Here is a 227205-nt window from a genome sequence, read left to right as displayed (position 1 = left end):
TCACACGGTCCAGCTCGACGGCCCGGCCATCGGCGGTGCGCATGTCGAAATCCTGCATGAAGACATTGGGCGTATCGCCCGGCAGTTCCACCTCGAACGGGCCGCCTTCGGCCAGGATGCGCAGACCCAGATGCTCCAGCATGGGCAGCACCTTGGACAGCTCGACCGGCCCGCCGGTCTGATAGACCTTGAAGAACAGCTGATGCGCATCCGCCTCCACCGGGCGGTGCAGGTTCAGCGCGATGCCGCCATTGGCAATGATCTGCTCGATCCGGGCGATATCGACCACCGCCTCGTCCGGCGTATAGGCCTCCTGATACGATGCCGGAAGGGTGGCATTGTACCGGCGGGCCAGTGCCAGACCGGCCGCCTCGCCCTTTTCCTCCACCAGCGCCTGGGTGAAGCGGTCGCGCCAGCCGCGCGAGGCTTCGATCAACTGGCTTTCCATCTCAGCCACATCCACGTCCGGCACCTTGCCGGGCGTCGTCTGCACGATCAGGTGAACGCGCGCCAGCACACTTTCCGACAGCGATACATTCACCTGGGTCGAGGTGCCGTCATAGGCCTTCTCGATCAACGCCTGCAGGCGCTTACGCAGATCGGTATCGTAACGATCACGCGGAACATGGATCAATGCGGAAACGAAACGCTCAAACGGGTCCTTGCGCACGAACAGGGCGACACGCTGCCGCTCCTGCAGATGCAGCACGCCCATGGCGATGTCGAACAGCTCGTCATCGCCAATCTGGAACAGCTCGTCACGCGGATAGGTTTCAAGGATATGGACCAGCGCCTTGCCATCATGGCCGCGTCCGTCAAAGCCCGACCGGGCGATGACGCGGTTCACCTTCTGGCGCAGGAACGGGATATCGCGGGATGACCGGTTATAGGCGGTGCTGGTGAACAGGCCGACGAACAGCCGCTCGCCCACTTCCTCACCCGCCTCGTTGAACAGCTTGACCATGACGGCATCCAGGGGCGCGCGGCGATGTACCGTGCTGTCCTTATTGGCCTTGGTCACCATCATGAAGCGAGGGTGGCGGACAAACGCCTTCACCTCCGGCGGCAGGGTGGAGAAATAGCGCAGACCGTCAAAGACGCTGACCTCGTCATCGCGCAGCAGGCCCAGGCCGGCACCGGTCTGGATGTCCAGCGTCTCCTCGCCATTATCCTTGCCCAGGCGGTATTCGCGGATGCCAAGGAAGATGAAATGGTCTTCATCCATCCAACGCAGGAAGGCCAGGCCCTCCTCCCGCTCCTCCGCCGCCACGGGGCCATACTGGCCCGCAATGGTTTCGGTCAGGCGGGCGCGCATGGCGTGGAAATCGGTGACGGCGGCGCGGACATCGGCCAGTACGGCGGCGATGCTGGCGCGGATCGCGTCCAGTTCATCGTTGCCGGTGATCTGGTCGACCTCGATATGCATCACCGATTCAGCAATGGCGTCGGCGGGTGCCTCACCATTCTGCCAGATGGCGGTCAGGCGGCCATCGCCGTCGCGGCTGACCTTGATCACGGGATGCACCACCAGATGGACCGTCAGGCCCCGGCGGTTCAGTTCGGCGGAAACGCTGTCCACCAGGAAGGGCATGTCGTCATTGACGATTTCCACCACCGTATGGTGAGCATGCCAGCCATCGCTGTCGACGCGCGGGTTCAGGACGCGGACCAGCGCGTCACCCGGCTTGCGCGTGCCCCCGAACTGCATGATGGCGATGGCGGCGCCATACAGCTCATCAGCGGTGGAGCGCAGCATGTCGTCGGGCGACACGTTGCGATAGAAGGCCCGGACGAACGCTTCGGCCAGGCCGGCCTTTTCCTTGGACAACCGGCTGCGCAACTTGGCGACAACCTGATCCAGCAGCTCGGACTTACGCTGTTCGAGCTTGAACGCCATGGTGTTTCTCCCGCAATGGACCGCATCTTGTCGGGGCGGATTTGTGGCTGGATGTGCCCCGGCACGGTTTGCGGGCAACACCTTGCTCCTTTTATGCGTCGTCAGAAAGAGGGTCGGGTGACAGTTCGGCGTTCCGGAACGCTTATGCTGCCGACGGGCTGGCATACGGCATTCCATTGCTTTACAAGCGACTACGGCTTTCTTTTCGAATCCGACCGTTCCGACCCGTCCGCCAGAGAGGGAGCAAGCGACCCGTGCCCGTGCCCGACTCGACAGTGCTGGGCCTGACCGCCGTCATCGTCGCCGTGACGGACGAGGTGCCGCGCGTGCTGGTGGTGCGGCGCATGACGCACAACCTCGCCACGCCGGAACAGCGGGATGCCACCGCAGGGCAGGACGCCCTGCCCTTCGGCCCCTTTACCGCCGACCGCGATCGCACCCTGGAACAGGGTCTGCGCCGCTGGGTGGAGGAACAGACGGGCCTGCCGCTGCGCTATGTCGAACAGCTTTATACGTTCGGGGACAAGTATCGCGACCCGCGTGAGCTGGAGGGCGGGTCGCGCGTCGTTTCCGTCGGCTATATGGCGCTGGTGCGGGAGGCACCGCTGTCGGGCAGCGGGGCCGCCGAATGGCACGATTGGTACGATTACTTCCCATGGGAGGATTGGCGCGATGGCCGCCCCGCCCTGCTGACCCGTACCATCATGCCCGCATTGTCGCGCTGGATCGCGGCCGCCCCCGACAGCGCCATCGCCGCCGCCCGCGCCGAACGTGTCTCCACCACTTTTGCCGAAGAGGAGCTGTGGGACACCGAACGCGTGCTGGAACGCTACGAACTGCTCTACAGCGCCGGTCTGGTGGAAGAGGCGTTGCGCGACCGCGCCATCCGCCAGCGTCTGGGCCTGACCCTGGACAATGGCCACCTGAATGAACCCGATCTGGCCATCCAGATGGGCACCCCCATGGCCCAGGATAACCGCCGCATCCTGGCCGTGGCGCTTGGCCGGCTGCGCGGCAAGCTGAAATACCGCCCCCTGGTGTTCGACCTGCTGCCCCAGCAATTCACCCTGTTCCGGTTGCAGCGGACGGTGGAGGCACTGTCGGGCGTGCAGCTTCACAAACAGAATTTCCGCCGTCTGGTCCTGGCCGGCGGTCTGGTGGAGGCCACCGGCTCCCAGGAAGCCCATACCGGTGGCCGCCCGGCGGAACTGCACCGCTTCCGCCGCGATGTGCTGCGCGAACGGGTCGCGGCGGGGATTGGGCTGCCACAGGTGCGGATGGTGGATTGAGTGTGGCTGCTTCGTCCGATGTGGGACATAGTTTGAATTCGCAACACCCAATTTCTTACCAATCTTGTGCGATTCCTATGCGGGGAATTCAGATGGAAGATGAAATCATCTATTCAAATAGCACTCTCAGTATCACTAAGGGAAAATTGCGTAAAAATGGAGGTGAGTTTAAAATTTCAGAAATATCAGAGATATGGATAGGTCGCAGCAGTCATCTACCTATGGCTATTTTTATATTTCTCTCATTATCGATTGTATTTTTTATCATTTTATCGATAAATCCAGATATTTTTCAGTTATTTGAATTAATAGCTTGGCTATCTATAGCATTTCCACCGACAATTTTATTTATTTTATTTTTAATATCAGCCATTCTATATTTTTTATATGCTATTTTATCTAACATGAATAGGAACTATATTTTAATGGTTCGCATTTCTGATGAAATCATTCAAATTATCGAGAGCAATGACTATGATCAAGTCAAAGAAATTAAGCACATTATCGAAATTCAGAACCCACAACACATAAAGTAAATATGACGATCAGGCATAATAAAGGAATGATCCACACGCCCCGCCTGCTCCTGCGCCCCTGGCTCGACAGCGACCTGGACGCCCTCACCGCCATCAATGATGACCCCGCCGTCTATCAATGGCTGGCCGGTCCCTTCACGCGGGAGATGAATGCCGCTAGCATCCAGCGGCAGCAGGGGTTTCAGGCCGAACATGGTTTCTGCTACTGGGCTGTGGTGGAAAAGGCGTCGGGCGCGCTGATCGGCATGGCCGGCCTGATGCCCGTCACCTTCGATGCCGGTTTCCTGCCTGCCGTTGAAATCGGCTGGCGCCTGTCGCCGGCCTTCCAGGGGCGGGGCTACGCGACAGAGGCGGCGAAGGCGGCCCTGGACTACGGGTTCGGCCCGGCGGGATTGCGGGAGATCGTATCATTCACCGTGCCGCATAACCGTGCCTCACGCGCCGTCATGGAACGGATCGGCCTTCGCCACGAACCGGCGATGGATTTCGACCATCCCCGGCTGGCGGAAGGACATCCCCTGCGTCGGCATGTTTTTTATCGGATCAGAACCACCTGATCTTCAGCGCAAAGCACCCCCCAAACAAACAACGCCCGGCAGCAGGTCACCCCACTGCCGGGCGTCGACCCCCAGCCAGATCCCCGTGAGGGGACCCCAATTTCAACATCATGCCGACCGTTTGTCGCCAACCGGTGGGGTTACCCAATATCCCCGTGCATGTGCCGGAAGCACTTTGCTAAACGCGTGCCAAGTGCCAATCCGGCCCCTGACAACGCTTTCCCATACCCCCACCACCAGAGCACCTGCCCATTCAAACGGCACTGCCGCCCAAATGGGCAGAGAACTCAGCGCACCACCGGCACGCGGGCGTCCGACTGCCAGAAGGACCAGCGCACGCCCATGCCGACGCTGTAATTGGTCTTGTCGCGGAACAGGGGGCTGTCCTCGTTCGCCGACCCGCCGTAATAGCCGACCTGCGCCGCACCGAACACCAGCAGACGATCATTGATGGGATAGGCCACGCCCAGCGTGGCCTTGGTGCCGATATAGCCGTCATCGGCCTTGTAGGCCCGGCGGCTGGCCGTGGCATAGGCGGCATCGACGCCGTAGAAATAATCATTCACCCCGTCAAAGCCGAAGACGGGGCCGATGGAGGCATAGCCGCGCAGCTTGGTCCCGCCCAGCGAGCGGTCGGACCAACTCAGTTCCGGATTGACGCTGATGCCTTCATAATCAAACCCGATCAGGCGGGTGGCGATGACGGCACGCACCTCCACGCCCAGATCGACCTGTACATCCGCATGCTTGGGCATGAAATGCCAGGTGGCTTTGGGCCCCGCCTCGATCAGCAGGTCCAGGTCGGGCATGCCCTCGCGGGCCTTGTTGTCCTTGCTGTCGACATCGAACGACCCGTCCAGACCGATATCCAGCTCAAACCGCCCATCGGCCATTTCCTGGCGCGCGCGGATGAAGCCGTTGTCGCCGATGCGCAGATTGTCGCCGCGATAGATCAGGAACGGTACCGGCAGCGCCTTGAACTGTCCCTCAGATGCCGCCGGATAGTGCGCGACATAGCCACCGGCGGCCAGGATGCTGGCTTCCCACAAGGGCGCGGTCTGGTCCGTCGTCTCCATCCCGAACAGGGCCGATTGTGCGGCAGCGGGGCCGGACAGGGCCAGCAGGGTGGTGGCAAGGGCGGCAAGGCGGCGGATCATGGGGCAGAGAACCGGTCATGTTGCAGGGCGGCATAGCTCTACCGCATCGCCGCCCCCGCCGCCACATCCACCAAGGGGCTACACAAAATGCCGCCCCGCATCCCCAACCCTTACTTCTTCCCCTTCATCATGAAGGCCTGGAAGGCCGCCATGGCTTCGGGGGAGCGCAGGCAGGCGCCGAAAATCTGGCCTTCCTTCTTCATGGTGGCCAGCACCTCTGCCTGATTGGGCCGCATCAGGGCCTTGGTCTGGCGCATGGCACCCACCGGCTTGGCGGCCAGGGCCTTGGCCTTGGTCAGTGCGGTTGCCGCCAGATCGGCGGCGGGCACGATGCCCGACAGGATGCCCGTGGCCAGCGCCTCATCGGCACCCAGTGGTTCACCCAGCATCAGCATGCGGGCCGCCTGGGCATGGCCCATGGTGCGCGGCATCAGGATGGAACTGGCCGCCTCCGGCACCAGCCCAAGATCGACGAACGGCACATGCAGGCGCGCGTCGGGCGACGCATAGACCAGATCGCAATGCAGCAGCATGGTGGTGCCCACGCCGACCGCCATCCCCTCCACCGCCGCCACCAGGGGCAGCGGCGATGTCGCCAGCGCAAACAGGAACTGGAACACCGGCGCCTCATCATTGGCGGGCGGGTTGGCCAGGAAATCGCCGATATCATTGCCGCCGGTGAAGAACCCGCCCGCCCCCTGGAACAGGACGGCGCGGATGCCGGCATCGGGCGCGCTCTTCAACGCCTCGGCCATCGCGGCATACATGGCGGCGGTCAGGGCGTTGCGCTTGTCGGCGCGGTTCAGGGTGATCGTGCGCACGCCGTCGGCGTCACTCACCAGCACATGCTCGGTCATTTAAGGCGCTCCCCAGCCTGGGATTATGGTTGGCGCACAGGACGCCCGAACCCGCCTGCGCCGTCAAGCCGGAAAGCGCACGACCGTGCGGAAAGGCAGCTTGGACCGCTATTTCTTCTTCGGCTTACGGGGTGCGCGCAACGCCACCTCGAACGCAGGCCGGACCCAGACCATGAGGCTGTCGGAATCCTCCAGCGCGTCCGCGGGCGGCCGATGATAATTCATCGTCCGCTCTGGCTGGTCCTCATAGGGTGCGAAGGCAGGCAGGCCCAGCGCCTCATAGGTGGGGCGGTTCTGCGCATCGGTCTTCAGATAAAGCTCCTCACCCGCGACCAGGGCGAAAGTCAGCCCGTCAAGCGACAGGCCCCAGCCGCCGAACATCGACCGCGCCACCACCGGCCCCAGCGGCTGCATCAGCTCCAGAACATGGGTGACAAACGGGGGCGGGCGGCGCGGGGCCATGGGCGGGCCTTACTTCTTGCGGAAGGCATCCAGGGCGACGACGGTGCCGGTCGGCTTGGGCGTATCGTCATCGGGCTCGTCCACTGCGACCGTGACCTCTCCCGCGTCGTGCTCCATCTCCTCCTCATCCACCAGCAGGTCCGGCATATCATCGGGCTGGAACTGCAGGACGAAATTCACCGACGGGTCGGCGAAGGTGATGATGGTGATGTAGGGAACGACCAGCCGGCGCAGCACACCGCCGAACGACAGGGTGACGGCGAACTTATCGTTTTCCACCGTCAGGTCGTAGAACTGGTACTGCAGGACGATGGTCATCTCCGTCGGGTACTTGGCGCGGAGATAGTCCGGGATATCCACCCCTTCGGCATCGGTGCGGAAGGTGACATAGAAATGATGTTCGCCCGGCAGCTGTCCGCCCCGGTTCAGAACCTCGCGCAGGGCCTGTCTGACGACGCCACGCTTGGCGGCCTCGACCATGCGGTCATAGCGGAGCATTTCCTCGGACATCGGTTAAGCGAACCCCTGGCAACGAACGCGACGGAACAGACCGTCCCCCATCTGGCCCCAGACAAGCCTATTACGGTCGGATAATCAAGCGTCGGGCGCAAATGTCTGCGTTCCCGCGTGCAGCCATGCGGGAATGGGGGCTTAACCGGGCACTCAAAGGCACGGATGCGCCCGCCCGGCTTCTCAAGGGAACAAAATAATAAGGTGGGGGGATTCTGTTGCCCAGCTCCCCCCGGGCTGCGAACTAAGCTAACTGACTAACGCCCTTAAGGGGGAATTAGGCAGCCATGCGAAGGTCAGACGCCGAGTTATCGTTGGCATCTATGAGGTTTGACCCGATAACGGCGGTATCATGCCGAGGGAAGACTATGCCTTTATTACGCGCGTCGATCCTGTTTCGCCCCCATGAACCAATGGCCATCAGGCCAAAGGTGAATGGTGGAGGCGCCGGGTACCGCCCCCGGGTCCGCAACGTCTATTCCACACCGCGTTTATCCCCATAGTCGGGCGAACCCGACAGGCTTCATATAGGCGATTGCGACGCGGGTTTAAAGGGGGATGTTCGGGGGCTGAATAGGCATCCGCCCTCACCCTCCCAAACGTTGGCGCGTTCGGGCCCCTCCCTCTCCCACTTCGTGGGCGAGGGAGGGGCCCATCGGTGTCAACCGATGGGAGGGTGAGGGAGCAAGAGCAGGGAACCACAGCCCCCTTAAGGCGCCCCCGCCGTCCCGTTCGACCGTGGGTCCGCACCGCCGCGCCACTGGCCCGTCATCTTGTCAATCCCGTTCAGCTTGCCCCCGAAATCATCGACCACCACCTCATGGCCCATGGCGCGCAGCTGGTCGGCCATGCCGCCAACCGCCGTCCCCGCCTCGATGCGGATCGTCTCCCCGCTGCCCATGAAGGTGGGCAGGGCGAGTGCTGATTGCACATCCAGCTTCCAGTCCAGCACCCCGACAATGGCCTTGGCGACCTGCGCGATGATGGTCGGCCCGCCGGCGGCCCCGATGGCCAGCACGGCCTGACCGCTCTGGTCATAGACGATGGTGGGCGACATGGAACTGCGCGGGCGTTTGCCCGGCTCCACCCGGTTGGCGGTGGGTACACCGTCTACATCGGGGATGAAGTTGAAATCCGTCAGCTCATTATTTAGCACATAGCCGTCCACAATGATGCCGGAGCCATAGATATCCTCGATGGTGGAGGTCATGGAGGCGACATTGCCCCATTCATCGGCGACGGAGAAATGGGTGGTGCCGGGGATTTCATTGTCGGGGATCTCCGACACGCGCGGCGCATCCTTCGGGTTGCCCGCCGGCGCCTTGGGCATGGCCTTTTTCGGGTCGATCAGCTTGGCCCGCTCCTTGATATAGGCGGGGTCGGTCAGCCCCTCTACCGGCACCTTCACATGGTCGGGATCACCCAGCCATTTGGCCCGGTCGGCATAAGCCAGCCGCATCGATTCGCCGATGATATGCCAGGCCTCCAGGCTGTTCGGCCCCATGGCCGGAATATCGAACCCTTCCATCTGTTTCAGGATGGTCAGAACGGCAATCCCACCGGACGAAGGCGGCCCCATGCCGCAGACCGTGTAGACGCGGTAGGTGCCACAGACAGGCGGGCGCGGCACGGCGCGGTAATTCACCATATCATCCGCCGTGATGATGCTGGGGTTGCGGGCCGCGTTGGCCACCGCCGCGCGCAGCCGATCCGCCGCCGGCCCCTTGTAGAAGGCGTCCGCCCCCTTCTCCGCCACCAGGGTCAGGAGATCGGCCAGCTTGGGGTTCTTGATCACCGATCCCGCCGGCTTGGGCGACCCGTCGGGCTGGTAATAAAGCGCCTGCGCTTCCCGTGACACGGACAGCAGCGGCTTCTGTTCCTCCAGCATCTTCACCATGCGCGGCGTGACGACAAAGCCGTCGCGCGCCAGCCGAATCGCCGGCTGGAACAAAGCCTTCCAGGGCAGCTTGCCATGGCGGGCATGGGCCAGCTCAATCAGGCGGATATTGCCCGGCACACCCACCGACAGGCCGCCGGCCCGCGCCAGCTCATAATCCATTTCCTGGCCGTTCTTCATGAAGCGGTCGGGCTTGGCCGCCGATGGCGCCTCCTCCCGCCCGTCATAGCTGAACGTGTCCTTGCTGCCGGCGGGGTGATACAGCAGGAAGCCGCCGCCGCCGATGCCCGACGATTCCGGCTCCACCACCGTTAGGGCCAGCATCAGGGCCGCCGCCGCATCGGCCGCCGACCCGCCCTGGCGCAGGATTTCCCGCCCCGCATCGGTGGCACGCGGGTCCGCCGACGACACCATGGCCTTGCCCATGGGCAGCGCCGTGACCACCGCCCCTTCCTTCTGCGCCCAGGCCCCCATGGCCGGTATCGCGCACAGCGCAGTAGCAAGGCAAAGCGACAGGGCAAGCGAACGCAAGCGGGTCATCGCGGGGCATCTCCGGCTGGGCTGAAGTACCGTCAGCTTCCCACGAAAAACACGGCCATCATACTGTAAAATATTGATTATTTTCTGGGCAGGGTGCCGCTCATACCGCCACATCCGCCTTGATCGGCGGGTGCGGGTCGTAACCTTCGACCACGAAATCCTCGATCCGGTAGGCGTCGATGCTGTCGGCGCGCGGGGTTAGGGTCAGGCGCGGCAGGGGGCGCGGGGTGCGGGACAGTTGTTCGCGGGCGGCGTCCAGGTGGTTGAGGTAGAGATGCACATCCCCACCCATCCACACAAACTCCCCCAGGCGCAGCCCCGCCTGCTGCGCCAGCATGGCCTGCAAGGCCACGGCGCCGGTCAGGTTGAAGGGCAGACCCAGCAGCACGTCGCAGCTGCGCTGATACATCAGGCCATTCAGACGGCCATCACTGGTGACATGGTACTGATAGACCATGTGGCAGGGCGGCAGGGCCATGCCGCCCAGGTCCGGCACATTCCAGGCATGGAACAGCAGGCGACGGCTGGCGGGTGTTTCGCGCAGGCCCTTGATCAGGGCCGCGATCTGGTCATGTTCGCGCCCATCGGGACCCAGCCAGCGGCGCCATTGCTTGCCATAGACCGGCCCCAACTCGCCCCAACGGGTGGCGAAGGCGTCATCCTCGACAATCCTCTGCTCAAAATCCTTCTGGCTGATCGCCTCCCCCGTTTCCCGGCGATAGGTGGCGAGCGGCCAGTCGGTCCAGATGGTGACCTTTTCCTTCAGCAGCGGCTGGATATTGGTGCCGCCGGTCAGGAACCACAGCATCTCCTTGACCGCCAGTTTCCAATAGACGCGCTTGGTGGTCAGGATGGGGACCGTCCCATCCGACAGGTCGAACCGCATCATGGCCCCGAACAGGGATTTGGTGCCCACACCCGTCCGGTCCACGCGGGCGTCGCCACGAGCCAGGATGTCTTCCATCAGGTCCAGATATTGCTGTTCGGGATGGCGCATCGCTTGTCGGCCCTGCTTTGCCAGTCATGCTGCAAGTGGTTGTTCATTAGCCCGGCGGGCGGCTATTGTCACCCATCGACCGTCTGGAGACTTCGCCTTGTTCCTTTCCGTGATCGCCGCCGTCGCCCGCAACGGGGTTATCGGTCATGAAGGCCGCATGCCCTGGAAGCTGCCCAATGATCTGCGCTTCTTCAAGCAGGTGACCATGGGCAAGCCCATGATCATGGGCCGCAAGACCTGGGAAAGCTTCGGGTCCAAGCCGCTGCCCGGTCGCCCGCATATCGTGATCACCGGCAACCGCGATTTCGTGGCAGAGGGCGCGATTGTCGTCCATGACCTGGAAACCGCCATCGCCACGGGCAAGCGCCTGGCGGAAGAGGCCGGCGGGAACGAGGTGATGGTGATCGGTGGGGCACAGATCTACGCCGCCGCCCTGCCCCTGGCCGACCGCGTATTCCTGACCGAGATTGCGGCCAGCCCCGTGGGCGACACCCATTTCCCGGAATTCGACCGCACCGCCTTCCTGGGCGAGGAACTGGGCATGCAGATGGCCAAGGGGCCGGAAGAACCCGCCTTCCGCGTCATGCTGTTCCATCGGCGGTAAGGCGATGGCGGCGCTGCTTCCCTGGCAGGAAATGACAGTCGGGTCTGGCCTGATGCTGTCGGCAGCGTCCAGCATAAGGGTCGATCCCGGCATGCTGGAGCAGCAGGTTCAGGCGGCCATCGACAGCGTGCCGGATGAGCAGCGCAACCGTTTCGGCAACCCCAGCGGCGATTGGACGGCCATCACCTTGCTGTACACGGACCCGAAGGGGATGCCGGTGCCACAGCCGCCGCTGGCCCATATCCCCCTGCTGACCGACCTGCTGCGCGATGCCGGTATTGATCCGTTCGGTCTGCACATCACGCGGCAGCCGCCGGGTGTGGACCTGAAATGGCATTTTGACCATCAGGCCCTGCATCTGAACATCTGCCGTCTGCTGCTGCCGGTGCGGGTGCCGGCGGATGCCTTCACCTGGATCGGGCATGAGAAGGTGGCCTATCCGCCCGGCACCCTGTGGACAGGCGATTTCGCCCTGCCGCATCAGGTGGAGAACCAGACGGACCAGGAACGGATCGTCATCGCCATCGACAGCCACGTGACGCCCGCCATCCAGGCCCTGTTTCCCGCCGACCTCTATGCCCACGCTGAACAGCGTATGGCGCTGACCCAGCAGGCAATCAACCTCCTCGCCGCAGCTCGCGCCAAGGCGGGCTGACACCGGACAAAATTCTTGACCGATCGTTCGCTTTCACTCAATGTCTCCATCGGAGACTTCAAGCCATGCTGAAAATCATCCTTCCCCTGTTGTTCAAGGTGAGGCCCAAGATGGTCTATGACATGATCCGCCAGCAGATGGTGGGTTCCCTGCCCTTCGTGCGCCATTGCGGCATTGATCTGGTCAGCATTGGCGACGGCACCGCCGAGGCCCGGGTGACCGACCGGGCGGAGGTGAAGAACCATATCGGCACGCCCCATGCCGGCGTCATCTTCACGCTGGCGGAGACGGCCAGCGGCGGGGCGATGGCCGGGGCCATGGCGCCTGTCCTGGCGGGCATCCGCCCCGTGGCGGCCCAGGCCACGATCCAGTATCTGGCCGTGGCCAAGGGCGACCTGCGCGCCGTGGCCCGCACGGGCCGGTCGGGTGCCGATCTGCGGGCGGAACTGGAATCCTCGGGCAAGGTGCGCTTCCCCGTGGAGGTGGAGATCCTGGACGGCGCCGGCAGCCCCGTGTCGAAGATGGTGGTGGAATGGTACGTCAGCCCCAAGCGGTCCTGACCACCGACTTGGCCCCCCGCCGCGACAGCTTTCACCATGGCGACCTGCGCGCCGCATCCCTATCGGCGGCCCTGGCCATGGTGGAGGCAGGCGGCCCGGAGGCCCTGTCCTTCCGCGCGGTCGCGGCGGCGGTCGGTGTCAATCACCGCGCGCTTTATCGCCATTTCGCGGACAAGCATGAACTGACCCTGGCCCTGGCGGCACAGGGGTTCGATGGGCTGGCCGCCGTGATCCAGGCCGGGTTCGATGGCGAGGGGGGACAGCCCTGCCCCGGCCCGCTCTATCGCGCCTATGTGGATTTCGCCCTGGACCGGCCCGCCCTCTACGCCCTGATGTATGGCATTCCGGGACAGGATTATCTGACCCATCCGGCCCTGGCCCCGTCGGTCGCCAAGGTCACGCGCCTTGCGGGCAAGGCCTTCCGCCGGGTGGACGATCCGGCCGGCTTCTCCATCGCGATCCGCGACCGCGTCATGCGCGCCTGGGGAGAGGTGCATGGCCTGTGCGACCTGTGGCAGCGCGGGGCGCTGCGGGCACGGGATGCCGCATCGGCCAAGGCCTATATCCTTGGTTTGCTAACACCATGATTCGCCCGCCACCTCTGCGCCGCGCGATATCCCGCCGCGCTTGTTTGGCACTTCACGCCAGGGCACGGGCGGCTATCTTCTGCACGCCATGCAATTGACCACCATCCCCGAACACATCCTCCCGGACGCCCTGGCCGCCGTTGCCCGCCACTTGGCCCCCGAAAGCCGGACGGCCAAGGTGCTGGCCCGCATTGCGGCCACGCGCGATCTGATCGCGCTGGGTGTGGACACGCCTTCCCACCGGGCGGCGGGTGTGGATCTGGCCCGCCGCTTTGGCATCGGCGTGATCGATGAGGAGCCGCAGGCCGCCTTTTCCTATGACGGTCACGCCATCCGCACCCGGTCAGAGGCCTATGTCCTGATCCATGAGGTGGCGCACTGGCTGGTGGCCCCGCCCGAACGCCGGGGCCTGATCGATTTCGGCCTGGGTGCGGGCCCTGAGTCCGGTCGCGTGGACGAGGCCAACCGCGCGCTGGCCGTGGGCCAGGATGACCAGATACGGGAAGAGGCGCTGGCCTCGCTCCTGGGCATCCTGTGGGAGGTGGAACTGGGTCAGCCCGCCATCCTGGCCTTCCTGGAACAGAACTGGCTGGAGGGCTGGGAACGGCCAGCCTGCGCTGAGAATCTGACCGATAATGTCGAAGCGCTTTTCCAGGCGGGTTTGATCAATGCGGATGGGCGGCCAATTCCGCCGGAATCGTGCGCGGATCGCACCCGCGCCGCAGCTTGATTTCGTTATTTCACACCCCCTTGCGGGTGGTTTGAGGATGCGGTTCCCTTAGGGCAAAACCATTTGCCCCAGGGGGGAAACATGTCCGGCGCACCCGCCATCCTGTCCATGATCGGCAACACCCCGATCGTCCGTATCACCCGTTTCGATACCGGCCCGTGCGAGCTGTATCTGAAGCTGGAGAACCAGAATCCCGGCGGCTCCATCAAGGACCGTATCGCGCTCAAGATGATCGAGGCGGCGGAGGCAGAGGGCAAGCTGGCCCCCGGCGGCACGGTCATCGAGGCGACGGCAGGCAATACCGGCCTGGGTCTGGCCCTGGTCTGTGCGGCCAAGGGTTACCGCCTGATCCTGGTCATCCCGGACAAGATGGCCACCGAAAAGATCAACAATCTGCGCGCCCTGGGTGCACAGATCCACATCACAAGGTCGGATGTGGGCAAGGGCCACCCCGCCTATTACCAGGACATTGCCGAACGCCTGTCGAATGAAATCCCCGGCAGCTTCTATGTGAACCAGTTCGCCAACCCCGCCAATCCCCGCGCGCATGAGGAATGGACGGGTCCGGAGATGCTGGACCAGATGGGCGGCGACATCGACGCGGTGGTGGCCGGCATCGGCTCTGGCGGCACCTTCACGGGCCTGGGCACCTTCTTCGCCAAGGCCAGCCCAAAGACCGCCATGGTCATCGCCGACCCGGTGGGGTCCATCATCGCCGATCTGGTGAACAAGGGCACGCATGACGAACCCGGTTCCTGGGTGGTCGAAGGCGTGGGCGAGGATTTCGTGCCCCCCATCTGCGACCTTCAGTACGCCAAGGCCGCCTACTATGTCAGCGATACCGAAAGCCTGAACGCCGCGCGCGACCTGCTGCGGCTGGAGGGCATCCTGGCCGGGTCCTCATCGGGCACGCTGTTCGCGGCGGCGCTGAAATATTGCCGGGCGCAGACGACGCCCAAGAAGGTCATCACGTTTGTCTGCGACACGGGCAACAAGTACCTGTCAAAGATGTTCAACGATGCCTGGATGGAAGATCACGGCTTCACCCCGCGCGAACGGCACAATGACCTGCGCGACCTGATGACCCGCCGCTTCGACAAGGGCCAGGTGGTGACGGTGGGGCCGGAGGATACGCTGCTGACCGCGTACAAGCGGATGCGGATTTCCGACGTGTCACAGCTTCCCGTGATGGAAGGCGAACGGGTGATCGGCATCCTGGATGAAAGCGACCTGCTGCTGCATGTCGAAAAGGACCCGGCGCGGTTCCGCGACAAGGTCTATACGGCCATGGTCAACCGTCTGGAAACCCTGCCCGTGACCGCGACCATGGCCGACCTGCGCGCCCTGTTCAACCGCAACATGGTGGCCATCATCATGGACGGCCCGGTGTTCCTGGGCCTGTTGACCCGCACCGACGTGCTGAACCATCTGCGCCGGCAGTTGGGATAGGGGTTGCCACACGTCGCATGCGCTTGCGCTTATGCGACCTACGTCTGAACCGTAGGTCGCATAAGGGCGAATGCCCGCATGCGACGCCCATCAAAACTCACATCGTCGTCTTGTTATCCAGCGCATAACCCGCCGACCGAACGGTGCGGATCACATCCTGTTCTTCCGTCTCGTTCAGCGCCTTGCGCAGCCGGCGGATATGCACGTCCACGGTGCGCAGCTCGACATAGACGTCGTGGCCCCAGACGATGTCCAGCAACTGTTCACGCGAAAAAACCCGCCCCGGATGCTGCATGAAATGGCGCAGCAGGGCGAATTCCTTCGGCCCCAGATGGATATCCCGGCCCCCGCGCCGCACGCGGTGCGCCGCCAGATCCATGGAGATGTCGGAGAAGCGCAGCAGTTCTTCCGCCAGACCCGGCGAGGCACGGCGCAGGACGGCGCGGATGCGGGCGACCAGTTCGGTGGGGCTGAACGGCTTGGACAGGTAATCATCCGCCCCGCTATTCAGGCCGCGGACCTTGTCGGCCTCCTCCCCACGTGCCGTCAGCATGATGACGGGCGTCTCACGGGTCTTGGGATTGCGGCGCAACTGGCGGCAGACCTCCAGCCCGCTCATCAGCGGCAGCATCCAGTCCAGCAGGATCAGATGCGGGCTGCGCTCATCGGCCAGCAACAGGGCTTCTTCCCCGTCACCGGCGGTGATGACCCGGAACCCTTCGCGTTCCAGGTTGTAGGACAGCAGCGTGACGAGGTCGGCCTCGTCTTCAACAACCAGGATCAGCGGCTTCAAGGCGGCGTTCATCGGGGTCCCTTGGCGCTAGATGGTGGCGGGGCGGGGCTAACTCAGCCCTCGCCCTCGACCGGTTCAATGATGGTGAAGCTGGACTTGTCGCCCTTGGGCCGTTCCGCCGTCAGCGGCTGGCCCCGGACCAGGAAATGCACGGTCTCCGCGATGTTCGTCGCATGGTCGCCGGCGCGTTCCAGGTTCTTGGCAATGAACAGCAGATGCGTGCAGGGGGTGATGTTGCGCGGGTCTTCCATCATATAGGTCAGGACCTCACGGAACAGGCTGGTATAGAGGTCATCCAGCTCTTCATCTCGGTGCCAGGCGGCCACGGCCTTGTCGACATCGCGGTCGATATAGGCGTCCAGCACATCCTTCAGCATTTCCTGCACCAGACGGCCCATGCGCGGGATGGTCCCGGCCGGGCGCATCACGGGAAGCTGGGCCAGCGCGATGGAGCGCTTGGCGATATTGGCGGCATAGTCGCCCGTGCGCTCCAGATCGGCGGAGATTTTCAGCGCCGCCAGCACCTCACGCAAATCCACGCCGACCGGTGCGCGCAGCGCCAGCATGCGGATGGCATCATGTTCGATCTGGCGTTCAAACTCATCCAGGCGGGCATCGCCCTGCATGACCTTGGTGGCGCCTTCGACATCGCGGCGGCCCACGGCCTGCACGGCCGCTTCCACCTGCGCCTCCACCACGCCGCCCATCTGGGCGATCAGGTTGGACAGGCGCTGCAATTCCGCCTCAAAGGACTTGACGGTATGTTCGGTCGGCGACATGGACGTAAACCCTCAAAGCGTAAAGAGCGTTGGTTGGGGGACAGGTATCAACCGTAACGGCCGGTGATGTACCCCTGGGTGCGCTCGTCGCGCGGGTTGGTGAAAATCTCTTCCGTGTCACCGACCTCCACCAGATCGCCCAGGTGGAAGAAGGCCGTGCGCTGCGACACGCGGGCGGCCTGCTGCATGTTGTGGGTGACGATGGCGATGGTGAAGCTCTCGCGCAGTTCGTCGATCAGCTCTTCGATATGCGCGGTGGCGATGGGGTCAAGGGCCGAGCAGGGCTCATCCATCAGGATGACTTCCGGGCTGACGGCAACGGCGCGCGCGATGCACAGGCGCTGCTGCTGACCACCCGACAGGCCGGTGCCCGGCTCATGCAGGCGATCCTTGACCTCGTTCCACAGGCCGGCGCGCTTTAGCGAGGTTTCGACGATGGCGTCGAACTCGTCCTTGCGGGTGGCCAGGCCATGCAGCTTCGGCCCGTAGATCACATTTTCATAGATCGACTTCGGAAACGGGTTCGGCTTCTGGAACACCATGCCGACCCGGGCGCGCAGCTGCACCACGTCCAGCTTGGGATCGTAGATATCCTCGCCATCCAGCAGGATCTTGCCCTCGACGCGGCAGATATCGATCGTGTCGTTCATGCGGTTCAGGGTCCGCAGGAACGTGGACTTGCCACAGCCCGAGGGGCCGATCATGGCCAGAACCTCGTTCTGGTAGATATCGACATTGACGCCGTGCAGGGCGCGCTTGGCGCCGTAATAGACCTTCACGTCGCGGGCCGACACCTTCACCGGCTGGGTGACGGCGGCTTGTACAGGCTTGTTCAGGGTCATGCTGTCCATTGTTACCACCGACGTTCGAATTTCTTGCGCAGCCAGATGGCGGCACCGTTCATCAGGATCAGGAAGGCCAGCAGCACAAGGATGGCGGCCGAGGTCAGTTCGACAAAGCCGCGTTCCGGCTTGTCCGCCCAGATGAAAATCTGCACGGGCAGGACCGAGGAACTGGCTAGCAGGCTATCGGGTGCCGACGTGACGAAGGCATTCATACCGATCATCAGCAGCGGTGCCGTCTCACCCACAGCATGGGCCATGCCGATGATGGTGCCCGTCATGATGCCCGGCATGGCCAGCGGCAGCACATGGTGCATCACCGTCTGCAGGCGCGAGGCGCCCATGCCCAGCGCTGCCTCGCGGATTGACGGCGGAACCGCCTTCAGCGCCGCGCGGCTGGCGATGATGATGGTGGGCAGCACCAGCAGGCCCAGCACCAGACCACCGACCAGCGGGGCAGAACGCGGCATACCGAAGAAGTTGAGGAACACCGCCAGACCCAGCAGACCGAACACGATGGAGGGCACGGCCGCCAGATTGTTGATGTTCACCTCGATGATCTCGGTAAACCGGTTCTTGGGCGCGAATTCTTCCAGATAGACCGCCGCAGCAACGCCGATGGGCAGGGAGATGGCCAGCGTGACCAGCATCGTCAACAGCGTCCCTACCGCCGCACCAAGCAAGCCTGCCAATTCAGGGTAGTTGCTGTCGCTGGCGGTAAAGAAGGTGGTATTGAAGGCCGACTTCACGTCTCCACGCTGCTGAAGGCTGTCGAACCAGGCCAGTTGCTTGTCGTTGATCGGACGCTCAATCTCGGGCAGGTCGCGGTCGATGCCGCCCTTGACGATCTGGTTGATACCGTCGGACGCGGGCAGCCAGACCTCAATCGTCTGACCAACCAGGGCCGGGTTCTTGTCCAGCATCTGGCCCAGGCGAACACCGGCTACGGGGCTGACCAGACCGCGCAGGTCGCGCTTCTCCGTCCGGCCCGTGACGTCCGGGAACGCCTTGTACAGCGCGTCGGTCACCAGGGTCTGGAACGCACCACGATCCCACTCGGCCGGGTTGCCGGTACCCTGCGGGTCGATGGTGCCGGCATCGATGGTCACCGCCAGCTTGACCTCCGTCTGGAAGAAGGCGGACGTGCCTTCCTTCAGCAGGGTCGACAGCAGGATGACCAGCATCGAGCAGGCGAACAGAATGGCCAGGATGCCATAAAGGCGGAAGCGGCGTTCGGCGGCATAGCGCGCCTTCAGTCGCTTGGTGGCGGCGTCGCCGGTGTGAAGGGACACGGGCATGGCTGTGGGCATCGGCTCTGCGATCTCAGTCATATTTTTCCCGGTATTTCTGGACGATGCGGAGGGCAACGACATTCAACGCCAGGGTCACCAGGAACAGGACCAGACCCAGGGCGAAGACCGACAGCGTCTTGGCGCTGTCAAACTCCTGGTCACCGACCAGGATGGACTTGATCTGCACCGTCACTGTGGTGACGCTTTCCAGCGGGTTCAGGGTCAGGCTGGCCTGGAGGCCGGCAGCCATCACCACGATCATCGTCTCGCCGATGGCGCGGCTGACAGCCAGCAGCATGGCACCCACGATGCCGGGCAAAGCGGCGGGCAGCAGTACCTGCTTGATCGTTTCCGACTTGGTAGCGCCCAGACCGTAAGAACCGTCACGCAGCGATTGCGGCACCGCATTGATTACGTCGTCAGCCAGCGAGGACACGAAGGGCACGATCATGATGCCCATCACCACACCGGCGGCCAGCGCGCTTTGGGAAGAAATCGGAATGCCCATCGAGGCACCGACATCACGGATGAAGGGGGCGACCGTCAGGATGGCAAAGAAACCGAACACCACCGTGGGCACGCCAGCCAGGATTTCCAGCACCGGCTTTACCAGCCCGCGCACCCGCTTGGGCGCATATTCGGACAGGTAGATGGCCGACATCAGACCGACCGGGGCCGCCACAAACATCGCGATGGTGGCGATCAGCAAGGTGCCCGTGAACAGGGGCACGGCACCGAAGGCACCGGACGATCCCACCTGATCGGCCCGGATGGCCGTCTGTGGCGACCACTGCAGACCGAACAGAAACTCGGTAATCGGCACCTTGGTGAAGAATCGGATGCTTTCAAACAGCAGCGACAGAACAATGCCCACCGTCGTCAGGACGGCGATGGTGGAGCAGAGCACCAGCAACGCCGTGATGATGCGTTCGACATTGTTGCGCGCGCGGAATTCTGGCCCGATCTTCGACCATGTGAAAGCCAGCACACCGCCAGCCAGGGCAACGACGACGCCGAACAGCGTCCAGTCGGCCAGACCACGCAGTTGAGCCAAGTGGCCGGCTGCGGGGGTGATGGAGTCGATGACACCGGGATTGACATACTGCGCCTGCCCGATAGCCAGATTGCTGATATTGATCAGCAGCAACTGGCGATGCGTCTGGCTCAGGGCCGAGGCGCCATCGGCGATGGACGGCAGCAGCGTTTCCAGCTCCGCCGGGGCAAGCATGACGCGGGCCCAGGCCTCCAGCTGTTCCGGCGACATGGCCGACAGAACCATCCAGTCCATGACGGCGCCGCGCAGGGCGACCCACACCAGGATCAGCACCAGGGCCGGAAGACCGGCCCACAGGGCCATGTAGGAGCCATAATAATTGGGAACGGAGTGCAGATTGGCGATGCGCCCGCCGGCCACGGCCACGGCCCTGTTGCGTCCCAGCCAGAATCCGGCCAGCGACAGGAACAACAGGACGGCTACGGTCAAGGTTACTGACATGTGGTTCAATCCGCCGCTGTCAGGGGAGTTTACCGGTTACGGCAAACCGGCGGCATCAGGTCTGACGCCGCCGGTTCCGCCATCTGCTTATACACCGGGCCGGTGCAAGAGTCCTGTACCGGCCCGGCCTTTCACATTACGACGCCGGCTTGGCCATCGGGGTCAGCTTCAGGGCCGCCTGTTCGGAAGCCTTGCGCTTATCGGCAGGCAGCGGCACCAGACCCTTGTCGGCCAGATAGCCATCGTCACCCATGGCGCGCTCCGAGGCGTATTCGCCCAGGAATTCCTTCAGGCCGGGGATCACGCCGAAATGCTGGTTCTTGAAGTAGACGAACAGCGGGCGGGACACCGGGTACTGACCGGAAGCGATGGTCTCGTACTTCGGCTCGATGCCGTTGACCGGCACGCCATGCAGCTTGTCGATATTCTCTTCCAGGAAGCTGTAGCCGAAGATGCCGAAGGCATTAGGGTTGGCGACCAGACGCTGCACGATGACGTTGTCGTTCTCACCGGCTTCGATGAAGGCGCCGTCCTCACGCATCGTCTTGCAGACGGCGGCGTGGCGGGTGGCGTCCAGGGCCTTGATGGCCGGGAATTCCTTACAGCCCGTTTCCATCACCAGCTCGACCCAGGCGTCGCGGGTGCCGGACGTCGGCGGCGGGCCCAGCACTTCGATCTCGATGGCCGGCAGGGCGGCGTCGACATCCTTCCAGGTCTTGTGCGGGTTGCGCACAATCTGGCCGTTCACTTCAACTTCCTTGGCCAGAGCGGCGAAGAGCTGCGCCTTCGTGATGCTGATCTGGTTGCCCTTCTTGGACTGCGTGAAGGTCAGACCATCATAGCCGATGACCAGCTCGGTGATCTGCTCGACGCCGTTCTTCTGGCAGGTGTCGTATTCGCTGGCCTTCATGGCGCGGGAAGCGCCCGTGGCGTCCGGGAAATCGGCGCCGATGCCGGAGCAGAACAGCTTCATGCCGCCGCCGGTGCCCGTCGATTCCAGGATCGGAGCGCCGAACTTCGTGGTCTGGCCGAAGCGCTCGACAACCGTGGAGGTGAAGGGGAACACCGTGGAGGAGCCGACGATGCGGATCTGGTCGCGGGCAGCGGCAGCGCCGGCCAGGCCGACGAAGGAAACAGCGCCGAGAACGGCGGCGAGGACGAGCTTCTTGGTGGTCACGACAAGGGCCTCCGGTTAACTGGGCGGCTCACGGAAAGGCCCTGGCATCCCATGATGCCTGCCTTCACCCTGTGGCCATGTCCCTGCTGGGTGCCGGGACCATAGCGGTGCTGCGAGACGCAAATACTACATCTACGTTACAGTTCCATGACACCGCCTCCGAAAGCCCGCCGCCACCACGCGCGATACAGTCGCGTTACACATTGGCCATTGGCAGCCGGCACAGAGTCCTTCACCATTGAAATTGCAGGGAAATTTCACTTTTGCAAGGAACTGGACATGGGTTTTTCGGACAAGAACCGGCGTAAGACCGGCACGCTGGCGCGCACCTTCGGGGCGCTGACCTGCGCAACATTCATGACATTGCCGGTCTGGGCGCAAAGCCACCCGGCCCAGGCCGTGATGGACGCTGACCGCGCCTTTGCCGCCCGCGCCAAGGAGGTGGGGCCGGGCAAGGCATTTGCCGAATATGCGGAGACGCGGGTACTGATGCTGAACGATCCCGTGCCCGGCACGGACGCCAGCGCCCTGACGACCCTTTTCGGTACGGACCTGGAGATCGACTGGGGGCCGATGGATGGTGCCGTGTCGGGTGACGGCACCCTGGGCTATACCTGGGGCAAGGCCCGCTATTACAAGCTGAAACCCGACGGCACCAAGGAGGAGCTGCCCCCCTCCCGCTACGTCACCATCTGGCGCAAGCAGAAGGACGGGTCCTGGAAATTCATGGCCGATGGCGGCCTGAATGCACCGGAAGCCAAGGAATTCCTGGCCCGGAAGAAGGCGGAAAAGGAAGCGGCGGAGAAGAAGTAGAGGGGCTTACCCTCACCCTCCCAAACGCTGACGCGTTCGGGCCCCTCCCTCTCCCGCCAAGCGGGCGAGGGGCAAAACTTCTCCCCTCGCCCACGAACGTGGGAGAGGGAGGGGCCCAGGCCTTCGAAGGCCTGGGAGGGTGAGGGCGCAACGCCGCCGCCTCTACCCCACCTCCCGCTCAACAACCTTCACCGCCTTGGCCGCCGGCAGCATCACGGTAAAGGTGCTGCCCTTGCCCACCTCGCTGTCGATGATCAGGCGGCCACGGTGGCGGTTGACGATATGCTTCACGATGGCCAGCCCCAGCCCGGTGCCGCCCAGCGCGCGCGACCGGGCGGGGTCCACACGATAGAATCGCTCCGTCAGGCGCGGCAGATGGGTGCGGGCGATGCCATCGCCCCGGTCGGTGACGGCCACCATCACCGCCGGCCCGCGCACCGTGCCCGCCTTGCCCTGGGTGGAGGCGGTGAGGGCCACCGTCACTTCCGTCTGTTCCTTGCCATACTTGATGGCATTGTCGATCAGGTTCTGGAACACCTGGGACAGCTGATCCTCGTCCCCCACGACAGGCGGCAGGCTGTCGGGCTGTTCCAGGCGCAGCTTCACCTTGCGCGATGCGGCGCGCAGCTCCAGAGTCGCGGCGACATTGCGCACGATCTTGGCCACATCCACCTGTTCGGTGGGGGGCGAATGCTCGTCCATCTCGATCCGTGACAAGGACAGCAGATCATTGACCAGCCGCGACATGCGGTTGGACTGATCGAACATGATGCCCAGGAACCGTTCATGCGCCGCCGGATCATCCTTGGCCGGCCCGCGCAGCGTCTCGATGAAGCCGATCAGGGCCGCCAGCGGCGTGCGCAGCTCATGGCTGGCATTGGCCACGAAATCGGCCCGCATCTGCTCGGATCGTTTCAGGACCGTGATGTCGTGCAGGGTCAGCAGGACCAGCAGCGGCCCCTCCTCCCCCGGCGGGCGGAACGGCTTGACCCGCGCCTGCAACGTGCGCTCCACCGGTACCGGCAGCAGCACCTCCACCGTGCGTGACGCCCCACCGGCCAGCACGGCATCGGCAGCCTCCAGCAGGCTGGGCGTGCGCACCGAACTGGCCAGATCACGGTCCAGCAGCCGGTCCCCGAACAGCTTGCAGGCCGCCTGATTGGCGCGCCGCACCTCCCGGCCCGGCCCCAGCAGGATGACCGGGTCATGCAGCTGGTCGATCACCGCCTCGAACAGGCCGGCGCGCCCCGCATCCCTGCTTTCCCGGTCCAGCCAAGCCTGTTGCGCCCGTGCCATGGCTGATGCGATGAACTCCGCCGTGATGCTGTCCAGTTCCGGCGCAGGCACCGGTTCCGACGCCTCACCCAGGATCTCGGCATAATCCGTCAGGCGGCGCGTATCGGTCTGGATCATGCGCAGGATGGCCACCGCCACCACGACATTGACCAGCAGCGCCGGCAGCGCCACCCCGGCATCGACATGCCCCGCCAGCAGCAAGGCCAGCAGGATCGCCGCCGTCGGCCCGACCAGCGCCACCCCGATCAGCACGAACCGAACCGGCCGCACCTCATACCACCGCATCTGTTCCTGCCATTCTTATCATTTCCCTCCCGCCATAGAGCGGGACCGGAGGAGATAACATTGCCGCAGGGTCAGGGTAACAGCATCACGGAAACTTAATAATTGAGCCCGCCTGTGACGATTTCGCGTAGGTCAGGTCGAGCGCAGCGCGCGAGCCCTGACAGAAAAGGCCTTTGATCCTTTACTGTCAGGGCTCAGGGCTGACGCCCCTCGACCTGACCTACGCCCGCCCGTTACCGTGCCAAACTGTCATGCGCCGCCATGATGGCCGCCGTGGTCAGCTCATTGACGGTGGCCCCCATCTGCACCACCTGCACCGGCTTATCCATGCCGATCAGCAGCGGGCCGATCAGGTTGCCGCCGCCGAATTTGTGCAGCAGCTTGGCCCCGATATTGGCGGCGTGCAGGGCCGGCATGATCAGCACATTGGCCGCCCCTGACAGGCGCGCGAACGGGTACAGGCGCTTCATCAGATCGTAATCAAGCGCCGTATCCGCCGACATCTCGCCGTCATATTCGAAATCGACCTTGCGCTTGTCCATCAGCGATACGGCTTCGCGCACATGGGCGGCACGGTCTCGCATGGGCTGGCCGAAATTGCTGAAAGACAGGAAGGCGACGCGCGGTTCATGGCCCATCTGGCGGGCCATGCGCGCCGACTGGATGGCGATATCGGCCAGTTGTTCGGGTGTCGGACGCTCATGCACGGTGGTGTCGGAGATGAAGACGGTACGCTTGCGGGTGGCCAGCACCGACAGGCCGAAGACGATATGGTCGGGCTGTGGGTCGATCACGCGTTCGATATCCTCGAAGCTGACGGCGAAGGACCGGGTCAGGCCCGTGACCATCGCGTCGGCATCGCCCGTGGCCACCATGCAGGCGGCAAAGACATTGCGGTTCTGGTTGACCCAGCGCTGACAATCGCGGTGCAGGTGGCCGCGCCGCTGCAGCCGCTTATAGAGGAAATCGGTATAGCGCTCGATATTCGGGGCGCCGAAACGGGCATTCTGGATATCCAGCGGCTCCACCCCCGACAGGCCCAGGCTGGCCAGCTTTTCCTGCACCACATTCTCGCGCCCGATCAGGACCGGGTGGCCGAACCCACCGGAGCGGTAGGCGATGGCGGCGCGGATGGCCCGCTCCTCCTCGCCCTCGGCGAACACCACGCGGCGCGGGCTGCTGCGCAGCTTGTCGGCGATCAACTGCAAACTGTCCGCCGTGGGGTCCAGGCGCAGGCGCAGAGACCGGCGATATTCATCCATATCGACAATGGGCTTGCGCGCCACGCCCGTATCCATGGCCGCCTGGGCCACGGCGGCGGGGATGGTGGAGATCAGGCGCGGGTCGAACGGCACCGGAATGATATATTCCGGGCCATAGCGCAGGCGGCGGCCGGAATAGGCGGCATCCACCTCATCCGGCACATCCTCGCGCGCCAAGGCCGCCAGCGCGCGGGCGGCGGCGATCTTCATCTGGTCGTTGATGGTGCTGGCCCGCACGTCCAGGGCGCCGCGGAAGATATAGGGGAAGCCCAGGACGTTGTTGACCTGATTGGGATAATCCGACCGGCCCGTGGCGACGATGGCATCGTCACGCACCTGCCGCACCTCTTCCGGCGTGATCTCCGGGTCGGGGTTGGCGAGCGCGAAGATGATCGGGTTCTTGGCCATGGACTTCACCATGGCGGGCGTCATCGCCCCCTTGGCCGACAGGCCCACGAACACATCCGACCCGGCGACCGCATCGGCCAGCGACCGGGCATCGGTCACCACCGCATGGGCCGATTTCCACTGGTTCATGCCTTCGGCCCGGCCCTTCCAGACCACGCCCTTGGTGTCGCACAGCGTAATGTTCCCGTGCGGAATACCCATGGACTTGAACAGCTCGGCACAGGCGATGGCGGCGGCACCGGCACCATTGATGACCAGCCTGGTTTCCTTGATGTCGCGGCCCGTCATTTCCAGGGCGTTGAACAGGCCGGCGGCGGCGATGATGGCGGTACCATGCTGATCATCATGGAAGACGGGAATGTCCATCAATTCGCGCAGGCGCTGCTCGATGATGAAACAGTCCGGGGCCTTGATATCTTCCAGATTGATGCCGCCGAAGCTGGGACCCAGATAGCGGACGGAATTGATGAATTCCTCCACATCGCGGGTATCGACCTCCAGGTCGATACCGTCGACATCGGCGAAGCGCTTGAACAGGACGGCCTTGCCCTCCATCACCGGCTTGGATGCCAGGGCCCCCAGATCGCCCAGCCCCAGAACGGCGGTGCCGTTGGAGATGACGGCGACGATATTGCCCTTGGCTGTATAATCATAGGCCGTGGACGGGTCGGCATGGATGCGCAGGCATGGCGTGGCCACCCCCGGCGAATAGGCCAGCGACAGGTCGCGCTGCGTGGCCATCGGCTTGGTAGGGGTGATTTCCAGCTTACCGGGACGCCCGCTGCTATGCAGCAGAAGGGCTTCTTCCTCGGTAATGCGCTTATCGATACCGGCCATTTTCCCAACAATCCTCTTTTATGTCCCGCCCAGCGCCCCCGCCGGTACGGATTTGTGCGTTGGCACGTATCGTAACGACCGAATGCTACCGTTTCCAGACCCATGACATTGCGAAAGTGACGCAACAGCCGCCAGCACACCCCATGACTTGCCCCGAACTGCACCGGGTGCGATACTCGTTGCCATGGAACAGGCTGGCTCCATCTTCGACGACGTGGACGAAGCGCGTAAGGCACGCGCCATCGAAGAGGCACGCGCCGACATCGCCGCCGGTCGCGTCGTGCCGCACGCCGTGGTCGGCCCCTGGCTGCTGAAACTGGCCGACGCCCTGGAACGCGGCGAAGCTTTGCCCCCCGCCCCCCCGCTCGGGCGTGCCCCGGTGACGTTGGTCACCTGGACCGAAACCGCCATTGATGACCTTCAGGCTCATGCGGCCTATATCGCGCAATTTAATCCATATGCCGCCAGCCGCATCGTCCGACACCTTTTCACCGCCGGCAACAGCCGGCGCCAGCTTTCCCAAACGCGGCAAGGCCCGCCCCGACGGCACGCGCGAACTGGCGGTCGTGCATCCCTATATCCTGGTCTATGACATCGTAGAGGATGAAGTCCGCATCCTGCGCGTCTGGCACGGCGCACAGGACCGGGGATAAATCGGGGACGCGCCTTCAAACCACGATATTCAACAATGTCCCGCGCACGGCCGTGGTCAGCGGTTGGTTGACGCCCAGCGGCTGTACCGTCAGGCCGGCCTTGGCCGCCGCCTGTGCCCGCTCAAAGGGCGATTAATTGCCCTTGGCGGGGTCCAGGCCGCGTTTGTCCAGCGCCACGTCGGCGCAGCTTTCGCAGCGAATCCGTTGACCATCTCCATGGGGATAGCCTGTCACGGATCGGTGGCTTTGTCTTGAACGCCCCCTCGCCCGGCACGCCCGCATGCACTATCTTCGCCAGCGACGCCCGGCAAACGGGGCGCGAAGGATAAGAGGAAAACATGGCAGTTTCGGACATTGAGGCAAAAGCGGGCGGTGGCATTCTGGGGGCGATTGAGCGGGTGGGCAATCGGTTGCCCGATCCGGCCACCCTGTTCCTGATCGCCATCATCATTCTGGTGGCGCTGTCGGCCATCCTGTCATCCATGGGCGTGTCGGCCATCCATCCCGGCACTGGCAAGGAACTGGTCGCCACCAATCTTCTGTCGGCGGAATATATCCGCCGCTTCCTGACCGACCTGCCCACCATCTTCGCCAGCTTCCCGCCGCTGGCCGTGGTCCTGCTCTGTGTCATGGGTGTGGGTGTCGCGGAGAAGACGGGCCTGATCGGCGTGTCGCTGGGCGCCCTGGTCCGCGCCGTGCCGAAAAGCCTGCTGACCCTGATTGTGGTCTTTGCCGGCGTACAGTCCAGCATGGCGACCGATGCCGGCTATGTCGTGCTGATCCCGCTGGCCGGCATGCTGTTCCACAGCTCCGGTCGCCACCCCATCGCCGGTATTGCGGCGGCCTTTGCCGGTGTGTCGGCGGGGTTTTCCTCCAACCTGCTGGTCACCTCGCTCGACCCGCTGCTGGGCGGGATCAGTACGGCGGCGGCCCGTCTGGTCGATCCGGGTTATGAGGTGCTGGCCACCGCCAACTGGTACCTGATGGCGGCCTTCGTGCCGCTGTTCACCATCATCGGCACCCTGGTCACCGAACGGTTGATCGAACCACGTCTGGTGCGCACAGCCCCGGTCGCCGCCGGGCTGACCATTGCCGACGACGCGCCCAGCGCCGAACAGCAGGCCAATGAGAAGCGCGGCCTTCGCTATGCCGGCCTTGCCATCCTGGCCATAACCGCCCTGATCGGCGTGGCGGTCGTGCCGGATGGAATCGTTCAGGCCCTTGCCGCCCCGTTCGGCATCAATGTCGCGCCGAATTTTGCCATCCTGCGCGATGCCAAAGGTACCGTCGAACCCTTCCTGCGCGGCATCGTGGCCGTGCTGTTCATCAGCTTTCTGATCATCGGCATCGCCTATGGTGTCGGCGCGCGCATTATCCGCAATGACCGCGACGTCGTGAAGATGATGGGCCAGTCCATGTCCGACATGGGCGGCTATATCGTGCTGGCCTTCTGCTGTGCCGTCTTCATCGCCCTGTTCGGCTGGTCCAACCTGGGCGGCATCCTGGCGGTGAACGGGGCGGCCTTTCTGAAGGAGGCAGGCTTTACGGGCCTGCCGCTGCTGGTCGCCATCATCATCGTCTCTGCCCTGATCAATATCCTGATCGGCAGTGCGTCCGCCAAATGGGCCATCCTGGGTCCCGTTATGGTGCCCATGCTGATGCTGCTGGGCATCACGCCGGAGGCGACGCAGGCAGCCTATCGTGTGGGGGACAGCTTCACCAACCCGATCACACCGCTGCTGCCCTATTTCCCGCTGATCCTGATCATGTGTCAGCGCTATGTGCCCAGCTTCGGCATCGGATCGCTGCTGGCCACCATGCTGCCGCTGGCCATGTGGATGGGTATCGGCGCGGTGGCGCTCTTCTGCGGCTGGTATCTGGCGGAACTGCCGCTGGGTCCGGGCGCCTTTGTCCATATGCCGGCGGGGTCCTGATGATCCCTGCGCCCGACAGCTGGGTCACCCCCTGCCCGCCCGAACGCGGCGGCGGTCTGTGGGTGGAACCGGGTGGCTTCCATGTCGACCCGACCCGTGCTGTTGAGCGCGCGGTGATCACCCATGGCCATTCCGACCATGCACGGCCAGGGCATGCCCATGTCCTGGCCACACCCGGCACGCTCGCCATCATGCGGGCGCGCCTGGGCGATGGGGCGGGGGCCGCGCAACAGCCCCTGCCCTATCACCAGCCGATACGGATCGGCGAGGTGACTGTGCGTCTCGTGCCCGCCGGCCATGTGCTGGGGTCGGCGCAGGTGGTGATGGAATGGCGGGGCAGCAGGGTGGTGGTGTCGGGCGATTACAAGCGCCGCTTTGATCCCACCTGCGCCCCCTTTGAACCCGTCCCCTGCGATGCGTTCATTACGGAGGCCACCTTTGGCCTGCCCGTCTTCCGCCACCCGCCGGTGGAGGGCGAGATCGCCCGCCTGCTGCACACGCTGTCGGTCTTCCCCGAACGTACCATCGTCGTCGGCTGCTACGCCCTGGGCAAGTGCCAGCGCCTGATCGCGGAGCTGCGCCGCGCCGGATACGACCGTCCGCTCCATCTGCACGGCGCCCACCTGCCGCTTTGTGCTCTGTACCAGGAACAGGGGGTAGAACTGGGCGACCTGCGCCCCGCGACGGTGGCCGATGCTTCATCCATGCGTGGGGGCATCGTCCTGGCCCCGCCATCGGCCATGGCCGACAAATGGCTGCGCCGGATGCCCGACCCGCTGCCGGCCTATGCGTCCGGCTGGATGCGGGTGCGGGCGCGCGCGCGGCAGCATGGGGTGGAACTGCCCCTGATCGTTTCTGACCATGCCGATTGGGATGAGCTGTGCCAGACGGTGACCGACGTGGCGCCGGGGGAGCTGTGGGTCACCCATGGCAGCGAAGAGGCGCTTGTCCATTGGGCCACGACCCAGGGTGTGGAGGCCAAGCCCTTGCATCTGGTCGGACGGGGGGAGGAGGAATGAGGATGGTTGCTCCCTCACCCTCCCAAGCCTTGACAGGCTTGGGCCCCTCCCTCTCCCACTCTCGTGGGCGAGGGGCGGAACTTGTTGGGTTTGCCCCTCGCCCGCTTGCGGGAGAGGGAGGGGCCCGCCGGCGTCAGCCGGTGGGAGGGTGAGGGAGCCACGCCTATGCAATCCTTCGCCACCCTCCTCGACGCGCTCGCCTACATGCCGTCCCGCAACGGCAAGCTGCGCATGATTGCCGATTACCTGGACCATGCGCCCGACCCCGACCGCGGCTATGGCTTGGCCGCCCTGACCGGTGACCTGTCCTTCACGGCGGCCAAGGCCGGGATGGTCAAGGAACTGGTCGCCACCCGCGTCGACCCGGCCCTGTTCGGCTGGTCCTATGATTTCGTGGGTGATCTGGCTGAAACCGTGGCCCTGATCTGGCCCGCACCACCCGGCGTCAACCACCCGCCCCCCGGTCTGGCAGAGGTGGTGGAGGGGCTTTCCACTGCCAAGCGCGGCACAGTCCCCGCCCTGCTGTCCGGCTGGCTGGACAGCCTTGACGCCACGGGCCGCTGGGCGCTGTTGAAGCTGATCACCGGCGGGTTACGCATCGGCGTGTCGGCCCGCATGGCCAAGACCGCCCTGGTCGACTGGGCCAATGCCAGGGGGGTGGAGGCCAGCGTGGAGCAGGTGGAGGAGCTGTGGCACGGCCTGTCGCCCCCCTATGCCCCCCTGTTCGACTGGCTGACGGCCAAGGCGGAGAAGCCAGGTGTCAGTGACACGGGCGGTTTCCGCCCCATGATGCTGGCCCATCCGCTGGAAGAAAGCGACATCCAGGCCCTGAACCCCACCGATTACCGGGCCGAATGGAAATGGGACGGGATAAGGGTGCAGCTGGTGGCACGCGGCACGCCGGACAAGGCCCGGATCTACAGCCGCACCGGGGATGAGATCGCCGGGGCCTTTCCCGACGTGGCATCCCAGATGGGCTTTCATGCCGTTCTGGACGGCGAATTGCTGGTGGCCCGCGATGGCCGCATCGCGCCCTTCAATGATTTGCAGCAGCGCCTGAACCGCAAGCGGGTGACGGCACCCATGCTGCGCGACTTCCCTGCCTTTGTGCGGCTGTACGACATGCTGTTCGACGGGGATGAGGACCTGCGCGCCCTGCCCTTCGATGAACGCCGCCGCCGGCTGGAGGATTGGTTCGCCCGCACCCGCCCGCCCGGCATGGACCTGTCGCCCCTTGTCCCCTTTACCGATTGGGACCACCTGTCCCATCTGCGCCTGTCGGCCCGTGATCAGGGGGTGGAGGATGGGGCCATCGAAGGCTTGATGCTGAAACGCGGCGACAGTGCTTATGTCGGTGGCCGCCCCAAGGGTCCCTGGTTCAAGTGGAAGCGCGGGCCATTGACGGCGGATTGCGTGCTGATGTACGCCCAGCGTGGGCATGGCAAGCGGTCCAGCTTCTACAGCGACTATACATTCGGCGCGTGGCGCGGTACGCCTGGAGAGGGCGGAGAGCTGGTGCCCGTCGGCAAGGCCTATTCCGGCTTCACCGATGCGGAGCTGGCAGAGATCGACCGCTGGGTGCGCAACCACACCACCAACCGTTTCGGTCCCGTGCGGGAGGTGGAACACGGCCTGGTGTTCGAGGTGGCGTTCGACAGCGTCCACCGCTCCACAAGGCACAAGAGCGGCATCGCCATGCGCTTCCCCCGCATTTCGCGGCTGCGGTGGGACAAGCCGGCGGCAGAGGCTGACCGTTTGGACATTTTGGAAAGGATGGTGGTGGAATGGAACTGAAGCGGGCCTGGTCGGCGGAGCCGACATCAGATGAAACCATCCGCCGCCTCAAGATGGGCCGTACCAAGACCCGGCTGGCCGGTCTGGTCGCCGCCGGCATCGGCCTGCTGATCATCCCGGCTTGGATCAGCGGTATCGGCATGAGTGTCTTCAAGCTGGAAGAAAAGACCATCACCGTCTTCCCCACCGTGATGACCGAAGAACAGGCCAAGGCCGAGGCCGAGCGGGTAAAGCAGGAGGCGGAAGCCTTCCGTGAGCAGAAGGCAACCGAAGAGAAAAAGCCCTGAAAGACATCGGGCGGGTTCGTCACCGAACCCGCCCGTTCCATCACTTCAAAAACCCGCTATCGTAATCCGGTGCCGGGATCTCCAGATAGCGCAGGCGCTTCATCTCCCGCCGCCCACGCGTGACCGTGTCCAGGATCAAACCGCAGGTCAGCGACAGGAAGGACAAGAGGCCCAGGCCGGTGGCCAGCACCGCCGTGGGGAAGCGCGGCACCAGGCCAGTTTCGTAATAGGTGATGAACAGCGGCACCGCGATGATCACCGAAATCAGGGCCAGCAGCACCGCGACCAGCCCGAAGGACTGCATCGGCCGCTCTTCCTTGATCAGCTTGCCGATCATCCACAGGATGCGGAACCCGTCGCGGAAGGTGGACAGTTTCGACACCGACCCCGGCGCGCGGTCCTTGTAGGGCGTTTCCACCTCACCCAGCGGCATGCTCATTTCCAGGGCATGCACCACCAGTTCGGTTTCAATCTCAAACCCACCCGCCAGCACGGGGAAGCTTTTCACGAAGCGGCGGGAGAAGACGCGATAGCCCGACAGAAGATCGTCGGTGCGCTTGCCGAACACCATGGTAACCAGGGTGGTCAGCATGACATTGCCCAGCCGATGACCGGCGCGGTAATTCTCCCAGTCGGTGACGCGGGCGCCGTTCACCATGTCCAGCTTCTCATCCAGAAGCTTGGCCACCAGCTTGCCGGCGCTGGGCGCGTGATAGGTGTCGTCGCCATCCACCATGACATACACGTCCGCCTCGATATCGGCGAACATGCGGCGCACGACATTGCCCTTGCCCTGCAACGGCTCCCGCCGCACCACGGCACCGGCTGCCTTGGCAATCTCCGAGGTGCGATCCTTGGAGTTATTGTCATAGACATAGATGGTGGCGGTCGGCAGCGCTTCCTTGAAGTCGCGTACCACGGCTTCGATGGAGGCTTCTTCGTTATAGCAGGGCACCAGCACGGCGATGCGCGGCGCACCCTGGGTCAGACTGTCAGACATGGGATATTCGGGTCCGGTTGGACAAGGGTTGGATGACAAAGAGATAACACGGATATTCGGGGAAAGCTGCGGCGGAAACGCGGCGCTTTCATGTCCGTGTACATTCGTCCCTTTGGATCATGGCAGCTTGACCAACGCCGCCGTCGCCGCGACCTGACCGATCATCATCGGCAATCGCCACTTCAACAGGAATGCCACCCAACCTGCACACTGGGAATGCAGCGCAGGTTGAAGCCGCTTCCCAGCGCCTGATTACCCTTCGGTTGGTGCCGACACCACCTTCCGCAACCGGCACAGCATCATCGGCTCATCCAGGTTGGACTTCACCAGCCCGCAATCGCTCATGTCGGCGGCCAGCCCGTAATGGGGAAGGATATGTTCCGCCGTCCACACTTCCCAATGCGCGACCAGCCAGAAGATGTCCCCCTGATGCGCGTCGATACGGCCATGCATGGCGCGGTTCAGCAGGATGTCGCCATGGTCGGGATGGATGAAATAGCTGTGGATGCGCAGGAACGGCACATTCTTCGGGAACCCATAGGCCAGGAAGCTGGTGGGCGCGTAGCCAGTCTGGATGATGATGGTGTTGTCCGGGTTGGGCAGGTCGGGGATCGACACTTCCACGAACTTGTCTGCGAAGGGCACCCGCGCCCAGGTGCCGGGCCGGGCCGTGACGGTGACCAGCGCCAGCAGGGCCAGCATCACCAGACCCTTGGCCCAGCGCGGCAGCGGCCACAGCGCGATGGCCGCCACCACAACCAGCGGCGCCATCATCTCCAGCGGGATCAGGTAGCGATAGATGGCGAACAGCTTCAGCCAGGCCAGATAGGTCAGGGCGCCCGCCACAAGCAGATACAGCGCCGGGCGGAACGGCACCATCACATCCTTCTTCGGCACAAACCGCCCGGCCAGCGCCAGGAATGGGGTCAGCAGCAGGACCACCACCATTACCGGCACGCGCAGGTCGGTGAAGATAATCTCCCCCACCTTCTTGGGGTCCATCAGCCACGTATAGGGGAAGATCAGATTGTTCCACAGACCATGGGGCAGGAACTTGTCATCCCGGTACGCCTCCGGCACGCCCCAGGGCGATTTGAAGAAGTCGTTGAAATAGGGAAATAGCGGGTTCTGGTAGGTGGACCACAGGTGCCACATCCAATGGCCGGAAAACAGCGCCATACCGGCAATGACGCCGATCCCGAAGAAGAACGACAGGAACATCCGCCGCCAGAACCCACCGGCCACCGCCAGGAAGGCAAAGCAGAGGCCCACGGCATAGGGCAGCGTCGGCTGTTTCAGCCCCACCGCCGACCCGACCAGCAGCCCCGCCACAAACACGATGGGGAACGCCACCTTGGGTGCCGACCCCCAGACATCATCAGCCCGCGCCATGACCAGCCAGGCACTGCCCAGCACGAACAAGCTGATGACATTGTCATAGAAGGTGGTGCCCAGCAGGCCCATCTGCCCGGCCCCGGCAAAGCAGACCAGGGCCAGCGCCACCGACGCCAGCACCCGTGCGCGGCCCCCCAGCACCGGCAGCAGCAGCCAGGCAATCCCCGTCAACGGCACAAGGTTCATCCCCTGCACCCAGGACAGGATGAAGGAGACCGCGCGGCCCGGCAGGAACTGCGCCAGCCAATAGACGGGAATGTCCAGCGTGGGGTTATAGAAGGTCGCCACCTGCGCCGGCGCCACGTCCTGCACCAACTCGCGGCCCTCCAGGAAAGCCATGGCATTGTACCAATGGTAATTGCGCAGGTCCCAGTTCCCGTCCTGGCCCAGGGTCAGCGAATAGAACGCCACCAGAAGGGGCAGCAGGATCAGCAGCGCCACAAGAATGGCGCGCGGCTGTAAAAGGCGGTGGCTGGGAGACATTGGGGGGCCGGGATGATGGTTAAGCTGTTCCGGTGATAAGCCTGCATCCGGGCGCAATCAAGGCGGATACGCCGTCTCCTTCCTGAACGGTTTCTGAACGGCACTTTCAGGGGCCGTTCAGGTTCGCCCCCCTATTGTCGCGTCTGACACCGGCCCGGTTTGAGGTCGGTTGCTTGGCAGACAATGACAGGAGTGTTCAAAATGGCCCGTACCGTTACCGCCGCCAGCCCGTTCGAAGGTGGTTACCGCTTCACGCTGACCAGCGGCACCATCACCGGTGTGCAGGAGATGGAGAAAGGCCGCTGGCAAAATGAGAAGATCGGCCGCAACGAAAGCTGGTCGATCACGGCCGATGGCGTGGTGAAGACCGAAACCGACCGCGACGGCACCGAGGTCACGCTCTATACCGATGCCAATGGGGACGGCGTGTTTTTCGAGGCCTATAGCCTGAACCGCCCCGTCACCAGTGGGGTGGACGATCTCTACCGCTTCACCTTCGACAGCGCCGGAAAGGTCACGACCATTCAGGAATGGGACGATGGCCGCTGGGAAACCGAACGCCCCGACCGGAACGAGACCTGGCAGCTGCGCGATGGTCTGGTCGTGAAGACCGAGGTCGAAAAGGGCCGCACCGAATGGACCGTCTATGCCGACAACAATAATGACGGCACCTGGGTCGAACTGGCCGAGGGCCATGGCACGCTGGACCTTGTGGGCGTGAAGGCGCTGCTGTCCGGCCTGACCGCCGAAGGGCTGGTATACTGATCACCACACCGCAGGTCAGGTCGCGCGCGACCTGACCTGCGGCCCCGTAACTGCTGCTTCTCTCACCTCAATCTGCTATGCTGCGCTTCATCATCCCCCATTTGCACCTCCCCCCCATTCGGAGCTGACAGCTTTCGGAGCTGGCGTTCGTCGTGCTCCGTGTAACACCCCCTGAATTTATGGTTCATTATGTTGCACGAGGCCTGATTGTTTCGGAGTTGCCCCCCTGCCCGCTCCGAAACATCCGCTCAATCCGTGTTTCATAGCGTTGCGTAGCCTCTGTCATCACCCCACCCAAAACCCCGGAGCCAGCCCCATCCCATGCGCCCCTTGCTGCTGCCCCTTTGCCTGTTCCTGGCCCTGGCCGGCGCGCCGCATGTCTGGGCCGATGATGACGATGATGATGACCGCGCCGACCATGACCGCGCCCGCGCGGCGCTGGAGCGCGGCGAGATCATGTCGCTGCGCACCATCATGGAAAAGGCGGAGACCGATTACCCAGGCCGCCTGCTGGAGGTGGAACTGGAAACCAAGCATGGGCGCTTCGTTTATGACATTGAGATCCTGGCCGCCGACGGGCGGCTGGTGGAGCTTCTGTACGATGCAGCCGATGGCAAGCTGCTGAAGGCCAAAGCCGCCGGCAAGGACCTGTTGAAGGAGAAGAAGTGATGCGCATCCTGGTGGCAGAGGATGACGCCAATCTGCGGCGACAATTGATCCAGGCCTTGAACGAGGCCGGCTATGTCGCCGACCCCGCGCCCGACGGGCTGGAGGCCGCCTTCATGGGCGAGACGGAACCCTATGATGCGGTCGTGCTGGACCTGGGGCTGCCAGGCCGCGACGGCCTGTCGGTGCTGCGCGGCTGGCGGGCGGCGGATCGGGTCATGCCCGTCCTGATCCTCACCGCACGCGGCACCTGGCAGGAAAAGGTGGAGGGCATGGATGCCGGCGCCGATGATTATCTGGCCAAGCCCTTCCGCATGGAGGAATTGCTGGCCCGGCTGCGCGCCCTGATCCGCCGGGCCGGCGGACAGGCATCACCAGCGCTGACCTGCGGCCCCGTCAGCCTGGATACACGCACGGGCCGCGTCACCGTGTCGGGCAACCCCGTCAATCTGACGGCCCATGAACAGCGGGTCTTGTCCTACATGATGCATCACCAGGGCCGCATCCTGTCGCGCACGGAATTGACCGAACATATCTATGCCCAGGATTTCGACCGCGACAGCAACACGATCGAGGTGTTCATCGGCAGGCTGCGGCGAAAGCTGGGGGCACCCGTTATCCATACTGAACGCGGCCAGGGCTATCGCATGGAAGCGGTCTGATGCGGCGCGGGTCGCTGGGGCTTCGCCTGCTGGCACTGGCCTTTGTCTGGGTGACCCTGGCGCTGGCGGTCGCCGGCTGGCTGCTGACCGACATTTTCCGCAACCATGCGGAAGTCGAACTGGCCCGCCATGCCGAACTGCACCTGGATGAACTGACGGTGACCTTGCGCCCCGGTGTCGGCGGTCGGGTGGAGGCATCGCGCGACCTGTCCGACCCGCGCTTCCAGCGGCCCTTGTCGGGCCTTTACTGGCAGGTAGCCGATGACCGGGGCGTGGCCGTACGCTCCCGCTCCCTTTGGGACCAACAACTGCGCCCCGATGGCACGGTGCCCGACGATGGCGCCCTGCACCGAAGGACCGCCACGGGACCGGAGGGGGAGGCGCTGCTGGTCTGGTCTCGTCGGGTCCGCCTGCCCGATTCGGAAAGCCCCGTGGAGGTGTCGGTGGCTGCCACCACCGCCGACCTGACCGCCGCCACACGGCGCTTTGCAGAGGTGCTGACCCTGTCGCTGGGCATCCTGGCCCTGGGCCTGCTGGGGGCGGCGCTGGTGCAGGTGCGGTTGGGTCTGGTGCCGCTGGACCGGCTGCGCCGGGCGCTGGCTGACCTTCGGGCGGGCCGGTCCACAAGGTTGGTCGGCGCCTTCCCATCGGAGGTGCAGCCGCTGGCCGACGACCTGAACCAGCTGCTGTCCGACAATGCGGAGATGGTGGAACGCGCACGGACCCAGGCTGGCAATCTGGCCCATGCCCTGAAGACCCCGCTGACCATCATCGCCAATTCTGCCGGCACACTGTCGGACCCCGGCGAATCGGCCCTGATCCAGGCCGAGGCGGAGCGCATGCGCCGGCAGATCGACCGCCACCTGACCCGCGCCCGTGCCGCCGCCATGGCCAAGGGCGCAGGCCTGCGTACCCCCGTCATCCCGACCCTGCGCCCGCTGGCCCGCACCATCGCGCGGCTGCACCCCGACCGGGATATCGAGGTGGCGCTGACCGGTGATGAAACCCTGTCCTTCCGGGGGGAGGCGCAGGATCTGGCCGAAATGGCCGGCAACCTGCTGGATAATGCCGCCAAATGGTGCCGGGGCCGCGTCACCCTGTCCGTCACGGCGGACGGGACGGAAAGGCTGCGGATGATTATCGAGGATGACGGGCCGGGCATCCCGGCAGCCGAACGCGCCGCCGTCCTGGCACGCGGCGTGCGGCTGGACGAGGCGGTGCCCGGCAGCGGCCTGGGTCTGGCCATCGTCGATGATCTGGCCCGGCTTTACGGCGGCGACCTGACCCTGGATCAGGCGGCGGGCGGGGGCCTGCGGGCCGTGCTGTCTCTGCCGCGCGGATGATGTCCGCTGCCGGACAGTTGCTGTCCGGTTCTGAACAGCCCGGTGAGGTAAGCGAATATGGATTTGGCGGGATTGCTGGGTCTGCGGGCGTGGCAAGCCGCTTGCTTTGACCCTGTCACCGGGGCCGGGCATCCCCCTTCCTGCAATGCCCGGTCCTGTCTGCCAGGGCCTGCGCGGACCGTCCCCCCGTTCACCGGATGGGTCCGCCGGCCCTGGCAGCCCTCCCGATCCGCGTGGTCCCACTCACCCCGAAACCAGCGCCGGCTCCGCCATGCGGGTCAGGAAGCCGCGCAGCTCGGGGATGCCCAGGCCGGTTTCCGCCGAGGTGGCCAGCACCTCCGGATGGGCGGCACCGTGGGTCTTCAGGGCCACCGCCACCTGCGCCCGGATCTTGTCAATGGCGCCGGGCTTCAGCGTGTCGGCCTTGGTCAGCACGATCTGATACCCGACCGCCGTCTGGTCCATCATCTTCATCATGTCGACATCATGCGGCTTCAGCCCATGGCGGGCATCGACCAGGACCAGGGCGCGCTTCAGGGTCACCCGACCGCGCAGATAGGATTTGATGAAATCGACCCAGGCGGCCGACCGCTCCTTCGACACCTGGGCGTAGCCATAGCCGGGCATGTCCACCATGACCAGCCGGTTGCCCAGATTGAAGAAGTTCAGCTGCTGTGTCCGGCCCGGCGTCTGGGAGGTACGGGCCAGCGTCTTGCGCCCCGTCAGGGCATTGACCAGGGAGGATTTGCCCACGTTCGACCGGCCCGCAAAGCAGATTTCCGGCAGCACGGCCTCCGGCAAGGTGGTCGCCGCCTCGGCACCCCAGAAGAAGTCGCACTCCTTGGCGAACAGCAGACGCCCGGCCTCGATCTCCATCTCGGTCAGATCACCGATCAGGGACGGGGTGATGGTCAGCGGCTTGGCCATGGCGGAAACTCCTTAGATCTTTACTTGCGCCCTCAAGCGCCGGGCACCGCCATCCGGCGGCTTGGCTTACGGCGCATGTGCGCCGGGCCGGCAGTCGCCGGCCTCCAACGGCATGCGCCGTTGGGGTGAAAAGATGAAACGCCTCCAAGCCATGGCCGGAGACGTTTCATAAAACCCTATCCCAACCTATCACCCAGGCCGGCGACCGCCGGCCCGCGGGCCCATGCCCGCGTAAGCCCAGGCGGCGGATGCCGCCGCCCGGCGCCTGAGGGAACGCATCACGTCGGCTTCACACCCATGCGGCGCATGATGAACCACTGCTGGGCGATGGACAGCAGGTTGGACCAGGTCCAGTAGATCACCAGACCGGCGGGGAAGCTGGCCATCATGTAGGTAAAGATGAAGGGCAGCAGCATCATGACCTTCTGCTGCACCGGGTCCGGGTTGGCCGGATTCATCTTCTGCTGCAGCCACATGGTGGCGCCCATCAGCAGCGGCCAGATGCCGATATGCAGCATGCTGGGCGGATCCCAGGGGATCAGGCCGAACAGGTTGAACAGGGTCGTCGGATCGGCGGCGGACAGGTCATGGATCCAGCCATAGAAGGGCGCATGGCGCATTTCGATGGTGACGTACAGGACCTTGTACAGCGCAAAGAACACAGGGATCTGAAGCAGGATGGGCAGGCAGCCGGCTAGCGGATTGGCCTTCTCCTCCTTGTAGAGCTTCATCATCTCCATGGAGAGGGCTTCGCGGTTATCGCCGTGCTTCTTCTTCAACTCCTCCATCTTGGGCTGAAGCTTCTTCATCTTCGCAAACGCTTCATACTGCTTGTTCGCGATGGGGAAGAAGGCCAGACGCAGGAAGACGGTGAAGACCAGGATGGCGATGCCGAAATTGCCGATGGTCACGCCCAGCCAGTCCAGGCCGTGGAAGAACGGCTTGGTCAGGAAGTAGAACCAGCCCCAGTCAACGGCATAGTCCAGGCTGTCGATGCCCAGCTTGTCATTATACTCGTTCAGCAGGCCGACGATCTTGGCGCCCGCGAACAGGCGGTGCGTGGTCTCGGCGGCGGCACCGGCGGCCACCGTCACAGCCGGGGCCTTGTAGTCGATCTGATAGATGTCGGTGGCGGCCGTCTGGTGCAGGACGCGCATGTCGGTGGTCTGCGCCTGATCGGGGATCAGACTGACCAGCCAGTATTTGTCGGTGATACCGATCCAGCCGCCGGTGGAGGACAGGTTGATGGTCTTCCCGTCTTCCTTCAGGTCGCCGTACTTATATTCCTTCAGGGTGCCGTCGACGATGGCCAGCGGCCCTTCATGCAAGACGTAGGTGCCTTCGACCTTCGGCGTGCCCCGGCGCTGCACGAAACCATAGGGGTTCAGCGCTACCGGCGCCCCGGTTTCGTTGCGCACGCGCTGCGTTACCGTGAACATGTAGTTGGCGTCGATGGCGAAGGTCCGCTCGAACACCAGACCGGCGCCATTGTCCCAGGACAGGGTGACCGGGCTGTCCGGGGTCAGATTGCTGGCGCTGGCGGTCCAGACCGTATCGGCCTTGGGCAGGGCAACGGTATCGCCCGCATTGGCGGCGACCCAGCCGAACTCGGCGTAATAGGGATGCTCGGTCCCGACCGGGGCCAGCAGCACCACTTCCGGGCTGTTCTTGTCCGGGGTGGTCTTGTACTTGGCCAGCGTCAGGTCATCCACGCGACCGCCGCGCAGGTTGATCGACCCGTGCAGGCTGGGGGTGGAGATGGCGACGCGGCCCGTCTCGGCCAGCACGCTGGCGCGGTCGCGCACAGCCGGCACGGCGCCGTCACCGGCGATGCCTGGCGTTGTGCCCGGCACGGTCGGCGGGGCCAGCTCGGCCTGCAGCGCCTGCTGGCGCTGCGCCTCGGCCTGTGCCGCCATCTGGCGCGGACGCTCATAGAAATAATGGAACCCGAACAGGATCGCGATGGAGATCACGATGGTCAGGACAAGGTTCTTCTGATCCGTCATGGGTGCTTGGTCCAGGTTCCGAATTCAATGGCCGGTTACATACCGGGATCGCGCCCGGTTGGTCACATGAAAACGGCGGGCGATCAATGCCCGCCGCAACATTTCTCGTTCCGGGCGTGCCCCGGATGCCGGGGCGGTACCGGGTCATACCCTTCACCACCCCAGGGATGACAGCGCGCCAAGCGCCGCAGGGTCAGCCAGCCGCCCCGCAATGCCCCATGCGCCGCCAGAGCCTCCAGCGCGTAATGTGAGCATGAGGGGTGAAATCTGCAACGGGGCGGGCCCATCATCGGCCGAATGATCCAGCGGTAGAAAAACACAAAAGCCCGGAGCAGCCAGGCCGCCGGGCTCATGCGTTTTCATCCTTCGCCAGGACCGATTCGGCCTGTGCCGCTTCCCGTTTGCCCTTCCACAACCTCAGCTTCTTCAAAGCCTGGGTCAGGTCGGCCTTCAGGTCGGCATAGGGCCGGCGCACCGTTTCCGCCCGCGCCACCAGCACGAAATCGTGCCCGGGGGTGGCATTGGGGGCCAGCACCTCGGCCAAGGCAGCGCGCAGACGACGACGGGCGCGGTTGCGTTCAACCGCACCCCCCACCTTCTTGCTGGCCGTCAGACCGATCCGCACCGGCGGTTCGCCGGGGTTGGGGTGCTGCCGCTCATCATGGGCGCGGGCCTGAAGAACCAGACCCGGCGTGGCCCATTTGCGACGGGCGCCCGCGACGGCCAGGAATTCCGGCCGTCTGGTCAGGCGCCCCACCTTGGATTTGGGAGGCGCCATGCCGGTAACCTTAGGCGCTCAGCTTCTTGCGGCCCTGGGCGCGGCGCTTATTGATGATGTTGCGGCCGGCGACGGTGGCCATGCGGGCGCGGAAACCATGACGGCGGGCGCGCACGATCTTGGACGGCTGAAAAGGACGCTTCACGGTACTTACTCCGGTCTTGGAACTGCTGACGTCTAAAACGAAGCGCGTTCTATAGTGGTGAAGGGGTTGGGAGTCAACGGGGGACAGGGATTACGGCTGCAACCCTGGTCTTCCGCCGTTCTCAATAGGTTTAGTAGCCCGGCGGACGCTTGGCGGTGACCACCTTCTTGGGCAGGGCGAATTCGGTCTTCTGCGCGGCATAGGCGACGGCGATGCGCGCGCCCACCTTGGCGTTGTTCAGCAGCAGGGCGCGGTTGGCGGCCAGGCTGGCCCCGCCCGTCAGTTCCTCCATGCGTTTCAGCAGGAAGGGCGTCAGCGCCTTGCCGCGCACGCCCTGCGCCTCGGCCTCGCCCACGGCCTGGGCAATGGCGGCTTCCACTGCTTCGGCATCGAGCGCCGCGTCATCAGGGATGGGCACGCCGATGACGACGCCGCCGCCCAGGCCCAGCTGCCATTTGGCGCGCAGGACACGGGCCGCTTCATCCGCCGAATCACAGCGGCCATCGACGGGCAGCGGCAGGGACGCCGTGTAGAAAGCGGGGAAACGGTCGGTGCCGAAGCCGATGACCGGCACGCCCTTGGTTTCCAGATATTCAAGCGTGCGCGGCAGGTCCAGGATGGCCTTCGCCCCCGCACAGACGACCGCCACGTCGGTCGCGGCCAGTTCTTCCAGATCGGCGGAGATATCCAGAGTGGTCTCCACCCCGCGATGCACGCCGCCGATGCCGCCCGTGGCGAAGACGGCGATGCCGGCCAGCGCCGCACCGATCATGGTGGCGGCCACGGTCGTGGCACCGTCCGCGCCCTGGGCCAAGGCCACAGGCAGGTCGCGGCGGCTGACCTTGCGGACGCCCGGCTGTGCCAGACGCTCAATATCCTCTGCATCCAGACCGACGCGGATGCGGCCATCCAGGACCGCGATGGTGGCAGGCACCGCCCCTTCGGCGCGGATGGCGGCTTCCAGGGCCTGGGCCGTCTCCACATTGGCGGGATAGGGCAGACCATGGCTGATCACGGTCGATTCCAGCGCCACGACGGCCTTGCCGGCCTTCAACGCCGCCGACACTTCGGGATGGATGGAGAGGAAATCCTGCATGGCACCGGCCCTTGGCAACTTGGTCGGCGCGGAGAATGCAACGCCACCGGCACGGCGCGCAACGCCGCCCACCGGCGGGGCCGCCATGCGCCCATGACCGGGGTTCTGGCGACCTGCGAACGAGCGTGCTAAAACCACCCCATCAATCAAGCAATCGCGCCCCAAGCGCCGCCGGAGAGGAATGACCGAAGATGCCCATGCCCAGCCAGTTCCAGGGAAAGCTGTCGCTGCCCGTCATCGCGTCGCCCATGTTCATCGTCTCCTATCCCGAACTGGTGCTGGCTGAATGCAAGGCCGGCATTGTCGGCACCTTCCCCAGCCTGAATGCGCGCCAGCCGGAAATGCTGGATGAATGGCTGACCAGGATTACGGGCGAACTGGCCGCGTATGCTGCTGCCAACCCGGACAAGCCGGTGGCCCCGTTCGGCGTGAACCTGATCGTCCATCGCTCCAACACCCGGCTTCAGGGCGATGTGGAACTGATGGTCAAGCATAAGGTGCCGCTGATCATCACCTCGGTCGGCGCGCCGGTGGGCATTGTGGAGGCGGTCCATTCCTATGGCGGGCTGGTCTTCCACGACGTCACCAATATCCGCCACGCCAGAAAGGCCGTCGAGGCGGGGGTGGATGGGCTGATCCTGGTGGCCGCCGGGGCCGGCGGCCATGCCGGCACCATGTCGCCCTTTGCGCTCTTGTCGGAGGTGCGGGAATTCTTCAACGGCACCATCGTGCTGGCCGGCGCCATGTCGTCGGGCGCGCAGGTGCGGGCAGCAGAGGTGCTGGGGGCCGACTTCGCCTATATCGGCACCCGCTTCATCGCCACCGCAGAGGGCAATGCGCCCGATGCCTATAAGCAGATGATCATCGAACATACGGGTGCCGACATCGTCTACACTCCGATGTTCAGCGGTATCCCCGGCAATTATCTGGCGCCCAGCGTCGCCGCCAACGGCATCGACGTGAAGGCCATTTCCGGCGGTCAGGCCGATCCCAACCTGTCCATCGAGGATTGGTCGAAGAAGAAGGCCTGGAAGGATATCTGGTCCGCAGGGCAAGGCATCGGCACCATCCATGATGCCCCGCCCGTCGCCGAACTGGTGGCCCGCATGAAGGAAGAATACCGGGCCGCCGCCGCCACGCCCGCCGCCTTCGTGTGACCCTTTGCGGGGTGGGCGGGTCCGCGCTGGACGCTGGGGCGAAAGCCGGCCACAGTCGGGCCGTTTCTCAAGACAGCGGCAGAGCATGACCAGCCCCACCCCGATCGACCCGATCCGCCTTCTGGCCTCCGTTGGCCATGACCTGCGGCAGCCGTTCCAGGCCATGCGCCTGTTCCTTAACCTTTTGCAGATGAAGCTGGTCGATCCCAAACAGACGGAACTGGCCAACCGGCTAGAAGAGGCGCTGGAGATTGGGGCGGCCCAGATGGATCAGGTTCTGACCCTGGCATCATTGGCCAGCGGCAGTGCCAGGCTGCGCCGGGAACAGGTGCCGCTGGGACCGCTCCTGGCCCGTGTCACGGGCGAACTGGCAGAACGGGCGACCCAGGCCGGACGCCCCATCCGCCTTGTCCAATCCAGTCTGGTGGTGGAAACCGATCCCGTCATGCTGGACCGGCTGCTACGCGCCCTGATCGACAATGCCATCACCCATGGCGCGCCCGGTACCCGCATCCTGGTGGGCGTGCGCCGTGCCGGTGGCCCCACCTTGCTGGTGGCCGACGATGGGGAGGGTATCCCGACGGATCAACACGCATTGGTTCTGGAACCGGGCGGGCAGCTGGAACGGCCGGGGCCGATCCGGCGGGGATTGGGGCTGGGCCTGACGCTCTGCCACCATATCGCCCACCGGCTGGGCCACGACTTCACACTGGGCGGGGCCAGGGGCCTGACCGTCCGGCTGGGCCTTCAGCCGATCACGAACCAGTCGGCACCCGCGTCGTAACGCAGGCTCAACCCGTCGGGGATGATGATCTTGTAATCGCTGGCGGCATCGTACCGGCCATCATTGTTCAGATCGATGACCAGATGGCCGTCGATCTGCGCGACATTGGTTACACCTGCCTGCAGGAAGGTCGGGACGGCGGTGGTCGCGGTCAGGGCCGACAGGGCAACCCCGCCAATGCGCAGCAGCGATTCGGACGCCGCATCAAAATCCAGCCTCTCCCCAACCTTGGCATCGACCAGCAGATCCTGATCCCCGGCCACCAGGGCGGTACTGGTGAAGACGAAACGGTCATTGCCGCTGCCGCCCGACATCACATCGGAACCCGCACCGCCATCAATGACGTCATCGCCCTTGCCAGCGATGATCACGTCGGTCCCGGCCCCGGCCCGGATCGTATCGGCACCGGCCCCCGTCACGAACAGGTCATTGCCGGCAGTGCCCGACAGCTTGTCCGCGAAAATGCTGCCGGGGATCGGTTGCAGGTTCAGCCCGCGCACCGCATCCACCGCGTCACGCCCCAGATCGGCCAGCAGGTCCACGACCGACGGCACCAGCACCTGGGTGATCGAATTCACCACGGCCTCACCGATCCAATCATACTTGGCCATTCCCCGCTTCTCCCCCTCTTCATGTCGGCCATCCGGCCTTGGCTATGGCCGGACGCTAGCATGGGCATCATGACACAGGTGTGATGGCCGCCACGGCAAATGAATTATGTTCAATGTTGACGGACGGGCCTGCGGGCGGCATCGCTGTGCCGCCCCTGTCGAAAGTCACCCGCCCTATGGCCCAGCGCTGGAAAATCACCGTCGAGTTCAATGGCAGCCCCTTTCTGGGCTGGCAGCGGCAGGATCATGGCCCGTCTGTCCAAAGCTGCCTGGAAGAGGCCGTGCGCCGCTTCGCTCAGGAAACCGTGACGGTTCATGCGGCGGGGCGCACCGACAGCGGCGTGCATGCCACCGGCATGGTGGCCAGCTTTGACCTGGAAAAGTCGGTCAGCGCGGAGAAGGTGCGCGACGCCCTGAACTATCACCTGAAGCCCAACCCCATCGCGGTGTTGAAGGCAGAGGCGATGGAGGGTGATTTCCATGCCCGCTTCACCTGCATCGGGCGCGCCTATCTTTACCGCATCACCAACCGGCGCGCACCGCTGGCGCTGGATGCGGGGCGGTCCTGGCTGGTGTCCCATCCCCTGGATGCCGACGCCATGCATGCGGCGGCCCAGCGCCTGATCGGCCGGCATGATTTCACTAGTTTCCGCGCCTCGCTGTGTCAGGCAACCAGCCCCGTGAAGACCTTGGCGGAACTGACGGCGACGCGGGTGGGTGAGGAAATCCACATCGTGGCCCGCGCCCGTTCCTTTCTGCACCATCAGGTGCGCAACATGGTCGGCACCTTGAAGATGGTGGGCGAAGGGCGCTGGACCGCCGATGATGTGCAGGCAGCGTTGGAGGCCCGCGACCGATCAGCGGCGGGACAGACGGCACCTGCCGACGGCCTTTATTTCACCCGCGCCTTTTACCCCGGCGACGATTTCCCCGAACCCATCAGCGAGGGACCCAGCACCCCATCCTCCACCAACGGGTAGGAGGCCGCGTCCGGCAACTGATAGTGCCACCATTCAAAGGCGTAATGCTGCCACCCCGCCGCCGCCATGATACCCAGCAGCAGGGCGCGGTTACGCTGCGCCTCCACGCTGATGCTGGTATCGGCATGCCAGGCGATGGGGCGCATCTCGTCAAAGCCCGTCCCCATCTCTAATACCGCACCGTCCGCCTGCGCCAGGGTCAGGTCGATGGCGACACCGCGCCCATGGCTGGACCCGACACGCGGATCGGCGATGAAGGTCGGGTCGGGCAGCACGTTCCACAGCGCCCATTGCGCCGCCGGTGGGCGATAGCCGTCAAAGATATGCAGCCGCAGCCCCTGTGCCGCCGCCAGCCGGATGGCCCGTGCGAGCGCCGCCGCCGCATCCGGATGCAGCAGGCAGAGCGGCCGCGCGAAGATCGGCCTTCCCGTCAGATTATCCGCCGTGGCATAGCGAAGATCGAGATCGACATCGAAGACCGGGGGGGCAATGGTGACGAACCGCATGGTTCACCCTTGTGATGGCGGAAGCCCCTCTGGATAACGAAGCTTATTGCGGATGGAAATGCGTTCATGATCACGCTTGGCCTGGATACGGCGACCAACGCCTGCGCCGTCGCCCTGTGGGATGCCGCATCGGGCCGCACGCTGGCGGTGCGGGCGGAGATGATGCAGCGCGGCCTGGCCGAAAAGCTGGTGCCCATGGTGCAGGAGACCATGGCGGAGGCTGGCATCGTCTTTGCCGACCTGTCGCGCATCGGCGTGACGGTGGGGCCCGGCACCTTTACGGGCCTGCGCGTCGGACTTGCCGCCGCGCGCGGCTTCGCCTTGGCCGCCAATTGCCCACTGGTCGGGGTGACGACGTTGGAGGCGGCAGTGCACGGCCTGGATACCGATATCCGCGCCGGCCACACGCTGCTGGCCGCCATTGAAAGCCGGCGTGATGACCTGTTCCTGCAGCCCTTCACTGCCGATCTGACGCCCTTGGCTGAACCGGCGGATGTGCTGCCCGTCGACCTGCCCGCCTATGCCGCCGCCCACCTGCCGGCGGGTCCGCTGCTGATCGTGGGCGATGCCGCCGCGCGCACGGCCCAGGCGCTGGGAATCTGGAACGGTGCCGTGGTGATCCAGGAGACGGCGGGTGCCGCAGAGGCGCTGGCCACCGCCCGTATCGCGGCGATGCAGGATGGGGCCGGCATCGCGGCCCGCATCGCCGATCCCTTCTATCTGCGCCCGCCCGACGTCACCCTGCCGAAGCAGGGCTAAGCCATGGCGGCGATGGTTCAGATCATTCCCGCCGCCCCCGCCCATGCCGATGTCATGGCGGCGCTGCATGCAATGGCCTTCGCCGACCCGGCCCTGTCCGGTCCCGCCTGGGACGCGCCTGCCTTCGCCGGCTTTCTGGCAACGCCGGGCATCATGGGTTTCATCCTGATGGCGGATGGGGAACCCTGTGCCCTGTCGCTGTGGCGGCAGGTGCTGGATGAAGGGGAATTGCTGACCATCGGCACCGATCCCGCAGCCCGCGGACGCGGCCATGGCACCACCCTGCTGCGCCATGGACTGGCCCATCTGCGGACAAACGGCGTCGCCCGTGTCTTCCTAGAAGTTGCTGTCACAAATACAGCAGCGCAGGCGCTTTATGCTTCACAAGGCTTCACGAATGCCGGGCTCAGGCGCGGTTATTATCAGCATGCGGGCCTGTCAATTGACGCAAACGTCATGGCGACTGATCTGACCTAAGCCGTATTGGTTAAGGCTTCTTGACCAAAAGCCGCTGAACCCCATCAGGACTCGCGGGATTCTCCGGTTGCAGGTCGGCAACGATATAGCCATGTTCCCGTAGACTGGCCGGAACATTTCGCGAAGGTTCCCCATAATTCATACGGACTTCAAGGGTTTGGCCCGAGTTGAGCCGTTCGACGGCAAGTTTCGTACGCACGAATGTCATAGGGCAGACAAGCGAGGTGATGTCCAGAAACTGGTCTGCTATGTTTTCCACGATGCTCGATTCCTTTGAAGACGTACCAAATCGATATTGCATGATGTTGGGATAAGACTTATATCACGATCGAGTTTCTTGGTTGGAGCAATCATACATGACCAACGCATCGTCCTCGCCCGAACTTTTGTCTCTCACGACCGAAATCGTCGCGGCCCATGTCTCGAACAATACAGTCGCGATCAACGATCTTCCGGGTTTGATTGAGCAGGTTTACCGTGCCCTGTCCAACATCGGTACGGAACCGGTGGTTCAGAGCGAGAAGCCGCAGCCGGCAGTCGCCATCAAGAAGTCGGTCACCCCTGAATATATTATCTGCCTGGAAGATGGTAAGAAGCTGAAAATGCTGAAGCGCCATCTGAAGACGGCCTACAATATGTCGCCGGAAGAATACCGCGAGCGTTGGGGCCTGCCGCCGGACTATCCCATGGTTGCACCGAACTATGCCAAGCAGCGTTCGCGTCTGGCCAAGCAGATCGGTCTGGGCACCCGCGCCCGCCGCGCTGGCGATGACGAGTAAAGATCAGCGTGCTCCTGCCTTGCGCGGGAAATACTGACGGGACAAGGGGGCGGCCTGCGGGTCGCCCCCTTCTCTTTCCAGGGATGATATTGTTGCCGCAACCCCTGTGATTTGCGCATGGCACCATGGCGGACCTACCCGCAAGCCCGCTATATCTTTGAAAGTTGCGGGACAAGGGCATGAAACTTTCGTGATCGGCCCCTGCATTGTGACACAGTGGGTTGACCGGCCCGCGCCGCTTCGTGTTATGCCAATGCGTGTGGCGGCGACCGTGGCACCCATGCTTCGTGAAAGACGGAGCAGAGGCCGGAACGGCCGCAGCCGACAAATGCCGGCGACCCAGAATATGTGAGAGCATGGCTGACATCTTTTCCACCGAAGCCCTGATTTCCGGCGAAATTCGTTCCGGCAATCTGGAGGTCCGTCTGGCGGAGACCGCCGCCGAGGTCACTGCGGCCCAGCGCCTGCGCTTCCGCGTCTTCTATGAGGAGATGGCGGCCAAGCCCACGGCGGAGATGATGGCGCAGCGGCGCGACTTCGACATGTTCGACACGCTGTGCGACCATCTGCTGGTGATCGACCGCAGCCTGGGCGACGGCACCGACGCGGTGGTGGGCACCTACCGCCTGATCCGCCGGGCCACGGCGGCGCGCGCCGGCTCCTTCTACTCGTCCGATGAATATGACATCTCCCGGATTGAGGAATATCCGGGAGAGGTGCTGGAACTGGGCCGTTCCTGCGTCGATCTGAATTACCGCAGCCGGGGCACGATGCAGTTGCTGTGGCGCGGGATCGCCGCCTATTCGGCGCATTACGACATCAAGCTGATGTTCGGCTGCGCCAGCCTGCCGGGCACCGACCCGAAGGCCCTGGCCCTGCCGCTCTCCTATCTCTACTACCATCATCTGGCCCCCCCGGCCCTGCGCCCCGTGGCCCTGCCGCACCGCTATGTCGAAATGGCGATGATGGAGGAGCATGAGATCGATCCGCGCCGCGGCATCAACGAGGTGCCGGCCCTGATCAAGGGCTATCTGCGCGTGGGTGGCTTCGTGGGTGAAGGGGCGGTGGTTGACCACCAGTTCAACACCACCGACGTCTCCATCGTCGTGAAAACCGACCTGATCACCGACAAGTACCTGCGCCATTATGAGCGCCGGGGCTCGTCCCTGATCTGATCATCGAAACCGGTGCGGCGGGCGGACAGGATGGATATCGGCTCGACCCTTCTGGGTTTCACGCGGCTGACCCTCTACGGGCTGTTCACGCTGCTCTGCATCCCGGTGCAGGTTGTGCTGCTGCGCCTGTCGCCGCAGGTGGCGGCCGCCCGCTTCCCACGCTTCTATCACCGCCTCTGCTGCCGCATCCTGGGCATTGAGGTGGTGGTGAAGGGACAGCCGGCGAGCGATGCCGGACCGGTCCTGTTCATCGCCAACCATTCCTCCTATCTCGACATTCCGGTGTTGAGCACGATTGTGCCCGTCAGCTTCATCGCGAAGTCGGAGGTGAATGGCTGGCCGGTCTTCGGGCTTCTGGCCCGGTTGCAGCGCACCGTCTTTGTGGACCGCAACGCCCGTCACAAGGCCGATGAACAGCGCGACAGCATACAGGGGCGTTTGCAGGCGGGCGACAGCTTGGTCCTGTTCCCCGAAGGGACCAGCAGCGACGGCAACCGCACCCTGCCCTTCAAGACGGCCCTGTTCGCCGTCGCCTCCACTCGCATCGGTGAACGCCCCCTGACGGTGCAGCCGGTCAGCGTGACGGCAACCCATCTGGATGGTATCCCGCTGGGCTATGTCTGGCGGCAGCTTTACGCTTGGTATGGCGACATGGAACTGCCACCGCACCTGTGGCGCATGGTGCGCGCGGGCCGCCTGCGCATCGTCGTAGAGTTCCACACCGCACAGTCGCTGGATACCGCCGGCACGCGCAAGGCCCTGGCCGATATTTGCTGGCAGTCGGTGGCCCAGGGCGTGGAACGCGCCGTCACGGGCCGCGCGGCGTAAGTCTTTCCTTCACATCCGGCCATTCCCGGTCTGTGACCGAAAAATAAACGGAGTGGCGCAGGCTGCCGTCGGCACGGACGACATGGTTGCGAAACGTCCCCTCCTCCACGGCCCCAATGCCGACCAGGGCGGTGCGGGATTGCACATTGTTGCTGTCGGTCTTGAATTCCACCCGTACACAGCCCCAGACCTCAAACGCATGGCGCAGCATCAGGAGCTTGGCGTCGCGGTTCACGCCTGAACGCTGAAACCCCTTGCCCAGCCACGTATAGCCGATCTCCACATGCCGATTGGCCTTGTCGATGGCCAGATAACGGGTGGAGCCGGCGATACGGCCCGTGGCCTGTTCGATGGTCACGAAGGGCAACATGCGGCCCGCCTGCTGTTCGGCCAGCGCAAAGCCGATCCAGGCCGCCATCTCGTCCCGGCTGCGCACCGGCGTCGGGTACCAGCGGAAGATGTCCCCTTCCAACCCGACTGCACACAGCGCGTCCAGATGCTCCACCCCCAGCGGCTCCAGCCGGGCGGCGGTCCCCGTCAGAGTGATGGGGGCCGTATCGATACGGTTGAAATCATGGACGGGATAGGGACGGTCAGACATGGGGCACCGGTTCAGGGGAAAGCCACCGACAGCTTTCCCCAAACGACCCCTGTGCGGTCAATCCAGGCATTGTCCGGGAGACGAGATTTATGCCGCTCCCTAAGCCGCGTCCGCCACGGCCCCTGCCAGCCCGGCCAGGATCAAGGCGCCCATGGCCAGATGCTCCGCCGCCTTCACGGGCGACAGGTTGTAGAAGCCCTTCCAGGCGGCGGCCTGGTCCACATCCGCCTGCCCCGGATGGGCCAGGCGCCAATGGCGTTCCACCGCGGTGGCGATGATGCGGTCAGTGGAGATCAGGCCCGGTAGTCGCACATCGCTATGAACCGACAACATCTCTGACACGGCCCACAACGCCTCTACCGTCAGTTGCCGGTACTCGGGGTTCATGATGCGATCCAGACGCGCCTCCACTTCGCGTGCGAAGTCGCGTTCGCCGGGCGTGCGATCGGCCCTCAAGGTGGCGCTGTCCAGGCGCATCTCCTGATGGCTGGGGTCGGCGATGATCACGCCGTCACCATGGCGCAGAAGCCCCCAGACCCGCCGGAAGAAGGCGTCCGGTACCGGCAGCAGCGTGCCCGTGGTATCGCGCCAGCCCCACCAGTCGCCACCGGTCAGCACGGTCGCCGTCCAGTAATCGCCCTCCATGGCGAATTCCGGCTGGTCCACGGCACTGCCGCGCGACAGCACGGGCAGGCAGAAATCCCCCGTCATGCCAGGGCAGCGGGAAATCAGGCGGCGCAGGCGCGTCAGGATGGCGTGCGGCCCCTCGCCCTTGAGCACCTCCAGACCCGCCGCATCCGACAGGCCGCGCTGCCGCGCCACGCTGCGGATCAGCAGGCCCAGAAGGTCGGCCGGGCGCAGCGACAGGGTATAGCGGAACAGGTCCGGGCTGGCCTTGATCAGGGTGCCGCTGAACAGCAGCATCTCTTCGCGCAGCATCAGGGTCGCGGGATCGCCGCCGATGGTGGCCAGCCGGGCCGAGATGTCGGCATTGGCCAGCGGGCGGTCAACGGTGCTGGCCCCCAGGATCACATGCTTCTGCCGAACCACGATCTCCTTCACCGCGTCCTGCAACCGCTCATCATGGCGGTTCAGCAGATGGGCCAGGGGCCGCACGATATCCCAGCGCCCGGCATGGCCGGCGGCGCGGTACAGATCCTCCGCCCGCTGCCACAAGGGCGCGCCGCCCTCCGTCACGAAATCCCGTCCCTGCCGCTGCCACAGCAGGGTCAGCATCAGCAGGTGCCAGTCAGCGCGACGCTCACCCGACAGGGATTTGGCCAGCCAGGGCGTGTCCCCCTCCTCGATCCAGCGGCGATCCTCCCCGCCCGGCGGCGGTGCCTTGAAATCATAGGCGTCGTCACCGGCCCAAGCGCGCACGGGCCGGGCCGTCACGGGACAGGAAGGCGCGATCTGGTCAAAGCCGACGATACGCGCCCCGCCATAGGCATCGATCAGGTCACTGCCCCGCACGCAGAGGTCGGGCACGCGGCCCGACACAAGGTCGGCCAAGGTCTTGGCCAATTCCGCGAAGCCTTCGCCCGCCGCCATGCCCTTGGACACGGGAAAAACCAGCAGCGGCGGCTTGGTAAAGGTCCAGGTGCGGTTGATATAGGCGATTTCAGACAGCAGCCGGTCGACCAGGAACCGGTGGTCATAGGTGAAGTAGAACCCGTCCTGTTCATCGACGAAGGTGGGCACGATCACCGCCGGCTGCCCGGCAAAACGGAAGCCGCAGGCAGTGATCAGCGTACCCAGTCGGCGCGGCGGCCGCCCCGACAGGCCCAGAACCTCGCACCGGCCCAGTTCCGCCAGCGCGCCGACCAGCACATCGACATGGCAGATATTGATCGACCCGCCGGCCTGCGCCAGCGTCTGGCAGCTGACACCCTGTTCCTTCAACTGTGCCCGAACCTTATCATCCTCGGCCAGAACCACCAGACGCACGGGCACCGGCGGTTTGGGCTTCAGCTTGGCGCGGCGGTTCAGCGGATCGACATCGCCCGGCGCCAGGAACCCCTCATCGATGAGCAGCCCCATGATGAACAGGCTCTGCGCCCACAGCAGGGGCACATTCTCGTTCGGCACGCGCGTCTGGCTGCCGGGATGGGCGCGCTCGGCCTCCACCGCCTCTTCCGGGACGATGAACAGTTCCGGCAGCAGGGCGTCGCCACCGCGTTCAACCAGCAGGCTTTCCAGCTTTTCCCGCCAATGGGCCGCGTCACGGGCATCCCCCGTCAACAGGGCCGTGACGTAGAAATAGGTGTAGAAAAGCGGCCATTCGCTTTCGATGCCGCGGAACCGCTCCAGCTCGCCCGCCTCGTAATGCAGGCGGGAATGATCCTCCAGCACCGTCTGGTGCCCGTCGGTCAGGAAGCGCTTGCAGCCATAGGGGCCGCCCAGCTTGGTCAGGATCTCGTTGCGCGTCCGCTCCACCAGATCGGGGGCATCCACGGCGAAGGCGGGCCAGCCGATGATGCCCAGCGTGGCGGCATCCACCTCCTTCGACCCGGATTCACGCGGCAGCAGCGCCTCCACAGTGGCCCGCGCCCGCGCGATCTCGTCCGGGACGGCATGGATGACGGCCACCCGGCCCCCATCCTCGCCCAGCAGGTCCAGGCCCTGCATCGCCTCCATGGCGGCCTTGGCCATGCCGATGGAACTGGCGTTCAGTTCCACGGCCCCGTCATTGATCTTGCGCCCCCGCTCCCAGATGCCGAAATCGGCGATGCGGTAGGCGGGGCCGATATAGTGGACCAGATTCTGGACGAAGGAGACCTCGTCCATCGTATAGATGACGGACATGCCCGACCGCGTCATCTGCGCCAGCATCAGCAAGAACAGCGAGGTGGCGTCGATCTGCAAATGGCCCCAGCCATCATCGGCGGCCACCGCCTCACCCGTGCTGGCCGAATAGATGGCGTGCAAACTGTCCAGCGGGGCCTGGGTATGCTTGAACCGTTCAACCTTGGCCGCCTGGCGCATCATGGCCTGCAACAGGCCGCGCATGGTCTTGACCACGCCCTGTTCCAGCAGGCGGGCGCGGGCCGTGCTGTCGCCCCGGCGGCGATAGGCCAGCGACAGGGCCCAGGGACCGATGATCGAATAGACGTTATCGCGCACCCAGGCATGGGTGTAGTTGCCATGCACCGTGACCGCCGTGCTGGCCGGCAGCAGGCCTGTGATCGGATGCTGACGTGACAGGATCACGCGGTTCACATGGTCGAACAACCGGTCCAGCGCGGTCTTCACCGCCTGCCCGCCCTGCTTGGCCACTCCCCGTGGCAACGGCGATTCCGGCATCTGGCACCCCGTAACAAACATACTGCATGCATACCCATTGAGAGTAACAGCGTTACACGTCCGCGCAACTGTTGCATTGCAGCATCAGCGGATTTCAGCAAAGTCGTGTAGGCGCGGTTCGTCGTTATGCCGGACACTGCGCAGCCCATGCACTGAGGTTAACGCACTCACATTAAAGGTGGCAGGAGAGAAATGAGTCTTATTGCGACTCAAAATATATCTTTCTCTCGTGAAGGTCATTTTTGATGTGGAAAACTACGAAAAACTTTATATTATTAAAAGAAATATCACAAAATGAGGATATTAGTATGCGCCCACATCTCTTGGCCATATCACTTACGATAGGCATATTATTAAGCGGATGCGGAAACGATCGCCTGGATCAGGCAGAAAGAAACATTGCCTTATTAAACTTAAGAATAAATAAAGTATCTTCTGAATATTATGAAAATGACAAGGCTATACAGGCCGATATAATGAGAAATAATGCAGCCATTCAAGCTGAAAACGCATCCACTAGAATAGAAATAAACAAAAAACTCAGAGAAATTGAGCAAATACTTAACAATCACAATGAAAAAATCAAAAAAATATGTTTGACGCATGGAAATGGAAATATCGCCACAATTCATGTATGCCCGGAGTATGTCTACTAAGACGAACTAGCAACATAAGGAGGCCTGAATGAATCGACGAGATTTTCTAGCCGGCGCTACTGCTGTTAGCTTGGCGGGCGCTCAGACGAACTCAGCATCTGCCTTCTGGCCCATGTTGCTCGTAAGGGTAATTTTCTCAAATGCACTTCGCTTCGGAGGAAGAAGCGTCGCTACGCGCCTAACAGGTACCGCGCTTTCCACCGGAGTTCGTTCATCTGTTCGGACAAGTTTCGGGCGAGGGGTTTTCGGAGGCGCCGCCGCTGTTGCTGCGGATACCGCCGTCGCACATGCCAGCAACCTGCAATCCCGGAACCCTGGATTATACGGCAGATTGCGGGACAGGATGACAGACTATGCGATAGGAGAGCTGATTGATGCTGGCGTGGGCATTCTGATTAACGAGGGCAAGCCCGAGCCCCTGGCATGCACCATTAAAAACCTTGAGTATAAGAATGTTATAATTTCACAATTTGTTCCCAAGTTCACGATTGTCGACCACGAAAACAATCAACAGACATCTCTGGAAGAGCTGATTTCCTACAATCTGACAATATTGGAGCAAGACATATCGGTAGCCAACCTGTTTGTAAGTCGTCTGCCATTCCAAGGCCTGATGTCAATTCAGCTTGACAATCTTGGGACGGCCGAACCTGAGAGTATCTACGTAGTTTAGTTTTCACTTATTTTGGCAGATGCTTGAAATAGCGCTGAAGTCAGATTCGATTGAATAAGGAGTTAGCCGGAGAAGGCAAAGTATCGTATGCTGCCATGCAACATATGATACTTTTAGAGCCATATAATGTCTCAGCGCGCCAGCGGCCTTCTCCTGCATCCGACCTCGCTGCCCGGCGGGCATGGCATCGGTGATATGGGGCCTGCCGCCCGCGCCTTTCTGGCCGACATGCAGGCCGCCGGACAGAGCATCTGGCAGATCCTGCCCCTGGCCCCGACCAGCCTGGGCAACAGCCCCTATTCGGCCCTGTCCAGCTTTGCCGGCAACCCGCTGCTGATCAGCTTCGATGATCTGGTGGCCGACGGCTTCGCGGATGCCTCCATCCTGGCGGGACTGCCCGGAAACGAGGCGGAACGGGTGGATTATGACGGGGTGGCGGCGGCCAAGCTAGCGGCGCTGGATATCGTGGCGGGCACCTTCCTGAAACGCGCCAGCGATGACGATGAATGGGGCGATTTCGAGCTGTTCCGGGCACGCAATGACGCCGAATGGCTGGATGATTACGCGCTTTATACCGTGCTGAAGGCCCGCCACGGCGGGGCCGCCTGGATGGACTGGAACGCGCTCTATGCCAGCCGTGACCCGATCGGCATCGGGGAGGCGCGGCACACGCTGTCGTCTGAGATCAAGAAGATCAAGGTGCAGCAGTTCCTGTTCTTCCGGCAATGGATGGCCCTGAAAAAGGACGCCAATGCGCGTGGCATCCGCATCATGGGCGATATCCCCATCTTTGTGGCAGGCGACAGCGCCGATGTCTGGTCACGCCGCGACCTGTTCGAACTGGACGGGTCGGGCCGCCCCACCATCGTGGCCGGCGTGCCGCCCGATTATTTCAGCGCCACCGGGCAGCGCTGGGGCAACCCGCTCTACCGCTGGGACACGCACCGGGCAGAGGGCTTCTCCTGGTGGCACCGGCGCATCGCCAAGACGCTGGAAACCGTCGACATGGTCCGCATCGACCATTTCCGGGGGTTCGAGGCCTATTGGGAAATCCCGGCGCATGAAGAAACCGCCATCAATGGCCGCTGGGTCCCTGCCCCCGGTTATGAGCTGTTCCAGTCGCTGAAGGATCGGTTCGGGGAATTGCCCATCATCGCCGAGGATCTGGGCGTCATCACGCCGGAGGTGGAGCGGCTGCGCGACCATTTCGGTTTCCCCGGCATGCGCGTCCTGCCATTTGAATGGGGCGACCATTTCGAACCCTGGAACTACGACCCCAACCGCTATGCCGCGCATTCCGTATTCTACACGGGCACCCATGATAATGACACGATCCTGGGCTGGGTCGCCTCTCGCGGCGGGCTGGATGGGGAGTTGGGGCAGCGCATCCGCTCCTACCTGAATACCGACGGGCGGGAACTGCACTGGGACTTCATCCGCTTCGCGCTGGGCGTGAATTCCGAACTGGTCATCACGCCGGTTCAGGACGTGCTGGGCCTTGGCACCGAAGGCCGTATGAACGTGCCCGGCCTGCCCGATGGCAACTGGGGCTGGCGCCTGAAGGAAGGGCAATGGCGCGAGGATCATACCGATCGCCTGCGCGACCTGACGGCGGCGGCGGGGCGGCTGGGCTGAAGCAGAAGATGGGGGAGAAAGCCTTACACAGGCGCCCTCCCCCATCTGGCAACATCAGAAATCGGCCGGGGCGGCGATGCCGCTCTTGGCCAGATTATCCTTGATGGCCCCCTTCAGACGCTCCAGCCCTTCGGGGCTGAACGCTTCGGCGCGGGCCACCAGCACGTCCTGGGTGTTGGACGCCCGCAGCAGCCACCAGCCATCGGCAGTCTTCACGCGCACGCCATCAATGTCATTGACCTCGGCCCCGCCGGCGGCTTCTTCCGCCTTCACACGGGCCTTGATCTCGTCCACAGCGGCGAACTTGCGCTCCTCATTCACCTGGAAGCGAACCTCCGGGGTGTTCAGCATGTCCGGCAGCTCATCACGCAGGGCCGACAGGGCGGCCAGACGTGACACGATGCCCAGCAGACGCACACCGCAATAGAGCGCGTCGTCAAAGCCATAATACTTGTCGGCAAAGAAAATGTGGCCCGACATCTCGCCGGCCAGCGGGCTGTTGGTTTCGGCCATCTTGGCCTTCAGCAGTGAGTGGCCCGTCTTCCACATCAGCGGCTTGCCGCCCAGCTTGGCGATCTGGTCGAACAGGCTCTGGCTGGCCTTCACATCGGCAATGATGGTGGCGCCGGGATGGTTGGCCAGCACATCCTTGGAATAGATGGCGACAAGCTGGTCGCCCCAGACGATGCGACCCTGTTCATCCACAGCACCGATACGGTCGGCGTCGCCGTCGAACGCGATGCCCAGATCGGCCTTCTCGGCGGCCACCTTGTGGATGATGTCTTCCAGGTTCTCCGGAATGGTCGGGTCGGGATGGTGGTTGGGGAAAGTGCCGTCGATCTTGTCGAACAGCAGCGTGTGCTTGCCCGGCAGCTTCTTGACCAGACGGCGCAGGATTTCGCCGGCCGCCCCATTGCCATTGTCCCAGACGACGTTCAGGTCGCGGGTACCGTCATAATCGGCCACCAGACGGTCGACATAGGCGTCCTGGATGTCGATCGTCTCTTCACTGCCTTCACCAGCCTCGAAATCGCCGGCAGCGGCGATCTTGCCGATTTCCAGGATCTGGCTGCCGAAGAACGGCGCCTTGCCGATCATCATCTTGAAGCCGTTATAATCCGGCGGGTTGTGCGAGCCGGTGATCATCATCCCGGCATCCAGCTTCAGGTGGCGCGCCGTGAAATACAGCATGGGCGTCGGGCCCAGGCCGATACGCACCACATGCAGGCCGACAGACTTCAACCCTTCGACGGCGGCGGCTTCCAGGTCCGGGGAGGACAGGCGGCCATCATAGCCGATGGCAACCTTCTTGCCGCCCCCACGCACCACCATGGTGCCGAAGCCCCGGCCAATGGCGCGGGCATCGTCGGTCGTCAGCGTCTTGCCGATGATGCCGCGGATATCGTATTCGCGCAGGACCGTGGGATGGAAATTGTGCGCCAGGGTCATGTTTCCGTCACCTGAACAGAGGTTGGTTAAAAAGTTTATGGCGGCAGCAAAGCACAAGCCGCGACCGCCCGCCAGCCTGTTCAACAGCCCAAAAGGTGGGATTGTTTCAGGGCGTTGGAGGTAGTGGGCCTAGGGACGTTACAGACCCGCCCACACCCTCAATGAACCTCACCCCGCCCCTTCTTCACCCGACCTGGCCGGCCGACGCAGTGATAAGCGAAGCCGGCCATCTCCGCGTCCTCGGGATTGAAGATGTTGCGCAGGTCGACCAGCACCGGCGCCTTCATGGCTTTGCAGATGCGGGACAGGTTCAGCATGCGGAACTCGTTCCATTCCGTCAGGACCAGGGCGCAATCGGCCCCGTTCAGCGCGCCATATGCATCGTCCGCCCATTCCACACCGGGCAGCATCTTCTCCGCCTCATGCCGACCAGCCGGGTCATAGGCGGCGACGATGGCGCCCGCTTCCTGGAGGGCTGGCACGATATCCAGCGACGGGGCGTCACGCATGTCATCCGTATTGGGCTTGAAGGTCACGCCCAGCACGCCGATGCGCTTGCCCGCGACCGACCCGCCGCAGGCGGCCACTACGCGGTCCGCCATGGCCTTCTTGCGCTTGTCGTTAATGTCCACGACCGTTTCGATGATGCGCAGCGGGCTGCCATAATCCTGCGCCGTCTTCACCAGGGCCAGCGTGTCCTTGGGGAAGCAGGAACCGCCATAGCCGGGGCCGGGATGCAGGAACTTCTTGCCGATGCGGTTATCCAGGCCGATGCCCTTGGCCACATCATGCACATCGGCCCCCACCTTCTCGCACAGGTCGGCCACCTCGTTGATGAAGGTGATCTTGGCGGCCAGGAAGGTGTTGGCAGCATATTTGATCAGTTCCGACGTCTCCAGGCTGGTGAAGACCATCGGCGTCTCGATCAGGAACAGCGGGCGGTACAGCGCCCGCATTACCTGGCGCGCCCGGTCGCTGTCGGTGCCGATCACCACGCGGTCGGGACGCATGAAATCCTCGATGGCCGAGCCTTCGCGCAGAAATTCCGGGTTGGACGCCACGTCGAAATCCGCCTCAGGCCGGGTCTTGCGGATGATGCGCGCCACCTCGCGCCCCGTGCCCACGGGCACCGTGCTCTTGGTCACGATGACGGTATAATCATCGGGGTCGAGCGCCGCCGCAATCTCCGCCGCCGCCGCATAGACGTAGGACAGGTCGGCGTGCCCGTCCCCGCGCCGCGACGGCGTGCCCACCGCGATGAACACCGCATCGGCCCCGGCCACGGCGGTCGGCAGGTCGGTGGTGAAGGACAGACGCCCAGCCTTGGCGTTCTTCTCCACCAGGGCGTCCAGCCCCGGCTCATAGATCGGGATCTCCCCCTTCAGCAGCCGGTCGATCTTGCCCTGATCCTTGTCGACGCAGATCGTCTCCACCCCGAATTCGGAAAAGCAGGCACCAGAGACCAGACCGACATAGCCGGTGCCGATGACGGCGATGCGCATCGGAAATCCCCCTTGGAAAAGAACATCTTCACGCCATAGCACAAACCAGCGTCCAAGGTCTTGCGCCTACGTGACGGTTGCATGACGGAAAAGTTACGCCGCCTTCTTCTTGTTGTAGAAGTCGCGTCGTGCCCAGGCCTGGAACGGATAGGCCAGTTGGCCCAGGAAGCTGTCGGGCACGGCGTCCTTGCAGCCGATATTGACCGGCGGCTTGCGGTCGGATGGCAGGTGGCGGGTGCCGAACACCACGTCCCACAGGATGAAATTCTCCCCATAGTTCACGTTGCCCTCAACGGGATCGCGGTTATGGTGCCAGCGGTGCAGTTCCGGCGTGGAGAAGATCCAGTTCAGCGGACCGCAACGCATGTCGACATTGCAGTGGGTCAGGAAGCCGATATAGGTGGTGATGGCCAGCACCCAGACGATCACATCCTTGGGCGCCCCCGCCAGCCCGGCGATGGTCAGGGCGAAAGCCGTCTTCCAGATAGAGTCCAGAAAATGGAATCGGCCCGTATTGACGATCCACAGCTTGGTGACGCTGTGATGGATGGCATGCCAGTGCCAGATGGCGCGAAACTCGTGGCTGGTCCGGTGTGCCCAGTAGAGGCCGAATTCACCCAGGATCATGGCCAGCAGGACTTGACACCCGAGCGGCCAGTCGCCGGGCCAGAAGCCGGACGCAGCCTCCGGCCCCGCCTGTGCCAGGCCCAGCATGGCGATAGAGGCCGCGATCACCTGACCCAGCCCCTTGTTCAGCACCGTATGCGCGATATCATTCAGCAACTGCCCATCGCTTTTCATCCATGCCTGTTCATAAGGCATGACGCGTTCCAGGATCAGCAGCGTCACCGCCAGCCCGAAATAGGTGATGTTGAAAGCCAGGACGGGGTGCCCCACCTGCCCGCCATACCAGTAACCGGCGATGCAGACCGTCACCAGCAGCGGCCATAACAGATGGGCGATAACGGCGCGCATCGATCTTCCTTTGGGTAGATTACCTAGGATGTATTGCCCCCAAGCCCCCGTTCGCGCAAGGTTCCGCGCGGTCGCAGGCGATAAAGACAGCGGAAACGGACAGCAGCATGAAGATCGGTCTGGCATTGGGCAGCGGGGCGGCGCGCGGCTGGGCGCATGTGGGTGTGCTGCGCGCCCTGTCTGAATTCGGGCTGAAACCCGACGTCATCGCCGGCACCTCCGTGGGCGCCCTGGTCGGCGCGGCCTATCTGACGGATCAGCTGGAGGAACTGAAACAGTTCGCCATGGGATTCGGCATGCTGGACACGATCAAGCTGCTGGACCTCACCTTGTCGCGCGGCGGTCTGGTCAGCGTGGAAAAGGCGTATGAGCGGTTCCGCAACGAACATACCGACATTGCCATCGAGTCGCTGCCCATCCCCTTTGCGGCGGTCGCCACCGACCTGTCGACCGGCAAGGAGGTCTGGCTGCGCGAGGGGCACCTGTTGGATGTCGTCCGCGCCTCTGCTGCCATTCCCGGCATGTTCCCGGCGGTGCCGCACCAGAACATGTGGCTGGCCGATGGTGCCCTAGTGAACCCGGTTCCCGTCTCCCTCTGCCGGGCGTTGGGGGCGGAGGTGGTGATCGCCATCAACCTGAATGGCGACCTGTCACAGATGCCCCGCCTGTCCAAGGCACAGCTGGGCCCTGTCAATGTGTCTCTGCCCGAACACCCGATCGAAGGCACCGCCGACGCCGAAATGGCCCCCCGCCCCATCCCCAAGCCCTTGGCCAAACTGGCGGCCAAACTGAACGAGGTGGGCGAGAATGCGCGCCAGCAGTTCCAGGCCCGATTCGTCAAGCCGCCGCGCCCGCCCGCCCCCGGCATCCTGGAGGTGATGGCCAGCTCGGTGGACATCATGCAGGACCGTATCACCCGCTCCCGTCTGGCCGGGGAGCCGCCCGACGTGCTGATCACACCGCGCATCGGCCATATCGGCATCCTGGAGTTTGAGCGGGCCGAGGAACTGATCCAGCTGGGCTACACCGCCGCCATCGCCATGCGCCCGGCGGTGGAACTGGCCATGGTGCGGTGAGGCATTTCGCAGAAGAGCAAGATCGGTCGAGCGGGCGGGGGCAGGCGGCGGTAGGGTTCCACACATCACCCCCCACCCTGAAGGACCCACATGAATCCGGCGCTTCGACGTCATCAGGCGCGGATGCTGCGGGTGCTGGATCATATCGACCAGCATCTGGATGACGCGCTGGACCTGGACCGGTTGAGCAGCGTCGCCGCCTATTCGAAATTCCATTTCCATCGGCTGTTCACGGCCAGTTTCGGCCTGTCGCTGCATCGTTATGTGCAGTTGGCCCGCCTGAAACGGGCCTCCTACCGGCTGGCCTACCGCGAGGGGGACAGCGTGACCGATATCGCGCTGGATGCGGGGTATGAGGCGCCGGACGCCTTCGCCCGTGCCTTCCGGCAGCGGTTCGGGCAATCCCCTTCCGATTTCCGCAAATCGCCCGACTGGCAGCCCTGGATGGATGCCTTCGACCCGCTCGACCATGCACGGAGCCTTCTGATGCAACAGCGTTTCACGCCCGCCGATGTCAGCATCCGCACTGTGTCCCCCACGACTGTCGCCATCATGGAACATCACGGCGACCCGGCCACCCTGCCCGCCACCATCCAGCGCTTTATCGCCTGGCGCAAATCCGTGGGCCTGCATCCCGGCAACAGCCAGACCTTCAATGTCTGGTTTTCCGAACGCCGGCCCGACAATCCCGCCAATTACCGCATGCATCTATGCGCCGGAACCGACCTGCCCATCGCACCGGACGACCCGGATGTAACGCCGGGGACCATCCCCGGTGGCCGCTGTGCCGTGCTGCGCGTCGTGGGCCATACCCATAATCTGGAACCCGCCGCCCTGTTTCTTTACCGCGACTGGTTGCCCACCAGCGGGGAGGAACCGGGCGACTTCCCGCTTTACTGCCAGCGCCTGCGGTTCTTCCCGGAAGTGCCGGAGCATGAGACGGTGGCGGAACTGTTTCTGCCGCTGCGGCCCCTGTCACCACCGCCGCCTTTGCCCTAAACTGCCGCCATGCCATCCGACATCCCGCCACTCGCCCATATCCGCTTCACCGGCACCGTCATCGAATGGCGGGGTCCGGCGCCTTTCTTCTTCATCGCGGTGCCATCCGATCTGGTGGAGACGGTGCGACGGGCGGCCCGGCTGGCCAGCTATGGCTGGGGTGTTGTGCCGGTGCAGGCATCGGTGAACGACACCGCCTTTACAACATCGCTGTTCCCAAAGGATGGCGGCTATCTTCTGCCCCTGAAGGTGGTGGTCAGAAAGAATGCCGGGATCGCCCTGGGCGACACGGTAACGGTCGACATCCAGGTGGCGGGAAAGGATGGGATGGAGGAGTGGTAGCGGGGGCGGTGAACCGGACAAAGGCAGCGGACAATGCAGCCGATTGCAGACATTATTCCTATTTCATGACATGATGCGCCCATAATGCCGCCCTTCTCCATCCATGCCGCCTGTGCCCCTGCAACAGGGGTGTGTTTTCCGTTTCACGGCGTTGCATGCCCGTGCCGGTCCGGTCATGGCAGCAAGGCTCCATGAAACACCCCCTGATTTTCCGTTCCATGCTGTTGCACGGGCACGGTTCATTCGGGGCCGAACCACCATCCCCTCCGAATGACCGCCCCCAAACAGGGTTGACGTCGGCTTAACCAATCCCGTCCAATGGCCACAGCCCGCAGCCAGGATCGTCGCCATGTTCACCCGTCCCGCCGACCCCACTCCCCATGCCCGCGCCGGGGCCGAGGCATTAAAGCGGGGGGATTTTGCCGGGGCCAAGGCGGGGTTCGGGCAGGCGGTGGCGATGGGGGCCAACGATTTGGGCATCTGGCTGGGCTTGGCCTATGGCTGCCGGGGCGTGGGCGACGCGGCGGGCATGCTGGCGGCCCTGGAAAAGGTCCTGGCGCTGGACCCGCGCAATGTGCGGGCGCTGATCCTGAAGGGGGATCATTTCGGGGGCCAGGGCGACCACAAGGCCGCCACCTCCTTCTATAACAACGCCCTGCGCGCGGCCCCGCCGGCGGCACAGCTGCCGCCCGATCTGGTGGCGGAGCTGCGGCGGGTGCAGGCAGCGACGCAGGATTACGCCCGCCGGTTCGAGGCGCATCTGCTGTCCAGTCTGGAACAGGCCGGGTTCGGGGCGGAAATGGGCGGCGGACGGTTTGGCCGCTCGCTGGATATCCTGTTCGGACGGCGGCAGGTCTATTATCAGCAGCCGCAGGCCTACCTGTTCCCGGAGCTGCCGCAGGTGCAGTTCTATGACCGCGCCGCCTTCCCCTGGCTGGAAAGGCTGGAGGCGCAGACCGACGCCATCCGCCAGGAATTGCGGGCCGTGATGCAGGGGCCGGAAGCCTTCCAGCCCTATCTGGAGGCCAGCGCCAACCGAGCGCAGGTGGACCGGTCGGGCCTGCGCGGCAATCCGGACTGGAGCGCCTTCTACCTGTGGAAGAATGGCGTGCCGCAGGAAGAGAACATTGCCCGCTGCCCCGCGACGGCGGCGGCACTGAACGGTATTCCCCTGACCGGCATCCGGGGCCGGGCGCCGTCGGTGCTGTTCTCCTTGCTGAAGCCGGGCACGCATATCCCGGCCCACACGGGCTTCGTCAATACCCGTCTGATCTGCCACCTGCCCCTGATCGTGCCGGGCCAATGCCGGTTCCGGGTGGGCAATGAGACGCGGGAATGGCGGGAGGGGCAGGCCTGGGTCTTCGACGACACAGTCGAACATGAAGCCTGGAACGACAGCGGCGAAACGCGCGTCGTCCTGCTGTTCGATGTCTGGCGCCCGGAACTGACGCAGGCCGAGCGGGAGATGGTGGCGGCCATGCTGACCGCCATCGATGATTACGGCGCCGGTTCGGGGGAATGGGGGGCTTGAGAAGAGTTCCCGCGGATTGCGCTGGCGCTAATCCACGGCAATGCAGCGCCTACGCCCCCAGCTTGATCCAGGTCAGCTCATGCTTGTTCTGGCAGAGATGGACCAGCTGGCTACCCGGAATGGCGGCAAAGGCGCGGGCCGTTTCATGATCCGTCTCCCCCTGGAATTTCAGGGTGCAGATATAGTTGCGGGCCAGACCCGACTCGAGCCAACCCTGGATCATGCGGTAAAGCCGTGACGGGTAGCAGATGACGTCACAGGCCAGCCAGTCGACGGGGCCGATATCCGCCGGCTTGATGCCAAAGGCACTTTCCCGCCGTTCGCTGACGCCGGGCAGGGCCGCGATCCTGGGGTCCAGGGGGGCCTTGTCCACCGCGATGACATTGGCCCCGCAGCTTTGCATCACCCAGGTCCAGCCACCGGGGCAGGCCCCCAGATCGATACATAGCTCACCCGGCTTGGGCGTGTAGCCGATGCGGGTGAAGGCTTCCCACAGCTTCAGATAGGCGCGGTTGGGCGGAGTGACCTTGTCCTCAATAAGCTCAATCTCACCATTGCGGTAAGGGCTTGAACAATGCGCCGCCGCCAGGATGGTGTTCTCGTTCAGCAGCGTCCAAGACCCCAGCGGCGCCGTCGGCGGGGGCGTGAAGAAGCTGACCGGCTTGGCCGAGACATGGGGCAGGTTGTCCTGGATCAGCTGTGCGCGGCGGTGATGCTGAAACCCGTAAAGCGCCCAGTTGCGCTGGATGGCGCGCAGGGCCTTGGCCCCCTGCTTGATGGACTGGATGGGGATCAGGACGGGATCGTACCAGATATTCTGGGCCCAGGCGGCGGGGCGCGGCGGGCCATCGGCAATGACCAGCCGTCCATGCACCGACCGCACGTCGCCCAATTCCACCAACAGGTGTTCCAGAAATTCCTCATCCGCCAGATAGGCGGTGGCCCCGAGCGGCGTTGCCGTCGGGGCCGTCACATCATCATGGGTCATTGATCAGAACGCGCCGGTCATATCAGGTGGGAATGTCACCGGACGCGATAACAGCCTGCGTGCGATTACGCACGCCCAAGCTGCGCATGACGGCTGTGACATGGATCTTCACAGTGCCTTCGGAAAGGCCCAGTTCATAGGCGATCTGCTTGTTCGACTTGCCTTCGCGCAGGCAGCGCAGCACATCGCGCTGCCGCTGGGTCAGGCTGGGTGTGCCCGCCGCGCCGTTTGTCGCACCAGCCGTTCCCGCTGCGGCAGCGGCATGTCCGCTGACACCCGGCCCATCGCCCAGGATGGCCGCCGGCGGCACATAGATGCCACCAGAGAAGATGAGGTTCAGGGCCGACAGCATGATCTTCACCGAAGAGGATTTCGGGATATAGCCCGACGCCCCGGCATCCAGTGCGGCGCGCACATCGGCCTGCGCCTCCGATGCCGACACGATGACGACGGGCGTGCCGGCCTGCGCCTCACAGATCTCCTGCACCCCGGAGAAACCGGGGAAGCCCGGCATCTGCAGGTCCAGCAGGACAAGATCGAAATCCTGCCCATCACGCGCCAGGGACAGAACATCGTCAAAGGTCCCCGCCTCGACGAAGCTGGCCTGGTCATCCAATTGGGTCAGCAGGCGGCACAAACCTTCACGGAACAGAAGATGGTCGTCACCAATCAGGATTTTCATAAGTCGATCCCAGCCCGATTATCATACCCATCCACCCGCGCCGCCCCACGCGGGTCCAGATGAAGGGCTTTTGCCCCGCCATCTTACGGACAGCATCGTACCCTTAATAAATCAAAATCATGTGGCTGTCTGTGACAACCATCGCTTTTGTCCGCATCGATGGCACAAAAGCGGCGCTGGAAGGTTATCGATATCGTCGCCCCCCTTCCTGTCCGCCGCGTGCGGCCATGTTGCGGGAAGGGGGGTGGACGTGCCACAAAAGACAAAGGCACCGTCGGCATCATGACCGGCGGGGTTAGAGACGATCATGGCTGTCAATACAGGGATCAAGATGCCGCAAAAAGTGCGCAAGGCCGTGTTTCCGGTCGCAGGTCTGGGTACCCGCTTCCTGCCGGCCACCAAGGCCATTCCCAAGGAAATGCTGCCGCTGGCCGACCGGCCGCTGATCCAGCATGCCGTGGACGAGGCCAAGGCCGCCGGCATCGACCAGTTCTGCTTTGTCACCAGCCGCGGCAAGAGCCCGCTGGAAGACCATTTCGATCTGAATTACGAGTTGAACGAGACGCTGCGCCGCCGTGGCAAGAACGATCTGCTGAAGATCGTCGAGGATATCCAGATCGAGTCGGGCTATCTCTCCTATGTGCGTCAGGCACAGCCGCTGGGCCTGGGCCACGCCGTCTGGTGCGCCCGCGAATTTGTAGGCAACGAGCCGTTCGCGGTGCTGCTGCCCGACGAACAGGTGCTGGGCGACAAGCCTTGTCTGGCGCAGATGATGGAGGCCTATGAACAGGTCGGCGGCAATCTGCTATCGGTGTTCGAGGTGCCGCGCGAACAGACCAACAAGTACGGCATCCTCGACATCGCATCGGAGGATGGCAAGCTGGTCTCGGTCAAGGGGCTGGTGGAAAAGCCGGACCCGGCGGTGGCACCAAGCAATCTGTCGATCCAGGGCCGCTATATCCTGCAGCCCGAAGTGTTCAAGCACCTGTCGGTGTTCGAAAAGGGTGCGGGCGGCGAGATCCAGCTGACCGACGCCATGGCCAAGCTGATCGGCAACCAGCCCTTCCACGGCTTCAAGTTCGAGGGTCAGCGCTTCGATTGCGGCGACAAGCTGGGCTTCGTGCTGGCCAATGTCGCCTACGCCCTGAACCGTCCCGACATGTCGGACAAGGTGCGGGCCGCGCTGAAGGACATGCTGTAAGCCGTACGCGGTTTCAGCCGAAAAATGAAAAAGGGGCGGTCGCAGGACCGCCCCTTTTTGCTGCACAGCTTGCCCGCTTACGCCGCGTTGGGGCCCATCGGCTTGGTCAGGGCCACGTCTAGGTAATCATCGACCAGACGGCCCAGCTCCTCCGACTTCTCGTTGAAGAAGTGGTTGGCGCCTTCGACGCGGCGATAATCGATCTTGATGTCCTTCTGCGAGGACAGCTTGTTCACCAGCCGGGTTACTGACGCCTCGGGCACGATCTCGTCCCGGTCGCCATGCACGATCAGGCCCGACGCCGGGCACGGGGCCAGGAAGGAGAAGTCGAACATGTTGGCCGGCGGCGCCACCGACAGGAACCCGTCCAGTTCCGGGCGGCGCATCAGCAGCTGCATGCCGATCCATGCCCCAAAGCTGAACCCACCGATCCAGCAGGCCGAGGCGTTGGGGTTATAGGTCTGCAGCCAGTCCAGCGCCGAGGCGGCATCTGACAGCTCCCCTTCGCCGCGATCGTAGGTGCCCTGGCTGCGGCCCACGCCCCGGAAGTTGAAGCGCAGGGCAGAGAAGCCGCGTTTCGTGAAGGCATGGAACATCGTATAGACGATGCGGTTATTCATCGTCCCCCCATGCTGCGGATGCGGGTGCAGCAGCAGGGCGATGGGCGCGTTGGGCACCTTGCTGTGGGAGTAGCGACCTTCCAGACGGCCGGCAGGGCCGTTCATGATCACGTCAGGCATCGATTCACCGGTCCCGGTCAGACATGCAAGGGGCGAGCGTCAACAGGCGGGTGGCAGTGATTGTCGAACGACCCAAGACCGGGCGGCCTTGGTAGAGGGGCGATTCTTGACCGTCCATCCCTGTCATTCTATAGGACTGCCTCAGGCGGTTGTGGGCCGTCGAACCGTGCCCGGAACGGACACGCCCCGCCGTCCACGGGACTGTTCCATCGCATTGACCGCGATGGTATGAGGCGGGACTATACCACAGCGCCCATATTCGTGTTCAAGCCTCTTCGCAGGGGAATTCAAGCCTTTGGCGGAAAAGCAGCCCATGCGGCCCCCCCTTTACCTTGACTGGAACGCCACCGCCCCCGTGCGCACGCCTGCGCGGGCCGCAATGGTGGCGGCGTTGGACCTGGTTGGAAACCCATCCTCCATCCACGGGTTCGGGCGAAAGGCCCGCCGGATGGTAGAGGATGCGCGCGATCAGGTTGCCGCCCTGGCGGGCGTCCCGGCGGCCTGGATCACCTTCACCGGCAGCGGGACGGAGGCCAATAATCAGGCCCTGGCGCTGGCCGCCCGACAGGGCCGCCGCCTGCTTCTGGGCGCAACGGAACATCCGTCGGTACTGGAATGCGCCAGCCCGGACAGCGCCGTTATTCCCGTACAGGCCAACGGCATCATCGATCTCGACGCGCTGGAGAGGCTGCTGCGCGCTGGCCCGGCACTGGTCAGTGTGCAGGCGGTCAACAGCGAGACTGGGATCATCCAGCCGCTGGCCGATATCGCCACCCTGGTTCACCGCCACGGCGGCTGGTTGCACAGCGATGCGGTGCAGGCGGTTGGCCGTATCCCGTTCGATGTCGCCGCCCTAGGCCTCGATCTTGTCACCCTGTCGGCGCACAAGATCGGGGGACCGCAGGGGGTGGGGGCGCTGCTGACGGCGCCGTCGATCCCGCTCTCCCCCCTGCTGCGCGGCGGCGGACAGGAACGGCGCATGCGGGCCGGGACAGAGAATGTGGCCGGCATTGCCGGATTCGGTGCGGCGGCAGCGGCGGCCCGCGACGGACTGGCGGACTATCAGGCCCTGGCCGCACTGCGCGACCGGCTGGAACAGGCGGTCATGGAGGCAGCCCCCTGGGTGCGCGTGATCGGGACCGGCGGCCCACGCGTGGCCAATACCAGCTGCCTGGCCCTGCTCGGCCAGCCGGCCAACAGCCAGTTGATGGCCTTCGATCTGGCCGGCATCGCGGTCAGTGCCGGATCGGCCTGTTCATCGGGCAAGGTCAAGACCTCCCCCGTCCTGGCCGCCATGGGATTTGATGGAGCCATTGCCGGATCGGCGATCCGGGTCAGCCTGGGATGGGACACGCGACCGGACGATATCGACCGGTTCCTCGCCTGCTATCTGCCCCTTGCCGCCCGCGCCCGGCCTGCCGCCTGAAGGACCAGATGTTGGAACATACCCTGCCCTGCTGGCATTGCGCCGGCGATGTCTCCCCCCGCGCCCTGTTCTGCCATGGCTGCGGGTCGATCCAGCCACCGGGGGAGGTTGATCCCTTCACCCGGTTAGGCGTGGCGGCCGGTTTTGAGCTGGATGTCGCCTCCATCGAACGGCAACTGACCGGTTTCGCCCGCATTCTGGCCCCTGCGCGGTTTCAGGAAAAAGGCGAACGGGCCCAAGAACTGGCATCGGCGCAACGGGCCGCACGGGAAAAGGCGGCGGCCATTCTGCGCGATCCGGCGGCACGCGCCCGTGCCTTGCTGGACCTTGCCGATGCCGCCCCCGCCCGGCCCGCTACCGGCGGCCAATGGGAAATCGCCATCGCCGCCGCCCCGGACGCCGGCAGCCGGGCGCGGACCCTGGCGGCGGTAAAGGATGAGATGGCGGCGGAACTGCGTCTGCTGCTGGACGCGTTCCGACTGGGTGATCTGGCGCTTGCCGCCACACGCCTGACGCGGGTGGAGGCCATGGCCCTGGCGGTGGAGGCCGCGCGGCGGCTGGGGTAACCCCTACTCCTTCTCCTCCACCGCCGGCGTCGGGACCGGCGGTCGCAACCGACCGGCCTGACGCAGTTGGGCGCGCAGCACATATTCGATCTGGGCGTTCAGGCTGCGCAGGTCATCATCGGCCCAGCGCTGCATGGCCTCCAGCACGTCTGCGCCGATGCGCAGGGGATATGCCTTCTTCTCCGCCAAGACCTGTCCTCTATTCAGTACAGCGTGCCCGCGTTCACCACGGGCTGCGTCGCCCTGTCTCCGCACAGCACGACCAGCAGGTTCGACACCATGTGCGCCTTGCGTTCATCGTCCAGATGCACCACGGAGCGGGCGGCAAGCTGATCCAGCGCCATCTCCACCATGCCCACGGCCCCTTCCACGATCTTGGAACGGGCGGCGACGATGGCACTGGCCTGTTGCCGCTGCAACATGGCGCTGGCGATTTCCGGCGCATAGGCGAGATGACTGATCCGCGCCTCCACCACCTTGATGCCGGCCCGTGCCAGCCGTTCCTGGATGGCGCGCTGTAGATGGTCAGACACTTCCTCGCCATGGCCACGCAGCGACAAAGCCCCGCCGCCGTGATCATCATAGGGGTAAGAGGTGGCGATCAGGCGCAGGGCCGATTCAGCCTGGATCGAGACATAGCCCTTATAATCCTCGACATTGAACAGGGCCTCTGCCGTGTCCGTCACCTGCCAGACGACGATGGCCCCGATCTCGATGGGGCTGCCATCGGCGTCGTTCACCTTCAAGGTGCCCGTCTCGAAATTGCGCACGCGTAGGGAAACACGGTGCTTAGCGAAGAACGGGTTGACCCAGCGCAGGCCCGGCGTGTCCACCGTGCCACGATAATCACCGAACAGGGTCAAGGCCACGGCCTGATTCGGCTGCACAATGAACAGCCCGCACATCAGGATGATGCCCGCCAACATCGGCAGCAGCCAGAACAGGGACACAGGCCCCGTCCCACTCCTGAACCCGATGATCATCATCACTGGCGAGACCAGAACCAATGCCAGACTGAACAGCAGCATGCCCAAGCCGGACGACACCGTGATGGGACGATCCCCAACCTGTTGGTTCTCCTGCATTCCACCCCCCAGCCTCAAAATGATATAATTTTGATATCACAATGAGGCGAGTCTGTCAGGGGGTAATCATGCGCCCTCAGTCGCCGGGCGGGCGCATCCGCGCCCTTGGCTACGCGGCATGGGCCGCGTGGCGGCGGTCGCCGCCGTACCGACGGTCAAAATTTGACTGTCGGTTTCAGGCCACCAGGTGGCAGGCCACCATCCGCCCGTCGGCGTGGCGCGGTTCCGGCGTCTCCTGTGCGCAGCGGGGCTGGGCCAGCGGGCAGCGTTTATGGAAGGCGCAGCCGGGGGGCGGGTCCATGGGGCTGGGCAGTTCACCCGACAGGGGCGGCACGTCGGAGGTGCCGCCGCGATGGACACGCGGCATGGCGGCCAGCAGGGCGCGCGTATAGGGGTGGCGCGGATCGGCGAAGATCGCATCCTTTGGCCCCTGTTCCACGGGCCGGCCCAGATACATCACCATCACCTCATCCGCGATATGGCGGACGACCGACAGATCATGGCTGATGAAGACATAGGCGAGGCCGAATTCGTCCTGCAGGTCCATCATCAGGTTCAAAACCTGCGCCTGGATGGAGATATCCAGCGCCGATACCGGTTCATCCGCCACCACCACACGCGGGTCCAGCATCAGGGCGCGGGCGATGGCGATGCGCTGTCGTTGCCCACCGCTGAACATATGCGGATAGCGGTCAGCCTGATCGGGGCGCAGGCCGACCTTTTCCATCATAGCGATGGCGCGGTCACGCCGTTCGGCCTTGGGCGTATCGGTGTTGATCAGCAGCGGTTCGGCCAGGATATCCGCCACCTTCCGGCGCGGATTGAGCGATCCGTAAGGGTTCTGGAACACCATCTGCACGGCGCGGCGCAGGGCTTTTTCATCGGCCTTGGGCACGGTAGTGATATCGCGCCCGTCGAAATGGATGGTCCCTTCCGTCGGCGCCTCAATCCTTGTCAGCAGGCGGGCCAGCGTGGATTTGCCACAGCCGCTTTCGCCCACCACGGCCAGGGTCTTACCGGCGCTAACGGTGAAGCTGGCGCCGTCCACGGCCTTCACGGTGGCGGGCGCGCGGAAAAGGCCGCGTTTGACGCGGTAATGGCGCTTCAGGTCGCGGGCTTCCAGGATGATGGTCATGCCATGGCTCCTTCGACCCTTACGCACCGTGTCCAGCCATCGCCATCGGTGGCCAGGGGCGGGCGAGTGCCGCAGCGATCATCGGCCAGCCCGCAACGCGGCTGGAACAGGCAGCCCGTGGGCCGGTCGCTGATGCCCGGCACGGTGCCGGCAATGGTGGGCAGACGCCGCCGTCCCACGGCCCGTTCGGGCAGGGCATCCAGCAGGGCCGCCGTATAGGGGTGACGCGGGGTGGTGAACAGGCTGTCGGCGGGGCGATTCTCCACCACCTGGCCCGCATACATCACCTGTACCCGGTGGGCGCTTTCGGCCACCACACCCATGTCATGGGTGATCAGGATCATGGCCATGCCGCGTTCGCGTTGCAGGTCGCGCAGCAGGTCCAGGATCTGCCGCTGAATGGTGACGTCCAGGGCCGTGGTCGGCTCATCGGCGATCAGCAGGCGCGGGTTGCAGGCGATGGCCATGGCGATCATCACGCGCTGGCTCATCCCGCCCGACAATTGGTGCGGAAAGGCCGACAGGCGCGTCTCCGGCGCTGGAATGCCCACCTGTTCCAACAGCGCGATGCAGCGGTGGCGCAGCGCCTTGCCCGACAGACCCTCATGCTGGGCCAGCGTCTCCCCAATCTGGAAGCCGACCGTGAAGCAGGGGTTCAAGCTGCTCATCGGTTCCTGGAAGATCATGGCCACCTGCCCGCCATTGAGGCGGCGCCGCGCCTTGGGCGACAGGGTCAGCAAATCCTGGCCATCGAACTGCATCCGGCCCGCCGTGACGCTGGCATTGTCGGCGAGCAGGCCCAGCACCGCCAGCGAGGTGACGGACTTGCCCGACCCGCTTTCTCCGACAATGCCCAGCACCTCGCCCGGTTCCACGGACAGGTCGATGCCGTCCACGGCACGAAACGGGCCGCGCGCCGTGGCAAATGTGACGGACAGGTCCTTGATGTCGAGAAGCGGCATTGGCTCAATCCTCGAAAAGACGCTGGGGCAGAAGGGTGCCGGCTCGCTGCCGCAACTCCTCCTTGCCGAACAGCCTGGGCGAGAGTGGCTTGTCCAGGCTGACCTCCAGGCCAAAAACCTCGGTTGCCATTTGATCCGGGCAGATCGTGTGATGGTCCTGCTGGATGAAAGCCAGGAGGCGGCGGCCATCCGGGTCCCATTGGATGCCCCAGATATTGGCACCGATGTCCGGCAACCGGCATCGAGCCGCGTCCTTGAACAGGGCAAGGGCGCTGTCATTCAAGCCGGCCACTTCCTTGAAGCGACCGCTCTCGAAAATAAACAGGCGTAAGCGGCTGAACTGGCCCGACCCGTCGCCGTCATCGGCGAACAAGGCGAGGGAATCGGGAGCCCAGGCGAAGGCCGCCGGGATGGAGATGAGAGGATCAAACCGGTGGACGGATTGCCGACTGGCCGTGTCGATGATGACGGCACCCCTCGTCTCCTCCGTCTCCGCATCGATAGCGAGGGTGTAGCGCCCGTCGGGGGAGGTGGGGCCCATGCATCCCAAATCGATGCTTTCCGCATCGCCCAACCATTCCGACCGGCCAGGCTCCGCACAGAATGGCTTCGGCTCGAAAGACATCGCACCGAAGCCTGACATGGCCAGCAACAGGGCAGACCCGATCACAGCCATCATGCGCATCACTTCCTCCTACCGCTTCAGCTTCGGGTCCAGCGCATCGCGCAACCCGTCGCCCATCAGGTTGAAGGCCAGCACCGTGATCAGGATGGAAAGCCCCGGAAAGGTCACCACCCACCAAGCGCGCTGCAGGAATTGCAGCGAGGAAGAAAGCATCGTCCCCCATTCCGGTGTCGGCGGCTGCGCACCCAGGCCCAGGAAGCCCAGGGCCGCCGCATCCAGGATGGCGGTGGAAAAACCCAATGTCGCCTGCACGATCAGCGGGGCGGCACAGTTAGGCAGGATAGTGACCAGCATCAATCGGGCATCGGAAGCACCCGCCAGCCGCGCCGCCGTCACATATTCCCGGCCCCGCTCTGCCATTACAGAGGCGCGGGTCAGGCGGGCATAGTGCGGGACGATCACCACCGATACCGCGATGGCCGCATTCACCAGCCCCGGCCCCAGGATGGCCGCAACCACAATGGCCAGCAGCAGCGACGGCAAGGCCAGCAATATATCCATGAAACGCGCGATCAGCGTATCCGACGTCCCGCCATAGAACCCGGCCAGCAGCCCCAGCGCCACGCCGACCACCAGCGACAGGGTGACCACCAGCAGCCCGATAAACAGCGACAGTCGCGCGCCATGGACCAGGCGGGACAGCATGTCGCGCCCGATATCATCGGTGCCCAGTGGAAAGGCCCAGTTTCCGCCCTCAATCCAGGCAGGCGGCAACAGCACGAAGTCGCGGAACTGCTCCGCCGGATCATAGGGGGCCACGAATTCGGCGAAGATGGCGACGAAGGAGAGCGCCAGGACGATGAACAGCCCCAGCACAGCCCCACGATTGCGGCGGAAATGGCCCCAGAATTCGGACAGGGGGCTGGTCATGGCGTGGTTCCCTCACCCTCCCAGGCCTTACGGCCCAGGCCCCTCCCTTTCCCGCACGTGGGCGAGGGGCTAAATTTCTCCCCTCGCCCACGAAGGTGGGAGAGGGAGGGGCCCGAACGCGCCAGCGTTTGGGAGGGTGAGGGAACAACACACACTATCATCCCATCCCTCATTTCGCGTGCCGGATGCGGGGGTTGAGCAGGCCGTAGAGCAGATCGACCACCAGATTGACCAGCATGACCACACAGGCGATCAGCAGCACCCCGCCCTGCAGGGCCGGGTAATCCCGCCGGTTGATGCTTTCGATCAGCCATTTGCCGATGCCGGGCCAGGCGAAGATGGTTTCCGTCAGGATGGCACCGGCCAGCAAGGTCCCCACCTGCAGACCGATGACAGTGACCACGGGGATCATGGCGTTGCGCAGAGCATGCAGGCCCACGATACGGAACAGGCCCAGCCCCTTGGCCCGTGCCGTGCGGATATAATCCTCGCCCAGAACCTCCAGCATGGATGACCGCGTCATGCGCGCGATGACAGCCAGCGGGATGGTGCCCAGCACGATGGACGGCAGGACAAGATGGTGCAGGGCGTCCAGAAACGCCCCTTCCTCCTCCGACATCCAACTATCGATCAGCAGGAATCCCGTCACCGGCTCCACATAATAGGCCGCCGACAGCCGACCGCTGACCGGCGTCCAGCCCAGGATGACAGAGAATAGCAGGATCAGCAGCAGTCCCCACCAGAAGATGGGCATGGAATATCCCGTCAGGCTGGCCGCCATTACCCCATGATCCAGCGGCCCGCCTCGCTTTACCGCCGCCAGCACGCCCGCCGGCAAGCCGATGATCAGGGCAAACAGGATGGCGCAGAGCGACAGTTCGATGGTGGCCGGAAACAGCTCGGCAAATTCATGCAGAACCGGCGTCTGGGTGATCAGGGACTTACCCAGATCACCGGTCAGCACGCCGGTCAGATAGTCGGCATATTGTTCCAGCAGCGGCTTGTTCAGGCCCAACTGCGCCCGCATCTCCTCCAGGCGGGCCGGATCAATCCCGCGTTCGCCCAGCCGCACCTCAATCGGGTCGCCGGGCACCAGCCGGATCAGGAAAAAGGCCAGCAAGGTCACGCCCAGGAACGTGGGGATCAGCAGGGCGATGCGGGTGGCTATGAATTTCAACATGGGGTGCCCCTCACTCCGCCATGTCCACCCCATCGAATTGATGGCGGTTGAAGGGGCTTTGCTTGTAACCGATGACCTTCTTCGACACCGGCTCGAACACGACGGAATGGGCGATGGTGACCCAGGGGGCCTCTTCCTTGAAGATGCGCTGCGCCTGTTCGTACAGCTTGGCGCGGGCGGCCTGATCGGGGACCTGCTTGGCCTTCAGGACAAGGTCTTCATAGGGAGGATGGCACCATTTGGCGATGTTGCTGCCGCTGGTCTTGGCCGCCGCACAGCCCAGAAGGTTGTACATGAAATTGTCGGGGTCACCATTGTCGCCGGTCCAGCCATAGAGCGCCATCTGATGGTCGCCATCCTGGATGCGCTTGCGATACTCGCCCCATTCGAAACTGACGATCTTCACCTTCACACCAATCTTCGCCAGATCGGCCTGGATGATTTCCGCCATGCGCCGGGCATTGGGGTTGTAGGGGCGCTGGACCGGCATGGCGTAAAGGTCGGTCTCAAACCCGTTGGGGTATCCCGCCTCGGCCAGCAAGGCCTTCGCCTTGGCGGGATCGTAGGGATAGTCCTTGTTATCGGCCAGATAACCGAAAACACCCGGCGGGATGGGATTCTTGGCGGGCTTGCCGCTGCCCTGGAACACCTGATCCAGGATGGCCTTGCGGTCCACGGCCATGTTGATGGCCTGTCTTACCCGCTTGTCATCAAACGGCTTTTTAAGGGTCTGGAAGGCCAGATAACCGACATTCAGCCCCTCCATCTCCATCAAGGTCAGGTTGGGGTCCTTGGCAATCGCCGGCAGGTCGGGCGGGTTGGGATAGGGGATTAGGTGGCATTCACCGGCCTTCAGCTTGGCATAGCGCACAGCCGCGTCGGGCGTGATGGCAAAAACCAGATTATCCAGCGGCGTCTTACCGCCCCAATGATCGTCGAACCGACGATACCGGACCTGCGCATCCTTCTGATAAACGACGAAGCGGAAGGGGCCGGTGCCGACCGGGTCCTGGTCATACCGTTCGGGCGTGCCCTTCTTCATCAGGAAGTCGGCATAGTCGGCGGATGTGATGTTAGCGAAGTCCATGGCCAGATCGGCCAGGAACGGCGCCTCCGGTCGGGTCAGGGTGATTCGGACGGTGTAATCGTCCAGCTTCTCAACGCTTTTCAGCAGATCGCCCAGCCCCATGCTTTTGAAGAAGGCGTAACCGCCGCCGGAGATGGAATGGTACGGGTGGTCGACCTTCCATTGCCGGTTCAGGCTGAACAGTACGTCATCTGCGTTGAAATCGCGCGTCGGCTTGTAATCCTTGAAGGATTGCCATTTCACGCCCCGGCGCAGATGGAAGGTGTAGGTCAGCCCGTCGGGCGAGATTTCCCAGCGTTCGGCCAGGGCCGGCACGATCTTGGTCGTACCGCGTTCGAACTTCACCAACCCGTCAAAGATGGGCCGTGTGGCATCAAAGGTCGTGCCCGACGTGTTCAGCGCCGCATTGAAATTTTCCGGGCTGCCCTCGGCACAATATACCAGCGTCTTGGGCGCCGCCCAGACCGGTCCAGCCAAACCCACCACCAAGGCACCCGCCATCATGGCGTAACGCCACGTTCCACGACCCATGCTGAACCCCGTCCGCCATATTCTTGTCGGGCGTCGTCAGGGTATATCCGCCCTGCGCACCATGCATTGCAGCGCAGTAGAACAGGGGCAACGGGGGGCGTCAATCATCAGAAGCGGGGTAAATCCGGGAAGGGCAATTGCCCGGCTTCGACCCGCATCCAGCCGCTGTCGGCGCAGCGATGCAGGGTGGGGAACAGCTTGCCGGGGTTCAGCAGCCCGTCCGGATCAAAGGCACATTTCAGGCGCGTCTGCTGTTCCAGATCATCCGCGCTGAACTGAAACGGCATCAGGTCACGCTTTTCGATGCCCACCCCATGTTCGCCAGTCAACACCCCGCCCACCTCCACGCACAGGCGCAGGATGGCGGCGCCAAACGCCTCCACCTTTTCCAACTCGCCCGGCTTGTTGGCATCGAACAGAATCAGCGGATGCAGGTTGCCGTCGCCAGCGTGGAAGACATTGGCCACGGCCAAGCCGAACTCCCCCTCCATCGCCGCCATGCGCGACAGGACGGTGGGCAGCGCCTTGCGCGGGATGGTGCCATCCATACAGATATAGTCCGGGCTGATCCGCCCCACGGCGGGAAAGGCCGCCTTTCGCCCCGCCCAGAAGGCCAGCCGCTCCGATTCGCTGCTGGAAAGTCTTGGCGGGCGTCCCTGATGGGCCGTCGTAATCTCGGCCACTTGCGCGATCAGGGAATCGACTTCAGCCGGCGGCCCGTCCAGTTCCACAATCAGCAGTGCCTCCACATCGCGGGGATATCCGGCCTTCACGAAATCCTCCGCCGCGTGGATGGCGGGGCGGTCCATCATCTCCATGCCGGCCGGGATGATGCCCGCCGCGATGATGGCGGCCACGGCGTCGCCGGCATCGATTGTCCGGTCGAACCCGACCAGAAGGGCGCGGGCCACTGCCGGCTTGGGCAGGATGCGCACCGTCACCTCGGTGACGACACCCAGCAAACCTTCTGACCCGGTGATGACGCCCAACAGATCGTAATGCCCCGAATCGAGATGCTTGCCACCCAGGCGCAGCACCTCCCCGGCCATGGTGACGAACTCCACCCCCAACAGGTTATTGGCCGTCACACCATATTTAAGGCAATGCACCCCGCCGGAATTTTCCGCGACATTGCCGCCGATGGAACAGGCGATCTGCGATGACGGGTCGGGCGCATAGTAAAAGCCACGCTCGCCCACCGCCTGGCTGATGGCCAGGTTGGTCACGCCCGGCTGTACCACCACGGCGCGGTTGTCGTAATCGATCTCCAGGATACGCGACAGCTTGGTAAGGACCAGCAGTACCCCGTCGGCCAGCGGCAGGGCACCGCCCGACAGGCCGGTGCCGGCCCCGCGCGGCACAACCTTCACCCCCATCGTGTGACAGATGCGCAGAACGGCAGCCACCTCGGCCGTGTTGCGCGGCAGGGTGACCAGCATGGGCATCTGGCGATAAGCGGATAGCGCGTCGGTATCATAGGCGCGCAGCGACGCCTCATCCGCGATCACACCGCCGGGCACAGCCTCGCGCAGCCGGCGCAGAAGCTCAGGCCCCTTGGACAGGGCGGCGAGATCGGGGGCGGGCATCGTGGGCATGGGTCATCACCGGCATTGGCCTGGGCGGACAGCATGCGACAGGGTTGGGGAGATGCGGAACCCCCAAACGCGAAAACCGCGCCGAGAGGCGCGGTTCCTGCCCGCCGGGACTGTTACATCCCGGCGCAAACCAAATCAGCGATCAATCAGCCCTGACGGGCCTTGAAACGCGGGTTCAGCTTGTTGATGACGTAGACACGACCCTTGCGGCGGATAACGCGGCAAGCCTTGTGGCGGGTCTTCATCGACTTCAGCGAATTCACGATCTTCATGATAAGCACTCTGGCGCAGGAGGCGTTCTTTGCGAGGCGCGGAACATAGTCGCGGGCCGCCGCCCTGTCAACCGGACAGGCGCATCACCCCATGCAACCCCCTCCCGCGCCGCAAAAACCGGGCTTTTCAGCCCTGATCAGGTCAGTTCGGCGGGCTTCAGGGCATAGAATCGGTAGTAACGCAGGCCCGAAGACAGGGCTGCCACACGCCGGGCCCACATCTCCACCTCCTCCACCACGGCCAGCTTGGTATCGTGGTCCATGCTGACCGTCTCCAGGTGCTTCACCAGTTCCTGGATGGCCGTCAGAATCAGGGCACGATGCATGTCGGTATTATCCTCGGTGATGCGGATATCGAGGTTTCGCTGCGCCAGGGCGCCCGCATATTGCTCCACGGTCCAGGGGGCAGGCTCCACCGGCTCCGCATGGATCCAGCCGTCAAAATCCCGGCCCCGTGCGTGGCCCGGATCGATCACATAATCGGTAAACAACAACTGTCCGCGAGGCTTCAGGATAGCCTCGATACTGTCGATCAGCCTGTCCTTGTTGCGGATCATGTAAAAAGTCTCTTTGGAGAAGATGGCATCCACCCGTTTGGTCCAGGTGAAATTCTCCAAATCCGTGGACATGACCGGCGATTGCCGTGCCAAGCCGGACTTCTGTGACCGGAACATCCCGGCCTCGGCCAGAACGGGATTGCCTTCCAGGCCGGTGACCCAGGTGCCGTATTGCTTGGCCATGGCGCGCGTGGCCCCGCCCAGGCCGGCACCGATATCCAGTACGCTCATGGCCGGGTTCAGGCCCAGCGGCTTCACGATGGTCGGAATGAACTCATCCCCGCCGGGGGAGGAGAAGCCGGGACCCCAGATTTTCTCCACAACCTCGATACGGGTGGCGGTCCACAGGGGCTTGCCCTTGCGGTTCATATGCTTGCCGTCGCCGGCCTGCAAGGAACCGGCACCCGCCCCGGCGGCCGCAGCTTCCTCATCGGCCTCGCGGCGGCGGCGCTGAACGTCATGGCCCTCCCACCACGCCAGGAATCGATCCTTCAGCGTGGGAGCAACCGTTTCGTCTTCGGTGCTGCGGGTAGCGGCCATGCGTCCGTTAGGGTGGCTTGCCTGTTGCGACACAAGGGAGATTACCTCTTATGCGTTTCAGGGGAAACAGTCTTGGCAGGGGCTGTTGCACGGAATGTGCAAGCCGAAATATGCCGCTCTAATAGCCCGTCAATAGAAGAACGGGCACTAGCCCTGGTATTTCCCATGCCAGACATGGAAAAAGCAGTGCGCATTGCGCATCAAACACCGCAATCGGGCCATGCGGTCCTTGCGTGGGCGGGCCGCCAGCCCTGCTATCATTCGGTAACAATCGACGGCTTTGATAGTGCATCCGACCAATATCCAGTGTAGGGTCTTGATGGGATGGCTGCTGGACCGGCCCACGCGGATGTACTTTCCGCGCGGAGCTGAACCGTGTACTGTCCTTGCAGCCGGTTTCCCGGTGAAGTTCCCTACACTATGACAGTCGAGTTCGAGACCACATGTACGAGCGCCGTTCTCCGCAGAGCCCGCAGATCACCCGCCGGAGCGTCACCGCCACGGTCAAATGGTACAACCCCACGAAGGGCTTCGGCTTCGTGACCCTGTCTGATGGGTCGCCCGATGCCTTCCTGCATGCCTCGGTCGTCCAGGCCGTTGGTCATGACGCTCTGGCCGATGGCACGACCATCGTCTGCGATCTGTCGCAGGGTCAGAAGGGTCCGCAGGTCGCTTCGATCCACAGCGTCGATACGTCGACGGCTCAGCCGGCCCGCCGTGGTCCGGGTGGTCCGGGCGGCGGCGACCGCTTTGGTGGCGGCGGTGATCGCTTTGGCGGCGGCGACCGCTTCGGCGGCGACCGTTACGGCGACAGCCCGCGCCCGCCGCGCGTTGCCCGCAGCTTCGACAACGGCCCGTCGGAAACGATCGAGGGCGTGGTCAAGTTCTTCAGCGCCGATAAGGGCTTTGGTTTCGTGACGCCGGACGGCGGTGGGAAGGACGTGTTCGTCCACATCACCGCTCTGGAGCGTTCGGGCGTCCGTTCGCTGACCCCGGAACAGCGCGTGCGTCTGCAGACCAGCATGGGCCAGAAGGGCCCGCAGGCCAACCGCGTCGAGATCCTGTGATCTCTGATCCGCGTTTGACCTGACGCTCTTGCGTCACGTGGTTGAAGGTTTGGCAGCGCTGCCCAGAAGGGCAGCGCTGCCAGCCTTTTTTCCATTTCAGGCTTTCCCGTCAGTTCGTTTTCTGCTTTCGGCTCGAACTCGAAATACGTTTGAAAGACCGCCGGTCAGAGCTGTATTCGTTTGACCAGAAACAGCTCCAGCGGCGACCGTCGCCATGCGGCATGTGCCGCGTAGCGCCCAAGCCGCGGATGTGGCGCCGGCGTTTGAAAAACTGAAAGCCAAAGCGTGTTTCCAGTCACTGGAAGTACGCCCTTAAAATATCGGGCGGGCCTTTTGCGGCCCGCTTCCGATTCTGGGGTCTATGGCGCTTCGCCTCCCCTTGCGCGGCAACGGTCGCCATACCAGCGCTCAAAAATTCCAGCCGCTGGTTTAAGCCCTTGCCATCGCCTATTCCACCGGGTGACCATGTAAAAAACTGGCCCCGGACAGGCACATGCGATCCAGACATCTCCCGCTGTTCACCCGCCGTTTGGTTACGGGTCTGTTGACCCTGTGCCTGACGGCGCCCGTCGCCCTGGCCCAACAGGCACCGGAACCGGCCTCCGCCCTCAAGGTCAAGGAACTGGTCACTGCAAAGCGCCACATGGTGGTGGCCGCCAATCCGCTGGCGGTGCAGGCGGGGCTGGAGATTTTGCGGCACGGCGGTACCGCCGTGGATGCGGCGGTGGCCGTACAGGCGGTGCTGGGTCTGGCCGAGCCGCAATCATCGGGCATGGCGGGTGGCGCATTCATGCTGCTGGCGGAGCCTGGCGGCAAACTGACCACCTATGACGGGCGGGAGGTGGCGGGTGCCGCCGTGACGCCTAACCTTTTCATCGGTGCCGATGGTAAGCCCATGCCGTTCCTGGACACCCTGCCCCAGGGCCGCGCCGTGGGTGTGCCGGGTGTCGTTGCCATGCTGGCCCAGGCCCATGCCGCCCATGGCAAGCTGCCTTGGAACAGCCTGTTCAAGCCCGCCATTGATCTGGCCGATGCCGGCGTGCCCGCCTGGCCACGCATGGTCGGTGTGCTGACCGAATGGCAGCGCATGCTGGGCAAGGCACCCGACTTGCAGCGCGTCTATTACCGCGAGGGCGGGCGACCACCGGCCCTGGGTGAGCGTATTTCCATGCCTGAACAGGCCGTCAGCCTGCGTCTGATCGCGGCTGCTGGCCCTGACGCCTTCTATCGCGGTCCCATCGCCAAGGCCATTGTCAGCCGCCTGCAACAGGCCGCCGGTGACAGCGGCACGCCCGTCCTGACCCTGGAGGACATGGCCAATTACAAGGCCGTGGAACGTGACGGCATCTGCATGCCCTACCGCGTCTGGAAGGTCTGCGGCATGGCCCCGCCATCGGCGGGCGGTGTGGCGATTTTGCAGATCTTGGGCATGCTGTCGCAATATGACCTGCGCGCCATGGGCAAGGATGACCCCAAGGCTTGGCACCTGTTGATGGAGGCCAGCCGCCGCGCCCATGCCGACCGGGAGGCGCATGTGGGCGACCCGGACAAGGTACCGGTGCCCACCCGTGGCCTGATTGATGGTGGCTATATCGCCAGCCGCGCCGCCGGGATCGACCCCGCCCGCGCCGCAACAGGCCCCGTTCTGCCGGGCGAGCCACCCTTCCGCACCGGTGCCCTGTTCCCCGCCGCCGATGGGCCCGACATCCCCTCCACCACGCATTTCTCCATCATTGATGATGCGGGGCGCATGGTGTCGATGACCAGTTCGGTGGAGTTCGCCTTCGGTTCCGGCCTGATCGCCGGCGGCTTCGTGCTGAACAACCAGATGACGGATTTCACCTTCGTACCCACCAAGGACGGAAAGCCCGTCGCCAATGCGCCGGGGCCGGGCAAGCGCCCGCGTTCCTCCATGGCGCCAACGGTGGTGTTCGATCAGAAGGGCAATCCCGTTCTGGCCGTCGGCTCGCCCGGCGGCACTGCTATCATCGGCTACGTGGCCGAAGCGCTGGTGGCCATGCTGGACTGGGATATGGACCCACAGGCCGCCGTAAACCTGCCCATCCTGCTGAACCGCAATGGCGCCACCCAGATCGAATCGGTGCCCGCCGCCGACAATCTGGCCAACGCCCTGACGGCCATGGGCCATCAGGTGAAGCGGGACAATGTCAACAGCGGCATCCACATCATCCGCGTCACCCCGGCCAGTATTCAGGGTGGCGCCGACCCCCGCCGCGACGGTATCGCGGCGGGGGATTGAGCATGCCCCTTGGCATGAACATTATCAGGCGGCGATGATGGTCTTCACGAAGCGGTCGACCTCGGTGTTCAGCACCACTGACTGACGAGTCACGTCAGATGCCGTGCCATGCACGGTGGCTGCCGCACCACCGGTGTTGGCCGCCGCCTGACTGACGCCTTGCACCGCGTCGCAGACGGCCTGGGTGCCGTTGGCGACATCCTGCACGGTGCGGGCGATCTCATTGGTGCTGGCCTGCTGTTCCTCGATGGCGGCGGCCAGCGCCGTCGTGATCTCCCCGATCTTGTCGATGGTGTTGGCGATGCGGGCGATGGCGATCACGGCGGCTCCCGTCTCCCGCTGGATACTCGACACCTGCGAGGTGATGTCCTCCGTCGCCTTGCCCGTCTGCATGGCCAGGGCCTTCACCTCCGACGCGACGACGGCAAAGCCCTTACCGGCCTCCCCTGCACGCGCTGCCTCAATGGTGGCGTTGAGCGCCAGGAGGTTGGTTTGCGCCGCGATACCCTGGATCAGCCCCACCACTTCGGAAATACGGCCAGCGGCACCCTGCAGGCCATCCATGGTCCGGCTCGTCTCGCCCGCATCCTCCACGGCGGCCCGGGCGACATTATTGGCCTCCACGACCTGACGCGCGATCTCCGCGATGGAGGCATTGATCTGCTCCGTTGCGGCGGCCACGCTCTGCACGCCGGCGGCACTTTCATCCGACGCACTGGCCACTTCGGCGGCCTGGGTCGCGGCAGCCTTGGCGGCACCGGTCAGACCCTCGGCGCTGTCGCGCATATCCTGGGCGGACCGGGCCAATGCCGTAGACACCTCGCCCAGCTTGGACGCGAAATCATTGGTCAGCTTCTCTAGCCGGCGCTGGCGTTCCTCCTTCGCGGCCTGTTCGGCCCTCTGGGCAGCTTCCAGGCGCTTGGCTTCTGCCAGACCACGCTTGAACACGTCCAACGCATCGGCGATCTGCCCGATCTCATCCCCGCGACCGGTTTCCGGCACATGGGCCGACAGGTCGCCATTGGCCATCTGCCGCACGGTGCCCGTCACGGAAACCAGCGGACCTGTGACCTGACGCGACACAAGCCACATCGCAAAGGCGACGGACCCGAGGATGCCGACGGTCGCGATAGTCAGCATGGTCATCCGTTCGCGGTCGGCGAAGCTGTCCAACTCACCGATGACGGTCTTGACACGGGACACCTGCTGTTCAGACAGCGCCACCATGGCCTTGTTGAAGGCCTGGCGGTTGGCGCGGTTGGCATCATTGTCACCATAAGTGCGGGCGGATGCGGCACCTTCGGCCTGCCCCAGACGAATCAGTTCACGGCGGAAGGTCACGAATTCACGGCCCTTGGTCACCGCCTCATCCATGGCCGCCTTCTGGGCACCCTGGGCCAGCGCCTGATACTCGCCCAACCGCTTGTCCAGCAGGTCCAAGCTGGCCGTCATCGGCTTGGCGAATTTCTCCACCTCGGCGGCGTCACGGGCCATGTAGATGCCGCGGCTGTCCATCACGACGCCGTTGATCAGGCCATTGATCTGTTCGGACAGGACGGCACGTTGGGTGTCGCGTCCCATCCGCTCTACCTCACCCTGATAGACCGACATGGCGGACAGACCCATCACAGCCATGATGATCGCCACCAACGCCAACATGCCCATGGCGATGTTGACCTTCATGCCGATGCGCAGATCGCGGAGCTGCTTCATTCATCCCTCCCCTACCGTCTGAACGGCGCCGGGCCGTTTCACCCGGAACAAAAATCATAGGGTCGGAATGATGACGTGAAGCCGTGCGATTTTAACGGGTCCAAAGGGTTAGGTAGTGCTAAAACCGCAGGTATCCACTCAGCGATAAAGGTCAGGTTGCCCTCTTCTTACGAATGAATCTCAAAAACATCGGAACGCGGCCTGCATCCAGAGCTTTCTGCTCGTACCTTGTCTGGGGCCAGTCTTCGGGGCGGACACGCCAGTCTTCGACGGTTCTGGCCGTCCATTCGAAGTCCGGATAGCGCCATGTATGTTCCAGCATCCAGCGCTGTAACTGCGGATCATCCGACGCGATACGCAGCTCCGCCCCGTCCTTCAGGACGCGGGCCAAGCGCGGCAGATTGACCGGTCCGATGAAGCGGCGGAAAGCATGGCGCGCCTTGGGCCAGGGGTCGGGGAACAGCACAAAGGCACGGCCCACCGACGCGTCAGGCAGCGCATCCAGGATGGGGCGCGCATCGTCGGGAACGACCCGGATATTGGTCTGGCCGGCTTCCGCCACATGCTTCAGCAGGGACGAGACGCCATTGATGAAGGGCTCACAGCCGATGAAGCCGATATCGGGATTACGTTCAGACTGCCAGGCCAGATGCTCCCCGCCGCCGAAGCCAACCTCGAACCACAGGTCGCGCTTGGGTGTGTCGAACAGACTGGCAGGGTCCAGACATTCCCCCTCCGCCGGCGCCGTCAGCTTCATCTTGGGCAGCAGCGTCTCCATTACCTCCAACCGCTGCTTGCGCAGGGGACGGCCCAGACGGCGGCCATAGAGAACCTTGCGGTGGGGGATGCTGTCCTCGGACATGATGCGACTCGGATCGTTCAAACAGATGGTCGGAATAGCAAACGGCCCGCCGGGTGGGCGGGCCGCTGCCAATATGGTGCCGGGCGGACAAAAGCCGCCCGAAAGGATCAGGCGCCAAACGCCGACTTTAGATCGGCAACCAGATCGGTCTTCTCCCAGCTGAAGCCGCCATCGGCATCCGGCTCACGACCGAAATGGCCATAGGCGGCCGTGCGGGCGTAAATGGCACGGTTCAGCTTCAGATGCTCACGGATGCCACGCGGGGACAGGTTCATCAACTGACGCAGCACGTCGGACAGCTTGTCCTCATCCACGCGACCAGTGCCGGCGGTATCAATATAGACCGACAGCGGGTGTGAAACGCCGATAGCGTAGCTGAGCTGGATCGTGCACTTGTCGGCCAGACCGGCAGCAACAACGTTCTTGGCCAGATAGCGCGCGGCATAGGCGGCAGAACGGTCAACCTTGGTCGGGTCCTTGCCGGAGAAGGCGCCGCCGCCATGCGGTGCGGCACCGCCATAGGTATCCACGATGATCTTGCGACCAGTCAGACCGGCGTCACCGTCGGGACCGCCAATCACGAACCGGCCCGTCGGGTTCACGTAGAACGCCTCTTCCGGGCACATCCAGCCTTCCGGCAGGATATCCAGGACGTGCTTGCGCGCCGTCTCGCGGATTTCTTCCTGGCTCACCGTCTCGGAATGCTGAGTGGACAGCACCACGGAGGTAGCGCCCACCGGCTTGCCATCGCGGTACTGGAGCGAGAACTGGCTCTTGGCATCGGGGCCCAGCCAGGGGGTCTCACCCGAGTGACGCACCTTGGCCAGATTCTTCAACAGCTGATGGCTGTAATAGATCGGGGCAGGCATCAGGGCCGGCGTTTCAGTGCAGGCGTAACCGAACATGATGCCCTGGTCGCCCGCGCCCTCATCCTTGTTGCCAGCGGCATCAACGCCAACGGCAATGTCGGCAGACTGCGCATGCAGATGCACGGCAACCTCGGCCGTGGCCCAGTGGAAACCCTTCTGCTCATAGCCGATGTCGCGGACAGCCTCACGGGCCACTTCCTCGACCTTCTTCAGCAGGCTGCCGGGGCCACGCACCTCACCCGCGATCACGATACGGTTGGTCGTGGCCAATGTCTCGCACGCCACGCGGGCGACGGGGTCTTCCGCCAAGTAGAGATCGACGACAGCGTCGGAGATACGGTCACAGACCTTGTCCGGATGACCTTCGGACACGGATTCGGACGTAAAGACGTAGTTCGACTTGGCCACTTGGGTCGCCTCAGCTGATCTGTTTCCGGGCATAAAAAAACACGCCGCCCCAGAGCAAATGGGGCCGCGTGTTTGTCGCAATCTTTTACAGAAGGGTCAAGGGTGCAGGCGAAGGTCTAACCGAACAGCATCGCCGCCCGTTGCATCCGATCAACCGGCGTCGGCAGGTCCGGCGACAGCCTTCGTCAACTCGAAGATGCGCTTGCGCACGGCCGGATCGGTAATCCGGTAATAGGCGCGCACCAGTTCCAGCGTCTCACGCTTGGCCATCGGATCGGGTTCGCCCGCCTCCGGCATCGGCGTCGGGGCCGGATTGGGCGAACCATCGGGATTCGGCATGTCGTCAAAGAAGAACGACACCGGCACATCCAGAACACGGCTGAGGTCGAACAGGCGGGAAGCGCCGATGCGGTTGGCACCGCGCTCATACTTCTGGACCTGCTGGAACGTCAGGCCAATGGCCTCACCCAGCTTTTCCTGGCTCATGCCCAGCAGGGTACGACGCAGACGCACACGCGTGCCGACATGAACATCAATGGGATTCGGCTTGCCGAGCTTGGGTCGACCGCCACCACGACGGCCACGGGTTTCGGTTTGCATGCGGACAACCTCCAGAATGGCGTTATGCCGATCCTGCGACATACGTTTGCATGTCGTCAAGCGATTAACCTCTATTCTTTGGTATGCTGCACATCCATGTCTGTATCCAGAAGGACATATGCACGCATTGCCCCAAAACTCACTGTGAATCCGGCATCAGGCCGTTATCCGGCGGCGCGCCTTCACGACGACGGCCAGTAACAGACCGAACCAGATCAGGGCGGGGACTAGATCGCCAAAGTCTGCATACAATGGCACGAAAACGGCGCGCTGCGGTAGTGAAATATCCAGATTTCCGCTATCGCCGAGCGGTATGCTGCCCCTGACCCGCCCGTATGCGTCGATAACACCCGAGATGCCGGTATTGGCGGCGCGTACCAGGGGCACCCCCTCCTCCACCGCACGCACGACAGTAATGGCAAAATGCTGGTGGGGTCCTGCGGTCTGTCCATACCAGGCATCATTGGTCAGGTTCAGCAGCCAGTGCGGGCGTTCTCCCACGCGCGGCATCACCGCACCTGGGAAGATCACCTCGTAACAGATGAGCGGACTGGCCGCGGGTGCGCCGGGCAGTGACAGGGCCTGCGGACCGGGACCGGCGGAAAAATCCGCTCCCGCCGCCACGGCCTTCATGCCTTTGGGCAGCAGGGCACGCAGCGGCAAATATTCGCCGAACGGAACCAAGTGAAACTTGTCGAAACTGGCTGCAACCTGTCCACCCTGGGTCAGGGCGAAAAGGCTGTTGAAATAGACATAGTTGCCGGCAGAATCCGTAGCCAGTCGGTTACCGCCGGTAATCAAGGCACCGCCCGGCGGTGCAATCTGTGTCAAAAGCCGGGTCAGCGGCTGCTGATCGGCATTTGAACTGTCAGAAGACAGGAAATAGGGCACCGCTGTTTCCGGCCAGATGACATGGGTGATGCGGTCCCACCCCTCCGCACCGGACATGGAAATCAGATGGCGCAGATTGTTGATCTTCGCCTCTTCCTTCCATTTCAGTTCCTGCGGAATATTGGGCTGCACCACACGTAGCATGACGCCGGGCACATCGCCCAACCCCTGCCCCGCCATGCGCCAGCCCCCCCAGCCAGCCACCAGCGCCAGAACGGCCACACCGGTCAGTGCCGGTCGCCAGGAAGGCCTTGGCCCCGCCAACGTCGCCGGCAGTGCCGCTATCAGGACCGTCAGCAGCGACAGGCCATAGATGCCGGCCACGGATGCAAACTGAAGCACCGGCAGGACCTGCACCCAGCCATATCCCAGCAGGTTCCAGGGAAAGCCCGTGAACAGATGCCCGCGCGCATATTCCACGGCAACCCAAGCCAGGGCCAAGGCAACCGCTTCCGCCCACCCCGTCAGGCCGAACCGCCGCCGCGCCCAGCCAAAGGCAGCCGTGCCGGCACCCAGGAACAGGCCCAGCAGCGCCGGCAACCCCAGCAGGGCAAAGGGGAGCATGAACCAGAAGCGGCCAATATCGGTGAACAAGGCCGCACTGATCCAGTATAGGCCCAGTACGTGATGGCCGACGCCAAAGGCAAAGCCAATGGCAAAATCAGTCCGGGCCCGATCCGATCCGCGCAACAGCCAGATGAGCAGCGGAAAGGCCAGCCACAACAGGGGCAGGACATGGGCCGGCGGCAGCGCCAAGGTCGCCACCGCACCGGCCAGCGCGGACACCCCCAACCGCCGCCACCCCCGCATATCGGCGACCCGACCGGCCAGTATGGCGAGACGGGGCGAAACGGCTGGTTGGGTCATCAGGCTATCCGGACAGGGGGTTGAGACGCGCAGACCTGCGGATCAGGGCAGGCGTCACCCAACCGCCCGCTGAGGCTCGCCCGCATCATCGTCCTTGTTCGTGACGAGATTGTGGACGCGCAGCATCTTGATGCGGCGCGGATCGGCATCCAGGATTTCGAACGCCAGCCCACCCGGATGCTTCAGCACTTCACCAGGCGAGGGCACGCGACCCGCCATGGCAAAGACCAGCCCGCCCAGCGTGTCGACATCCTCCAGCTCGTCTGCGTCGAAATAGCGGCCTAGCTGCGCCTCGAACTCTTCCACCGGGATACGAGCATCGACATCGACGGTGCCATCGGCGCGCGGGGTCAGGGCGCTTTCCTCGGCATCGTCATGCTCGTCCTCGATCTCGCCCACGATCTCTTCCACCAGATCCTCGATGGACACCAAACCGTCGATGCCGCCGAATTCATCGACCACCAGCGCCAGATGCTGGCGTTTCTGCCGCATCTTAAGCAGCAGGTCGAGAACGGGCATGGAGGGGGCGACGATCATCACCTCGCGGGTGATGGCCTGCATGTCAAAGCTGCGGGCACCGGCGACACAGGCCAGAACGTCCTTGATATGGACCATGCCGACCACGTCATCCAGCTCTTCCCGGTACACGGGCATGCGGCTGTGCGCCTCTTCGGAGAAACGCTTGATCAGGTCGGGCAGGGTAATGTCCATGGGCACGCCGACAATATCGGCACGCGGCACCATGGCATCGGCCACGGTGCGATGACGCAGTTTCAGGATATTGGCGAGCAAGGCCCGCTCTCCCTCCGCCATGGAGGGCTCCCTGGGGCCCGTCTCCTCGATCAGTTCCTCAATCGTGTCGCGCAGCGTGTCACCACCGCGCACCCCGAGGATTGATCGCAGCCAGCCACGCAGGTGCTGGGCGAGGGTTCCATTTTCTTCCGCCCCGTCTTCGCGGGGCGATCGACTGTCGCTGAGGTCGGCCATCATCTTTCTGGGGTTATGGGGACGGGTCCGGGAGAGTTATCTCCCGGATCATCAGGCGCGCGGTGTCCTTCCGGCAGCCCGGCATAGGGGTCGGCGATACCAAGCCCCGACAGGATCTGGGTTTCCAGCCGTTCCATCTGTTCGGCCTCGGAATCCTCAATATGGTCGTAACCCAGGAGATGCAGAACGCCGTGGGTCACAAGGTGGGCCAGATGGTCGGCAAAGGCTTTGCGCTGCTCACGCGCCTCGCGTTCCACCGTTTCAAACGCCAGAATCACATCGCCCAATATTACAGGAACCGGAGCCTCTGGCGACAGGAATTCCACATCGCCGTCATCAGGCTCGTCGCCAAGCTCTTCTTCGTCCTGTTCTTCGTTCTCAAAGCCCTCATCATCGCCCTCTTCATCGCCGCCATCAGCGTAAAGGGCGAAGGACAGGACGTTGGTGGGCTTGTCCTTACCACGATAATTCTTGTTCAGTTCCTTAACCGTATCGTCATCGGCCAGGATCACCGACATCTCAATCGGGCCTCCGGGCAGCCAGTCCGGGTCCTGCGCATGCGCCGCCGCCAGGGCGGAACGGGCCGAGCGCTCGCACAGCATTTCCACATCGGCAACCGACGCTTCCCAGCGCTCGTCCTCAATGGACAGCGCGATCTCAACACGATCCGGCATGTCTAGGCCCCTTCCCGCGCGCGATCAGCCGCGTCATAGGCGCGGACGATACGACCCACCAGCGGGTGACGCACGACATCCTGGTCGGTAAACTCCACAAACGACACGCCCTCCACCCCGCGCAGGATGGTCAGCGCCTCCCGCAGGCCAGATTTCTGGCCGGTGGGCAAGTCGATCTGGGTGACGTCGCCCGTCACCACCATGCGGCTGCCCTCACCCAGGCGGGTCAGGAACATCTTCATCTGCATGGGCGTGGTATTCTGCGCCTCGTCCAAAATGACGAACGCATGGGCCAGCGTGCGCCCGCGCATGAAGGCCAGCGGCGCCACCTCGATCACCCCGGTCTCCAGCCGCTTTGTGACCTGATCCCCCGGCAGCATGTCATGCAGCGCGTCATAGAGCGGGCGAAGGTAGGGGTCCACCTTCTCCTTCATGTCGCCGGGCAGGAAACCCAGCCGCTCCCCCGCCTCTACGGCGGGACGCGACAGGATGATGCGTTCAATCGACCCCTGCATCAGCATGCTGACCGCCTGTGCCACCGCCAGATAGGTCTTACCCGTGCCCGCAGGACCCAAGCCGAACACCAGTTCGCTCTCGGCCAGCGCCTCCAGATAGCGCGCCTGGGTGGCGCTGCGCGGGGTGATGGTGCGGCGCTTGGTCTTAAGGCCGGCGCGCGGGTCCGATAGTTGGGCGAGCGCATTGCCACTGGTCTGTACGTCCGCACTGATGGCCAGACGGGCGGCGGCATCCACCTCCCCCGGCCCGACGGGCATGCCGGCCTTCACCCGGTCCCACAGGGCCAGGATGGCGGCGCGTGCGGCCTGGGCGGAGTCGTCACCGCCGGCGATGGACAGGACATTGCCGCGCGATACCAGCCGCGTGCCCGTCTGCTTTTCCAGCCGTGTCAGGAACTGGCCATGCTCCCCGAACAGCAGCGGCAGCAGGCGATTATCGTCGAACGACAGTTCCAGATTGGTCAAGCGTGTGCCTCCACCGCCGGGCGGGCGGCCTGGGTCATGGTTTCACCGGTCACGACATGGCCCGACAGGCTGTTGGCGAAGGCGCCGGTGACATGCACCTCCACCATCTGGCCCATCAACCGGGCCGGGGCCTGGACATAGACCGACTGCATATAGGCGCTGCGGCCCAGCAACTGCCCCTCCAGCTTGCCCACACGGTCGAACAGCACGGTCAGGTTCCGCCCGATCATGGTCTGGTTGAAGGCTACCTGCTGGGCGTTCAGCAATTGCTGCACCGCCTGCAACCGCTCATCCTTCACCTTCTCGTCCACCTGACGGCCTTCCAGACCGGCGGCGGGCGTACCGGGGCGGGGGGAATATTTGAAACTATAGGCCTGGGCATAGCCGATATCGGTGATCAGGCGTAGCGTGTCGGCAAAATCCTGATCCGTTTCACCGGGAAAGCCCGTGATGAAATCCGACGACAGGGCCAGATCGGGCTGACGTGCGCGCAGTCGGTCGATCAGGCGGCGGTAATCATCGCCCGTGTGCTTGCGGTTCATGGCCGCCAGGATACGGTCGGAACCCGACTGTACCGGCAGATGCAGGAACGGCATCAGTTGCGGCACGGTGCCGTGCGCGTCGATCAGGTCGTCATCCATGTCGCGCGGGTGGCTGGTGGTATAGCGTATACGCTCCAGCCCGTCGATCTCCGCCAGTTGCCGGATCAGCCGACCCAGGCCCCAGGCCTTGCCATCCGGCCCCTCACCATGGAACGCATTCACATTCTGGCCCAGCAGGGTGACCTCCCGCACACCGTGCGACACCAGCCGCCGCGCCTCGTTCAGCACCTGGCTGACGGGCCGGCTATATTCCGACCCACGCGTATAGGGGACGACGCAGAAGGTGCAGAACTTGTCGCAGCCTTCCTGCACCGACAGGAACGCCGCCGGCCCCTGCGGCTTGGCACTTTCCTCGGGCAGCAGGTCGAACTTGCTCTCCACCGGGAAGTCGGTATTCACCACCCCGCCGGCCCCGCGTACCGCGCGCGTCACCATTTCGGGCAGCTGGTGATAGGTCTGGGGACCGAACACCATATCCACATGCGGGGCGCGCATCATGATCTCCGCCCCCTCCGCCTGCGCCACACAGCCGGCCACGGCCACCACCATGCGCCCGCCGTCCGCCTCCTTCTCATTCTGAAGGTGCCGGATACGCCCCAGCTCGGAATAGACCTTTTCCGATGCCTTCTCACGGATATGGCAGGTGTTCAGGATCACCATATCGGCGCCATCGGGCGTATCCGTCGGCTCATACCCCAGCGGCCCCAGGACATCGGCCATGCGGTCGCTGTCATAGACATTCATCTGGCAGCCATAGGTCTTGATGAACAGCTTCTTCTTCAACGCCGTCACCCCGAAACCGGGGCCTTTCCGCATGACAAAGGGCACGGGATGGCAAAGGCCAGCCGTTTAACCGGTGCAAGATAGGGATGTGGCCGCCAGAGTCAACGTTGCAGCACGGATGAGCGGGGGCGATGGCGGTGCATGGGGGGCGGCGTTGGAGGCCTCAGCCGGGAAGGTTCCAATCAACAACGTTCGCTTCTGAATTCACGACCTTGAAATTCAGAATATCATCGGGCCAATCAGTACCCAAACCGACAAATTCAATTAAGTCAACCTGACCAGACTTAACAAACAGAATCACGTCGGATAGCACGGAACCATTATTCAATAATAAATTGATCCCAATATCAACGGGACCATCGGGAATCGAAACATTCGGCTTACAGAAGCTTAACGATGCGAAATATCCAGACCCTGTAAAGTTACGACTATCAACGTTAAATTCCGGCTCCAAATTGGTACCAAGCTGCCGATACATGACGCGAAGAACTGTACGCTCAATCGAGTTCCGCATGTCATGCATGGTGATTGTCAAATCCTGTCATGGCTGGACGATAATCAACTCTCAGTCCCTCACTCCTCAATCGGCCGATATCGCGCCCGGTACGCTGCCTCTTCCGCCGCCATGCCTTCTTGGGCGCGGCCTTCCTTGATGATGTTCAGCAGAGCGTAGAGCACTTCCTGTACGCCCTCGCCCGCCGCACCCGACATCACGAAGACGGGCTTCTTGGCGGAACGGCGCAGCTTGGTGCGCTTGAACTCGATCTCTTCCTCGGTCAGGGCGTCGACCTTGTTCAGGACAACGATTTCCTTCTTGTCGGCCAGACCACCGCCATACATGCGCAGCTCACGGCGGATGGTGCGGTAGGCCAGTTGCACATCTTCCTGCGTGCCGTCGATCAGGTGCAGCAGCACACGCGTGCGCTCCACATGGCCCAGGAAGCGGGTACCCAGGCCATGGCCTTCATGCGCGCCTTCGATCAGGCCCGGAATATCGGCGATGACGAACTCTTCCTCACCGGCCTTCACCACGCCCAGGTTGGGCACCAGGGTCGTGAAGGGATAATCGGCGATCTTGGGCCGCGCCCGGCTGACGGCGGCCAGGAAGGTGCTCTTGCCGGCATTGGGCAGGCCCAGCAGGCCGGCATCGGCGATCAGCTTCAGACGCAGCCAGACCCAGCGCTCCTCCCCCGGCCAGCCGGGGCCGAAATTGCGAGGCGCACGGTTGGTGCTGGTCTTGAAATGCTCATTGCCGTAACCGCCATCGCCACCCTTCAGCAGCACAATGCGCTGCCCGGCCTCGGTCATGTCGGCGATGACCGTTTCCTGATCCTCGTCCAGCACCTGGGTACCGACGGGCACGCGCAGCACCACATCGGCGCCACGGGCACCGTTGCGGGACGAACCCATGCCATGGTCGCCCTTCTTGGCCTTGAAATGCTGCTGATAGCGATAGTCGATCAACGTGTTCAGGCCGTCCACGGCCTCGATCACCACATCGCCGCCACGCCCGCCATTGCCGCCATCCGGCCCGCCAAAGGGGATGAACTTCTCACGCCGGAACGCCACCGCACCCGGCCCGCCATCACCGCTACGCAGGTAGATTTTGCACTGATCAAGGAACTTCATGGCGGCACCGACTTCTACAACAGGAACGGGAGGCACCCAAGGGCGGCGACTGCCGCCCCGCGATCACATGGTCGCGTAAGCCAAGCCGCCGGAGGCGGCGCCCGGCGCCTGAGGGAACATCAAAAACTCAAAACAAATCGGGGGAACGGTTGCCCGCTCCCCCGACCCGTCAAATTCCGGTCACCGGCCTAAAAGCCGATGGACAGACCTTACTCGGCAGCGATCGCCGGCTCGTCATCGAAGCTGACTTCGTTGACGGCGACAAAGGTGCGACCCTTCAGGCCGGTCTTGAACTCGACATTGCCGTGAACCAGCGCGAACAGCGTGTGGTCCTTGCCGATGCCGACATTCTCGCCAGCATGGAACTTGGTGCCGCGCTGACGGACCAGGATGTTGCCGGCCAGAACCAGCTCACCACCAAAGCGCTTGACGCCCAGACGGCGGCCAGCGGTATCGCGACCATTGCGGGACGAGCCGCCTGCCTTTTTATGTGCCATGGATTTAACTCCTCAACTGAAGCTTCAAAAAGGCGCTCAGGCCTGGATACCGGTGATGCGCAGCACCGTCACTTCCTGACGATGGCCGTTCTTCCGGCGGTAGTTCTGGCGGCGCTTCTTCTTGAAGATGATGATCTTGTCGTTGCGATCCTGGGCGACAACGTCAGCCGTGACAACGGCGTTGGCGATCAGGGGCGTACCGACAGTGGTGGTGCCCTCGTTGCTGACCAGCAGGACTTCGTCCAGCTTCAGGGAGGCGCCAGCCTCACCGGCCAGCTTCTCAACCCGAATGACGTCGCCGGCCGCGACCTTGTACTGCTTACCGCCGGTGCGGATGACTGCGAACATTCTAACCACCACTTCTTAAAGATCCGGGAACCCCCGCCAATGGGATGGCCCCTTCCATTCTGCCGCAAAAAGGAATACGGCAGCCAAAGAGGCTCCGTTTCCAGAGGCGGCGGAATATACCTGTCCGAGACGGGCTGTCAACCAGGAACCGACTCTTTTCCTTGGGTCTTCGCCCCCCGCGCCCTGCAAGGGTGGGGTCCATCCGCCGCATGGAATTGACTATATAATGGATGGGACCCGTGAAAAAGGACTGTTGCATCGCGCCGGCTGTTTGTGTAGGTTCCGCGCCACTTCGCCAGGACGCCCCGGTTGACCCCCGGAAATCATGCGCGGCGAGGTCATGCGGAGAGGTGGCGGAGTGGTCGAACGCGTCGGTCTCGAAAACCGAAGTACCCGCAAGGGTACCGTGGGTTCGAATCCCACCCTCTCCGCCATTTAACCTCCCCTCATATCAGCCGGCTTATTGCCCGATCACCCTACACTCACCGGTTTCGGCAGAATTCCGGCGGCGATGGCGGCGCCATAGGCCTTGGTGATGAAATCCGTCATCTCATTGGATGAGTTGGAGGCCGCTGCAAAGTCAGGGTGCCTGTTCAACTCGCGCGCCACCGTTCGCATCCTTTCGGTCAAGGCCGGGTCGCCACCCGTGGCCTCGAACACCTTGCCCATCCAGCGGCGCGCAAGGTCCATAGCTTCGGCGGAGGTCGGATCAACAATCTTCATGAGGCGGGCGGCCTCCTGGCCCAGGGCGTCCCAATCCGCATCGGGTTTATCCATGCCGCGATAGCCGTTGGCCGTCAGGATTGCCTGGTCGGCTGCGGAGAAATGTTTGTTGGCGACCACCGCATAAGCAGCCGCCAGATCTTCCGTACGATTGTCAGTCATTGTCGTTTCCTTCGAGAGCGTCATCAGATCGTCCAAGGAAAGACCATCGCCTCTGGCAAGTTTAAGTCGGGCCGTACCCAACAGCCGCCGCGCCCTGTCGATACGCTCCGCCTCCTGGCACAGCACCTGATCATGCCATTCCAGGAAAGTGGCCAGATCGGGCATACCGCCGGACAGGAGTTCGGCAATCCTGCTGAGCGAAAAGCCGAAGCTCTTAAGGGCGATCACCTGATGCAGGCGCGCGATCTGGTCAGGGCCATAGACCCGCCAACCGGCGGCGGTCCGTTCGGCCCGAACCAATCCATGCGCTTCGTAAACGCGCAGTGCCTTTGCGGTTACACCAAGCCGGCGGGCGGCGGCGGCACAACGCAGATAAGGTCCAGCTTTTGCCAAGACGTGTCTTCCTTCTTCGAACGAAGACCTTATCGGGCTTGCCCCAAGGGCCGGCTCAAGAGGAAAAATATCGGAAAATTTGTGACCCCATCCGCACCCAGGCGGCGGGGGTCAGCAGCGGGGGCGGCAGCCGATACAGCCACCGCCCGACAGTCCCTTACAAAATGAACTTCGACAGATCGGTATTCTGCGACAGGCCGTCCAGCTGCTGACGGACATAGGCGGCATCCACCGTGATTGCCTCCCCGCTCCTTTCCGTCGCGGCGAAGCTGATTTCCTCCAGCAGACGTTCCATCACCGTGTGCAGGCGGCGGGCACCGATATTCTCGACCGTCCGGTTGATCTCGGCGGCCAGCCGGGCCAGTTCGTCGATGGCGTCGTCGGTAAAGACCAACTCCACCTCTTCCGTCTTCAGCAGGGCCACATATTGCTTGATCAGGCTGCATTCCGGCTCCGTCAGGATGCGGCGGAAATCGGCCTGGGACAGGGGCTGCAAATTCACACGAATAGGCAGACGGCCCTGCAATTCCGGCAGCAGGTCGCTGGGCTTGGCGACATGGAAAGCACCGGACGCGATGAACAGAATATGGTCGGTCTTCACGGCCCCATGTTTGGTGGACACCACCGTGCCCTCGATCAGGGGCAGCAGGTCACGCTGCACGCCTTCGCGCGACACGTCGCCACCACCGCGATGTTCACCGCGCGCACAGATCTTGTCGATCTCGTCCAGGAAGACGATGCCGTTCTGCTCCACCGAATGGATGGCCTCGGCGACCACCTTCTCATTATCGAGAAGCTTGTCGCTTTCCTCGGCCATCAGCACTTCATAACTTTCCGACACGCTCATCTTGCGGGTCTTGGTGCGACCGCCACCAAAGGCCTTGCCGAAAATATCACCCAGATTGACCATGCCCATCTGGGCGCCCGGCATGCCGGGCACATCGAAGGTCGGCATGCCCGGAACGGCATTGTCGGCCACCTGCACCTCGATCTCGCGGTCGTTCAGCGTGCCTTCGCGCAGCATCTTGCGGAACTTCGCGCGGGTCTCCGCCCCCGCCCCGTCGCCGACCAGCGCGTCCAGCACCCGTTCCTCGGCATGCAATTCGGCCTTGGCGGCCACTTCCTGGCGCAAGCGGGTGCGGGTCATGACGATGGCGGCTTCGACCAGATCACGGATGATCTGTTCCACATCACGGCCGACATAGCCGACTTCGGTGAACTTGGTCGCCTCCACCTTCACGAACGGCGCCTGAGCCAGCTTGGCCAGACGACGCGCGATCTCGGTCTTGCCCACGCCGGTCGGGCCGATCATCAGGATGTTCTTGGGATATACTTCCTCGCGCATCTGGCCGGTCAACTGCTGACGGCGCCAGCGGTTGCGCAGCGCGATGGCGACAGCGCGCTTGGCTTCGTTCTGGCCGACAATAAATCGATCCAGCTCCGAAACGATCTCACGCGGGGAAAAGGCGGTGGCACTCATCACATCTTCTCCAGCGTGACGGAATGGTTGGTATAGACACAGATGTCGGCGGCCACTTTCATAGCCTTACGGGCAATCATTTCGGCATCGAAACCTTCAATATCCTTCAGCGCGCGGGCCGCCGCCAGGGCATAGGAGCCGCCCGATCCGATGCCGATGATGCCGTCTTCGGGTTCCAGAACATCGCCATTGCCGGTGATGACCAGAGAGACGTCCTTGTCCGCCACAGCCATCAGCGCCTCCAGACGGCGTAGATAACGATCGGTGCGCCAATCCTTGGCCATTTCCACCGCCGCGCGGGTCAACTGCCCCGGATGCTGTTCAAGCTTGGCTTCCAGCCGTTCGAACAGGGCGAAGGCGTCGGCGGTGGCGCCGGCGAATCCGGCCATGACGGTGCCGCCCGCCAGACGGCGGACCTTACGGGCATTGGACTTCATCACCGTCTGCCCCATCGACACCTGGCCGTCACCGGCGATGACCACCTGCCCATCCTTGCGGACGGAAATGATGGTGGTGCCATGCCACTGGATAGGGTCGTGGGGATTTGGATTGCCGGTCATCGGGCTCACTCAAAGGCAAAGGAAGGAAGAACACGCCCTGCTATGTGGGCAGGCGGCGGACAACGTCAAGCATGGGCACCATGGGACAGCCCCACCCTGGCCCTGGCTCTGCCCCCTGATGCTTGCATTTCAATGGTTTCACCCCCTACACTCTGGCCCATTGTGAAGCCCGCCGTCGCCCATGTCATCGCGATCGCCGGTGCCGCCCTGCTGGGGCTGGCTGCGATCGGCTGGATGCTGCTTCCCCTGTGGGAAGCGCAATCCCCCGTGCTCGGCCTGCTGACGCTGGCCCTGCTTCTGACCATCGCCGCCATGTTCCTGCGGCTGCTGGCCTGGGGCCGGGGGCGGGAACTGGATATGCAGGAGACGCGGACGGAGAATGCACGTCTGCTGGCCCTGCTGGATGCCAGCCCCGATGCCTGGTTCGCCCTGGGCAGCGACGGCGATCTGGCACAGTCCGCCGGATTCGCGGCCCTGTTGGGCCTGGAACAGGTGCGCGGGCTGGAGGATGTGGAACAGGCGCTGGCGCCCAGCGATGCCGCCGCTCTGCACGGTTCCTTCCGCCATCTGACCGACAGTGGCCAGCCCTTCCAGATCAATGTCCGGCTTGCCGACGGGTCGGCCTTCTTCCTGGCCAGCGGACGGCGGGGCAAGGCGACGGATGGCACCGCCCTGCATCTGCTTTGGCTGCGCGATGTCACGCCGCAGGGCCAGGAACAAGTGCGCCGTCAGGAATTACAAGGTGCGCAGGCGATGGAGCTGGAAAAGCTGCGTTGCCTTCTGTCCACCCTGCCCATCCCGCTTTGGCGGCGCAATGCGTCGCTGGACCTGGACTGGTGCAATCAGGCCTATGCCAACCTGCTGGACAGCAGCCCGGAACAGGTGCTTGAGGCGGGCCGCGAACTGCCCGGCGGCGGCCTGTTTGGCGCGCCCCGCGATCTGGCCCAGCGCGCGCGGGAGACGGGGGCGGCGCAGAGCGAGGAACGGTTCCTGGTGGTGGATGGCGACCGCCGTCTGTTCCAGCTGACCGAAGTCCCCCTGCCGCAAGGCTGCATGATCGGCATGGCCGTGGACCGGACCACCGAACGCGGCCTAAAGGATGAGCTGACCCGCCATATCGACGCGCATGGCGAGGTGCTGCACCAGTTGGGCTCCGCCATCGCCATCTATGGCCCCGACATGCGGATCAAGTTCCATAACCACGCCTTCGCACGGCTATGGGACATGGATACGGGCTGGCTGGCAGAGGAACCGACCTTTGGCGAGGTGCTGGAAGACCTGCGTGACCGCCGCAAGCTGACGGAAGAGGCGGATTTCCCGCGCTGGAAGAAGCAGCAGCTGGGCCTGTTCACCTCGCTGATCGAGCCGATGGAAGAGCTGATGCATCTGCCCGACGGGCGGACGCTGCGCTCCCTCGTGGTGCCGCATCCGTTTGGCGGACTGATGTTCGTGGCCGAGGATGTGACCCACACCCTGGCCCTGGAAAGCTCCTACAACACCCTGATGGCGGTGCAGCAGGAGACGCTGGACAATCTGGCCGAAGGGGTGGCCGTGTTCGGCGGCGATGGCCGCCTGAAACTCTGCAACCCAGCCTTCCAGCGTCTCTGGTCCGTCGATGCCGAACAGGTGCGGGGCGAGCCGCATGCCAACCGGCTGGTCGATTTCGTGCGCCCGCTGCTGGACGAAGGCGGGGATTGGGATCAGGAGCGGGACCGGCTGGTCAGCCGCCTGCTGGAACGCGCCGCGGATGCCGGCATCATGCGCCGGGTCGATGGATCGGTCCTGCGCTATGCCCTGGTACCGCTGCCCGACGGGGCGGTGCTGTTCTCCTGCCTGGACGTCACCGACAGCGACAAGGTCGAAACGGCCCTGCGGTCCAGCAATGAAGCGCTGGAGGCCGCCGACCGGTTGAAGGCGGAATTCATCGCCAACGTGTCCTATCAGCTGCGCACGCCGCTGAACGCCATCATGGGCTTCGCCGAAATCCTGCATAACCAGTATTTCGGGCCGCTGAACAACCGGCAGCAGGAATATGCCAAGGGTGTGCTGGAGGCGAGCCGGCGCCTGCTGTCTCTGGTCAATGACATCCTGGATCTGGCCACCATCGAGGCCGGGTTCATGGTGCTGGAACAAGAACAGTTCGACATTCCACAGCTTCTGCATTCGGTCGCAGGATTGACCCGCGACTGGGCCCGCAAGCAGGGACTGGACCTGCGCGTCGATGTTCCCGATCATGTCGGGGCCATGCAGGGGGACGAGAAGCGGCTGAAACAGGCCTTGTTCAACCTCGTCTCCAACGCCATCAAGTTCACGCCTGCCGGCGGCCGCATCACCCTGTCGGCGGAACGGCAGGGTGATCAGGTTGTGCTGGGCGTCGCCGATACCGGCCTGGGCATCACCACCGAGGAACAGAGCCGCGTCTTCGAACGGTTCGAACGCGGGGCCGCCGGCAATACCGGGTCGGGCGGTGCCGGCCTGGGCCTGTCGCTGGTGAAAAGCTTCGTGGAACTACATGGCGGCGCCGTCGAGATTGAAAGCGACGGGCAGAATGGCAGCACCATCCGCTGCCGCCTGCCCGCCATGCCCGTGAAGCTGTAGGTTCGATCAAAACCCCAGCAGCGACCGGTGTGCCCCCACCCCCGCAAGCATACCTGACGCCACCGACAAGGTTGCGCTGTGCATCTGCATGGTGGCGTCACCCGCCGCGAAGATGCCGGGCACGCTGGTTTCCTTGCCCTCATTGATCCGCAGATAGGGGCCGCTATGCCCCTCCTCAAAGGCGCAGCCCAATTGCAGGGCCAGGGGGCTGGCCATATGGGTGCGGGGTCCGACGAACAGGGCGGCCAGGGGCAGGACCCGCCCATCGGCCAGCCTTACCGCCGATAGTGACGGTGCCTCGCCCAGCATTTCCATGATCGGCACCCTTTCCACCGTGATACCGCGTTCGGTCAGCCGCACCATCATCTCCGCCCCTGGCAGGAACGCGTCTTGGGTGAACAGGGTGACAGGCCCCCAATCCGACACCAGCAGCGCCTTCATATCTGATCCGGCCTGGGTGCCCAGAACGCCAAGCGGCCGCCCCGCCACCTCATAACCATGGCAATAGGGGCAATGCAGGGCACCCACACCCCAGCGTTCCTTCATGCCCGGAATGGCCGGCAATTCATCCCGCACGCCGGTGGCCAGGATAAGACGCCGGCCCTCAAGGGTGCTGCCATCCGCCAGGGCGACGGCAAAGGCGTCCAGGGTGCCCGCCGCCCCCACCACCTCCCCCCGCACCAGGGTGAAGGTCGGATAGGCGGACAGTTCGGCCATGCCGCGTGCCTGGATGTCCGCCGGTGCCACCCCATCCTGACCCAGGAACCCATGGGAATGCGCCGCGAACCGGTTGCGCGGCTGTCCCGCATCGATCAGCAGCACACGCCGCCGCGCCCGCGTCAGGGGCATTGCGGCGGCCAGCCCGGCAAAGCCGCCACCGATGATGATCACGTCATGAAGCATTATCGCCTCCATCATGTTACTTCATAAGTTACATGATGGAGGCGATAGCGGGATTACGCAACATCTCTTGTTACGAAAACCTGCATGCGGTAAGCAGAGCCATGCGACCCGACAGCCGCCTTTCCCGCATGCTGCATGCCCTGATCCACATGGATCGGATGCAAGGGGCCGCCACGTCCGAAACGCTGGCCGCCATGTTGAACACCAACCCCGTGGTGGTGCGCCGGACCATGGCAGGGCTGCGTCAGCAGGGGCTGGTCCGGTCGGAAAAGGGGCATGGCGGCGGCTGGGTCCTGGCCCGCCCGCTGGACGCGATCAGTCTGCTGGACATCTATCAAGCGCTGGGCGAGCCACAGCTTTTTGCCATCGGCCCGTCGGTGGACAATCCCACCTGTCTGGTGGAACAGGCCGTCAATCAGGCGCTGGAGGACAGCCTGTCCGCCGCGCGCACCCTGCTTGTGTCGCGGTTGGCACAGACCAGCCTGGGCGACCTGGGGCGGCAGTTCGAGGAGAAGCTGCGCAGCGGTGCCTGGACCCTGCCACAGCATCCGCACGATACCGGCACCTGACAAGGCAAAGGCTTGATCCGGCCCCTTTTTTCGCCACGCCCGCGCCCCAGATCATGTACTCTGCGCACCTCCCTGATCGGCGACGGACCCTGCCCGCATGCCCCCTGCAAATCCGCCCAAAGTCGGCCTGCTGGTCACCTGTCTGGTGGATTTGTTCCGCCCGTCGGTGGGGTTCGCGGCGGTGACCCTACTGGAACGCGCCGGGTGTCGGGTCACCGTGCCATCGCAAAGCTGCTGCGGACAGCCGGCCTGGAACAATGGCGACCGGACCACGGCAGAGGCGCTGGCAAGGACCATGATCCAGGCGTTCGAGGGTTGTGATTATGTAGTCGCACCGTCGGGGTCCTGTTCGGGCATGCTGCGCAAGCATTACCCGGAACTGTTCCGCGATGATCCCGCCTGGGCCGCGCGGGCCGCGGCACTGGCCGGCCGCACCTGGGAACTGACCCGGTTCCTGACCGACATCATGGGTATGGACACGGCCATACCGGGCTTTGCCGGTACTGTCACCTATCATGACAGTTGTTCGGGCCTGCGGGAAATGGGGGTGAAGGAACAGCCCCGCCGCCTGCTGGCCAGCCTGCCCGGCGTTGACCTGACGGAGATGCAGGGAGCGGATGTCTGCTGCGGCTTTGGCGGCACCTTCTGTGTGAAATACCCTGACATCTCCACCCATATGGTGACGGAGAAGGTGGAGGCCATTGTCGCCACGGGGGCCGATACACTGCTGGCCGGTGATCTTGGCTGTCTGATGAACATGGCGGGCCGCCTGTCGCGCCTGGGCCACGATATCGACGTGCGACATGTGGCAGAGGTGCTGGCCGGCGATCCGGAGACGGCCCCCATTGGCCGGGCGGAGGGGTGATGCAGCCGCATTCCGCCGATTTTCCCGCCCGCGCCGCCGACGCCCTGAAAGACCCGGACCTGCGCCGGGCACTGACCAAGTTCAAGACGGGCTTTCCCGTCAACCGCGCCCGCGCCGTCGCCAACCTGCCGGAGTTCGAGGCCCTGCGCGACGCCGCCAAGGCCGTGAAGGACCATACGCTTTCCCATCTGGACCATTATCTGGAAGCGTTTGAGGCGCGGGTGCGCGACAGTGGCGGTCATGTGCATTGGGCGCGCGACGCGGCGGAGGCGCGATCCATCATCCTGCGACTGGCGACGGAACGCGATGCGCGCCTGATCGCCAAGGGCAAGTCGATGGTGTCGGAGGAGATCGGCCTGAATGCCGCGCTGGAGGCAGCGGGGATCAAGGCGGTCGAAACCGATCTTGGCGAGTACATCCTTCAGATCCGGGGGGAGGTACCCAGCCACATCGTGGCCCCGGCCCTGCATCTGTCCAAGGAACAGGTGGCTGCCGATTTCCGACGCACCCATACCCATCTGCCTCCGGACCGCCCCTTGGATCAACCGACCGACCTTCTGGCCGAGGCGCGGGGGGAATTGCGTGATGTGTTCCTGAATGCCGATATCGGCATCACGGGCGCCAATTTCCTGGTGGCCGAAACGGGCAGCACCATCATCGTCACCAATGAGGGCAATGGCGACCTGACACAGACACTTTCACGCTGTCACATCGTCCTGACGGGGATCGAGAAGGTGGTCCCCACCCTCGCCGATGCCACCTTGATGCTGCGTCTGCTGGCGCGCTCTGCCACGGGGCAGGAGATCACGGCCTATACCACCTTCTCCACCGGCCCCCGCCGGGCCGACGACCCGGACGGGCCGCGTGAGTTCCATGTTGTGCTGCTGGATAATGGCCGCTCCGCCCTGCTGGGTACGGAGATGCAGGAGGTGCTGCGCTGCATCCGCTGCGGGGCCTGCATGAACCATTGCCCCGTCTATCACGCGGTCGGCGGCCATGCCTATGGCTGGGTCTATCCGGGACCCATCGGTGCGGCCCTGGACCCCGCCCTGATCGGGGTGAAGGAGGCGCGGCATCTGCCCAACGCCAGCACCTTCTGCGGCAAATGCGAAAGCGTTTGCCCTGTAAAAATCCCCCTGCCCAAGATCATGCATCGCTGGCGGGAGGTGGAGTTTGAAAGGCGCCTGTCGCCCCCTTCCGTGCGTCAGGGCTTGTGGGCCTGGGCCCTGTTCGCCAAACGGCCACGCCTTTACCGCCTTGTCACATCCATTGCCATGCGCGTGATGGGTTTGATGGGCAAGGAAGGGTCGTTCAAGGCACTGCCGCTCGCCGGCGGCTGGACCGGCACCCGCGATTTCCCCGCACCGCAGGGCCGCACCTTCCAGTCGCTGTACAAGGACCGCCGCCATGGATAGCCGCAGCGCCATCCTGGGCCGTATCCGTGCCGCGGCACAGGCGGGCGGACGCGATGAAGGCCGCGCCGCCGCCGATGTGGCCGCGCGTCTGGCAACCCCGCCCGCCCATCCCACGCCGGGCCGGGTAAAGGGTCTGACGGCGCTGGGCCTGATCGAACTGTTCACGAAAATGGCGACGGCGGTGGGGGCGGGCGTGGAACGGGTGGCTGATCCGGCCCGCGTGCCGCACGCCGTCGCCGACTATCTGTCAGGCCTGGGGCACGGCTTTCAGGTGCGGATCGCGCCTGATCCCTGGCTGCGCGCCATCCCCTGGGACCGGCGGCCCAGCCTGTCGGTCGCCTTTGGCCGTGCGCAGGCCGGGGATCAGGTCGGCGTCACCACGGCCCTGGCCGGCGTTGCGGAAACCGGCACGCTGGTGATACCCAGCGGGTCCGATCAGGCGACCAGCCTTCTTTTCCTGCCACGCATCCATATCGTGATCCTGCCCCTTCACCATATTGTCGGCACCTATGAGGAAGCCTGGCACGGCCTTGCCATCCGGCAGCAGGCGCGGGGCCTGGGCATGCCGCGCACTGTCAACATGGTGACAGGGCCGTCGCGCACGGCGGACATCGAACAGACATCCTTGCCGCATGCGCACGGGCCGGGCCGGGTGCAGATCATCCTGGTGGGCGAACCGGACCCCGCCACGGCATGAAAGACCATCGCCGCCCCAAGACGCCCACGGATGCCGAACTGGACCTCTGGCATACCGTGGTCCGCGATGCCACGCCCATCGCGAGCAAGCGTAAATCCGCCCCGCCGAAGAAACCGGCGGCCAAGGTGGCGGCGGAGCCCGTGGCGACCCGTCTGGCGGCGGCAAAGCCCGCCATTCCCCTGCCCGCCGCCCCCGTTGCCGCTCCCGCCGAACGGCTGGCCGAGCTGCTGCGCAATGTCCCGCTGAAGGAAAAGGGCAAGGTCAGTGTGCAACTGGCCCCTTCCCTTTTGGGCCGGATACCGGGGGTGGACAAGCGGACGGATGAAAAGGTGCGCAAGGGCCGGATGGGCATCGATGGCCGCATCGACCTGCATGGCATGACGCAGAGCGAGGCGCATCACGCCCTGTCCGGGTTCATTCGCCGGTCACATGCCGCCGGCCGGCGTATGGTTCTGGTCATCACCGGCAAGGGCCAGATGCCGCGCGGCGAGGGCGTGCTGCGCCTGTCCGTTCCCCGCTGGCTGCGCGAAGCGGATGTGGGCCCGCTGATCCTGTCCGTTCATCAGGCCCAGCCACAGCATGGCGGCGGCGGCGCCTACTACGTCCTGCTGCGCCGCCGTCGGGAGGGGTAACCCCTCACCGCACCACGATATTCTGCGCCGACTGCACCAGTTCCGCTGCCGTCACATTCTTGGGCGGCTTTAGCAGGCCGGCGGCACAGCCCGGTCGGGCATCCAGTTGCGCGATCCAGCGTGACAGGTGCGGCAGGTCATCGATGGCCACACCCGACCAGTCATGCGTCCTGGCCCAGCACCAGTTGGCGATATCGGCGATGGAGAAATCGCCGGCCAGGAATTCATGATCCTTCAGCCGCCCGTCCAGAACGGTCAGCAGCCGTTTCGCCTCCTTCTGGTACCGGTCGATGGCGGCGGGGATCTTTTCCGGGAAATAGCGGTGGAAGACATTGGCCTGCCCCATCATCGGCCCCACCCCGCCCATCTGAAACATCAGCCATTGCAACACGTTGCTGCGGCCCTTAGCGTCGGTCGGCATCAGGCGGCCCGTCTTCTCCGCCAGCCAGATCATGATGGCGCCCGATTCGAAGACGACATGATCCTCCGCCCGGTCAACGATGACGGGGATGCGGCCATTGGGGTTCATGGCCAGGAACCAGGGCTCTTTCTGCTCATTCTTCGACAGCGACACGACATGGACATTATAGGGCAGGCCCAGTTCTTCCAGCGTGCAGGAGACCTTGTGCCCGTTGGGCGTGGCGGCGGTGTAAAGCTCGATCATGACCATTCCTTCCGGTGTCTTTGCCCCATCATGCGACGGTAAGGCCCGCCGGGGAAGCATCCCGGCAGCGGCCTCCGCCGATCGGACAGGTTTACAGATAGGCCGGGTTGCAAGACCTTGATGGGGATCACGTCCATGGATGCGCCTGCATGCCCCACCACCGCCTCCTGCCGCTGTTGCTTCTGCCGCTGCTGGCCCTGCCGGTCACGGCACAGGAGGTACTGCCCGAGATTGTGGTGCAGGCACCGGGGGAGGCTGCGTCCCAGGCTTTTGTAGGGGATGTGCTGGACGAAACCCATGGCAAGCAACTGGCCCGCTGGCATCAGCCGCTTTGCGTCACCCTGCGCGGTTTCACGCCGGATCAGGAAGGTCGGTTCACAAAGCGGTTGCAGGGTGCCGCCTCCATCGCCGGCCTGCCACCGGCCAAGGCCGGGTGCAAACCAAACGCCATCGTCCTGCTGACCGATGCACCGGATCGACTGATCGACCGCATGCTGGTGCAGCATCCCGGCATCTTCGCGCCCGCCAAACCGTCGGAGGTGCGGCGGAAGCTGGCGGATGGCGATGTGGCGCGGGTCTGGTCCGTGGCGCTGACCATGGGCGCCGACGGCAGCACACCGGATGCGGCCATGAAGGGCGGTGCCGTCATCACCTCTGTCAAGATCGCGCCCGGCAATGCCTCGCGGCTGGCCAGCGCCACCCGCGCCGATCTGTTCCGCTCCATGGTCATCCTGGACGTAAAAGGTCTGGTCGGCCTGCCGCTGGACGCCGTGGCCGACCATGTCGCCATGCGGCTGCTAGGGCAGTTGGGAGAGGCAAAGGGCGGTCGTCTGCCCAGCATCCTGTCGCTGTTTCAGACAAAGGCCGGCGCGCGGCCCCTGGCCCTGACCGAGTGGGACCGCGCCCTGCTGCGCGAACTGTACACCGCCCCGGCGGCGACCACCGCCGATCGGCAACGCCGCCAGATCGCGCGTCGGTTGGGTGAGACAGCAGGGACGGCGCCCTGATCACTGCAACGTCATCAGCGCATCGACATGCCGCATGCTGCCGGGGCTGATCAGATCCAGTTTGGCGACGCGCACCGAATGCAGCTTGCCGTCCAGGTTGCGCGACCAGAAATCCAGGAATTTACGCAGGACCGGGAAACGTGGCGCCAAGTCCAGTTCCTGCCAGACATAGGTCTGCAGCAGGCCGGGATGGTCGGGCATGTGATAGAGGATTTCAGCCGTGGTCAGGCGGTAATCCTGCAATTGCCGCGACAGGGTGGACCGGGAAATGATCATGTGACCTCCTTCCGCCAATCCGGGACGGTCACGCCGCCCCACATGAAAAGACTGCCAAATTTTTTCAGATTTGTGAATATATTTGTTTATTATCAGTACTTTAGCAGCATGTCGCGGGGAGTGCTGCCAATCCGCCCGCCCTTGCCGCCTTACAGGCCTGCTGATAACCTGTCGGCATGTTTGCGGATATTTCTGCACGTATCGGTAGGGTGGCGGGACCGCTGCGTCATGGGGCGCTGCGGCTGCTGGATCTTGTCCTGCCGCCACGCTGCCTGTCCTGCGGGGTGGAGGTGGGGGCCGTCGGGGCGCTGTGCCCCGATTGCTGGCGCGGTATCCGCTTCATCTCCGCCCCGCACTGCGCCCGTTGCGGCCTGCCCTTCGATTATGATCCGCTGGGAACGCCCGATCTGATCTGCGGTGCCTGTGTGGCCCACCCGCCCCTGTTCGACCGCTGCCGCTCCGTCTTCGCCTATGATGATGCCAGCCGGTCGCTGGTGCTGGGCTTCAAACATGGCGACCGGACCGATTGCGCTCCGGCCTTCGCACAGTGGCTGGCGCGGGCAGGTGCCGGTCTGCTGACGGAGGCTGACGGGATCATTGCGCCGGTGCCGTTGCACCGCTGGCGGCTGTTGAAACGGCGGTACAACCAATCGGCCCTGCTGGCACTCAAGCTGGGGCGGATGACGGGGCGGGTAGCCATGCCCGACCTTATGATCCGCCGCCGCGCCACACCCAGCCAGGGCGGGCTGTCCGCCAAGGGTCGTGCCCGTAATGTGGAGGGGGCCTTCATGGTCAATCCCCGGTGCCGGGAGGCGGTGAAGGGTGCGCGCGTGCTGCTGGTCGATGACGTGTTCACGACGGGGGCGACGGTGGGTGAATGCGCCAAGGTCCTGCGACGCGCCGGGGCACGCGCCGTCGATGTCGTGACCCTGGCGCGCGTGGTGCGGCCCGTCACCTTAGGCGATGCGGGGATTATGACCACCAGTCAAAATTCTTGACTGGTGGTACGGCGGCGACTGCTGCGCAAGCCAAGCCGACGGATGTCGGCGCCCGGCGCCTGAGGGGGCATGGACGCCCCGGCATGGGGGGATTGCGGCAGCCTGCCCTTTGCCAGGAGGCTTTGCCGCGTCATATTATGGTCAGCAAACCATCACATACGCAGGAACAGATTGTCATGTCCGCGCCCAAGGTCGAGATCTATACCAGCCCCTGGTGTGGCTACTGCACCCGCGCCAAGCGGCTGCTGGACAGCAAGGGTGTGGCCTATGAAGAGATCGACATCATGGCCGAACCCGCCCGCCGGCCGGAAATGATCGACCGGGCCGGTGGCCGCACCAGCGTGCCGCAGGTCTTCATTGATGGACAGCATATCGGCGGCTGCGACGACACCCACGCCCTGGACAAGGCCGGCAAGTTGAACCCGCTGCTGGGCATCGGGGCCTGACAGATGAGCGACAGCCCCGCACCCACCACAGTCCGCGTCGCGCTGGTGCAGGTCACCGCCGGGCCGGAGATCATGCCCAACCTGGAACAGGCGGGCATCTTCGTGCGCCAGGCCGCAGCGAAAGGGGCAAAGCTGATCTGCCTGCCGGAGAATGTGTCCCTGATGGTGCAGGGGCGCGAGAATATCCTGGCCCGCGTCAAGCCGGAGGAGAGCCATCCCGGCGTCCCCTTCTTCCGCGATCTGGCACGGGAAACCGGCACCTGGATCATGACCGGCACGCTGGGCTGTCTGCTGCCCGACGGGCGCGTCGCCAACCGCGCCTTCGTGATCAGCCCGCAGGGTGAGATCACGGCGCGGTACGACAAGATCCACATGTTCGACGTGGATCTGGCCGGCGGCGAATCATACCGCGAAAGCGCCACCTACCGTCCTGGGGAGCGGGCGGTGGTGGCCGGCACGCCCTGGGGCGGGTTGGGCCTCTCCATCTGCTATGATGTGCGCTTCTCATATCTTTACCGCGCCCTGGCCAAGGCGGGCGCGTCGATCATCACCGTGCCCGCCGCCTTTACCGTGCCTACGGGACGGGCGCACTGGCATGTGCTGCTGCGGGCGCGGGCCATTGAGACGGGATGCTTCATCCTCGCCCCGGCCCAGACCGGCATCCATGATGGCGGGCGCGGCACCTATGGCCATTCCGTCATCATCAGCCCCTGGGGCGAGGTGCTGGCCGATGCTGGTGAGGCGCGGGGCGTGATCACCGCCGATCTGGACCTGTCCAAGGTGGCAGAGGCAAGGCGCATGGTGCCCAGCCTCCGCCATGACAGGGTGTTTGAGGGGCTTTAAGCGGAGAGTAACTCCGGCTCCGCTTAAGGCCACAATCTCCAGCTCCGCCTAAACAACAATCTCCGGCTCCGCCTCTACGGGGAAGTTCACCGACCTGGCGATGAAGCACATTTCATGTGCCTTGTGGTGCAGGTGCCGGGCCTTTTCCACATCCGATCCCGGCGTCAGCGTCACGCGCGGGCGCAACAGGACGCGCGTGAACTGCCCGGCCCCGCTGCCTTCCTCCACCATCCAGCCTTCGGCCCGATCCTCATAATCGGTGACGACCACGCCGGCACCGGCACACAGGCCCAGGTACCAGAGCTTGTGACAGGCCGACAGCGAGGCGACCAGCAGGTCTTCCGGGTTCCAGCGGGCGGGATCGCCGCGGAAGGACGGGTCGGACGAACCGGCGATGGCAGGCTTTCCACCCGCACTGATCAGATGGTCACGGGAATAGGCGCGGTAGGCGCTGGTGCCCGTCCCCTGGTTGCCGGTCCAGGTGACGGTGACGGCATAATGATGTTCCTTGCCGGACATGATCGCTGAAATCCTTTCCGATGCGGATCAAACGCCGGCATCCTATGGCGGATCAGGGCCAGCAGCCGGGCCAATATCGCCGGTCAGCACGGTGCCAAACGGGCTTGTTCTATGGCTCTTTGGTGAACTGATGGCCGCGTGTGGCTACTTCTGTCCGCATGTCCGGGAACGGCTTGTTGCGGGCCAGGATGTCGGCGTAAAGTTTGTCCGCCAGCAGCGACTCGTAAGCCGCCTCGAACAGGCGGCGTTCCAGGCTTCCCGCGAAGGTCCTGGAAAACCCCATGTAGGAGCGCTGCACCGACAAAGGCTGCCCCACCGGCAGGAAGCGTACGCCCGGATGTTCATCGAGATAGCGGGCCACGGCACGGGCATGGGCCGCTACCGCATCCAGCCGCCCGGCCGTGATAAGGTTCAGCCCGATATCGACGGTACGCACAATTTCCACCGTCACACCCGTCCGGCTTGCCAGATCGCCGCCAACCGCCCAGCCCAGGGGCACGCCGACATGCGACAGGCCATCCGCCCCCGGCATCGGCCCATGGTCAAGTACAGCGCGGAACAGCCACATCTGATCGACATAGAAATGCTCGCGGCTGAACTCCATCCAGGCTTCCCGCTCCGGCGTGCGGAACGGGCCGATCAGGATGTCGGCCTGCCGCATCTCCACCTCCTTCTGGGCGCGGGGCCAGGGGAACTGCTGAAAGGTGCAGGTCAGGCGGGCGCGGTCACAGGCGGCACGCGCCAGTTCAGCCCCGATTCCCCGCTCACAACTGGCACCATCCGACACGAAGGGCAGCGGGCCACAGACCAGGGTGACCGTTGTAGCACGGGAGGCCGGGTTGTCCGCCGCCCTGGCCCCGGCGTCAGGGGCCGGAAGCAGAAGCGGCAACGCCACAAGGGCGGCCTGAAGATGCCGCCAGCGGCGGCCACGATGACCCGTCACGACACCTGCCTGAGGCAATGGCCCGTTGGGCGTGTGCTTAAGCCTATGTCCCTTCAACCCCTGCGGTCAATGATGCCGAAGCGACGCGCCCGGCACAGCCCCCGGCGGGGCGCAAGCCCGGCCTTCCGCAGCGGCGCTTGAGTGTCGCGGGCTTTGGCCCTAGACATCGGGCACTTGGCCCCAGGGGACCCGACCGCGATGACCCAGCAACCGCAACGCCTGACCATCCGCCGCCCGGACGACTGGCACCTGCATCTGCGAACCGGCGCCATGCTGCGCGCGGTACTGCCGCATTCGGCGGCGCAACTGGGCCGGGCCATCGTGATGCCCAATCTGGTGCCCCCCGTGATTACGGCGGCCCAGGCCGAAACCTACCGCGCGGAAATCCTGGGCGCCCTGCCCACCGGCAGCCGGTTCCAGCCGCTGATGACCGCCTATCTGACCGACGGCACCGACCCGGACGATCTGGAAGCGGGCAAGAAGGCTGGCATCTTTACCGCGGTGAAGATGTACCCGGCTCACGCCACCACCAATTCCGCCCATGGCGTCACCGATCTGGACAAGGTGGCCCCGGCGCTGGACCGCATGGCCACGGTCGGTCTGCCCCTGCTGGTGCATGGTGAGGTGACGGATCAGAAGGTCGATATCTTCGACCGAGAGGCCGTGTTCATCGATACCGTCCTGCCCAAGATTCGCGACCGCCATCCCGACCTGAAGATCGTGCTGGAACATATCACGACGGCAGAGGGCGTGGACGTGGTTCGCAAATATGGCCCGACCGGCAAGCTGGCGGCCACGATCACGGCGCATCACCTGATGATCAACCGTTCCAGCATCTTTGCCGGCGGCATCCGCCCGCATCTCTACTGTCTGCCCATCGCCAAGCGCGAGACGCACCGTCTGGCCCTTCGTGAGGCAGCAACCTCGGGCGAGCCCTGGTTCTTCTTCGGCACCGACAGCGCGCCGCACCCGATCGGCGCCAAGGAAAGTGCCTGCGGCTGCGCCGGCATCTATACCGCCGCAACCGCTGTGGAACTTTACACCCAGGTCTTCGATGAGGAAGGCAAGCTGGACCAGCTGGAAGCCTTCACCAGCCTGAACGGCCCCGCCTATTACTGCCTGCCCCCCAATGACGACACCATCACTCTGGAAAAGAGTGGCCTAACCGTTCCCGATATACTGGATATCGACGGCAAGGCCGCCGTGCTGCCCTTCCGCTCTGGTGAGCGGCTGGACTGGCGGTTGGTTTAATTTGCCCCTCCCATTTTTCCGCAGGAACACGCCATGATCGACGCCGCAACCGCCGCCACCCAAACGGCCCGCATCCTGATTGAGACCAAGTCGGTCCTGTTCAATGCGGAAAAGCCCTTCATCTTCACCTCCGGTCGCGCCAGCCCCGTCTATATCGACTGCCGCAAGCTGATCAGCTTCCCGCGCGCCCGCCGCTTCCTGATCAATGCGGCCAAGGATCAGCTGTGCCGCGAAGCCGGGTTCGAGGCGTTTGACGCCGTGGCAGGTGGCGAGACGGCGGGCATCCCCTATGCGGCCTTCGTGTCGGACGCCCTGGACCTGCCCATGCTCTATGTCCGCAAGAAGCCCAAGGGTTTCGGTCGCAATGCCCAGATCGAGGGTCAGTTGCTGGAAGGCCAGCGCGTGCTGCTGGTGGAGGATCTGGCCAGCGAGGGCGGATCGAAGATCAATTTCGTCAATGCGCTGCGTAATGCCGGCGCCATTGTCGAGCATATCTGGGTCGTCTTCCATTACGGCATCTTCCCGCAGTCGGAAACGACCATGGCCGAGATGGGCGTGAAGCTGCACGCCCTGGCCACTTGGTGGGACGTTCTGCGTGTCGCGCGAGAGGGCAATTACTTCGACAGTCACACGCTGAGCGAGGTCGAGAAGTTCCTGCACGCGCCGGAAGCCTGGTCGGCCAGCAATGGTGGGAACGAAGCCAAGGCCTGATCTTTAAACAAGGGGTGCCACAAGGCGCCCCTTGTTCAATCCCGGGCCAGGGCTGCCAGCGTAAAATTCGCGCACAGCACGCCCAGCATGCGCCCGTCCGCCGGGTCGATTAACAGGATGCTGGCCGCCACAACATAATCATCCGCCGATTCGTCATAGGCCGCCTCCTCCACATGCACCATGCCGGGGTCGGAGGTGGTGGGAACGATATATTTAGCCTCGTCCGACTGATCATAATCACTGGGAATCCGTGTCGCCGCCACCAGCAGGCCCCGGTCGTCGGTCAGGATCAGATCGGCCAGCACGGCCTGCCGTGGCACACGCGCCAGGGCCAGATGGCGCGACATCTCCCCATGCATGACCGTGTCCAGCAGCGGCCCGGTTCCCCGCTTGGCCTGCAAACGCCAGGTGACATCACGCTGAATGATGGCATCCATGGTGTAGGCGTCATTCTCCCGCGCGGCCTGCCGCAGGCCGGTCAACACCACCTGATCGGTCAAAATCTCCGCCGCGACGGTCCGCAGCACAGTGCCGATCAGGGGGCTGTCCTCTGCCCGCGCTGCAATCGGCAATGTCTGGGCAGTCCCCGCCACGGGTATGGTGGGGGCGATCATGGAAAGCAGCAAAAATCCGATCCGGCAGAACCGCATCTGATACCTGGGCATTCATGGTGGCACGGCCCCAGGAGGGCCACACGTTAACCTATATTAACAAATCACTACCGACTGCACCAGCCGGACAAGCCCCCCTTACGCATAGAGCAAAAACGCAAAACCCCCGTCCGGAAGGACGGGGGTCTGCGGAAAATATCAGGACTGGTCTGATTACGCTGGCGTCCTTTATGCGCTGCGCACCTGGGCCAGGAAGCGGTCGACGGTATTGCCCAGCTCGCCAGATTGGCGAGCCATGTTGCGGGCAGCCGACAACATGTCGGTGGCAGACGAACCGGTCTGATGGGCCACCTGCTCCAGGCTTTCGATATTGCGGGTCACTTCCATCGTGCCCATCGAAGCCTGCTGCACATTGCGGGCGATTTCCTTGGTGGCGGCGTCCTGCTCTTCAACGGCACCGGCGACCATTTCGGAGATGTCATTAATCTCCGCGATGGTACGGCTGATGACGACGATGGCGTCGACGGCCTCCTTGGTGGCGTCCTGCATGGTGGTGATCTGGCTGGCAATCTCTTCCGTGGCCTTGGCCGTCTGATTGGCCAGCGACTTCACTTCCGATGCCACGACGGCGAAGCCCTTGCCGGCTTCACCGGCGCGTGCCGCCTCAATCGTCGCGTTCAGGGCCAGCAGGTTGGTCTGGCTAGCGATGTCGCTGATCAGCTTCACCACGTCACCGATCGACTGGGCACGCTGGGCCAGCGACTGCACGGTACCGTTAGTCTTTTCGGCGGTCTTGGCGGCATCGCGGGCGATGCGGGCCGAGGTATTGACCTGATTGGAAATCTCAGCCAGCGAGCCGGCCAGTTCCTCGGTGGCGCTGGCAACCGACTGCACATTGGCGCTGGCCTGCTGCGTGGCGGCGGCCACCGCACTGGTCTGCGCACGGCTTTCCTCGGCAGAGGCCGACAGGCCTTCGGCGGTGGACTGCACCTGGCTGGAGGCACCGGACAGCTCTGCCACGACGCCCTTCACCGAATTCTCAAAGTCGGACGCCAGCTTCTCCATGGACGCCTTCTTCTCGACGGCGGCCTGACGCTCGGCCTCTTCCTGGCGACGGCGCAGGTTTTCCACCTCAAGCGCGTTGTCCTTGAAGACCTGCACCGACTGCGCCATGGCGCCGATCTCGTCGCCGCGGCCCAGACCGGACACGGCCACCGTCAGGTCGCCACCCGCCAGCTTGGACATGGCGGACTGCATGTCCTTCAGCGGGGCGCCCACGATCTTGTGCAGCAGGAAGACCAGCAGACCGATCAGAACCGCCAGCACGATAGCGGCGATCAGCAGATTGCCCATGACTGCGGCGGAGATGGAGGACTGTACATTGGCGCGACTCCAGGCCACGGTCAGCGTGCCGACCTGATCGCGGTTGGCACCGGCGCGTACCGGTGCCTGGGCAATCAGGAAATCACCCAGATCCTGCACCTTCACTTCACCGACGGTCTTGTCGATCTTCGCCTTGGCGAAATCGAAGCCCGTCATGCCGGCCGGCAGCGGCTTGTCCTTGGTGGGATACTCGTTCAGCACTTCGCCATCGGCATCGACCACCTTCACGGCCGCCAGGCTGGTGCCTTTGGCAGAGGCGAGGTCAGCGTAGCTGTCGGCGACGGCGTCGGAATTCTTGAAGCGGACGGCAGCGGCCATCTGGGCCGCCATCATCTCCGTGACCTGGCTCTCGGAGCGCTTGGACAGGTCCAGCATCGCATCGTTCATCGACGACGCGCTGAGCCCGATCACAGCACCCAGGCCGATAATAACCGGCACAGCGATGGAGAAGGTGATCTTCCGGCTGATGGACCAGTTACCAAAAAGGGCGCCCACCCCCCCGGCGGAGCCGGCGGCCGGCGCAGACTTGCCGGTCGGTCGCATGGTCCGATTGATAGTGCTCATCTCGCTGAACCTCTCCTGTCCTTTTCCGCACGCGTATCCTGATTACTGCACAGGCACACAAATCCCGCACAAGCGAAAACATCCCGATTAGAACGACCGTGCCATCAATTATGATGACAGGTCGCCGATCCCCACCAAGAAGGACCTGGAAACCATTACACGCGATGGAATGAGTAGTTAATTATCGACATTTTTATTAAAACCCATCCCATGTTCGGTCCCGCGGGAATGCCCCTTGCCGACCCGACATACTTTCGCATAGGTATAACCGAGCTTGTAACGAAAATGTAGGCGTATCTACTGTACCAGCGGTGGATTCGCAGGATGCGCGGAGGTCGCAAACAACTGGTTAATAAATTGCCGGTAAACTCGGCAATCAGAAGCCCTAGGGAGGGGCGCCGGAGGGACGGAACGTCCCCCGCCTAATCGAAAGTGTGTCAACGATAAGTGGCGATGAAAAAGGGGCTTTCACGATGAAGAAAATGGTTGCGGCCATGCTGGCGGTGGCAGCGTTCGGGTTTGTCGGCGCGGCTCATGCCGAATGCACGTTGAAGGATGCACCCAACCTGCCCGATGGTGCATCGGCGGCAGAGGCGGACATGGTGGCGGCGCAGCAGGCCGTTAAGGCCTATGTGGCTGAAACGCAAGAATATCTCGCCTGCCTGGAATTCGAGGGCAAGGGCCGCGCCGGTGGCGACTGGACCAAGAAGTATAATGATGCTTCGACCCGAATGGAGAAGTTGGCGGCAGAGTTCAATAAGCAGTTGCGCGCCTTCAAGTCCAAGTAATCAACAGCCTATTCCCAGGCTGCCCCTATCCCCGTCCTGTCAGCGATCGGCTGCCGGGACGGGGTTGGACGCACCACCCGGCGGGGGGCCCAACGGCTCCACCGTAACCTTCGGCACGGGGGGCGGCTTGACGATGGGTGGCATCTCCACCTGACCATTCAGATCGCGGGCGCGCCCCACCTTCATGCCGTTCTTGGAACGAAACTCCGCCGGCGGCGTGGTGAGGGACCGCGATACGAGATTGGCCAGTGCCGATTCGTCCCAGTCGGGAACCGCCGGCCCCAGGCGCAGCACAACCAGATCACGCCCCTTCGACACGTAAAGCCGCGACCCGTCCGCGCCGGACAGGAAGATCGTATCCCCGTCGGAGAACGGCTTCTTGGCACCATTGCCGTTCACCGGCTCAAACGGCCAGCCCAGGCGCACGCGCCAGCCATCATGCCGGGCATGGGAGATGGGCCGTTCCATCTGGTCCAGCCAGGGGGTGGGCACCAGTTGCGTGCCCCCCACCATACCGCCCTCCAGCAGCAGCAGGCCGGGCCGCAGCCAGTCGCGAGCCGTCGCCTTCACGCAGCATTGCAGATAGGCGGCCCCATCGCCGCCACCGGCGGTCAGGCTGCCCGGTCGCGCGCCCATGGGCTGCCACAGCTTGTTGGACAGAAGGTCGGCTGCCGGCACGCCCGCCGCACGCGACAGGACCAGGCCCAGCACCTGGGCTTCGAACAGGTTGGGGGCGAAGCGGCTGCCCGGCTCGCTGTCCAGCTTGGCCGAAAGGGTCCAGGCGATGGCATTGCCATCCGGGGCGGTCGCCGGCAGCGTCAGACCCGACGTGCCTTCCAGAAGCTGGCGCACCGTGATGCGGCCCCGGTCATCGCCGGCCCATTCGGGGACCCAGGTGGCAATGCCCGTGTCCAGGCCCGGCAGCACCCCGTCGCGCAGCGCCTGTCCGGTGAGCAGCGCCATGATGGCCGGCATCAGACCCGATGCCTCCAGCATGTCGCCGGCCTGAACATCGGGGGCATAAAGTTCCAGCTGCAGGGCGCCCGCGTGCCAGACCAGCAGGGCCCGGCTCTTGGTTGCCGTGAACAGGGCGTTGATTTCCTTCAACCCCTTGTCCGACAGCACGCCGGCATCGGGATCGGCCATGGGCAGGACGGTGCCGGGACCGGACGCCAAGGACCGTTCCACCACCACCGGTCCTGCCACCTTTTCGGGGATCAGGATACCGGCCGGATCGCGCCGTTCCGCCCGGTCGCCGCCCAGCCACCACACCGCCCCCAGGGCGGTTCCCAGCAACAGGGCGGATGCGATCAGGACCTGACGGCGCATGGTACTTCTTCCCTATTCAAGCGTCCGTCCGCTTACTGGACGTGACGGTAGAGGGGATAGTCCCGCGCCTGCACCACTTCCCATACGCCATCGGGCTGACGGCACAGGAAACCGGTCGCATGCTGGTACATCTCCTCCAGGATAACGACGGAATGGAACTCGCGGCAGGGACGGTTCTGCCCGTCATAGCCGTCGCGCAGCACCTTCACGGCACCGCGCTTGCCGGTGATCGGGTTGGCCCAGCCCACCGGAACATCGATGGACTTGCCCCCCAGTTCCCGCAGCGCGCCCTGGAAGCCGGCAATGTCGCTGTCCTCCATGACGATGGTGCGCGGCTTGGGCGGCGGCGGGGGCGGTGCCTCCGCAACCGGCGCCGGTGCCGGCGGCGGCTTCGTCTGGCATCCGGCAACCACCAGCATCAGACAGATCAAACACAGGCTGCGCTTGTTCATCATTTCCCCAAAACCGCATGGACCCGTTAGGTTGGCTTCTCTACTGCCAAACCGCCGGGGGCCAAGGCAAGGGCGAACCCCTCACCCCGTCGATTTGCCCCCCCAATCTTGGCGGTAGCGTGGCACGGCTTGGATGGACCAGTGACAAGTTCGTGCCCGCCGGCCAAATGACGGGGATGCCCTGCACCCCCGTTTCATTAACTCCCCTCAAGCGCCGGGCGCCGCCATCCGGCGGCTTGGGCTTGACGCGCCATGGGGCGCGGGCCGGCAGTCGCCGGCCAAATGACGGGGATGCCCTGCACCCCCGTCATTTGCTTTCCGCGCGCGGATCGCCCATAACCGGGCCAACCCTTTTCATCTTTTCGGCAAAGCATCGTCCCATGGGATTCAACTGCGGTATCGTCGGTCTGCCCAATGTCGGCAAGTCCACCCTGTTCAACGCGCTGACCAGCACGGCAGCGGCCGAGGCCGCGAACTACCCGTTCTGCACGATCGAGCCGAATGTGGGCCGCGTCGGCGTGCCTGATCCGCGCCTGGACAAGCTGGCCGAGATTGCCAAGTCGCAGAAGATCATCGCCACGCAGCTTGAGTTCGTGGACATCGCCGGTCTGGTGCGCGGCGCGTCGAAGGGCGAGGGTCTGGGCAACCAGTTCCTGGCCAACATCCGCGAAGTGGACGCCATCGTCCATGTCCTGCGCTGCTTCGAAGATGGCGACATCACCCATGTCGAAGGCTCCATCGAGCCGGTCCGCGATGCGGAGACGGTGGAGACGGAGCTGATGCTGGCCGATATGGACAGCCTGGAGAAGCGCCTGCCGCCGCTGCAAAAGAAAGCCAAGGCCGGCGATAAGGACGCCAAGGCCCTGTCCGATCTGATGGAGCGCGTGCTGGCAGCATTGCGCGATGGCAAGCCCGCGCGCACGGTGGATGTTTCCAACGAGGAGCGCGACGCGTTCAAGCAGATGGCGCTGCTGACCGGCAAGCCCGTCCTCTATGTCTGCAATGTCGAGGAAGCATCGGCCGGCACCGGCAACGCCCTGTCTGCCAAGGTTGCCGAGATGGCCGCCCGCCAGGGTGCCGCCAGCGTCGTCATCTCAGCCGCCATCGAGGCGGAGCTGTCACAGCTGCCGGATGAGGACAAGCTGGAATACCTGTCCTCGCTGGGTCTGGAAGAGCCGGGCCTGAACCGTCTGATCCGCGCCGGCTACAGCCTGCTGGGCCTGCTGACTTTCTTCACCGTCGGCCCCAAGGAAGCCCGCGCCTGGACCGTCCGCAAGGGTGCCAAGGCACCGGAAGCCGCCGGCGTCATCCATACCGATTTCGAGCGCGGCTTCATTAAGGCCGAGACCATCGACTTCACCAGCTACACCACGCTGGGCGGTGAGGTCGGGTGCAAGGAAGCCGGCAAGATGCGCATGGAAGGCAAGGAATACCTGGTCCAGGACGGCGACATCTTCCATTTCCGCTTCAACGTGTAAGCGCCCGGTTCACCTCCGGCCTTGGATCAAGCCCCGCCCTCACCGGCGGGGCTTTTTCTTTGCCAAACGGAAACGATTGAAACAATGGACACTGGGTCTCCCTTTGCGCGAGTCGCGCCGGATTGACCGTTGCAACCACCAGGAAGCCAGACCGGTGGCCAGAGCCGACCAAAGCCCATGCCCGGACATATTGATATTTTCCAAGGGGGTAATACGCCAGCATTATACAGTAATGCCGTATTTCGTCATTTCGAATTAAGCAACTCATTGACCCCCGACAGCCACGGCGTTATCTATTTTTCCGGGCTGGCAAATCTGACGGCTGATGGTCCCTTGTGGACCGCACCGTCCTTATCAGAGGCATGCGTGCGATGAGTTCGCAGATTCTCACTTTCGACAAATCGGGTCTGATCCTGCGCTCGCTGACGGGCATGTCGATGCCGTTGCCGGGCATCGATACCCGAGGCGTCAATGCGGTTGTGGCCGGCAGCCTGTCCGCGGACGGTGTCGCCGATGTCGTGGTCGGGCGTGATGACGGCACCTTCTCCTGGTTCGACGGGCAGAAGGACGGCGGCAAGCCGGTGGAACATGTGCTGGAACTGCCGCTGCCGATGCCGCGCATGTTCGGGGTGGAACGGATCACCGACCTGCTGGGCATTGCCGACGCCAATGGCGATGGCCGCAACGACGTGATTTTCAGCTCTTACCTGCTCTACAGCGACACGCCGAACCTGGGCATCGATCCCGGTCCGGACGATGAGATGCACATCCTGCCCTTCCCCTATGGCGATGATGCGCTGCCGCCGCCGTCGGGTGCGCCGGATGAAGAGCCGATCTTCACGATCCTGCCCTATCCCATGCCGCCGCGCCCCATCGCCGTGGGGGAGCCGTATCCGGGCAGCGATCTGACGAAGATCGATTTCTCGAACATCAAGGTCGACCTGCGCGGCGTGCTGATGACCACGGGGAACGAGGTCTATATCACCGGCCCCGATCAGGGGATCGCCGTAGGTGAGCCCCATCCCGGCACCGGTCGTTATGCCGAACCCGCCAAGCAGATTTACGGCGTCGATACCGACACCGGCAATGTCTATGTCATCTGGGACAACCAGGACCGCAACAAGGAATTTGTGGCCCTGGGCAATCTGGATGCGCGCGGCGGTATCGACGTCTTGTTCACGGACAAGACCACGGGCGATCTTTATGTAAAGAACGACCTGTCCGACGCCTATTTCGTCAGCGGCATCACCTCTGACGGTACAGTTTCGGTTGCCGCCGTCGGCAATTTCCAGGGCGATGACAGCCTGGACGAAATCCTGTTCTACGATGCCAGCTCGCGTGAGTTCAGCATCTGGATCCACCCGCCATTCGACATTGCCACCAGCTACATGGTCGGCATCGATTACTTCAAGACGGTATTCAAGCTGGATTTCGGCTGGGACTTCGTGGGCACGCAGGATATCGACGGTGACGGGATCGAAGACATCATCGTCGCAGCGGTCGGCGACTTCGCGCCGTACCGCCCGGGTTCCCTGGCGCCTGTCGCCTATTACAGCTCGGCCACCGAAGAACTGGTGGAACTGGGTAGCTTCGATCCCTTCACGCTGAAGGCGGTCGGCAATTTCTTCGACGGTCCCAGCATCCTGTAACATCCAGTACAGGGGTTATGACGCACACTCTCACTATTCCCTTTGCGGGCGGTCCCCTGGGGCCGCCCGTTTTTTCATCTTTCGGGGCAATCCAGATGGGTGGTTGTGTCATCGGGGCCGCAATCGCCGGAATAATGCATATGGAACCGCCCTTTACGTAACGTCACCCCCTTCCGTGGCCTGTCTTCATTGGATACCGTCTCTCTCGTGCTGAATCGGGCAATGAAACGAAAGCCCGACCATGGGAGGAACATTTTGATGAGCCACAAGCTTCTGGGCGGCACCGCCCTTGCCGCCGTCCTGTCCCTGTCCGCCATCGCCATGGACGCCCCGGCCGCCAAGGCCCAGGGGATCGATATCTCCTCGCTGGTCGTGTTCGGCGACAGCCTGAGCGACACCGACAATCTGAAGAACCTGAACCCGGCCAGCCGGCCCGGCGCGCCCTATGTTAATGGCCGTTTCTCCAACGGTCCCGTCTGGGCCGAGAATCTGGCCACCCTGACCGGCATCACGGTCAGCAGCCGCGCCTATGGCGGTGCCCGCGCCACCCGCGCCACCCCCATCGACCTTACGGCCCAGGTTGACGCCTATCTGGCGGGCGGCACCTCCATCCCGGCCAGCCGTGGTGTCGGCATCTGGATCGGCGGCAATGACTATATCGCCGTCCTGACGCAGCCGCAGGCGAACCCGACCGCCGCCGCCCAGGCCGCCATCGCGGCCACCACCGGCGCCATCACCACCCAGGCCGGTCGCCTGTACAGCGCCGGCGCGCGTCAGTTCGTGCTGTTCAACCTGCCGCCGCTGGGCTCCATCCCGCTGACAAGCAGCCTGTCGGCTGCCGACAAGGCCAGCGCCAACACCGTTTCCGACCTGCATGCACAGGCCATCAAGGCCTCCGCCAACGCCCTGCGCGCCCAGGGCGCGACCGTGACGGTGGTGGATGTGCAGACCCTGTTCCAGGGTCTGGTCGCCTCGCCCTCCACCTATGGCTTCACCAACGTCACCACCCCCTGCTTTGCCCCCATCGGGCCGGGCGGGTCGCTGGTGGCGACGGGTGTCTGCGCCACGGCGGCGGGTGCCGCCGGTTCGGTGTTCTTTGATGCGCTGCACCCGACGGCTGCCGCGCATCAGATGATCGCCGAATATGCCTATGGCACCATGTCCGCGACCTTCGAGGCGCCGGCAGCATTAGCCATCAGCACCGATACCTCGCAGCGTCTGCTGGATCTGGCGAATGAGGGCGTGTCGGCCCGCATGTCGGGTGCACGCACTGGTCAGGGCTCGGTCAATGTCATCGGCGCGCAGGCCGGTCAGGATGACCGTTTCGGCCTGTTCGTCTTCGGCTCCTATGTCGATGGCGACCGCGAGGAAGTGCGCGGTCAGTTCGGCTATGATTATGACGGCTTCAATGCCGGTATCGGCGTCGATTATCAGGTCGACCGCCATGTCATCGCCGGTCTGGCCTTCTCCTACGGCAACCTGAATTCCAAGACGGACGGTGCCTATTCGAAGCTGGATACGACCGCCTATAACCTGACCGCCTATATCACGGCGGCGGCGGACGATCTGTGGCTGGACACGACCATGTCCTACAGCTTCGACGACTATCAGTCGGAGCGTGCGACCCGCTTCACCCCGTTCGCCAAGGCCAGCGGCGATTACAAGGGCAATACCTACGCGCTGGGCACCACCATCGGCTTCACGCCGGTGGCCGGCTCCTTCGCGATGGGGCCGGTCATCGGCCTGCGCTATGCCAAGAGCAAGGTCGAAGGTTTCGCGGAAAAGGGCGCCGGCCCGCTGGCCCTGACCTGGGAAGGCTACGACGCCGAAAGTCTGCTGGGCTCCGTCGGCGGTCAGATCAGCGGCGTGGGCACCAGCTTCGTGCCGCAGGTCCGTGTGGCCTATGAGTATGAAATGAAGGGCGACAGCCGTGCGATCGTCGGTCGCTTCGCCAATGGCGAACTGGCCATGACCGATCCGGGGGCCGGCAAGCGCGGTCGCCTGGCCGTGGGTGCCAACCTGGTGCATGAAACGGCGGAGAATGTGGCCGTGGCCCTGGGGTACAATGGTCACTTCGCCGGCGGCGACCGCACCGACCACGCCCTGACGGCACACCTGAAGATCGGTTTCTGATCCAAGGTTCGGGGGTAAAGGCAAAGGCCGCGACGGGAAACCGTCGCGGCCTTTTTGTTTGTCGGATGATTGGCCAAGACGGGCACCAGCCGCCGATTGTACGCAAAGAGAAAGGGCCGCGACGTTTGCACGTCGCGGCCCTTTTCAACACCCTATCCCCGCCTCAATGCACCGCGAAGGTCCGCTTGGACGCGCGGCGCACTTCCGCCTCGTAAAGCTTGGGGAACATCTTGTAGAGCAGAGCCGCCACCGCGGGCAGCAGGACGACCGCCCCGATCATGTTGGCCAGGAAGATGAAGGTCAGCAGCACGCCCATATCGGCCTGGAACTTCAGGTCGGAGAAAATCCAGGTCGCCGTCGCCACCGCCAGGGTCAGGCCCGTAAACAGCACGGAGCTGCCGGTTTCCTGAAGCGTGCGGTAATAGGCCTCCGCGAAGTTCAAGCCATGCTTCAGATAGGACTGGAGCCGGTTGAAGATATAGAGGCCGTAATCCACGCCGATACCCACGCCCAGGGCCGCCGCCGGCAGGGTTGAGATTTTCAGACCAATGCCAAGCCAGGTCATCATGGCGTTGCAAAGGATCGACACCACGATCAGCGGCAGCACCGTGGCCAGGGAGCCGACGATGGAGCGGAAGGTGATGACGCAGAACAGCACGACAGTGGCATAGACCAGCAGCAGCATGGGCTTCTCTGCCGTCATCACCGCCTGATTGGTGGCCGCCATCACGCCGACATTGCCCGTGGCCAGGTTGAAGCTGACCGTATCGGACGGGTTGTCCTTCTTATACTGCTCCACCGCATCCACGATGCGCTGGATCGTCTCAGCTTTGTGATCCTTGGTGAAGATCATGACCGGCATGACGGAGCAGTTGGAATTCAACAGACCAGTCGATGTCTCGATGGGTGAAACGGTACGGACCAGAACCTGGGAATTACGCGGCAGCACGCGCCAATTCAGGTTGCCCTCGTTCCAGCCGGTATTGACGGTCCGCATGGCCGTGGCCATGGACATGGTCGATTGCACGCCATCGACATTGGAAATGGCCCAGGTGAAATCATCCACCTGCTTGATGATGTTGTAATCGATACAGCCGTCGGCCTTGGTCTCCACGATGACCTGGATGATATCCACGCCGATGGCGAACCGGTCGACAATCAACTGGGCATCCTGGTTATACCGGCTGTCGGGCCACAGTTCGGGCACGCCGGCCTCGGTATCGCCCACCGTCATCTTGCGCTGCTCCCACAGCGAGATGCCGAATACGCCCAGACCGATCAGCACCATGACAATGGCACCCTTGGGCCGGGCGAAGACGGCGAACCAGCCCCAGACACGGTCGAACCGGTCCACCTGACCCGACACGCGGGCCCGATACTTGTCACCCAGCGGCAGGAAGGACAGCACCACCGGCAGCACCCAGAGATGGGTGATGATGATGATCAACATGCCGACGGAGGCCGAAACGGCCAGTTCCTGGATCATTTGGATCTGGATGATGGCGATGGTGACAAAGGCCAACGCATCGGTCACCAGGGCCGAGGCACCGGGCACCAGAAGACGTTCAAAGCTGATCCGGGCCGCTGTGAAGGAATCGGCGCCCTTGCCCATCTCCTGCGTGATGGTGCCGACATTCTGCACGCCATGGGAAATAGCGATGGCGAAGACCAGGAAGGGCACCAGGATCGACAGCGGATCAATGCCATAACCCAGCAGCACCAGCAGACCGAACTGCCAGATGACGGTGCAGAGCGAGATGCCCAGCATCGCAAAGGTCATCATCCAGCTTTTGCCATAGCCATAGACCAGCACGGCGGTGATGACGAAGGCGATGGCGAAGAACAGCACCACGCTCTTGGCACCGTCGGCGATATCGCCCATGGCCTTGGCAAAACCGATGACATGGACCTGAATCTTGTCATCCTCGAACTTGGCGCGGATGGTCTCCAGCTGCTTTGCCACCGCCATATAGTCCAGCTTCTGGCCGGTGCGCGGGTCCTTCTCCACCAGTTGTACCGACACCAGGGCGGCGGTAAAATCCTCGGCGACCAGTCGGCCCACCTGTCCGGATTTCAGGACATTCTCGCGGACGATGGGCAGCCACTCATCATTGGGCTGGAACTCGGCGGGGATGACATTGCCCCCCGCGAACCCGTCCTCCACAATCTCGATGAAGCGCACATTGGGCGTGAAGATGCTGGTGACGCTGGCCCGGTCCACGCCGGGGACGAAGAACACCTCTTCCGTCACCTGCTTCAGCCGCGTCATGAATTCCGGCGTATAGATGTCCCCTTCCTTCACCGACAGGGCCACCAGCACGCGGTTGGCGCCGCCGAATTCCTTCATATGCTTGGTGAAGGTCTGCATGTAGGGATGGTCGAGCGGCAGGGTCTTCTCGAACCCGGCATCGACGCGCAGCTTGGCACCTTGCCAGCCCATGAAGGCCGTCAGCAGACCGAACACGACCAGGATCAGCACCCGGTTGCGGAAGGTCCAATGTTCAAGACGGGACAGGAAGGAGGTGGACTGGGACATATCGGTTCGCCTTGACGTTCAAGGGATCGGGGCGGGGCGATGATGGCGCGTCAGGGGCGCGCCGGGATCGGCCCGTGTTCGCCCAGAAGGATGAGGCTGCCGTCGGGTGCCTGGATGGCATCGGCCAGCGCCACGCGGTCGGCACGCTTGGTGGTGCTGAAGGTCCGGCCACCATCGCCGCTGGTCAGGACGGCACCTTGGGCACCGACCAGCACCACCGACCCGTCGGCCAGAACGGCACCGCCCATCAGGCCCGCCGTGGTATTACTTTCAATCGCGGTCCAGCTTTTGCCGCCATCATCACTGCGCAGGATATTGCCCTGCAGCCCATAGGCCAGAAATCTCTGCGGTCCCAGGATCAGCGCATCGAAGAAGGACCCGTCATAGGGGCTTTCCAGCTTGGTCCAGGTGGCACCCGCATCGGCGCTGTACAGCAGGGTCCCCGCCTCACCCGCAATCAGGCGGGTTTCCGGGGTCGGGGCCAGGATGGCGTTGAAATGGAAATCATCCTCGCTGATCTGCCGGCTGTTCCAGGTGGCGCCGCCATCGGCGGTTTCCAGATACAGGCCATAGGCACCGACCGCGATCCCATGCTGACCATCGGCGGCGAACAGCACATCCATCAGCGGCTGTTCCAATTCCGGATCGGCATGCTGGACCTTCCAGCTTTCGCCACCATCCTCGGTATGCAGGATGACGGCATCATGGCCCACGGCCCAGCCGCGCTTGGGCCCGGCGAAATGTACACCCGTCAGGGCGGCATTGGCCGGGACCGGCACCTGGCGCCAGGCCTTGCCATTATCGTCGGACAGCAGGATGTGCCCCCGCTCCCCCACGGCGACCAGCCGGTCACCAGCCCGTGCCGCGCCCAGGATCAGGGACTGGCCGGCCAGGGGCGCGATCACCGCAGGGCGCAGCGCCGGAGCGGATACCTCCTGCGCTGCCACGGGCAGGGTGCCCAGGGCCAGCAGGCACAGGCTCGCGGCGACGGGGCGGAGGGCGAAGGGAGAACGCAACATCGAGATCACCGGGCGTGGTTGGTTAACGCGGCCCAAGAGACGGAAAAGGGCCGGCCGGTCAACAACCGGCCGGCCCGTTGCCGTATCAAGGATCAGCGAACGCCGGCGCGGCGCAGGCTGTCGGGCGAGAAGTCGGCGTCAGTGAACTTGCTGTCGAACTTATACGGGGCTTCCTGGTTGTCCAGGCCCAGCGCCGTGTAGCGACCCGACTGCAGGTCATAGAGCGCGTCAAGCGTCGACCAGTAGGTCGGCATCGAATAGTAATTCACACCATGGCTCTCGGCCACACGCCACATTTCACCACGGGCGTCCAGATGGTCGGCCACGACGATCTGCCAAGTATCCTCATCAATATAGAAGCGACGCTTGGCATAAATGTGGCTGGTGCCCTGCTTCAGGGTCGCTTCCACGACCCAGACGCGGTGCAGTTCATAACGGGCCAGATCCTGGTTGATGTGGCCCGGCTTGATGATGTCGTCGTACTTCGTGTCCTTGGAGTGCAGCTTGTAGGAATTGTACGGCACGTACATTTCCTTCTTGCCGATCAGCTTCCAGTCGTAACGGTCAGGCGCGCCGGAATAGATGTCGAAATTGTCGGTGGTGCGCAGACCGTCGGACGCGGTGCCGGGATTGTCATAGGCGACGTTCGGGGCGCGGCGCACGCGGCGCTGACCGGGATTGTAGGTCCAGGCCGAACGCGGCTCCTTCACCTGGTTGATCGTCTCATGCACCAGCAGGATTTCGCCGGCCAGACGGGCCGGGCTCGTCACTTCCTGCAGGAAGTAGAGCGAGGTGTTAGCCGGGGCGCCGCCCGGCGCCTGATACAGGTACTTCACCTGTTCCTTCAGCGTGATCAGCGTGTAGGAACCGTCGGTCTGCGGGTTTGCCTGACCGACAACACGCTCCGTTGCCTCGCCGCGATAGCGCAGCAGATGGTTCCAGACCGGCTCCACACCTTCCTTCGGCACTGGGAAGGGCACGCCCTCCTTCGCCCCTTCGACACCATTGCCGCCATCCACCAGCTTGGCGCGGGTGGCGTTGGCGATGGTTTCCTTATAGATGCGGTCCGGGTACGACGCGCTGCGGCGGGTCGGATAGACATTCATCTTATAGGTCGGATAGCGCTTCAGCAGGGCCTTCAGGCCCTCCGGCAGCTTATCCTCATACTGCGCCATGTTGGCGGCAGTGATGGTGAACTTCACCTTGTCTTCGGGGAACGGGTCCACCTCGATCGTGCCGGGCTGCCAGTTGGCGGGCGGCTTGGTGATGCCGCCCGTCCATTCCGGGATGGTGCCATCGGCATTGCCGGCCTTGATGGCGCCCATCGGCGTCAGGGTCTTGCCCAGATCGGCGGCGGACTGCGCCAGGGCGGGAAGGCTGAAAGCCAGGGCGATGGCGCCACCCAGCAGAACGGATTTCATACGGAACATGCGTTTCCTCCTCGATCGCTATCTTCTTATCTGGTCGTTTCGCGGCGTCAGAACGAGTACTTGACGCTGGCCGACACGAAGTCGCGATCGTTGATCAGGTTGAACTTTCCGGCCCCGAAGAAGTTGGAATAGGCAAGGTCGACCGTGATGGTTTCACGCACCAGGGCACGCAGGCCCAGGCTGACAGCCTTGCGGCCTTCGACAAAATTGCCCAGCGGCGTCGGCGTGGTGCCGTTCACGTCATGCTGCCAGGAAATCGAGGGGTACAGGTTGACGCCCGGCAGCGCGTTCAGATAGTCGAAGCGGATCGCCGCGCGGTAACCCCAAGAGAAAGCATCCGCGAAACCATCGGTGGCCAGATCGGCCATGCCGCCACGGCCCACAAAGGCGGCGTTGCCACCCACGACCGTGCCCGGACCTTCCAGACGCAGCACAGACTTGTCCGGCATGTCGGAAATCCAGGTACCGCCCACTTCGGTGACGAACACCCACTGATCAGCACCGAAAGCCCGTTCGAAGGCTTTGGTTGCCGTCATCTGGGCCTGGGTCACGTCGAACTCTTCCCAACCCTGGATGCGCTTGCCGAAGTAGCGGTTGGCCAGATCGGCGGTGACGGCGGCGGCCGTTGTGCCCTGGATCACGCCGATCTTCTTGACGATCTGGTTGGTGTTGAACAGCCCGGCGGCGCCAACGGCAGCCTGATTGGCACCCGCGGTGGCACCGGCAACAGCACCGGCATTCTCGAACGCGGTACGCGTACCACCCGGCGAGCCGGGGGCGGCGGCGATACCGGCACTGATGGCACCCGCAACCGTCGGGTTGATCGCCTGGATCTGCTCGAAGGTCAAGCCCGTGAAGGGACGCAGGGCCGGGTTGCCGGCGATGGCGGCAGCCACGGCGCTGTTGAAGGTGGCGCTGCCCTGCGTGCGACCGGCGGCGGCACCCGCCGTCTGACCCTGGGAAATGGAGCCCAGGATGGACGGGGCGGCCAGCGTCGCCTGCAACAGTTCCACGTCATCCAGCTGCAGGGGCTGATCCTTGCGGAAGCTGATCTCGCCCTGGAGCGAGATGCCGAACGGGATGGTGGTGTTGAAGCTGGCGCCGAACAGCTGGATATCCTCAGGATATTCAGCGCGGTAGGACGAATTGCGCGTGAAGTTGGACGGATCCGCCTGGAATTGCGACAGGCTGCCGACGATGGAGCTGAGCACCGGCACGCGCGAATGCAGGTTGGTGTAGTAGAAGCCGAATTCGGTGTTGTTCAGCTCTTCCGCGAAGATACGCAGGGCAAGACCGTACTGGCCATTGTCGCTGGGCGTATCATCCTTGCTGCGCGGCACGACGGTGCCGAACGGGGTCAGCGACTGCACACCACGGAACCCGTTCAGCAGCGGGTTCGGGTACTTGTCCACGGGGAAGACGTTGCCGCCGGCCACCGCACCCTGGGTCGGGTCGTCGCGGAACAGGTAGTTGCCGAAGCCGATGAACAGATGGTCGCCGCCCGGAGAGGCCGCATCGTTCGTGGAGAAGAACGAACCCGAGGCTTCCGGCTCCGTATTGTCCCACTTGAACTGATAGAAGGCTTCCAACGAGATGTTTTCGTTGAACGAGAAGTTGATATCGGCAATCGGAACCGGCAGGAAGCCTTCCTTCAGCTCCGAACCCGGCACACGCAGGGCGGAAACGTCCAGCGGGTTGATGGAGTTGATACCGTTCTGGATGAACGTGCTCTCACCCCAGCTCAACACCTGCTTGCCCAGGCGGACAGAGAGGTTGGAGCTGTCACCGACGGCGAAATCGCCATAGACGAAGGCATCCAGCAGATCGAAGTCACGACCCACGCGTTCGGTCGTGTCGGAATTGAAGGCGAAGCGGTTGGTGCGGGAGCCGTTGGTCGACGACTTCTTGGCGTTTACGACGTCATAGAAGTAGGTGCCGCGGACGAAGGCGCCCAGGTTGCCATAGTTCAGCTTCAGCTCGTGCGTGGCACGGCCGGCCAGCGACACCAGGCCCTTGTCATAGTTCAGATTGCCGTTATCGCCATTGATCGAATGGGCGCGACCGCCATTGGCGACGCCGATCAGGTCCGGATCGCGGCTCTGGACGCGGAACAGGGCGCCCATGGTCAGGGTCGTATCGAAGCTGCCGCTCAACTCACCCCGATTGAAGCTGACGGCCTGGGCGCTGCCCACCACCAGCATCGGGGCCAGGATGGCCGCTGCACTTACCCCGGCCAATACCCGGCGGTCCATGCGCACCTGCGGCGTCGATTTGCGTGCCATGCGTTTCCTCCTCGCATCCCATTCTTATCATTCCCCGGCTATGGGCCGGCGGCCGACCCCATTCTGGAGCCGGGGGAATTTCGCGTAACCTTGTCGTAAAGGCCGCCATGTGGGCACGTCAAGGCTTCTATGCGCGTTATGTCTCCGGCGGGGTCGTTTGATGCGCGGACTGGCAAAAAAGACACATTTTTTGTCCAGTTTCCAATGGCTTGATTGGATTTGGGGCAGTCCGGTCAAACGCCCGTTTATTGGGCAACGCTCACGCGATACGGGTAATTTTGCACTTGCGAATGGCGAAAATGCCTCTCAACCCCTTGTGACGTTTACGTCAACCTGCAACTTCCAGCACACCATCCAGTTGCAGGAATCGGGTTTCAAGATCGCCCGGCGGCAGCGGCCGGGAGAAGAAGTAGCCCTGCAGCTCATCGCAATGATGCAGGCGCAGGAACTCAAGCTGCTCTTCCGTCTCGATCCCCTCCGCCACGACCTTCAGGCCCAATTGGCGGCCCATGGCGATGATGGTGGCGGCGATGGCACCGGTATCGGCATTGGTCGGCGCCTCGCTGACGAAGGAACGGTCCACCTTCAGCGTGGTGATGGGCAGACGGCGCAGATAGGAGAGCGAGGAATAGCCTGTGCCGAAATCGTCGATGGCGATTCGGATGCCCCGGCCCCGGATTTCGTTCAGCGTATCGGCGATATAGGCCAGGTTGGACATCATCGCCGTTTCGGTGATCTCGATCTCCAGCAGTTCCGGCGGCACGCCATATTCCTGGCACAGCGCGAAAACGCGTTCGCCGAACATCGGCGTGGCGATCTGCCGGACGGAGACATTGACCGCGACCGGGATGGGCGCAAAGCCGCGCCGGCGCCAATCCTGAATCTGGGCCAGGGCGGCGCGCATGACCCATTCGCCCAGCGGCACGATCAGGCCGGTTTCTTCCGCCACCGGAATGAACTTGCCCGGCGGGATCATGCCGATCTCCGGGTGCTGCCAGCGGATCAGCGCTTCCACACCCACGGCCTTCATGTCGCCCATGGCGATCTTCGGCTGGTAATGCAGGAAGAACTGGCCCTGTTCCAGCGCCTCGCGCAGGGAATGTTCCAGCGACAGGCGGGCCACCGCCGCCTCGTTCATTTCCGGCGTGAAGAAGCGGTAGCCATTGCCGCCCGACGCCTTGGCATTGTGCATCGCCGTATCGGCATCGCGCATCAGCGCATGGAAATCCGCCCCATCGCCGGGGAACAGGGCGATACCGATGGAGGTGGTGACGAACAGTTGCTGCCCGTCGATGCCGAACGGGCGCGACAGGCTGACCAGGATGGTCTCCGCCACGCGGGCCGCCATCTGCGGATCGGGCAGATCCTCGGCCACGATCAGGAATTCATCGGCGCCCAGACGGCCCACCGTATCGGCAGCGCGCACACAAGAACCCAGCCGCTGGGCCAGCGCGCGCAGCAGCTTGTCACCCGCCTGATGACCCAGACTGTCATTGACCAGCTTGAACCGGTCCACATCCAGCAGCAGGACGGCCACCGCCGTCCCCTTGCGCCCGGCATGGGCCAGTGCATGCTGCAACCGGTCCTGCACCAGCGTACGGTTGGGCAGGCCCGTCAGCGGGTCGTGCGTGCTGACATACATCAGCTGTTCTTCGAAACGCTTGCGGTCCGACACGTCGGTCATGGTGCCCGTGAAGCGCAGGGGGCGACCGCTATCATCGCGGATGGCCTGGCCTCTAGCCTCGATCCAGACCCAGGACCCGTCGCGGTGGCGCAGGCGGTACAGCGACAGATAATCGCCCACCTCCCCGTTCAGGTAGCGCTCGATCTGGTTCTGCGCCATGTCCTTGTCATCGGGATGCAGCAGCCCGTCGAACAGCTTGTTGGCATACATCGCGTCGACCGCGTCATATCCCAGCATCTCAATGAATTCGGGCGACCACCAATAGGTGCCCTTGGTATAGGAATTGTCGAACACGCCGGACCGGGTGGCCCGCACGGCCAGCTTGAGCCGCTCCTCGCTCTCACGCAGGGCTTGTTCGGCGCGCTTGCGCTGGGTGATGTCCTGCACCACGCAGATGGCGGTGCGGCGGTCACCCAGGCGCATCTGGCTGACGCCGAAGGCCATGGCGAAAACCTCGCCCTGGCGGCGGCGGCCCTGGATTTCGGCGCGGTTGTCGGGGCGCTGCTCCTCCTCCGACCGGCGCAGACAGGCCATCAGGGCCACGGCCACGCGGGTCCAGTCGCGCTCCTCGATCAGGGTAACGAAGGGCTGCCCCACCGCCTCGCCATCGGCATAGCCGAACAGCGCCTCGGCAGCGCTGTTCATGGTTTCGATGCGCAGATCCTCATCCAGCGTGATGATGCCGTCGGCGACATTGTCCATGATGCCGGACAGGCGCGTTTCACGCTCACGCAGGGCATGTTCGGCGCGCACGCGTTCGACCAGCGAATGGTCAAACTGCACCAGCACCTCATTGATGGTCTTGGCCAGCAGGCCCAGCTCATCATCCTCATGCCGCTTGGGCACGGACAACAGCTTGTCGGCCGGGCGCTGCGGATTAATCTCCGCAATGGCCGACGACATGCGCAGGAACGGCTTGGTCAGGGTGGAATAGAACATCACCACCAGGATCAGGGCCAGCGCCACCGTCCAGATGATGCCCGTGGACAGCACCACGCCCGACCGGCGGAAAAATTCCTGCGCAATCAGGAACCGGTCGATGGAGACGCGCAGTTCACCGACATTCTGGTTATGCCGCTCGATCACCAGCGGGATGGAGTAGGTCTTCTCCACCGGCAGCAGCATCTCCGCCAGCCATTTCAGCTGCCCCTCCGCCTGCGGACGTTCACGGGCAGCCAGCTGATTGCCGAAATCCTCCAGAATGACGGCGCGGTAGATGGGCTTATATTCGAATAGACCGGTGACGACGCGATCAGCCAGCGCCTGGTCGAAGGAATAGGCGCTCTCTGCCGCCGCCTCCCGCATAATGGACAGGACCTGGCGGACCAGCTGGTCGGACTGCCGTTCCATATCCAGAAGGTCGATGGTGATCTGGGCCGTGGACAGGACCAGACCCAGCATCAGGGTGACCAGCGCGGTGTTGCGCGCCTGCTTGAAAGACAAGCGTTTGCGCAGCGGCACGCGCGCCACCGCAGCCGTCTCCGCCGTCCCGCTTTCCGGCAGGATGTCCGTCTCGGCCTGTTCAGGCGGTAACGTCGCTTTCATCCACACCTTAGCACCAAAATCCGCCGCCGGGTCCCCATCGCCCATGCCTTGGATGCCCCAACGGCGCGCAAAGCCGGCCCATGGCCGAAACCTTCACGCATCTTCAGAGGATAGTCTGCCTTCATGTGCTTGGATATGACAATCCCTTTAGCTTGAAAGTCTTCACACACCATCGCGGGACCGGGGACTGGCCTGTCAGCCGCTTTATTCAGGCAAGCGGAAAATCAGACCATAAGGACGGCCCATGCCTGATATCACTCGATTTTCCGTCGAATCGACGGCGATGCGGATGGTATGAAGGCGCCGCAGATGTGCGGGGAGAAGGCGATGCGTATCCTGTTTTTAGGTGCCGGCGGCGTCGGCGGCTATTTCGGCGGGCGGCTGATGGAGGCCGGGGCCAATGTCACCTTCCTGGTGCGCCCCCGGCGCCAGGCGCAGCTGATGGAAAACTGGCTACGGGTGGAAAGCCCGCACGGCAACATCCGCGTGCCGGCCCAGACCGTGACCAAGGCGCGCAAGCCCTATGATCTGGTCATCCTGACGTGCAAGGCCTGGGACCTGGACGCCGCCATCGACAGCGTCATGCCCGCCATGGGGCCCGACAGCATCTTGATGCCGCTGCTGAACGGGGTGCGCCACATGGAGGTGCTGGATGCGGCCTTCGAGCGCGAACGCGTGATGGGCGGGCTGTGCCATATGCCGATCACGCTGGACGAACAGGGCACCGTCCACCACCTGTCCACCATCCATAAATTGGTTTTCGGCGCCCGGCATGTGGCGCAGCAGGCGACGGTCGCCGCACTGGCCGATGCTTTCCGCCCCACCTGCGTGGACTGGCATGTGTCCGACACCATCATGCTGGACCTGTGGGAGAAATATTTCTTCCTGGCCACGCTGGCCGGCTCCACCTGCCTGATGCGCGGCTCCGTCGGGGCCATCAACCGGCAACCGGGGGGAACTGATTTCATGACGGCACTGCTGGCCGAATGCGCCGCCGTGGCCACGGCAGAGGGCTTCACGCCCCGCCCTGCCCTGCTGCATGAATATGGCGCACAGATCGTGGATGCCGGCAGCAAGGTCAACGCCTCCATGGCCCGCGACGTGGCCAAGGGTGGGCGGACAGAAGCCGAACATATCCTGGGCCATATGGCCGTACGGGCACGGGCGCGTGGCGTGGCGACACCGCTGCTGGACCTCGCCCTGCTGCATCTGCGCGTGCATGAGGAAGGGGTGGCCTCTTAAGGGGCGGCACTTACCCTCACCCTCCGCGCACAAATCCGCCCAAGCACCCTTGCTGCCCCCCGCCCCCTTCCGTTACGGTGGCGCACCTTCGCCGGTGCAAGCCCCACCAAAGAGAAAGGGGCGGCCGGCCAATTCGGACTGGGGGCACATGGACGCGTCAGCGCTGGGGACGTTTCTCCAATACCTCATTAATGGCCTTGCGTTGGGGGCCATTTATGGGTTGATCGCCATCGGATACACGATGGTGTACGGCATCATCCGCATGATCAATTTCGCTCATGGCGAGATTTATATGATCGGCGCCTTTGTGGCGGTAACCACTTTCTCCATCCTGGCGGCGGCCGGGGTGACGTCGGTGCCGCTGGCGCTGCTGCTGGTGCTGGTCATGGCAATCGCCTTTACCGCCGCCTATGGCTGGACGGTGGAACGGGTGGCCTATCGGCCCCTGCGCGGCGCACCGAAACTGGCGCCGCTGATCAGCGCCATCGGCATGTCGATCCTGCTTCAGAACTACGTCATGCAGACGCAGGGTGCGCGGCCAAAGCCGCTGGCGCCCGTCATGAATGGCGGCGTGACGCTGTGGCAGGGCGACGGGTTCGCGGTCAACGTCTCCTACATTCAGCTGTTCATCATCCTGCTGACCGTGGCCCTGATGCTGGGCTTCACGCAGATGATCAATCGCACCGCCCTTGGCCGGGCGCAGCGCGCCTGCGAGCAGGACCGCACCATGGCGGGCCTGCTGGGCATCAATGTCGACCGCACCATCAGCCTGACCTTCGTCATGGGTGCCGCACTGGCCGCCGTCGCTGGGGTGCTGGTCACCATGTATTACGGGGTGATCGACTTCTATATCGGCTTCCTGGCGGGCATGAAGGCCTTCACCGCCGCCGTGCTGGGCGGCATCGGCAGCCTGCCGGGCGCCATGCTGGGCGGGTTGCTGATTGGCCTGATCGAGGCGTTTTTCACCGGCTATGTATCTGGTGCCTATAAGGATGTCGCCTCCTTCTCCGTGCTGATCCTGGTGCTGGTCTTCCGACCCACAGGCCTGCTGGGCCGCCCCGATATCGAGAAGGTGTGAGCCATGGCCACCCCGATCCAAAACCATCTGAAGGCCAGCATCATTGCCGGCCTTGTCGCCATGGTCCTGGCCGTGCCCTTCATCGGCCTCTACACCGTGTCCACCGATCAGGGGCTGGTGGTGCAGACCCGTTGGCCCTGGGTCCTCTGGTCCGGCCTGATCGTGCTGGGCGGCAGTCTTGCGATAGCGCTGGTGCGCGACGTACTGGCCGCGCGGCGTGCCGCCAAACCGAAACTGACCGCCGGGACCAAGCCGAAGCGGGACGACGCTCTGACCGCAAAGCTCTCCAAGGGCTTCGCCATCGGTATCACCCTGTTCGCCATCACCCTGCCCTTCATGCCCTTTTCCGACCGCTACATCATGGATGTCGGGACCACCGTGCTGATCTATGTGCTGCTGGGCATGGGGCTGAATGTCACGGTCGGCCTGGCGGGTCTGCTGGACTTAGGCTTCGTCGCCTTCTACGCCATCGGCGCCTACAGTTTCGCCATCCTGTCCACGACGCTCGGCTGGGGCTTCTGGGTCTGCCTGCCGCTGTCGGGTTTGATCGCGGCCCTGTTCGGGGCCCTGCTGTCGATGCCCATCTTGCGCCTGCGCGGTGACTATCTGGCCATCGTCACCCTGGGTTTTGGCGAGATCACCCGCATCGTCATCCTGAACTGGCAGAGCTTCACCGGGGGTCCCGCCGGCATTTCCGGCATTCCCCGCCCCTCGCTGTTCGGCCTGTCCTTCGACAGGCGCCCGCCCGACGGCCTGACCAGCTTCCACGAAGTGACCGGCATCAGCTTCGCCACCGAACACCGGCTGATGTTTCTTTACATGATCGCGCTGACGCTGGTACTGGCCGCCGCCTGGGTGATCAAGCGTTTGCGTGCCCTGCCCATCGGCCGCGCGTGGGAGGCCCTGCGCGAGGATGAGATCGCCTGCCGCTCGCTCGGCATCAATCCGGTGGCCTCCAAAGTGTCGGCCTATGCGGTCGGCGGCATGTTGGGCGGCTTTGCCGGTTGCTTCTTCGCCGCCCGCCAGGGCTTCGTGTCCCCGGAAAGCTTCACCTTCATGGAAAGCGCCCTGATCCTGGCCATTGTGGTGCTGGGCGGGTTGGGCAGCCAGATCGGTGTGGTCATCGCGGCCCTGTTTATCGTGCTGCTGCCGGAAGTCGGCCGTGAGTTTGCTGATTTCCGCATGATCGTGTTCGGCATCGCGATGATCGCCATCATGGTCTGGCGGCCCGGCGGCTTGCTGTCACAGCGCGTGCCCACCATCCGCCTGTCCAGCCAGAAGGGAGACGCGGCATGAACGCACCTTTGCTGTCCGTCACGGGCCTGACCATGCGTTTCGGCGGTCTGGTGGCCGTTGATGGCGTCAACCTGACGGCTGAAACCAACCAGATCACAGCCCTGATCGGCCCCAACGGGGCTGGCAAGACCACGATCTTCAACTGCCTTACCGGCTTTTATAAGCCGACATCGGGTGAACTGACCCTGAACCGCCCGGACCATGCGCCCGTGTCGCTTCAGTCCCTGCCGGGTTATCAGGTGTCGCGCCACGGCGTGGTCCGCACCTTTCAGAATATCCGCCTGTTCCCGCGCATGACCGTGCTGGAAAACCTGCTGGTGGCCCAGCATGTGGGGCTGATGAAGAAGGCGGCGTTCGGTGTGGCGGGCCTGATCGGCCTGAAGGGCTGGCGTGCGGCGGAAAAGGAAGCCATCGACCGCGCCCGTTTCTGGATCGAACGCCTCGACTTGACATCGGTCGCGGATGAGGAAGCGGGCAACCTTTCCTATGGCGTTCAGCGCCGGGTGGAAATCGCTCGTGCTATGAACACCAATCCGCTGCTGCTCTGCCTGGACGAACCTGCCGCTGGCCTGAACCCCAAGGAAACGGGCGTGCTTGGGGAACTTCTCCAGGGCATCCGCGAACAGTTCGGGATCGGCATCCTGCTGATCGAGCATGATATGGGTCTGGTCATGGGCATCTCCGACCGTATCCACGTGGTCGAATATGGCCGCAAGATCGCCGAGGGCACGCCAGAACAGATCCGCAGCGATGAGCGCGTGATCAAGGCCTATCTGGGCGAGCCGGATGAAGAGGAACTGCCCGCCATCGTCGCCGAGGACGTGGCCGGACAGGAAGGAGGCCGGGCATGAGCCTGCTGCAACTGACGGGGGTCCGCACCAATTACGGCCCCATCGAGGCGCTGCGCGGCGTCGATGTGCATGTCAATCAGGGGGAGATCGTCACCCTGATTGGTGCCAATGGCGCCGGCAAATCCACCTTGCTGATGACCATCTGTGGTCAGCCGAAACCCGCATCGGGCAGCATCATCTTCGACGGCCAGATCATCAATGATCTGCCCCCGCATGAGACGGCGAAGCTGGGCATCGCGCAGGTGCCGGAGGGGCGGCGCATTTTCCCGCGCATGACAGTGTTCGAGAACCTGCAACTGGGCGCCACCCTAGGCAATCCAGCGCATTTCGACGAAGACGCCGCCTATTGCCTGGACCTGTTCCCCATCCTGGCCAAGCGCCGGGACCAGCGGGCGGGCACGCTCTCGGGCGGGGAACAGCAGATGCTGGCCATCTCCCGCGCGTTGATGAGCCGGCCGCGTCTGCTGCTGCTGGATGAGCCATCGCTCGGTCTGGCTCCGCTGATCATCCGCCGCATCTTTGATGTCATCGCCGATCTGAACAAGACGCGCGGCATGACCATCCTGCTGGTCGAACAGAACGCCTACCACGCCCTGAAACTGGCCCACCGCGCCTATGTTCTGGCCCAGGGTCAGGTGGTGCTGGAAGGCGGCGGGGCGGAACTGCTGGCCAATCCGGAGGTGCGGGCGGCGTACCTGGAGGGCGGGTCGCACTGAGGGAGGCGCGCTCCCTCACCCTCCCCAACGCTGACGCGTTCGGGCCCCTCCCTCTCCCGCAAGCGGGCGAGGGGCATAATTTATACCCTCGCCCACGAAGGTGGGAGAGGGAGGGGCCCAAGCCCGTAAAGGCTTGGGAGGGTGAGGGCAAACCCACCCCCAACGACAAAAACCCGGCCACCCTTGCGGATGGCCGGGACAAGTCGGGAGATGCCTCATAAAAGAGAGAGGAACCGAAGGGGGCCTCGAAATCCTGAGGCCCCCAGTACGCGTACAGACTCAGTAGGAGAAGCGGACGCCGCCGAAGAAGCGGCGACCGTTCTTGTAGGCGGCGAACGGGACATCCCGATTGCCGACATACTGGTACTGCGTCTCGTCCAGCAAGTTCTGGGCCTGGGCCGTCAGGGCCACCTGTTCGGTGACGTTGACCGTCAGCGACGCATCCAGCTGGTTGTAGCTGTCATTGATCACCGAGGTCGCACGGTTGACCTCGCGGAAATACTTTGAACGATAGCTGTAGGTGACCCGCGCGCTGAACATCTCGTCTTCATAGTACGGCGTCAGCGAGAAGGAATGCTTGGAGCTGAACGGCAGGGCCACGGAGGCATCCGCCGTCTCGCTGTCGGCATAGGTGTACGAGGCTTCGATACCGAAATTCTCGTAGACGTCACCGCGATAGGCCAGTTCCAGACCCTTGATCTCCGCCGAGCCGCCATTGCGCGGACGGCTGACTTCGAAGGCCTGCGGAACGGTGGTGCCGCCAGGGTTGGTCAGCGGGTTGGTATCGGTGTTGATCAGCATCTCCGTGCTGGTCGCGCGATAGATGTAGGAACCGATATCCTTGTAGAACAGCGTGGCCGACACCAGCGACACCTTGTCGAGATAATACTCGATCGAGGCGTCGAAATTGTTGGCGCGGTACGGATCCAGGTTCGGGTTACCGCCATTGGCCGTCCGCAGGGTGTTGTTGGTTTCCAGGAAGGTGGACAGGTCGGCATAGTTGGCACGCGCCATGACGCGCGAACCGGACAGACGCAGCACCGTCTTGGGGTCCAGGTCGAAGGTCAGGTTGATGCTGGGCAGGAAGTCATCATAGGACTTCTTCAGCGAGATGGCTTCGATCTGCGAGGCGGGAACGATGGGCGGACCGAACTGGCCACCCAGACGGTCCCGGCGACCTTCCGACGTCTGGTCGGTATGGACATAGCGGACGCCGACATTGCCACGGAAGCCCTCGGTCTCAAAGCCCAGCTGGGTGTAGCCGGACCAGATGTCTTCAGACACGGAGAACTGCGCCGGCAGATAGTCAAAATAGGCGGCATCGACAAAGCCCGAGGCCGGACGACCCAGGAACCAGGTCTTCAGCTTGTCGGCGCTGATGGTGTTCCAGTTCTTCATCGCGTCATTGACATTGATGCCACCCAGGTAACCGGACGGGGTTGAACCACCGACGAAGCCGTCCACAGGGGTCGCGGCACCGTTCACACGGCGCAGCTTGGCATCCTGGCTGGTTTCATGGGTGCGGTACTTCACGCCAAACTTGACGGCGTTCAGCAGGCCCCACTCCACATCGCGGGTAAAGTCGGCCTGGGCATAGGTCTCTTCGTCAGCGGTCGGCTGCTGACGCAGCTGCGCAAAGCCCAGCGTGGTGCCGGTATTGGCGGTCGACGCAATCTGCGGCGTGACGGATGCCAGACCGTTGGTACCGGAAATGTCGAAGCTGTAGCCGGTCAGCTGCTCGAACTCACCGAAATACTGCTGCTTGGTGCCGCCGGTCGACTTGGTGTAGCCGCCCTGGAAGCTGGCCTTCAGCGCGTCGCCTGTGTAATCGACCTTCAGGTCGGTGGCGTAGGTCTCGATGGTGCTTTCACGCGCAATGGCGTCCAGCAGCATCAGACCGGCGGTCGGCGTGCCGGCATTGGTGTAGGAACCGCTGACAACCACGCCATTCTTCACGACGGCGTCGTTGGGCGCGCCACGGAAGTTATTAAAGTAGTAGCGGCTCTGGTTGAGGTTGTCGTAGGTGCCCTTGACATACAGGCCGGTGGCGTTGATCTCCAGGTTGTCGCTGGGCTTGGCCTGAATGGCGAGCGTGCCGCCCGTGCGCTCACGCTTCTGCTGGAACAGGGCGGAATTGATCACGTTGGGCATGATCGCCTTGGTGCCGTTGGGCAGCGTCACCGTGGGGTAGCCCAGGCTTTCAAAGCCATCGCGGCGGATATCCTGCACCTGATGCGTGATCGAGGCCAGGACCCCGAAGGTGGAGGCATCGTTCGACCAGGAGATCAGGCCCGACGCGTTGGGCGCGCCATCATCCGACCGGTCATTATAGGCATATTCGACCGAGGCGTTCAGGGTCAGAGGGTCCAGGTCCAGCGGACGGCGGGTGTGCAGGATCACGGTACCACCGATCGAGCCTTCGTCGATGCGGGCTTCGGGCGACTTGTACACTTCCAGCTGACCAACAACTTCCGGGGCCAGCATGGAATAGTTAAAGGTACGGCCCGGCGCGTCCAGAATGAACCAGTCGGTCGAGGCCACGGTCTGGCCGTTCAGCAGGGTGCGGTTCAGCGCCGGGTCGGTGCCACGGATGGCAACACGCTCGCCTTCACCGAAATCACGGTCGACCTGCACGCCCGGCAGGTGGGACAGCGATTCAGCGACATTCTTATCGGGGAACTTGCCAATATCCTCGGCAGAGATGGCGTCGACAATGGCGTCGGCATTGCGCTTGGCGTTGATCGACTGCACCAGGCTGGCGCGGATGCCGGTAACGACGATCTCGTCCAGCGTGCCGTCCGCCGCCGGAGCGCTCTGCGCCTGCGCCGTCGCAGCGATGGCCATCATGGCAATCGCGCTGGCGGTACCCCGCATGAGCATTTTCTTGAACTGCATGACCTTTGCCTCCTCGTAAGCCCTGTTCCCCGTGCCTTGGCGCTGTCGCTGGCACGATTTCCGTTGCGGGGTCCCCGAACGCGTCGGGTTGCTCCCGGCTGGTGAGCTTCAGGAAAGCGGAATGCGGGATTTCCGAAAGGTCGGTTCCGGCAGAACGCCGAAAATGACGGAAAAAGACGGAATTTTGTTTCTGATTTTAGGTTGGAACTGTAACATTACATTATCTCAACTGGAGTCGCGGCCTGACACGGTCGGAAGGACCACCCTGCCGACCGTATTCGACTTGTTTGAAGAGATTCCGGTCCTGGCTGAACTAGACCCGCTCAGCCTGCTTCAGATGCTGTTTCAGGCGGCTCAGCGCCACCGACAGCGTCTCGCGTTCACCTTGCGGTTCCCCACAATGGCGCAGCACATATTCGGCGGTGCGAACCACATCGCGCCAGCGCGGGTTGCGAGGGAGCGTCTCAACCAGCAGATATTTGTCCAGCGTGCGGGTCTGCAGCGATGACCGGTCCATATAGACACGCCAAAGCCCGCTTTCCTCCGCCAGCTCGATCTTCCCCTTACGCTTGGCCTTCTGCCAGTAATCCAGCGCCAGCGTCATGACATCGACCAGACAGCGGCGATAGCCTTCGTCGGCGTCCAGGGCGGCGGCATGATCGCCCTCGTCCGCGTGATCCTGATGCTCGGGCTCCTCCGCCACGGTGGCGGGGGCCGGCGGAGGCGGAACGGGCGAAGATTCGGGCCTTTCCGCGGGAACGGCGGGTACGGGCACAGGCGGGGCCACATCGAGCGGGGCCGACGGACCGACCGGCACGAAGCCCCCGGCATCCGCGGCCGGGGCCGGTTCCCGAAAAGCCTTCATGAACAAGGTGATGGCGACAAAGCCGGCCAGCAGCAGCAGCCACCTTATAAAATTGAGTCCGCCGGCCAGTTTGGCCGCGTCGGACAGCACGACATAACGCCAGCCGCCATCTTCCAGAACCCGCGCCTCATGCCGTGCCCAGCCTTTCAGCTGTTCCCCGCCGGGTGCGCTGGTCACCATATTACCGGCCCCGTCCAGCAGGGCGAAGCCGATCCCGTCCTGGGTCAGCCGGGCCAGCCGCTCCTGAACCTTGCCGATGGGAACACGGAAGACGACGACGCCTTCGACGGTGCCATGCCGCACCACGGGCCGGCCCAGCAGCATGCCGTGTCCCTGGTCCAGCGGCAGGGGCTGGGTCAGCACCATCACCTGTTCAGGCGTCTGTGCCTGCGGCAACCGCCCCATCACCTCCCGGAACAGCGTGCCCAACGCCGATTCCCGCTGACGCGCGGCGGCCAGATCGGCGCCGAAGGCGGCATCCTTGCGCAAGGAATAGACAACGCGCCCGAACCGGTCGATCAGGTAGAGATCGTCAAAGACGGTGGAGGCCAGAAGATCACGGAAACTGGCGTGAAACCGGTCATGGACAGCGGCATAGGCCGTAAGCGCCGCCGGAATTTCCGATGGCGGCGCATCGCCCGGCGGATATGTCGCGCGCAGGATGGCCGCCGCCCGTTCCGGATCGGGCGAGATCTGTTGAAAGGCCGAGGCAAAGCCGTAATAGCGACCAACCGAATAGCCGATGAAACTGGTGGAAGCGAAGGCCGAACTTTGGCTGCGGGCATTCTGGACCAGCGTCGTCAATTCCCGTTCAACGCTTCGGTTGGCATTGTCGATCTGAATATCGACCTTGTCATCCACGGCCATGGACAGGAAAAACAGCGCGGCCACCAGCACAGCGACAAGGGGTCCGCCAAGTTTGAGGGCCGCCTTTACATCGGGTCTGGAAAATCCCACCTTGCATGCCCCCTGGCGTCTTTACCGCGCATTGTGCTGTTCTATGGTTTCGGTGTGTTCACCAGGGACTTATAGCGCCATCCCCCGCACATGCCCGTCACCATACCGTCAATTTCGTTGATCCGGCAAGGAGGGCTTGATCGGATCGGTGGGGCGTATCAAGGCTTTGCGCGGAGCCTGGGCATTCGCGCAACAGTCGCTGCCAGGGCCCCTTCCCCGGACATCACCGCAAGGCATGGCATCATGGCTTCCTCCGCCCCGTCGCGGCCCCTGGCCGTCATTTTTGGCGCCCCCGATCCGGTTCTGAACGCCGATCAGAAGGCATTCTACCGCGACGCGAACCCGCTGGGCCTGATCCTGTTCAAGCGGAACTGCGAAAGCCCGGATCAGGTGCGGCGCCTGTGCGATGATTTCCGCAATGCCGTGGGCCGCGAAGACGCCCCCATCCTGATTGATTTCGAAGGTGGCGAGCATCAGCGGATGGAGCCGCCCGTCTGGCCGGCCTTCCCGGCACCCGCCGCCTTTGGCCGTCTCTATGCCAAGGATGCGCTGGCGGGCCTGCGCGCCACACGTCTGAACGGAGCCGCCATCGGGACACTGCTGCGTCAGCACGGGGTGACGGTCGATTGTGCGCCGCTGGCCGATGTACCGGTGGCCGGTGCCGATCCCGTCATCGGCGAACGCGCCTTTGGCAGCGACCCGGAGGTGGTGACCGTTCTGGCCCGCGCCTTCATGGATGGCATGGCATCGGTGGGCGTCACACCCATCATCAAGCATATTCCCGGCCATGGCCGCGCCCTGGTCGACAGTCATAAGGACAGGCCCTTCGTCGATACCGATTTGTCGGAACTGGACCGTACCGATTTCCTGCCCTTTGCCCGCCTGAACCGCACGGCCCCCTGGGCCATGGTCGCCCATGTCGTCTATACGGGCGTCGATGCGCAGAACCCCGCCACCATTTCAAAGGATGCTGTGCAGATGCTCATCCGTGACCGTATCGGCTTTGACGGCGTCCTGATCTCCGACTGCATCTATATGGAAAGCTTAGGCGGCACGCTCGCTGAACGGGCCGCTGCGGTACAGGGCGCGGGCGTGGATATCGTCCTGTCCAGCCATGGCGACGTGGATGAATGGACCCCCATCGCCGCATCCGTGAAGCCGCTGACCGATGCCGCGGCATCCCGCCTAGCCCGCCCCCTGCCACCCACCGGCGCCATGGTCGATGTCGCCGGGACCTTGGAAGAAATTACCGGCTTGCTGGCCCTGGCATGATGTGAACGTACAAATGGGCGGGTTGCTGGGTAACAATCCGTCCATTTGCAGCAAAAACCCCGCCGATAATGGCGGTGAACGACGAAATCAACGAAGTTGAGTGTAGCCCTGCCGGGTATGTCTGCCCGACAGTCGTGCAAACGGAACAGGCCCGAAACAAGGGGGCCGGCCGGGACAACAGGGGTCAACGGGATGAAGTTCTTCCGCAACCTTGCCGCACTGGCGGCACTGCTGCCAGCATCGGCGGGCACAACAGAGGCGATGGCCCAGGCCGCCCCGCTGGACAACCCGTCCACGCTGACGGTCGTGGCCAATTTCTCCACCGGCTGGGTGCGCAACTTCAACCCGTATAACGAGACGACGCGGCTCTACAGCGCGCGTGAATTCGCCTATGAACCTCTGATCATCTTTAACACCCTGCATAATGGCCGCCCGCACTACCGGCTGGCGACAGGGTACGATTTCTCCAAGGATCTGTTGAAGCTGACCTTCACCCTGCGTGACGGTGTGCTCTGGTCCGATGGGCAGCCGTTTACCGCGCAGGATGTCGTCTTCACCTATGAGATGTTCAAGCGCTTCAAGGCGCTGGACACGCTGGACATCTGGGAACGCCTGGCCGCCGTGGAGGCACCGGATGCCCACACCGTGGTCTTCACGCTGAAGCGTGTGAACGCCAACAGCCTGTATGAGCTGGCCCGCATCCCGGTGGTACCCAAGCACATATGGTCAAAGGTGACGGATCCCGTCACCTTCACCAACCCGGACCCGGTGGGCACCGGCCCGATGACGGAGGTGCGGCGCTTCACGAACCAGCTTTATGTGCAGTGCCGGAACCCCCATTACTGGGATGCGGCCAGCCTGAAGGTCGACTGCCTGTCCTTCCCGCAGATCGGCAACAACGAACAGCTTCTGGCCGCCGCCCGCAATGGCAAGCTGGATTGGTTCGGCGCCTTCATGCCGGATATTGAGCGCACCTATGTTGCTGCCGATCCCGTGCATCACCGCTACTGGTTCCCGCCCGGCGGTACCGTGGCCGTGAATTTCAATTTCGACAGCCCCAATCCGGGCAACCGCGCGGCCTTCCGCAATGTGAATTTCCGCCGGGCCGTCAGCATGGCCATGGACCGCCGCGCCATCGTGGATATCGCGGGCTATGGCTATCCCATCGTCAATGAATATGCCTCCGGCCTGGGCCGTCTTTATCAAGACTGGGTGAACCAGGATGCCGAACGTCAATTCGGCAAGTTCGCCAAGTATGATAAGGATGGTGCCCGCGCCTTGCTGGCCGAAAGCGGCTTCCGTGACGTGGATGGCGACGGCTATGTCGATAATCCCGATGGCAAGCCCATCCGGTTCGACATCCTGGCACCCAATGGCTGGACCGACTGGGTCAACACCACCCAGCTGGTGGTGGAGGGGCTGAACGCCATCGGTATCAATGTCCGCGTCTCCACGCCTGAACCCGCCTCCTGGGCGCAGAAGCTGATCCAGGGCGATTATGACATGGCCATCAATGGCTATTTCACAGGTGAGACGCCGCATCGTTCCTACGATACCGGCTTCCATTCCCGCTTCTCGGGCAAGACGCGGACCGCGCCGACGCGGTTCAACAACCCGGAACTGAACGCCGCCCTGGATGCGTTTGTCGCCACCATCGACCCAGATGAACAGCGCCGGTCCATGGACAAGGTGCAGATGATCCTGGCCGCCAACACGCCCTATGTGCCGCTGTTCAGCAACCCGATCTGGTACGAATACAACACCAAACGCTTCAAGGGCTGGTTCAACGCCGATAATCCGGTGGCCCGGCCCGATGTGTTCGACGGCACGCCGGAACGGCTGCTGCATCTGCTGGCGCTGGAGCCGGTGAATGGCGGCGGCTGATCCATAGGGGCCATCGGCCCCCCATCGAACCACACCACAACCCGCTTTCCTTCAGATCTTCGGTTTCGGGAGAGGACCCCCCATGGCCTTCCTTCTCCGCCGGGTCGGATTCTATGTCGCCGCCTTTATCGTTGCCGCGACGTTCAATTTCCTGATCCCGCGCCTGATGCCCGGTAATCCGGTCGACATCATGTTCGCCCAGGCGGGCGGCACCCTGCCGCCCGAGGCGCTGGCCGCGCTGAAGGAGACCTTCGGCTTCATCGATCAGCCCTGGCCGGCGCAGTTCGTCACATACCTGAAAAGCGTGTTCACCTGGGACCTGGGCCTGTCGGTGAAGTTCCACCCGCTGACAGTGAATGAGGTGCTGTTGCGGGCCCTGCCCTGGACCTTGATGCTGGTCCTCACCTCCTCGCTGATCGCCTTTGCCATCGGGTCCCTGGCCGGCATTCTGGCCGCCTGGCGGCGCGGCGGGTCGTTCGACAGTATCGGTGCGCCCATCGCCCTGATGATGCAGGCCATGCCGCCGCTGGTCACCTCTCTGCTGGCCTTATTCCTGTTCGCCATTTACTGGCCCGTCTTCCCGACAGGCTACGCCTATGAGCCGGAGATTGATCCCGGCTTCACCCTGGAATTCTTCTGCTCAATCTTTAAACACGCCTTCCTGCCCATCGTGACCATGGCCCTGGCCCAGGTTGGCGGCTACCTGATCACCATGCGCAACAGCATGATCAACCTGCTGGGCGAGGATTATATCGTTCTGGGCACGGCCAAGGGCCTGTCCGACCGCCGCCTGCGCATGGCCTATGCCGCCCGCAACGCCCTGCTGCCCACGGTCACCAGCTTTGCCATGACGCTCGGCGCCTCCTTTGGCGGGGCGCTGGTGACAGAGGTGGTCTTCAACTATCCGGGCCTGGGCTACACCCTGTTTCAGGGGATCACAGCGCGCGATTACCCACTGATCCAGGGGCAGTTGCTGATCATGACGCTGGCCATGCTGACCGCCAATTTCATCGCCGACGTGCTTTACGTCGCCCTCGACCCCCGTCTGCGGAAGGGCTGATCCATGCGCGGCCTGCTCAACATCCTGCTTGCCAACCGGAAGGCCGCTATCGGTGCCGCCATCGTGGCCTTCTTCATCCTGATCGCGCTCGCCGCCCCCCTGGTGGCGCCATTCGACATCAACCAGCGCGTGGCCAGCCCGCATGAGGCGCCCAGTGCCGAACATGTCATGGGCGCCACCCGCATGGGCCGCGATGTCCTGTCACAGACCATCCATGGCACCCAGACCAGCCTGATTGTCGGCTTTGCCGCCGGCCTGCTGGTCACCGTCCTGGGCACCGCCATCGGCGTCACCGCCGGCTATTTCGGTGGCAAGGTGGATGAGGTACTGAACCTTTTCACCAACATCTCCCTGGTCATCCCCAACCTGCCCTTGATGCTGGTGCTGGCCGCTTTCATCGGACAGACGGGGCCGTTCGTCATCGCCCTGATCATCGGTTTGACCTCTTGGGGATGGGGTGCGCGCGTCACCCGCGCCCAGACCCTGTCCCTGCGTCAGCGCGATTATATCCTGGCCGCCGAAATGCTGGGCGAACCGGCATGGCGGATCATTGCGGTGGAGCTGCTGCCCAACCTGATCTCCATCATCGGCTTTAACTTCATCGGCTCCATCCTTTATTCGGTGATCACGGAAGCGACGATGGAGTTCTTAGGGTTGGGCGACCCGATGGTCGTGTCCTGGGGCACCATGCTCTATCACGCGCAATCGACCTCAGCCTTGCAGGTGGGGGCGTGGTGGGAAATGGCGGCCCCCTGTCTGGCGCTGGTGATCTTCGGGTCAGGCCTGTCTTTGATCAATTTCGCGGTGGATGAGATTGCCAACCCCCGCCTGCGCACCCTGCGCGTGCCGGCCAAGGTGCTGGCCGCCCTGACCAACCGAACCGCCAACCAAGGGGGCCGGGCATGACCGAACCCATCCTGTCCGTGCGCGATCTCTGTGTCGATTACGCCACGCCCAACGGCCTGACCCGCGCCGTCAAAAACGTCAGTTTCGACATCTCTGCCAGTGAAGTGCTTGGTCTGGCTGGAGAATCCGGTTCCGGCAAAAGCACCGTCGCCTTTGCCATCGCGCGGCTTCACCGGCCGCCGGCCTTCATCACGGGCGGGTCGATCACCCTTGCCGGCACCGATGTCCTGGCGCTCAATGACCGGGAATTGCGAGCTTGGCGCTGGCGCGACCTGTCGGTGGTCCTGCAATCGGCCATGAATGCGCTGAACCCTGTGCTGCGCGTATCGGCGCAGTTTGCGGACATGTTCAAGGCGCACGGGGTATCGGGGAAGGCCGATATCCGTGCCCGCACCGCCGACCTTTTACAGATGGTAGGCATCAAACCTGAGCGCATGGACGACTACCCGCATCAGTTCAGCGGCGGCATGCGTCAGCGTATCGTCATCGCCATGGCGCTGGCGCTGCGCCCCAAACTGGTGGTGATGGACGAACCGACCACGGCCCTGGACGTGGTGGTGCAGCGGGAGCTGCTGGAGGAGGTGGCGGCGCTGCGCCACAAGCTGGGATTCTCCGTCCTGTTCATCACCCATGATCTGGCCTTGATGAGCCAGTTCTGCGACCGGGTGGGCGTGATGCTGCGCGGGGAGCTGATCGAGCTGTCCACCCCCGACGCGATGATCGCCGCACCGCAGCAGGATTACACGCGCCGCCTCTGGGCCTCCATCCCGCCCCTGCATCCCAGGCCCGGTGAGACGCTGGTCCGCATGAAGGAGACGCCGCAATGAACACCTTGGCAGAACTGGGCACCCGCCCCGTGCTGGAGGCGCGCGGCCTGACCATGCGCTTCGGGTCCTTCTGCGCGCTCGACAGCGCCGATTTCAGCCTATATCCCGGCCGCGCCCTGGCGCTGGTGGGGGAAAGCGGTTCGGGCAAAAGCACCTGCGCCAAGCTGCTGACCCATGTGCTGACGGCCAGTGCCGGACATATTTTCCATGCCGGCCGCGACGTCACCAACCTGACGGGGCGCAAGGCCGTTCTGGAGTACCGCTCGGCGGTGCAGATGGTGTTCCAGGACCCGTTCGCGGCCCTCAACCCCGCCCACACGGTCGAGCACCACCTGACCCGCCCGCTGGCCCTGCACCGGCCCGACCTGTCGGCGGCAAAGCGCCGGGATGCCGTGGCCGACCTGCTGCGCGCCGTGGACCTGGACCCCGCCATCACCTTGCGCAAGTATCCGCATGAGATGAGCGGCGGGCAGCGGCAGCGGGTGAACCTGGCCCGCGCCCTGGCCGTCAACCCGTCGGTGGTGATCGCCGATGAACCCACCTCCATGCTGGATGTCTCCATCCGCCTGTCGGTGCTGGATACGTTCCGCGATCTGAAGCGGGAACGCGGCATCGCCATGCTCTACATCACCCACGACATCGCTACGGCGCGGTATGTGGCCGAAGAAACCGCCGTCATCTTCCGGGGCCGCATCGTGGAGCGTGGCCCCACGGCGCAGGTGATCGACAGCCCGCGCCACCCCTACACCCGTCTGCTGCTGGCCGCCGTCCCGGAAGTGGGCAGCCCGTTCGGCGAGGGCAACAGCCTGGCCCCCCTGGCGGCGCAGGTGCGCGAAAGCTGTGAAGGGCCGGGCGACCTGCGGGAGGTGACGCCGGGCCACTGGGTGCGGTTCGCGGCGTGAGTTTCCGCCGGGACAGTCAATTGCTTGGCGGATAAACCTACCCTACCATCGACCGGTCACTCTGCCGGAGTTGCCGCCATGACATTGGTCCTGTTTGGTCACCCCTTCTCCTCATACACGCAGAAGGTACTGATCGCGCTGACGGAGAATGCGACACCGTTCGACTTCCGTTGCCTTGGTCCCGACCAGCCCGACAACGCAGCGGAATGGTTGAAGCGCTGGCCGATCCGTAAATTTCCGCTGCTGGTCGATAGCGACCGGCAGTTGGCGGAAACCAGCATCATTATCGAGTATCTGCATCTGGCCCATCCCGGCCCCGCCCCCTTGCTGCCGGATGATGCGATGGCGGCCCTGGATGTACGTTTCATGGACAGGTTCTTCGATCAGCATGTCATGAACGCCGCGCAGCATGCCGTTGATGGTGCCCTTACCGGTGATCCGGTAAAACGCCGCGACGGCATGGCCATGTCGGTAGAAAAACTGGAGCGTGCTTATGCGTGGCTGGAGACCTACCTGACTAACCGCACCTGGGCGGCAGGGGACACATTCAGCATGGCCGATTGCGCTGCCGCCCCAGCGCTGTTCTATGCCGACTGGACCCACCCCATCGCCAATGGCTACACGGCCTTGCGCGCCTACCGCACCCGCCTGCTGACCCGGCCATCGGTGATGAAGGCTGTGGAGGGCGGGCGGCCATACCGGCACTTGTTCCCTTTGGAGGCACCGGACAGGGACTAATGTCCAGCGTTACAAATCCTTATACGCATCCGGAAAATGCCGCTGCCAGAGGTCCACCACCCTCGGATCATGGTCCACCCGTTCGGCCACGGCCACAATCCCTGGTGCCACCGCGCGGATGGCGTCGCGCCGGGGCGTCCAGCGGGTCATCATGCAGATATAGAGGTCAAGCGCCGTCAGGTCGGGCGTGCCCAGCAGCCACGCCCCCGGCGCCGGCTTCAAGGCGGCTTCCATATTCTTCCAGCAGAGCAGGATGCGGTTGACAGTGGATTGCTTCAGCTCCCCCGTCGCCTTCTCCCCCGACACCCACTGATCAACGAAATCGCGCACCGTATACATGGGATAGATGGCAGCAGGCAGATAGACCAGCCAGCGCAGGAACGATGCCCGTGCCGGATCACTAGGCCCCGGACCCAGCCGGCCCGGATGCCGGTCCATCAGCCATAGCAGCATGGCCACCGACTCCGTCATCACAGTCCCGTCGGGCAGGACCAGGGTCGGCACCTGTACCAGCGGGTTGATGGCTTTCAGCGCCGTCAGCCCGTCTGACGGTTCCCACGGGCTGGCCTCCACATAATCGTAACCCTCGCCCGCTAGGATGAAGCCCGCCTCCACCACGGCGGAGCCACAGCCCGTGGCCCCGTACAGCATCGGTTTGCCCGACATGGTTCGTCTCCCTGGGATCGCCCGCCGCCAAGGTGAACACATCATGAACGATCCCGCAAGGGCGCGATGGGACTATCTCATGGGAAAGCGCATTGCCCCCGCCCGCCACCGGTGTTAGACACGACGCCGTTTGCCCGTCACAATCCCTGGCCCTGACGCCCCCGACCGGAGCCCACGCCCATGACCGTTTCCGTCACCCCGACGCTGACCCGCGAGGAATGGCTCGCCAAGGCACAGACCCTGTCGGAGGCGCTGCCCTATATGCGCCGCTATGACGGCAAGATCATCGTGGTCAAGTATGGCGGCCATGCCATGGGCAACCCGGAACTGGCCCGCCAGTTCGCCAACGACATCGTGCTGCTGAAGCAGGTGGGCGCCTATCCCATCGTGGTGCATGGCGGCGGGCCGCAGATCGGCAGGCTGCTGGACCGGCTGCAGATCAAGTCAGAGTTTATCGACGGCCTGCGCGTGACCGACAAGGACACGATGGAGATCGCCGAGATGGTGCTGTCGGGCAGCATCAACAAGGAAATCGTGGCCCTGATCAATGATGCCGGCGGCGATGCCATCGGCCTGTCGGGCAAGGATGACGACCTGATCGAGGCGCGCAAGGCCACCCGCACCAAGCGCGACCCCGACAGCAATATCGAAAAGGTTGTCGATCTGGGCTTCGTGGGCGAGCCGTTCCGCATCAACCCGCAGATCCTGCACAAGCTGCGCAATGCCGGTTTCATCCCCGTCATCGCCCCCATCGGTATCGGCGAGGATGGCCAGACCTATAATATCAATGCCGACACGGCCGCTGGTGCCATCGCCGCCGCCATGGATGCCACGCGCCTGCTGCTGCTGACCGATGTGGCCGGCTTTTTGAACAAGAACAAGGAACTGGTGCCGGAACTGTCTGTGTCCGACGCGCGGGCCGCCATCGCCGACGGCACCGCCCAGGGCGGCATGATCCCCAAGCTGGAAACCTGCATCGACGCCGTTGTCGGTGGGGTCGAGGGCGCAGTGATCCTGGATGGCCGCGTGCCCCACGCCATCCTGCTGGAGATTTTCACCGAGGGCGGGGCCGGCACGCTGGTGGGCAAGAAGTAAACGTTCACACCCTCCCATTGGCGCCAGCCAATGGGAGGGTGAGGGAACCACGCCCCCGCTACCCCCGCTCCGCCGCCGCCATCGCAGCCTTATACGTCTCCACATAATGCCGGGCCGACGCGCCCCAGGAGACGTCGCGCGCCATGGCGGAACGCTGAACCCCGCGCCAGCGGTCGGTCTGCGGGTGCAGGGCGAAAGCACGGTCGATGGCGTTGATCAGCGACGGAACCGTCACAGGGCCAAAAGTGAAGCCCGTGGCCGTGCCATCCGACAGCGCATCATCGGTGCAGTCCGTCACCGTATCGGCCAACCCGCCCACACGGCTGACCAACGGCAGGGTGCCGTAACGCAGCGCATACATCTGCGTCAGGCCGCAGGGTTCAAACCGGGACGGCACCATCAGCACGTCTACGCCTGCCTGCAACCGGTGGGACAGCGCCTCGTCATAGCCCAGCACCAGCCCGACCCGGCCCGGATAATGTCGCGCGGCCCCGGCCAGCGCCTGTTCCAGCGACGCTGTGCCCGTACCCAGCACCGCCAGTTGCCCACCGCGCGCCACGATATGCGGGATGGCCTGCACCACCAGATCGATGCCCTTCTGGTCCGTCAGGCGGCTGACAATGCCGAACAAGGGCGCATGGATATCGGGCGACAGGCCAAAGGCGCGCTGGATATCGGCCTTGTTGGTCTCCTTGGCGGGCAGCGTGTCGGCATCGTACAGCGCACTCAACTGCGGATCGCGGGCGGGGTCCCAGGCATCGGTGTCGATGCCGTTCAGGATGCCATGCAGCACATCGGCGCGGGCGCGCAGCAGGCCGTCCATGCCGAAGCCAAAAATCTCCCCCTGGATTTCGGTGGCATAGGTCGGGCTGACCGTCGTCAACCGATCCGAATAGACCAAGCCTGCCTTCAGGAACGAAAGTTGGCTGTAAAATTCAAATCCTTGGGGCGTGAACCCGTCCCAGGGCAGGCCCAGGGTCGGCACCGTCTCGGCCGGGAACAGTCCCTGGAAGGCCAGATTGTGGATGGTGAACACCGTGCCCGGCCGTTTCAGCCCCGCCAGCGGCCAGAGCGGGAAATGCAGATGGGCCGCCGCCAGACCGGCCTGCCAATCATGGCCGTGCAGCACATCCGGCTTCCACGCGGCCCGGCCCGCCGCCCCATCTCCCGCCAACCCGATCAGGGCGGCGATGCGGCCCAAGGCGGCAAAACGCAGATGATTGTCGGACCAGTCCTTGCCATCCGGCCCCAGATAGGGATTGCCCTTGCGCCCGAAAAAGCTGGGGATATCCAGCGCATAGATGGTACCGCCATCCACACCCCGGCCCGCCACCAGCCGGGCCGGTGCCGCCGACGGCAAGCCGGGAAGCCCGCGCAGATCGCGCAGCACCTTGATACTCTCCAACCGGTCCAGAACCCCTGGATATCCAGGGATCAAGGTTCGGACATCCACCCCTTCTGCCCGCAATGCCGCCGGCAAGGCGCCGGCCACATCCCCCAGACCACCGGTCTTCACATAAGGCAGGCATTCCGACGTAACAAAAAGAACGCGCATGATCGGGTCCGGGCTTGTTGATCGCAGGGGGCGGGGCCGCCACCTATGAGTGAACGCAAGCAACGGTTTCGGCAAGGGGATCATCACCGCAAACCGCCCGCACCAGCCCCCGCAGCCAGCGATGGGCGGGATCAGCCTCCAGCCGTGGATGCCAGAGCAGAGAGATGGTGACCGTCGGAATGTCGAATGGCAGGTCGAACGCCACCATCCCGGCCCGCAGCCCCTGCGTATGCCGGGCCGACACGGTGGCCACCAGATCGCTGCCCCGCGCCACGGCCAGCGCCCCCGCATAGCCCGCGACAAAGGCCGCCACCCGCCGTTCCAGGCCCAGCACCTGCAGGGCCCGATCGATCGGCCCTCTGTCGGGTCGGGCCCGCGTCACCGCCACATGCGATGCGCCGGCATAGACCTGTGCCGTTATCGGCCCGTCCAGCAGCGGATGGCCGGGCCGCACCACGCCCACGAACCGGTCGCGTAACAGGGCCTGAACCCGTAATTCCGGCCCCAGATGCGGCCCCACCACGCCAGTTTCCAGATCGACGGTGCCATCGCGCAGCGGCGTGCTGTCCCGTTCCGGCTTGACCATGAAACGCAGCCGCACACCGGGCGCTTGCGCCACCGCACGCGTGATCAGTGCCGCCCCGAACGTTTCCACAAACCCCTCACTGCTACGCAGGGTGAAGATGCGCTCCAGACGGGAAAGGTCCAGCGCGGTGGCCGGGCGCAGCGCCGCCAGCGCCTGTTCCACCAGCGGTCCCACCTGCCCGCGCAGTTCCAGGGCGCGCGGCGTCGGCACCAGCCCCCGACCCGCCCGCACCAGCAGCGGATCGCCCGTCGCCTCCCGCAGCCGCGACAGCGCCCGGCTCATGGCCGACGGACTGAGCCGAAGACGCCGCGCCGCGCCGGCCACACTGCCCTCCGACAGCAGCACATCCAGCGTCAGCAGCAGGTTCAGGTCAGGAGGGTTCATGGCCGGCACCAGATAGGGCGTCTGGTGCACGAATATAATGCAATTACTGCACCTTCCGCCATGTTCGACCTGCGCATAGCGTCAACCGCAAATGAGCCGGGATGGAGGATGCGATAGTGACGGAACAGGCATTGATGGCAAAGACGGGTGACAGGCCGCGCACCGGGGCCTTGCCCGCCCTGTCGCTGTCCATCCTTCTGTCATCGCTGGGAACCAGCATCGCCAATATCGGCCTGCCCAGTCTGGCTGCGTCCTTCGCCGTGCCCTTCGCGCAGGTGCAATGGGTGGTGCTGGCCTATCTGCTGGCCACCACCACCCTGATCGTCAGCGCGGGCCGCCTCGGTGACCGCATCGGACGGCGGCGCCTGCTGCTGGGTGGGATCGCCCTGTTCACGCTGGCCTCCGGCCTGTGCGGGTTGGCCACGTCCCTGCCCCTGCTGATCGCCGCGCGGGCGTTGCAGGGGTTGGGGGCGGCGGCCATGATGGCCATGTCAATGGCCTTGGTCAGCAGCATCGTGGACAAGGCGCGCACGGGCCGGGCCATGGGTATGCTGGGCAGCATGTCGGCGGTCGGCACGGCCCTGGGGCCGTCGCTGGGCGGCATGATCCTGGCTGTCGCCGGCTGGCAGGGCCTGTTCCTGATCAACGTGCCGCTGGGCATTGCGGCCTTCGCCCTGGTCCGTACGCAGGTGCCGGCGGATACAGGAACGGGTATGCAAAAGGGAGGCGGTGACCCGCTGGGCACAATGCTGCTGGCCGGCGCCCTGGCCGCCTATGCGCTGGCCATGACCCTGGGCCGGCTGGGCGGCGGTTTCGGACCGATGCTGGTGGTGGCGGCCCTGCTGCTGGCCGGGATGTTCATCCTGTGGCAGGTGGCCGCCCCGTCGCCGCTGCTGGACCTGTCGTTGTTCCGTGACGGGGGCCTGCGCGCCGCGCTGCTGGCCAATATCCTGGTCTCCCTGATCATGATGGCGACCTTGGTGCTGGGGCCCTTCTATCTGACGCGGGTCCTGGGCCTGTCCCCTGCCCTGACGGGGCTGGTGATGGCGTCGGGCCCCTGCATCTCCGCCCTGGCGGGCGTGCCCTCGGGCCGGGCGGTGGACCGGTTCGGCAGTGGTCGCATGACCCTGGCCGGGCTGGGCGGGGTCGGCCTTGGCTGCCTGTTCATGGCGACGGCACCCGCCGCCTGGGGTATTGCCGGCTACATGCTGCCCATCGCCTTGATGACCAGCGGCTACGCCCTGTTCCAGGCTGCCAACAATACCGGTGTGATGAGTGGTCAACCGGCAGACCGGCGCGGCCTTGTCTCTGGCCTGCTGAACCTGTCGCGAAACCTGGGCCTGATCACGGGGGCCGCCTGCCTGGGCGCAGTTTTCAGCCTGACCATCGGTACGGCAGACATCGCCACGGCCACACCAAGCCTGATCGCGGCGGGAATGCGGGCGGCGTTCCTGGGGGCGGGGCTGCTGGTAATGGTGACAACCGGGCTCGTCTGGGTAACCGCTGCCCACCGCTGACGGATAAAGCCTCAGTCCGCCCCCACGGGACAATCCAGCCCCGCCGGGGAGCGGGTGAAAATCTCTACCCCGTCCTCGGTCACGCCGACCGTATGTTCAAACTGTGCCGACAGGGACAGGTCGCGGGTGATGTTGGTCCAGCCATCGGGAAGCGTTCGCAGGCCCGCACCACCCTGATTGAACATGGGTTCGATGGTGAAGACCATGCCGGGCACAAGCTTCATGCCGCGCCCTGGCTTGCCGAAATGCATGACATCGGGCGCGTCGTGGAAGACGCGACCGATGCCGTGGCCGACATAATCGCGGACGGTGGAATAGCCAACGGCCTTGGCGGTCCGTTCGATGACATGGCCGATATCGCCCAGATGCTTGCCCGGCACCGCCTGCCCGATGCCGGCCATCATGGCGTCATAGGTGGTGCGGACCAGATGGGCGGCTTTTTGCGTGACATCCCCCACCAGATACATGCGGCTGGTATCGCCGTACCAGCCATCGACGATGGCGGTGACATCGACATTGACGATGTCACCCGCCTTCATCCGTACCTTGTCCGACGGGATGCCGTGATTGACGACATAGTTGGGGGAGATGCAGCAGGATTTGGGAAATCCGTGATAGCCCAGCGTGGCCGCCAGCGCCCCGTTCGCCTTCAGAAAGGCGGCCACGATGTCATCAATATCCGCCGTCGTGACACCGGGCTGCATGTGGGGGGTGATGTGGTCCAGGCAAGCCGCCGCCACCGCACCGGCCCGGTGCAGGGCGGCAAAGGCTGATTGGCCGTGCAAGGTGACCCGCCGTCCCAGCGGGTCCAGCACGAAATTACCCGGATAGGTCTTCATCGCCCCTCAAGCCGCTGTCGCGTCACCGTACCAAACCATCAGTCCCCCAGACGGTCCAGCATCTCCTGGGTGATCAATACCACACCATTTTCGGAACGGTAGAAGCGGCGCGCGTCCTCTTCCGCATTTTCACCCACCACCAGGCCGGCGGGGATGACGCAGCCGCGATCCACCACCACCTTGGTGAGGCGGGCATTCCGGTTCACCTCCACCTCCGGCAGGATGACGGCATCCGTCACCTCACAATAGGAATGGATGCGAACCTTGTTGAACAGGAGAGAGCGGCGGACAACGGAACCCGAGGTGATGCAGCCGGCGGACACCATGCTGTCCACGGCCATGCCCCGGCGGCCATCATCATCGAACACGAACTTCGCGGGCGGCAGCTGTTCCTGATAGGTGAAGATCGGCCATTCCCGGTCATAGAGATCCAGATCAGGCGACACCGTGCACAGGTCCAGATTGGCTTCCCAATAGGCATCGACGGTGCCGACATCGCGCCAATAGGCGGTGCCCGGCTGCGCCTTATTTCGCACGCAGCTTTCGTTGAAATGGTGGGCGACGACCTTCGCGTTCTCCACCAGATAGGGGATGATGTCCTTGCCGAAATCTCGGCTCGACGTCTGATCCTCAGCGTCGCGTTCCAGGTTCTTGTACAAGAACTCAGCATTGAAGATGTAGATGCCCATCGACGCCAGTGCCATATCGGGCTTGCCGGGCATGGCTGGCGGGTCGGCGGGCTTTTCCAGGAAGCTGACGACGCGGTTGTCGCTGTCGACATGCATGACGCCGAAGCCCGTGGCCTCCATGCGCGGCACCTCGATACAGCCCACGGTCACATCGGCGCCTGTGCGGATGTGACTGGCCAGCATGTTGGCGTAATCCATCTTATAGATGTGATCACCGGCCAGGATCAGGACCCATTCCGCCTTGTGGGAACGCAGGATATCCAGGTTCTGATAAACGGCATCCGCCGTGCCCTGGTACCAGCTGGTCTCGTTGATGCGCTGCTGGGCGGGCAGCAGATCGATGAATTCACCGATTTCACCGCGCAGGAAGTTCCAGCCGCGCTGCAAATGCCGCAGCAGCGAATGCGACTTATACTGCGTGATGACCGAGATGCGACGGAAGCCGGAATTGATACAGTTGGACAGGGCGAAGTCGATGATGCGGAACTTGCCTCCGAAATGCACCGCCGGCTTGGCACGGCGGTCGGTCAGCTGCTTCAGCCGGCTGCCGCGCCCGCCCGCCAGCACCAGGGCCAGCGCATGGCGCGGCGCCTGCCGCAGGTCACGGTCCAGACGCTGTTCGGACTGACTGGTCACCAATTCCACATCCTCCCTGATGTCGCGCGGCTCTGTCGCGCTGTGCCGACCGCTTCGACCGGCGGCTCATTCAACCGGGATGGTGTCACATGCTGCGTGCCGGGTCACGTATGGATACGTATGTTGCGTGTGCAATCGCGGGCAAGGCAGACAACGAAAAGGCGAAAGGCCCGGATCGGCCCCAATCGGCACCGCAGCACGACATGCCCCCGAATGTCTGCCTATTTTTTAATCTGTCACATTTTTAGCCGCTGAATCGGGGTGCCTCGAATGGATGCATCCCCATCATCATGCTGATTAAAAACAGTTTTTCCTGAAAAGTCGCCGTCAGAAACAGCACATTTTTTGTGCATATAGCCGGTTTTCAGGCGGAGTCGCGGGTCCGCGGGGTGGATTCCATTCAGGCGTCCGGCTGCAACAGCGTAGGGATTCCGCCGCTTTGCACAACGGCACGGACTTTGAATAGAGGAGCAGCGGCGTGTGCGGCGGCCGGTCGGCCCCGTGCCCACAAGAATGGGGAGCCAGATGAATCGTATGTTGAAGACCCTTTTCGCGGCGTGCCTGGCATTGGTTCCGGGCGTGGCCCTCGCTCAGGACGCGGCACCGACCCCGACGCTGGACAGCGGCAATACCGCATGGCTGCTGACGTCCACGGCGCTGGTGCTGTTCATGACCATTCCTGGTCTGGCGCTGTTCTATGGCGGCATGGTCCGCAAGCTGAACGTCCTGACCATGGCGATGCAGAGCTTCGCCATCACCGCCCTGATTTCGGTCCTGTGGGCCGTCGTCGGTTTCAGCCTGGCCTTCGGCCCCGGCAACCTGTTCATCGGTGACCTCAGCCGGGCCTTCCTGTCCGGTCTTGAGGTTGGCAGCCTGTCGGGCAGCATCCCGGAATCGGTGTTCATCACCTTCCAGATGACCTTTGCCATCATCACCCCGGCGCTGATCACCGGCGCCTTTGCTGACCGCATGAAGTTCTCGGCCCTACTGCTGTTCACGGCCCTGTGGTCGCTGATCGTCTACAGCCCGGTCTGCCACTGGGTGTGGGGCGGCGGCTTCCTGATGGGCGATGGCGTGCTGGATTATGCCGGCGGCACCGTCGTTCACATCAATGCCGGTGTTGCCGGCCTGGTCGCGGCCATCGTTCTGGGCAAGCGCAAGGGCTATGGCACCTCTGACATGAAGCCGCACAACCTGGTCCTGTCGCTGATCGGCGCGGCCATGCTGTGGGTGGGCTGGTTCGGCTTCAACGCCGGCTCCGCTGTGGCCGCTGATGGCCGTGCGGGCATGGCCATGCTGGTGACGCAGATCGCCGCCGCCACCGCCACGCTCGCCTGGGTGTTCGTGGAATGGGGCGTGAAGGGCAAGCCCTCCGTGCTGGGTGCCGTTTCCGGTGCCGTGGCCGGTCTGGTCGCCATCACCCCGGCTGCTGGTTTCGTCGGTGTTGACGGTGCGCTTGGCATCGGCGTCGCCGCCGGCGTCATCTGCTACTTCGCTTCCACCACGCTGAAGCATGCGCTGAAGTATGACGACAGCCTGGATGTCTGGGGCGTGCATGGTGTCGGCGGTATCGTCGGTGCCGTCCTGACCGGTGTTTTCGCCAAGGCCGCTATCGGCGGGACCGCCGGCGCCCTGGAAGGCAATATCGGCCAGGTCTGGACCCAGATTTACGGCATCGGCGCCACTGTCCTGTGGTCCGGCATCGCCACCACCATCATCCTCTACGTCGTCAAGGCCATCACCGGCCTGCGCGTGGACGAGGATGCGGAACGTGACGGCCTGGATCTGGCGCTGCATGGCGAAAGCATCCAGTAAGTCTCAGGCCACGGCCTGAAAGACAGACCGCCGCACCGGGCGCCCGGTGCGGCGGTTTTGTTTTGGGAACGGTTGATGTCGCATGCGGTCCGTCGGGACCTTATGCGACCTACGACGGATCGCTCATTTCGTAGGTCGCATAAGCGCGAGCGCATGCGACAAGCCCCGCCCCTTCACTCCACCGTCAACACCACCTTACCCGTCGCCTTGCGGCCCGACAGCAGGTGGAAGGCCTGGGCATACTCCGTGATGGGCAGCGCGTGCGACACATGCGGTCGCAGCTTCCCCTGCCCCCACAGGGCCAGCAGCTCCATCAGGCTCTGGCCCAGGCGCTGCGGGTTATGCTTGCGGTACGCCCCCCAGAACAGGCCCAGCACTGCACAATTCTTGACCAGCAGCAGATTGGCCGGCACCTGCGGGATACGCCCCGCCGCATAGCCGATGGTGATGATCCGCCCGCACCAGGCCATGTTGCGCAGGGCCGCGTCGAAATAATCCCCGCCCACCGGATCGAACACGACATCCACCCCCTTAGGCGCCAGTTCCTTCAACCGGGCTTTCATGTCCTCCGCCGTATAGTCGATCACCTCATCCGCGCCATGGTCGCGGGCCACGGAAAGCTTTTCCGGCGATGATGCCGCCGCGATGACCCGCGCGCCCATGGCCTTGCCAATCTCCACCGCCGTCAGGCCAACCCCGCCCGACGCGCCCAGCACCAGCAGGGTTTCCCCAGGCTTCAGTTGCGCGCGGTCGGTCAGGGCCAGGTGGGAGGTGCCATAGGCAACAGGGAAGCCAGCGGCGGTGGCGAAATCCATGCCGTCCGGGATCGGCAGGACCGCACCCGCCTCCACCACCGTTTCCTCCCGGAACGCCCCCTTGGCCGACAGGGCCATGACCCGCTGCCCCACCTTCAGGTGCCGCACACCATCGCCCAGTTCCGTCACTACGCCCGCGCATTCCATGCCGGGGGTAAAGGGAAAGGGCGGCTTCTCCTGATACTTGCCCTCGATGATCAGGGTATCGGCGAAGTTCAGCGCCGCCGCCTTGATGGCGATCCTCACCTCGCCCGTACTCAGCGGCAGCGCCTCCACCTCTTCCAGCACTAGGCTTTCCGGCGGCCCGAATCCCTTGCACAGCAGCGCCTTGGCCATCTCTATTCCTCCCCTTGGTTCATTCAAACAATTGTTTGAAGTGTGACGGGGAGTGGATGGCGGGTCAAGAGGGTGGCGCCTGCATCCGCGCCAATATCCCCTGCACCATCTCCTCCACCCTTGCCCGCAGCGCATCGGGTGCCCGCACCAGCACCTCTGGTCCTAACCCCAGCAGCAGGCGGGCCGCCTGATCAACCGTCTCGAACGGCAGGGTGATGTCGGCCCAGCCATCAGCATCCACCGGCCCCGCCGCCGCCACGGCCTCGGCGGCGTAGGCGCCCTGACGGGACAGCAGATCACGGCCAACCCCACTGACCGACAGGTCCGCCCGTTCGGGACGCAACCTTTCCTCGAATTCCGCCAGATGCCCTGCCCAGAAACCGGGCAGGTGAAAATCCAGGGGCCGCACGAACCCGTCCCGCGTCACCGTCAGCGTCCGGATGGACGCCACCTTGAACACCAGGGTGCGATCCCCGGACAGCGCCGCGAAGTACCAGGTGCCAGCCTTCAGGACCAGACCCAGCGGATCGATGGTCCATTCCCGCTCACCCTTCCAGCTCTCGTACCGCATCACCACCCGCCGGCAATCCAGCACGGCGCGGGCCAGATCGGGCAGGAACGGCGTCGGTTCGGCCACGCGGTACCAGTCGGCGGCATCCAGGTGGAAACGGTCGCCCATGCGCCCCGCCTCCTCCCGCGCCTGGGCCGGCAGGGCCAGCATAAGCTTGTTCCAGGCCCTTGCCGCCGCCTGCCCCACGCCCAGCGCACCGGCCAGCCCCGGCAGGCCGATGGTGAACATCGCCTCCGCCTCGTCACTGGCCAGCCCGGTCAGACGGGTGCGGTAACCCTCCAGAAGCTGGAACCCGCCGCCCGGCCCCCGGTCGCCATAGACCGGGACACCCGCCGCACTCAACGCGTCAATGTCGCGATAGATGGTGCGTTCCGACACTTCCAGTTCCGCCGCCATCTGCGCCGCCGTCAGGCCACCGCGCAGTTGCAGCAGCAACAGCAGCGAAAGAAGCCGGCTCGCCCGCATTTTCGCCCCCCGACAATTAACTGACACAGGATGTCAGGTATAGCGCGGCACAATGTCCCCGTCGCCCAGCAAAACGGGCAAGACCATCGGATGGAGGGAAAAATGACTGATGAGACCGGCGGCATCGCCCGCCGCCCCGTTCTGCAATCGGCCCTCGGCTTGGCCGTGGGGCTGGCCGCCACGGCGCTGCCGGCAGCGGCGGGGGATACGGCAGAGGGGCGGCCCGGCGATTTCAATTTCCTGGCCGGCGAATGGCGGATCAGCCATCGCCGGCTGAAGCCGGAAACGGGCGAATGGGATGAATTCACGGGCGAGGCCACCTGCTGGACCATCCTGAACGGGGCCGGCAGTATCGAGGAACTACGCATCCCTGCTCGCAACTTCGCCGGTGTGGGTATCCGCCTGTTCGAGACGGACCGGAAAATCTGGTCGGATTTCTGGGTGAACGCCAAAAGCGGGGTGCTGACCACCCCCGGCCTGACCGGCATCTTCCGCAATGGCGAAGGCGTGTTCGAGGCAGACGAGATGGATGGCGATCAGCCTATCAAGGTACGCGGCACCTGGGACCGCATCACGCCCAACAGCCACCGCTGGCATCAAACCGTCTCACATGACGGCGGCAAGACCTGGCAGGTGAACTGGACCATGGATTGGGTGCGGGCTTGAGGCGGAAATGGGGCGCGGCGGATCAGGCCGCGCCCTCAAACGCATCAGAATGTAAAGCGCACGCTGGCCTTCACCGGCACCGACCAGCGGCTGCCGGTATTGTTGATGCTGGCCAGCCCCAGGCCACCAATATCGGCGTCATCATCATTCAGATCACCGGAATAGCGCAGGCCCGTCTCCAGCCCCACCGACAGGGCCGGGGCCGCCTGCCACAGGAAGCCGACATCCAGCCCCGCCCCCCAGACGGTGCTGTCGCCATAAAAACGGACATTGTTCAGGGCAATGTTGGCATCGGGAATGGTGAAGGTGGCATTGATCTTATCCACCCACTGCACACTGGCCCGGCCCGCGACATAGGGATGGAAATCCCCGCCATCGGTCAGGAAATAGCGGTAGCCGGCATCCAGGCCCCAGTATTTGTAATCATCAAAGCGGCCAAATACCGGCAGGGTGGTGTTCAGCGCGGGTACAGCGGCCCCGCCCACCTGCAACCGTCCGCCATCGGCCCAGCCATAGGTCAGGGCACCAAACAGTTCCGACTGTCGATCCAGGCCATAGGCAAACTCACCCTGCACGGCATAGAGCGTGCCATAGACATCGTCGTAATCGCGCGACTGGATCTGCAGGGTGGCGGCCACCCCGGCCAGCGAGGGGTTCAGCGGCCCCAGATCGGCGACCGGGGCATTGGTGCCGCCATGGACATCACCGTCCAGGACAAATTCGGGCCCGCCGCTCAGGCTGAAGGACAATTCCCCCGCCTTGGGCGTGCCCGACGGGGCAGCCAGGGCGGGAAGGCAAAGCGCGGTGGCCAGGAAGGTACCGGCGGCAATGGCATTCTTGTTCATTATCGAAGCTCCTTGGAGGTCGGTTCCCTGGTGGCAACATGTGCGCACCTGTGCCGATCTCTACGGCGCCCCGATACGGGCGGATCAGACAACCAATGGCCTAAACGGTTCCGAAAATTGGCGGGTCTTGACTTTCCCGAACCACTACCCCCGGCATAATCCGGGTTGGAAACCGGATTACCTCTTGATGCCCTCGTCCGTCAGCACCACCACCGGATATCCGCGATATTCCGCCGGCGCCCCATGGTCGGGGCCGGCCACGCGCAGGAAGATGCGCCCTTCCCCGATGCCGGTGCCCACCACGGGGCGGCCGGCATCCGTCAGTTCCTTGAACAGGGTGCGGGCGGCATCAGCGAGGGGGTGCTTTTCGGGAATCTGCGGATCGGTCATGGGGCTTTTTGGGCTCTGATTGGGTCGGGCGACACTCTGCCCCACCCGCCTGACGGGGTCCAGCCCGGCTTTCAGACCCCGGCCCGGATGCAACCGTCCCCCCTCGTCACCGCATAACAACGGTTCCATGCGTCGGTCGCAAAACCTTCGCGATGCGCAAGAACGACTTTGGTCGCGGGGCCAATTTCGGTAACCGCGTTACATAATTCATGGTAACCGGTTACCATAAAAATGCTTACATCTTAATGCCTTATTCCCATTGGGGATTTTTGGTATCGGGAACAAAATTACCGAGTTCGCACTACAAAATTGGTACTGCGGGTGCCCGACCGATCCTGTCGCCCACCCCCACCGTTCCTTTCCGTCAGGCGGGAAAAGCCTTTCCGACCATGACGCGGCGCACCCGGAAAGCTTCACAAAGATTACCGGATGCGTCATCGTGCGAAACCATAAAGACGGCCGGCATAATCCTGAAACGGAACACCGGCACCCTGGGCCGCCTGCCGAGACTAGGAACTTTTCCAAGAGGGGGAATCGGATCGCATGAAAATCGCCATTCCGAAGGAGCGCCGGGCGCATGAGCTGCGTGTCGCAGCCACGCCGGATACGGTGCGCAAATATATCGGGCTGGGTTTCGAGGTGGTGGTGGAAACGGGCGCCGGCCTGGGTTCCGCCATTACCGATGATGCCTTCACCGCCGCCGGGGCGACCATCGCCGCCGACGTCACCAGCACCCTGACCGGTGCCGACATCATCCTGAAGGTTCAGCGTCCGCTGGCCGAGGGTGAGGGCGATGTGAATGAGCTGGCGCTGATCAAGGAAGGTGCCATCCTGATCGCCGGCCTGTCGCCCTATGGCGCGCCGGAAACGGTGGCCGCCTATGCCGCCGCCAAGATCGACGCCTTTGCCATGGAGTTCATGCCGCGCATCACCCGCGCACAGAGCATGGATATCCTGTCCAGCCAATCGAACCTGGCCGGTTACCGCGCCGTGATCGAGGCCGCGAACGAGTTTGGCCGCGCCTTCCCCATGATGATGACCGCCGCCGGTACGGTTCCGCCGGCCCGCGCCCTGATCATGGGTGCCGGTGTCGCCGGTCTGCAGGCCATCGCGACCGCCAAGCGCTTGGGCGCCGTGGTGAGCGCCACTGACGTGCGTCCGGCCACCAAGGAACAGGTGGAATCTCTGGGCGGCACCTTCGTCGCCGTCATGGATGAGGAATTCCAGCAGGCACAGACCGCCGGCGGCTACGCCAAGGAAATGTCGAAAGAGTATCAGGCCAAGCAGGCGGCCCTGATTGCCGAGACGATCAAGAAGCAGGATATCGTCATCACGACGGCCCTGATCCCCGGTCGCAAGGCCCCGATCCTGGTCACTGACGACATGCTGAAGACCATGAAGCAGGGCGCGATCCTGGTGGATCTGGCCTGTGAACAGGGTGGCAATGTCGAAGGCGCCGTGGCCGGTGAGGTCGTGGAAAAGTACGGCGTGAAGATCGTGGGCCGCATCAACATGCCGGGCCGCATCGCCGTGGACGCCTCCGCGCTGTATGCCAAGAACCTGCTGAACTTCATCACGCCCTTCGTGGACAAGGACACGAAGACGCTGAAGATGAATTGGGAAGATGACGTGGTGAAGGGCACGGGCCTGACCCGTGACGGCGCTGTTGTCCACCCGTCGTTCAACAAGCCCGCCGCCTGAGGAGCCAGATAATGATCCTTGCCAATGCGGACAGCGGTGCGGAACTGCTGAACAATCTGGATGCCGCGCGTGAGCAGGCAGTCCAATTGACCGAACGCATTTCGATGCTGGAGGCGCAGCTTGCCAATGCTGGCGGCATGCCCTTCATCGTCATCGGCCTGACCGTCTTCGTGCTGGCCTGCTTCGTAGGCTATTACGTCGTCTGGAAGGTGACGCCGGCCCTGCACTCCCCCCTGATGGCCGTGACCAACGCTGTGTCGTCGGTGATCATCGTCGGTGCGTTGATCGCTACCGGTGCCGCCGATAACGGCCTGTCCGCCCTGATGGGTTTCCTGGCTATCGTGCTGGCCAGCGTCAACATCTTCGGCGGCTTCATGGTCACACAGCGCATGCTGTCCATGTACAAGAAGAAGGCGCCATCCGGCGCCGCCAAGAAGTGATCGGGGAGGAACCATAATGCTCGTCACCGCATCGCTTCTCTATCTCGCCTCCGGCGTGCTGTTCATCCTGGCCCTGCGTGGCCTGTCCAGCCCGGAAACCGCCCAGACCGGCAACCGTTTCGGCATGATCGGCATGGCGCTGGCCATCGTCACCACGCTGATCGCCCTGCCGGCGCTCACCGGCAAGTCGCTGGAATTCACGCGTCTGGTCATGATCGTGGCCGGCATTGCCATCGGCGGTGCCGCCGGTATGGTCATTGCCAAGCGCATCCAGATGACCCAGCTGCCGCAGCTGGTGGCCGCCTTCCACTCCCTGGTGGGTCTGGCCGCCGTGTTCGTGGCCGGTGCCGCCTTCTACTCGCCCGAAAGCTTCAATATCGGCAAGACCGGCGACATCCATGTCGGCTCGCTGATTGAAATGAGCCTGGGCGTGGCCATCGGCGCCATCACCTTCACCGGCTCCGTGGTCGCCTTCCTGAAGCTGGATGGTCGCGTCAGCGGCAAGCCGCTGGTGTTCGGTGGTCAGCACATGCTGAATGCCGGCCTGGGTATCGCGCTGGTCGCCCTGATCATCCTGCTCTGCATCACGCAGTCGCCGCTGCTGTTCTGGATCATCGTCATCCTGGCCCTGGCGCTGGGTCTGCTGTTGATCCTGCCCATCGGTGGTGCTGACATGCCCGTGGTTGTGTCCATGCTGAACAGCTATTCCGGCTGGGCGGCGGCGGGCATCGGCTTCACTTTGCAGAACAATCTGCTGATCATCACCGGCAGCCTTGTCGGTGCCTCAGGCGCCATCCTGTCCTACATCATGTGTAAGGGCATGAACCGCTCGATCATCAACGTCATCCTGGGTGGTTTCGGTGGTGATGCCGCCGCTGGTGCCGCCGCCGGTGGCGCTGCCATCGACCGCAGCTTCAAGGCCGGTTCCGCCGACGACGCCGCCTTCATCATGAAGAACGCGTCCAAGGTGATCGTGGTCCCCGGCTATGGCATGGCCGTCGCCCAGGCCCAGCACGCGCTCCGCGAAATGGGCGACCTGCTGAAGAAGGAAGGCGTGGAGGTGAAGTACGCCATCCACCCCGTCGCGGGCCGCATGCCCGGCCACATGAACGTGCTGCTGGCTGAAGCCAACGTGCCCTATGACGAGGTGTTCGAACTGGACGAAATCAACCGCGATTTCGGTCAGGCCGACGTGGCCTATGTCATCGGCGCCAACGACGTGACCAACCCCGCCGCCAAGACCGACCCGGCCAGCCCCATCTTCGGCATGCCGATCCTGGATGTGGAAAAGGCCAAGACGGTGCTGTTCATCAAGCGGTCGATGGGTGCCGGTTACGCCGGTGTCGAAAACGAACTCTTCTTCCGTCCCAACACCATGATGCTGTTGGGCGACGCCAAGAAAGTGACCGAAGAGATCGTGAAGAACCTGTCGGGCAGCGGGCACTGATCGCCGCTGACTGATTGACAGGAAGTAAGGAAGGGCCGCCCTGCAAAGGGCGGCCCTTTTCCGTTGGCGGCTGGCGCGGGGCGGGGATGAAGGAAGGCAGGGTTGAGAATATGTGCCTCTCTGGCCTGCGCCGGGGAGGCAATTTCTAAGTTCCAAGCGACCGCTTGTTTAAGGTTAGAGCCACAAACTTAAATATAACTGTGGATAACTGATCCTTATTAAACTTTACGGCCGCCCCGCTCACTTCGGTGCCAGATACCGCACGGGGTGGCTATCGCGCAGATTGTCGATCCAGCCGGCGACGTGGGGCGCCACCAGATGGCGGCTGGTGGCGAAGGTGACGGGCATCAGGGCCGCGTCGGACAGCAGCAAACCCTCGGCCCGCTGCAACGCCTGGGCAAAATCGGCACGGCTGGCGGCACTGTCGGCGACGGCCATGGCCGCGTCGAAGTCGGGGTTCTGATAGCCGTTGCCGTTGCGCTGTTCCCGGCTGCGCATGATTTCCAGATACTTCTCCGGGAAGACCCAGAACCATTCGCGCAGCATCAGGTCGGGATAGGAACCATCCCGCATCCGTCCCAGGACCACCTTGGATTCCTGGTTTTCCAGCAGCGTCTTCACGCCCAGTACCGACTGCCAGCGGGCAGCGATGGCGACGGCCATCTGCTTGTTCGCCTCCTTGGTCGCATAGAGCAGCGTCAGGATCAGGGGCCGGTCGGGGCCGTACCCGGCCTGGGCATAGAGATCGCGGGCCAGCGCGTCACGCGCATCCTGTGTCCAGGCGGCCTGGGCCGGCAGGGCTGGCACGTAATCGGGCAGGCCCGGCGGCACGAAGGTAAAGGCCGGTTCCCCATCGCGCAGGATGCGCCGGGCAATCCCCTCCCGGTCGATGGTCAGCGACAGGGCCAGACGCAGGGCGCGGTTCGATTTCCACGGCTCCCGCCGCAGGTTGGGCGCGATGAAATTGATGCCGGCACGCGGGGCCAGACGGAATTCGGCGGGCAGGTTCTCGCGCACCCAGTCGATCTGGCTGGGCGGCACCGTCTCCGTAATATCCAGTTCACCGGCCCGGAACCGGCGCAGCTCTGCCTGCGTATCCTCGGTCGCATAGAACCGCACCCAGTCATATGCGACCCCTGCGGTGCCATGGAAATGCGGATTGCGGGCCACCGTCACATGTGACTGCGGCACCTGTTCCACCAGCATATAGGCGCCGTTGGAGACAAGGTTGCCGACCCGCGCGAACCCATCGCCATATTTCTCCACACTGGCCCGGTGCACGGGATATGTCGCGCGGTGATAAAGATAATCCGTGAAATTGGGCTTTCGCGCCTTCAATCGGACCTGCAAGGTGCGGTCATCCAGCGCCACCACCCCCAGACTGTCAGGCGGCAGCCGACCAGCCGCAATCTCCTCGGCATTCTGGACCGGATAAAGGAAATCCGCGAACAGCGGGCGGGTGGCCGGGTCCACGGCGCGGCGCCAGGACCAGACGAAATCCGCCGCCGTCACGGCACTGCCATCGGACCAGCGGCCATCGGCGCGCAGATGGAAGGTGTAGGTCAGCCCATCCTCACTGACGGTCCAGCGCTCCGCCGCGCCCGGCACCATGCGGCCCGCCGCATCGGGTGTCAGCAGCCCTTCGAACAGGGATGTCAGGATACGGCTGTCCCCGGCACCCACGGCCCGATGCGGGTCCAGGCTTTCACTGTCGGGACCATTGCCAACACGCAGCACCGTCTCTGCCGCCACAGGCAGCGCACAGAACAGGCAGAATAGCAAAGGCAGAAGGCGGCGCAGCATCGTCGGCCCCTGGTCCACAATAGAAACCTGCGGGCAGAGTGGCCCTTATGGCCCTCAAAGTCGAGTGTGCGCTGCGGCGAGGCGGCATTCCGTCCGGATGCTTGGGCGATGTCCTGTCAGGTCTGGGGCTGCACGATTAGCCGCCAGACATCGACAAGCGCCACCCGCCCCCGCAGGGAGAAGGCGCCGATGGGGGCCAGGGGCATGTCGATGGTGCAATTACCGGCGGCGCGGACCGTATCGTCGCTGACCAGCACGACATAGCATTCATCGCCCATCATCTCCCCGCCCAGCGCCTCCAGACGGGCCGCCGTGTTCACGGTGTCGCCGACGATGGTGTAATTGATACGGGTCGCAGCGCCGATATTGCCGACAATCACGGGGCCGGAATGCACACCGACGCGCAGGCAGACGGGCGGACGCCCGGCGACGCGGGCCTCTTCCGCCTCCTCCGCTACCACGCTGGCGATGGCATGGGCGGCACGCAGGGCGCGGGCGGCATGGTCGGGCTGTTCATCGGGCGCTCCCCAGAAGGCCATGACGGCATCGCCGATGAACTTGTCCACGGTCCCGCCCTCGGCCTCGATACAGGCGGCGATGCGGGTGAAATGCCGGTTCAGCCAGTCTGCCGTCTCCTGGGGCGACATCTTTTCCGCCATGGCGGAGAAACCCTTGATGTCGGTGAACAGGACCGTCACCTCCCGTTCTTCCGACGGGATTTCGGATTGCGCGCCGTCGCGCCGGATCAGGCGCAGGACCAGCGATTTCGGCACATAGGTCTCAAACCAGCGCAGGCCACTGATCATGGCGTTGAAGGCGGCGGCGGCGTCCGCCACCTCCCGGAACCGGCTGTCGGGCAGACGCGGCACATTCTGGAAATCCAGGTCGCGCAGGGCAACGGCAGCCCCGGACAGCAGGCGGATGCGCCGGCTGATCATCTTGCCCACGACCATGGCGGCCAGAACCGACCCGATCAGGATGCTGAACCCGACGATCAGCAGATGCTGGAACCGTTCGATCTCGCGGTCCACATCCTCTTCCCGCATCACCGCGACCAAGGTAAAGGGATGCTCGCCATAGTCGGAGATGGAACGCAGCAGATAGAAATACGAGACGCCATCCACCTCCGCCTGCCGGAACTGCACATCACTGCGCCGTTCATGCACGCGGGTATCGATCTTCTTGCCTTCGTTCCATTTCGCCAGCTTGGTCCCCACCCCATCGGGTCCGATGACGGACCAGATGGCGGCGGCGATGGGGTCGCCCACTTCCTCCAGGGTCGGCAGGGGCGGACGACCCGTGACCTTGGAGAAGTCGAACTTGCGTTCCGCCAACGCCGGGTGGGCCAGGACATAATGATCATCGAACAGGATGAAGGCGGAGATATCGTTTTCCATGCCCTTGTCGGCGTCCCGCAGGAAGCGCGACAGGCCGTTGAAGCCCACGACCGACGCGACGGCGCCGATGAACTGCCCATCCTTGCGCAGCGGGCCCTGCACCGGCATCACGGTGGTGGCGATCTCGTCGGCCCAGATCGGGTCCAGCCAATGCGGCGACCCGGTCTTCAGAACATCGGCCAGGATCTCCGCCGCGTCAGCCGGCTTGTCCATGGAAAATGCCGATTCGGTGTTGACCATGCGGGTGGCGCCCAACAGCCTGCCATCTTCTGCCCGCAGCACGCCGATGCCCGCCACCTGCGGCGTGGCGGCCAGCGCCCCGCGCGTCAGCGTCTCGATCCGATCCTGATCCTGGATCGAGACCTGCCCCATGGCCAGCAGGTTGGTCAGATAATCCACCTGATTGCGGGCCGGGTCGAGTTGGGCACGTACCCGCGCCTCCACCATGTTCATGGCCAGCTCGGCCTTGTCGGCCAGCAGATTGTAGGTGTTGCGGCCCGATGTCTGCACGCCCAGCCAGAAGACGCTGGCCACGGCCACCAGCATCAACCCGCCGAAACCCAGCGTCAGGACAAGGGTGATGGGCAGGCGCCAGCGGCCTTTATGGGCTGTCGTCTCTTCACATCCGGGCAAGGTCAGCATGGTCTTCATAGGCGCGGACGGTACAGGAGCGGGGGTAGGCCGGCAATAACCGGCCCTGTCTCAGCCTTCGATAATGGTCTTTATCCAAAGGCCGGGTCGTGGTTCCGTGCCCGGCGGGATGTTGTTCAGCACACGAAACCGTTCCTCGGCATAGTCCTTGATGGGCATGGCGGCCACGAAATCCGCCACCTTCTGGCCCGGCTTCACCTGCACCACCTTGATGCGGTATGGTTTCAGCCCCGCCTTCTCCGCCGCGGTCAGGCGGCGGAAGCCCTGGGCCGTGGACAGGAACCCGGCATCCAGGCGACCCGCCTGGTCCAGCCCCGCCGTGAACAGGAACCGGTAATAGCTGCCATTGGTGCCGGCGATGGCCACCAGCCGCGCAAAGAAGGGACCATCCTTGCCGGACAGGCGCGTAATGGCGGTGGCGGCGGGCAGCCCGTCAATGGTCAGGGAGCGCAGATCCGACAGCGGGGCGCCCTTGGCCCAGACGCTGACAATATGGTCACCGGCGCTGAAGGCACCCTGGGCCGGCGCCTCGCTGAACACCATCTGCGCGCCGTCGGGGCCGATACCCACCACAGCCTTGTCGCTGTTCAGCAGGCGGAAGCCGTTCGGCACCTCAAACCGCAGTCCCAGGCCGGGATGGGCAAAGACGCGCCCCCGGACGAAGCCATGATCGGGGCTGTCGCCATAGATCATGCCGTCGATGGCCTGCATATATTCATCCTGCCGGACCAGATAGCTGGCACCCGGCGTGACATTGGCCGCTGCCGCCGCCCGCTCGGCCCGGTCGCCCGTAGGCGGATGGGTCTGGAGATAGGAGAACTGGTCAGCCTTGCCCGCCTGCCCGGCCAGCAGAGCCTCCAGCTGTGCATGCCGGCCCATGGAGGACAGGAACCCCGCCATTTCGCGCGGATCATAACCCGCCGCCGTCATATAGCGGATGCCCAGATTGTCGGCCTGCAGCTCCTGCCCGCGGGAGAAGCTGGCGAGCGCCGCCTGCGCGCCCTGCTGCGCCATCTGGCCCACCTGCTGCCCCAGGAAGATGCCGGCCAGCACCGCCCCGCCCTGGGCCAGCACGCCGCGTCCGTAGCGGTCGGCGGAATGACGGGCGGTAACATGGCCGATCTCGTGCCCGACCACGCCCGCCAGTTCCGCCTCGCTGTTGGCCAGCGCCATCAGGCCGCGGCTGACATAGACATAACCGCCGGGCAGGGCGAAGGCGTTGATGATGGGGCTGTCCAGCACCGTGAAAGTGTAGCGGGTGCCGGGAATTTCCGTCTTGGCCGCCAGCTGCTGTCCCAACCGGTCGACATAGGCCTGAACCTTGGCATCGGCGTATTTGCCACCGAATTCCTTCAGCATCTCCGGATGCTGCTGCGCGCCGATGGCCGCTTCTTTTTCCGGCGGCATCAGGCCCGTCATCTGCCGGTCACCCGTGACGGGGTTGGTCGAACAGGCCGCCAGATAAAGCGGCAGCAGCAGGGGCAGAAGCAGTTTCGGGGCGCGGCGGGCCATGGTTTTTCCTTCCCGGTCGGTCGGTTCAACAACCCTTATGCCAAAGGGCGGGCCGGCGTGGGAAGTCATCCGGTTGGCGAAACCGGCTCAGCCTTTCGCGCGGCTCAGCTCCAAAGTCATGAATTCCAGACGCCGTGCCACGTCGCGCAGCATGGGCAGGGCGATGCGGGGAAACTCCTCCATCAGCCGGAAAAAGGCGTCGCGCCCGATGCGCAGGGTGGCGACATCGCCGACAGCAAAGGCCGTGGCCATGCGTGGCCGGTCGCACAGGATCGACACCTCACCGATGATGCCGCTACCGGTGAAGGTACCCAGGTCGATAGGGCCGGATTGGGTGTCGATCACCATATCCACCCTGCCCTCCAGGATGACATAGGCGGCGTCCGACGCCTCGTCCTGGCGGAACAGGGCGTCGCCGTCACGAAAGCAGGCGGGTTCGCTGGTGAAGGCCAGCAGCTTCAGCTGTGCCGTCTCCACATCCTTGAACAGGGGCAGGCGCCGAAGCGCCTCGACCTGCGCGGTCAGGCTGGCGATCAATCTTCCCTCCCTGTGGCGCCGGTTTATGATGGGGCGCCTTGTTATATAAGTGGTGCCGCAACCGCCCCCCTCTGTCCAGCCCTAGCCCACCATGACCCTTGCCCAATATCCGCAACCGATCCTGTTCCGGGCACAGCCGATGCGGCCGGGCGACGTGCCCGCACGGCTGGACCAGGCGGAAATGCTGACAAGGGAAGGGGCAGTGATGCTGGCCTGGGGTGGCCTGCCCCTCACCATAACGCCGCCGCCCGGCGTGACACTGACGCCGCTGCCCGGCGCGCAGGAAAGCGCGGAGGAGCCGGGCCTGATGCTGGATGCCGACGGCCATGTGGCCAACCAATCGTGGAAGAAACGGCGGGCGGCAGCCCTGCTGGCCCTGTTCGCCGGCATGCGGCCCCGCCTGATCGTGCTGGATGGCGCGCCCAGCCTGTTCCGTTTCGAACTGCGCCCCCTGCTGGAAATGGCCCGCCGCCGCGATCCGGCGCCGGCGGTCAGGGTCTGGCCGGAGGGTGCGGTGATCGGGCTGGAACTGGCGGGTTTGGTGGGTTAGGCACAGTCGAGATTCATGTCAGCTTCAGAAAATCCGCCTCCCCGGCGAAGGCCGGGGAGGCGACTTATCAACGTCAGCAAATACTCTCGTTGTCCCCTTGGATCAGATCACCAGCCGCCTAGACCGCCCCCTCAGGATGGAACATATATCCCGTCCCCCGGATGGTGCGGATATAGCCGGGATGGTTGGGATTGACCTCGATCTTCTTGCGCAGGCGGGTGATACGCACATCAATGGCGCGGTCGAACGGTTCTGCCTTGCGCGTATGGGCCAGTTGCAGCAGCTCATCACGGCTCAGTACCTGATTGGGCCGCTGCACCATGACCGACAGAAGATCGAATTCCATGGCCGTCAGGTCCACGACCCGGCCATCGGGTTCATGCACCAGCACCCTGTCATCCCGTTTCAGCAGCCAGGGGCCGAACCGGATATGCAGGTCACCGGCGGGCAGCGGCGAAACCGCCCGGACCGTGCGGCGCAGGACGGCCTTCACCCGTGACAGCAATTCACCCAGGTCGAACGGCTTGCAGACATAATCATCGGCCCCCAGATCCAGCCCGGCGCTGCGGTCCCGCGGGCTGGTGGCGCCCGTCACGATGATGATGGGCGGGCAATCGGCGCCGCGTTCGCGCAGCCATTGCATGATCGTGTAGCCATGATCATCCGGCAGCCCGATATCCAGGATCACCAGATCGGGCGTGCCTGCCGCCATCTGGGCACGGAAACTGGCCCCGTCGGGGGCCGCCAGGATGGTAAAGCCCTGACCGGACAGGAACTCGGTCAGCATGCCCCGTAAATCGCTGTCATCCTCGACAATGGCGATCGTCTGCGCGCCCATGGACGTACCGATAAAAATGGTTAACGGGATGCAGTAAGGGCAAAATCCCGTTGCCGTCAACGAGTATACGATTCCAGCCTGCTTACCGACGCCAGAAAGCAGAACGGCCCGCCTTTCAGGGAGGGGCCGTTGCAATCATCGGGGTCTGCCGGACGGGATTAGGCCGGCGGCAGGGTCAGGCACTTCTGCCCGGCCTTCGACAGTTGCGCGCAGGCGCGGCGCGCCGTCTTCTCATCCAGGCCGGTCAGGCGGGCGCGGTACAGGGTGCCCTTGGCCGTGGACACTTCCATCAGGTGCGGCGTGGCGCTGTCCAGAAGGGTGCCTGCCTTCTGCGTGGCCTGGTTCACGGCCCGCTGGCTCTGCATCTTGTCATTATAGGCGCCGACCTGGATGGCCCAGCCGCCATTGGCCCGCGATGCCGGCACGCTGGCAACCGCCGGAGCGGCATTGGCGGTGCCGACAATGCTGTCGGACACGGCGGCCACCACAGCCTCAGGCGCCGTCGGCTTCGCGCGGGTCTTGCCCTTGGTGGGCTTGGACTGGTTGCTGGCCACCAGCATGGGCGCGCCGCGCTTGCCGGTGAAGGCATCGTCCAGAAGGTCGGCCATATGGTTGTCGCGCCAGGTACCGGTCTGGCCGCCGAACACCACACCGATCAGGCGGCGGCCATTGCGCTCTGCCGAAGCAGCGAGGTTGAAGCCGGACGCCCGGATATAACCGGTCTTCAGCCCATCCATGCCGTCATACCGGCTCATCAGCCGGTTATGGTTGCGATGGACAGCACCCTTATAGGTGAAGGAAGACGCGGAGAAGTACGGGTAGTATTTGGCGTGATCATAGATCAGGCTCTGCGCCAGCCGCGCGAAATCACGGGCCGTGGATAGCTGACCGGCATTGGGCAGGCCAGAGGCGTTGCGGAAGGTGGTGCGGGTCATGCCCAGCTGGCGCGCGCGGTCGGTCATCATGCGGGCGAAATTCGCCTCGCTGCCGCCCAGCGCCTCCGCCAGGACCACGGCGCAATCATTGGCCGACTTGGTCACCAGCGCCTGGATGCACTGTTCGGTGGTCACGCTGTCGCCCGGCTGCAGACCCAGCTTACTGGGTTCCATGTTGGAGGCATGGCGGGAAACTGCCAACGGCTGGTTCAGGCGGATCTTGCCGGCATCCAGCGCATCAAAGACCAGATGCAGGGTCATCATCTTGGTCATGGAGGCCGGGAAATTACGGGTATCGGCGCTGGCTTCATGCAGCACCTCCCCCGTCTTGGCGTCAATGACGATGGAGGCATATTTGGCGAGTGCCGCGACGGGGGTGGTAATACTGACCAGGGCCGCAAGGGCGACGGCGGTCACCATTCTGCGGGAACGGTCTGTAGAGCGCCGCCATACCGTCGTGAATCCCATGCCCAGTCCCCCTGCACACCGTCTGATGTCTCGCTTTCCGGCAAAGCTAAAGGCGATGATTATCAATGTCTAGCGGGAAGTCGTTAAGAAACGCCTTCACATCCGCCAAATTACGGCTTCATTTCAAGGACCTGCCCATAGGGCATACCCGCTTAGGATTGCTTCAGGCCTTGGCACTGGGGCGGTCGGCAATGCTGGCCAGCCAGCGCTGGATATTGGGCATCGCCTCAAGCGTGATCGCGCAAAGGCGTGGAAAGAAGGTCAGGGTGGTGTAGGCGGTGATGTCGGCGATGGTGAAACGGTCACCCGCGATGAATTCCGTCTGCCCCAGATCCTTGTCCAGCCGCGCCAGACGCTTCTCCGCCTGTGGCTTCTGCGCCTCGGCATAGGCGGGCACCTGACATTCCAGAGCGGCCATCTTGGGATGGGTGTGGCGGAACACGCTGGCCAGGGGCAGCAGCAGTTCGAATTCCATCCGCCGCTGCCACATCTCAATCAGGGCGCGTTCCTTGGCATCCCGTCCCATCAGGTTGGGTTCGGGATAGAGTTCCTCCAGATACCGGCAGATGGCGACGCTTTCGGAAATGACGGTGCCATCCTCCAGTTCCAGGGCCGGAACCCGGCCGCTAGGCACCCGCGCGCGGTAATCGGGCGACAGATGTTCCCCCTTGCCGATGGTCACCAGCCGGCGTGGAATATCCACCCCCTTTTCCGCCAGGAACATGCGCACGCGGCGTGGCGTTGGGGCGATCGCGTCATCATAGAGCAGCATGGCATCCTCCCGTTGTTATGACTTCAGCTCACAATGCAGGGTTCAAAGCCGGCAATCCATGGCGTCAATGTGGCAAGTGCTTCGGAATCCGGCGAAAGCGGGGTGATTTCGTGACTTCCGCATCAAGGCGGGAACCAAGGCTTTTCCTCGTTGTTTTTCCCTCGAAGCCGCCCGGGATGGGACGGCACGACATGCAACGGAGGGACATTATGTCGAAGATCAAATTCGTTCTGGCTACCACCGCCGCCATCATCGCCTTCCCGGTTCTGGCCCATGCCGCCAAGACTGACAAGGGTTTGGAGAACCTGTCCGGTGTGGGACAGGAAGCGGTCGCCATGTATGACAAGCTGCAGGGCTCCAAGGCCCTGGCCATCGCCGATGATGGCGCCGTCGGCTATGCGTCGGGCGTTGACAGCGGTGAGGCCCGAATCGCCGCCCTGGCCCGTTGCGCCGAGGTGACGCGTGAGACCTGCCGCGTGATCTCCGTCGATGGTCAGGCCGTGACCGGCGGCAGCACGCTGGGCGAACTGGCCCGCAACCACACCGACGCCGCCGACCTGCGCGGCGAGGTCGTGGCCGACTATGAAAAGGCCGCCGGCGCCAAGGCCCTGGCCATGTCGGATGACGGTGCCTTCGGCTGGGTGGTCCGCGATAGCGAGGAACAGGCCCGTGCCGACGCCCTGATCCAGTGCGAGGCGAGCGGCACCAACTGTTCCATCCAGGCGTCTTCTGCCGGCGCCACCGCGGTGCAGTAAACCGGTCCAGTGATGGACAAATCGTGGCCGGGCGGGGATCACCCCGCCCGGCCCTGTTTATTTTTGGCGTCCCGCGCGCTAAGCCTTTCTCAGCAAACGGGGCGGCAAGCCCCGGCCAGAGATAAGCAAAGGGGACAAGCCATGCGGCGCATCGGTGTGATCGGGGCCGGGGCCTGGGGAACGGCGCTGGCCATGGCGGCGGCCCGTGCCGGGGCCGAGGTGGTGCTGCAAGCGCGTGAAACCGACGTGGTCGAAAGCGTGAATGCGCGGCATGAGAACAGCCTGTTCCTGCCCGGCATCCCGCTTGACCCCGCCATCCGCGCCACCGCGTCCATGAGTGAGGCGGCGGATGCCGATGCCCTGCTGCTGGTCACCCCGGCACAGCATCTGCGCACCGCCTGCCGGGCGTTGAAGCCCGACCTGAAGCCGGGCGTGCCCGTCATCATCTGCGCCAAGGGGATCGAGATCGAGACCGGCAGCCTGATGAGCGAGGCGGCAGAGGCCGAACTGGGCAGCCAGCCCGTGGCCGTGCTGTCCGGCCCTACCTTCGCGGCAGAGGTTGCCAAGGGTTTGCCCACCGCCGTGACGCTGGCCATCCGGGACGAGGCGCTGGGCCGCCGCCTGCTGGCGGCCTTGGGCGGGCGCACATTCCGCCCCTATCTGTCGGATGATCTGGTGGGGGCACAGGTGGGCGGGGCCGTGAAGAATGTGCTGGCCATCGCCTGCGGAATCGTCCATGGCCGCAACCTGGGCGACAATGCGCGCGCCGCCCTGATCACGCGCGGTCTGGCGGAAATTGCCCGGCTCGGCGCGCGACTGGGCGCACGGGCCGAAACCCTGATGGGCCTGTCGGGCCTGGGCGACCTGACCCTAACCTGTTCGTCCCTGCAATCCCGCAACATGTCCCTGGGCGCGGCCCTGGGTCAGGGGCGCAGCCTGGAGGAGGTGCTGGGCGAGCGGCGTTCGGTGGCCGAAGGCGTCTATACCGCCCGCGCCGTCACGAAACTGGCGGCTGCCAAGGGCGTGGACATGCCGCTCTGTCAGGCCGTGGACGCCCTGCTGAACCATGGCGCCGACCTGGACGCCATCATCGACGCCCTGATGACGCGGCCCTTCAAGACGGAAACGGTTTAAGGGAAAGCGGGGCGGCCCAACCGGACCGCCCCACCCCGCTACGGCTTAGTGCCGGAAATGGCGCATGCCGGTGAAGACCATGGCCAGCCCACGCTCGTCGGCGGCGGCTATCACCTCTGCGTCGCGCATGGACCCGCCCGGCTGGATCACCGCCGTCACGCCGGCATCGGCGGCGGCCAGCAGGCCATCGGCAAACGGGAAGAAGGCGTCCGACGCCACGACCGAACCCTTGGTTCCCGCCTCTTCCAAACCGGCGGCCTTGGCAGCGTCGGCGGATTTCCAGGCGGCGATGCGGCTGCTGTCCACGCGGCTCATCTGCCCGGCACCGATGCCCACCGTGGCCCCGGCCCTGGCATAGACGATGGCGTTCGACTTCACATGCTTGCCCACGCGGAAGGCGAACAGCAGGTCGGCCAGTTCGGCCTCGCTGGGCGCGCGCTTGGTGACGACCTTCAGGTCGGCCTGGGCAATGCGGCCATTGTCGCGGGTCTGCACCAGATAGCCGCCGGAGACACTCTTCACGAACAGGCCTGGTTCCGCCGGGTTGGGCATGGAACCGGTCAGCAGCACGCGCAGGTTCTTCTTTGTGGCCAGGAAGGCCTTCGCCGCCTCGTCCGCGTCGGGCGCGATCACCACTTCGGCGAACAGCTTGGCGATCTGCTCGGCGGTGGCCGCATCCAGGGTGCGGTTCATGGCGATGATGCCGCCAAAGGCCGACACGGGATCACAGGCCAGGGCGCGCGTGTAGGCGTCCAGCAGAGTATCGCCCTCGGCCACGCCACAGGGATTGGCATGCTTGATGATGGCGATGGCCGGGCGGTCAAACTCCGACACCAGCTCAAACGCTGCATCCGTGTCGTTCAGGTTGTTGTAGGACAGTTCCTTACCCTGCAGCTGCGTCGCGGTGGCGATGCCGGGGCGCTTGTCGCCGGTCGTGTAGAAGGCCGCCGACTGGTGCGGGTTCTCGCCATAGCGCAGGGTCTGACGCAGCTCCCCGCCGAAGGTCAGGCGCTGGGGATATTCCTGGCCCAGTTGACCCGCGAACCAGCGGGAAATGGCGGCATCATAGGAACCGGTGCGGGCATAGGCCTTGGCCGCCAGGGTGCGGCGGAAGGACAGGGTCGTCTGGCCGTCGTTGGCCTCCAACTGGCTCAACAGCTCGGCATAGTCCGACGCATCGGTGACCACGGCCACGAAATCATGGTTCTTAGCGGCACCGCGGATCAGGGACGGGCCACCAATATCGATATTTTCGATGCAGGTCTCAAAATCCGCACCCTTGGCCACCGTCGCCTCGAACGGGTACAGGTTCACCACCACCAGATCGATGCCGGGGATGTCGTGGGCCGACATGGCGTCGGTATGGGTGGGGAAGTCACGGCGGGCCAGGATGCCGCCATGGATCTTGGGGTGCAGGGTCTTGACGCGGCCATCCATCATTTCCGGAAAACCGGTATGGTCGGACACTTCCGTCACGGCGATCCCGGCATCGGCCAACGCCTTGGCAGAACCACCGGTAGACAGGATATGAACGCCGCGCGCGGCCAGGGCCTTGCCCAGATCGATCAGGCCCGTTTTGTCAGAGACGGAGATGATGGCGCGGCGGATAGGGACGAGATCGATGCTCATGGGTCGTGATCCTGGCGGATGGTACATGGAACAAACGGAACCGGGCCGATCCATCTGGACCGGCCCGGGGATGAGAGTGCACCCGTAGGCGCATTAACTATCTATATCGCTGCCTTCGCGGCGCAGGCCCCATTTCACCAGGGTTTCCCCCGGCTGCGTGGTGCCGCGCAGCACGATCTGAGTGGTCGCCCGTGGATCGGCGCCCTGCCCCAGATAGACGCTGTCAGTGGTCTCGATCTCCGCTCCGCTAGCCCGGAACTTCCACAAGGCGCCGGATGGCAGGCGCAGAAGCAGTGCCGCCTCATCCTCCAGCATGGCAACACGCACGCTGGGATGCAGGTGGAAGCGGACGGCAAATTCATGGCTGGCGGAACCGGCCAACCGATCCTGGCCGCGCAGATCCTCTCCGCTTTCGGCCAGGAACAGGCGGCGGAAATGGATAAGGCTGCCCCGGTCACCATACCCATCATGATAGGCATCGACCAGGGTACCGGCGTCGCCATCCTGGCGGTCGACATGGACATTGGCGGGGCGCCGGGATAACCCGCCCTCATCATTCACGCCGCTGGAATTGGTATCATCGATGGTCAGCGTGGAATGCGCCGCGGTGGCGGCCAGGGCGGCGCGCCATGGCCCCTGGTCGCCCGGATGCGCCCCGCAATTCACAATCAGGCGTTCACGCCCGATGCTCATCTCAAACGACAGGGTGCCGGCATGGGCATGTTCATCCAGGCCAGGTGCCGGCGGTAGACCCGTATCCATCAGGATACAGGTGCGGCCCGCCGTGATGCGTTCAAACCCGATATGCGGGGTGGATTTCAGCGGACGGCCCCGCGCATCGGCCTGCCCCAGGACAGTGTCGATCAGCACCGCCTCGCCTTCCTGCGCACCATTGAACAGGGCAAGGCCCCCGTCGCCATGGCGGAAGAAACGCAGGGTCGGGGTCATGCGGTCGATGGCGTGCTGCACCGCCTCGGGCACATCTTCGCGCCCGGCCCGGCAACAGCCACGGATATCGATCAGGTGGCGCAGCACCAGAAGCTGGGCCGCCGGCGAATGTTCGACATGGCCGCCATCGGGCAGCACCTGCTTCGGCAGTTCCCGGTTCAGCAGGGCGCGGGCCCGTTCCGCGGCGCGCGACAGGCCCGACAGGCACAGGCCACCATAGACCATGCCCTTCAGCGTACCCAGCAGCGCCGCCCCTTTCAGCCGTCCCGGAACCGTATGTTCCAGAAACCGGACCTGACGGGCCAGACTGTCAAACACGCGGGCGCGCAGCTCATCATCGGCGCTGGCCAGGAAGAAATCATGCTGGCCGATCCAGGCCGTGACGCGGGTGGCCAGCACATCGGGCGCCCAGGCCACGGGATGCCAGCGCTTCCCGAACATGTCCAGCCAATGGCTGACCAGTACCCGCGCCTGCCGCCGGGCCGCATCACCGCCCGTGGCGCGCAGATGGCGCAGCCAGTCGAAACCATGCATTTCCGCCAGCCAGGGGGCCGACGCCGTCGGTTCCAGCCAGGGCGGCATCTCGCCCGAAAAACCCTGCCCGGCAAAACGGAAGCGATTGTTCAGCAGATCCTGCCCATGATGGGCATCGCCGGGCCAGGGATCGGGCGGGACCAGCGACAATTGCCTGGGCGCCGGCCCTGACAGGGCCATCATCTGGTACAGGCCGGTCGCGCGGTACCAGCCGCCCGACCCTGGCTTGAACCTTTTATGCGCCATGCCCCCGGCCATGCTGCGCGATCAACCGTTCTGGCCGCGCAGGGCGCGCATATTGGCTTCATAGGCCGACGGCCCACCGACAAAGGTCGCCGTACCAGCCACCAGCACATCGGCACCTGCCGCAATGCACTGCTTGGCCGTCTCGATATTCACACCGCCATCGACCTCCAGGTCGATCTGCCGGCCGCCCTGAGCGTCCGACACGGCGTTGATGCGGCGGCGCAACTCGGCAATCTTGTCCAACTGGGACGAAATGAAGCTCTGTCCGCCAAAGCCGGGATTGACCGACATGACCAAAACCAGATCCAGATCACCCAGCAGATAATCCACCATCGACAGCGGCGTATGCGGGTTCAGCACGATGCCCGGCTTCTTGCCCAGAGACCGGATCAGTTGCACCGTGCGATGCGGGTGCGCACCGGCCTCGGGATGGAAGCTGATAATGTCCGCCCCGGCATCGGCGAAGGCCTGGATGAAGTTATCGACCGGTGCGATCATCAGATGCACGTCGAAGACCTTGGCCGTGTGCGGGCGCAGGGCCTTCACAACACCGGGGCCGATGGTGATGTTGGGCACGAAATGCCCGTCCATCACATCGATATGGATGTAATCCGCACCGGCGGCGTCGATGGCGCGCACCTCCTCACCCAGGCGGGCAAAGTCGGCGGACAGGATGGACGGGGCGATCTTGACGGGCTTGGTCATCATGGACCCGGTTGGTATCAACATCAGGCCCCGCCGACAAGCCGGGTTCGGCGCATGAAAGGCCGGTTATCGACACATGGCGGTTGGTCAAGGGGCCGGGTAGAGCCATTGCAAACCCTGGATCAGACCCACGGGAAACGTCGTTTCGTGATAGGTGCCTTGGGACACTTCCGATGTGACCTGCAGACCTTGATATTTGCGCGCCCGCAGGCGTTTGGCCATATCCTGCTGATCAGCCACCATATCACGACTTTGATTATAGCGTTTATCGCCGGGCTTGGCCGCCTCGAACGACCCGGTGGTCATATAGACCCTGGCCTTCAGGTCCTTGTGACCCTTGGCATAATCAGCCTCCAGCGTGCGCAGGGCATAATCCTTGTACCAGATGGACGGGCTGGTCAGGATATAGCTGCTGAAATGCTGCGGCTGGGTGAACAGCACCCACAGGCCGAACAGCCCGCCATAGGACTGGCCCACCAGGGTACGGCGGGCCGGGTCGATGCGGTAGGTGTTCTCAACCAACGGCATCGCCTCGTTCACCAGGAAATCCAGATAGGCCTGCGCCCCACCGCCAAGCCGTCCGCCGCCAGCATTCTCGTCGATCCAGGGCGTCAGGTCGCGGCGGCGGCTGTCCATGCCATTCTCGCCCTTGGCGGTGGGCAACCCGACCAGGATGAATTCTTCCAGCCGTTTCAGATTATGGGCCAGCCGCGTGATGCCCGACGCCACCTGGAACGTATAATCGCCATCGGTCAGGTACAGCACGCCATAGCGCCTGCCTGCATTCTTCGGGTCCGCATATCCCGGCGGCAGCTTCACATAGAGATCGTAGGTTCGGCCATTCTGCGCCGATGTCACGGTATGGACGCTGGTGCGTTCGACCTGATAGGCGGGAAGGCTTTCCTGGGCGTGGGACGCCGGAATGGTGAACAGCAGGGCGGCGGCCAGAAACCAGGCAAAACGCATTCGGGATTTCCCCATCGGGTTGCAGAGATGAGGTCTGTGTATGAATTTCCAGATTGCCCGGTCAAGCGCCGATCCTGGCCGGGCAAGGCTACTGGATCGGTGATAACTTCGATGATCCCTTGCCGGAAATGACCCGTTCGACCGCATGTTGATCGCGCAGGCCAGGATGGAGGCTTTGCTGCTGGTGACGGCGGATGCAATGATCCCAACCTATGAGGTCAAGACCCTGTCGGCGCGGGCGTGAGAAAGGGTGGTCCCATGGTTGAGGTGCATGTCATTCCGGCACTGACCGACAATTACATTCACATCCTGCATGACGCGGCCCATGGCATCACCGCCGTGGTCGATCCGGGGGAGGCAGGGCCGGTGCGTGCCTTTCTGGCCGACCGCGGCTGGCGGCTGACCCACATTCTGGCCACCCATCATCATGGCGACCATATCGGCGGCATCAACGACCTGCGCGCCGACAGCCACGCCACCCTGATCGGCCCCAGGGCGGAGGTCGATCGCATTCCCGAAATGGACGCCACCTATGGCGATGGCGACCGCTTCACCCTGGGCAGCCAGACCGTCCATGTCTTCGACACGCCGGGCCATACGCGTGGCCATTGTACCTTTTTCTGTGAGGAGGCACGGCTGCTGTTCAGCGGCGATACAATGTTCTCGCTCGGCTGCGGGCGTCTGTTCGAAGGTACCCCAGCGCAGATGTGGGACAGCTTGTCAAAGCTACGCGACCTGCCCCCCGAAACCCGGATTTATTGCGGGCATGAGTATACGGCCAGCAATGCCCGTTTCGCCCTGTCCATCGACCCGGACAATCTGGCCCTGAAGGCCAGGGCGGAGGAGGTGGCGGCATTGCGGGCCAAGGGCCTGCCCACCATTCCCGCCCGCCTGTCGAACGAACTGGCGGCCAATCCCTTCCTGCGCGCCGATGACCCGGTGCTGGCGGCCCATTTCGGCCTGACCGGGGCGCCGCAGGCCAACATCTTCGCCGCCATCCGTAAGGCGAAGGATGATTTCCGGGGATGATCCCGCCCCCGCCGCCCCCATACCTTGCTGGCCATCCCTGGCGCAATGGTTTGAACCGGCTTCGAAACGAAATAGCTTTCTAGAAACCCTTCCGCCAACGGAATGAATTTCATGAACCATCTGACGCCAAGGAAGATCATTGACCTGCTGGACATGCGCCCGCATCCCGAAGGCGGCCATTATGTGGAAACCGTCCGGGCGGCCAGCCCCGATGGCGGCCGGGCGGCGCATACCGCCATCTATTTCCTGTTGCAGGCGGGGGAATATTCCCACTGGCACCGGGTGCTGGATGCCGATGAGATCTGGCATTTCCATGCCGGCGCGCCGCTGGTCCTGACCATGTCACCCAATGGCCATGATGCCTCGGCCCACCATCTGGGCGGCGATCTGGCCGCTGGTCACCGGCCCCAGATCATCGTGCCCGCCGGTCACTGGCAGACGGCGGTCAGCCTGGGGGCCTGGACGCTTGTGGGATGCACCGTGGTGCCGGGCTTTGAGTTCGCGAAGTTTGAACTGGCCCCACCGGACTGGCGTCCCACACCACGCGCACCATCAGGAGCCTGACCGCTCCCCCCGCCGCCAGCGGAACAGCACGCGGCCCAGCGGGGCCAGCATGGCGCCCAGCATGACGATGGCAACCACCTGGATCGCCACCAGCAGGGGGGCATCCAGATCGTCATGGATCATCCGTTCCCCGAACACGGCCATGCCGCCCCCGGCGATCAGCAACAGTGCCATCATCCGCACCGGCGCCACCGGTGCCGCGCGACGCATGTCGGCGGCCAGGAATAGGGCCGACCCGATGGAGATGACGGGAAAGCACCAGGGGCAGAACAAGTGCACCAGTTCCGGCATCTCCTGCGCCGCCGCATCCTGATGCCCGCTTTCCCACAGGACCAGCATCCAGAACAGGGCGGCCGGCAGCCAGATCAGCCGTTCCCAGCCGCGCCGTCCCGGCACGGAAAAGGAAATGGCCGCGAACCCGGCCAGCAGCGCCGTCACCAGCGCCAATCCCTGTTCCGCCAGCCAGTCGGCCCGCGTCACCACCAACGACAGGTCGCCGCGCACCCCATGCCAGGTGGTGGCCAGCAGCATCAACCCGATGGACAGGACGGCCCAGCGCAGCAGCCGCAGAACCGGCGGCGGTAGACGGCGGGCGGGGGTACCCTCCGCGCTCAACCGGTCGATCAGGTGGCTTACGTCAGCCATGGTCCACATCCTTCCGCAACAATTGCCGCAGCCCCGCGATCCCACGATGCACGGCCACCTTCAACGCCCCGACGCTGACGCCGCTGGCCTCGGACGCTTCCTTCAAACTCATGCCCTGGACCTTCAACATGTCGATGGCCACCCGCTGCCGCTCCGGCAATTGCGACAGAAGCGGGCCCAGATTGACCGTTGGCGGCACATCCGCCTCTGGCTGCGGCACCGTATCGGCAAGGCCGTCATCGAATTCCGTCTCCACGGCCCGGCGGCGATAGGTGCGGCGCAGGGCATCCGACAGCCGGTTGCGCGCAATGGAACCCAGCCAGGGCCCCACCGGGCGGCCCGGCTGATAGGTGGGCAGTGCCTGGTGCAGGGCCAGCAGCGCATCCTGCACGAAATCCTCCAGATCGGCGGGCCGGGCCAGCTTGCCACGCCCCACCGCCCGAACCAGGGGCACGGCGGCGCGCAGAAAGGCGCCATAGGCCGCGCGGTCGCCCTCCTGCGCGGCGGTCAGCAACCGGCCCAGATCGGCATCCTTGTCCGTCACCAGAACCCCATCCGGCCCGTTCCTGTCACTTGGGCGGCTGAGAGGGTTTGGCAACGCCGTGTTCTTCCAGGAAGGCCTTGAATTTCTTGGCATCCAGGAAATAGAGGTCAAGGCATTCATTGAACTTGTCCGGGTCCTTGATGGCCTTGCAGAGCTGTTCGGCTTCTTCGTTCGCTGTCTGCTTCTGCGCCTTTTCCGAGGCACTCATGCCGGGCGCGCTGTTCTGTGCCAGGGCCGGCGGGACAAGGGCCAGCAGCAGCGCCGGCAGGAAGGGCAGGAAGGGCAGGAAGCGGCGGAAAGGGCGCATGCGTCACCTCGCAATCTGGACAGGATCAAGCAGGCGTCGCCACAGGCCGCGCAAGGCCGCATCCAGCGACAACAGCCCCGGCCCCGTCAGGAACAGGACCAGCCCCACCATGATCCATGGAATCTGTTCCGCCGCAATGGCGATACCGTTCTCGATCCCCTGCGGCGTGCGTCCGATCACCAGGAACAGCACCGCCGACATCACCGCCAGCCCCGCCGCCCCGACACGGCCCGCCAGCCCCAGGGCCAGCAGAAGGCTGAGCACGATCTCCGCCCCCGTGGTCAGGGGGGCCGAGATGCCGGCAGGCAGGAAGGGTACCGGATGCACATCGGTGAACAGAAAGGCCTGACTGTCCCAGGTGAAGACCCGGTGCCAGCCGGCGGTGGCGAACGGCCAGGCCAGCCAGAGCCGTCCCGCCAGCAGCAGCAATCCCCCGCCCCAGCGCACAAGCGCAGCCGCCCCCACCGTGGGGCCAGGATCGACCAGAAAGCGCAGCGTTGTGCGGATCATGGTTGCTCACCATCGGTTACGGCGGCGATCAGCCCATGGCCGAGCAGCAGCGCCAGCAGCGGGGAAAGCGCAGCGGCATCCCGCAGATGCCCAGCCGCCGTCAGAAGATCGGCCCCGTCAGACAGGACCTGGACAAAGCCACCGGCGTCGGGCGGCAGCACGGTCGCCGCCACCAGCAGGTCCGGCCCGCGCCAGATCAGCGCCACCGCGTCCGGTCCCGCCAGCGGCAAGGGGGCTGCCACCCCCTTGATATCCGCCCGCCCCTCCCACCAGGGGCCAAGAACGGGCAAGGGACCAGCCAGCAGTGCCGAAGACGGCACCAGCGACAGGCGCAGGCGGGTCAGCGCATCGGGGGCGAAAGCCCCCAGCGCCGCTGGCCCCACGGGATCGGCGTCGGCAGCGAAATAGGCCAAGTGTGCCGCCCAGTCGGCGGCAGCCAGCACGGGCAGATCACCGGTCAGGTCGGCGCCGAACCCCTCCCCATAGGCCGACAGCATGGCCGGTCCCGGCGGGTGGGTCCGCAGATGGCGTTTTGCCGCCTCCGCAAAGGCATCCGCGCCCATCACCCGTTCCACACTGGGATAGACCTGGGCCAGGACACCGGTCAGGGAAGCCGTGACGGTGGCTGTATGAATGAACAGGGCCTTGTCGACCGGCACCGCAGCGGGGCGCAGAAAGGGCAGCGCGCGGGCAAACGCGTCGGCATCGCCATAACAGGCCCCCAGCATGGCGCGTTGCAGGTCGATCAGCATGATGCCGCCCTCCGCACCGCATCCGCCTTCGCCGCCTGGGCCAGCAGTACCGGCAGCGGCGGCAGGGCCGTATCCCATTCCACCAGGGTGGGGCGCGGCCCGAACTGGCGGGTGGCAAGATCATACAGCGCCCAGACCGGGTCCGGCACGGCACTGCCATGATCGTCGATCAGCAGGGTGGCACCATCGACATCCAGGCTGGCATGGCCGGCCAGATGGATTTCCCCCACCGCGTCACCGGGAAAGTGCCGCAGCAGCCGTGCCGCGTCCTGCCCCCGGTTGCGGGCCGAGACATAGAGATTATTGAGGTCCAGCAGCAGGCCGCAGCCCGTGCAGGCCACCAGTGCCGCCAGGAACTCCCCCTCCTCCATCTGGTCCTCCTGGAACCGCAGATAGACGGACGGGTTTTCCACCAGCAGACGCCGGCCCAGCGCATCCTGCACCCGCGCTACATTGCCGGCGACGATATCCAGCGTCTCCGCCGTGAGCGGCAGGGGCAGAAGGTCGGGCACATGCGTGCCGGAAAGCCCGGTCCAGGCCAGATGGTCCGACACCATCGCCGGCTCAAACCGCGCATAAAGCGCCTTCAAGCGGGCCAGATGCTCCCCATCCACGCCATCGGCAGCACCCAGTGACAAGGCCACCGAATGAAAGGAGATGGGGTATTCCTGACGCAGCCTTTCGAGCTGCGCCAGACGCGGACCGCCGGGAACCAGATAGTTTTCCGCATGCACCTCCAGCCACCCGACCTGCTGCTTCGCCGCCAGGAAATCCGGCACATGCAGGTGCCGAAGCCCGACGCCGGCCGCATCGGCCAGGCCTGGGATGGTGTGGGGATGAGCCGGGGGGCGCATGCGGAAACCTGCCGGAACAGCGCTGCTTACTTCTTGGCCTTGGTGTTGGTGCCTTCGAAGGCGGCCATGCTGCCGCCGGCGGCTTCACAGGCTTCCTTGGTCATGGCCTTGAAATCCTGGCCGCTGTAATCGACCTTGGACTGGGTGGCGCAGGAATGGCCGGCGGCCTTGTTGGCGCAGTCATTCTCGCCGGCCTTGGACACGCCATAGCACTTCACCTTTTCCCCCTCGGCGGCATGGGCCGGGGCGGCAATGGCGGCCAGCGACAGTGCACCGGCAACGGCGGCGCCAAGGGTCAGGGCGGTCAGACGGACGGAAGTCGACATGGGTGCGTTTCCTTCGAACGGGGTCCAGGGAGAAGCGGCGCCGTCATCGGCGTCCGTATCTCTCCATTCGCAGCCTGTCAGGGAAGGTTACGCCGGGGATCAAAAAAATTGCCCGCCCGTGAAATTCTCAAGTCTCACCCGCTTAAGCCATTGAGCTTTTATCGGAATTCGGCCAGCCTCTCCATGGGTCAACCGACTGTCGGAGGGCGTGGCGCATGGCGGCTGACAGCTGGCACTTATGGCCGGCCCGGGCCTTGCGCACGGCGACGGACCTGTTCCTGCCCGCAGCGATGCGCGAACGCGGCTTTGATGAAAAGGCGCTGCTGCGTGCCCGCGCCTTCATCCGCGTTACCCTGCTGATCCTGTCCGGCATCCTGGTGCTCTATGCCGTCTGGGCCGTGAATGAGGGGCCGTTCGATCCCGTTAGCCTGGCTTGGGCCGTTTATGCGCTGCTGGTCGGCGGCAATCTGGTGCTGGTGCGCCTGACCGGGCGGTTTCATGAGATCACGATTGCCAATAATCTGGCGGGCCTCAGCCTGATCGCCATCCTCCTGCATTATACCGACGGCATCGCCTCCCCCCTGGTGCCGCTGTTCCTCACGGCGCTGGCCACCACGGGCAATTTCGGCGGCAACCGCGCCATCCTTTACTTCTTCTCGGGCTTCCTGGCTGTCATCTGCGGCACCTATGCCTGGCAGCTCTATAGCGGGGAAGCGCCCGCCAATATCCACAGCCGATTCGCCTTTCTGCTGACGGCGCTGCTGCTGCTGGTCCTGGCCAACCTGTCCTCGCAATCGGCCCGCACCAAGACGCGGCGCATGCTGGCCCAGGCCCGCGACGCCGCGATTGAGGGGCGACGGCGGGCCGAAAAGACCCTGGTGGACCTGCGCGAGGCGCAGGAACAGATGATCCTGCAGGAAAAGATGGCCAGCCTGGGGTCGATGGTGGCCGGCGTGGCGCATGAGGTGAATACGCCCGTGGGTCTGGCCGTCACCGGCGCGTCACAGCTGCGGACCGAAACCGCCAACATCATGGCGTTGGCCGCACAGGGGCAACTGCGCCGCTCCACCTTTGATGAATATCTGCAGGTGGTGGATGAACTGGCGACCCTGATCGAAAAGAACGCCACCCGCGCCGCCGAACTGATCCAGTCCTTCAAAGAAGTGGCGGTGGACCAATCTTCCGACGCCCGCCGCCCCTATGACCTGCGGGCCTATGCGGCGGAGGTGCTGGCCAGTCTGGCACCGCGCATCCGCCATGCTGGGCACAAGGTGGAAATGGCCGTGCCCGACGGGATCGAGATGGATGGCCATCCCGGTGCCATGGCCCAGATCATCACCAATCTGGTGATCAATTCCATCGTCCATGCCTATCCGGACGGGCGGCGCGACGGCACCTTGCGTCTGGCCGCTCGCGTGCTGGATGGCGACCGGGTCGAACTGGCCTATAGCGATGATGGCCAGGGCATTGCCCGCGAACTCTGGCCCCGCATCTTCGAACCGTTCTTCACCACGCGCCGGGGCACGGGCGGGTCCGGCCTGGGTCTGCATCTTCTGTATAATATCGTGACGGTGCGGATGGGCGGTACGGTGAGGGTGGGTGCCGCCCCCCAGGGTGGGGCCTTGTTTACCCTGAATTTCCCCCGGATCAGCCCCGAAAAGCACCCGGTCACGGCCCCTGACGACCTGTCCACCGACCATGTTGCAGTGCAATAATGCGGCGGAGGCGGGGCTGTCACGGACCCTTGGCTTGCGCCGCCGGTGCGCTTCCGCCTAAGCTTCCGGCGTGATGGCGACAAGCAGGGGCCGGATCCGGACCCCGCACGTGTGAGGAGAGGAACCATGGTCGAAGTGGTAATTGCCGGTGCAGCCCGCACCCCGATCGGCGCGTTCAATGGCGCGCTTGGGTCCGTGCCCGCGCACAAGTTGGGCGAAGTGGCCATCCGCGCCGCCCTGGAACGCGCCAAGACCGACGCGGCGGAAGTGAATGAGGTGGTGCTGGGCCATGTGCTGACCGCCGCCCTGGGCCAGAACCCGGCCCGTCAGGCCGCGATTGCCGCCGGCATCCCGGCAGGCCGCACCGCCTATGCCATCAACCAGATCTGCGGCTCCGGCCTGCGCGCGGTTGCGCTGGGCTATCAGTCGCTGCTGCTGGGCGACACCGATATCGTGGTGGCCGGCGGTCAGGAGAGCATGAGCCTGTCCCCGCACGCCATGTATATGCGTGGCGGCACCAAGATGGGCGACACGTCCATGGTCGACACCATGATCAAGGACGGCCTGTGGGACGCGTTCAACAACTACCACATGGGCCAGACGGCGGAAAACGTGGCCGCCAAGTACGGCATCACGCGGGAGGAGCAGGACGCCTTTGCCGCCGCTTCCCAGAACAAGGCTGAAGCCGCCCAGAAGGAAGGCCGTTTCAAGGATGAGATTGCCGCCGTGACGGTGGCGGGCCGCAAGGGCGATGTCATCGTCGATACCGACGAATATCCCAAGCACGGCACGACCATCGACACGCTGGCCAAGCTGCGCCCCGCCTTCTCCAAGACGGGCAGCGTCACCGCCGGCAACGCCTCGGGCATCAATGACGGGGCTGCCGCCCTGGTCCTGATGCGCGCCGACAATGCCGCCAAGCGTGGCGTGGCCCCGCTGGCCCGCATCGCGTCCTGGGCCACCGCCGGCGTCGATCCCACCATCATGGGCACCGGCCCGATCCCGGCCAGCCGCGAGGCGCTGCGCAAGGCCGGCTGGTCCATCGACCAGTTGGACCTGATCGAAGCCAATGAGGCCTTCGCGGCCCAGGCCATCGCCGTGAACCGCGATCTGGGCTTTGACCCGTCCAAGGTTAATGTCAATGGCGGCGCCATCGCGCTGGGCCATCCCATCGGTGCATCGGGTGCCCGCGTGCTGGTGACGTTGCTGCATGAAATGGTGCGGCGTGACGCCAAAAAGGGTCTGGCGACGCTCTGCATCGGCGGCGGCATGGGCGTTGCCCTCTGCGTCGAACGCGACTGACGACAGTTTCAGCGGGGGTGCCAAAAGCACCCCCGTTCGCTTTCAGGGATCGGACTGCCCTGAGGCACATCAAGGCGGCAAATCGCCGCCGATATTAAAGTTCAATGATTTACAGCCGGCCTGAAGGCCACAACAACGGGGGAAACAAAATGGCACGAGTGGCATTGGTGACGGGTGGTACGCGCGGCATTGGCGAGGCGATTTCCGTCGCGCTGAAGGATGCCGGCTACATCGTCGCCGCGAACTACGCCGGCAATGACACGGCAGCCGCCGAGTTTACCGAACGCACTGGCATCAAGGCCTATAAGTTCGACGTGTCGGACTTCGAGGCCGTGAAGGCCTCGGTCGCGCAGATTGAGGCCGATCTGGGTCCCATCGACGTGCTGGTCAATAATGCCGGCATCACCCGCGACGGCACCATGCACCGCATGAGCTTTGAGCAGTGGAACGCCGTCATCCAGACCAACCTGACCAGCTGCTTCAACACCTGCCGCGCGGTCATCGACGGCATGCGCGAACGTAACTTTGGCCGCATCGTCAATATCGGCTCGATCAATGGTCAGGCCGGCCAGTATGGTCAGGTGAACTACGCTGCCGCCAAGTCGGGCATCCATGGCTTCACCAAGGCCCTGGCCCAGGAAGGCGCGGCCAAGGGCATCACCGTGAACGCCATCGCGCCCGGCTATATCGACACCGACATGGTCCGCGCCGTGCCCGCCGACGTTCTGAAGAAGATCGTCGCCAAGGTCCCGGTGGGCCGCCTGGGCCAGGCCTCGGAAATCGCCCGTGGCGTGCTGTTCCTGGTGGCCGACGAAGGCGGCTTCATCACCGGCTCGACCCTGTCCATCAATGGCGGTCAGCATATGTACTAAGGTGCGAAGGGCGGGTGCTGGAGACAGCGCCCGCCCTACTTTCGGGCCCTCCCCAGAGCCTCCATCCGTTGCAGCAGCCGGTCGCGCCGTTCCGTTGGCATGTTGTCCACCATGCCGATCAGCGTGTCGGCATTCGGCCCCAAGCCGGCAAAGCCCAATACGTTGCGCTTGAAGCTGCGCACCCCGTGCGACAGGAAATACAGGCGGTACAGCAGGGCCGGCATTCCCATACTGACGATGCTGCGCGTGCTGCGCCCGGCCAGCCGACGGCGACTGGCGAAGCCCTTGGCCGGTTCCTCCAGAAGGAAGGCAGGACGCGCCACCTGCTCCAGAAAGGCCTTCATCAGGGCCGGCACGTCACCCAGCCAGAGCGGAAACAGGAAGACCAGATGATCCGCCGACAGGATGGCCGCCTGCGCCACCTGGATATCGGGCGGGATCGGCCCTTCCTCCCAATCCTGTTTTGACCGGATCAAGGGAAAGTCCAACGCGTTCAGGCGCAGCGTCTCTGCCATATGTCCGCCCGCCGCAGCACCATCCAGATAGGCGTCGGCCAGATCATCCAGCAAATGGCCATTGCCCGCATCGGGATGGCCCTGGATCAGGGTGATGGTTGCCATGCCGCAAATCCCTTCCGTCTTGCATCCAGCATCAGGATAGGATTGACCCGGTGTTCTGCGCGTTGATGCGGGTCAAGCTTTACGCACCATACTCCCTTATCTTTGCATCACGCGTCACAAGAGTCAGGTGGCTGGTTCTTACAAATGGCTCCCGGTTGAAGGCCTCGGTGCGGCAGGCATGAAATCATCTATGACGGCCTCGGGCAGGGTCAGGTCCTCGGCAACATACAGCCCGGTCAGATCGCCATAGGCCAAGACGCACGCGCGCCGACCGCGCAAGCGGTCGAATTTGGCCTTTACCTGGGTATCGAAACGGGGAAGGGCATTGAGTACCTGTCACAGTGACGGGTCATGACTCTATGGCCGCTTGTCAGAATCTGTCAATCTGGCCCCCATTGCTGGAAAATCCCATGTCTCCCCCTTCCCCCACCCATCCCCGCGTCGGTGTCGGCTGTCTGGTCTGGAAAGACGGGCAGGTCCTGTTGATCCGGCGGGGCAAGCCGCCCGGATATGGCGAATGGTCCCTGCCCGGCGGGTCGCAAGAATTGGGGGAAACCCTGTTCGCGGCGGCGGAGCGGGAGGTGATGGAGGAGACGGGGATCAGCGCACGGGCGCGGTCCGTCCTGACCGCCGTCGATAACATCGTTCATGACGCCGAGGGGCGGTTGGCCTTCCACTACACCATCGTGGATGTGGAGGCCGACTGGATCGCGGGTGCACCTGTGCCGGGCGATGACGCGCTGGATGCCCGCTGGGCCGACCTTGCCGCGTGCGAGGTATTGGTAGCCTGGGAGCCGTTGAAGCAGGTCCTGCGCGACGCCTTCGCCCGCCGCTAACTATTGCCGGCGCGCGGCCTGGATTATAAGATCAAGGCACATCCTGGACAGATGCGCCTGGACCCTTTCCATTCTGAAAACCGTGCAACGCACCTGCATTTTCTGTTGCACCATGTTTCACATGCTCTGAAAAGTCAGCCCCGACTCCTCAATGGCTCAGCACCTGACCCAGGAAGGCCTTGGTGCGGTCACTCTGCGGGGTATCGAAGAACTGGTCGGGCGGAGCGACTTCCACGATTTCACCCTTGTCCATGAACACCACGCGGTCGGCCATGCGGCGAGCAAAACCCATCTCATGGGTGACGACCAGCATGGTCATGCCGGACGCCGCCAGATCGCTCATCACGTCCAGCACTTCCTTGACCATTTCGGGGTCAAGCGCGCTGGTCGGTTCATCGAACAGCATGATGGACGGGTCCATGCACAGCGCGCGAGCGATGGCCACGCGCTGCTGTTGCCCGCCCGAAAGCTGGCCCGGATATTTCAGGGCCTGATCGGGGATGCGGACCCGCTCCAGCAGCTGGCGCGCCTTGGCCTCCGCTTCGGCGCGCGGCATCTTCTTCACCCACATCGGGGCCAGGACGCAGTTCTCCAGGACCGTCAGATGCGGGAACAGGTTGAACTGCTGGAACACCATGCCCACGTCGCGGCGGATGCTCTCCACATGCCGGACATCATCGTCCAGCGGCACGCCCTTCACGATGATGTCGCCGGCCTGATGCTCCTCCAGCCGGTTGATGCAGCGGATCGTGGTGGATTTGCCGGACCCGGACGGCCCACAGATCACAATTCGCTCCCCCTTGGCGACCGACAGGTTCACGTCGCGCAGCACATGGAAGGCGCCATACCATTTATTGACGCCGCGCAGTTCGATGATGGCTTCGGTGGTCATTCAGAAAACTCCGTATCGAAGCGACGGGCGGTGATTGTGGCAAACATCTTCAGCATCACAGCCCTCACCGCCGCCGCCCCTGCCCAAGGACGGTCTCCAGATACCGGCTGTAGCGGGAGAGCGCGTAGCAGAACAGCAGGTAGATCACGCCCACAAACAGATAGGCTTCCTTGTAGAAGCCGCGCCAGGCGGGGTCGGTCAGGGCGGCCTTGGCCGTGGATAGCAGGTCCAGAAGACCGATGACGATGACGAGGCTGGTATCCTTGAAGCTGGCGATGAAGGAATTGACCAGCGGCGGGATCACCAGCGACAGGGCCTGCGGCAGGATGATCAGGCGCTGTCGCTGCCAGTAACCCAGACCCAGGGCCTTGGCCGCCTCCACCTGTCCCTTCGGGATGGCCTGCAGGCCGGCCCGCACCACCTCCGCCACATAGGCGGCGGAGAACAGGCAGATGCCAATCAGGGCGCGCAACACCTTGTCGATGGACACGCCCGCCGGCAGGAACAGCGGCAGCATAACCGACGCCATGAACAGGATGGAGATCAGCGGAACGCCACGCACCAGCTCGATATAGACAACCGACAGGCCGCGCATCACCGGCAGGTCCGACGTCCGGCCCAGCGCCAGCAGCACGCCCAGCGGGAAGCTGGCCACAAGCCCGACGATGGACAAAGCCAGGGTCAGCGGCAGCCCGCCCCACAGCTCCGTCGGCACATAATCCAGGCCCAGCACCCCGCCGAACATCATCAGGGCGGAAAAGCCGATGCCGACGGTCCAGATATAGATCAGCGCCCGACCCCAGAACCGGCGATCCGCCGAGATGACCAGGGTGCCAATCATCGACAGGATGGCCAGCGTCGGGCGCCAATGCTGATCATCGGGAAAGGTCCCGAACAGGATGAAGCGCCACTTCTCCGCCAGGAAGGCCCAGCAGGCACCGTCGGCCTCCCGGCAGGCCGCCGCATCGCCGGTCCAGTTGGCCTTGACCAAGGCCCAGTCGATGATGCCGGGGACGGCGCGAACCAGCACATAGGCGATCAGCAGCGTCAGCAGCGCGTTGTACCAGGTGGAGAACAGATTAGCCCGCGCCCAGGCCACAGGCCCCTGATTGGGGCGGATGGGGGCGGCGCGTTCCTGGGTGGTCTCGGTCACACTCATCTCACCGCTCCACCAACGCGACACGGCTATTGTACCAGTTCATCAGGAAGGACAGGCTGAGGCTGATGATCAGATAGGCCCCCATGATCGACAACACGCCCTCCACCGCCTGCCCCGTCTGGTTGATCGTGGTGTTGGCGATGGAGACGAAGTCGGGATAGCCGATGGCGACAGCCAGCGAGCTGTTCTTGGTCAGGTTCAGATACTGACTGGTCGTCGGCGGAATGATAACGCGCAGCGCCTGCGGCAGCACGACAAGCCGCAGCAGCTGCCTCCGCGTCAGGCCCAGCGCCGTCGCGGCCTCCGTCTGGCCCTTGGGCACCGCCAGGATGCCCGACCGCACAATCTCGCCAATAAAGGCCGCAGTATAGATGACAAGACCGAACAGCAGCGCCGCAAATTCCGGTGACAGGGTCATGCCGCCGCGGAAGTTGAAGCCCTGCAGCACCGGCATGTCGATGGCGCCGCCACCACTGGCCAGCAGAACCAGCAGCGGCAGCCCAAGGGTGAGGCCCAGCCCGATGGGCAGCAGCGACAGGCGCTTGCCCGTCGCGGCCTGCCGCTTGGCGTTCCAGGCCGCAATCACCAGGGTCAGAATGATACCCAGGCCGAACAGGGCTGCAACCCAGGCCCAGATTGGATCATCGGCGGGCGCGGGCAGCTTCAGCCCGCGATTGGACAGGAACACGCCCGGCAGCGGCGCCAGCGCCTGACGCGGCCCCGGCAACCCTTCAGTCAGGAGCGCATACCAGAGAAACAACTGCAACAGCAGGGGTACATTGCGCACCGATTCCACATAGAAGGCGGCGATGCGGGCCACCAGCCAGTTCGAGGATAGGCGGGCAATGCCCAGCACCACGCCCAGCAACGTGGCGAGCAGGATGCCGATGCCCGACACCTTCAACGTGTTCAGGATGCCGACCAGGAAGGCCGTGGAATAATGATCCTGCGGGCCGAATTCGACCAGCGTCTCCCCGATCTGGAACCCGGCCTCCCGGTCCAGAAAGCCGAAGCCCGACGCGATCGACAGCCGCGCCAGATTGTCCATCGTATTGCCGACCAGATACCAGGCGACCAGCGCCACAGCCAAGGCCACGCCCAGCTGCGCCAGGACGGCACGGACAATGGGGTTGTTGATGGACAGGTGAAAGGCCGCCCGCCCCGGAGGGGCGGCGGCCTTATTCGCGGTCGCGTTGCTGTTGCTCATCGGCGTCCGGTTCCGGGCGTCAGATCAGCGGATCGGCGGGGCATACATAAGCCCGCCATTGGTCCACAGCGCGTTCAGGCCGCGATCCAGCTTCAGCGGGGTCTTCTTGCCGATATTGCGTTCGAAAATCTCGCCATAATTGCCCACGGCCTTGATGGCGCGATAGGCCCAGGCCTTGTCCACACCCAGACCGGTGCCCAAGTCGCCCTGAACGCCCAGCAGGCGCTGCACCGACGGGTCGGGGTCCTTCAGCTTGGCATCGATATTGGCCTGGGTGATGCCCTTCTCCTCCGCCTCGATCAGGGCGTAGATGGTCCAGCTGACAATGTCGCGCCATTGATTGTCGCCATGACGGACCACGGGGGCCAGCGGCTCCTTCGACATCACCTCCGGCAGGATGATGAAATCATCGGGCTTGGTGGCAACAGAGGCGCGCACCCCGGCCAGACCGGAGATATCGGTGGTCAGCACGTCGCAGCGACCGGCGAAGAAGGCGGCATTCACCTCGTCCAGCGCCTCGATCACCACGGGCTTGAAGGACAGGTTATGGGCACGGAACCAGTCGGCCAGGTTCAGCTCGGTCGTGGTGCCCGGCTGCACGCAGACCGTGGCGCCATCCAGCTGCTTGGCTGACGTCACGCCCAGGCTTTTGGCGACCATCAGTCCCTGGCCGTCATAGTAGACGGGTGGGGCGAAATCCAATCCCTGCGCATCCCGGGTCAGCGACCAGGTGGTGTTGCGCACCAGCAGGTCGATCTCCCCCGACTGCAACGCCGTCAGGCGCTGCTGCGCCGACAGCGGCGTATAGCGGATCTTGTTGGTATCGTTCAGGATGACGGCGGCAACGGCCTTGCAGATATCGACATCCAGGCCCGTCCACTTGCCCTGGCTGTCGGGGCTGGAAAAGCCCGGCAGGCCGGTATTCACGCCACAGGTCAGCTGCCCCTTGCTTTTGACCGCATCCAAGGTCGGGCCGGCAAACGCCGGAACGGCGGTGAAGGCAACATATGCGGCGGCCAGGGCGACCGCACCCCCAAGGCGAAGGTTCATCGTCTTTGGTTCCCCTGTTTTACCGGGGCGGGATGTCCGTCCGCCGCCCCCTTTGATGTCAGGCAGTTAAGCATTCAATGCCGCAATGAAACAACCCCGTAACGGGGACAATCGCGACAATTCTCGCGCCTGCCGCAAGGTTAGGCAGCATGATCACAAAACATCACGCGCCAACTGCTCCAGCTGGCCTTCCAGCTTGGCCGACAGGGCCTTGAACTGGGCCAGCTCCACCTCGTCCAGACAGTTCAGCCAGCGCTGCTGCCACTCCAGGGCCAGGGGGGCGATTCTCTCATAGAGTGCCCTGCCCTTGGGCGTGAAGGACAGGCGCAGCAGCCGTTGATCCGACGGGTGCGTATCGCGCGACAGCAGGCCCGCTTCCACCAGCGAGGTCACGGCCCGGCTGACCTTGGCCTTGTCCATCGCGGAGCGTTCAACAATGTCGTTGGATGACAAGGGCTGTTCACGGCCCAGAATCGCCATCACGCGCCATTCGGGGATGGAAATGCCGAACTGTGCCTCATACCGGCGCGCCAGCTCGCGGCTGACACGCTTGGCCAGGACGTTCAGGCGATAGGGCAGGAAATCATCAAGGTCGAGCATGTCGCAAGGGTGGCCTGCCCAAAGCGGACTTGCAAGCCCCTCATTGATCCGGCATATTCGTTTCATATGAAACGATATAGTTTCAAGCGGGAGAGCACCATGCGCCGGTACATTTCCTTCCCCCGTGTCGAGGGCACCTCCTCACGCCAGGCCCACGCCGACCTACCGCAAGGCACGTTTGAGAGGGAATTGGGCCGTGAAGGTTTCTTCGGCCCCGCCACACACATGTACCACCGCAACGCCCCGACCGGCTGGACCAGTTGGGAAGGCCCCTTGCGCCCCCGCGCCTTCGACCTCAATCAGCTGGTGGAAGGCATGTCCGAAGGTCCCTGGGGGGCGAAGGAGGTGCTGTTCAACGCCCATTGCCGCATGCGCATGTGGCGCTGCGACCGGCCCATGGACCATCTGGCCCGCAATGGCGACGGCGACGACCTGATCTTCGTGCATGAGGGTGAAGGCGAGCTGTTCTGCGATTACGGCCACCTGAGCGTTACGGCGGGTGACTATGTCGTGCTGCCGCGCGGCACCATGTGGCGCCTATCTCCCACCAAGCCGGTGACGGCCTTGCTGATCGAGGCGACGGGATCGATCTATCAGCTGCCCGACCGGGGGATCGTCGGCCCGCATGCCGTGTTCGATCCCGCCATCCTGGACACGCCCAAAATCAATGAGGCGTTTCTGGATCAGCAGTCTGATAACGGCCCCGGCTGCTCCTGGCGCGTTCTGGTGAAGCGGCGAGGTGCGATCAGCACCGTCACCTATCCGTTCAACCCGCTGGATGCTGTGGGCTGGAAGGGTGATCTGGCGCCTGTACGCCTGAATGTGAAGGATGTGCGGCCGCTGATGAGCCACCGCTACCACCTGCCGCCCAGCGCTCACACCACCTTCGTCGCCAACCGCTTCGTCGTCTGCACCTTCGCCCCGCGCCCGTTTGAAACGGATGAGGGGGCGATCAAGATCCCGTTCTTCCACAATAACGACGATTATGACGAGGTGCTGTTCTACCATGCCGGCGACTTCTTCAGCCGCGACAATATCAAGGCCGGCATGATGACCTTCCACCCGTCAGGCTTCACCCACGGGCCGCACCCCAAGGCGCTGGGCAAGATGCTGGTGCAAACCAAGCCGGCCACCGACGAATATGCCGTCATGGTCGATACCCGCGACGCGCTGGAGGTGGCGGACCTACCGGGCGGCGTGGAGAACCCCGCCTATGCCGATAGCTGGCGCGTGAAGCCGTAACCGTCTGCGATCACACATATTTCCGTCCCTGGAGCCTCCCCTATGAAACTCGCCTCCCTGCAGCAGGGCCGTGATGGCCGTCTGGTTGTTGTGTCGGATGATCTGTCACGCTGCGTGCCCGTGCCGGATATCGCGTTGACGCTGCAACAGGCGCTGGACCATTGGGACAGCGTGGCCCCCGCCCTGGCCGCCATCGCCGCCAAGCTGAATACCGGGGAGATCGAGGGACAGCCGTTTGATGAGGCGGACTGCGCCAGCCCCCTGCCGCGCGCCTATCAATGGGCGGACGGGTCGGCCTATGTGAACCATGTCGAGTTGGTGCGGAAGGCCCGCAATGCCGAGATGCCACCCAGCTTCTGGACCGATCCGCTGATGTATCAGGGCGGGTCCGACAGTTTCCTTTCGCCCCACGACCCGATCCTGATGGCGGACGAAGCCTATGGCATTGATCTGGAGGGCGAGGTCGCCGTGGTCACCGGCGATGTGCCCATGGGTGTCACCCCGGACCAGGCAAAGGCCCATATCCGCCTGATCATGCTGGTCAATGACGTGTCCTTGCGCGGCCTGATCCCGAACGAGTTGGCCAAGGGGTTCGGCTTCTTCCAGTCCAAGCCCAGCAGCGCCTTCAGCCCTGTAGCCGTCACGCCCGACAGCCTGGGCGACGCCTGGGATGGCGGCAAGCTGCACTTGGCCCTTCTGTCCGCCATCAATGGGCAGCCGTTCGGCAAGCCCAACGCCGGCGTCGACATGACGTTCGACTTCCCCACCCTGATAGCGCACGCCGCCAAGACCCGCCCCCTATCGGCTGGCACCATCATCGGATCGGGCACCGTGTCCAACAAGGACCCCGATGGCGGGCCGGGCCGCCCGGTGTCGGAAGGCGGCCTGGGCTATAGCTGCATCGCCGAAATCCGCACCATCGAAACCATCCGCGACGGCAAGCCCAGCACCCCGTTCCTGCGCTTCGGCGACCGTGTGCGGATTGAAATGAAGGACAAGGACGGGCGTTCCGTGTTCGGCGCCATTGATCAGCAGGTTGCCAAGTACGAGGGGTGATGGGTGCGAGCGGTAGTGGTAGCGCGGATTAGGCGGAGCCGTAATCCGCGGACCGACGCCAGCCAGGTTACCCGCGGATTACGCTTCGCTAATCCGCGCTACGCCCCGCCGCCGTTCCTCACAAACCCCGCAGCCCCCCGCTGGCCCGGATCACCTCCCCCGTGATCCAGGCCGCGTCAGGCCCGGCCAGCCAGGCGACGACGGCGGCGATGTCCTCGGGTTCGCCAATGCGGCCAAGGGCGGTGCGCTTGGTGATCTCGCCTTCACGCGACCGGTCGCCGGTCTTGAACCGGTCGGTGGCCGTCACGCCGGGGGCGACGGTGTTGATGGTGATGCCCTGTTGCCCCAGTTCCTGCGCCAGGACGCCGGTCATGGCATGGACAGCGCCCTTGGACGCGGCATAGACGGAACGGAGGCCCACTGGCATGTCGGTGATGACGCTGCCGATATTGATGATCCGCCCACCGGGCTTCATGGCCCGCGCCGCCTCCCGCGCCATCAGCAGGGGCGTGGCGGCATTGACGGCCAGGACCTGTGCCAGTTCCAGTGAGTTGATCTCCGCAATGGGCGCGAAACGGCCCGTGCCGGCATTATTGACCAGGATATGGGGCACGCCCAACGCTGCCGACACGGCGGCGAACAGGGCCACTGCCCCGCCCCGGTCCGACAGGTCGGCAAGGTCGGCCTGGAAGGCCTGTGCCCGAACCCTGTATTCCCTGCCGCAGCGTTCGGCCAGTTCCTCTGCCGATTGCCGGTGGGACCCGTAATGGACCGCCACATCCGCCCCGTCCCGGGCCAGCCGTTCGGCAATGGCCGCACCGATGCCGCGGGATGCGCCCGTGACCAATGCTATCCTGCCTTCCAACGGACGGGCCATGGCCCCACTCCCTGTCTTTGAAACCCCTGGCCGGTGATACCACGAAGATGCAGCTTCACACCTATTTCCGATCCTCCGCCGCAACCCGTGTCCGCATCGCGCTGGCGCTAAAGGGCATTGCCTGGGACCCGGCCTATGTCCACCTGCTGAAGGATGGCGGGCAACAGAAGGCGCCCTCTTACCGCGCGGTAAACCCGCTGGGGCTGGTGCCGACCCTGGTGGATGGCGACGCGGTGATCCCGCAATCGCTGGCCATCCTGGAATATCTGGAGGAACGGTACCCGACGCCGGCGCTGCTGCCGGCCGACCCGGCAGGGCGGGCCAGGGCGCGCGCCATGGCGCTGGCGATTGTCGCAGACATCCACCCGCTGAACAATCTGCGCGTCCTGACCTATCTGCGCGGCACCCTGGGTCAGGGGGAGGAGGCCGTGAAGGCCTGGATCGCGCATTGGACGGCGGAAGGGTTCGCGGCCCTGGAGCAGATGGTGGAGGGGCCGGATTTCTGCATCGGCGGGGCCGTCAGCTTCGCCGACCTGTGCCTGGTACCGCAGATGTTCAACGCGCGGCGATTCGGCGTGGACCTGACGCCCTATCCGAAGCTGGTCGCCATCGACGCCCATTGCCAGACGCTGGCCGCATTCCAAGGGGCAGCACCGGGGCGGCAGGGGGATGCGGAATGACAAAGGGCCCTTCCGACGGCGATACCGCCGGAAGGGCCCTTTGACGGGATCATACCCGCGATTACCGCACCGGCTCGTCCGATACCTTCACAGCCAGCTTGCCGGTATTGCCGCCCGTGAACAGCTTGTTGAAGCTGGTCAGGGTGTTCTCCAGACCCTGGTCCAGTTCCACCTTCCACTTGATCTGACCGGCGGCCAGCCAGGGACCCATTTCGGCATACATTTCCGCCATGCGGGGGGCATAGTCGAGGACCAGGAAGCCCTCCATCCGCGCCCGGCGGCTGACCAGAACCGACAGGTTGCGGGGGCCCGGCGCCGGCTCGGTCGAGTTATACTGGCTGATGGCACCACAGAAGGGGATGCGCCCCTTCACGTTCAGCAGGCTCAGTGCCACCTCGGTGATCTCACCGCCGACATTCTCGAAATAGATGTCGATACCGTCCGGCACGGCGTTCTTCAACGCCTTCTGCCAGCCCTTTTCCTTGTAATTGACGGCCGCGTCATAGCCCAGTTCACCCGTCAGCCAATCGCACTTGTCCGCCGACCCGGCGACACCGACCGCGCGGCAACCCTTCAGCTTGGCGATCTGCCCGACCAGCGAGCCGACTGCCCCGGCGGCGGCGGAGACGACCACCGTCTCCCCTTCCTTGGGCCGACCGATATCCAGCAGGCCGAAATAGGCGGTCGCCCCCGTCATGCCCAGCGGCCCCATATAGGCCGACAGCGGCAGGCCCGGAATGTTGGGCACGCGGCCAAAGGACGTGCCGTCAGCAACGGTGTAATCGGCCCAGCTGCCCATGCCGGTGACGATGTCGCCGACCTTGAACTTGGCATGGTTGGACTGATCCACCACGCCCAGCACCAGACCGCGCATGGTGGTGTTCAGCGGGACCGCCGGCAGGTAGCTGTCATACTGCATCCAGACCGCATTGGTCGGGTCCAGCGACAGATAGACAGTGCGGACCCGGATCTGCCCCTCGCCGGCGTCTGGCGCCGGCGCCTCGCGCAGGGACAGAACCTCGCTGAAATTGCCGCCCTTGGGACGGTCCAGCAGCAGCCAATGGCGGTTGATGGCGGTGGACATGGATATCTCCCCAGAAGATTTGTCGGATGATTGAGGAACAGCATCGTTCAAACGCTTGTTCGACTCAAGTGCGTTTTCGTCCGATCGTTCTAAAATCAGCAGCCGTGATGGGTTGTCATCCCCATGGTGTTGGCGCAACATCAACGGACCCAGGAAACAGTAGAAAGCCCGCAAAGACGGGCCGGGTGGGGGGATGGGTTTTCTTTTACCGACTTTTGACGAGGCGACGGAACGGCGTTTCGACGTCTGGCGCGCTTCGCGTCTGAACGACGCCTTGCTGGCGCCGGTGGCCATCGGCGGTTTGGCGATGTTCAGTTTCCTGGCATGGGACTGGCTGCTGGACCCTACGCAATTCCTGGCCTGTCTGCTCATCCGTGGCACCGGCACCATCATCATGATGGCCTGTGCCTGGAAATTGCTGCGCACCCGAGCGACACCGTTGCAACTGCGCTGGCTTGGCATGCTGGCGGTGTCGGCGGGAACGGTCTCCATCGCCCTGACACAGTTCCTGTTGCAGGATGGTTTCCTTTACGGACCGGCGGGGCTGGCCCTGTTTCCCACCGTATCGGCGGTTGTGGTGACACGGGCGCGGCAGGTGCCTCTGCTGAACCTTCCGGGCTTTGCCGTTGTAGTGGCGCTGCTGCTGTTGAAAGGGGTGGAAGGGTTCGCCCTGTTCAACGTCATCGCCTTTGTCGGCACCGGGGTGTTCGCGTCGGGCATCCTGGCCTTGGCCCTGGAACGTACGGCCCGGTGCGGGTTTCAGCTGGAATTGCGGCTGGAGGAACAGGCGCATATCGACCCGCTGACCGGCATCGCCAACCGCCGCCGCCTGGAACAGGAAGCCCGCGACGAGGTGGAACGGGCGCGGCGTTTCAACCGGCCCCTGTCGCTGATGATCATGGACCTGGACCATTTCAAGGGCGTCAATGACCGGTACGGGCATCCGTTCGGCGACAAGGTGCTGCGCACTTTGGCCGATCTGGGCCGCGCCAACCTGCGCCAGACCGACCTGTTCGCGCGGGTGGGCGGTGAGGAATTCGTAGTGCTGATGCCGGAAACCACGGCGGAGGCGGCGGCACAGCTGGGCGAACGGCTGCGCGGTCTGCTGGCGGCCACGCCGATCAATGACGGGGAGCATGTGGTAACCGTGACGGTCAGCGCCGGCATCGCCGCCCATGGGCCGGACGCGCCAACCATGGAGGCGCTGATGGCCATGGCCGACAAGGCCCTGTACGAGGCCAAGGCCCAGGGCCGCGACCGTGTGGTGATCGGTCCCGGGGGGGTGGGATAGGGGCTGGGTTAGAACCCCGACACAGGATACTCTGCGGGTTCTGACCCAACCGGAGTATCGAACGATGGATTTCGCTACCGCCGATCTGGTCGATGCACATGAACCTGTGATCGCCAGCTGTTCCACACAGTTCCGCAGTTTCGGCGGGCATGCCCGCTTTGCCGGCCCCATTCGCACCGTCCGCTGCCACCGCGACAACGCACTGCTGAAATCGATCCTGTCCACGCCTGGCGATGGTGGGGTGCTGGTGGTGGATGGCGGCGGGTCGCTGGCGTCGGCCCTGGTGGGCGATGTCATCGCGGGCCTGGCTGTCCGGAATGGCTGGTCCGGGATCATCGTCAACGGCGTCATCCGCGACAGTGTCGCCATTGCCGCACTGCCGTTGGGCCTGAAGGCCTTGGGCACCAATCCGCTGAAAAGTGCGAAGACCGGGGCGGGAGAGGCGGATGTGACCGTGGCTTTCGGTGACTGCGCCTTCACACCCGGCCACTGGGTCTATGCGGATGAGGACGGGGTGGTCGTTCTGCCCACCCCGGCCTGATCCGATCACTTTGTTCCCTCAGGCGCCGGGCGCCGCCATCCGGCAGCTTGGCTTACGGCGCATGAGCGCCGGGCCGGCGGTCGCCGGCCTCCACCAGCATGAGTCAGAAAATCATGCTGGCGGCATCACGGCGCCGGTGGAGCGGGTTCCGCCGCCGGTGCCGCGACAGGGGCCGGCGGCAGCACCGTCAGGGTGCCCGCCGCGGTACGGGCATAACGGCTGCCATCGTTCAGATCGTCCAGGCGGGCCGACGGCAGGGTGAAGTTACCCTGGGTGACGGCGCGCGCCAGATAGACCAGACGGAAATTGCCGCTGTCGGGCATGCCGTCCAGGGCGGCCACAAACCGGTCGTCGCGGAATTCCACCAGGGCCGCTTCTGACAGGGTGCCCAGCCAGGACAGATCGCCCAACTGCGCGCTGCCGGCCAGCCGCACATTCTCCACCACCAGCCCGGCGGGCAGCGGGTCGATCAGCAGCAGCGGACCCGTCAGCGGCTGCTCGGCCTTGCCCTCCAGCACCACGACCAGCAGGTCGCCGGCGCGGATGTTCTTCAGGTTGGCGGGCCGTCCCTTCCCATCCTTGAACTGGCGGGTCAGCGTCAAGCCACCCGCCGCTTCCGCCTTGTCCGGGGTGGACAGGATGCCTGCGATGGTGGTCAAGGTGCGGACCGGCGCATCGCCCCGGTTGGCGACGGACAGAGACGCCCCATCAGCCAGCGCGCGCAACAGCGGGCCGTTATTGCCCGTCACCGCCTGCCCATCCACGGTCAGGTTGAGGGCCGGGCCGCGGGTGGCCAGGGCCTGTGCCGCCAGCAGCAGCCAGGCTCGTTCCTGCGTGGCGACCAAGGCCGGATCGCGCAGCATACCGGCCAGGGTATTCTCCTCCGCCTGGATACGGGCGGGATCGGCATTGGCCGCAATCAGCAGGGCCAGCGTCGCCGCACGGTCGCGCAGCGGGCTGCCGAAATCACGCACGCCCGCCACACCCGGCAACGGATCATCCAGACGCGACAGGATATCCCCCGCCCGCTGCCCATCGCCCAGGATGGCGAAGGCGGCTGCGATCTGGGCCCGCGCCAGACGGGTGGGAACACGGGCCTGGAACGTTTCCTGGAAGAAGCGCAGCGGCGTGGCGTCGATGGCGCGGGCGCGCGCGGCAACATAGAGCGCATAGGCGCGTGCCGGCAGTTCCGCATCCTCCACCCAGCGATTGCCGATGGAGCGGACCAGCCAGTCCATGCCGCGACGATAGCCATCTTCGGGCACGGTGAAGCCTGCCTCCCGCGCACGGGTCAGCACATCCAGGGAGAACGCGGTCAGCCAGGGATCGGCGGGGCCTTCATGCGACCACAGCGAGAAGGCACCATCGGCCCGCTGCCGCCCGATCAGCCGTTCAACCAGATCGTCGGCCTTGGCCTTCAGCTTGTCATCCGCCGGCAGGCCCAGCGCCTTCTGCCAGTCATTGGCACCGGGCAGCGGCAACAGTCGCGAGGCAATCTGATCCGCTGAGCCAAAGGGCCGGGCATCAATCAGCAGCAGATGGGTCAGCGCGTCCAGCGTGTCATGCGTGCTGGCCATGGCCAGCTTCCACGAGGCACCGGCAATGGCACCATCCGGCTTCGGCACCGCCAAGGCCACCGTCTGGCCGGGGGCGATCTGGCCGCGCACCTGCGTTGCCGCAACGGCGTGGGCCGGGCGGATATTAAGGGGGAAGCGGCGGGTCAGGCTGTAACCTTCGGGACCCGTCACATTGACGACCAACACACCATAGCCGGGGTCGCCGGCCACCAGGGTACGGTCAATGGACAGCTTGCGGCCCCGGGCCAGCGCCTGGAAGCTGGTTTCGGCCTTGCCGCCTTCCAGCTTCACCGGCCCTTCCGCCGACAACGACACCTTGTAGGCACCGCGCACGGGACCCGACACATTTTCCAGGTTCAGGGAGATGCGCGCCCTGTCGCCCGGCGCCAGGAAACCCGGCAGGGTCATATCGGTGGCGATGTCGTCGCGCACATCCAAGGCACCCTTGCCCACGCCGACCTTGGCATCGGACCAGGCGACGGCGATCAGGGAAAGGCGGCCCGCCATGTCGGGCAGGACAAGATTGACCTCCGCCTTGCCATCGGCACCAACCGTCACCACACCGGAATGCAGCGCCGTTACGGGACCGCTGCGCGGGGCCGTCGTGATGCGGGTGCCGCCCTTGTCCTTGTCGCCGCCATTGGCGGGGGCGGATGCGGCGGTATTGTCGGGATTGACCAGACGGCCATAGACATCGCGCAGTTCCACGGCAAGCCGGCGCTTGCCCAAAAACCAGCCGACGGGATCGGCGGCCTGCGTATCTGGCAGGCGGGCCACGCTTTCATCCACCGCCGTCACCAGCAGGCGGATGATCGATCCCGGTTCCGCCCCCGTCACCGTCACGGGCAACTTTACACTCCCGCGCGGATGCACCGCCGGCTGTTCGGCGATGGCAACCGACAGGGAACGGTCGGCGGGATCGACAGCAACCCAGCCCATGCCCAAGGCACGGCGCGGCGGCGTGCGGTTGCCGGCATCGGCGGGCGCGAAGGACGTGGCCAACACATAGGCGCCGGCTGTAATGTCATCGGGCAGCGGCAGTTCGACGAAGGCCCCCTCCGTCCCGATCTCGCTGACCAGCGTGTGGCGGATGGCGCGGTCGGCCAGCGCGATGGCCACCGTCCCGGCATAGGGCGGGCGCACGAAGACGCGCACCTTCTGACCCGGTTTGTGCAGGGGTTCCTGCACCTTCACCTCTACCGCGTCCGGCGTATCGGCCAGCTTGGCCGATACCCACCAACCGGCGGAGAAACGCACCGACGAGGCGATGCCCGTGGCCGGATCAAACACTTCCAGCCGGTAACGTCCGGCGCGGACCTGTTCCTCAATGGTGGCCGGCTGACTGGCGGCGACATTGATCGATCCGCCCGTCAGGCGGCGGTCCTTCACGATGGTGCGGTATTCCCAGCGGCCATCGGCGGCGTACCATTCATAATCATATTCTTCTTCGAACAGGTCCCAGGTCAGGCCGTTACGGGCGACCTTCTGCCCATCCGGGGCCACGGCCAGGACGTCGACGGCCACCGTCGCCCCTTCGGGCACGGCATCACCGCTAAAATTCGGCTTCAGACCCAGGGTGAAGGGCTGGAACTCCACCGGCAGGACCAATTCCTGATCGACCGAGCGGCCACCGACATCATGCAGCGTGGCGCGCAGCACCGCCTCCAGCCGGCGGCTGGTATCGGGTAACTTACCCAGGTCGAAGGTCAGGACCGCCTTGCCATCGGCACCCGTGGTAAAGCCGGGCAGTGCCCGCCTTTCAGGGGCCAGCCCCTGCTGCGCCAGACCGAACCGATACCCGTCCAGACCGGGGCGCGGCCTGTCGGTGGGGCGCAGGGTCAACGTCATCTCACCGGGCAGCAAGCCGGCAGCCCCGCCATTCAGGTAGCGGGCATCAATGGTCAGCCCGACCTTGCCATCGGCGCCGATGCGGGCGCGGTCAGCGGTCAGGTCGAAACCGATGCGGGCGGGAGCAACCTCCCCCACATTGAACCGGGTCTGGCCCACGGGCGGGCCGTTGGGGTCCAGATGCGCCGTCGCGGTCCAGCGGCCCGAGGGTGCGTTGGCGGGCAATTCCACACGCCAGACATGGGCACCGGCCCCACCATCATCAACCAGCCGGCGCTCCACCTCCAGCCCATCCGGGCGCACTACCTTGAAGGTCAGCTTCTGTCCCGGCAGCGCCTTGGCGTCGGCGTCGCGCAGCAGGGCCGTCAGCCAGACCGGATCACCGGGGCGATAGGCCCCGCGCTCGGGGAACAGATAGGCATCGGCATTGCCGGTCAGCAGGCGCCCGCCATCACCCTTGCCAATCAATTCCACCGCCGGCGCGCCGAAATCCAGCAGGGAGAAGCCGCCATCGGGCGTGGAGGCGAACAGGGCCTGGGGGGCGGCCTCATTGGTGCCACCCACCTGGGACGCGTCGAATCGGGCCAGACCATCGGCACCGGTGACCGCCCGACCCAGTTCCCGCTTGTCACGGGCCACCAGACGCAGTTCGACACCGGCCTGCGGCTTGGCCGAAGACAGGCTGCGCGCGAAGACATACAGGCCGTTGCCGGCCTTGAAGCTGGTCAGGCCCAGGTCGGAAACGACGAACCATTGCGTGGCGCGCTTGTCCCAGGCCTGGAAGGACAGGGCCGCATCCTCCGCCACCGCGACATAGACGCCGGGGGCCAGATCACCGATCACGGCATCGATGGGAAAGGCGATCTGGGCGGCCTTGTTCCGCTCACCCCCAATGGCCATCTCCCCGCGCCAGACGCGCTCCCCCTTCTGGTCCAGGACGTCGCCGATCTCGAACTCGGTCATGGTTTGGTTGGAGCGGCCATAATAGAGCTGCTCCACCAGGGCGCGGTCATTAAGGCGCAGCACCGTCAGGCGCGCCCGTTCCACATTCACCCCGCGCAGCGGCAGCCCCTCTGCATCCACGCGCGGCAGGATATAGCCCTGGCCGCGGAAGGACAGGCTGGGCTTGCGGTCGGGCACGGCCAGATCGCGGCTGATGGCGTCGGTCAGCTTTTCCTTGGCGCCTGCCGCCGGCAGGCCGGCATTGATGGTAACGGCATAGCGCTGACCATGTTTGAGGCCGTCCAGGCACAGGCTCTGATCACGCACCACGATGGACACGCCCTGCGCCGGCTCCACCGTCACGAACCGCGTCAGTTCAGTGCTGCGGCCACGCGGGCGCGGCAGGGGGCGGGAGAAGGCGAAACAGGCCTGCGGCTTGTCCCGTTCAGCGGCGATCTCGACCCCCGTCAGCTCAAACGGGCGTGTCTCCGGCCCGGCCTTTGGCGGGGCGGCGGGTGGCGGCGCCCCCTCCTGCGCGGCAAGAGCGGCGGGCGCCAGGAGAAGACCCGTGGCGAACAGCAGTGCGTGAATGCGCGGCATATTGATCGGAATGCGGATGACGGGAGGGAACATGCATAGCATGAAACGCCGGGATTATGGCGTCACAACGGCCAGAGGACGCTGTTTTCAAGCAGTTTGCAACAAGGTCGTTGGCATGACGCCGTTCCACAGGCCCGCGATACCGCGTTTCATTGCCTGATCCCCGCCATCATGTTAGCGCCATACTGGTCCAACATTGCTTGCCATGCCAGAGGTCCCATGACAGACGCCGATGACAGCCAGGTGCCGCAGCGCCGCGTGCCACAGCTGGACTGGCCCCGGCTGATCCTCTGGCTGGGCGGATTCGCGCTGCTGGGGCCGGCGCTTTGGAATGGCTTTCCCATCGTGTTCTTCGACACGGCCGGCTACATCAAGCGTGTGCTGGATTGGGACCTGGAGCCGGGCCGGTCCTTCTTCTATAGTCTATTCCTCTATGTCACGTCGGGCGGCTGGTTCAGTTTCTGGGGACCGATCCTGGCGCAGGCGGGGGCGACCCTGTGGCTGATCCATCTGCTGCTGCGCGTGCATCGGATCGGGTTCCGTGACTGGCCGCTGCGGCAGGTCACGGGGGCGGTGGCCATCGCGCTGTCGGCCCTGACGGGTGTGTCCTGGTATGTAGCGCAGGTGATGCCGGATATCCTGCTGCCCTTGCTGGTCCTCTGTTTCTGGCTGCTGTCCTTCCGCTGGAACGATCTGGACTGGCGGGAAAGGCTGGGCGTGGCGGCCATCGGCCTGCTGGCCCTGCTGTCGCACATGTCCTCCATGGCGCTGGCCGGTGGGCTGGTGCTGACCATCGCGGCGGCCAAGGGGCTGGACCGCTGGCGGGGTTGGGGCCTGTCACCGCGCGTCTGGCCGGCGGCGGCCCTGCTGGCCCTGTCGGTCGTGGCCATGCCGACCCTGCATATGGCCCTGATCGGCAAGCCGGGCTTCACGCCGGGTGGCCCCGTCTTCATCTTCGGGCGGCTGGTGCAAGATGGACTGGCGCAGCGTTACCTGACCGACCATTGCCCTGACCCAACCATCAAGCTGTGTGCCTTTAAGGGCAATCTGCCGGCCACCGCCGACGATTTCATCTGGCACAAGGACAGCCCGTTTGTCGCCATTGGCGGTTGGGATAGTGCCGGCCCGGAACTGTCGCGGCTGGTGGGTGGCATCGTCAGCGCCTATCCGGGTGCCTTCCTGTCCACGGCCCTGGTCGCCACCAAGGATCAGTTGCTGATGGTCCAGACCGGCGATGGGCTGGATGAATGGCAGGAGGTGACGCGCTGGATCTTCCGCGCCTTCATGGCCGACGGCATGCACCAAGCCTTTGCCGGGGCCAAGCAGCAGCGGCAGAAGACGACGCAGGACCTATTCGACGCACTGAACCTCATACATGTGCCGATGGCGCATCTGTCGGGTCTGGGCTTGATTCTGGTTGCCGCCTGGGGCTTTCGCACGGGCCGGCGTGATCTGGCGGCGCTGGCCCTGTTCGTCCTGATCGCGCTGATCGGCAATGCCTTCATCAATGGCGCCCTGTCCAACCCGCATGACCGGTATCAAAGCCGCATCGTCTGGCTGGCGACCCTGGTCGTGGGGGTGGCGGCGCTGCGGGCCATCATGCCGCCACGGTCAGGGGCGGCAGGCTGATCGCCTGGATTTCCCGCACCAGGAAATCAATCAGGGGCTGGATCGGACCATCCTTGGCCCGATCCTCCCCGAATACCGCCGTTTCCACCGGGTCCAGCGCCGGGAACCCATCGGCGGGACCCAGCACCCGCAGACCGGGGACCAGGGCACCCGCGCCCAGGCAGGTCACACCCAGCCCAGCCAGGGCCGCCGCCCGTACCGCCATGAAGGACCCGCTGGCATAGGTCGTGTGCCAGGGGCGCCCCGCCCGTTCCAGCGCGGCCACGGCGCGGGTCCGGTAGATGCAGGGGTCGGGCAGCAGGCATAGGGGCACCGGCGCATCCCCGGCTTCCGCCCGCCAGTCGCTGGACGCCACCCAGACCACGGGTTCGCGCCACAGGAACCGGCCCTGTGGCCCCGTCTCGTTGCGCTTGGCGATCACCACGTCCAGGCGACCCTCGGCAATCTCCTGCACCATATCGCTGCCCAGACCCACGGTCACATCTAGGCGGACGCGCGGATGGGCGCGGCGGAACCGGGCCAGCAGCAGGGGCAAATGTTCGGGCGCGAAATATTCGGCCACCCCGAACCGCACCAGCCCCGCCGCCTCGGGCGCCATCAGGCGCGCTACCGTCTCATCATTCAGGGCCAGCAGCCGGCGGGCATAGGAGAGCAGCAACTCCCCCTCCCCCGTCAGGGTCATAGCCCGGCCCGTGCGGTCGAACAGGCTGCGGCCCAGCGTGGCCTCCAGCCGTTTGATCTTCATGCTGATGGCCGATTGCGTGCGGTGCAGCCGTTCGGCCGCTGCCGTGAAGCCATCATGATCGACAATGGCCACAAAGGCCCGCAACGCATCCATATCCAGATCGGTCAAACGGCCCAGCATCATCACAATCCTTGATTATCTCCATAAAGATAATTCGTTTCCCTTATTCAAAGGTCAAGCCCATCCTGTTGTCATGACACGGGCCAATGGCCCCAACCCGATGGAGATGATGATGAAGGCGGTCCTGCTGAAGGATTTCGGTGGTGTGGACAATCTGGAACTGGCCGAGGTGCCGACACCCGTGGCGGGGCCGGGGCAGGTTCTGGTCAAGATCCATGCGGCCAGCGTGAACCCGGTCGATACCAAAATCCGCAAGAATGGCCGCGCCATTGCCGCCGACCTGCCCTCCATCCTGGGCTGTGACATGGCCGGCACTGTGGTGGCCCTGGGCGAGGGCGTCAGCGGCTTTACCGTCGGGCAGGCCGTCTATGGCTGTGTCGGCGGGGTGAAGGGGTTGCAGGGAACCTATGCGGAGTATGTGGCCGCCGATGCCAAACTGCTGGCGCCGGCCCCTGCCGGCCTGTCGCTGCGGGATGCCGCCGCCCTGCCGCTGGTCACCCTGACGGCGTGGGAGGCACTGGTGGACCGGGCACGGGTGCAGCCGGGACAGAAGGTGCTGATCCATGGCGGGGCCGGCGGTGTCGGCCATATCGCCATCCAGATCGCCAAGCTGCAGGGCGCGCATGTCACCACCACCGTTTCTTCCGATGAAAAGGCCGATCTGGCCCGGTCCTTCGGCGCGGACGAGGTGGTGAATTACCGGACCGAAGCGGTGGAGGCCTATGTCGCCCGCCTGACGGGCGGCCAGGGCTTCGACATCGTGCTGGACGCCACCGGCGGCAGCGATATCGCCACCAGCTTTGGCGCCGCCCGGTTCAACGGGCAGGTGGTGACCATCGTGGCGGGGTACAGCGCCGACCTGTCGCCCATGCATGGCAAGGGGTTGAGCCTGCATGTCGTCTTCATGCTGCTGCCCATGCTGTACGACCATGGCTTTGCCATTGACCGCGCGCATCAGGGCAAGGTTCTGGCCGATACCGCCAGCAAGCTGCGCCCCCTGGTCGATCCCACCCGCTTCACCCTGGCCGATATTGGTGCCGCCCATACGCGGCTGGAGGATGGCAAGGCGCAGGGCAAGCTGGTGATCGATGTGGCGTGATCCCTGCTTCAACAGGGCGCATTGAAATATTGCCCTTGATCCGCCACTTTGTTGCATGAACATTGTTCTCTGGCGAAGGTTTCGGCCTTGGCCCCGCGTATAAGGCTTAGCTGCCCTGGGCTCGCCCTTGGGCAGTTAAGCGGCTGGTGACCACCAGCCCGGCGCCCATGCGCCGTAAGCCCAAGCTGCCGGAAGGCAGCGCCCGGCGCATGAGGGAACGTGAAGACAGGGGCGGTGCGGCCGGCGGCACGGGAATGATGCCGGTGACAGATTGCGTCAAGGAGCGTAGGTCATGAAATTCAACCGTCAAACGACCATCCGGGGCCTGATTGCCGCCGGCGCGCTGCTGGGGCTTTCGGCCTGCGCCAATCCGCAGGCCGATCAGGCCGCCTATGCCCAGCAGGCCTTTGTCGGCATGCCCAAACAGACCCTGCTGTCCTGCGCCGGCGTGCCGACGCGCAGCGCCAGCGTCGACAATGTCGATTACTACACCTACACGTCGGAACGGCTGGTCACCACGCCCGCCCCCGGCCCGCATTTCGGCTTCGGTTACGGCTATGGCTACCGCCGCCCCTGGTCGCCCTGGGGCTGGGGTGTCGGCTTTGACGATTACCCGGAAACCGAAACCCGCGACTGTCAGGCCACCTTCACCCTGAAGGACGGCGTGGTGCAGCGCATCGTCTATAACAGCGCCAGCGACGGCCAGGCTGCCCGCCTGGGCCAGTGCTACCGCATCGTCGAAAACTGCCTGGCCCTGATCCCGCAGCAGCAGAGCCAGCAGGGGAAGTAAAGCCCGGCTGCCCGACCTGTCGTTTTGAGGAAAAGCCCGACGGATCACTCCGCCGGGCTTTTTTCATGGCCGCACGGCGCGCCATGCCGACCGGTCCCGTGCAACGGAATGCAACACAAAATAAAGGGGTGTTTCATCACCCATGGCTGTTCCACACCGACAGCACGGGGCGTCGGCAGGGGGAAGGCGCATGGGTGGCGTTGATGGTACCAGGGTAGCAGAACCCGCCCCGGAAGTCAGCGGTTAGGGTGGGGTAGGGGTGGTGGAACAAGTCCCCAGATCGACCAAAGGCCCGCCAGCTTGGCGATCAACGGGTCATGTCGTACCATGGCCACAGTATGGGCAGGAGGTGCGCGATGGCCGTCACGACCATATCCAGCCGGGAGTTGAACCAAGACCTGGGCAAAGCGAAGCGCGCCGCCACGCTGAACCCCGTCATCATCACCGACCGGGGCAAACCGGCTTTTGTGCTGCTGTCTTACACCGAGTATCAGCGGCTAAGCGGGGCTACGCCGGGCCGCAATCTGGTAGAGGCACTGTCCATGCCCGACCTGTCGGAGATCGGGTTTGATCCCCCCAAGGCGGATATAAGGTCACGCCCGGCGGACCTTTCCTGATGTATCTCCTGGATACGAATGTCATTTCGGAGTTGCCGAAGCTGGGCGATGGCCGGGCCGATGCCAATGTGACGGCGTGGTTGGCGGACCGGGATGCCAGCAGCTTTTTCATATCCGTGATCACACTGATGGAACTGGAGAGCTAAGGTAAATTTTCACTTTCATTTGGATGTATTGCTTCGAGTTTTTCGCGGTAATTATGCGCAATTAATCAGGAAAGAAAGAGGGTTCTGGTATGAAACTGCACTTATTGATTGACACATCGGTCTGGTTGGATCTTGCCAAAGATTACCAGCAGTTACCGCTCCTCGACGCACTTGCAGTCATGAAGGATGCTGGCGAATTGGCCCTGATCGTTCCTCAAGTAGTGGTTGACGAGTTTGATCGCAACAAAGAGCGGGTGATTGCCGACAGCAAGCGCAGCCTATCCAGCCATTTCAAATTAGTCCGGGAAGCATTGTTGAAGTTTGCCCCAGAAGAAGGCCGCAAAACAACGCTAGAGCAAGTTAACGACGTTGACCATCGCATAGCCACGGGCGGCGAGGCGATGAATGACGCCATCGACATTATCGAGAAGATGTTCGCTTCGAGTGAGAAAATCGAGATTACAGATGCGGTTAAGGCGCGAGCCGCAGATCGAGCTATCCTGAAGGTCGCTCCCTTCCACAGGCAGCGCAATGGCATTGATGATGCCATTCTGATCGAAGCTTACATCGACGCACTCGCTGAGCGCAACGATCCGGAAGACGTGTACGCATTCGTGACCCACAACATCCACGACTTCAGCGATAGGGGCGGAGATACTCGATTACCACATACAGACCTCGCACCGCTGTTCGATGGAACAACATCGCGATACGCCACGAACCTCGGCCCGTTGATGGGAGAGTTCGCGGACGACATACTCGAAGGAACGCGCTTCGAACGCGAGTACCATGCGGAGCCGCGCAAGTTGTCGGAATTGCTTGAAGCCGAGGATAAGCTAACCCAGCAGATTTGGTATGGTCGGAAGTGGGGAATCATCGCTCGTGTTGAGAGCGGCAAAGAAAGGCGGGTTCCGCGAGAAGTGTGGGATGCAGCGACTCCAGAGGAACAGCGGAACATGATCGTGGACACAATCTGGGACGGGATGCTCGCCGCGATGAAGCGTACAGAGGAAACGTTCCCAGATGAGCTAGGTCCCTGGACCGACTTCGAGTGGGGGATGCTCAGTGGCAAATTGTCGGCGATTAGGTGGGTATTAGGGGACGAATGGGACATGCTCGACACTTAGGACGCCCCCCCAAAAAAAGCCCGGCGGATCGCTCCGCCGGGCTTTTTCTTGTCTCCACCACCGCCGGTCAACCCGGCGATGGGCACAACAACAAGCCTTACTCCGCCGCTGCCGGGGCAGCGAGGTTGCGGAGCACGTACTGCAAAATGCCGCCATTCTTGAAGTAGTCGACCTCGTCCAGCGTGTCGATACGGCAGAACAGGTTGACGGTTTCCTTCGACCCGTCGGCGCGGGTGATGGTCAGCTTCAGGTCCATGTGCGGCTTCAGGCCGGCTTCCACGCCTTCGATGTCGAAGGTCTCGGTGCCGTCCAGCTTCAGGGTGTGGCGGTTCACGCCGGCCGGGTACTGGAGCGGCAGGATGCCCATGCCGACCAGATTGGACCGGTGGATACGCTCGAAGCTTTCGGCCACAACGGCGGACACGCCCAGCAGGCGGGTGCCCTTGGCGGCCCAGTCACGCGACGAACCGGTGCCATATTCCTGACCGGCGAACACGACCAGGGGCGTGCCCTCTGCCTGATACTTCATAGAGGCGTTATAGATCGGCATCACTTCGCCGGTCGGCACATACTTGGTCACGCCACCTTCGACGCCCGGCACCATCTCGTTCTTGATGCGGATATTGGCGAAGGTGCCGCGCATCATGACTTCGTGGTTGCCACGGCGTGCACCATAGCTGTTGAAGTCGGCCACGATCACGCCGTTTTCCAGCAAATATTCACCGGCGGGGCTGGTCTTCTTGATGTTGCCAGCGGGCGAGATATGGTCGGTGGTGATGCTGTCACCCAGGATGGCCAGCGCGCGGGCACCCTTCACGTCGGACACGGAGCCCGGCGTCATGGTGATGCCGTCGAACAGCGGCGGACGCTTGGCGTAGGTCGACTTCTCGTCCCACTTATAGGTCATCCCCTCGACGGTCTTGATCTTCTGCCACTGCTCCGGACCCAGGAAGACGTTGGCATAGCGGCTGACGAACATTTCGCGCGTCAGGAACTGGGAAATCGTGTCCTCGATCTCCTTGTTCGTGGGCCAGATGTCCTTCAGATAGACGTCCTGACCATCCTTGCCCTTACCGATCGGGTCCTTGGAGATGTCCAGGTGCAGCGTGCCGGCCAGGGCATAGGCCACCACCAGCGGCGGGGAGGCCAGGTAGTTGGCGCGGACCTGAGGCGACACGCGGCCTTCGAAGTTGCGGTTGCCGGACAGGACCGAGGCGACGGTCAGCTTGCCCGCATCAACAGCGGCGGCAATCGGGTCCGGCAGCGGGCCGGAATTGCCGATGCAGGTGGTGCAGCCATAGCCGACCAGATTGAAGCCCAACTGGTCCAGGTAGGTCGACAGGCCGGCGGCGTTCAGATAGTCGGTCACGACCTGGGACCCAGGGGCCAGCGAGGGCTTCACCCACGGCTTGGTCTTGAGGCCCAGTTCCACCGCCTTCTTGGCCACCAGACCGGCGGCGAACAGCACCGACGGGTTGGAGGTGTTGGTGCAGCTGGTGATAGCGGCGATCACGACATGGCCGTGATCCAGCTTGTAATCGGCACCGGCGACGTCGGTCGGCTGGCTGACGGGGCGGCCGGCCACGTCACCGGCCAGGAATTCACCGAATTCCTTGGCGACGTTGGACAGCAGCACGCGGTCCTGCGGACGCTTCGGCCCGGCCAGCGACGGCTCCACCGAGCCCAGGTCCAGGTCCAGCGTGTCGGTGAAGACCGGATCGGGCGAGGACGCATCGCGCCACATGCCCTGGGCCTTGGCATAGGCCTCGACCAGCGCCACGCGGTCGGCGTCGCGGCCGGTGAAGTGCAGGAAGCGGATGGTCTCGGCGTCGATCGGGAAAATGCCGCAGGTGGCGCCATATTCCGGGGCCATGTTGGCAATCGTCGCACGGTCGGCCAGCGTCAGCGCGTCCAGGCCGGGGCCATAGAACTCGACAAACTTGCCCACCACCTTCTTCTTGCGCAGCATCTGGGTAACGGTCAGCACCAGATCGGTGGCCGTCGCCCCCTCACGCAGCTTGCCGGTCAGCTTGAAGCCGACGACTTCCGGGATCAGCATGGAGATCGGCTGGCCCAGCATCGCGGCCTCGGCCTCGATACCGCCCACGCCCCAGCCCAGGACGGCCATGCCGTTGACCATGGTGGTATGGCTGTCGGTGCCGACCAGCGTGTCGGGATAGGCCACGGTGGCGCCGGTCTGGTCCGTGTCGGTCCAGACGGTCTGGGCCAGATATTCCAGGTTCACCTGATGGCAGATGCCGGTGCCCGGCGGGACCACGCGGAAATTGTTGAACGCCTTCTGGCCCCAGCGCAGGAACTCGTACCGCTCGCCATTGCGCTGGAATTCCAGCTCAACGTTTTCGTCAAAGGCCTTGGGCGTGCCAAAGCTGTCCACCATCACCGAATGGTCGATGACCAGATCGACAGGCGTCAGCGGGTTGATCTTGGTCGGATCACCACCCAGCGCCACCATGGCCTCACGCATCGCGGCCAGATCGCAGACGGCGGGCACGCCGGTGAAATCCTGCATCAGCACGCGGGCCGGGCGATAGGCGATCTCGCGGTCGGACCGCTTGTCGACCAGCCACTGGGCCACAGCCTTGACATCGTCAACGCTCACCGTGCGCCCATCTTCGAAGCGCAGCAGGTTTTCCAGCAGGACCTTCATCGAGAAGGGCAGGCGCGACACGTCGCCCAGACCGGCCTTCTCCGCTTCGGGAATGCTGAAATAATCAACGGACTTGCCGCCGACGGTAAGCGTGCGGCGGGTCTTCAGGCTGTCATGGCCGGTGAACGTGGACATGGGGGGTGACTCCTCCAACGGGGTCGCGGGGTAAACGGCAGACCGTATCTCGCCCCGGCTCCAGCGTCCGGGACCGTTGATCTGCCAGGATGGCGTTTTCGGAGCGTGGTTTAGCGCTTTTTGCGGTGCGGGGAAAGGGCAGGTTGAGGGGATCAGCCCCCGATTTTTGTACAGATCGAGATGGATTTGCGACTTGTTGCGAAACGATCTTAATTGGGGTCCGATGGTGACGGGCTCGTCAGGGCCGGAACATAGCGGTCCACCTTGATCTCCCCTTCCCGCCGGCGGGCCTGGGCGATGTCGTAGCTGTTCTGCATGCGCATCAATGTGTCCATCGACACGCCAAACGCCTTCTCCAGCCGCAGCGCCATTTCGGAGGAAAGCTGCGTGCGCTCGTTCAGCAGCATGGAAAGCGCAGCCCGTGTGACGCCCAGGATGCTGGCCGCAGCCGTCACCGACAGGTCCAAAGGTTCGATCACCTCGTGCCGGATGAAGCCGCCGGGATGGGCCGGGCTTTTCAGGCGGATGCCGGTGATGGCGTTCATGGCCGTCTCCTAATGATAGTCCACATAGTCCAGATCGATGATCTCAACACCCGCCCGATCAATGGCGAAGGTTAACCGCCAGTTCTTGGTCACATGCAGGCTCCATGTCCCCTTCCGGTCGCCAGTAAGCCGGTGTGCCTTCCAACTCGGCACGGTCGTAAGCTCATCTTCACGCTCCATATCCTGCAGAAAGGACAGTATGCGGATCAGCTTTGGCACAGCGGCAGCCGGCAATCCGCTGGCGTCATCATCCTCCATCAACCGGCGCAGCCCTTTATGGATGACGTTCCTGATGATCACGGAGATATCCGGGATATGTATAGCGTCAAATGACACTATACACGACCTTCGGAATCGACGCATCTGTGATGTCCCCGCCCAAAAGTTTCCCAACCCGGCCCACGCGGATTGGTGAATGGCCCGCCCGCACCACCCGTTTTGAAATAATATCTCTTTTGCCGTGGCACGGTTGACAGGGCGGACTTTTTCACAGAGATGTCATGCCGTCCGCGCGGGATGCGTTCGTTGCATGGCTGATACCATGCGGGGACCGAGGCGCGATGGAGGGACCCTGTCGATGCTGTCTTACACTGTCCGGCGCCTGCTGGAAGCGATCCCGACATTGCTGGTGATCGTGGCCTTGTCGTTCTTCCTGATGCATTCGGCGCCGGGTGGCCCGTTCGACAGCGAACGCGTGCTGCCGCCGGAGATCGAGGCGAACCTGAAGGCGGCCTATAATCTGGA

212 protein-coding genes, 1 tRNA gene, 1 other RNA gene and 1 pseudogene (1 of these 215 only partly in view) are annotated in these 227205 nt (G+C 64.2%); 96 read left to right on the top strand and 119 right to left on the bottom strand.

The window, feature by feature from the left end; translation table 11 throughout:
• Positions 1-1897, bottom strand: the start of a protein-coding gene (locus ACT6Q8_RS01075) for an NAD-glutamate dehydrogenase (protein ID WP_444733750.1). Its footprint begins 2948 nt before the window's first position; only the first 1897 of its 4845 coding nucleotides appear in the window; the start codon lies at positions 1895-1897; the stop codon falls past the left edge of the window.
• Positions 1898-2151: 254 nt separating this feature from the next.
• Here ACT6Q8_RS01075 and ACT6Q8_RS01070 point away from each other — a divergent pair, with 254 nt between their 5' ends.
• Genes ACT6Q8_RS01070 through ACT6Q8_RS01060 form a run of 3 tightly spaced genes read left to right on the top strand, consistent with a single transcriptional unit; the run spans position 2152 to position 4279 of the window.
• Complete coding sequence (locus ACT6Q8_RS01070) at positions 2152-3186, top strand: NrtR DNA-binding winged helix domain-containing protein (RefSeq protein WP_082371906.1); 1035 nt, start codon at positions 2152-2154, stop codon at positions 3184-3186.
• Complete coding sequence (locus tag ACT6Q8_RS01065) at positions 3183-3722, top strand: hypothetical protein (protein ID WP_444739324.1); 540 nt, start codon at positions 3183-3185, stop codon at positions 3720-3722. The genes ACT6Q8_RS01070 and ACT6Q8_RS01065 overlap by 4 nt, the downstream gene beginning before the upstream one ends.
• A 26-nt stretch (positions 3723-3748) precedes the next feature.
• Positions 3749-4279, top strand: a complete 531-nt coding sequence (locus ACT6Q8_RS01060; RefSeq protein WP_444733752.1) for a GNAT family N-acetyltransferase — start codon at positions 3749-3751, stop codon at positions 4277-4279.
• A gap of 287 nt (positions 4280-4566) precedes the next feature.
• On the opposite strand, the gene ACT6Q8_RS01055 is transcribed toward ACT6Q8_RS01060, so the two are convergent.
• The 7 genes from ACT6Q8_RS01055 to thyA form a co-directional block, all read right to left on the bottom strand.
• On the bottom strand, positions 4567-5436 hold the full coding sequence (locus ACT6Q8_RS01055; protein ID WP_444733753.1) for a MipA/OmpV family protein: 870 nt from the start codon (positions 5434-5436) through the stop codon (positions 4567-4569).
• Positions 5437-5546: 110 nt separating this feature from the next.
• Positions 5547-6293, bottom strand: coding sequence for an enoyl-CoA hydratase-related protein (locus ACT6Q8_RS01050; RefSeq protein ID WP_444733754.1), 747 nt, complete (start codon positions 6291-6293; stop codon positions 5547-5549).
• Positions 6294-6401: 108 nt separating this feature from the next.
• Positions 6402-6755, bottom strand: a complete 354-nt coding sequence (locus ACT6Q8_RS01045; protein WP_444733755.1) for a TfoX/Sxy family protein — start codon at positions 6753-6755, stop codon at positions 6402-6404.
• Positions 6756-6764: 9 nt separating this feature from the next.
• Positions 6765-7265 (bottom strand): SspB family protein, encoded by a 501-nt coding sequence (locus ACT6Q8_RS01040; protein WP_444733756.1) that lies wholly within the window; start codon positions 7263-7265, stop codon positions 6765-6767.
• 203 nt (positions 7266-7468) lie between these two features.
• Positions 7469-7822: a transfer-messenger RNA gene (ssrA, locus tag ACT6Q8_RS01035) on the bottom strand.
• Positions 7823-7974: 152 nt separating this feature from the next.
• Positions 7975-9702, bottom strand: coding sequence for a gamma-glutamyltransferase (gene ggt, locus ACT6Q8_RS01030; RefSeq protein ID WP_444733757.1), 1728 nt, complete (start codon positions 9700-9702; stop codon positions 7975-7977).
• 100 nt (positions 9703-9802) lie between these two features.
• Positions 9803-10699 (bottom strand): thymidylate synthase, encoded by an 897-nt coding sequence (gene thyA / locus ACT6Q8_RS01025; RefSeq protein ID WP_444733758.1) that lies wholly within the window; start codon positions 10697-10699, stop codon positions 9803-9805.
• 97 nt (positions 10700-10796) lie between these two features.
• On the opposite strand from thyA, the gene ACT6Q8_RS01020 reads away from it, so the two are divergent.
• The 6 genes from ACT6Q8_RS01020 to ACT6Q8_RS00995 all read left to right on the top strand — a co-directional run bounded on the left by ACT6Q8_RS01020 (position 10797) and on the right by ACT6Q8_RS00995 (position 15284).
• Positions 10797-11303, top strand: coding sequence for a dihydrofolate reductase (locus tag ACT6Q8_RS01020; protein ID WP_054165811.1), 507 nt, complete (start codon positions 10797-10799; stop codon positions 11301-11303).
• 4 nt (positions 11304-11307) lie between these two features.
• Positions 11308-11958 (top strand): aspartyl/asparaginyl beta-hydroxylase domain-containing protein, encoded by a 651-nt coding sequence (locus tag ACT6Q8_RS01015; protein WP_444733759.1) that lies wholly within the window; start codon positions 11308-11310, stop codon positions 11956-11958.
• A 65-nt stretch (positions 11959-12023) separates the two neighbouring features.
• Positions 12024-12518 (top strand): PaaI family thioesterase, encoded by a 495-nt coding sequence (locus tag ACT6Q8_RS01010; protein ID WP_444733760.1) that lies wholly within the window; start codon positions 12024-12026, stop codon positions 12516-12518.
• The gene (locus ACT6Q8_RS01005) at positions 12491-13105 is read left to right on the top strand and encodes a TetR/AcrR family transcriptional regulator (RefSeq protein WP_444733761.1); all 615 of its coding nucleotides are present in this window, start codon (positions 12491-12493) and stop codon (positions 13103-13105) included. Before ACT6Q8_RS01010 ends, ACT6Q8_RS01005 begins: the two co-directional genes overlap by 28 nt.
• 40 nt (positions 13106-13145) lie before the next feature.
• A complete protein-coding gene (locus tag ACT6Q8_RS01000) occupies positions 13146-13835 on the top strand; it encodes a hypothetical protein (protein WP_444733762.1) in 690 nt (229 codons plus the stop codon).
• Positions 13836-13916: 81 nt separating this feature from the next.
• Entirely contained in the window at positions 13917-15284 is a 1368-nt protein-coding gene (locus tag ACT6Q8_RS00995; RefSeq protein ID WP_444733763.1) for a pyridoxal-phosphate dependent enzyme, read from the top strand.
• 97 nt (positions 15285-15381) lie between these two features.
• Here the strand turns inward: ACT6Q8_RS00995 and phoB are convergent, their stop codons facing one another.
• The 6 genes from phoB to ACT6Q8_RS00965 all read right to left on the bottom strand — a co-directional run bounded on the left by phoB (position 15382) and on the right by ACT6Q8_RS00965 (position 21662).
• The gene (phoB, locus tag ACT6Q8_RS00990) at positions 15382-16089 is read right to left on the bottom strand and encodes a phosphate regulon transcriptional regulator PhoB (protein ID WP_054165806.1); all 708 of its coding nucleotides are present in this window, start codon (positions 16087-16089) and stop codon (positions 15382-15384) included.
• 41 nt (positions 16090-16130) lie between these two features.
• Entirely contained in the window at positions 16131-16856 is a 726-nt protein-coding gene (gene phoU, locus ACT6Q8_RS00985) for a phosphate signaling complex protein PhoU (protein ID WP_444733764.1), read from the bottom strand.
• Positions 16857-16903: 47 nt separating this feature from the next.
• Positions 16904-17707, bottom strand: coding sequence for a phosphate ABC transporter ATP-binding protein PstB (gene pstB, locus ACT6Q8_RS00980; RefSeq protein WP_054165804.1), 804 nt, complete (start codon positions 17705-17707; stop codon positions 16904-16906).
• A 2-nt stretch (positions 17708-17709) separates the two neighbouring features.
• Positions 17710-19029, bottom strand: coding sequence for a phosphate ABC transporter permease PstA (gene pstA / locus ACT6Q8_RS00975; protein ID WP_082371904.1), 1320 nt, complete (start codon positions 19027-19029; stop codon positions 17710-17712).
• The gene (pstC, locus tag ACT6Q8_RS00970; protein WP_054165802.1) at positions 19022-20485 is read right to left on the bottom strand and encodes a phosphate ABC transporter permease subunit PstC; all 1464 of its coding nucleotides are present in this window, start codon (positions 20483-20485) and stop codon (positions 19022-19024) included. Before pstC ends, pstA begins: the two co-directional genes overlap by 8 nt.
• Positions 20486-20621: 136 nt before the next feature.
• Positions 20622-21662 (bottom strand): substrate-binding domain-containing protein, encoded by a 1041-nt coding sequence (locus ACT6Q8_RS00965; protein ID WP_444733765.1) that lies wholly within the window; start codon positions 21660-21662, stop codon positions 20622-20624.
• A gap of 279 nt (positions 21663-21941) precedes the next feature.
• Here ACT6Q8_RS00965 and ACT6Q8_RS00960 point away from each other — a divergent pair, with 279 nt between their 5' ends.
• Positions 21942-22475: a hypothetical protein gene (locus ACT6Q8_RS00960; protein WP_156344370.1), complete on the top strand. Its 534-nt coding sequence runs from the start codon at positions 21942-21944 to the stop codon at positions 22473-22475.
• A 162-nt stretch (positions 22476-22637) separates the two neighbouring features.
• Here ACT6Q8_RS00960 and ACT6Q8_RS00955 read toward each other — a convergent pair whose 3' ends face one another.
• The 3 genes from ACT6Q8_RS00955 to ACT6Q8_RS00945 all read right to left on the bottom strand — a co-directional run bounded on the left by ACT6Q8_RS00955 (position 22638) and on the right by ACT6Q8_RS00945 (position 26993).
• Positions 22638-24056, bottom strand: a complete 1419-nt coding sequence (locus ACT6Q8_RS00955) for an ATP-binding protein (protein ID WP_054165799.1) — start codon at positions 24054-24056, stop codon at positions 22638-22640.
• Positions 24057-24289: 233 nt separating this feature from the next.
• A complete protein-coding gene (locus ACT6Q8_RS00950) occupies positions 24290-26563 on the bottom strand; it encodes an NADP-dependent malic enzyme (RefSeq protein ID WP_444733766.1) in 2274 nt (757 codons plus the stop codon).
• 85 nt (positions 26564-26648) lie between these two features.
• A complete protein-coding gene (locus ACT6Q8_RS00945) occupies positions 26649-26993 on the bottom strand; it encodes a hypothetical protein (RefSeq protein ID WP_444733877.1) in 345 nt (114 codons plus the stop codon).
• 28 nt (positions 26994-27021) lie between these two features.
• Here ACT6Q8_RS00945 and ACT6Q8_RS00940 point away from each other — a divergent pair, with 28 nt between their 5' ends.
• From ACT6Q8_RS00940 to ACT6Q8_RS00920, 5 genes are all read left to right on the top strand, one after another.
• A complete protein-coding gene (locus ACT6Q8_RS00940; RefSeq protein WP_444733767.1) occupies positions 27022-27216 on the top strand; it encodes a type II toxin-antitoxin system RelE/ParE family toxin in 195 nt (64 codons plus the stop codon).
• Between the two features lie 338 nt (positions 27217-27554).
• Positions 27555-29150, top strand: a complete 1596-nt coding sequence (locus ACT6Q8_RS00935; RefSeq protein WP_054165795.1) for an AbgT family transporter — start codon at positions 27555-27557, stop codon at positions 29148-29150.
• Positions 29150-30169: a ligase-associated DNA damage response exonuclease gene (locus ACT6Q8_RS00930; RefSeq protein WP_444733768.1), complete on the top strand. Its 1020-nt coding sequence runs from the start codon at positions 29150-29152 to the stop codon at positions 30167-30169. Before ACT6Q8_RS00935 ends, ACT6Q8_RS00930 begins: the two co-directional genes overlap by 1 nt.
• A gap of 165 nt (positions 30170-30334) precedes the next feature.
• Complete coding sequence (locus tag ACT6Q8_RS00925) at positions 30335-31963, top strand: cisplatin damage response ATP-dependent DNA ligase (protein ID WP_444733769.1); 1629 nt, start codon at positions 30335-30337, stop codon at positions 31961-31963.
• A complete protein-coding gene (locus tag ACT6Q8_RS00920; protein WP_444733770.1) occupies positions 31954-32250 on the top strand; it encodes a hypothetical protein in 297 nt (98 codons plus the stop codon). The genes ACT6Q8_RS00925 and ACT6Q8_RS00920 overlap by 10 nt, the downstream gene beginning before the upstream one ends.
• Before the next feature lie 40 nt (positions 32251-32290).
• On the opposite strand, the gene ACT6Q8_RS00915 is transcribed toward ACT6Q8_RS00920, so the two are convergent.
• Together ACT6Q8_RS00915 and ACT6Q8_RS00910 are read right to left on the bottom strand one after the other, a co-directional pair.
• A complete protein-coding gene (locus tag ACT6Q8_RS00915) occupies positions 32291-33250 on the bottom strand; it encodes a glycosyltransferase family 2 protein (protein WP_054165791.1) in 960 nt (319 codons plus the stop codon).
• A 252-nt stretch (positions 33251-33502) separates the two neighbouring features.
• Positions 33503-35128, bottom strand: a complete 1626-nt coding sequence (locus tag ACT6Q8_RS00910; RefSeq protein ID WP_444733771.1) for a hypothetical protein — start codon at positions 35126-35128, stop codon at positions 33503-33505.
• Positions 35129-35329: 201 nt separating this feature from the next.
• Here ACT6Q8_RS00910 and ACT6Q8_RS00905 point away from each other — a divergent pair, with 201 nt between their 5' ends.
• The 4 genes from ACT6Q8_RS00905 to ACT6Q8_RS00890 all read left to right on the top strand — a co-directional run bounded on the left by ACT6Q8_RS00905 (position 35330) and on the right by ACT6Q8_RS00890 (position 38564).
• Positions 35330-35893: a hypothetical protein gene (locus tag ACT6Q8_RS00905; RefSeq protein ID WP_444733772.1), complete on the top strand. Its 564-nt coding sequence runs from the start codon at positions 35330-35332 to the stop codon at positions 35891-35893.
• A 321-nt stretch (positions 35894-36214) separates the two neighbouring features.
• A complete protein-coding gene (locus ACT6Q8_RS00900) occupies positions 36215-36562 on the top strand; it encodes a PepSY domain-containing protein (protein ID WP_444733773.1) in 348 nt (115 codons plus the stop codon).
• Positions 36562-37221 (top strand): response regulator transcription factor, encoded by a 660-nt coding sequence (locus tag ACT6Q8_RS00895; RefSeq protein ID WP_444733774.1) that lies wholly within the window; start codon positions 36562-36564, stop codon positions 37219-37221. The genes ACT6Q8_RS00900 and ACT6Q8_RS00895 overlap by 1 nt, the downstream gene beginning before the upstream one ends.
• Positions 37221-38564, top strand: coding sequence for a sensor histidine kinase (locus ACT6Q8_RS00890; protein WP_054165787.1), 1344 nt, complete (start codon positions 37221-37223; stop codon positions 38562-38564). The genes ACT6Q8_RS00895 and ACT6Q8_RS00890 overlap by 1 nt, the downstream gene beginning before the upstream one ends.
• A 243-nt stretch (positions 38565-38807) precedes the next feature.
• On the opposite strand, the gene yihA is transcribed toward ACT6Q8_RS00890, so the two are convergent.
• The 6 genes from yihA to ACT6Q8_RS00860 all read right to left on the bottom strand — a co-directional run bounded on the left by yihA (position 38808) and on the right by ACT6Q8_RS00860 (position 43516).
• The gene (yihA, locus tag ACT6Q8_RS00885) at positions 38808-39491 is read right to left on the bottom strand and encodes a ribosome biogenesis GTP-binding protein YihA/YsxC (protein ID WP_054165786.1); all 684 of its coding nucleotides are present in this window, start codon (positions 39489-39491) and stop codon (positions 38808-38810) included.
• A 278-nt stretch (positions 39492-39769) separates the two neighbouring features.
• A complete protein-coding gene (yidC, locus tag ACT6Q8_RS00880; RefSeq protein ID WP_054165785.1) occupies positions 39770-41497 on the bottom strand; it encodes a membrane protein insertase YidC in 1728 nt (575 codons plus the stop codon).
• A gap of 83 nt (positions 41498-41580) precedes the next feature.
• Entirely contained in the window at positions 41581-41850 is a 270-nt protein-coding gene (gene yidD, locus ACT6Q8_RS00875; RefSeq protein ID WP_082371902.1) for a membrane protein insertion efficiency factor YidD, read from the bottom strand.
• Positions 41847-42275 carry a ribonuclease P protein component gene (gene rnpA / locus ACT6Q8_RS00870; protein ID WP_054165784.1) on the bottom strand — a complete coding sequence of 143 codons (429 nt, stop codon included), beginning with the start codon at positions 42273-42275 and terminating at the stop codon, positions 41847-41849. The genes yidD and rnpA overlap by 4 nt, the downstream gene beginning before the upstream one ends.
• A gap of 10 nt (positions 42276-42285) precedes the next feature.
• A complete protein-coding gene (gene rpmH / locus ACT6Q8_RS00865) occupies positions 42286-42420 on the bottom strand; it encodes a 50S ribosomal protein L34 (RefSeq protein ID WP_029013881.1) in 135 nt (44 codons plus the stop codon).
• A gap of 130 nt (positions 42421-42550) precedes the next feature.
• Positions 42551-43516, bottom strand: coding sequence for a pseudouridine-5'-phosphate glycosidase (locus ACT6Q8_RS00860; protein ID WP_054165997.1), 966 nt, complete (start codon positions 43514-43516; stop codon positions 42551-42553).
• Positions 43517-43707: 191 nt separating this feature from the next.
• Between ACT6Q8_RS00860 and ACT6Q8_RS00855 the strand changes: the two genes are divergently transcribed.
• A complete protein-coding gene (locus ACT6Q8_RS00855) occupies positions 43708-44673 on the top strand; it encodes an NAD(P)H-dependent flavin oxidoreductase (protein WP_444733775.1) in 966 nt (321 codons plus the stop codon).
• An 85-nt stretch (positions 44674-44758) separates the two neighbouring features.
• Positions 44759-45457: a sensor histidine kinase gene (locus ACT6Q8_RS00850; protein WP_054165782.1), complete on the top strand. Its 699-nt coding sequence runs from the start codon at positions 44759-44761 to the stop codon at positions 45455-45457.
• Here ACT6Q8_RS00850 and ACT6Q8_RS00845 read toward each other — a convergent pair.
• On the bottom strand, positions 45421-46068 hold the full coding sequence (locus ACT6Q8_RS00845; RefSeq protein WP_054165781.1) for a hypothetical protein: 648 nt from the start codon (positions 46066-46068) through the stop codon (positions 45421-45423). The two genes, ACT6Q8_RS00850 and ACT6Q8_RS00845, sit on opposite strands and share 37 nt — an antisense overlap.
• Before the next feature lie 176 nt (positions 46069-46244).
• On the opposite strand from ACT6Q8_RS00845, the gene truA reads away from it, so the two are divergent.
• On the top strand, positions 46245-47048 hold the full coding sequence (truA, locus tag ACT6Q8_RS00840) for a tRNA pseudouridine(38-40) synthase TruA (protein ID WP_444733875.1): 804 nt from the start codon (positions 46245-46247) through the stop codon (positions 47046-47048).
• Here the strand turns inward: truA and ddpX are convergent.
• Complete coding sequence (gene ddpX / locus ACT6Q8_RS00835; RefSeq protein ID WP_054165780.1) at positions 46979-47554, bottom strand: D-alanyl-D-alanine dipeptidase; 576 nt, start codon at positions 47552-47554, stop codon at positions 46979-46981. The genes truA and ddpX overlap by 70 nt on opposite strands.
• A gap of 66 nt (positions 47555-47620) precedes the next feature.
• Here ddpX and tsaB point away from each other — a divergent pair, with 66 nt between their 5' ends.
• Entirely contained in the window at positions 47621-48313 is a 693-nt protein-coding gene (gene tsaB / locus ACT6Q8_RS00830) for a tRNA (adenosine(37)-N6)-threonylcarbamoyltransferase complex dimerization subunit type 1 TsaB (protein WP_054165779.1), read from the top strand.
• 3 nt (positions 48314-48316) lie between these two features.
• Positions 48317-48790, top strand: coding sequence for a GNAT family N-acetyltransferase (locus tag ACT6Q8_RS00825; RefSeq protein WP_444733776.1), 474 nt, complete (start codon positions 48317-48319; stop codon positions 48788-48790).
• Between the two features lie 10 nt (positions 48791-48800).
• Here the strand turns inward: ACT6Q8_RS00825 and ACT6Q8_RS00820 are convergent, their stop codons facing one another.
• Positions 48801-49091, bottom strand: coding sequence for a sulfurtransferase TusA family protein (locus ACT6Q8_RS00820; protein ID WP_082371901.1), 291 nt, complete (start codon positions 49089-49091; stop codon positions 48801-48803).
• A gap of 55 nt (positions 49092-49146) precedes the next feature.
• Between ACT6Q8_RS00820 and ACT6Q8_RS00815 the strand changes: the two genes are divergently transcribed.
• The 3 genes from ACT6Q8_RS00815 (at position 49147) to ACT6Q8_RS00805 (ending at position 51572) form a co-directional block, all read left to right on the top strand.
• Positions 49147-49569 (top strand): MucR family transcriptional regulator, encoded by a 423-nt coding sequence (locus ACT6Q8_RS00815; RefSeq protein ID WP_054165777.1) that lies wholly within the window; start codon positions 49147-49149, stop codon positions 49567-49569.
• Between the two features lie 356 nt (positions 49570-49925).
• Positions 49926-50744: a GNAT family N-acetyltransferase gene (locus ACT6Q8_RS00810; RefSeq protein ID WP_054165776.1), complete on the top strand. Its 819-nt coding sequence runs from the start codon at positions 49926-49928 to the stop codon at positions 50742-50744.
• 30 nt (positions 50745-50774) lie between these two features.
• Positions 50775-51572 carry a lysophospholipid acyltransferase family protein gene (locus ACT6Q8_RS00805; RefSeq protein WP_444733777.1) on the top strand — a complete coding sequence of 266 codons (798 nt, stop codon included), beginning with the start codon at positions 50775-50777 and terminating at the stop codon, positions 51570-51572.
• On the opposite strand, the gene ACT6Q8_RS00800 is transcribed toward ACT6Q8_RS00805, so the two are convergent.
• Positions 51553-52173 (bottom strand): GNAT family N-acetyltransferase, encoded by a 621-nt coding sequence (locus tag ACT6Q8_RS00800; RefSeq protein WP_444733778.1) that lies wholly within the window; start codon positions 52171-52173, stop codon positions 51553-51555. The two genes, ACT6Q8_RS00805 and ACT6Q8_RS00800, sit on opposite strands and share 20 nt — an antisense overlap.
• Before the next feature lie 99 nt (positions 52174-52272).
• On the bottom strand, positions 52273-55476 hold the full coding sequence (locus ACT6Q8_RS00795) for a glycoside hydrolase family 15 protein (RefSeq protein ID WP_444733779.1): 3204 nt from the start codon (positions 55474-55476) through the stop codon (positions 52273-52275).
• A 245-nt stretch (positions 55477-55721) separates the two neighbouring features.
• Between ACT6Q8_RS00795 and ACT6Q8_RS00790 the strand changes: the two genes are divergently transcribed.
• The 3 genes from ACT6Q8_RS00790 to malQ all read left to right on the top strand — a co-directional run bounded on the left by ACT6Q8_RS00790 (position 55722) and on the right by malQ (position 58440).
• Positions 55722-56132 (top strand): hypothetical protein, encoded by a 411-nt coding sequence (locus ACT6Q8_RS00790; RefSeq protein ID WP_444733780.1) that lies wholly within the window; start codon positions 55722-55724, stop codon positions 56130-56132.
• Positions 56133-56160: 28 nt separating this feature from the next.
• Positions 56161-56805 carry a hypothetical protein gene (locus ACT6Q8_RS00785; protein ID WP_156344368.1) on the top strand — a complete coding sequence of 215 codons (645 nt, stop codon included), beginning with the start codon at positions 56161-56163 and terminating at the stop codon, positions 56803-56805.
• A gap of 126 nt (positions 56806-56931) precedes the next feature.
• The gene (malQ, locus tag ACT6Q8_RS00780; RefSeq protein WP_054165771.1) at positions 56932-58440 is read left to right on the top strand and encodes a 4-alpha-glucanotransferase; all 1509 of its coding nucleotides are present in this window, start codon (positions 56932-56934) and stop codon (positions 58438-58440) included.
• 54 nt (positions 58441-58494) lie between these two features.
• On the opposite strand, the gene pgmG is transcribed toward malQ, so the two are convergent.
• From pgmG to ACT6Q8_RS00765, 3 genes are all read right to left on the bottom strand, one after another.
• Entirely contained in the window at positions 58495-59889 is a 1395-nt protein-coding gene (gene pgmG / locus ACT6Q8_RS00775; protein WP_054165770.1) for a phosphoglucomutase/phosphomannomutase PgmG, read from the bottom strand.
• Between the two features lie 158 nt (positions 59890-60047).
• Complete coding sequence (locus ACT6Q8_RS00770; protein WP_444733781.1) at positions 60048-61391, bottom strand: UDP-glucose dehydrogenase family protein; 1344 nt, start codon at positions 61389-61391, stop codon at positions 60048-60050.
• Between the two features lie 93 nt (positions 61392-61484).
• Positions 61485-62366 (bottom strand): sterol desaturase family protein, encoded by an 882-nt coding sequence (locus tag ACT6Q8_RS00765; RefSeq protein WP_444733782.1) that lies wholly within the window; start codon positions 62364-62366, stop codon positions 61485-61487.
• A 107-nt stretch (positions 62367-62473) separates the two neighbouring features.
• Here ACT6Q8_RS00765 and ACT6Q8_RS00760 point away from each other — a divergent pair, with 107 nt between their 5' ends.
• From ACT6Q8_RS00760 to ACT6Q8_RS00745, 4 genes are all read left to right on the top strand, one after another.
• Complete coding sequence (locus tag ACT6Q8_RS00760; RefSeq protein WP_444733783.1) at positions 62474-63442, top strand: patatin-like phospholipase family protein; 969 nt, start codon at positions 62474-62476, stop codon at positions 63440-63442.
• A 90-nt stretch (positions 63443-63532) separates the two neighbouring features.
• On the top strand, positions 63533-64441 hold the full coding sequence (locus ACT6Q8_RS00755; protein WP_444733784.1) for an AraC family transcriptional regulator: 909 nt from the start codon (positions 63533-63535) through the stop codon (positions 64439-64441).
• A gap of 9 nt (positions 64442-64450) precedes the next feature.
• Positions 64451-64783: a DUF1905 domain-containing protein gene (locus ACT6Q8_RS00750; protein ID WP_444733785.1), complete on the top strand. Its 333-nt coding sequence runs from the start codon at positions 64451-64453 to the stop codon at positions 64781-64783.
• 349 nt (positions 64784-65132) lie between these two features.
• A complete protein-coding gene (locus tag ACT6Q8_RS00745; protein ID WP_444733786.1) occupies positions 65133-66314 on the top strand; it encodes an aspartyl/asparaginyl beta-hydroxylase domain-containing protein in 1182 nt (393 codons plus the stop codon).
• Positions 66315-66363: 49 nt separating this feature from the next.
• Here the strand turns inward: ACT6Q8_RS00745 and ACT6Q8_RS00740 are convergent, their stop codons facing one another.
• Both ACT6Q8_RS00740 and ACT6Q8_RS00735 read right to left on the bottom strand, forming a co-directional pair.
• Positions 66364-67302 carry an SAM-dependent methyltransferase gene (locus ACT6Q8_RS00740; protein ID WP_444733787.1) on the bottom strand — a complete coding sequence of 313 codons (939 nt, stop codon included), beginning with the start codon at positions 67300-67302 and terminating at the stop codon, positions 66364-66366.
• Positions 67303-67324: 22 nt separating this feature from the next.
• Positions 67325-67984: a LuxR C-terminal-related transcriptional regulator gene (locus tag ACT6Q8_RS00735; RefSeq protein WP_054165762.1), complete on the bottom strand. Its 660-nt coding sequence runs from the start codon at positions 67982-67984 to the stop codon at positions 67325-67327.
• Between the two features lie 331 nt (positions 67985-68315).
• On the opposite strand from ACT6Q8_RS00735, the gene galU reads away from it, so the two are divergent.
• Positions 68316-69185, top strand: a complete 870-nt coding sequence (galU, locus tag ACT6Q8_RS00730; RefSeq protein ID WP_054165996.1) for a UTP--glucose-1-phosphate uridylyltransferase GalU — start codon at positions 68316-68318, stop codon at positions 69183-69185.
• A 77-nt stretch (positions 69186-69262) separates the two neighbouring features.
• Here galU and ACT6Q8_RS00725 read toward each other — a convergent pair whose 3' ends face one another.
• Entirely contained in the window at positions 69263-69925 is a 663-nt protein-coding gene (locus tag ACT6Q8_RS00725) for an alpha/beta hydrolase (RefSeq protein ID WP_054165761.1), read from the bottom strand.
• 313 nt (positions 69926-70238) lie between these two features.
• Between ACT6Q8_RS00725 and ACT6Q8_RS00720 the strand changes: the two genes are divergently transcribed.
• Together ACT6Q8_RS00720 and ACT6Q8_RS00715 are read left to right on the top strand one after the other, a co-directional pair.
• Positions 70239-71351 carry a cysteine desulfurase family protein gene (locus ACT6Q8_RS00720; protein ID WP_444733788.1) on the top strand — a complete coding sequence of 371 codons (1113 nt, stop codon included), beginning with the start codon at positions 70239-70241 and terminating at the stop codon, positions 71349-71351.
• 8 nt (positions 71352-71359) lie between these two features.
• Positions 71360-71917, top strand: coding sequence for a molecular chaperone DnaJ (locus tag ACT6Q8_RS00715; RefSeq protein ID WP_444733789.1), 558 nt, complete (start codon positions 71360-71362; stop codon positions 71915-71917).
• 3 nt (positions 71918-71920) lie between these two features.
• Here ACT6Q8_RS00715 and ACT6Q8_RS00710 read toward each other — a convergent pair whose 3' ends face one another.
• The 11 genes from ACT6Q8_RS00710 to ACT6Q8_RS00660 all read right to left on the bottom strand — a co-directional run bounded on the left by ACT6Q8_RS00710 (position 71921) and on the right by ACT6Q8_RS00660 (position 82416).
• Positions 71921-72106, bottom strand: a complete 186-nt coding sequence (locus ACT6Q8_RS00710; protein ID WP_054165759.1) for a hypothetical protein — start codon at positions 72104-72106, stop codon at positions 71921-71923.
• Positions 72107-72120: 14 nt separating this feature from the next.
• Entirely contained in the window at positions 72121-73002 is an 882-nt protein-coding gene (locus ACT6Q8_RS00705) for an SPFH domain-containing protein (RefSeq protein ID WP_054165758.1), read from the bottom strand.
• Between the two features lie 175 nt (positions 73003-73177).
• Positions 73178-74137 carry a peptide ABC transporter ATP-binding protein gene (locus ACT6Q8_RS00700; protein ID WP_444733790.1) on the bottom strand — a complete coding sequence of 320 codons (960 nt, stop codon included), beginning with the start codon at positions 74135-74137 and terminating at the stop codon, positions 73178-73180.
• The gene (locus tag ACT6Q8_RS00695) at positions 74134-75099 is read right to left on the bottom strand and encodes an ABC transporter ATP-binding protein (RefSeq protein WP_054165756.1); all 966 of its coding nucleotides are present in this window, start codon (positions 75097-75099) and stop codon (positions 74134-74136) included. The genes ACT6Q8_RS00700 and ACT6Q8_RS00695 overlap by 4 nt, the downstream gene beginning before the upstream one ends.
• A gap of 4 nt (positions 75100-75103) precedes the next feature.
• Positions 75104-75784, bottom strand: coding sequence for a hypothetical protein (locus ACT6Q8_RS00690; protein WP_444733791.1), 681 nt, complete (start codon positions 75782-75784; stop codon positions 75104-75106).
• Positions 75785-75793: 9 nt separating this feature from the next.
• On the bottom strand, positions 75794-76654 hold the full coding sequence (locus ACT6Q8_RS00685; RefSeq protein WP_054165754.1) for an ABC transporter permease subunit: 861 nt from the start codon (positions 76652-76654) through the stop codon (positions 75794-75796).
• Between the two features lie 169 nt (positions 76655-76823).
• A complete protein-coding gene (locus tag ACT6Q8_RS00680) occupies positions 76824-77834 on the bottom strand; it encodes an ABC transporter permease subunit (protein ID WP_444733792.1) in 1011 nt (336 codons plus the stop codon).
• Between the two features lie 10 nt (positions 77835-77844).
• Entirely contained in the window at positions 77845-79452 is a 1608-nt protein-coding gene (locus ACT6Q8_RS00675; protein ID WP_444733793.1) for an ABC transporter substrate-binding protein, read from the bottom strand.
• A 107-nt stretch (positions 79453-79559) separates the two neighbouring features.
• Positions 79560-81038, bottom strand: coding sequence for an FAD-linked oxidase C-terminal domain-containing protein (locus ACT6Q8_RS00670; protein ID WP_444733876.1), 1479 nt, complete (start codon positions 81036-81038; stop codon positions 79560-79562).
• 155 nt (positions 81039-81193) lie between these two features.
• Positions 81194-81319, bottom strand: coding sequence for a type B 50S ribosomal protein L36 (gene ykgO / locus ACT6Q8_RS00665; RefSeq protein WP_029014073.1), 126 nt, complete (start codon positions 81317-81319; stop codon positions 81194-81196).
• 137 nt (positions 81320-81456) lie between these two features.
• Positions 81457-82416, bottom strand: a complete 960-nt coding sequence (locus ACT6Q8_RS00660) for an SAM-dependent methyltransferase (protein ID WP_444733794.1) — start codon at positions 82414-82416, stop codon at positions 81457-81459.
• Between the two features lie 443 nt (positions 82417-82859).
• On the opposite strand from ACT6Q8_RS00660, the gene ACT6Q8_RS00655 reads away from it, so the two are divergent.
• Both ACT6Q8_RS00655 and ggt (ACT6Q8_RS00650) read left to right on the top strand, forming a co-directional pair.
• Positions 82860-83483: a cold-shock protein gene (locus ACT6Q8_RS00655; RefSeq protein ID WP_054165749.1), complete on the top strand. Its 624-nt coding sequence runs from the start codon at positions 82860-82862 to the stop codon at positions 83481-83483.
• Between the two features lie 493 nt (positions 83484-83976).
• Positions 83977-85743: a gamma-glutamyltransferase gene (gene ggt / locus ACT6Q8_RS00650; protein ID WP_444733795.1), complete on the top strand. Its 1767-nt coding sequence runs from the start codon at positions 83977-83979 to the stop codon at positions 85741-85743.
• A gap of 24 nt (positions 85744-85767) precedes the next feature.
• Here ggt (ACT6Q8_RS00650) and ACT6Q8_RS00645 read toward each other — a convergent pair whose 3' ends face one another.
• From ACT6Q8_RS00645 to rplU, 13 genes are all read right to left on the bottom strand, one after another.
• Positions 85768-87456, bottom strand: a complete 1689-nt coding sequence (locus tag ACT6Q8_RS00645) for a methyl-accepting chemotaxis protein (protein ID WP_054165748.1) — start codon at positions 87454-87456, stop codon at positions 85768-85770.
• 151 nt (positions 87457-87607) lie between these two features.
• Positions 87608-88318: a tRNA (guanine(46)-N(7))-methyltransferase TrmB gene (gene trmB / locus ACT6Q8_RS00640; protein ID WP_444733796.1), complete on the bottom strand. Its 711-nt coding sequence runs from the start codon at positions 88316-88318 to the stop codon at positions 87608-87610.
• 107 nt (positions 88319-88425) lie between these two features.
• Complete coding sequence (gene metK, locus ACT6Q8_RS00635) at positions 88426-89595, bottom strand: methionine adenosyltransferase (RefSeq protein WP_054165746.1); 1170 nt, start codon at positions 89593-89595, stop codon at positions 88426-88428.
• A 150-nt stretch (positions 89596-89745) separates the two neighbouring features.
• A complete protein-coding gene (locus ACT6Q8_RS00630; RefSeq protein WP_054165993.1) occupies positions 89746-90195 on the bottom strand; it encodes a helix-turn-helix domain-containing protein in 450 nt (149 codons plus the stop codon).
• A gap of 156 nt (positions 90196-90351) precedes the next feature.
• Positions 90352-91953, bottom strand: coding sequence for an apolipoprotein N-acyltransferase (gene lnt / locus ACT6Q8_RS00625; protein WP_444733797.1), 1602 nt, complete (start codon positions 91951-91953; stop codon positions 90352-90354).
• A 54-nt stretch (positions 91954-92007) separates the two neighbouring features.
• Positions 92008-92943 carry a hemolysin family protein gene (locus ACT6Q8_RS00620; protein ID WP_444733798.1) on the bottom strand — a complete coding sequence of 312 codons (936 nt, stop codon included), beginning with the start codon at positions 92941-92943 and terminating at the stop codon, positions 92008-92010.
• Entirely contained in the window at positions 92940-93614 is a 675-nt protein-coding gene (gene ybeY, locus ACT6Q8_RS00615) for an rRNA maturation RNase YbeY (RefSeq protein ID WP_444733799.1), read from the bottom strand. The genes ACT6Q8_RS00620 and ybeY overlap by 4 nt, the downstream gene beginning before the upstream one ends.
• A gap of 2 nt (positions 93615-93616) precedes the next feature.
• Entirely contained in the window at positions 93617-94594 is a 978-nt protein-coding gene (locus tag ACT6Q8_RS00610) for a PhoH family protein (protein WP_444733800.1), read from the bottom strand.
• Complete coding sequence (gene miaB / locus ACT6Q8_RS00605) at positions 94591-96012, bottom strand: tRNA (N6-isopentenyl adenosine(37)-C2)-methylthiotransferase MiaB (protein ID WP_444733801.1); 1422 nt, start codon at positions 96010-96012, stop codon at positions 94591-94593. The genes ACT6Q8_RS00610 and miaB overlap by 4 nt, the downstream gene beginning before the upstream one ends.
• Positions 96013-96142: 130 nt before the next feature.
• Positions 96143-96502, bottom strand: a complete 360-nt coding sequence (locus ACT6Q8_RS00600) for a hypothetical protein (protein WP_444733802.1) — start codon at positions 96500-96502, stop codon at positions 96143-96145.
• Positions 96503-96552: 50 nt separating this feature from the next.
• Positions 96553-97608, bottom strand: coding sequence for a GTPase ObgE (gene obgE, locus ACT6Q8_RS00595; RefSeq protein WP_054165742.1), 1056 nt, complete (start codon positions 97606-97608; stop codon positions 96553-96555).
• 209 nt (positions 97609-97817) lie between these two features.
• Entirely contained in the window at positions 97818-98105 is a 288-nt protein-coding gene (gene rpmA / locus ACT6Q8_RS00590) for a 50S ribosomal protein L27 (RefSeq protein ID WP_054165741.1), read from the bottom strand.
• Between the two features lie 36 nt (positions 98106-98141).
• Positions 98142-98453 carry a 50S ribosomal protein L21 gene (gene rplU / locus ACT6Q8_RS00585; protein WP_054165740.1) on the bottom strand — a complete coding sequence of 104 codons (312 nt, stop codon included), beginning with the start codon at positions 98451-98453 and terminating at the stop codon, positions 98142-98144.
• Between the two features lie 344 nt (positions 98454-98797).
• Between rplU and ACT6Q8_RS00580 the strand changes: the two genes are divergently transcribed.
• Positions 98798-98887: transfer RNA gene (locus tag ACT6Q8_RS00580), tRNA-Ser, on the top strand.
• Positions 98888-98924: 37 nt separating this feature from the next.
• Here the strand turns inward: ACT6Q8_RS00580 and ACT6Q8_RS00575 are convergent.
• The 3 genes from ACT6Q8_RS00575 to hslV form a co-directional block, all read right to left on the bottom strand.
• A complete protein-coding gene (locus tag ACT6Q8_RS00575) occupies positions 98925-99731 on the bottom strand; it encodes a MerR family transcriptional regulator (RefSeq protein ID WP_054165739.1) in 807 nt (268 codons plus the stop codon).
• A 157-nt stretch (positions 99732-99888) separates the two neighbouring features.
• On the bottom strand, positions 99889-101211 hold the full coding sequence (gene hslU / locus ACT6Q8_RS00570; RefSeq protein WP_054165738.1) for an ATP-dependent protease ATPase subunit HslU: 1323 nt from the start codon (positions 101209-101211) through the stop codon (positions 99889-99891).
• Positions 101211-101771 (bottom strand): ATP-dependent protease subunit HslV, encoded by a 561-nt coding sequence (gene hslV / locus ACT6Q8_RS00565; RefSeq protein WP_054165737.1) that lies wholly within the window; start codon positions 101769-101771, stop codon positions 101211-101213. Before hslV ends, hslU begins: the two co-directional genes overlap by 1 nt.
• 132 nt (positions 101772-101903) lie before the next feature.
• Between hslV and ACT6Q8_RS00560 the strand changes: the two genes are divergently transcribed.
• Positions 101904-104369 carry an ATP-binding protein gene (locus ACT6Q8_RS00560; RefSeq protein ID WP_444733803.1) on the top strand — a complete coding sequence of 822 codons (2466 nt, stop codon included), beginning with the start codon at positions 101904-101906 and terminating at the stop codon, positions 104367-104369.
• Between the two features lie 6 nt (positions 104370-104375).
• On the opposite strand, the gene ACT6Q8_RS00555 is transcribed toward ACT6Q8_RS00560, so the two are convergent.
• Positions 104376-105272: an NAD(P)/FAD-dependent oxidoreductase gene (locus ACT6Q8_RS00555; RefSeq protein WP_444733804.1), complete on the bottom strand. Its 897-nt coding sequence runs from the start codon at positions 105270-105272 to the stop codon at positions 104376-104378.
• 101 nt (positions 105273-105373) lie between these two features.
• Here ACT6Q8_RS00555 and ACT6Q8_RS00550 point away from each other — a divergent pair, with 101 nt between their 5' ends.
• The 5 genes from ACT6Q8_RS00550 to ACT6Q8_RS00530 all read left to right on the top strand — a co-directional run bounded on the left by ACT6Q8_RS00550 (position 105374) and on the right by ACT6Q8_RS00530 (position 109450).
• Positions 105374-105841, top strand: a complete 468-nt coding sequence (locus ACT6Q8_RS00550) for an Rrf2 family transcriptional regulator (protein ID WP_444733805.1) — start codon at positions 105374-105376, stop codon at positions 105839-105841.
• Positions 105842-105938: 97 nt separating this feature from the next.
• Positions 105939-106706, top strand: coding sequence for a (Fe-S)-binding protein (locus ACT6Q8_RS00545; protein WP_444733806.1), 768 nt, complete (start codon positions 105939-105941; stop codon positions 106704-106706).
• Entirely contained in the window at positions 106706-108121 is a 1416-nt protein-coding gene (locus ACT6Q8_RS00540; protein WP_444733807.1) for a LutB/LldF family L-lactate oxidation iron-sulfur protein, read from the top strand. The genes ACT6Q8_RS00545 and ACT6Q8_RS00540 overlap by 1 nt, the downstream gene beginning before the upstream one ends.
• Positions 108114-108818 (top strand): LutC/YkgG family protein, encoded by a 705-nt coding sequence (locus ACT6Q8_RS00535; RefSeq protein WP_444733808.1) that lies wholly within the window; start codon positions 108114-108116, stop codon positions 108816-108818. The genes ACT6Q8_RS00540 and ACT6Q8_RS00535 overlap by 8 nt, the downstream gene beginning before the upstream one ends.
• Entirely contained in the window at positions 108815-109450 is a 636-nt protein-coding gene (locus ACT6Q8_RS00530; RefSeq protein WP_444733809.1) for a Smr/MutS family protein, read from the top strand. Before ACT6Q8_RS00535 ends, ACT6Q8_RS00530 begins: the two co-directional genes overlap by 4 nt.
• A gap of 4 nt (positions 109451-109454) precedes the next feature.
• Here the strand turns inward: ACT6Q8_RS00530 and ACT6Q8_RS00525 are convergent, their stop codons facing one another.
• Positions 109455-110114, bottom strand: a complete 660-nt coding sequence (locus tag ACT6Q8_RS00525; protein WP_444733810.1) for a glutathione S-transferase family protein — start codon at positions 110112-110114, stop codon at positions 109455-109457.
• Between the two features lie 149 nt (positions 110115-110263).
• Between ACT6Q8_RS00525 and ACT6Q8_RS00520 the strand changes: the two genes are divergently transcribed.
• Complete coding sequence (locus tag ACT6Q8_RS00520; protein WP_444733811.1) at positions 110264-111121, top strand: hypothetical protein; 858 nt, start codon at positions 110264-110266, stop codon at positions 111119-111121.
• Here ACT6Q8_RS00520 and ACT6Q8_RS00515 read toward each other — a convergent pair whose 3' ends face one another.
• Positions 111122-111397, bottom strand: coding sequence for an usg protein (locus ACT6Q8_RS00515; protein ID WP_444733812.1), 276 nt, complete (start codon positions 111395-111397; stop codon positions 111122-111124). It abuts the gene before it with no gap.
• A 176-nt stretch (positions 111398-111573) separates the two neighbouring features.
• Between ACT6Q8_RS00515 and ACT6Q8_RS00510 the strand changes: the two genes are divergently transcribed.
• The 3 genes from ACT6Q8_RS00510 (at position 111574) to ACT6Q8_RS00500 (ending at position 113684) form a co-directional block, all read left to right on the top strand.
• Positions 111574-112395, top strand: coding sequence for a double zinc ribbon domain-containing protein (locus ACT6Q8_RS00510; protein WP_444733813.1), 822 nt, complete (start codon positions 111574-111576; stop codon positions 112393-112395).
• 176 nt (positions 112396-112571) lie between these two features.
• A complete protein-coding gene (grxC, locus tag ACT6Q8_RS00505; RefSeq protein ID WP_054165988.1) occupies positions 112572-112841 on the top strand; it encodes a glutaredoxin 3 in 270 nt (89 codons plus the stop codon).
• Between the two features lie 3 nt (positions 112842-112844).
• Positions 112845-113684, top strand: coding sequence for a carbon-nitrogen hydrolase family protein (locus ACT6Q8_RS00500; protein ID WP_444733814.1), 840 nt, complete (start codon positions 112845-112847; stop codon positions 113682-113684).
• 48 nt (positions 113685-113732) lie between these two features.
• Here the strand turns inward: ACT6Q8_RS00500 and ACT6Q8_RS00495 are convergent, their stop codons facing one another.
• Positions 113733-114203 carry an OsmC family protein gene (locus ACT6Q8_RS00495; RefSeq protein WP_444733815.1) on the bottom strand — a complete coding sequence of 157 codons (471 nt, stop codon included), beginning with the start codon at positions 114201-114203 and terminating at the stop codon, positions 113733-113735.
• Between the two features lie 109 nt (positions 114204-114312).
• A complete protein-coding gene (locus tag ACT6Q8_RS00490) occupies positions 114313-115146 on the bottom strand; it encodes a substrate-binding periplasmic protein (protein WP_444733816.1) in 834 nt (277 codons plus the stop codon).
• Positions 115147-115344: 198 nt separating this feature from the next.
• Between ACT6Q8_RS00490 and pyrC the strand changes: the two genes are divergently transcribed.
• Both pyrC and ACT6Q8_RS00480 read left to right on the top strand, forming a co-directional pair.
• Positions 115345-116397 (top strand): dihydroorotase, encoded by a 1053-nt coding sequence (gene pyrC, locus ACT6Q8_RS00485; RefSeq protein WP_444733817.1) that lies wholly within the window; start codon positions 115345-115347, stop codon positions 116395-116397.
• 33 nt (positions 116398-116430) lie between these two features.
• Complete coding sequence (locus tag ACT6Q8_RS00480; RefSeq protein ID WP_444733818.1) at positions 116431-117108, top strand: orotate phosphoribosyltransferase; 678 nt, start codon at positions 116431-116433, stop codon at positions 117106-117108.
• Positions 117109-117143: 35 nt separating this feature from the next.
• Here the strand turns inward: ACT6Q8_RS00480 and ACT6Q8_RS00475 are convergent, their stop codons facing one another.
• Together ACT6Q8_RS00475 and ACT6Q8_RS00470 are read right to left on the bottom strand one after the other, a co-directional pair.
• Positions 117144-117734, bottom strand: a complete 591-nt coding sequence (locus ACT6Q8_RS00475) for a hypothetical protein (RefSeq protein ID WP_444733819.1) — start codon at positions 117732-117734, stop codon at positions 117144-117146.
• Positions 117735-117947: 213 nt separating this feature from the next.
• A complete protein-coding gene (locus ACT6Q8_RS00470; RefSeq protein WP_054165721.1) occupies positions 117948-119666 on the bottom strand; it encodes a methyl-accepting chemotaxis protein in 1719 nt (572 codons plus the stop codon).
• A 473-nt stretch (positions 119667-120139) separates the two neighbouring features.
• On the opposite strand from ACT6Q8_RS00470, the gene ACT6Q8_RS00465 reads away from it, so the two are divergent.
• Positions 120140-120454 (top strand): hypothetical protein, encoded by a 315-nt coding sequence (locus tag ACT6Q8_RS00465; RefSeq protein WP_054165720.1) that lies wholly within the window; start codon positions 120140-120142, stop codon positions 120452-120454.
• A 39-nt stretch (positions 120455-120493) separates the two neighbouring features.
• Here the strand turns inward: ACT6Q8_RS00465 and ACT6Q8_RS00460 are convergent, their stop codons facing one another.
• Both ACT6Q8_RS00460 and ACT6Q8_RS00455 read right to left on the bottom strand, forming a co-directional pair.
• Complete coding sequence (locus ACT6Q8_RS00460; RefSeq protein WP_444733820.1) at positions 120494-121783, bottom strand: serine hydrolase domain-containing protein; 1290 nt, start codon at positions 121781-121783, stop codon at positions 120494-120496.
• A 32-nt stretch (positions 121784-121815) separates the two neighbouring features.
• Entirely contained in the window at positions 121816-122238 is a 423-nt protein-coding gene (locus ACT6Q8_RS00455; RefSeq protein ID WP_054165718.1) for an RT0821/Lpp0805 family surface protein, read from the bottom strand.
• Between the two features lie 377 nt (positions 122239-122615).
• Here ACT6Q8_RS00455 and ychF point away from each other — a divergent pair, with 377 nt between their 5' ends.
• From ychF to ACT6Q8_RS00440, 3 genes are all read left to right on the top strand, one after another.
• Positions 122616-123713: a redox-regulated ATPase YchF gene (gene ychF, locus ACT6Q8_RS00450; protein WP_054166716.1), complete on the top strand. Its 1098-nt coding sequence runs from the start codon at positions 122616-122618 to the stop codon at positions 123711-123713.
• 371 nt (positions 123714-124084) lie between these two features.
• Complete coding sequence (locus tag ACT6Q8_RS00445; protein ID WP_444733821.1) at positions 124085-125362, top strand: hypothetical protein; 1278 nt, start codon at positions 124085-124087, stop codon at positions 125360-125362.
• A gap of 258 nt (positions 125363-125620) precedes the next feature.
• Positions 125621-127495 (top strand): autotransporter domain-containing protein, encoded by a 1875-nt coding sequence (locus ACT6Q8_RS00440; protein ID WP_054166718.1) that lies wholly within the window; start codon positions 125621-125623, stop codon positions 127493-127495.
• A gap of 163 nt (positions 127496-127658) precedes the next feature.
• Here ACT6Q8_RS00440 and ACT6Q8_RS00435 read toward each other — a convergent pair whose 3' ends face one another.
• From ACT6Q8_RS00435 to ACT6Q8_RS00415, 5 genes are all read right to left on the bottom strand, one after another.
• A complete protein-coding gene (locus tag ACT6Q8_RS00435) occupies positions 127659-130031 on the bottom strand; it encodes an efflux RND transporter permease subunit (protein ID WP_444733822.1) in 2373 nt (790 codons plus the stop codon).
• 50 nt (positions 130032-130081) lie between these two features.
• Positions 130082-131050, bottom strand: a complete 969-nt coding sequence (locus ACT6Q8_RS00430; RefSeq protein ID WP_444733823.1) for a WD40/YVTN/BNR-like repeat-containing protein — start codon at positions 131048-131050, stop codon at positions 130082-130084.
• A 92-nt stretch (positions 131051-131142) separates the two neighbouring features.
• Positions 131143-132480 carry a DUF1329 domain-containing protein gene (locus ACT6Q8_RS00425; RefSeq protein ID WP_054166721.1) on the bottom strand — a complete coding sequence of 446 codons (1338 nt, stop codon included), beginning with the start codon at positions 132478-132480 and terminating at the stop codon, positions 131143-131145.
• 47 nt (positions 132481-132527) lie between these two features.
• Positions 132528-134762, bottom strand: a complete 2235-nt coding sequence (locus ACT6Q8_RS00420) for a DUF1302 domain-containing protein (protein WP_054166722.1) — start codon at positions 134760-134762, stop codon at positions 132528-132530.
• 328 nt (positions 134763-135090) lie between these two features.
• Positions 135091-137991 (bottom strand): EAL domain-containing protein, encoded by a 2901-nt coding sequence (locus tag ACT6Q8_RS00415; protein WP_444733824.1) that lies wholly within the window; start codon positions 137989-137991, stop codon positions 135091-135093.
• Positions 137992-138318: 327 nt separating this feature from the next.
• Here ACT6Q8_RS00415 and ACT6Q8_RS00410 point away from each other — a divergent pair, with 327 nt between their 5' ends.
• The 5 genes from ACT6Q8_RS00410 to ACT6Q8_RS00390 all read left to right on the top strand — a co-directional run bounded on the left by ACT6Q8_RS00410 (position 138319) and on the right by ACT6Q8_RS00390 (position 143174).
• Positions 138319-139233, top strand: a complete 915-nt coding sequence (locus tag ACT6Q8_RS00410) for a ketopantoate reductase family protein (protein WP_054166786.1) — start codon at positions 138319-138321, stop codon at positions 139231-139233.
• 163 nt (positions 139234-139396) lie between these two features.
• On the top strand, positions 139397-140311 hold the full coding sequence (locus ACT6Q8_RS00405; protein ID WP_102113339.1) for an ABC transporter permease subunit: 915 nt from the start codon (positions 139397-139399) through the stop codon (positions 140309-140311).
• A gap of 3 nt (positions 140312-140314) precedes the next feature.
• The gene (gene livM / locus ACT6Q8_RS00400; protein ID WP_444733825.1) at positions 140315-141607 is read left to right on the top strand and encodes a high-affinity branched-chain amino acid ABC transporter permease LivM; all 1293 of its coding nucleotides are present in this window, start codon (positions 140315-140317) and stop codon (positions 141605-141607) included.
• Entirely contained in the window at positions 141604-142458 is an 855-nt protein-coding gene (gene livG, locus ACT6Q8_RS00395; protein WP_054166725.1) for a high-affinity branched-chain amino acid ABC transporter ATP-binding protein LivG, read from the top strand. Before livM ends, livG begins: the two co-directional genes overlap by 4 nt.
• A 2-nt stretch (positions 142459-142460) precedes the next feature.
• Complete coding sequence (locus tag ACT6Q8_RS00390) at positions 142461-143174, top strand: ABC transporter ATP-binding protein (protein WP_054166787.1); 714 nt, start codon at positions 142461-142463, stop codon at positions 143172-143174.
• 279 nt (positions 143175-143453) lie between these two features.
• Here the strand turns inward: ACT6Q8_RS00390 and ACT6Q8_RS00385 are convergent, their stop codons facing one another.
• On the bottom strand, positions 143454-146069 hold the full coding sequence (locus ACT6Q8_RS00385) for a TonB-dependent receptor (RefSeq protein ID WP_444733826.1): 2616 nt from the start codon (positions 146067-146069) through the stop codon (positions 143454-143456).
• 313 nt (positions 146070-146382) lie between these two features.
• Positions 146383-147891 carry a hypothetical protein gene (locus ACT6Q8_RS00380; RefSeq protein ID WP_444733827.1) on the bottom strand — a complete coding sequence of 503 codons (1509 nt, stop codon included), beginning with the start codon at positions 147889-147891 and terminating at the stop codon, positions 146383-146385.
• 243 nt (positions 147892-148134) lie between these two features.
• On the opposite strand from ACT6Q8_RS00380, the gene ACT6Q8_RS00375 reads away from it, so the two are divergent.
• The 7 genes from ACT6Q8_RS00375 (at position 148135) to ACT6Q8_RS00345 (ending at position 155480) form a co-directional block, all read left to right on the top strand.
• Positions 148135-149163 carry a glycoside hydrolase family 3 N-terminal domain-containing protein gene (locus tag ACT6Q8_RS00375; protein WP_444733828.1) on the top strand — a complete coding sequence of 343 codons (1029 nt, stop codon included), beginning with the start codon at positions 148135-148137 and terminating at the stop codon, positions 149161-149163.
• Positions 149164-149355: 192 nt separating this feature from the next.
• Positions 149356-151047, top strand: coding sequence for an ABC transporter substrate-binding protein (locus ACT6Q8_RS00370; RefSeq protein WP_444733829.1), 1692 nt, complete (start codon positions 149356-149358; stop codon positions 151045-151047).
• Positions 151048-151129: 82 nt separating this feature from the next.
• Complete coding sequence (locus ACT6Q8_RS00365) at positions 151130-152107, top strand: ABC transporter permease (RefSeq protein ID WP_054166730.1); 978 nt, start codon at positions 151130-151132, stop codon at positions 152105-152107.
• A 3-nt stretch (positions 152108-152110) separates the two neighbouring features.
• Positions 152111-153013: an ABC transporter permease gene (locus ACT6Q8_RS00360; RefSeq protein WP_054166731.1), complete on the top strand. Its 903-nt coding sequence runs from the start codon at positions 152111-152113 to the stop codon at positions 153011-153013.
• Positions 153010-153840 carry an ABC transporter ATP-binding protein gene (locus ACT6Q8_RS00355; RefSeq protein ID WP_444733830.1) on the top strand — a complete coding sequence of 277 codons (831 nt, stop codon included), beginning with the start codon at positions 153010-153012 and terminating at the stop codon, positions 153838-153840. Before ACT6Q8_RS00360 ends, ACT6Q8_RS00355 begins: the two co-directional genes overlap by 4 nt.
• Entirely contained in the window at positions 153837-154742 is a 906-nt protein-coding gene (locus tag ACT6Q8_RS00350; RefSeq protein WP_444733831.1) for an ABC transporter ATP-binding protein, read from the top strand. Before ACT6Q8_RS00355 ends, ACT6Q8_RS00350 begins: the two co-directional genes overlap by 4 nt.
• Positions 154743-154820: 78 nt before the next feature.
• A complete protein-coding gene (locus ACT6Q8_RS00345; RefSeq protein WP_054166734.1) occupies positions 154821-155480 on the top strand; it encodes a glutathione S-transferase family protein in 660 nt (219 codons plus the stop codon).
• A gap of 9 nt (positions 155481-155489) precedes the next feature.
• On the opposite strand, the gene ACT6Q8_RS00340 is transcribed toward ACT6Q8_RS00345, so the two are convergent.
• Positions 155490-156146 carry a glutathione S-transferase family protein gene (locus tag ACT6Q8_RS00340; protein ID WP_054166735.1) on the bottom strand — a complete coding sequence of 219 codons (657 nt, stop codon included), beginning with the start codon at positions 156144-156146 and terminating at the stop codon, positions 155490-155492.
• Between the two features lie 180 nt (positions 156147-156326).
• Here ACT6Q8_RS00340 and argB point away from each other — a divergent pair, with 180 nt between their 5' ends.
• Positions 156327-157241, top strand: a complete 915-nt coding sequence (argB, locus tag ACT6Q8_RS00335; protein WP_054166736.1) for an acetylglutamate kinase — start codon at positions 156327-156329, stop codon at positions 157239-157241.
• Between the two features lie 58 nt (positions 157242-157299).
• Here argB and glgA read toward each other — a convergent pair whose 3' ends face one another.
• Both glgA and ACT6Q8_RS00325 read right to left on the bottom strand, forming a co-directional pair.
• Positions 157300-158796 carry a glycogen synthase GlgA gene (gene glgA / locus ACT6Q8_RS00330; RefSeq protein WP_054166737.1) on the bottom strand — a complete coding sequence of 499 codons (1497 nt, stop codon included), beginning with the start codon at positions 158794-158796 and terminating at the stop codon, positions 157300-157302.
• A gap of 43 nt (positions 158797-158839) precedes the next feature.
• Positions 158840-159766 carry a LysR family transcriptional regulator gene (locus tag ACT6Q8_RS00325; protein WP_444733832.1) on the bottom strand — a complete coding sequence of 309 codons (927 nt, stop codon included), beginning with the start codon at positions 159764-159766 and terminating at the stop codon, positions 158840-158842.
• A gap of 101 nt (positions 159767-159867) precedes the next feature.
• On the opposite strand from ACT6Q8_RS00325, the gene ACT6Q8_RS00320 reads away from it, so the two are divergent.
• Entirely contained in the window at positions 159868-161283 is a 1416-nt protein-coding gene (locus tag ACT6Q8_RS00320; protein WP_444733833.1) for an MFS transporter, read from the top strand.
• Positions 161284-161294: 11 nt separating this feature from the next.
• On the opposite strand, the gene map is transcribed toward ACT6Q8_RS00320, so the two are convergent.
• Together map and glgC are read right to left on the bottom strand one after the other, a co-directional pair.
• Positions 161295-162122, bottom strand: coding sequence for a type I methionyl aminopeptidase (gene map, locus ACT6Q8_RS00315; protein ID WP_054166738.1), 828 nt, complete (start codon positions 162120-162122; stop codon positions 161295-161297).
• Positions 162123-162160: 38 nt separating this feature from the next.
• Positions 162161-163450 carry a glucose-1-phosphate adenylyltransferase gene (glgC, locus tag ACT6Q8_RS00310; protein WP_444733834.1) on the bottom strand — a complete coding sequence of 430 codons (1290 nt, stop codon included), beginning with the start codon at positions 163448-163450 and terminating at the stop codon, positions 162161-162163.
• Between the two features lie 522 nt (positions 163451-163972).
• Between glgC and ACT6Q8_RS00305 the strand changes: the two genes are divergently transcribed.
• Entirely contained in the window at positions 163973-165262 is a 1290-nt protein-coding gene (locus ACT6Q8_RS00305; RefSeq protein ID WP_054166739.1) for an ammonium transporter, read from the top strand.
• Between the two features lie 173 nt (positions 165263-165435).
• Here ACT6Q8_RS00305 and ACT6Q8_RS00300 read toward each other — a convergent pair whose 3' ends face one another.
• Positions 165436-166413: an NADPH:quinone oxidoreductase family protein gene (locus ACT6Q8_RS00300; protein ID WP_444733835.1), complete on the bottom strand. Its 978-nt coding sequence runs from the start codon at positions 166411-166413 to the stop codon at positions 165436-165438.
• 64 nt (positions 166414-166477) lie between these two features.
• On the bottom strand, positions 166478-167449 hold the full coding sequence (locus ACT6Q8_RS00295; RefSeq protein ID WP_444733836.1) for a helix-turn-helix transcriptional regulator: 972 nt from the start codon (positions 167447-167449) through the stop codon (positions 166478-166480).
• 102 nt (positions 167450-167551) lie between these two features.
• Between ACT6Q8_RS00295 and ACT6Q8_RS00290 the strand changes: the two genes are divergently transcribed.
• Positions 167552-168115, top strand: a complete 564-nt coding sequence (locus ACT6Q8_RS00290; RefSeq protein WP_444733837.1) for a hypothetical protein — start codon at positions 167552-167554, stop codon at positions 168113-168115.
• 44 nt (positions 168116-168159) lie between these two features.
• On the opposite strand, the gene ACT6Q8_RS00285 is transcribed toward ACT6Q8_RS00290, so the two are convergent.
• Together ACT6Q8_RS00285 and ACT6Q8_RS00280 are read right to left on the bottom strand one after the other, a co-directional pair.
• Positions 168160-168960 carry a hypothetical protein gene (locus tag ACT6Q8_RS00285; RefSeq protein ID WP_444733838.1) on the bottom strand — a complete coding sequence of 267 codons (801 nt, stop codon included), beginning with the start codon at positions 168958-168960 and terminating at the stop codon, positions 168160-168162.
• A gap of 177 nt (positions 168961-169137) precedes the next feature.
• Positions 169138-169350, bottom strand: coding sequence for a hypothetical protein (locus tag ACT6Q8_RS00280; protein WP_054166743.1), 213 nt, complete (start codon positions 169348-169350; stop codon positions 169138-169140).
• A gap of 543 nt (positions 169351-169893) precedes the next feature.
• Between ACT6Q8_RS00280 and ACT6Q8_RS00275 the strand changes: the two genes are divergently transcribed.
• From ACT6Q8_RS00275 to ACT6Q8_RS00265, 3 genes are read left to right on the top strand one after another with little or no spacing between them, the layout of a single operon-like run.
• A complete protein-coding gene (locus ACT6Q8_RS00275) occupies positions 169894-171051 on the top strand; it encodes a Re/Si-specific NAD(P)(+) transhydrogenase subunit alpha (RefSeq protein ID WP_054166744.1) in 1158 nt (385 codons plus the stop codon).
• Positions 171052-171062: 11 nt separating this feature from the next.
• A complete protein-coding gene (locus tag ACT6Q8_RS00270) occupies positions 171063-171491 on the top strand; it encodes an NAD(P) transhydrogenase subunit alpha (RefSeq protein WP_054166745.1) in 429 nt (142 codons plus the stop codon).
• Positions 171492-171507: 16 nt separating this feature from the next.
• Positions 171508-172938, top strand: coding sequence for an NAD(P)(+) transhydrogenase (Re/Si-specific) subunit beta (locus tag ACT6Q8_RS00265; RefSeq protein WP_054166746.1), 1431 nt, complete (start codon positions 171508-171510; stop codon positions 172936-172938).
• 240 nt (positions 172939-173178) lie between these two features.
• Here the strand turns inward: ACT6Q8_RS00265 and ACT6Q8_RS00260 are convergent, their stop codons facing one another.
• From ACT6Q8_RS00260 to ACT6Q8_RS00245, 4 genes are all read right to left on the bottom strand, one after another.
• Positions 173179-174741, bottom strand: a complete 1563-nt coding sequence (locus tag ACT6Q8_RS00260; RefSeq protein WP_444733839.1) for a peptide ABC transporter substrate-binding protein — start codon at positions 174739-174741, stop codon at positions 173179-173181.
• Positions 174742-174857: 116 nt separating this feature from the next.
• Entirely contained in the window at positions 174858-176780 is a 1923-nt protein-coding gene (locus ACT6Q8_RS00255) for an adenylate/guanylate cyclase domain-containing protein (RefSeq protein ID WP_444733840.1), read from the bottom strand.
• Between the two features lie 60 nt (positions 176781-176840).
• The gene (locus ACT6Q8_RS00250; protein WP_444733841.1) at positions 176841-178301 is read right to left on the bottom strand and encodes a M48 family metalloprotease; all 1461 of its coding nucleotides are present in this window, start codon (positions 178299-178301) and stop codon (positions 176841-176843) included.
• An 87-nt stretch (positions 178302-178388) separates the two neighbouring features.
• The gene (locus ACT6Q8_RS00245; protein WP_444733842.1) at positions 178389-178838 is read right to left on the bottom strand and encodes a cyclic nucleotide-binding domain-containing protein; all 450 of its coding nucleotides are present in this window, start codon (positions 178836-178838) and stop codon (positions 178389-178391) included.
• A gap of 91 nt (positions 178839-178929) precedes the next feature.
• On the opposite strand from ACT6Q8_RS00245, the gene ACT6Q8_RS00240 reads away from it, so the two are divergent.
• On the top strand, positions 178930-179388 hold the full coding sequence (locus ACT6Q8_RS00240) for a hypothetical protein (RefSeq protein ID WP_444733843.1): 459 nt from the start codon (positions 178930-178932) through the stop codon (positions 179386-179388).
• Positions 179389-179506: 118 nt separating this feature from the next.
• On the opposite strand, the gene ACT6Q8_RS00235 is transcribed toward ACT6Q8_RS00240, so the two are convergent.
• The 3 genes from ACT6Q8_RS00235 to ACT6Q8_RS00225 all read right to left on the bottom strand — a co-directional run bounded on the left by ACT6Q8_RS00235 (position 179507) and on the right by ACT6Q8_RS00225 (position 182401).
• Entirely contained in the window at positions 179507-180226 is a 720-nt protein-coding gene (locus tag ACT6Q8_RS00235; protein ID WP_444733844.1) for a response regulator transcription factor, read from the bottom strand.
• Positions 180227-180384: 158 nt separating this feature from the next.
• Positions 180385-181581, bottom strand: coding sequence for a D-alanyl-D-alanine carboxypeptidase (locus tag ACT6Q8_RS00230; protein WP_444733845.1), 1197 nt, complete (start codon positions 181579-181581; stop codon positions 180385-180387).
• A gap of 211 nt (positions 181582-181792) precedes the next feature.
• Entirely contained in the window at positions 181793-182401 is a 609-nt protein-coding gene (locus ACT6Q8_RS00225; RefSeq protein WP_054166753.1) for a glutathione S-transferase family protein, read from the bottom strand.
• A gap of 209 nt (positions 182402-182610) precedes the next feature.
• Between ACT6Q8_RS00225 and ACT6Q8_RS00220 the strand changes: the two genes are divergently transcribed.
• Positions 182611-183156 (top strand): hypothetical protein, encoded by a 546-nt coding sequence (locus ACT6Q8_RS00220; RefSeq protein ID WP_054166754.1) that lies wholly within the window; start codon positions 182611-182613, stop codon positions 183154-183156.
• A 141-nt stretch (positions 183157-183297) separates the two neighbouring features.
• Positions 183298-184290, top strand: coding sequence for an NAD(P)H-dependent glycerol-3-phosphate dehydrogenase (locus tag ACT6Q8_RS00215; RefSeq protein ID WP_444733846.1), 993 nt, complete (start codon positions 183298-183300; stop codon positions 184288-184290).
• A gap of 45 nt (positions 184291-184335) precedes the next feature.
• Here the strand turns inward: ACT6Q8_RS00215 and purH are convergent, their stop codons facing one another.
• From purH to ACT6Q8_RS00195, 4 genes are all read right to left on the bottom strand, one after another.
• Entirely contained in the window at positions 184336-185919 is a 1584-nt protein-coding gene (gene purH, locus ACT6Q8_RS00210; protein WP_444733847.1) for a bifunctional phosphoribosylaminoimidazolecarboxamide formyltransferase/IMP cyclohydrolase, read from the bottom strand.
• Positions 185920-186012: 93 nt separating this feature from the next.
• On the bottom strand, positions 186013-187647 hold the full coding sequence (locus ACT6Q8_RS00205) for a heparinase II/III family protein (protein WP_444733848.1): 1635 nt from the start codon (positions 187645-187647) through the stop codon (positions 186013-186015).
• Positions 187648-187668: 21 nt separating this feature from the next.
• A complete protein-coding gene (gene rpe, locus ACT6Q8_RS00200; protein ID WP_444739323.1) occupies positions 187669-188376 on the bottom strand; it encodes a ribulose-phosphate 3-epimerase in 708 nt (235 codons plus the stop codon).
• A gap of 63 nt (positions 188377-188439) precedes the next feature.
• Entirely contained in the window at positions 188440-189318 is an 879-nt protein-coding gene (locus ACT6Q8_RS00195; protein ID WP_444733850.1) for an alpha/beta hydrolase, read from the bottom strand.
• Between the two features lie 258 nt (positions 189319-189576).
• On the opposite strand from ACT6Q8_RS00195, the gene gloB reads away from it, so the two are divergent.
• The gene (gene gloB / locus ACT6Q8_RS00190) at positions 189577-190347 is read left to right on the top strand and encodes a hydroxyacylglutathione hydrolase (RefSeq protein WP_054166795.1); all 771 of its coding nucleotides are present in this window, start codon (positions 189577-189579) and stop codon (positions 190345-190347) included.
• Positions 190348-190458: 111 nt separating this feature from the next.
• Positions 190459-190911, top strand: coding sequence for a cupin domain-containing protein (locus tag ACT6Q8_RS00185; protein ID WP_444733851.1), 453 nt, complete (start codon positions 190459-190461; stop codon positions 190909-190911).
• Here the strand turns inward: ACT6Q8_RS00185 and ACT6Q8_RS00180 are convergent.
• Genes ACT6Q8_RS00180 through ACT6Q8_RS00150 form a run of 7 tightly spaced genes read right to left on the bottom strand, consistent with a single transcriptional unit; the run spans position 190900 to position 194849 of the window.
• Positions 190900-191556, bottom strand: coding sequence for an NrsF family protein (locus ACT6Q8_RS00180; protein WP_444733852.1), 657 nt, complete (start codon positions 191554-191556; stop codon positions 190900-190902). The genes ACT6Q8_RS00185 and ACT6Q8_RS00180 overlap by 12 nt on opposite strands.
• Positions 191549-192100: a sigma-70 family RNA polymerase sigma factor gene (locus tag ACT6Q8_RS00175; protein WP_444733853.1), complete on the bottom strand. Its 552-nt coding sequence runs from the start codon at positions 192098-192100 to the stop codon at positions 191549-191551. The genes ACT6Q8_RS00180 and ACT6Q8_RS00175 overlap by 8 nt, the downstream gene beginning before the upstream one ends.
• A gap of 25 nt (positions 192101-192125) precedes the next feature.
• Positions 192126-192407 (bottom strand): hypothetical protein, encoded by a 282-nt coding sequence (locus ACT6Q8_RS00170; RefSeq protein ID WP_444733854.1) that lies wholly within the window; start codon positions 192405-192407, stop codon positions 192126-192128.
• A 3-nt stretch (positions 192408-192410) separates the two neighbouring features.
• Entirely contained in the window at positions 192411-192917 is a 507-nt protein-coding gene (locus ACT6Q8_RS00165) for a DoxX family membrane protein (RefSeq protein WP_054166761.1), read from the bottom strand.
• A complete protein-coding gene (locus tag ACT6Q8_RS00160; RefSeq protein ID WP_444733855.1) occupies positions 192914-193669 on the bottom strand; it encodes an HvfC/BufC N-terminal domain-containing protein in 756 nt (251 codons plus the stop codon). Before ACT6Q8_RS00160 ends, ACT6Q8_RS00165 begins: the two co-directional genes overlap by 4 nt.
• A complete protein-coding gene (gene bufB / locus ACT6Q8_RS00155; RefSeq protein WP_444733856.1) occupies positions 193663-194523 on the bottom strand; it encodes an MNIO family bufferin maturase in 861 nt (286 codons plus the stop codon). The genes ACT6Q8_RS00160 and bufB overlap by 7 nt, the downstream gene beginning before the upstream one ends.
• Before the next feature lie 26 nt (positions 194524-194549).
• Positions 194550-194849 (bottom strand): BufA1 family periplasmic bufferin-type metallophore, encoded by a 300-nt coding sequence (locus ACT6Q8_RS00150; protein WP_054166764.1) that lies wholly within the window; start codon positions 194847-194849, stop codon positions 194550-194552.
• A gap of 215 nt (positions 194850-195064) precedes the next feature.
• Between ACT6Q8_RS00150 and ACT6Q8_RS00145 the strand changes: the two genes are divergently transcribed.
• The 3 genes from ACT6Q8_RS00145 (at position 195065) to phbB (ending at position 198738) form a co-directional block, all read left to right on the top strand.
• Positions 195065-196564 carry a sensor histidine kinase gene (locus ACT6Q8_RS00145; RefSeq protein ID WP_054166765.1) on the top strand — a complete coding sequence of 500 codons (1500 nt, stop codon included), beginning with the start codon at positions 195065-195067 and terminating at the stop codon, positions 196562-196564.
• 126 nt (positions 196565-196690) lie between these two features.
• The gene (locus ACT6Q8_RS00140; RefSeq protein WP_444733857.1) at positions 196691-197866 is read left to right on the top strand and encodes an acetyl-CoA C-acetyltransferase; all 1176 of its coding nucleotides are present in this window, start codon (positions 196691-196693) and stop codon (positions 197864-197866) included.
• A gap of 149 nt (positions 197867-198015) precedes the next feature.
• The gene (phbB, locus tag ACT6Q8_RS00135; protein ID WP_054166797.1) at positions 198016-198738 is read left to right on the top strand and encodes an acetoacetyl-CoA reductase; all 723 of its coding nucleotides are present in this window, start codon (positions 198016-198018) and stop codon (positions 198736-198738) included.
• A gap of 35 nt (positions 198739-198773) precedes the next feature.
• On the opposite strand, the gene ACT6Q8_RS00130 is transcribed toward phbB, so the two are convergent.
• Positions 198774-199358: an NAD(P)H-dependent oxidoreductase gene (locus tag ACT6Q8_RS00130; protein ID WP_444733858.1), complete on the bottom strand. Its 585-nt coding sequence runs from the start codon at positions 199356-199358 to the stop codon at positions 198774-198776.
• A 410-nt stretch (positions 199359-199768) separates the two neighbouring features.
• Here ACT6Q8_RS00130 and ACT6Q8_RS00125 point away from each other — a divergent pair, with 410 nt between their 5' ends.
• The gene (locus tag ACT6Q8_RS00125) at positions 199769-200194 is read left to right on the top strand and encodes an NUDIX hydrolase (protein ID WP_054166798.1); all 426 of its coding nucleotides are present in this window, start codon (positions 199769-199771) and stop codon (positions 200192-200194) included.
• Positions 200195-200342: 148 nt separating this feature from the next.
• Here ACT6Q8_RS00125 and ACT6Q8_RS00120 read toward each other — a convergent pair whose 3' ends face one another.
• The 5 genes from ACT6Q8_RS00120 to ACT6Q8_RS00100 all read right to left on the bottom strand — a co-directional run bounded on the left by ACT6Q8_RS00120 (position 200343) and on the right by ACT6Q8_RS00100 (position 205102).
• Entirely contained in the window at positions 200343-201086 is a 744-nt protein-coding gene (locus tag ACT6Q8_RS00120; RefSeq protein ID WP_054166768.1) for an amino acid ABC transporter ATP-binding protein, read from the bottom strand.
• Positions 201087-201150: 64 nt separating this feature from the next.
• Complete coding sequence (locus ACT6Q8_RS00115; protein ID WP_444733859.1) at positions 201151-202245, bottom strand: amino acid ABC transporter permease; 1095 nt, start codon at positions 202243-202245, stop codon at positions 201151-201153.
• A gap of 1 nt (position 202246) precedes the next feature.
• Positions 202247-203452 carry an amino acid ABC transporter permease gene (locus ACT6Q8_RS00110; RefSeq protein ID WP_444733860.1) on the bottom strand — a complete coding sequence of 402 codons (1206 nt, stop codon included), beginning with the start codon at positions 203450-203452 and terminating at the stop codon, positions 202247-202249.
• Positions 203453-203476: 24 nt separating this feature from the next.
• Complete coding sequence (locus ACT6Q8_RS00105; protein WP_054166770.1) at positions 203477-204502, bottom strand: amino acid ABC transporter substrate-binding protein; 1026 nt, start codon at positions 204500-204502, stop codon at positions 203477-203479.
• A 153-nt stretch (positions 204503-204655) separates the two neighbouring features.
• Positions 204656-205102 carry a MarR family winged helix-turn-helix transcriptional regulator gene (locus ACT6Q8_RS00100; protein ID WP_156344468.1) on the bottom strand — a complete coding sequence of 149 codons (447 nt, stop codon included), beginning with the start codon at positions 205100-205102 and terminating at the stop codon, positions 204656-204658.
• Between the two features lie 99 nt (positions 205103-205201).
• On the opposite strand from ACT6Q8_RS00100, the gene ACT6Q8_RS00095 reads away from it, so the two are divergent.
• Together ACT6Q8_RS00095 and ACT6Q8_RS00090 are read left to right on the top strand one after the other, a co-directional pair.
• On the top strand, positions 205202-206344 hold the full coding sequence (locus tag ACT6Q8_RS00095) for a homogentisate 1,2-dioxygenase (protein ID WP_054166800.1): 1143 nt from the start codon (positions 205202-205204) through the stop codon (positions 206342-206344).
• Positions 206345-206386: 42 nt separating this feature from the next.
• Positions 206387-207400, top strand: a complete 1014-nt coding sequence (locus ACT6Q8_RS00090; protein ID WP_444733861.1) for a fumarylacetoacetate hydrolase family protein — start codon at positions 206387-206389, stop codon at positions 207398-207400.
• Positions 207401-207518: 118 nt separating this feature from the next.
• Here the strand turns inward: ACT6Q8_RS00090 and ACT6Q8_RS00085 are convergent, their stop codons facing one another.
• Positions 207519-208277, bottom strand: coding sequence for an SDR family oxidoreductase (locus ACT6Q8_RS00085; protein ID WP_444733862.1), 759 nt, complete (start codon positions 208275-208277; stop codon positions 207519-207521).
• 47 nt (positions 208278-208324) lie between these two features.
• Here ACT6Q8_RS00085 and maiA point away from each other — a divergent pair, with 47 nt between their 5' ends.
• Complete coding sequence (gene maiA, locus ACT6Q8_RS00080; RefSeq protein ID WP_444733863.1) at positions 208325-208957, top strand: maleylacetoacetate isomerase; 633 nt, start codon at positions 208325-208327, stop codon at positions 208955-208957.
• Positions 208958-209018: 61 nt separating this feature from the next.
• Here maiA and ACT6Q8_RS00075 read toward each other — a convergent pair whose 3' ends face one another.
• Positions 209019-210041: an NADP-dependent oxidoreductase gene (locus tag ACT6Q8_RS00075; RefSeq protein ID WP_054166774.1), complete on the bottom strand. Its 1023-nt coding sequence runs from the start codon at positions 210039-210041 to the stop codon at positions 209019-209021.
• 193 nt (positions 210042-210234) lie between these two features.
• Here ACT6Q8_RS00075 and ACT6Q8_RS00070 point away from each other — a divergent pair, with 193 nt between their 5' ends.
• Together ACT6Q8_RS00070 and rraA are read left to right on the top strand one after the other, a co-directional pair.
• Positions 210235-211332, top strand: a complete 1098-nt coding sequence (locus ACT6Q8_RS00070) for a GGDEF domain-containing protein (RefSeq protein ID WP_444733864.1) — start codon at positions 210235-210237, stop codon at positions 211330-211332.
• Positions 211333-211396: 64 nt separating this feature from the next.
• Positions 211397-211873 (top strand): ribonuclease E activity regulator RraA, encoded by a 477-nt coding sequence (gene rraA / locus ACT6Q8_RS00065; protein WP_444733865.1) that lies wholly within the window; start codon positions 211397-211399, stop codon positions 211871-211873.
• 125 nt (positions 211874-211998) lie between these two features.
• Here rraA and ACT6Q8_RS00060 read toward each other — a convergent pair whose 3' ends face one another.
• Complete coding sequence (locus ACT6Q8_RS00060; RefSeq protein WP_444739322.1) at positions 211999-216873, bottom strand: alpha-2-macroglobulin family protein; 4875 nt, start codon at positions 216871-216873, stop codon at positions 211999-212001.
• Between the two features lie 186 nt (positions 216874-217059).
• Here ACT6Q8_RS00060 and ACT6Q8_RS00055 point away from each other — a divergent pair, with 186 nt between their 5' ends.
• Entirely contained in the window at positions 217060-218469 is a 1410-nt protein-coding gene (locus ACT6Q8_RS00055) for a hypothetical protein (protein ID WP_444733867.1), read from the top strand.
• On the opposite strand, the gene ACT6Q8_RS00050 is transcribed toward ACT6Q8_RS00055, so the two are convergent.
• Positions 218438-219337, bottom strand: coding sequence for a LysR substrate-binding domain-containing protein (locus tag ACT6Q8_RS00050; protein ID WP_444733868.1), 900 nt, complete (start codon positions 219335-219337; stop codon positions 218438-218440). The genes ACT6Q8_RS00055 and ACT6Q8_RS00050 overlap by 32 nt on opposite strands.
• Positions 219338-219407: 70 nt before the next feature.
• On the opposite strand from ACT6Q8_RS00050, the gene ACT6Q8_RS00045 reads away from it, so the two are divergent.
• From ACT6Q8_RS00045 to ACT6Q8_RS00025, 5 genes are all read left to right on the top strand, one after another.
• Complete coding sequence (locus tag ACT6Q8_RS00045; RefSeq protein ID WP_444733869.1) at positions 219408-220433, top strand: zinc-dependent alcohol dehydrogenase family protein; 1026 nt, start codon at positions 219408-219410, stop codon at positions 220431-220433.
• Between the two features lie 292 nt (positions 220434-220725).
• A complete protein-coding gene (locus ACT6Q8_RS00040) occupies positions 220726-221223 on the top strand; it encodes a hypothetical protein (RefSeq protein ID WP_444733870.1) in 498 nt (165 codons plus the stop codon).
• 356 nt (positions 221224-221579) lie between these two features.
• A complete protein-coding gene (locus ACT6Q8_RS00035; protein WP_444733871.1) occupies positions 221580-221840 on the top strand; it encodes a type II toxin-antitoxin system Phd/YefM family antitoxin in 261 nt (86 codons plus the stop codon).
• Positions 221840-221986: a hypothetical protein gene (locus tag ACT6Q8_RS00030; protein WP_444733872.1), complete on the top strand. Its 147-nt coding sequence runs from the start codon at positions 221840-221842 to the stop codon at positions 221984-221986. The genes ACT6Q8_RS00035 and ACT6Q8_RS00030 overlap by 1 nt, the downstream gene beginning before the upstream one ends.
• A gap of 89 nt (positions 221987-222075) precedes the next feature.
• Positions 222076-223113, top strand: coding sequence for a PIN domain-containing protein (locus ACT6Q8_RS00025; RefSeq protein WP_444733873.1), 1038 nt, complete (start codon positions 222076-222078; stop codon positions 223111-223113).
• 97 nt (positions 223114-223210) lie between these two features.
• On the opposite strand, the gene acnA is transcribed toward ACT6Q8_RS00025, so the two are convergent.
• From acnA to ACT6Q8_RS00010, 3 genes are all read right to left on the bottom strand, one after another.
• Entirely contained in the window at positions 223211-225916 is a 2706-nt protein-coding gene (acnA, locus tag ACT6Q8_RS00020; RefSeq protein ID WP_444733874.1) for an aconitate hydratase AcnA, read from the bottom strand.
• 209 nt (positions 225917-226125) lie between these two features.
• Positions 226126-226461, bottom strand: a complete 336-nt coding sequence (locus ACT6Q8_RS00015; protein WP_054166784.1) for a HigA family addiction module antitoxin — start codon at positions 226459-226461, stop codon at positions 226126-226128.
• 9 nt (positions 226462-226470) lie between these two features.
• Entirely contained in the window at positions 226471-226761 is a 291-nt protein-coding gene (locus ACT6Q8_RS00010) for a type II toxin-antitoxin system RelE/ParE family toxin (protein ID WP_054166785.1), read from the bottom strand.
• Positions 226762-226990: 229 nt separating this feature from the next.
• On the opposite strand from ACT6Q8_RS00010, the pseudogene ACT6Q8_RS00005 reads away from it, so the two are divergent.
• A pseudogene (locus tag ACT6Q8_RS00005) lies at positions 226991-227205 on the top strand (hypothetical protein); the annotation flags it as partial.

The organism is Niveispirillum sp., from assembly GCF_052437035.1.
Lineage (GTDB): Bacteria > Pseudomonadota > Alphaproteobacteria > Azospirillales > Azospirillaceae > Niveispirillum.
The sequence above is the reverse complement of the archived record's forward strand: the minus strand, read 5'-3'. Positions and strand labels throughout refer to the sequence as shown.

Coding starts and splice junctions, on each gene's coding strand:
- ACT6Q8_RS01060 (WP_444733752.1), top strand. CDS start 3,749: ATGATCCACACGCCCCGCCTGCTCCTGCGCCCCTGGCTCGACAGCGAC.
- ACT6Q8_RS01055 (WP_444733753.1), bottom strand. CDS start 5,436: ATGATCCGCCGCCTTGCCGCCCTTGCCACCACCCTGCTGGCCCTGTCC.
- ACT6Q8_RS01050 (WP_444733754.1), bottom strand. CDS start 6,293: ATGACCGAGCATGTGCTGGTGAGTGACGCCGACGGCGTGCGCACGATC.
- ACT6Q8_RS01045 (WP_444733755.1), bottom strand. CDS start 6,755: ATGGCCCCGCGCCGCCCGCCCCCGTTTGTCACCCATGTTCTGGAGCTG.
- ACT6Q8_RS01040 (WP_444733756.1), bottom strand. CDS start 7,265: ATGTCCGAGGAAATGCTCCGCTATGACCGCATGGTCGAGGCCGCCAAG.
- ggt (WP_444733757.1), bottom strand. CDS start 9,702: ATGACCCGCTTGCGTTCGCTTGCCCTGTCGCTTTGCCTTGCTACTGCG.
- thyA (WP_444733758.1), bottom strand. CDS start 10,699: ATGCGCCATCCCGAACAGCAATATCTGGACCTGATGGAAGACATCCTG.
- ACT6Q8_RS01015 (WP_444733759.1), top strand. CDS start 11,308: ATGGCGGCGCTGCTTCCCTGGCAGGAAATGACAGTCGGGTCTGGCCTG.
- ACT6Q8_RS01010 (WP_444733760.1), top strand. CDS start 12,024: ATGCTGAAAATCATCCTTCCCCTGTTGTTCAAGGTGAGGCCCAAGATG.
- ACT6Q8_RS01005 (WP_444733761.1), top strand. CDS start 12,491: ATGGTACGTCAGCCCCAAGCGGTCCTGACCACCGACTTGGCCCCCCGC.
- ACT6Q8_RS00995 (WP_444733763.1), top strand. CDS start 13,917: ATGTCCGGCGCACCCGCCATCCTGTCCATGATCGGCAACACCCCGATC.
- phoB (WP_054165806.1), bottom strand. CDS start 16,089: ATGAACGCCGCCTTGAAGCCGCTGATCCTGGTTGTTGAAGACGAGGCC.
- phoU (WP_444733764.1), bottom strand. CDS start 16,856: ATGTCGCCGACCGAACATACCGTCAAGTCCTTTGAGGCGGAATTGCAG.
- pstB (WP_054165804.1), bottom strand. CDS start 17,707: ATGGACAGCATGACCCTGAACAAGCCTGTACAAGCCGCCGTCACCCAG.
- pstA (WP_082371904.1), bottom strand. CDS start 19,029: ATGACTGAGATCGCAGAGCCGATGCCCACAGCCATGCCCGTGTCCCTT.
- pstC (WP_054165802.1), bottom strand. CDS start 20,485: ATGTCAGTAACCTTGACCGTAGCCGTCCTGTTGTTCCTGTCGCTGGCC.
- ACT6Q8_RS00960 (WP_156344370.1), top strand. CDS start 21,942: ATGGGTTTTTCGGACAAGAACCGGCGTAAGACCGGCACGCTGGCGCGC.
- ACT6Q8_RS00955 (WP_054165799.1), bottom strand. CDS start 24,056: ATGCGGTGGTATGAGGTGCGGCCGGTTCGGTTCGTGCTGATCGGGGTG.
- ACT6Q8_RS00950 (WP_444733766.1), bottom strand. CDS start 26,563: ATGGCCGGTATCGATAAGCGCATTACCGAGGAAGAAGCCCTTCTGCTG.
- ACT6Q8_RS00945 (WP_444733877.1), bottom strand. CDS start 26,993: ATGAGCCTGAAGGTCATCAATGGCGGTTTCGGTCCAGGTGACCAACGT.
- ACT6Q8_RS00940 (WP_444733767.1), top strand. CDS start 27,022: ATGCCGCCAGCCGCATCGTCCGACACCTTTTCACCGCCGGCAACAGCC.
- ACT6Q8_RS00935 (WP_054165795.1), top strand. CDS start 27,555: ATGGCAGTTTCGGACATTGAGGCAAAAGCGGGCGGTGGCATTCTGGGG.
- ACT6Q8_RS00930 (WP_444733768.1), top strand. CDS start 29,150: ATGATCCCTGCGCCCGACAGCTGGGTCACCCCCTGCCCGCCCGAACGC.
- ACT6Q8_RS00925 (WP_444733769.1), top strand. CDS start 30,335: ATGCAATCCTTCGCCACCCTCCTCGACGCGCTCGCCTACATGCCGTCC.
- ACT6Q8_RS00920 (WP_444733770.1), top strand. CDS start 31,954: ATGGAACTGAAGCGGGCCTGGTCGGCGGAGCCGACATCAGATGAAACC.
- ACT6Q8_RS00915 (WP_054165791.1), bottom strand. CDS start 33,250: ATGTCTGACAGTCTGACCCAGGGTGCGCCGCGCATCGCCGTGCTGGTG.
- ACT6Q8_RS00910 (WP_444733771.1), bottom strand. CDS start 35,128: ATGTCTCCCAGCCACCGCCTTTTACAGCCGCGCGCCATTCTTGTGGCG.
- ACT6Q8_RS00905 (WP_444733772.1), top strand. CDS start 35,330: ATGGCCCGTACCGTTACCGCCGCCAGCCCGTTCGAAGGTGGTTACCGC.
- ACT6Q8_RS00900 (WP_444733773.1), top strand. CDS start 36,215: ATGCGCCCCTTGCTGCTGCCCCTTTGCCTGTTCCTGGCCCTGGCCGGC.
- ACT6Q8_RS00895 (WP_444733774.1), top strand. CDS start 36,562: ATGCGCATCCTGGTGGCAGAGGATGACGCCAATCTGCGGCGACAATTG.
- ACT6Q8_RS00890 (WP_054165787.1), top strand. CDS start 37,221: ATGCGGCGCGGGTCGCTGGGGCTTCGCCTGCTGGCACTGGCCTTTGTC.
- yihA (WP_054165786.1), bottom strand. CDS start 39,491: ATGGCCAAGCCGCTGACCATCACCCCGTCCCTGATCGGTGATCTGACC.
- yidC (WP_054165785.1), bottom strand. CDS start 41,497: ATGACGGATCAGAAGAACCTTGTCCTGACCATCGTGATCTCCATCGCG.
- yidD (WP_082371902.1), bottom strand. CDS start 41,850: ATGAGCCCGGCGGCCTGGCTGCTCCGGGCTTTTGTGTTTTTCTACCGC.
- rnpA (WP_054165784.1), bottom strand. CDS start 42,275: ATGGCGCCTCCCAAATCCAAGGTGGGGCGCCTGACCAGACGGCCGGAA.
- ACT6Q8_RS00860 (WP_054165997.1), bottom strand. CDS start 43,516: ATGCAGGATTTCCTCTCCATCCATCCCGAAGTGTCGGCGGCGTTGAAG.
- ACT6Q8_RS00855 (WP_444733775.1), top strand. CDS start 43,708: ATGCCCATGCCCAGCCAGTTCCAGGGAAAGCTGTCGCTGCCCGTCATC.
- ACT6Q8_RS00850 (WP_054165782.1), top strand. CDS start 44,759: ATGACCAGCCCCACCCCGATCGACCCGATCCGCCTTCTGGCCTCCGTT.
- ACT6Q8_RS00845 (WP_054165781.1), bottom strand. CDS start 46,068: ATGGCCAAGTATGATTGGATCGGTGAGGCCGTGGTGAATTCGATCACC.
- truA (WP_444733875.1), top strand. CDS start 46,245: ATGGCCCAGCGCTGGAAAATCACCGTCGAGTTCAATGGCAGCCCCTTT.
- ddpX (WP_054165780.1), bottom strand. CDS start 47,554: ATGCGGTTCGTCACCATTGCCCCCCCGGTCTTCGATGTCGATCTCGAT.
- tsaB (WP_054165779.1), top strand. CDS start 47,621: ATGATCACGCTTGGCCTGGATACGGCGACCAACGCCTGCGCCGTCGCC.
- ACT6Q8_RS00825 (WP_444733776.1), top strand. CDS start 48,317: ATGGCGGCGATGGTTCAGATCATTCCCGCCGCCCCCGCCCATGCCGAT.
- ACT6Q8_RS00820 (WP_082371901.1), bottom strand. CDS start 49,091: ATGCAATATCGATTTGGTACGTCTTCAAAGGAATCGAGCATCGTGGAA.
- ACT6Q8_RS00815 (WP_054165777.1), top strand. CDS start 49,147: ATGACCAACGCATCGTCCTCGCCCGAACTTTTGTCTCTCACGACCGAA.
- ACT6Q8_RS00810 (WP_054165776.1), top strand. CDS start 49,926: ATGGCTGACATCTTTTCCACCGAAGCCCTGATTTCCGGCGAAATTCGT.
- ACT6Q8_RS00805 (WP_444733777.1), top strand. CDS start 50,775: ATGGATATCGGCTCGACCCTTCTGGGTTTCACGCGGCTGACCCTCTAC.
- ACT6Q8_RS00800 (WP_444733778.1), bottom strand. CDS start 52,173: ATGTCTGACCGTCCCTATCCCGTCCATGATTTCAACCGTATCGATACG.
- ACT6Q8_RS00795 (WP_444733779.1), bottom strand. CDS start 55,476: ATGCCGGAATCGCCGTTGCCACGGGGAGTGGCCAAGCAGGGCGGGCAG.
- ACT6Q8_RS00790 (WP_444733780.1), top strand. CDS start 55,722: ATGTGGAAAACTACGAAAAACTTTATATTATTAAAAGAAATATCACAA.
- ACT6Q8_RS00785 (WP_156344368.1), top strand. CDS start 56,161: ATGAATCGACGAGATTTTCTAGCCGGCGCTACTGCTGTTAGCTTGGCG.
- malQ (WP_054165771.1), top strand. CDS start 56,932: ATGTCTCAGCGCGCCAGCGGCCTTCTCCTGCATCCGACCTCGCTGCCC.
- pgmG (WP_054165770.1), bottom strand. CDS start 59,889: ATGACCCTGGCGCACAATTTCCATCCCACGGTCCTGCGCGAATACGAT.
- ACT6Q8_RS00770 (WP_444733781.1), bottom strand. CDS start 61,391: ATGCGCATCGCCGTCATCGGCACCGGCTATGTCGGTCTGGTCTCTGGT.
- ACT6Q8_RS00765 (WP_444733782.1), bottom strand. CDS start 62,366: ATGCGCGCCGTTATCGCCCATCTGTTATGGCCGCTGCTGGTGACGGTC.
- ACT6Q8_RS00760 (WP_444733783.1), top strand. CDS start 62,474: ATGAAGATCGGTCTGGCATTGGGCAGCGGGGCGGCGCGCGGCTGGGCG.
- ACT6Q8_RS00755 (WP_444733784.1), top strand. CDS start 63,533: ATGAATCCGGCGCTTCGACGTCATCAGGCGCGGATGCTGCGGGTGCTG.
- ACT6Q8_RS00750 (WP_444733785.1), top strand. CDS start 64,451: ATGCCATCCGACATCCCGCCACTCGCCCATATCCGCTTCACCGGCACC.
- ACT6Q8_RS00745 (WP_444733786.1), top strand. CDS start 65,133: ATGTTCACCCGTCCCGCCGACCCCACTCCCCATGCCCGCGCCGGGGCC.
- ACT6Q8_RS00740 (WP_444733787.1), bottom strand. CDS start 67,302: ATGACCCATGATGATGTGACGGCCCCGACGGCAACGCCGCTCGGGGCC.
- ACT6Q8_RS00735 (WP_054165762.1), bottom strand. CDS start 67,984: ATGAAAATCCTGATTGGTGACGACCATCTTCTGTTCCGTGAAGGTTTG.
- galU (WP_054165996.1), top strand. CDS start 68,316: ATGCCGCAAAAAGTGCGCAAGGCCGTGTTTCCGGTCGCAGGTCTGGGT.
- ACT6Q8_RS00725 (WP_054165761.1), bottom strand. CDS start 69,925: ATGCCTGACGTGATCATGAACGGCCCTGCCGGCCGTCTGGAAGGTCGC.
- ACT6Q8_RS00720 (WP_444733788.1), top strand. CDS start 70,239: ATGCGGCCCCCCCTTTACCTTGACTGGAACGCCACCGCCCCCGTGCGC.
- ACT6Q8_RS00715 (WP_444733789.1), top strand. CDS start 71,360: ATGTTGGAACATACCCTGCCCTGCTGGCATTGCGCCGGCGATGTCTCC.
- ACT6Q8_RS00705 (WP_054165758.1), bottom strand. CDS start 73,002: ATGCAGGAGAACCAACAGGTTGGGGATCGTCCCATCACGGTGTCGTCC.
- ACT6Q8_RS00700 (WP_444733790.1), bottom strand. CDS start 74,137: ATGACCATCATCCTGGAAGCCCGCGACCTGAAGCGCCATTACCGCGTC.
- ACT6Q8_RS00695 (WP_054165756.1), bottom strand. CDS start 75,099: ATGCCGCTTCTCGACATCAAGGACCTGTCCGTCACATTTGCCACGGCG.
- ACT6Q8_RS00690 (WP_444733791.1), bottom strand. CDS start 75,784: ATGCGCATGATGGCTGTGATCGGGTCTGCCCTGTTGCTGGCCATGTCA.
- ACT6Q8_RS00685 (WP_054165754.1), bottom strand. CDS start 76,654: ATGACCAGCCCCCTGTCCGAATTCTGGGGCCATTTCCGCCGCAATCGT.
- ACT6Q8_RS00680 (WP_444733792.1), bottom strand. CDS start 77,834: ATGTTGAAATTCATAGCCACCCGCATCGCCCTGCTGATCCCCACGTTC.
- ACT6Q8_RS00675 (WP_444733793.1), bottom strand. CDS start 79,452: ATGGGTCGTGGAACGTGGCGTTACGCCATGATGGCGGGTGCCTTGGTG.
- ACT6Q8_RS00670 (WP_444733876.1), bottom strand. CDS start 81,038: ATGCCCGCCCCCGATCTCGCCGCCCTGTCCAAGGGGCCTGAGCTTCTG.
- ykgO (WP_029014073.1), bottom strand. CDS start 81,319: ATGAAGATCGTGAATTCGCTGAAGTCGATGAAGACCCGCCACAAGGCT.
- ACT6Q8_RS00660 (WP_444733794.1), bottom strand. CDS start 82,416: ATGGCCGCTACCCGCAGCACCGAAGACGAAACGGTTGCTCCCACGCTG.
- ACT6Q8_RS00655 (WP_054165749.1), top strand. CDS start 82,860: ATGTACGAGCGCCGTTCTCCGCAGAGCCCGCAGATCACCCGCCGGAGC.
- ggt (WP_444733795.1), top strand. CDS start 83,977: ATGCGATCCAGACATCTCCCGCTGTTCACCCGCCGTTTGGTTACGGGT.
- ACT6Q8_RS00645 (WP_054165748.1), bottom strand. CDS start 87,456: ATGAAGCAGCTCCGCGATCTGCGCATCGGCATGAAGGTCAACATCGCC.
- trmB (WP_444733796.1), bottom strand. CDS start 88,318: ATGTCCGAGGACAGCATCCCCCACCGCAAGGTTCTCTATGGCCGCCGT.
- ACT6Q8_RS00630 (WP_054165993.1), bottom strand. CDS start 90,195: ATGCAAACCGAAACCCGTGGCCGTCGTGGTGGCGGTCGACCCAAGCTC.
- lnt (WP_444733797.1), bottom strand. CDS start 91,953: ATGACCCAACCAGCCGTTTCGCCCCGTCTCGCCATACTGGCCGGTCGG.
- ACT6Q8_RS00620 (WP_444733798.1), bottom strand. CDS start 92,943: ATGATGGCCGACCTCAGCGACAGTCGATCGCCCCGCGAAGACGGGGCG.
- ybeY (WP_444733799.1), bottom strand. CDS start 93,614: ATGCCGGATCGTGTTGAGATCGCGCTGTCCATTGAGGACGAGCGCTGG.
- miaB (WP_444733801.1), bottom strand. CDS start 96,012: ATGCGGAAAGGCCCCGGTTTCGGGGTGACGGCGTTGAAGAAGAAGCTG.
- ACT6Q8_RS00600 (WP_444733802.1), bottom strand. CDS start 96,502: ATGCATGACATGCGGAACTCGATTGAGCGTACAGTTCTTCGCGTCATG.
- obgE (WP_054165742.1), bottom strand. CDS start 97,608: ATGAAGTTCCTTGATCAGTGCAAAATCTACCTGCGTAGCGGTGATGGC.
- rpmA (WP_054165741.1), bottom strand. CDS start 98,105: ATGGCACATAAAAAGGCAGGCGGCTCGTCCCGCAATGGTCGCGATACC.
- rplU (WP_054165740.1), bottom strand. CDS start 98,453: ATGTTCGCAGTCATCCGCACCGGCGGTAAGCAGTACAAGGTCGCGGCC.
- hslU (WP_054165738.1), bottom strand. CDS start 101,211: ATGAGTGCCACCGCCTTTTCCCCGCGTGAGATCGTTTCGGAGCTGGAT.
- hslV (WP_054165737.1), bottom strand. CDS start 101,771: ATGACCGGCAATCCAAATCCCCACGACCCTATCCAGTGGCATGGCACC.
- ACT6Q8_RS00560 (WP_444733803.1), top strand. CDS start 101,904: ATGGTTTCACCCCCTACACTCTGGCCCATTGTGAAGCCCGCCGTCGCC.
- ACT6Q8_RS00555 (WP_444733804.1), bottom strand. CDS start 105,272: ATGCTTCATGACGTGATCATCATCGGTGGCGGCTTTGCCGGGCTGGCC.
- ACT6Q8_RS00550 (WP_444733805.1), top strand. CDS start 105,374: ATGCGACCCGACAGCCGCCTTTCCCGCATGCTGCATGCCCTGATCCAC.
- ACT6Q8_RS00545 (WP_444733806.1), top strand. CDS start 105,939: ATGCCCCCTGCAAATCCGCCCAAAGTCGGCCTGCTGGTCACCTGTCTG.
- ACT6Q8_RS00540 (WP_444733807.1), top strand. CDS start 106,706: ATGCAGCCGCATTCCGCCGATTTTCCCGCCCGCGCCGCCGACGCCCTG.
- ACT6Q8_RS00535 (WP_444733808.1), top strand. CDS start 108,114: ATGGATAGCCGCAGCGCCATCCTGGGCCGTATCCGTGCCGCGGCACAG.
- ACT6Q8_RS00530 (WP_444733809.1), top strand. CDS start 108,815: ATGAAAGACCATCGCCGCCCCAAGACGCCCACGGATGCCGAACTGGAC.
- ACT6Q8_RS00525 (WP_444733810.1), bottom strand. CDS start 110,114: ATGATCGAGCTTTACACCGCCGCCACGCCCAACGGGCACAAGGTCTCC.
- ACT6Q8_RS00520 (WP_444733811.1), top strand. CDS start 110,264: ATGCCCCACCACCGCCTCCTGCCGCTGTTGCTTCTGCCGCTGCTGGCC.
- ACT6Q8_RS00515 (WP_444733812.1), bottom strand. CDS start 111,397: ATGATCATTTCCCGGTCCACCCTGTCGCGGCAATTGCAGGATTACCGC.
- ACT6Q8_RS00510 (WP_444733813.1), top strand. CDS start 111,574: ATGTTTGCGGATATTTCTGCACGTATCGGTAGGGTGGCGGGACCGCTG.
- grxC (WP_054165988.1), top strand. CDS start 112,572: ATGTCCGCGCCCAAGGTCGAGATCTATACCAGCCCCTGGTGTGGCTAC.
- ACT6Q8_RS00500 (WP_444733814.1), top strand. CDS start 112,845: ATGAGCGACAGCCCCGCACCCACCACAGTCCGCGTCGCGCTGGTGCAG.
- ACT6Q8_RS00495 (WP_444733815.1), bottom strand. CDS start 114,203: ATGTCCGGCAAGGAACATCATTATGCCGTCACCGTCACCTGGACCGGC.
- pyrC (WP_444733817.1), top strand. CDS start 115,345: ATGACCCAGCAACCGCAACGCCTGACCATCCGCCGCCCGGACGACTGG.
- ACT6Q8_RS00480 (WP_444733818.1), top strand. CDS start 116,431: ATGATCGACGCCGCAACCGCCGCCACCCAAACGGCCCGCATCCTGATT.
- ACT6Q8_RS00470 (WP_054165721.1), bottom strand. CDS start 119,666: ATGAGCACTATCAATCGGACCATGCGACCGACCGGCAAGTCTGCGCCG.
- ACT6Q8_RS00465 (WP_054165720.1), top strand. CDS start 120,140: ATGAAGAAAATGGTTGCGGCCATGCTGGCGGTGGCAGCGTTCGGGTTT.
- ACT6Q8_RS00460 (WP_444733820.1), bottom strand. CDS start 121,783: ATGCGCCGTCAGGTCCTGATCGCATCCGCCCTGTTGCTGGGAACCGCC.
- ACT6Q8_RS00455 (WP_054165718.1), bottom strand. CDS start 122,238: ATGATGAACAAGCGCAGCCTGTGTTTGATCTGTCTGATGCTGGTGGTT.
- ychF (WP_054166716.1), top strand. CDS start 122,616: ATGGGATTCAACTGCGGTATCGTCGGTCTGCCCAATGTCGGCAAGTCC.
- ACT6Q8_RS00445 (WP_444733821.1), top strand. CDS start 124,085: ATGAGTTCGCAGATTCTCACTTTCGACAAATCGGGTCTGATCCTGCGC.
- ACT6Q8_RS00440 (WP_054166718.1), top strand. CDS start 125,621: ATGAGCCACAAGCTTCTGGGCGGCACCGCCCTTGCCGCCGTCCTGTCC.
- ACT6Q8_RS00435 (WP_444733822.1), bottom strand. CDS start 130,031: ATGTCCCAGTCCACCTCCTTCCTGTCCCGTCTTGAACATTGGACCTTC.
- ACT6Q8_RS00430 (WP_444733823.1), bottom strand. CDS start 131,050: ATGTTGCGTTCTCCCTTCGCCCTCCGCCCCGTCGCCGCGAGCCTGTGC.
- ACT6Q8_RS00425 (WP_054166721.1), bottom strand. CDS start 132,480: ATGTTCCGTATGAAATCCGTTCTGCTGGGTGGCGCCATCGCCCTGGCT.
- ACT6Q8_RS00420 (WP_054166722.1), bottom strand. CDS start 134,762: ATGGCACGCAAATCGACGCCGCAGGTGCGCATGGACCGCCGGGTATTG.
- ACT6Q8_RS00415 (WP_444733824.1), bottom strand. CDS start 137,991: ATGAAAGCGACGTTACCGCCTGAACAGGCCGAGACGGACATCCTGCCG.
- ACT6Q8_RS00410 (WP_054166786.1), top strand. CDS start 138,319: ATGCGTATCCTGTTTTTAGGTGCCGGCGGCGTCGGCGGCTATTTCGGC.
- livM (WP_444733825.1), top strand. CDS start 140,315: ATGGCCACCCCGATCCAAAACCATCTGAAGGCCAGCATCATTGCCGGC.
- livG (WP_054166725.1), top strand. CDS start 141,604: ATGAACGCACCTTTGCTGTCCGTCACGGGCCTGACCATGCGTTTCGGC.
- ACT6Q8_RS00385 (WP_444733826.1), bottom strand. CDS start 146,069: ATGCAGTTCAAGAAAATGCTCATGCGGGGTACCGCCAGCGCGATTGCC.
- ACT6Q8_RS00375 (WP_444733828.1), top strand. CDS start 148,135: ATGGCTTCCTCCGCCCCGTCGCGGCCCCTGGCCGTCATTTTTGGCGCC.
- ACT6Q8_RS00370 (WP_444733829.1), top strand. CDS start 149,356: ATGAAGTTCTTCCGCAACCTTGCCGCACTGGCGGCACTGCTGCCAGCA.
- ACT6Q8_RS00365 (WP_054166730.1), top strand. CDS start 151,130: ATGGCCTTCCTTCTCCGCCGGGTCGGATTCTATGTCGCCGCCTTTATC.
- ACT6Q8_RS00360 (WP_054166731.1), top strand. CDS start 152,111: ATGCGCGGCCTGCTCAACATCCTGCTTGCCAACCGGAAGGCCGCTATC.
- ACT6Q8_RS00355 (WP_444733830.1), top strand. CDS start 153,010: ATGACCGAACCCATCCTGTCCGTGCGCGATCTCTGTGTCGATTACGCC.
- ACT6Q8_RS00350 (WP_444733831.1), top strand. CDS start 153,837: ATGAACACCTTGGCAGAACTGGGCACCCGCCCCGTGCTGGAGGCGCGC.
- ACT6Q8_RS00345 (WP_054166734.1), top strand. CDS start 154,821: ATGACATTGGTCCTGTTTGGTCACCCCTTCTCCTCATACACGCAGAAG.
- ACT6Q8_RS00340 (WP_054166735.1), bottom strand. CDS start 156,146: ATGTCGGGCAAACCGATGCTGTACGGGGCCACGGGCTGTGGCTCCGCC.
- argB (WP_054166736.1), top strand. CDS start 156,327: ATGACCGTTTCCGTCACCCCGACGCTGACCCGCGAGGAATGGCTCGCC.
- glgA (WP_054166737.1), bottom strand. CDS start 158,796: ATGCGCGTTCTTTTTGTTACGTCGGAATGCCTGCCTTATGTGAAGACC.
- ACT6Q8_RS00325 (WP_444733832.1), bottom strand. CDS start 159,766: ATGAACCCTCCTGACCTGAACCTGCTGCTGACGCTGGATGTGCTGCTG.
- ACT6Q8_RS00320 (WP_444733833.1), top strand. CDS start 159,868: ATGGAGGATGCGATAGTGACGGAACAGGCATTGATGGCAAAGACGGGT.
- map (WP_054166738.1), bottom strand. CDS start 162,122: ATGAAGACCTATCCGGGTAATTTCGTGCTGGACCCGCTGGGACGGCGG.
- ACT6Q8_RS00305 (WP_054166739.1), top strand. CDS start 163,973: ATGAATCGTATGTTGAAGACCCTTTTCGCGGCGTGCCTGGCATTGGTT.
- ACT6Q8_RS00300 (WP_444733835.1), bottom strand. CDS start 166,413: ATGGCCAAGGCGCTGCTGTGCAAGGGATTCGGGCCGCCGGAAAGCCTA.
- ACT6Q8_RS00295 (WP_444733836.1), bottom strand. CDS start 167,449: ATGCGGGCGAGCCGGCTTCTTTCGCTGCTGTTGCTGCTGCAACTGCGC.
- ACT6Q8_RS00290 (WP_444733837.1), top strand. CDS start 167,552: ATGACTGATGAGACCGGCGGCATCGCCCGCCGCCCCGTTCTGCAATCG.
- ACT6Q8_RS00285 (WP_444733838.1), bottom strand. CDS start 168,960: ATGAACAAGAATGCCATTGCCGCCGGTACCTTCCTGGCCACCGCGCTT.
- ACT6Q8_RS00280 (WP_054166743.1), bottom strand. CDS start 169,350: ATGACCGATCCGCAGATTCCCGAAAAGCACCCCCTCGCTGATGCCGCC.
- ACT6Q8_RS00275 (WP_054166744.1), top strand. CDS start 169,894: ATGAAAATCGCCATTCCGAAGGAGCGCCGGGCGCATGAGCTGCGTGTC.
- ACT6Q8_RS00270 (WP_054166745.1), top strand. CDS start 171,063: ATGATCCTTGCCAATGCGGACAGCGGTGCGGAACTGCTGAACAATCTG.
- ACT6Q8_RS00265 (WP_054166746.1), top strand. CDS start 171,508: ATGCTCGTCACCGCATCGCTTCTCTATCTCGCCTCCGGCGTGCTGTTC.
- ACT6Q8_RS00260 (WP_444733839.1), bottom strand. CDS start 174,741: ATGCTGCGCCGCCTTCTGCCTTTGCTATTCTGCCTGTTCTGTGCGCTG.
- ACT6Q8_RS00255 (WP_444733840.1), bottom strand. CDS start 176,780: ATGCTGACCTTGCCCGGATGTGAAGAGACGACAGCCCATAAAGGCCGC.
- ACT6Q8_RS00250 (WP_444733841.1), bottom strand. CDS start 178,301: ATGGCCCGCCGCGCCCCGAAACTGCTTCTGCCCCTGCTGCTGCCGCTT.
- ACT6Q8_RS00240 (WP_444733843.1), top strand. CDS start 178,930: ATGACCCTTGCCCAATATCCGCAACCGATCCTGTTCCGGGCACAGCCG.
- ACT6Q8_RS00235 (WP_444733844.1), bottom strand. CDS start 180,226: ATGGGCGCGCAGACGATCGCCATTGTCGAGGATGACAGCGATTTACGG.
- ACT6Q8_RS00230 (WP_444733845.1), bottom strand. CDS start 181,581: ATGGTGACCGCCGTCGCCCTTGCGGCCCTGGTCAGTATTACCACCCCC.
- ACT6Q8_RS00225 (WP_054166753.1), bottom strand. CDS start 182,401: ATGCTGCTCTATGATGACGCGATCGCCCCAACGCCACGCCGCGTGCGC.
- ACT6Q8_RS00220 (WP_054166754.1), top strand. CDS start 182,611: ATGTCGAAGATCAAATTCGTTCTGGCTACCACCGCCGCCATCATCGCC.
- ACT6Q8_RS00215 (WP_444733846.1), top strand. CDS start 183,298: ATGCGGCGCATCGGTGTGATCGGGGCCGGGGCCTGGGGAACGGCGCTG.
- purH (WP_444733847.1), bottom strand. CDS start 185,919: ATGAGCATCGATCTCGTCCCTATCCGCCGCGCCATCATCTCCGTCTCT.
- ACT6Q8_RS00205 (WP_444733848.1), bottom strand. CDS start 187,647: ATGGCGCATAAAAGGTTCAAGCCAGGGTCGGGCGGCTGGTACCGCGCG.
- rpe (WP_444739323.1), bottom strand. CDS start 188,376: ATGTTGATACCAACCGGGTCCATGATGACCAAGCCCGTCAAGATCGCC.
- ACT6Q8_RS00195 (WP_444733850.1), bottom strand. CDS start 189,318: ATGCGTTTTGCCTGGTTTCTGGCCGCCGCCCTGCTGTTCACCATTCCG.
- gloB (WP_054166795.1), top strand. CDS start 189,577: ATGGTTGAGGTGCATGTCATTCCGGCACTGACCGACAATTACATTCAC.
- ACT6Q8_RS00185 (WP_444733851.1), top strand. CDS start 190,459: ATGAACCATCTGACGCCAAGGAAGATCATTGACCTGCTGGACATGCGC.
- ACT6Q8_RS00180 (WP_444733852.1), bottom strand. CDS start 191,556: ATGGCTGACGTAAGCCACCTGATCGACCGGTTGAGCGCGGAGGGTACC.
- ACT6Q8_RS00170 (WP_444733854.1), bottom strand. CDS start 192,407: ATGCGCCCTTTCCGCCGCTTCCTGCCCTTCCTGCCCTTCCTGCCGGCG.
- ACT6Q8_RS00165 (WP_054166761.1), bottom strand. CDS start 192,917: ATGATCCGCACAACGCTGCGCTTTCTGGTCGATCCTGGCCCCACGGTG.
- ACT6Q8_RS00160 (WP_444733855.1), bottom strand. CDS start 193,669: ATGCTGATCGACCTGCAACGCGCCATGCTGGGGGCCTGTTATGGCGAT.
- bufB (WP_444733856.1), bottom strand. CDS start 194,523: ATGCGCCCCCCGGCTCATCCCCACACCATCCCAGGCCTGGCCGATGCG.
- ACT6Q8_RS00150 (WP_054166764.1), bottom strand. CDS start 194,849: ATGTCGACTTCCGTCCGTCTGACCGCCCTGACCCTTGGCGCCGCCGTT.
- ACT6Q8_RS00145 (WP_054166765.1), top strand. CDS start 195,065: ATGGCGGCTGACAGCTGGCACTTATGGCCGGCCCGGGCCTTGCGCACG.
- ACT6Q8_RS00140 (WP_444733857.1), top strand. CDS start 196,691: ATGGTCGAAGTGGTAATTGCCGGTGCAGCCCGCACCCCGATCGGCGCG.
- phbB (WP_054166797.1), top strand. CDS start 198,016: ATGGCACGAGTGGCATTGGTGACGGGTGGTACGCGCGGCATTGGCGAG.
- ACT6Q8_RS00130 (WP_444733858.1), bottom strand. CDS start 199,358: ATGGCAACCATCACCCTGATCCAGGGCCATCCCGATGCGGGCAATGGC.
- ACT6Q8_RS00125 (WP_054166798.1), top strand. CDS start 199,769: ATGTCTCCCCCTTCCCCCACCCATCCCCGCGTCGGTGTCGGCTGTCTG.
- ACT6Q8_RS00120 (WP_054166768.1), bottom strand. CDS start 201,086: ATGACCACCGAAGCCATCATCGAACTGCGCGGCGTCAATAAATGGTAT.
- ACT6Q8_RS00115 (WP_444733859.1), bottom strand. CDS start 202,245: ATGAGTGTGACCGAGACCACCCAGGAACGCGCCGCCCCCATCCGCCCC.
- ACT6Q8_RS00110 (WP_444733860.1), bottom strand. CDS start 203,452: ATGAGCAACAGCAACGCGACCGCGAATAAGGCCGCCGCCCCTCCGGGG.
- ACT6Q8_RS00105 (WP_054166770.1), bottom strand. CDS start 204,502: ATGAACCTTCGCCTTGGGGGTGCGGTCGCCCTGGCCGCCGCATATGTT.
- ACT6Q8_RS00100 (WP_156344468.1), bottom strand. CDS start 205,102: ATGCTCGACCTTGATGATTTCCTGCCCTATCGCCTGAACGTCCTGGCC.
- ACT6Q8_RS00095 (WP_054166800.1), top strand. CDS start 205,202: ATGCGCCGGTACATTTCCTTCCCCCGTGTCGAGGGCACCTCCTCACGC.
- ACT6Q8_RS00090 (WP_444733861.1), top strand. CDS start 206,387: ATGAAACTCGCCTCCCTGCAGCAGGGCCGTGATGGCCGTCTGGTTGTT.
- ACT6Q8_RS00085 (WP_444733862.1), bottom strand. CDS start 208,277: ATGGCCCGTCCGTTGGAAGGCAGGATAGCATTGGTCACGGGCGCATCC.
- maiA (WP_444733863.1), top strand. CDS start 208,325: ATGCAGCTTCACACCTATTTCCGATCCTCCGCCGCAACCCGTGTCCGC.
- ACT6Q8_RS00075 (WP_054166774.1), bottom strand. CDS start 210,041: ATGTCCACCGCCATCAACCGCCATTGGCTGCTGCTGGACCGTCCCAAG.
- ACT6Q8_RS00070 (WP_444733864.1), top strand. CDS start 210,235: ATGGGTTTTCTTTTACCGACTTTTGACGAGGCGACGGAACGGCGTTTC.
- rraA (WP_444733865.1), top strand. CDS start 211,397: ATGGATTTCGCTACCGCCGATCTGGTCGATGCACATGAACCTGTGATC.
- ACT6Q8_RS00060 (WP_444739322.1), bottom strand. CDS start 216,873: ATGTTCCCTCCCGTCATCCGCATTCCGATCAATATGCCGCGCATTCAC.
- ACT6Q8_RS00055 (WP_444733867.1), top strand. CDS start 217,060: ATGACAGACGCCGATGACAGCCAGGTGCCGCAGCGCCGCGTGCCACAG.
- ACT6Q8_RS00050 (WP_444733868.1), bottom strand. CDS start 219,337: ATGATGCTGGGCCGTTTGACCGATCTGGATATGGATGCGTTGCGGGCC.
- ACT6Q8_RS00045 (WP_444733869.1), top strand. CDS start 219,408: ATGACACGGGCCAATGGCCCCAACCCGATGGAGATGATGATGAAGGCG.
- ACT6Q8_RS00040 (WP_444733870.1), top strand. CDS start 220,726: ATGAAATTCAACCGTCAAACGACCATCCGGGGCCTGATTGCCGCCGGC.
- ACT6Q8_RS00035 (WP_444733871.1), top strand. CDS start 221,580: ATGGCCGTCACGACCATATCCAGCCGGGAGTTGAACCAAGACCTGGGC.
- ACT6Q8_RS00030 (WP_444733872.1), top strand. CDS start 221,840: ATGTATCTCCTGGATACGAATGTCATTTCGGAGTTGCCGAAGCTGGGC.
- ACT6Q8_RS00025 (WP_444733873.1), top strand. CDS start 222,076: ATGAAACTGCACTTATTGATTGACACATCGGTCTGGTTGGATCTTGCC.
- acnA (WP_444733874.1), bottom strand. CDS start 225,916: ATGTCCACGTTCACCGGCCATGACAGCCTGAAGACCCGCCGCACGCTT.
- ACT6Q8_RS00015 (WP_054166784.1), bottom strand. CDS start 226,461: ATGAACGCCATCACCGGCATCCGCCTGAAAAGCCCGGCCCATCCCGGC.